Origin of the sequence: Pseudomonas sp. SMV71, assembly GCF_052042015.1 — a bacterium.
Taxonomy (GTDB): domain Bacteria; phylum Pseudomonadota; class Gammaproteobacteria; order Pseudomonadales; family Pseudomonadaceae; genus Aquipseudomonas.
The window spans coordinates 1-221080 of record NZ_JBKGGU010000010.1; the positions used below are offsets into that span (position 1 = coordinate 1).

Consider the following 221080-nt stretch of genomic DNA (forward strand, 5'->3'; position numbering starts at 1 on the left):
CGCCGCCGTCGCCACGGCCGTGATCGCAATGTTGGCCGCCACCTCCAGCACCCCGCCGAGGATGTCGGCCATCATCGAGGTGTGCTCCAGCGCATCGCCCAGGCGGGCGGCCCAGAGTGCGTCAGACATGCCGGAGACCCGGACGTTTGACGGCCATCTGCTTGAAGGGGTTGATACCTACCACTACGCCTGTCTCCTTGGCGATGAATTGAGGGGCCGTCGTAACGTTATTTCAGCTTGACCACGGATTGAGCAGCGCCACGCCACTGCTCTGGAAGTCGTTCACGTTGCGGGTAACCACGGTCAACCCATGGACCAATGCGGTTGCGGCTATCAGCGCGTCGCATTCATTGCTGCGGTCCGGTACATGCAGCCGGGCGCAGCGCAGCGCGACGGCGCGGTCGACCGTCAGGATTCTACCTGCAAACGCGGGCATGACATGGTTATCCAGCCATTCACGCAAGCGGCTGCCTTGAACCGGGTCTTTGCGTTCGAAGCGCAGCACACCGGTTTCCAGTTCCAGTACGGTAATCGCCGAAACGTACAGGCTGGGGGCGGGCACGCTGCGCGCCCAGGCTTGTACGTTTTTATCTGCTTGCGGCTTACGCAGTTCCGAGATGACATTGGTGTCGAGTAAAAACATCAGGACAGGTCTACCGGCCGAGGGGAGATGACGGCACGCTCGGTCTCGAAATCGATATCCGGCGCATCGGGCATGACCAGCAACTCGACAATGCTGATGCCCATGCCGGTCAGTTTCTGGTACTCCTCAATGCTTAGCAGCACATGGGCTGGCTTGCCACGGTCGGTGATGATCACCGGCCCCTCCCGGCTGGCTTTTTTGGCACCACTTGTGTCGTGGTTGAATTCGCGGCTGGAAATAGTGGTGATGGACATCGAAGTGCCCTCATGGAATCTGAATGTAGGCACGTTACTACTTGAGTGAAGGGGCGGCAAGAAAAAAGGCCCCGCCAACTGATTGGCGGGGCCTTCTGTACGTCAGGTTTTCCCGTTACTGGGCGTCAGCGGCCGGGGCCTTTTCGCCGTGGGACAGGCTGTAGACATACGCGGCCAGCAAGTGGACCTTGTCATTGCCCTGCAGGTCGGCCTGGGCCGGCATCTGGCCCTGGCGACCGTAGCGGATGGTCTGCTGCAGTTGAGCGAAGCTCGAACCGTAGATGAACCCTGCCGGATGCGTCAGGTCAGGTGCGCCCATGGCGGGCGTGCCCTTGCCGGCCGGACCGTGGCAGGCCACGCAGTTGGCGGCGAACAGTTTCTGGCCGTTGGCCGGGTCGGCTTTCGCGCCTTCCGGCAGTTTGCGACCGTGCAGGCCGGTCACCAGGTACGAGGCGACGTCGGCAACGCCTTGCTCGCCAACCACGGCAGCCCAACCCGGCATCACCGCGTGACGACCGCCCATGATGGTGGTCTTGATGGTTTCCGGCTCACCGCCCCAGCGCCAGTCGGCGTCGGTCAGGTTCGGGAAGCCGTAGGCACCCTTGGCGTCGGAACCATGGCAGACCGAGCAGTTAGAGGCGAACAGGCGGCCCCCCATCTTCAGGGCTTGCGGGTCCTTGGCGACTTCTTCGATGGGCATGGACGCGAACTTGGCGAAGATCGGACCGAACTTGGCGTCCGAGCGCGCCATTTCCTTTTCCCACTCGTGAACGCCGGTCCAGCCGGTCTGGCCGTTGGCGAAGGCGGTCTGCTTTTCGGTGTCCAGGTAGTTATAGCCTGGCAGCAGGCCTTTCCAGTTGCCCAGACCAGGGTAGAGCACCAGGTAGCCAAGGGCGAACACGATGGTGCCGACGAACAGCATGAACCACCATTTCGGCAGCGGGTTGTCGTACTCCTCGATCCCGTCGAAGGAGTGGCCGACCGTTTCTTCAGTGGCTTCGCTGCGTTGGCCCTTGCGGGTCGACAGCAGCAGCCAGGTCAGGGCGAAGATCGTTCCCAGGCTGAGGACTGTGACGTACAGACTCCAGAACGTAGTCATTCTTTATTACTCCTAGAAGCTTGCTCGACGTGCTTGATGGCTTCGGGATCATCCGCGAACGGCAGCAAGGTCGCGTCGTCAAACTCCGACTTGCGCTTGGGGCTGAACACCCACAGGGCCAGGCCGATAAAAGCCACCATCACGATGACGGTACCCAGGCCACGAATCATCCCGATATCCATTAACAATCACCGTTTGCTTTTGATGATGGTGCCCAGGCCTTGCAGATAGGCCACCAGCGCGTCCATTTCAGTCTTGCCCTTGACGGCATCCTTGGCCCCGGCGATGTCTTCGTCGGTGTAAGGCACGCCCAGGGTGCGCAGGACTTCCATTTTTTTCGCGGTGTCTTTGCCGTCGAGCTTGTTTTCTACGAGAAACGGGTAGGCCGGCATTTTCGACTCGGGCACCACGTTGCGCGGGTTGTACAAGTGCGCACGGTGCCAGTCGTCGGAGTAACGGCCGCCAACACGGGCCAGGTCCGGGCCGGTACGCTTGGAACCCCACAGGAACGGGTGGTCCCAGACGCTTTCGCCAGCGACCGAGTAGTGGCCATAGCGTTCGGTCTCGGCGCGGAACGGACGGATCATCTGCGAGTGGCAGCCGACACAGCCGTTGGCGATGTAGATGTCGCGGCCTTCCAGTTCAAGGGCGGTACGCGGCTTCATGCCCTCGACCGGCTTGTTGGTGACGTCCTGGAAGAACAGCGGAACGATCTGGGTCAAGCCGCCGATGCTCACGGCGATGACCATGAAGAAGGCCAGCAGGCCGATATTCTTCTCTACTGCTTCGTGCTTCATCAGTGAGCTCCAACTACGGCGATCTTGGCGGCGGCTTCAGCTTCAGCCGGGTCAGAGGCACGAACGGTGCGATACACGTTGTAGGCCATCAGCAGCATGCCGCTGGCGAAGAACGCACCGCCCAGGGCACGTACGATGAAACCAGGGTGGCTGGCTTGCAGCGCTTCAACGAACGAATAGGTCAGGGTGCCGTCGTCGTTGATCGCGCGCCACATCAGGCCCTGGGTGATGCCGTTGACCCACATCGAGGCGATGTAGAGCACGGTACCGATGGTCGCAAGCCAGAAATGCGCGTTGATCAGACCGGTGCTGTGCATCTGCGCACGCCCGAACAGCTTCGGAATCATGTGGTAGATGGCGCCAATGGAGATCATCGCGACCCAGCCGAGCGCACCGGCGTGTACGTGGCCAATGGTCCAGTCGGTGTAGTGACTCAGGGAGTTCACGGTCTTGATGGCCATCATCGGGCCTTCGAAGGTCGACATGCCGTAGAACGCCAGGGACACCACCAGGAAACGCAGGATCGGGTCGGTGCGAAGCTTATGCCAGGCACCCGACAGGGTCATCATGCCGTTGATCATGCCGCCCCAGCTTGGCGCCAGCAGGATGATCGACATGGCCATGCCCAGGGACTGTGCCCAGTCCGGCAGCGCGGTGTAGTGCAGGTGGTGCGGACCGGCCCAGATGTACAGGGTGATCAGCGCCCAGAAGTGCACGATGGACAGTCGATAGGAATAGATCGGACGCTCGGCCTGTTTCGGCACGAAGTAATACATCATTCCCAGGAAGCCGGTGGTCAGGAAGAAACCCACCGCGTTGTGGCCGTACCACCACTGGATCATCGCATCGGTCGCGCCCGAGTAGGCCGAGTACGACTTGAACAGGCTGACCGGCAGCGACATGTGGTTGACGATGTGCAGCATGGCGGTCACGACGATGAACGCACCGTAGAACCAGTTACCGACGTAGATGTGCTTGGTCTTGCGCTTGACGATGGTGCCGAAGAACACCAGGCCGTAGGTCACCCAGACAATGGCCAGCAGGATCGCCAGCGGCCATTCCAGCTCCGCGTATTCCTTGGTGGTGGTCAAGCCCATTGGCAAGGTCACGATGGCGCCGACGATGACCGCTTGCCAACCCCAGAAGGTGAAGGCGGCGAGGCTATCGGAAATCAGTCGCGTTTGGCAGGTTCGCTGCACGACGTAGTAAGAAGTGGCAAACAACGCACATCCACCGAAGGCGAAGATCACCAGGTTGGTGTGCAGCGGGCGCAGGCGTCCAAACGTCGTCCATGGCAGATCGAAGTTCAACTCCGGCCACACCAGTTGCGAAGCGATAAAGACACCAAGCCCCATGCCAAGGATCCCCCAGACCACCGTCATGATGGCGAACTGGCGGACTACCTTATAGTTATAAGCAGTCGGACTGATTGCTGTGCTCATTCTAAGGTTCCACGGTTTGGGTGTTTTATTAGGATAAAAATCGGTCGCAAGTATGGAGAAAGCGGGGGGTCATTGCAACGCGCCATGACCTCGGTCAATGCTTTCCAACGCTGATTCTGCGGCCTTTCCATGTTCCGTGTAGGGACAAAATCGCCGCTCGGCAAAATGTCGCAACGAAGGAAAGAGGCGAGGGGGTCGGGTCGCTTGTAACGGGGTGTGTTCAAACAGGACGTTCAGTCGAGACCTGGCCGCTGTCGCGTGGCCGGTATCTGCCTGTCTTTACGGCGTTTTTTCGAACGATTGTCGAACACATCGGGTCGGGTCGACCTGAAACCGGCAGTCGCCAGTGCACGCTTAGGTAAGCTTAGACCCGATTCGGAGGAACCGAAAGGCAGACTTTGGAAGGGTGCGACAAAAAGAAGCAGCTGCGAGTTTCGAGCTGCAAGCTGCAAGCGAGTGTTCGTCGCCTGCAGCTCTTGCTTTGCCTTTACTTGTTGCTTGAAGCTTGCGGCTCGCCGCTCAACTGCTCGTTCCCCTTCGAGAGGCTGTAGACGTACGCGGCGAGCAGTTGCACCTTGTCATTGCCCAGCAGCTCGCTCTGCGCCGGCATATGACCCTGGCGCCCATGGCGAATGGTTTGCTGCAACTGCGCCAGGCTGGTGCCATAGATGAAGCCGGCCGGCTGCGTCAGGTTCGGCGCGCCCATGGCTTCGTTGCCCTGGCCGTTGGCCCCATGGCAGGCGACGCAAGTGGTGCTGAATGCCTGCTGGCCGGCTTGCAGGTCGGCACCGCTGTCAGCGGACAGTGGCAGGCCTGCCAGCTCATGGCGCACATAGGCGGCGACGTTCTTGACCCCGGCATCGCCCAGCACTTCGCCCCAGGCCGGCATCGCTGCCATGCGTCCGCCCATGATGGTGGCCTTGATGGTGTCGGCCGCGCCGCCCCAGCGCCAGTTGCTGTCGGCCAGGTTCGGGAAGCCGAAGGCACCCTTGGCATCGGAGCCATGGCAGACCGAGCAGTTGGAGGCGAACAGGCGACCGCCCATTTTCAGGGCTTGCGGGTCCTTGGCGACTTCTTCCACGGGCATCGCCGCGAACTTGGCAAAGATCGGCCCGAACTTCGCGTCCGCCTTGGCCATTTCCTTTTCCCATTCGTGGGCGCCGGTCCAACCATTTTCATAGCCCGGCAGGATGCCTTTCCAATTGCCCAGCCCCGGATAAAGGACCAGATAGCCGACCGAGAACACCAGGGTGCCGGCGAACAGCAGGAACCACCATTGCGGCAGCGGGTTGTCGTATTCCTCGATGCCGTCGAAGCTGTGGCCCATGGTCTGGTCGACGCTGCCCTTGGTCTCGCCCTTGCGGGTGCCGATCAGCAGCCAGGTCAGGCCGATCAGGCTGCCGAGGGTCAGTACGCAGATCCACGTACTCCAGAAGGTGGTCATGGCCGGGTACTCCTTGTTGCAGGGGCTTGGGGATTGGCATTGTCGGCGGGCGGTTCGTCGGCGAACGGCAGCAGGCGCGCCTGGGCGAATTCCGGGCCGCGCTTGCTGCTGAAGACCCACAGGGTCAGGCCGATGAAGGCCACGAACACCACGACCGTGCCCAGGCCGCGGATCATTCCAGTGCTCATTTCAAGGAACATGGGGCTTACCTCTTGCTCTTGATGGCAGTGCCGAGCACTTGCAGATAGGCCACCAGTGCATCCATTTCGGTCTTGCCCTTGAGCGAGGCCACGCTGGCGCTGATGTCTTCGTCGGTGTATGGCACGCCCAGGGTGCGCATGGCGCGCAGCTTGGCTTCGGTGTGGCTGCTGTCCACCGTCTGGGTCACCAGCCACGGGTAGGCCGGCATTTTCGACTCGGGCACGACGTTGCGCGGGTTGTACAGGTGCGCACGGTGCCAGTCATCGGAGTAGCGTGCGCCAACCCGCGCCAGATCCGGCCCGGTGCGCTTGGAGCCCCACAGGAACGGGTGGTCCCAGACGCTTTCGCCAGCGACCGAGTAGTGGCCGTAGCGCTCGGTCTCGGCGCGGAACGGCCGGATCATTTGCGAGTGGCAGCCGACGCAGCCTTCGCGGATGTAGATGTCACGGCCTTCCAGTTGCAGTGCGGTGTAGGGCTTCATGCCGTCCACCGGCTTGTTGGTCACGTCCTGGAAGAACAGCGGGACGATCTGGGTCAGGCCGCCGATGCTCACGGCCAGGACCATCAACAGCATCAGCAGGCCGACGTTTTTTTCGATTGTTTCGTGTTTCATGGCGGACTCCTCAGGCCATCTGCGCGGCAGCGGCGGCTTCGGCAGGCCGGTAGGCCCGCACAGTGCGCCAGGTGTTGTAGGCCATCAGCAGCATGCCTACGAGGAAGATCGAACCGCCGGCCAACCGCACGACGAAGCCTGGGTGGCTGGCCACCAGGGTTTCGACGAAGGAGTAGGTCAGCGTGCCGTCCTCGTTCACTGCGCGCCACATCAGGCCCTGGGCGATGCCGTTGACCCACATCGAGGCGATGTAGAGCACGGTACCGATGGTCGCGAGCCAGAAGTGCGCGTTGATCAGGCCGATGCTGTGCATTTGTTGCCGGCCGAAGACTTTCGGGATCATGTGGTACAGCGCGCCGATGGAAATCATCGCCACCCAGCCCAGTGCACCGGCGTGTACGTGGCCGATGGTCCAGTCGGTGTAGTGGGACAGGGCGTTAACGGTCTTGATCGCCATCATCGGACCTTCGAAGGTCGACATGCCGTAGAACGCCAGGGACACCACCAGGAAGCGCAGGATCGGGTCGCTGCGCAATTTATGCCAGGCGCCCGAGAGGGTCATCATGCCGTTGATCATGCCGCCCCAGCTCGGTGCCAGCAGGATCAGCGACATCACCATGCCCAGGGACTGCGCCCAGTCCGGCAGCGCGGTGTAATGCAGGTGGTGCGGACCGGCCCAGATGTACAAAGTGATCAGCGCCCAGAAGTGGACGATGGACAGGCGATAGGAATACACCGGACGCTCGGCCTGTTTCGGCACGAAGTAGTACATCATCCCCAGGAACCCTGCCGTCAGGAAGAAACCTACAGCGTTGTGCCCGTACCACCATTGCACCATCGCGTCGGTGGCCCCGGCGTACAGCGAGTACGACTTGGTGAAGCTCACCGGCAGTTCCAGGTTGTTGACGATGTGCAGGATCGCCACGGTCAGGATGAACCCGCCAAAGAACCAGTTACCGACATAGATGTGCTTGGTGTTGCGCTTGGCCACCGTGCCGAAGAAAACGATGGCGTAGGCGACCCAGACAATGGTGATCAGGATGTCGATCGGCCATTCCAGCTCGGCGTATTCCTTGGAACTGGTGTAGCCCAGCGGCAGGCTGATAGCTGCCAGCAGGATCACCAGTTGCCAGCCCCAGAAGCAGAATGCGGCGATTTTCGGTGCAAACAGCTGGGTCTGGCAGGTGCGCTGCACCGAATAGAACGAACTGGCGAACAGCGCGCAGCCACCGAAGGCGAAGATCACCGCGTTGGTGTGCAGCGGACGCAGGCGGCCGAAGCTGGTCCAGGGCAAATCGAAGTTGAGCTGTGGCCAGACCAATTGGGCAGCGAGAAAAACCCCGAGCCCCATGCCGACGATGCCCCACACCACCGTCATAATGGCGAATTGGCGGACCACCTTGTAGTTGTAGGCGGTACTGATAGAAGTGTTCATGGTTCCCCATCCACGGTTCAGCCGAAGTGAGCGCCTGCCCAAGGCAGTGCCGCGTGCTTCGCCTGGAGTTATAGGCAGACTGAAAGCGAGGCAAGCATGGAGAAACAGCACAAGGCCAGTATTGACGGGGATCAATGGGCGCAGTGTGTGCAGCAGCACGGTTGGCTGTGGACGCGTGCGCAATCGGACGCGGGTAGCGGGGTGCCCACCCTGATCCTCGCCCACGGCGCCGGCGCGCCGATGGACAGCGGCTTCATGAACGAAATGGCCGCGCGCCTTGCTGCGCATGGGGTGAACGTGTTGCGCTTCGAATTTCCCTACATGGCCCAACGGCGGCTGGACGGTGGCAAACGCCCACCCAACACCGCCCCCAAGCTGCTGGAATGCTGGCGCGAGGTGTACGCCACGGTGCGACTTTATGTCGCTGGGCGGCTGGCTATCGGTGGCAAGTCCATGGGCGGGCGAATGGCGAGTCTGCTGGCCGAAGAGCTGGGCTGCGACGCGCTGGTGTGCCTGGGGTATCCGTTTTATGCGGCGGGCAAACCGGAGAAACCGCGGGTTGAGCATCTGGCCGCGTTGAGAACCCCGACCCTGATCGTCCAGGGCGAGCGCGATGCGCTGGGCAATCGTGAGGCGGTGGCAGGGTATGCGCTGTCAGCGAATATCGAGGTGTTGTGGCTTGAGGCGGGAGATCATGATCTGAAGCCGCTGAAGGCTTCGGGGTTCAGTCATGGGCAGCATCTGGAGACGGCTGCGCAGGCGGTGGCTGGGTTTCTTCTTCGTCATTGATAGTGTCTGGTCTGGCCTCATCGCGAGCAGGCCCGCTCCTACATTGGAATGCATTCAGCCTCCGTGGGAGCGAGCCTGCTCGCGAAAGCGGTATGCCAGACAATAAAAAACCCGGAAGCTTTCGCTGTCCGGGTTTTTAGCAAGCCAACTGACGTCAGCGGTTGAACCGCTCCACCAATGAATATTGCGTATTGGCCGTGCGGGTCAGTTCTTCGCTCAGCAGCGCCGAGCTGTGGGCCTGGCCCGAGGTCTGGTCGGCCAGTTCCGAAATGTTGCTGATGTTACGGCTGATTTCCTCGGCCACCGAACTCTGTTCCTCGGTGGCAGCGGCGATCTGCGTGGTCATGTCGGTGATGTTGGCGACCGCTTCGCTGATCCCCACCAACGCCTGGTCGGCTTCCATCACCCGCGCCACGCCTTCCTCGGCCTGGCGATGCCCGGCGTCCATGGTCTGTACGGCGTTGTTGGCGGTCTGCTGGAGCTTGGCGATCAAGGCATGGATCTGCCCGGTGGACTCGCTGGTGCGTTGTGCCAGTTGCCGCACTTCGTCGGCGACCACCGCAAAGCCACGGCCCATCTCGCCGGCACGAGCCGCTTCGATGGCGGCATTGAGTGCCAGCAGGTTGGTCTGGTCGGCGATGCCCTTGATCACATCCACCACACCGCCGATCTCGTCGCTGTCCTTGGCCAGTTGGGTCACGGTCTGGCCGGTCTCGCCGACCACCACCGACAAGCGCTCGATCGCTTCGCGGGTTTCCCCGGCGATGTCGCGTCCGCGCCCGGTCAGGCGATTGGCTTCCTGGGTGGCGTCGGCCGTGCGTTGCACGTGGCTGGCAACTTCCTGGGTAGTCGCGGCCATCTGATTGACCGCGGTGGCAACCTGTTCGGTTTCCAGGCGCTGGCGTTCCAGGCCGCTGGAGCTGTCGTGCGCCAGGGTGTTGGATTGACGGGCCTGCTCGTTCAGGTGCTCGGCGGTGTCCTGCAGTCGGGTCAGGCAAGTCTTCAGGCGAGCCTCCTGACTGAGGATCGACATTTCCAGGCGCGCCTGGGCGCCACGGCTGTCGGTATACATCTGCGCGATCAAGGGATCGGAAGTGGTCTGCTCGGCCAGGCGTAGCAGGCGCTTGATCCCGCGTTGCTGCCATTGCAGGCCCAGCAGCCCCAGGGGCACCGACAGCACCGCAGCCAGGGCGAAGCCCCAATGGGAGTTCAAGAATGCGCCCACGACGAAACTCAACTGGCTGACCAGGATGAACGGCAGCCAGTCCTGTAGCATCGGAATCCACCGATCGCTGCTCGGGACGGCGGGCTTACCCTGGTTGATGCGCTTGTACAGCGCCTCGGCGCGGGCGATCTGTTCGGCGGTGGGCTTGACCCGAACCGACTCGTAGCCCACCACCTGGTTACCCTCGTACACCGGCGTAACGTAGGCGTTGACCCAGTAATGGTCGCCGTTCTTGCAGCGATTCTTGACGATGCCCATCCATGGCAAGCCTTGTTTCAGCGTTTCCCACATGTGGGCGAACACGGCGGAAGGGACATCAGGGTGACGCACCAGGTTGTGCGGTGCATGGATCAGTTCTTCCCTGGAAAATCCGCTGATCTCGACAAATGCATCGTTACAGTAAGTGATCACACCTTTGGCATTGGTGGTGGAGATCAATCGTTGCTGGGCCGGGAAGGTCCTTTCGCGTTGTGTGACGGGTTGGTTGTTACGCATGGTGTGCAAATCCGCAAGGCTTTGAAGGGTTGTCGGCGTAGTCAGGTTTTAGTTGAGGTTATTTTTACCCTGCGGTCCTACGCCAGCATCGGATAAGTAAACAGGGTGAAGTGAAGCAGATTCAGCGCAAAGTGCGTGGCAATCGCCGCGCCGAGGCCGCCAAAGCGATACGCGAGGCCGTAACCGATACCCGCCAGGCCCGACAGCAGGACCCATTGCCAACCCGCCCCCGCATGCACCAGGCCGAACAGCAGCGAGGCCAGGAGCAATGCGAGATTGTCACCCTGGGGCAAATGCTTGAAGCGCCGACTCAGCCCTCCTTGAATGTAGCCACGAAACAGTGCTTCCTCCACCAGCGTGACCAACAAAAGGTTGTTGAGAATCCAGATCCACGCCTGTTCCGGCCATTTCGGTGCCCAGTGGATCATTCCCAGCAACAAGGCTCCGCCCAGCGCCAGGACCGTGCTCAGGCCCAGCCCGAGGGCGATGGCATAGATGGACCAACGCAACGAGCGTCGACCGATGATCCAGGGGCAGGCCAGCAGCAGCCAGAAGCCGATCAAGGGTTTGTCCTGATTCAGGTACATGGCGAAGCGTGCCGCATCATCGGTCAGGCGTTGCGCCGCGATGGCCCGACCGTTGAAAAAACCCGGCATCCAGTGCATTGCCAAGGCCAGGGCCATCAGTAGGAACAGGGCATGCCCGAGGAACCGGCCAACCGGCATTTCCCGCTGGCGTACCGCGTAACCGGCAAACAACAGCAGCGCGACGGAAATACCGGCCGTCCAGGCCAGTTGGCCGTAAGCCAGGGCCAGGCCATAGCCGATGGAAAGAAGGGCCAGGTAAGGCCAGGGCAGAACGGGCATATCACATCCTTTTAGACAGTGAAGCTTTGGGCGAACGTGGCCGCCGCGTCTGCGACGCCGCCTTGCCGCACAAAGAGCACATTGTGTTATCCCGGCAGATTCATGCGTAGGGGAGGGGAACGGTTGGTCGACTCTATCCGTGAGCGCCAGGGGAAAGGATTATAGGTGGGGCGATACGAAAACGGCGACTGGTCGGGTGATTGATGCTTGCTGAGGCCATGCCAGGAGGTATCCCAATTGCCTGACCCACCGCTATCGCGAGCAGGCTCGCTCCCACAGGGGGGCTGTGTCGAGCGCTGAATGCGTGAGCAACCGGAATCTATTGTGGGAGCGAGCCTGCTCGCGATGAGGGCCCTGCCAGGCAACATCCCGTTGTCTGACCCACCGCTATCGCAAGCAGGCTCGCTCCCACAGGTCCCACAAGGGCGAACTCTAGCTGGCTATCAACTGCCGCAGCACATAGTGCAGGATCCCGCCCGCCTTGAAGTATTCCACCTCATTCAAGGTATCGATCCGGCACAGCACTTCGATCCGCTCCTGGCGGCCATCTTCGCGGGTGATGACCAGCGGCAGATTCATCCGCGGCGTCAGTTCGACCCCATCCAGGCCCAGGATGTCCAGAGTTTCCTTGCCGGTAAGGTTCAGGCTCTTGCGGTTCTGGTCGAGCTTGAATTGCAGCGGCAGTACACCCATCCCTACCAGGTTGGAGCGGTGGATACGCTCGAAGCTTTCGGCGATCACCGCTTTTACACCCAGCAGGTTCGTCCCCTTGGCCGCCCAGTCCCGGCTCGATCCGGTGCCATATTCCTGACCGGCGATCACCACCAGCGGCGTGCCGGTGGCCTGGTACAGCATGGCGGCATCGTAGATCGGCATCCGTTCGCCATTGGGGATGTAGATCGTGTTGCCGCCTTCTTCGCCATCGAGCATCTCGTTGCGGATACGGATGTTGGCAAAGGTGCCGCGCATCATCACCTGGTGGTTACCGCGCCTTGAACCGTAGGAGTTGAAGTCCCGCGGTTCCACGCCTTGTTCGCGCAGGTAACGGCCGGCCGGGCTGTCGACCTTGATATTGCCGGCGGGGGAGATGTGGTCGGTGGTCACCGAGTCCCCCAGTAGCGCCAGGACCCGCGCGCCCTCGATATTCCTGACGACCGGGGGCGGCCCGCCGATGCCATCAAAGAACGGTGGATGCTGAATGTAGGTCGAGTCGGCCTGCCAGACGTACGTGGCGGCCTGGGGCACTTCGATGGCCTGCCATTGCTCGTCGCCGGCAAACACCGCAGCGTATTCCTTATGGAACATGCTGGTATTCACCCGCGCCACGGCCTCGGCCACTTCCTGGCTGCTGGGCCAGATGTCTCGTAGGTACACCGGCTTGCCATCCCGGTCGTTGCCCAGTGGCTCGCTGCTGATGTCAATGCGCACGGTGCCGGCCAAGGCGTAGGCGACCACCAGCGGTGGCGAGGCCAGCCAGTTGGTTTTTACCAGCGGATGGACCCGGCCTTCGAAGTTGCGGTTGCCCGACAGCACCGAGGCCACGGTCAGGTCGGCCTTCTGGATAGCCTTTTCGATCGGCTCCGGCAACGGCCCGGAGTTGCCGATGCAGGTGGTGCAGCCATAACCGACCAAGGCAAAGCCGAGCTTGTCCAGATATTCGGTCAGGCCGGCGGCCTGGTAGTAATCGGTCACGACCTTGGAGCCCGGCGCCAGGGAACTCTTGACCCAAGGTTTGCGGACCAGGCCTTTCTCCACGGCTTTTTTCGCCAGCAAGCCGGCGGCCATCATCACGCTGGGGTTGGAGGTGTTGGTGCAAGACGTGATCGCGGCGATTACCACTGCGCCGTTCTTCAGGCGATGGGTCTGGCCTTCGAACTGGTATTCGGCTTCGCCGACCTGATCTGCATTACCCACCGCGACGCCACCGCCGCCTTCGCTTTCAAGGCGACCTTCTTCCTTGCTGGTGGGTTTGATTTGCAGGCCGAGGAAATCACTGAAGGCTTGACCTACATTAGGCAGTGAAACCCGGTCCTGAGGGCGTTTCGGCCCGGCGAGGCTGGCCTCGACGCTGCCCATGTCCAGCTCCAGCGTGTCGGTGAACACCGGCTCCTGGCCCGGCAGGCGCCACAGGCCCTGGGCCTTGCAGTAAGCTTCCACCAGCTTCACGGTTTCCGCCGGTCGCCCCGACAGGCGCAGGTAATCCAGCGTCACTTCGTCTACGGGGAAGAAGCCACAAGTGGCGCCATATTCCGGGGCCATATTGGCAATAGTGGCGCGGTCGGCCAGCGGCAGGTCGGCGAGGCCATCCCCGTAGAATTCGACGAATTTGCCCACTACACCTTTTTTACGCAGCATCTGTGTGACCGTCAGCACCAGGTCAGTGGCGGTGATGCCTTCACGCAGCTTGCCGGTGAGCTTGAAGCCGATGACCTCGGGAATCAGCATCGACACCGGTTGGCCGAGCATGGCTGCTTCGGCCTCGATCCCGCCCACACCCCAGCCCAGCACGCCGAGGCCGTTGATCATGGTGGTATGGGAGTCGGTACCCACCAGGGTGTCCGGGAAGGCATAGACGCGGCCGTCTTCTTCGCGAGTCCAGACGGTGCGGCCCAGGTATTCGAGATTGACCTGATGGCAGATACCGGTGCCCGGCGGCACCACGCTGAAATTGTCGAAGGCGCTCTGGCCCCAGCGCAGGAAGGCATAGCGTTCGCCGTTGCGCTGCATTTCGATGTCCACGTTCTGCTCGAAGGCCTGGCTGCTGGCGAATTTATCCACCATCACCGAATGGTCGATCACCAGGTCCACGGGAGAAAGCGGATTGATCCGCTGCGGATCGCCGCCGGCCTTTTCCACGGCGGCGCGCATGGCGGCCAGGTCGACTACGGCGGGAACGCCGGTGAAATCCTGCATCAAGACCCTGGCCGGGCGGTACTGGATTTCGCGGTCCGAGCGCCGCTCCTTGAGCCAGCCGGCCAGGGCCTTGAGGTCGGCACCGGTGACGGTTTTTTCATCTTCCCAGCGCAACAGGTTTTCCAGCAGCACTTTCAGCGACATGGGCAACTTGTCCAGCTCGCCCAGGCTCCGGGCGGCGTCCGGCAGGCTGAAATAGTGATAGGTCCGGGCGTCGACTTGCAGTGTTTTAAGGGTTTTCAGGCTATCGAGGGACGGCATTGAATTGACTCCTTTGAGTCCGCACGGCTACGGACTGACGGGACGGACAGAGCCTTTAACCTAGCCCTGTTTTGAGCTTCTGACTAATCACAGGACATCAGCGGCGGGTTCGGGGTTCAGAACTCCGCTATCATGCGGCGGTTTTCGTGACAGGCTTTGCTACGGAGTTTCAATGAACACGCTTTTCATGCACTGCCGGCCGGGCTTCGAAGGCGAGGTCTGTTCCGAGATCGCCGACCACGCGGTGCGACTCAACGTGGCCGGCTATGCCAAGGCCAAGCCGGCCAGTGCCTGCGCCGAATTCGTCTGCACGGAGAACGACGGCGCCGAGCGGTTGATGCGCGGCTTGCGTTTCGCTGAGTTGATTTTTCCGCGCCAATGGGCGCGAGGCACTTTTATCGACTTGCCGGAAACCGATCGCATCAGCGTCATCCTGAGCCATATGGCGGCGTTCCCGGCCTGTGGAAGTCTGTGGCTGGAAGTGGTGGACACCAACGACGGCAAGGAACTGTCGAACTTCTGCAAAAAATTCGAAGGCCCGTTGCGCAAGGCGCTGACCGCAGCCGGCAAACTGGTGGACGATACGCATAAGCCGCGCCTGTTGCTGACCTTCAAGAGTGGACGCGAAGTGTTCCTGGGCCTGGCCGATGCCGATAACTCGGCGATGTGGCCCATGGGCATTCCACGGCTGAAGTTCCCGCGGGAGGCGCCGAGTCGTTCAACCCTCAAGCTCGAAGAGGCCTGGCACCATTTCATCCCCCGCGATCAGTGGGACGAGCGCCTGCACAGCGACATGACCGGCGTCGATCTCGGTGCCGCGCCGGGCGGTTGGACCTGGCAATTGGTCAACCGTGGCATGCTGGTGACCGCCATCGACAACGGTCCGATGGCCGAGAGCCTGATGGACACCGGACTGGTGCAGCACCTGATGGCGGACGGCTTTACCTTCAAGCCCAAGCAGCCGGTGGACTGGATGGTTTGCGACATTGTCGAGAAACCGGCGCGCAACGCGGCCATGCTCGAAGAGTGGATCGGCGAAGGTCATTGCCGCGAGGCGGTAGTCAACCTGAAGCTGCCGATGAAACAGCGTTACGCCGAGGTCAAGCGACTGCTCGAACGCATTGCCGACGGCTTCAAGGCCCGGGGCATCAAGGTCGAGATCGGCTGCAAGCAGCTGTATCACGACCGTGAGGAAGTGACCTGCCATCTGCGGCGGTTGGATACAAGGAAGCCCAAGTCCCGCTGATGCGCCGCAGCACCGCTCTTGTGGCGAGGGAGCTTGCTCCCGCTGGACTGCGCAGCAGGCCCTGGCCAAAAAGCGACGACTGTTACGCAGCCGAGCGCGAGCAAGCTCCCTCGCCACAGGAATTGATGTGAGTCTGTTAAGGGCGCCGACATTGCGCGACAATACCGGCCGGTTTCAGGAGTAGAACATGAGTGAAATGAACGACACGCCGGTCGACGGCACGCTGGACGCCACCGGCCTCAACTGCCCGGAGCCGGTGATGATGCTACACCAGCATATTCGCGACCTGGCCCCTGGCGGCCTGTTGAAGGTGATTGCCACGGACCCCTCGACCCGCCGCGACATCCCCAAGTTCTGCGTGTTTCTCGACCACGAATTGGTGGCCCAGGACGAGGCGGACGGGACCTACCGCTACTGGATTCGCAAGAAACTCGCCTGATCCGCCGGACGGCTGATGCGGATCTGCTTACGTGCGCTGCGTGCCAGGCGGATCGACAGCATCAGCGCCGCGCAGCTCAAGCCCACGATCAGGCCTTGCCACAATCCGCTCGGGCCGCTGGCGGTGCCAAGCCAATCGGTCAGGCCCAACGCGTAACCCACCGGCAGGCCGATGCCCCAATAGGCAAACAGCGTCAGGATCATCGTTACCCGGGTGTCCTGGTAGCCACGCAACGCGCCGGCTGCCGTCACTTGGATCGCATCGGAAAATTGAAACAGCGCTGCATAGACGATCAGCATCGACGCCACTTCGATCACCACCGGATCGGCGGTGTAGATTGCAGCGATGGGCTCGCGCAGCAGGAACATCAGGCTTGCTGACAGGCAGGCATACGCCAGCGCTGTGCCCATGCCGACTCCGGCGGCGAAGCGCGCTTCGCGAGGCTGGCGACGTCCCAAGGCCTGACCGACCCGCACGGTCACGGCCATGCCCAGGGAGTAGGGGATCATGAACACCAGCGAACTGAAGTTCAGCGCGATCTGGTGGCCGGCCACGACCGTGGCACCGAGGCTGCCTATCAGCAGTGCGATTACCGCGAAGATACTCGACTCGGCAAATACCGCGATGCCGATTGGCAGGCCGATGCCCAGCAGGCGCTTGATCACGGCCCATTGCGGCCAGTCGAAACGACTGAACAGGCGACTCGACCGGTAGGCCGGTGCCCAGCGTGCCCAGCCGGCCATGCCCAATGCCATGACCCACATCACGATGGCGGTGGCCCAGCCGCAACCGACACCGCCCATGGCCGGCACGCCAAGATGCCCGTAAATGAAGATGTAATTGAGCGGAATGTTCAGCCCCAGGCCGCACAGGCCCAGCACCATGGCTGGCCGGGTACGGCCCAGGCCATCGCTGAAACAGCGGAGCACGTGATACAGGGCCACCGCCGGCAGGCCGGTGCCGATGCCGCGAAGATACTCCATGCTGGGGCCGATCAATTGCGGATCGACCTTCATGAGGTGCAGGATCGGATCGGCGCTGAACAGCGTCAGCGTGGCGATCAACCCCACCACCAGCGCCAGCCAGAGCGCCTGACGCACCAGCGGACCGATTTCCTCGAACGTGCCGGCGCCGAAGCGCTGGGCGACTTTCGGTGTGGTCGCCAGCAGCGTGCCGGTCATCAACAGAAACACCGGCACCCAGATCGAGTTACCCAGCGCCACCGCCGCCAGGTCCCGCGGGCCGACACGACCGGCCATCACCGCATCGACAAAGCCCATGGCGGTGGTCGCCAGTTGCGCCACCATGATCGGCAGGGCAAGGGCCAGCAGCGTCTTGAACTCCAGGCAAACCCGAGCCGGGCGGGAGAGGGTGGTTGGCGTGTCGAGTTCAGGGTTCACAGGCAAAGCGTCCAGAAAGAATAAGCGCAAGGCGGCGCATTCTACGCCTTGACGCAATGGTCAGGAAAAAGTGTGTGTTGTGGATTTGTAAAACCCGTGCATGAGCCAATGCCGTTCACTTAAGGACGTCACCGCCCTGTGGCGAGGGAGCTTGCTCCCGCTGGAGCGCGCAGCGGTCCCAAGCTTTTGGGGCTGCTACGCAGTCCAGCGGGAGCAAGTTCCCTCGCCACAACGGCGTTCACTGAAGAATGCACGGATTGAACGGAACGCCTACACTGCCTACCCCGCCAAAGGAGCTTTGCCATGCTGATCGTCGCCGACGAAAACATCCCCTTGCTTGACGCGTTTTTCCAAGGTTTCGGCGAAATCCGCCGGGTGCCGGGGCGGGGCATCGATCGGGCGATGGTCGAGCAGGCCGATGTGTTGCTGGTACGTTCGGTCAGCCAAGTCAACCGGGCGCTGCTGGAGGGGAGCAAGGTTCGCTTCGTCGGCACCTGCACCATCGGCACCGATCACCTGGACCTGGACTATTTCGCCGAGGCTGGCATCCGCTGGGCCAGCGCGCCGGGCTGCAACGCCCGTGGTGTGGTGGACTATGTGCTGGGCAGCCTGATGACCCTGGCGGAGATCGAGGGCGTTGAGCTGCGCCGGCGGACCTTCGGCGTGGTCGGCGCCGGCCAGGTCGGCGGGCGGTTGATCGAGGTGCTCAGAGGGCTTGGCTGGACGGTGCAGGTCTGTGACCCACCGCGTCAGGCGGCCGAAGGTGGCGATTACGTGAGCCTGGAGCATATCATCGAGCAGTGCGACGTGATCAGCCTGCACACCCCATTGACCCGTGACGGTGAGCACCCGACCTGGCACCTGTTCGACGAGGCGCGCTTGAACCGGCTGAAGCCGGGCGCCTGGCTGATCAATGCGGCCCGTGGTCCGGTAATCGATAACGCAGCGCTACGCGAGGTGTTGCTCGCCCGGGAGGACCTGCAGGCAGTGTTGGACGTCTGGGAGCAGGAGCCGACCGTGGACGTCGACCTGGCCGACCTGTGCGTGATCGCCACTCCTCACATCGCCGGCTATAGCCTTGATGGCCGCCAGCGCGGCACCGCGCAGATCTATGAAGCCTTGTGCGGTTTTCTGGGACGGCCGGTTGAAGTCCGCCTCGCTGACCTGCTGCCCAAGCCATGGCTGGACGGTGTCACGCTCGATGCCGAAACCGACCCGGCCTGGGCCCTGGCCGCGCTGTGCCGGGGCGTGTACGACCCGCGTCGCGACGACGCGGATTTTCGCCGCAGCCTGGTCGGCTCGGTCAGCGAGCAGCGCAGCGCGTTCGATGCCCTGCGCAAACACTATCCGCCCCGTCGTGAAATCGACAGCTTGAAAGTCCGTATCGAGGGACAGTCCGAGGCTTTACGGCAGATTGTGACCGCACTGGGCGCCACCGCAATTTAATGCTGGAACGCTCTTGTGGCGAGGGAGCTTGCTCCCGCTCGGATGCGCAGCAGCCGCGGTTTTTTGGGCCTGCTGCGCAGTCCAGCGGGAGCAAGCTCCCTCGCCATAGAAGCATTCCCGACCAGCCGAAGGTTGTTCCTCCCTCGCCACAAGAGCCTCGCCACAAGAGCCTGGCCGCAAGCTTGCGCAATATCTACAGGCATAAAAAACCCGACATCAGAGGTCGGGTTTAATCGAGACGGGCTGTATCACTTTTGTTCGGCAGGCTTGACCAGTCGTTCTTCCAGCTCGCTGCAGGCTTTCTGGATCATGTCTTCGGTGATCGGTACTTCGCGCCCTTCGGCGTCGATGAACGAGCAGCCCAGGGACTGGTCCGGTTGCGTGCGGATCACTTGAATCTTGTCGTCGCTGCTGTGTTGCAAGGACATGGCCTGTCTCCTCATCAGGTTGTGTGCCTATTTTAATGTCGCCGGGTGACCGAGCCATGACACTCCTTGTTAGGTCAACGGCGACACGCCCACTCAATCAGAAACACAGTTGCGTTTCCACCCAGACTTTAGACCGATAACATCTAGCCTCTAGTCGTTGCGGTCATATTTAACCTGACTCATTCTGATTTCACTTGGTTCCGTTGCGCTTCGGTGCGGCGGATCAGACTTTTCCCGCTTCATTCTCGGACGTTTCTGATGCTTTCTTCCCGCCACCGTCGTGCCATAAGTCTGGCCATAGGCTTCATCGCCCCTTATCGCAAGCAGGTTTTCGCAGCCATGCTTGCGCTGATCGTAACTGCTGGCATCACCCTGTCCATGGGGCAGGGCATCCGTTTGCTGGTGGACCAGGGGTTCATGACGCGCTCGCCGCATCTGCTCAACCAGTCCATCGCCCTGTTCATGTTGTTGGTGCTGGCGCTGGCAGTCGGGACCTTTGCGCGCTTTTACCTGGTGTCGTGGATTGGTGAGCGGGTGGTGGCCGATATCCGACGTCAGGTGTTCAACCATCTGATCTACCTGCATCCGGGTTTCTACGAAAACAACCGCAGTTCGGAAATCCAGTCGCGCCTGACTGCCGACACCACGTTGCTGCAATCGGTGATCGGTTCGTCGCTGTCGTTGTTCCTGCGTAACGTCCTGATGGTGGTCGGCGGTATCGTGCTGCTGTTCGTCACCAACCCCAAGCTCACCAGCATTGTGATGATTGCCTTGCCGTTGGTACTGGCGCCGATCCTGCTGTTCGGCCGTCGGGTGCGCAATCTGTCGCGCCAGAGCCAGGACCGCATCGCCGATGTCGGCAGTTATGTCTCTGAAACCCTTGGCCAGATCAAGACCGTGCAGGCCTACAATCATCAGGTCCAGGACGAGCAGCGGTTCAGTGTGACGGTGGAGCAGGCTTTTGACATTGCTCGCAAGCGCATCGCCCAGCGGGCCTGGTTGATTACCCTGGTGATTGTGCTGGTGCTGGGAGCGGTGGGCGTAATGCTCTGGGTCGGCGGCATGGATGTGATCGCCGGGCGGATTTCCGGCGGTGAGCTGGCAGCTTTCGTGTTCTACAGCCTGATCGTTGGCAGTGCCTTCGGCACTTTGAGCGAGGTGATCGGCGAGTTGCAACGGGCGGCGGGTGCGGCAGAGCGCATTGCCGAGTTGCTGCGCTCCGAGAACGTCATTCAACCCCCGGCCTCGGGGCTGGTGAGGCTGCCGGAGCGGGTCAGGGGTGAGTTGCGCCTCGAAGGCCTGCGGTTTTCCTATCCGTCGCGGCCGGAAAGCTATGCAGTGGATGGCCTGGACCTGACCGTCAACGCCGGAGAAACCCTGGCCCTTGTCGGACCGTCGGGGGCGGGCAAATCGACGGTGTATGACCTGCTGCTGCGTTTCTACGACCCGACGCAGGGGCGGATTCTCCTCGACGGCGTACCGCTGACCCAACTCGATCCGCTGGACTTGCGCCGTCATTTCGCGCTGGTCTCGCAGAATCCGGCGCTGTTCTTCGGCACCGTTGAAGAGAACATCCGCTATGGCAATCCGCAAGCCACGTCCGAGCAGGTGCGCGAGGCCGCGCAGATTGCTTACGCCCACGACTTCATCGAGAAAATGCCCGACGGCTACCAGACTCACCTGGGCGACGGCGGCCTCGGCTTGTCCGGCGGCCAGCGCCAACGCCTGGCCATCGCCCGGGCGCTGCTGGTGGACGCGCCGATCCTGCTGTTGGATGAAGCCACCAGCGCCCTGGACGCGCAAAGCGAACACCTGATCCAGCAAGCCTTGCCCAACCTGATGAAAAACCGCACCACCCTGGTGATCGCCCACCGTCTTGCCACGGTAAAGAATGCTGACCGGATCGCGGTGATGGAGCAGGGCAAAGTGGTCGCCGTGGGCACCCACCAGGCACTGGTGACGAGTAATGCGCTGTATGCGCGGCTGGCGGCGTTGCAATTCAATGTCGACCATGAGCCGGTCAGCAACTGAGAATCACACGTCGCTAACCTGTGGGAGCGAGCCTGCCCGCGTTAGCGATGGGTCAGCCTACACAATGCTGAATGTGCCACCGTCATCGCGAGCAGGCTCGCTCCCACAAAGTCCGGTGAACGATTCAAAAAAAGCCCGCATCTCTCGATGCGGGCTTTTTTGCAGCTTGCAGCTCAGCGCTTGTCGCTATCACTGATCATCAAAATACCGCTCGTGCCAGTCCACCAACGGTTGGGGCGAGTTGAGTTTCTGGCCGTAGATGACCGAGTACGACAACACGTTCTGCACGTACTGACGGGTTTCGTCGAACGGAATGCTTTCGACCCAGACGTCGAAGCTCAAGTGGTCGGCACCGCGCAGCCATTGACGCACGCGGCCGGGGCCGGCGTTGTAGGCGGCAGAGGCCAGGACTCGGTTACCGTTGAACTGACTGTGGACCTGGCTCAAGTAGGCCGCGCCAAGCTGGATGTTCTTGTCCGGGTCCAGCACCTGCTGGGGGGAGGCCAATGGGATGCTGAATTTGCGTGCGGTTTCCTTGGCGGTGCCGGGCATCAATTGCATCAGGCCGGCGGCGCCGACGGCGGAGCGGGCGTCATCCATGAAGGCGCTTTCCTGGCGGGTGATTGCGAACACCCAGCTCGAATGCAGACCGCGTACCTTCGCCTCGCGCACGAGCGTATCGCGGTGGGCCATCGGGAAGCGGATATCCAGGTCGTCCCAGTACTTGGCCTGGCTGATGGTGCGGATCGCCGGGAAATACCATCTCAGGTCGTAGGCCAGCTTCGCCTGGGCGACCATTTCATCGCGGTTGAAATGACGGCTGACGTGATACCACTCGCGACGCCCGTCGACGATCTCGCCGCGGGCATGAAATTCCAGTGCCCGACGTACGCCCGGGGTGTTGCGTACTTTGTTGATCAGTGCCTGGCTCATTGGCAGCGGCTTGTTGACCAGCGAGTACGGTGACTGGGAGCGGTCGGCGGCCAGGAAGCCGTAGAAATCCCGCTCACGCGCCAGCTGTTTGTAGAGGGTCAGTGCTTCCGGGTTCTGCGGTTGTGCCAGTTCCAGCGTGCGGGCCTGCCAGTACCGCCAGCGGTTGGTGCTGGCGAGTGATTCGGGCAGGCGTCGGGTCAACTGGTAGGCATCATCCCAACGGGCCAGGCGCAACAGCAGGCGCAGGCGCCATTCCGAAACGGTGTCGTCCCGCAGTTCCGGGTCATATCGGGTCATCACCTCCAATGCGCGGCTGTCGAAGCGCTTGGCCAGGGTCAGGCCGATTTCCCGGGCGATGGCGACTTTTTCATCCCGGGAAAAGTGCATGGTGCTGGCGTAACCATCCAGCAGCGCCATGGCCTTTTCCGGGTCCTGGCGGGCCAGGCGACGCAGACCGAGACTGACGATATCAGACATCGGCTCATCGGCCGGGCTGAAGCGCGATGGCTGGTTGAGCAGCTCCGGTTTCTGTGCGACGTCCACCAATAATCTGCCCCTCGGGGCAAGTGTCGTCAGGCTGCCGACCAGGCTGTTGGCCAACGGATAGTTGCGCGCCTGGGCCGCCAGTTTGGCCCGTTCCCAGCGTTTCTGTTCAGTGAGTTGGCCTTGGGCGGCCCAGAGACCGAACAGCACGTCGCACGCCTGGGGCTGGGATTTACCGGTCAGCCAGAGTTTTTCAGTGTTGGCGTAACCCTCGGCTTTCAGGCCGTGGTTGAGCTGGTACTGGGCATTGAGGCAATCCAGTTCGGTAAAGTTGAGCTTGGGGTCGTAATACTTGACGAATGTCTCCCAATCGCCGCGTTCGGCCAGCCAGCGCAACCAGCGCAACTTCATCCAGTTGGCCTGGGGCAGGTCACCGTGCTCGGCGAGAAATTTCTCGATCTCGGCATTGCTGGCGCTCTTGAGCCGAGCAGTCAGTTCGTCGTAGGCCAGATACGGCTCCAGCGGATAATCGCGCAGGGCCTGGCTATAACGGAAATAGGGGCCGGTGTCGCCCTTGGCCAAGGCTCGCTTGGCCTCGTCGTAGTACTGGCGTTGAGTGGAAATATCCACCGCCTGGGCGGTTTGAACGGCAGTGGCACACACAAAAAAACAAGACAAGACACTAAAAAGGCGACTGCGCATGAGACATCCGGGCAGAGAAAACAGGACAAGCCCAAGGGTGACCCCAGGGTAACTGTCAGTAGCTTAGCCTTTTGCCAGCAACCGGCGAAAGCTTTGCAGGGCCGTCGGCACAAGTTCGCAACATTTGGTATGCAAAACATGTAAAGAGCGGTTGGGCGAAGAAATTGGCGGACCCTTGAGGTCTCATCTCGGGTAGAATGCGCGCCCGGTTTTTGGAGAAGCTCATGACCCTGCTCAAATTCAGCGATGTGTCCCTTGCTTTCGGCGCAATGCCGTTGTTGGACAAGGTGTCCTGGCAGATCGCCCGTGGTGAGCGGGTGTGCATCATCGGCCGCAACGGCACTGGTAAGTCCAGCATGATGAAGCTGGTCAAGGGCGATCAGAAGCCCGACGACGGTTCGGTCTGGCGTGCGCCAGGCTTGAAAATCGGCGAATTGCCCCAGGAACTGCCGGTCGCCGACGAGCGGACGGTGTTTGACGTGGTAGCCGAAGGCCTGGATGGCGTTGGCGCGTTGTTGGCCGAATATCACCACCTGAGCCAGAACATCGTCACCGATGCCGACCTGGAAAAGCTCATGCACGTGCAGCACGATCTCGAAAGCCGAGACGGCTGGCGTCTGCAGCAACTGGTCGACAGTACCCTCAGCCGCCTGCAATTGCCGGCCGACAAAACCCTCGCCGAGTTGTCCGGCGGCTGGCGTCGTCGCGTCCTGCTGGCCCAGGCCCTGGTGTCCGAGCCGGACCTGCTGTTGCTCGACGAACCGACCAACCACTTGGATATCGGTGCCATCGCCTGGCTTGAAGAAGCCCTCCGGGACTTCCAGGGTGCGGTGCTGTTCATCACCCACGACCGTTCTTTCCTGCAAAACCTGGCGACGCGCATTCTCGAACTGGATCGCGGCGGCCTGATCGACTGGAACGGCGACTACGCCAGCTTCCTGGTGCACAAGGAAGCGGTGCTGGCGGCGGAGGAAACCGCCAATGCCCTGTTCGACAAGCGCCTGGCCCAGGAAGAAGTCTGGATCCGCCAGGGCATCAAGGCCCGCCGCACCCGTAACGAAGGGCGCGTGCGAGCCCTCAAGGCCTTGCGCGTCGAGCGCAGCGAGCGTCGCGAGCGCACGGGCAAAGCCAATATCCAGTTGGAAACCGCTGAGAAATCCGGCAAGCAGGTGATGGTCCTGGAGAACGTCAGTTTCGCCCATCCGGACGGCCCGTTTCTCATCAAGGACTTTTCCATGGTCCTGCAGCGAGGCGATCGCATCGGCCTGCTGGGCGCCAATGGTACCGGCAAGACCACGTTGCTCAAACTGATGCTCGGTGGCCTGGTGCCGACCAGCGGCAAGGTGGAAGAGGGCACGAAGATCGACGTCGCCTACTTCGACCAGTTGCGCCACCAGCTGGACTTGGAAAAGACCGTGATCGACAACGTGGCCGAGGGCCGCGACTTCATTGAAATCGATGGCCAGAGCCGTCACGTGTTGAGCTACCTCGGCGATTTTCTGTTCAGTCCCCAGCGGGCCCGCACGCCCGTCAAGGCGCTGTCGGGTGGCGAGCGCGCCCGCCTGTTACTGGCGAAGTTGTTCAGCAAGCCGGCGAACCTGCTGGTATTGGACGAACCGACCAACGACCTGGACGTGGAAACCCTCGAACTGCTGGAAGAAGTGCTGTTGACCTTCAACGGCACCGTGTTAATGGTCAGCCACGACCGGGCATTCCTCGATAACGTGGTCACCAGCACCCTGGTATTCGAAGGCGAAGGCAAGGTGCGTGAGTACGTCGGTGGTTATCAGGACTGGCTGCGCCAGGGCGGCTCGCCGCGTCTGCTGGGCGTGACCGAGAGCAAATCCGGCAAGGCCGACCTGAACTCGGCCGTGGTCAAGGCCGAGCCCGCGCCGGTTGCCGTCGCGGCTGCTCCGGCCCCAGCGAAGAAAAAGCTCAGCTACAAGCTGCAGCGCGAACTGGAAGCGTTGCCGGGTGATATCGAGGCCAAGGAAGCGCAGATCGCAGCCGTGGAGGCCGAGATGGCCGATGCCGGCTTCTATCAGCGACCTGCTGCCGAAACCGCCAAGGTTATCGCGCACCTGGAGCAATTACAGGGCGAGTTGGATGCGCTGGTGGAGCGCTGGGCTGAGCTGGACGCTTGATCCCGCGAGGGGAGTGCAGAGGCTGTACTGTGGCGAGGGAGCTTGCTCCCGCTTGACCGGGCTGGCGCTCCAGTGAGAAGCACTCACAGCCTTTTGGGGCCGCTTCGCAGCCCAGCGGGAGCAAGCTCCCTCGCCACAGGATCAGTGGGTTCCTTAAGTGAACAGCTCCACAAAGGTTATGCGCGCTTGACCAGATGCACCGCCAGCACGTCGCAAGGCGCGCCGTGCAGCACATCGTTGGCGGTCGAGCCCAACAGCAACGCCAGGCCGTGACGGCCGTGGCTGCCGACGACGATCATGTCGCAGCCCTGTTCCTTGGCCAGGTGATGAATCTCCTGGCGCGGTTGCCCGTAGGTCAGGTGACTGTTTTCCTTTTTCAGGGCCGGATACTTGGTGATCAGCCGATCCAGGCGCTCCTTGGCTTGATCGAACTGCTGCTGTTGCAACTGGGAAAGATCCATAGGCACATCACCGCCGAAGGCCATGGCCATCGGTTCGACGATGTGTACCAGGGACAGTTTGGTGCCGTCCCGTCCTTCGCAAAGGGCGAGCGCGCGCTTGACGACGGGATCGCATTCTTCAGTGAGGTCGACGGCGACCAGGATGTGTTCGTAGTACATGAAAAGCACTCCAGAGAATGGCGATACGGTAAGTATGGCTGGTTTCAAGCCCGTTGATGGCGACTTGGGTCAATGGGCTCATCGGAATTTGGGAGTACGAATATGACGGTCTGGATTGTGCTGTCAATCCTGTTGGTGGTGTTGAGCCCCCTGGCATGGTTGCGCCCGTCCCGTGTACAGAGCGGTCGCATGGCCTTGCGCATGGAAGCACGGCGCCTCGGCCTGGCCATGCAACTGGCCCCTCAGGAATGGCCACACTGGCTTGGACAGCAGCCGCCGACCCCGTGCGCTCAGTACTATAGGCCCCGACGGAGCGGGCAGTCGGCGAGCTGGAGTTACTGGCAAACCGCGCCCGGGGTGTGGGCCAACCAATGGCGGGAAATCTGCCTGGATGAATCTCTGCTCATTCATTTCGAGAAGTTGCCGGCCAACGTCTATAAAGTCGAGGCCGACCAGCAGATGATCGCCCTGTACTGGGGGGAAAAAGGTGAGGCCAGCGTATTACAGGATATCGCCGCCGTGCTCAAAGCATTGGCCTGAAGCCTGCGCTTGCCCCGCTGCGGGCAAAAAAAGCCCGACACAAGCGTCGGGCGGGTTGGCCAGGCAGGCCGGTAACCTTTCTCAAATCCAGGCGTTCATTCGTAACGTCACTGCTCTTCATCCAAGCACGTAACCCCAGCTTAGCCGGTTGAATCCGTCGTGCCTTGGATTAGGGCGAATTTTCTAATTATTGACTCTATGAATAGCGTTCCATCAGGCCCTGTATAACAGGTCCGCACAGTACGGAAATGACTGTGAAGTCGCGTTCACTCGCTCTGTTTAGCGTGATTGACAATTGTCGGAAATTCCGTGAAGGTGGTGTACCCAAATCAAACGGGCGTATGAATTGAGCGTTTGTATTTTCAGAGCGTTCCTACAGAAACCCGACTATCGCGTTGACGGGTGTGCCTGGCGAATTGGCGTAGCATCGACGGTAAACGTCATGCCCGAACCAGCGGCCAGCGTCCAACGTGTACTGTTCAGCTTCCATATCGTGGAGATCAGTTGATGATTTACGAAGGTAAAGCCATCACGGTTAAGGCTCTTGAAAGTGGCATCGTCGAACTGAAGTTCGATCTCAAGGGTGAGTCCGTCAACAAGTTCAACCGTCTTACCCTGAACGAACTGCGTCAGGCCGTGGACACTATCAAGGCAGATGCTTCGATCAAGGGTGTGATCGTCAGCAGCGGCAAGGACGTGTTCATCGTCGGCGCCGACATCACTGAGTTCGTCGACAATTTCAAACTGCCCGATGCCGAACTGATCGCTGGCAACCTCGAAGCCAACCGTATTTTCAGCGATTTCGAAGACCTCAACGTACCGACCGTTGCAGCCATCAACGGCATCGCCCTGGGCGGTGGCCTGGAAATGTGTCTGGCAGCGGATTACCGCGTCATGTCCACTTCGGCCAAGATCGGCCTGCCGGAAGTCAAGCTGGGCATCTATCCGGGCTTCGGCGGCACCGTGCGCCTGCCACGCCTGATCGGTGTCGATAACGCCATCGAGTGGATTGCCGCCGGTAAGGAAAACCGCGCAGAAGACGCGCTGAAAGTCGGCGCCGTGGATGCCGTGGTCGAACCTGGCAAACTCCAGGCCGCGGCCCTTGAAACCGTCAAGCGCGCCATCAGCGGTGAGTTCGACTACAAGGCCAAGCGCCAGCCGAAGCTGGAAAAGCTCAAGCTCAACGCCATTGAGCAAATGATGGCCTTCGAAACCGCCAAGGGTTTCGTTGCCGGTCAAGCCGGCCCGAACTACCCGGCGCCGGTCGAAGCGATCAAGACCATCCAGAAAGCCGCGAACTTCGGTCGCGACAAGGCCCTGGAAGTCGAAGCCGCCGGCTTCGTCAAATTGGCCAAGACCTCGGCTGCACAAAGCCTGATCGGTCTGTTCCTCAATGATCAGGAACTGAAGAAAAAGGCCAAGGCCTACGACGAAATCGCCCGTGACGTGAAGCAGGCTGCCGTACTCGGCGCCGGCATCATGGGCGGCGGTATCGCCTACCAGTCGGCGTCCAAAGGCACGCCGATCCTGATGAAAGACATCAACGAACACGGGATCGAGCAAGGTTTGGCCGAAGCCGCCAAGTTGCTGGTCGGTCGCGTCGACAAGGGGCGTATGACCGCTGCGAAAATGGCAGAGGTGCTCAACGGCATTCGTCCGACCCTGTCCTACGGCGATTTCGGCCACGTCGACCTGGTGGTCGAAGCGGTCGTCGAGAATCCGAAGGTCAAGCAGGCGGTGTTGGCTGAAGTTGAAGGCCAGGTCAAAGAAGGCACCATCCTCGCCTCCAATACCTCGACCATTTCCATTTCGCTGCTGGCCCAGGCCCTCAAACATCCGGAAAACTTCGTTGGCATGCACTTCTTCAACCCGGTGCACATGATGCCGCTGGTCGAAGTGATTCGTGGCGAGAAGTCCAGCGAAGAGGCCATTGCCACCACCGTGGCTTACGCCAAGAAAATGGGCAAGAACCCGATCGTCGTCAACGATTGCCCGGGCTTCCTGGTCAATCGCGTGCTGTTCCCGTACTTCGGCGGTTTCGCCAAGTTGGTCAGCGCGGGCGTGGACTTCGTGCGTATCGACAAGATCATGGAAAAGTTCGGCTGGCCGATGGGTCCCGCGTACCTGATGGACGTGGTCGGTATCGACACCGGGCACCATGGCCGTGACGTAATGGCTGAAGGTTTCCCCGACCGCATGAAGGACGACCGTCGTTCGGCTGTCGATGTGCTTTACGAAGCCAAGCGCCTGGGCCAGAAGAATGGCAAGGGCTTCTATGCCTACGAGACCGACAAGCGCGGCAAGCAGAAGAAAGTGGCCGATCCATCGGTGCTGGAAGTGCTCAAGCCGATCGTCTACGAGCAGCGCGAAGTCACCGACGAGGACATCATCAACTGGATGATGATCCCGCTGTGCCTCGAAACCGTACGTTGCCTGGAAGATGGCATTGTCGAAACCGCCGCCGAAGCCGACATGGGGCTTGTCTACGGTATCGGTTTCCCTCCATTCCGTGGCGGTGCGCTGCGCTACATCGACTCGATCGGTGTGGCCGAGTTCGTTGCCCTGGCTGACCAGTACGCTGATCTGGGCGCGTTGTACCACCCCACCGCGAAGCTGCGTGAGATGGCCAAGAACGGCCAGAGCTTCTTCGGTTAAGCGCCCAACGACTAGAGCGAGAGAACATTTATGAGCTTGAATCCTAGAGACGTCGTGATTGTCGACTTCGGTCGTACCCCGATGGGCCGCTCCAAGGGCGGCATGCACCGCAACACCCGTGCCGAAGACATGTCGGCGCACCTGATCAGCAAACTGCTGGAACGCAACGTCAAGGTCGACCCGAACGAAGTCGAGGATGTGATCTGGGGTTGTGTGAACCAGACCCTGGAGCAGGGCTGGAACATCGCCCGCATGGCTTCGCTGATGACCCAGATCCCTCACACCTCGGCCGGCCAGACCGTCAGCCGCCTGTGCGGTTCGTCCATGAGCGCGCTGCACACCGCTGCCCAGGCGATCATGACCGGTAACGGTGACGTGTTCGTCGTCGGTGGCGTCGAGCACATGGGTCACGTAAGCATGATGCATGGCGTCGATCCGAACCCGCACATGTCGCTGTACGCGGCAAAAGCCTCGGGCATGATGGGCCTGACTGCGGAAATGCTCGGCAAGATGCACGGCATCACCCGCGAGCAGCAGGACGCCTTCGGCGTGCGTTCCCACCAGCTCGCCCACAAGGCGACCGTGGAAGGCAAGTTCAAGGACGAGATCATCCCGATGCAGGGCTATGACGAGAATGGCTTCCTGAAGCTGTTCGACTACGACGAGACCATTCGTCCGGAAACTACCCTGGAAAGCCTGGCGACCCTCAAGCCGGCCTTCAACCCGAAGGGCGGCACCGTGACCGCCGGTACTTCGTCGCAGATCACCGATGGTGCCTCGTGCATGATCGTGATGTCGGCCCAGCGCGCGCAGGATCTGGGCATCCAGCCGATGGCGGTGATCCGTTCCATGGCCGTGGCGGGTGTGGACCCGGCGATCATGGGCTATGGTCCGGTACCAGCCACTCAGAAAGCCCTGAAGCGTGCGGGCCTGAGCATCTCGGACATCGACTTCTTCGAGCTCAACGAAGCTTTCGCCGCACAGGCCCTGCCGGTGCTGAAAGATCTGAAAGTGCTCGACAAGATGAACGAGAAGGTTAACCTGCACGGCGGCGCGATCGCCCTGGGTCACCCGTTCGGTTGCTCCGGTGCGCGCATCTCCGGCACGCTGCTCAACGTCATGAAACAGAACGGCGGCACTTTTGGCGTGTCCACCATGTGCATTGGTCTCGGCCAAGGCATCGCCACTGTCTTCGAACGCGTCTAAGCGTTGCGTTGATGGAAGCCGGGGCCAAGCGCCCCGGTTTTTGTTTTTCCGGGTTCAGTAAAAAAATTTTGTTTTCATTTTGAAAAGATTTCAGTGAGGGCCAGAACATGCCGATACAACCTGGGCTCTACCAGCATTACAAGGGGCCGCAGTACCGCGTATTCAGCGTCGCGCGGCATTCCGAAACCGAGGAAGAAGTGGTCTTCTATCAAGCCCTGTATGGTGATTACGGCTTTTGGGTGCGTCCCTTGAGCATGTTTCAGGAGTCCGTCGAGGTTGACGGCGAACAGGTCCCACGCTTTGCTTTGGTGCAGGCCGAGACGAGCATTTTTTCCAGGTCTTGAAGTCGGCACGCGGGTGACCCTGCGCTTGACCTCACCTTGCAGCCACTATATATAGCGGTGCCGCGTCAGGCGCCAACCGCCTTTCACTTTTTAGAATTCAGGAATTTTCTGATCCATGGGCAAATCGCTGGTCATTGTGGAATCCCCGGCTAAGGCCAAGACCATCAACAAGTATCTGGGCAACCAATACGTGGTGAAGTCGAGTATCGGCCATATCCGAGACCTGCCCACCAGCGGTTCGGCTAGCGCCAGCAAGGAGCCGGCCGCCAAGCGCGGCAAGGCGGCTGCGGGCGAAGCCCCGGCGCTGTCGCCCAAGGAGAAGGCGCGCAAGCAGCTGGTCTCGCGCATGGGAGTGGATCCGGAACATGGTTGGAAAGCCAAGTACGAGATTCTCCCGGGCAAGGAAAAGGTCATTGAAGAACTGCGTCGGCTCGCCAAGGACGCCGACACCATCTATCTCGCGACGGACTTGGACCGCGAAGGGGAAGCCATTGCCTGGCACCTGCGCGAAGCCATCGGTGGCGATGACAGCCGCTACAAGCGTGTGGTGTTCAACGAGATCACCAAGAAAGCCATCCAGGAAGCCTTCTCCGAGCCGGGCGAGCTGGACATCCATCGCGTCAACGCCCAGCAGGCACGTCGTTTTCTGGACCGCGTGGTGGGCTACATGGTCTCGCCACTGCTGTGGGCCAAGATCGCCCGTGGCCTGTCGGCCGGGCGGGTGCAGTCGGTCGCGGTGAAACTGGTGGTGGAGCGCGAGCGGGAGATCCGTGCGTTCATCCCTGAAGAGTACTGGGAAGTCCACGCCGACCTCGGCACTGCCAAGGGCGCTACCGTGCGTTTCGAGGTCGCCCGCGAGAAAGGCGAGGCCTTCAAGCCGCTCAACGAAGCCCAGGCCATGGCCGCGCTGGAGAAGCTCAAGGCTTCCAGCTACAGCATCGTCAAGCGCGAAGACAAGCCGACCAGCAGCAAGCCGTCGGCACCGTTCATCACCTCCACGCTGCAACAGGCTGCCAGTAACCGCCTGGGCTTTGGTGTGAAGAAAACCATGATGATGGCCCAGCGTCTGTACGAAGCCGGCTACATCACTTATATGCGTACCGACTCGACCAACCTCTCGGCCGATGCCGTGGCGATGGCGCGCACTTATATTGAAAGCGAATTCGGCAAGAAGTACCTGCCGGACACACCCAATGTCTACAGCAGCAAGGAAGGCGCACAAGAGGCTCACGAAGCGATTCGTCCGTCAGACGCCAACACCGAACCGAGCAAGCTGTCGGGCATGGAGCGTGACGCCGAGCGCCTCTACGAGCTGATCTGGCGCCAGTTCCTGGCGTGCCAGATGTTGCCTGCGCAGTACCTGTCGACCACGGTCAGCGTCGGTGCCGGCGATTTCGAGTTGCGTGCCAAGGGCCGTATCCTGAAATTCGATGGTTACACCCGCGTCCTGCCACAAATCGCCAAGCCTGGGGATGACGATGTCCTGCCGGACATGGCCCAGGGCGATGTGATGAAGCTGATCAAGCTTGATCCGACGCAGCACTTCACCAAACCTCCGGCACGTTATTCCGAAGCCAGTCTGGTCAAGGAAATGGAAAAACGCGGTATCGGTCGTCCTTCGACCTACGCCGCGATCATCTCCACGATTCAGGATCGTGGTTATGTGGCCCTGCACAACCGTCGTTTCTACTCGGAAAAGATGGGTGACATCGTTACCGAGCGTCTGTCCGAAAGCTTCTCGAACCTGATGGACTACGGCTTCACCGCTGGCATGGAAGAGAACCTCGATGATGTGGCCCAGGGCGAGCGCGACTGGAAAAATGTCCTTGATGAGTTCTACGGCGACTTCAAGAAAAAACTTGAGGTGGCGGAAAGCCCTGACAGTGGCATGCGCGCCAACCAGCCGGTGATGACCGACATCCCGTGCCAGACTTGCGGACGACCGATGCAGATTCGTACCGCTTCTACTGGGGTTTTCCTGGGTTGCTCCGGCTACAGCCTGCCACCCAAGGAGCGCTGCAAGGCGACCGTCAATCTGGTGCCGGGCGACGAAATCGCTGCGGACGACGAGGGCGAATCGGAATCGCTGGTGTTGCGTGGCAAACATCGCTGCCCGATCTGCAGCACCGCTATGGACGCTTATCTGTTGGATGAAAAGCGCAAGCTGCATATCTGCGGTAACAACCCGGACTGCGCCGGCTACGAAATCGAAGAGGGCAGCTACCGCATCAAGGGCTACGAAGGGCCGAGCCTGGAGTGCGATAAATGTGGTAGCGAGATGCAGCTCAAGACTGGCCGTTTCGGCAAGTTCTTCGGTTGTACCAACCCGACCTGCAAGAACACCCGCAAGTTGCTCAAGAGCGGGGACGCGGCACCGCCGAAGATGGACCCGGTGAAAATGCCGGAGCTTAAATGCGAAAAGGTCGACGATACCTACATCCTGCGCGACGGCGCTTCCGGGCTGTTCCTGGCGGCCAGTCAATTCCCGAAAAACCGCGAGACCCGCGCGCCATTGGTGATGGAGATCGTGCCGCACAAGGATGAGATCGATCCGAAGTACCATTTCCTCTGCGAAGCGCCGCAGAAAGACCCGGAAGGCCGTCCAGCGGTGATTCGCTACAGCCGCAAGACCAAGGAGCAGTACGTGCAGACCGAAGTCGATGGCAAGCCGACTGGCTGGAAGGCCTTCTACGACGGCGGCAAATGGAAGGTTGAAGATAAGCGCTGATTGGTGGAGGCAGGGGGCTTCCCCTGTGCCGATCAGTCAAGCAAACAGCTGTGGGAGCGAGCCTGCTCGCGATAGCGGTGAATCAGGCAACATTGATGCTGATTGTTGCGCGCTATCGCGAGCAGGCTCGCTCCCACAGGGTATCGCTTGATCCTTGACTGTATTTGGCTTGCAGTGGTCTTGGTTGATCCACGACACTGTCGCCCTTGCGTGAAGCTTTCATGTCGTTGGGAGAATGCCGCGATGGCCCACGAACTCTATACCCGCACCAACCAGAAAATCTATTTCGCCGGCCTGTCGCTTGAAGCACTGACGAGGGCTGAAGATGGGCGCGCAATGAACTCCCCGGCGTTGCTCCAGGCGGGGCGCGAGGCCGTGCTGTTTCATCTCTACGGCGCGTTGTTGGGGCTATGCCATGAAATTGCTGGCTTTTATCGCCTGCCTCAAGCCAATGCGCCGCGGGCCGAGCTATTGTTGACGCGGGACGTGCTGCAAAGCATCGCCATCCCTGAATTGGCTGAAATGGTCGAATTGGCTCATAACCCGGAAACCTGGCTGGCAAAGCTCCTGGCTGCCCATGCGGCGCTGTACCAACCGCCCAGGGCACCGCACAAGCCCAAGGGCGACGTGACCCAGCCGCTGATCGTGGCGGTTAACCTGGATGAGCCAGAACCTGAAGAGGAACTGAGCCGGGAGGAGCTGGAGAGCTGGCGCCAGAGCCTCAAGAGCTTGGCAATACGCTTTCGCGAAGGGTTGAACGAGTGCTGAATTTTCCTTCGACTCGTTCTGTTTGTTGATAACGCTGGTCAAGATACCGAGCGAAGCCTGGCCGATGACTATATAATCCTCGCCTTTCGTGGAGAACAGACTTTTATGCCAACGTCCTTTCTAGAAATCGTCGAACTTCCTGATGGCCGCATCGAGCTGCGCAGGGCCGAAGACGAAGGTTCTCTGGTCACCTTGAACTTCTCTGAAGACGCCAAGGCGTTCCTTCAAGGCCAGCATGTCGAGGTTGCCAAGGCGATGCTGAGCGTAGGCGTTCAGATGGCTGGCCGCCTGGTTGAAGGCGAATTCAACAAGGAAGAGGGCCCGCGGGTTCTGCATTGATCCTGTCTGTAGGTTTCAGCGAGTCAAATCTTATCGGCTTCTCTGTCCTGGAGAAGCCCCGCGCGTGTCTTAGCCCAATCGAATATTCAAACTTTGTGCGTCTCCGGTGCGAGCGGCGCTGATCAGTTGCTGCCGTGCGCTGGCGGTCAAGGGGTTGAGCCAACTGACCACGGTATGGCTTCGACCCAGGCGTAGCGCCTCGCAGGTCAATTGTTGGGCGCTTTGAGTGCCTCGGGGTTGCAACAGCAGAATGCGTTCGCGGTTCAGACCGGCGTCTCGCAGCCAGGCTTGGGTTACGCTGGCCGGTGGCGCGATAAGCGTCAGCCAGCGGGCATCCTGATCCTGGCTCAGCTCGCGCAGAACCGGTGCCAGCAGGTTCAGGCAGTTCCCAGCCGCGCCACGTAACGACAGTTCACTGAAAGCCTCGGGCTCGACGCCCCAGGGCGACTCGATGACTTCCTTCAGAACTGGAACCAGCGGTTGGGCCATGAATGCCTCGAACAGCGGAAGTTGTGTGTGTTGCGGAGTGTGAGGGAACTGCATAAAGCCTCCTTTAGCGGCGAATGACGCCGACGCTCAAGCCTTCGATGACCAGTTCCTGATCTTTCAGGTTGACTTCGATGGGAGCGAATTCCGGGTTCTCGGCGATCAACCAGACTTTGCTGCCGTCGCGCTTGAAGCGTTTGACGGTCACTTCGTCACCGATGCGGGCCACTACGACCTGGCCGTTGCGAGCTTCACGGGTGGTGTGCACGGCCAGCAGGTCACCATCGAAAATGCCGATGTCCTTCATGCTCATGCCGTGTACACGAAGCAGGTAGTCAGCTCGTGGATGAAAGAACGAAGGGTTGATGTTGCAGGATTCCTCGACATGCTGCTGGGCCAGGATCGGGGCGCCGGCTGCAACCCGGCCGATGATCGGCAAGGTGGTCTCGTCGGCCTTGGCTTCGAAGCCGGGTATGCGAATGCCTCGTGAGGCGCCCGGGGTCATTTCGATAGCCCCCTTGCGGGCCAGCGCTTTTAGGTGCTCTTCAGCCGCGTTGGGCGACTTGAACCCCAGTTCCTGAGCGATTTCCGCACGGGTTGGCGGGTAGCCATTGTCTTCGAGGCAACGTTTGATGAAGGCCAGAATCTCTGCTTGGCGTGGCGTCAGCTTTAGCATATTGATCGCTCTGTCTTTTTATACAGTGACTGGGATTATATACAGTGGGCGCCGCTTGGCAATCCTCCTTTTTTGGTACGCCGCCGGACGGTCGAGCGCTCGCTTGGCTTGACATCGTCACAGCGGGCGAAAAGGTGTGGTTAAATAGCTGACCGGGCGTTCGCAAAACGTCCCGGCAGGCTTGACAACCCCAGGGCTGAAACGTATGTTTCAAACAAGTGTTTGTCAGGCGGAGTACCCATGGCCCAGTCGGAAACCGTTGAACGCATTCTCGATGCTGCCGAGCAGTTGTTCGCGGAGAAAGGTTTCGCTGAAACCTCGTTGCGTTTGATCACCAGCAAGGCCGGGGTGAACCTGGCGGCGGTGAACTATCACTTCGGTTCGAAAAAAGCGCTGATCCAGGCGGTTTTCTCGCGGTTCCTCGGGCCTTTCTGTATCAGCCTCGACCGCGAGCTGGAAAGGCGCCAGGCCAAGCCCGACGTCAAGCCGACCCTCGAAGAGTTGCTGGAAATCCTCGTCGAACAAGCCCTCGTCGTACAGCCACGCAGTGGCAATGACCTGTCCATTTTCATGCGTCTGCTGGGGCTCGCGTTCAGTCAGAGCCAGGGCCACCTGCGGCGTTACCTGGAGGACATGTACGGCAAGGTGTTCCGTCGCTACATGCAGCTGGTCAACGAAGCGGCCCCACGTATTCCCCCTATCGAATTGTTCTGGCGCGTGCATTTCATGCTCGGCGCTGCGGCCTTCAGCATGTCCGGCATCAAGGCGTTGCGAGCCATCGCTGAGACCGACTTCGGGGTAAACACTTCGATCGAGCAGGTGATGCGCCTGATGGTGCCATTCCTGGCTGCCGGCATGCGCGCCGAAAGCGGTGTTACCGATGAGGCCATGGCGGCCGCGCAACTGCGTCCACGCAGTAAATCCGCTCCGGTTCCCGCCAAGGTTTGAGCAGCCGAGTGGGCGTGGCGGCTAACATCCGCTAAGCTAGCCGCCCATGCCGACTTTCGTCTCGAACCCGTTTGATTATTCGCTACATGATCGCGACCTGCCAATCACTGCGCTGGGCGACAAGGGCATCTCTGTCTTGCCGCACGGGTTCTTCGTTATTAAGGAAATGATATGACTGCTGGCCTGCAAGGCTCGTTGATGGTGGACGTCGCCGGTACCTGGCTGACGGCCGAGGATCGCCACCTGTTGCGCCAGCCTGAAGTGGGCGGCCTGATCATTTTTGCCCGCAATATCGAGCATCCGCGCCAGGTTCGTGAGCTGAGTGCCTCGATCCGGGCCATCCGGCCAGATCTTTTATTAGCGGTCGATCAGGAAGGCGGCCGGGTCCAGCGACTGCGCCAAGGCTTTGTGCGACTGCCGGCAATGCGGGCGATCGCCGATAACCCGAACGCCGAATACCTGGCCGAGCAGTGTGGCTGGATCATGGCCACCGAGGTGCTGGCGGTCGGCCTGGACTTGAGTTTCGCGCCGGTGCTGGACCTGGATTATCAACGCAGTGCTGTCGTCGGCAGCCGGTCCTTTGAACGCGATCCTGAGCGCGCCGCACTGTTGGCCGGAGCGTTCATCCGAGGCATGAAGGCTGCCGGGATGGCAGCTACTGGCAAGCATTTCCCTGGGCATGGCTGGGCCGAGGCCGATTCCCATGTGGCCATTCCGAATGATGAGCGCAGTCTCGAGCAGATCCGGGCCAACGACCTGGTACCCTTTGCCCGCCTGAGCAAGCAACTGGCGGCGGTGATGCCGGCCCATGTCATTTACCCACAGGTCGACGCCCACCCAGCCGGATTTTCCCGGCGCTGGTTGCAGGATATCCTGCGAGGCGAGTTGCAGTTCGACGGCGTGATCTTCAGTGATGACCTGTCCATGGCCGGTGCCCATGTTGTGGGCGACGCGGCCAGTCGGATCGAGGCAGCCTTGACGGCCGGTTGCGACATGGGCCTGGTGTGCAACGACCGCGCCGCCGCAGAGTTGGCCTTGAGCGCTGCCCAGCGCTTGAAGGTCAAGCCTTCGGCGCGGATTGCACGGATGCGCGGTCAGGCATTTGCCAGCACTGAGTATCGTCAGGATCCGCGTTGGCTGGAGGCAATTGGGGCGCTGAAAGCAGCTCAACTGATCGATTAAGGACTTGGAGGTGGCTGTCTACATTCTCTACGGTGGCACTCCATGACGCATTCAATTGAAGAGCTTCTCGAGACTGACTGGATGGAGGAGTTTGGTCCCCGTGATCTTGAGCGCGGATTCGACTACGCCGAGAGAAATGACATCCGGATACTGCGGGTAGAAGAGCGAGCGATTCTCACTGAATGCCAGGGCAGTGGCGACAACACCTATCAGCAAGTCATCAAGCTCACTCGTTATCGGGGCTACGACAGTGTTCATTACGAATGCTCATGCCCGGTCGGCTCCAACTGCAAGCACTGTGCTGCCGTCATGTTCCATCTCCTGGGTAATCCGCAAGCACTGCAGACCGGTTCTGCCGGTGAGCGCCTGAGTACCGAACTTGAAGCCTGGATCTCGCATATTCCTGCTCCAGGTCCCGAGTCGGTAGCCGCCGGGACAACCGATGTCCGGCTCTTCTACAAACTCCAGAAAGTACATTCCTGAAAGTGGAAACTTGAACTGTTCAAGGGGCGTCAGCTCGACGACGGCTCCTTGAAGGACCTTAAAGCGTTCGGTCAACTGACTGAGATGTTGATTCGCTTTCCGGATTACATGTCCGATACCGACAAACAGATCGGTCAGTCGCTGGTCAGCAGTCAGCATCATCATAGCCAGAACAGTTTTCTCTTGCAGGGGCGTCATGGCGCCGAGGTGCTTGCACTTGCATTAAAGTCCTCTCGCTTGTTCCTTGAATTTCACCTGCCGCAGCCTCTGATCGCTGGCCCCCCAAAAAGCGACATCGCGCTGTGTTGATTTTCACTTACGACGGTCACGTTGCGGACGATGACGCAGCCACCGAGATATTGGTCTTGTCAGGGACAGAGACCCTGCGAATCCGAACTGGATGCAAAACCTGCGTGAGCTGGAGGTCGGCGGCATCCTGGGTGATGACATGGGCCTGGGCAAAACCTTGCAGACCCTGGCCCACCTGCTTTACGAGAAACAGGCTGGACGTCTGGATCTGCCGGCGCTGGCGGTCATGCCCACCAGTCTGATTCCCAACTGGCTCGACGAAGCTGCGCGTTTCACGCCACAGCTCAAGGTCATGGCGCTTCACGGTGCTGGCCGGCAAAAAGATTTCAGCAACCTGGCACAGTACGATCTGGTACTGACGACTTATGCCTTGTTGCCACGGGATCTGGAAGCGCTAAAGCCTCAGGCGTGGAGTGTGTTGATCCTTGATGAGGCGCAGAACATCAAGAATCCTGCCAGCAAGGCGGCCCAGGCTGCTCGTGAACTTAACGCCCGGCAGCGCCTGTGCCTGTCAGGTACCCCGCTGGAAAATCACCTGGGTGAACTTTGGTCGCTGTTTCATTTCCTGTTGCCCGGTTGGCTGGGTGACGGCAAGGCCTTCAACCGGGACTATCGGACACCGATCGAAAAGCACGGTAACCGTGAGCGCATGCATCACCTGACGGCGCGAATCAAACCTTTTCTGTTGCGGCGTAGGAAGGAGCAGGTCGCTACAGAATTGCCACCTAAGACTGAAATCGTGCATTGGGTCGATCTCAGCGAAGGGCAGCGGGATGTCTATGAGACCGTGCGCATCGCGATGGACAAGAAGGTGCGCGATGAGATTGCCCGCAGCGGCGTGGCTGGCAGCCAGATCATTATTCTCGATGCATTGCTCAAATTGCGCCAGGCCTGTTGCGACCTGCGATTGCTCAACACGACGCAGACAGACAAAGCGCTACGCTCGGGCAGCGCAAAACTGACTAGCTTGATGGAGATGCTCGAAGAACTCCTCAGTGAAGGGCGCAAGGTTTTGCTGTTTTCCCAGTTCACTTCGATGCTTGCCTTGATTGAGGATGAGTTGAAAAAGCGCAGCCTCGACTATTCCTTGCTGACCGGCTCTGCCACGGACCGTCGCACGCCGGTGAGGGATTTCCAAAGTGGCAAGGTGTCGCTGTTCTTGATCAGCCTGAAGGCGGGCGGTACGGGTCTCAACCTGACGGCCGCCGATACGGTGATCCATTTCGACCCGTGGTGGAACCCGGCAGTGGAAAATCAGGCCACCGACCGTGCGTACCGAATCGGGCAAAACAAGCCGGTGTTCGTCTATAAACTGATTGCCCGCGGTACGGTAGAGGAGAAGATACAGCTTCTCCAGGAGGACAAGGCTGCGTTGGCGGGCAGTGTGTTGGATGGCGGAACGACAGGCGGATGGAAGCTTGAGCAGAGTGACATCGAAGCGCTGTTTGCGCCGTTGCCCAGGGCCTGAGGCTCATTCGACTCTTCGATTGCCTGAGAGTACGCCATCGCGAGCAGGCTCGCTCCCACAGGGGAGCGGTGGGCACCGGTTCTTCGGCTGCCTCGAAGCAGTGTGGGAGCGAGCCTGCTCGCGATGATGGCGGTGCGGTCAATATTTCCATTCGCTGACCCACCGCTATCGCGAGCAAGCTCGGCTCCCACAAGGAGCGGCGGCATGGGTTAGCGCTTCTCCAGCTTCTCCGGCAGTGGCGCAAACAGTGCCTCTATGTCCTCGCTCTGCAACTTCCAGTCTCCGGCCACGCGTCCGTCCAGGACGCCCGCCGCAAGGTCGGACTTTTCCTTTTGCAGCAACTGAATCTTCTCTTCCACCGTACCGCGGGCAATCAGTTTGTAGACGAACACCGGTTTTTCCTGGCCGATGCGATAAGCGCGGTCGGTGGCCTGGTTTTCGGTCGCGGGGTTCCACCATGGGTCGTAATGGATCACCGTGTCGGCTTCTGTCAGGTTCAGTCCAACGCCACCGGCCTTCAGGCTGATCAGAAAGATCTGACGCTTGCCGCTCTGGAATTCTTTCACCGGCGTACGACGGTCGCGGGTCTGGCCGGTCAGGATGGCATAGTCGACGCCGCGTTTCTTCAGTTCACTCTCAATCAGGGCCAGCATCGAGGTGAACTGGGAAAACAGCAGTACCCGGCGACCTTCTTCAAACAGCTCATCAAGCATTTCCATCAGGCTGTCGAGTTTGCCCGAGGTGCTGCCTCGGGTGGGCAGGGTGGCGTCGTTGATCAGGCGTAGGTCGCAACACACCTGGCGCAGCTTGAGCAGCGCTTCGAGGATGATGATCTGGCTGCGGGCCACACCTTTGCGGGTGATCTCGTCGCGGACCTTCTTGTCCATCGCAAGCCGCATGGTTTCGTAGACATCCCGCTGGGCATCGCTGAGTTCGACCCAATGGATGATCTCGGTCTTGGGCGGCAGCTCCGTCGCGACCTGCTCCTTGGTCCTGCGTAGCAGGAAAGGTTTTATCCGACCGTTAAGGTGCTGCAATCTGACGTCGCTGCCACGCTTTTCGATCGGCACCCGGTAATCACGATTGAAACTCTTCACGTCCCCGAGCCAGCCCGGCAACAGGAAGTGGAACAGCGACCACAGCTCGCCCAAGTGATTTTCCAGCGGCGTACCGGACAGGCACAGGCGCTGCCGGGCGTCGAGCTCACGAGCGGCCTGGGCGGCTTTGCTGGTGGGGTTCTTGATGTACTGGGCCTCATCGAGAATCAACACATGCAACGGTTGCGCTTTCAGGCGCTCGACATCCTTGGGCAGCAGCGCATAGGTGGTGAGGATCAGGTCGTATTCGGCCAGGCGCGCGAAATGTTTCTTGCGCCCGGCGCCGTACAGTGCCAATACCTTGAGTTGCGGGGTGAAATGGCTCGCTTCGTCGAGCCAGTTGGGAATCAGGCTGGTGGGCATCACCACCATGCATGGCCGGTCGAGGCGCCCGGCGTTTTTTTCGCTAAGAATATGCGCCAGGGTCTGTAGGGTCTTGCCCAGGCCCATGTCGTCCGCGAGGATGCCGCCGACTTCCAGCTGACGCAGTGATTGCATCCAGCTCAGGCCTTCGAGTTGATAAGGCCGTAGCGTCGCGTTCAAGCCTTCGGGCGCGGTGCAGATGTAATCCTTGATATCCCGCAGGCGCTGGGCCAGGCCGCGAATGTGTTCGCCGCCTTCCCAACTCAATGGCATGTCTTGCAGCGGGTTCAGCCGTAAGGCGTCCGCGTTGTTGAGGCGCAGTTTGGTGGTGCCGGGTTCTTGCAGGTAAAACTCGCCGAGGGTCGCCAGCACCGGTTTCAGCCGGCCATAGGGCAGCGCAACTTGCTGCGGACCGAACTCGGAGTTTGGCCGATTGGGCAGGTTGACCAGGATGAGCTCGTCATCGCGGCGCCTGGCGAGGCGCTCCGGATTGAACAGTTCGATGTGCGAACGCATCAGATTCAGCAGGATCGGCAACAGGCTCAAGCGCTCGCCGTTGACGATGATCCCTAGCTCCAGGTCGAACCAGTCACGCTCCGGGGCTTCTTCCACCGTGGCGTACCAGTCGTCGACGGCGGTCAGGTCGAAGCCGAAATCCTCGTCGATCTGTAATTCCCAGCCCTGGTCGCGCAATTTCGGCAGATCGTTGAGGGTGAAGGTCAGCCAGGCGCTGTCGTTGACCATCTCGTACAGTTCGCCGGCGCTTTCGGGCAACGCCTTGCTCTGCCGGGTGGCAACCTTGAAGCCGAGGATTCGCAGCTGTTCGCGGTAGGACTGTTCCACATCGGTGTGGCGTTTTATCCGCAGTGTCTGGGTTTCCTGGCGAATCAGCACGTCGGTGTTGCGCTGACCGCTGACGTATTCGTCCAGGTAGCTGAAGGATAGGGCGGCGCGGTGCTGGATGTAGCGTTGCATCTTGCCGTTGCGTGGCTCGAAGGCGCTGAATTCGATGCTCGCCAGCCATAGGCGTGGCAGCGGTTGCACATTGTCCACCAGCACTTGCGGCGGGGCCTTGGGGCTGCGGTTGTCCAACACCGCCTGGAGCTTCTCCAGCAACTGCGCGTCTTTCTCGGCGGCCGGGTAGGCGAGGGTTTCCTGGACTTGCAGCAGCACCGCCGCGCAGTGCTTGCAGTTGATGCGCACCGGACAGGAGCAAGCAGCTTCAAGCAGGATCAATGTCCCTTTGGCTGACTCTTTGAGACGAATGGTCTGACGGTAGATGCTGCCGCCAGAGCCTTCGCAGCTGGCGGTAATGGTGCTGTCGCCGGCCTCGACGATCCGCACGCGACTTTCCAACGCATAACGGCGCCCGCGCTCCAGGCTCTGTTCCTTGAATCGATTGACCCAGGAAGGTGCCAGCGGTTTGCTCAGGGGCGAGGGCATAGGCGCGCCGATCAGTCCGGAATGACGTCAGGCGCCTGCCGTGGCGCGGGCGCAGTCAGGGAGGTGATCTTGATCAGCAGGCCGAGGTGGCCGTTGTCGAGGAAGTTCAGTTGCCCGTTCTTGGTATGGCTCTGTTGTTTGAGGCGCTCGCTGGCGGTGACCAGGCCGTTGGCGTCGATCTGGTTGATCCAGAAATCGGCGTCCACGTCGGTGAAGCGGCCCAGCTTCAGTTCAAGAGTGCCCTCGATGGGAAACTGACCGAATTGTTCGGCACCGTCGCTGACGGCGACCTTGCTCCCCTGTTCGCCCAGGTGCTGTTGCCAGGCCTTATGCATCAACACTGTGTATTGGCCGCTGGCGTTGAGTTTTTCGACGATGTTGCCCAGCGCCGGCGTGCGCTGGCTGTCCGCGCCCAGGCGTTGCGCCCCGGCGTCCCAGTCTTCCGGCGCGGCGCGGCTGATGATTGCCGGTTCGGCGTTCTGGCGCACCAGGATCATTTCAACCTGATACAGGTCGTCGGCAAACGCCAGGGGAGCGACCAGGGTCATCAACAAGGTCAGTGAGCGAAACAGGCGCATGTGGCGTCCTTCAAGCAGTGGTCGGGGTAAGGCGCTCGAACAGCGCTTCTACGGTGTTGAAACGCTCTTCCGGGCGCTCCATGGGCACCATGAATTTGAACATCGTGGCACCTTCGAATTTGTAGCGCTTGGGCTGGCCCTGGATCAGCTTGATCAGCACCAATGGATCGACCGGCGTCTGGGCCTCGAATTCGATACGACCGCCGTTGGGGCCGCCGTCGACTTTCTTGATGCCCAACTGTTCGGCCTTGAGCTTGAGCAGCGTGGTGCGCACCAGGTTCTTGGTCGGTTCCGGCAGCAGGCCGAAGCGGTCGATCATCTCCACTTGCAGATCCTTGAGGCCGTCCTCGTCGGTGGCTGAGGCGATGCGTTTGTAGAGGATCAGACGCGCGTGGACATCCGGCAGGTAGTCTTCCGGGATCAGCGCCGGCACCCGAAGGTTGATTTCCGGCCCGCCACCCAAGGGTTGGTCGAGGTTCGGCTGTTCGCCCTTGCGGATCGACTTGACGGCCCGTTCGAGCATTTCCATGTACAGGGTGAAGCCGACGGCCTGGATCTGCCCGCTCTGGCCGTCGCCCAGCAGTTCGCCGGCGCCGCGGATTTCCAGGTCGTTGGTGGCGAGCACGAAGCCGGCGCCCAGGTCCTGGGTGTTGGCGATGGCTTCCAGGCGCTTTTCCGCATCCGGCGTGATCTGCTGGCGCGGCGGCGTCAACAGGTAGGCGTAGGCCTGGTGGTGACTGCGTCCGACCCGGCCGCGCAACTGGTGCAACTGGGCCAGGCCGAACTTGTCGGCGCGCTCGATGATGATGGTGTTGGCGCTCGGCACGTCGATGCCGGTCTCGATGATGGTCGAGGCGATCAGCACGTTGAAGCGCTTGTGGTAGAAGTCGCTCATCACCTGTTCGAGTTCGCGTTCGCGCATCTGCCCGTGGCCGATACCGATCCGCGCTTCCGGCACCAGTTCGGCCAGGTCGGCGGCGCATTTCTCGATGGTCTTGACGTCGTTGTGCAGGTAATAGACCTGGCCGCCACGCAGCAGCTCACGCAGCAGGGCTTCCTTGACCGTGCTCTTGTTCTGCTCCATGACGAAGGTGCGCACCGACAGGCGACGGGCCGGCGGCGTGGCGATGATCGACAGGTCGCGCATGCCCGACACCGCCATGTTCAGCGTGCGCGGGATCGGCGTGGCGGTCAAGGTGAGGATGTCGACTTCGCTGCGCAGGGCCTTGAGCTGTTCTTTCTGGCGCACCCCGAAGCGATGTTCTTCGTCGATGATCACCAGCCCCAGGTTCTTGATCTTCACGTCGTCCTGCAGCAGCTTGTGGGTGCCGATGACGATGTCGATCTTGCCTTCGGCCAGGTCGGCGACGGCCGCGTTCACTTCCTTGGCGGACTTGAAGCGGCTCATCACCTCCACGGTTACCGGCCAGTCGGCGAAGCGGTCGCGGAAGCTGTTGTAATGCTGCTGGGCGAGCAGGGTGGTGGGCACCAGGATCGCCACCTGCTTGCCACCATGTACCGCAATAAACGCAGCGCGCATCGCCACTTCGGTCTTGCCGAAACCCACGTCGCCGCACACCAGTCGGTCCATCGGCTTGGCGGCGAGCATGTCGGCGCGCACGGCTTCGATGGTGGTCTGCTGGTCGACGGTTTCTTCGAACGGGAAGCCGGCACTGAAGGTTTCGTAGTCGGCTTTCGGATCGGCGAATGCATAACCCTCGCGGGCAGCGCGGCGGGCGTAGATATCCAGCAGCTCGGCGGCCACGTCGCGCACCTGTTCGGCGGCCTTGCGCTTGGCTTTCTGCCAGGTTTCCGAACCCAGGCGATGCAGCGGGGCGAGGGCGTCGTCGCTGCCGGTGTAGCGGGCGATCAGGTGCAGGTTCGCCACCGGCACGTAGAGCTTGGCGCCCTCGGCGTATTCCAGCGTCAGGAATTCGGCCGCCTGGTTGTCGATTTCCAGGGTCGCCAGGCCCAGGTAGCGTCCTACGCCGTGATCGATGTGCACCACCGGAGCGCCTTCGCGCAGCTCGGTGAGGTTCTTGATGACGGCATCGTTGGCCGCGTCGGCGCGTTTTTCGCGCCGCCGCCGTTGCATCACGCGTTGGCCGAACAGCGGGCTTTCAGCCACCAGCGCCAGCGCCGGGTCCTCCAGGACCAGGCCGTCGTTCAATGGGGCGATGGTGATCGCCAGGCGATCCTTGCTGGCGATGAAGTCCGGCCAACTGTCCACCGTCTTCGGTCGCAGCTTCAGGCGCTCCAGCAGCTCCAACAGCACCTCGCGGCGCCCGGCGGTTTCGGCCGTGAAAAGCACGCGGCCGGGGAACTCGTCGAGAAATCCGGCCAGTGCCGCCAGTGGTTGCGTGGCCTTGGCTTCGATCGCCAGATCAGGCAAGGGCTTGGCCGCAAAGCGCTCGCGGCCGACCCCGGTGTCCACATCCTGCTGACTGGCGACTACGCGTGGCCAACTCTTGAGGCGGGCGAAGCAGTCTTCCACTGGCAGAAACACCTCGGCCGGCGGCAATAGAGGACGGGACGGATCGACGCGGCGTTCTTCGTAGCGGTTGCGCACGTCGTTCCAGAAGTTCTCTGCCGCCTGCTCGATGCCCGGCAGGGAAAACACCTGGGTGTCCTGGGGCAGGTAATCGAACAGGGTTGAGGTTTCCTCAAAGAACAGCGGCAGATAATACTCGATACCGGCAGGGGTGATCCCGCTGCTCAGGTCCTGGAAAATCGGGCAACGGCGGAAATCCACATCGAAACGCTCGCGAAAACGCGCCTTGAAGCGGGTCACGGCGTCTTTCTGCAGGGGGAATTCCTTGGCCGGCAGCAGGCGCACCGACTGGACCTTGTCGATGGAGCGCTGATTTTCCGGATCGAAGGTGCGCAGGGTCTCGATTTCGTCATCGAACAGGTCGATGCGGTACGGCAGTTTGCTGCCCATCGGGAACAAATCGATCAATGCACCACGGACCGCGAACTCGCCGTGCTCGTAGACGGTGTCGACACAGCGGTAGCCACTGGCCTCCAGGCGGGTGCGCATTTGCTCGACGTCGAGTTTCTGGCCGATGTCCAGCACCAGGCTGCTGCCCAGCAGAAACTGCGTGGGCGCCAGGCGATGTAGGGCCGTGGTGATGGGCACTACCAAAACGCCATGACTGAGCTCCGGCAGCCGATAAAGACTGGCGATGCGCTGGGAAATGATGTCCTGGTGAGGCGAAAACAGATCGTAGGGCAGGGTTTCCCAGTCCGGGAAATGCAGCACCGGCAGATCCGGAGCGAAGAAACCCAGCTCCTGTTCCAGGCGCTCGGCGCCCTGGCTGTCGGCGGTCAGCAGCAGGGTGAAACGCTTTGCAGCGCTGGCGGCCTCGGCAATGGCCAGGCTCAGGGCGGCACCGGGCAGATTGCCCCAGTGCTGTTTACCTGCCGCAGCAGGGAGTAGCGGAAGACGCAGAACGGGCACGGAAGGTTGAGCTCCAGCGTTGCGACAAAGTCGGCAATTGTAGCGGGGGAAGGGGGCTGCTGTCAGTCGCAGACTACCCGCGTAGACAGGAAAACCACGGTGCGACAGGCGCGCATTGCTCCGCCGTGGACTCGGCGGCATAATGTAGCCCCTTTTTTCAGCCCCTACATGTGGAAGGTTCCCGTGACTCAGAAGCCCGACCAGTGTCTTGGTGAATGGATCGATCGTGAAGCGCTCGCCGAAGCGATGATCCCTCTCATCGGTCAGCTCTACCGCAATAACAACGTGGTGAGCTCGATCTATGGCCGCAGCCTGATCAACCAGTCTGTCATCGCGATTCTCAAAGCCCACCGCTTTGCTCGCCACCGTCAGTCCGACGACAGCGAATTGTCCGTCCACGAAACTTTCCCCCTGCTCAAGGCGATGAGCGAGCTCAAGCTCGGCGCCGCTTCGGTGGACCTGGGCAAGCTGGCCGTCAAGTTCAAGACCCAGGGCAATGGCCGCACCGCCGAGCAATTCGTTCGCGAAGAGCTGGCCGACGTGGTGGGTCAGCAAAACGCAGCCGCCCGTAAAGGCACGGATGTGGTGCTGTACGGCTTCGGTCGTATCGGTCGCCTGCTGGCGCGCATCCTGATCGAGAAAACCGGTGGCGGCGACGGTCTGCGACTGCGGGCCATCGTGGTGCGCAAGGGCGCCGAAAACGACCTGACCAAGCGTGCCAGCCTGCTGCGCCGCGATTCGGTCCATGGTTCGTTCAACGGCACCATCACCATCGACGAAGAAAACAACACCATCAGCGCCAACGGCAACCTGATCCAGGTGATCTACGCGAAGAACCCGACCGAGGTGGATTACACCCAGTACGGCATCAAGGACGCGCTGCTGGTGGACAACACCGGTGTGTGGCGTGACGCCGACGGCCTGGGCCAGCACCTGGCCTGCCCGGGTATCGACCGCGTGGTCCTGACCGCGCCTGGCAAAGGCAAGCTGAAGAATATCGTTCACGGTATCAACCACGGCGATATCACCGCTGACGACAAGATCGTCTCCGCCGCTTCCTGCACCACCAACGCCATCGTGCCGGTGCTCAAGGCTGTGAACGACAAGTTCGGCATCGTCAACGGTCACGTGGAAACGGTTCACTCGTACACCAACGACCAGAACCTGATCGACAACTTCCACAAGGGCGATCGTCGTGGTCGCAGCGCCGCGCTGAACATGGTAATCACCGAGACCGGTGCTGCCACCGCTGCTGCCAAGGCCTTGCCTGAGCTGGCCGGTAAACTGACCGGCAACGCCATCCGTGTCCCGACGCCAAACGTGTCGATGGCCATTCTCAACCTGAACCTTGAGAAGGCCACCAGCCGCGAAGAGATGAACGAGTACCTGCGCTACATGGCGCTGCACTCCGACCTGCACAAGCAGATCGATTTCGTCAATTCGCAGGAAGTGGTGTCTACCGACTTCGTGGGCTCGCGTCACGCCGGTGTGGTCGATGCCGAAGCCACCATCTGCAACGATAACCGCGTTGTGTTGTACGTCTGGTACGACAACGAATTCGGTTACAGCTGCCAGGTGGTTCGCGTGATGGAAGACATGGCCGGTGTAAATCCGCCAGCGTTCCCGCGCTAAGCCTTAGCAGGATGTGAAAACGCCCCGACTTGTCGGGGCGTTTTTTTGTCTGGATTTTTGTGGGGCTTTCAAGGGCCTCTCGCGAGCAGGCTCGCTCCCACATTGGGTCTCCGATATCAGTAACAACTCGGTCAACGGTGGGAGCGAGCCTGCTCGCGATAGCGGTCTGTCAGGCGCCACCGACTACCGAAGCCTGCGCAGTGCGCAACGCATGCCGGTTGCCCTTGAACAGTACCAGTGTGGCTATCAACCCCAACACCGCCGCGCCACTGAGCCAGATACCCGGCGCCGCTTTGTTATCGAGCACATGGATCAGATAAGTGCAGGCCGCCGGCGTAAACCCGCCGAACGTAGCCGTCGCCAGACTGTAGGCCAGGGAGAACCCGGTGGTGCGCACTTCGACCGGCATGATTTCCGTCAAGGCCACCACCATCGCGCCGTTGTACGATCCGTACAGGAAGGACAGCCACAGCTCGACGATCAGCAAGTGACTGAAGCTGGGGTTCGCCACTAGCCAGGACAGCGCCGGGTAGGCGGTGAGAATTGCCAGGGTTGTCGCCGCTAGCAGCAGAGGCTTGCGTCCGATCCTGTCGGAAACGGCGCCCATGACCGGCAACCAGAAGAAGTTCGACAAACCGATGCACACCGTGACCAGCAACGCATCCAGGTCCGACAGGTTCAGTTCGGCCTTGCCGAAGGTCGGTGTATAGGCAGTGATCAGGTAGAACGACACGGTGGTCATCACCACCAGCGCCATGCCGGCCAAGACAATGCCAAAGTTCTGACCGATGGAGCGGATGATTTCCGACAGGGTGGGGCGGTGTTTCCTAGCCTGAAATTCAGGGGTTTCTTCCAGTGAGCGGCGGATCACGAAGATGGCCGGCACGATCATGCAACCCACCAGGAATGGTATGCGCCAGCCCCATTCGCCCATTTCCTGAGGGTTCAGCCAGTGATTGAGGCCCACACCCAGCAGCCCGGCAAACACCACGGCGGCCTGTTGACTGGCCGATTGCCAACTGACAAAGAAGCCCTTGCGCCCCGGCGTGGAGATTTCCGCCAGGTAAACCGATACCCCACCCAATTCGACACCGGCGGAGAAACCTTGCAGCAATCGGCCCAGCAGCACCAGCAGCGGGGCGGCCAGGCCCAGGGTGGCGTAACCGGGCACGCAGGCGATCAGAAGGGTGCCGGTGGCCATCATCGCCAGCGTGATGATCAAGCCCTTGCGACGGCCGTGGCGGTCGATGTAGGCACCGAGGAAAATCGCCCCCAGCGGGCGCATCAGGAAGCCGGCGCCGAACGTCGCCAGGGACAGCATCAACGAGGCGAAGGCGCTATCGGTGGGGAAAAATGTCTTGGCAATGGCCGTGGCGTAGAAGCCATAGACCATGAAGTCGAACATCTCCAGGAAGTTGCCGCTGACAACGCGAAAGATCGCCTTGCCGTTGCTCGTGTTGGAAGACATGTGTAGGTACTCACTCTGGTATACGCAGTACCTGTGGGAGCGAACCTGTTCGCGATGACAGTGTGCCGGACACATTGATGCGGGCAGATATGCTGCCATCGCGAGCAGGCTCGCTCCCCCAGGGGTTGGGCTGTGTCCATAATGGCCGTCGTGGTTTTGCGGGGAGATGAAGATTTGTTAACTGGACGATGGGCAGTGCTTGTGATGCTGGGGGCCGTGTTGTCCGGCTGCGGCAATGGCGACACCCTTGAGCGTTTCGACGGCCCGACCATGGGCAGTCATTATTCCATCCAGTACGTCAGGCATTCCGCCACGCCGGGTCCGAAAGCGGTGCAGGCCGAGGTGGAAAAAATCCTCGCCGAGGTGGATCGGCAGTTTTCGACCTATCGCAGTGATTCGGATGTCGAGCGTTTCAATGCGCTGCCGGCGGGTGCTTGCCAGGTCATGCTTGGCCCCGTCCTCGAACTGGTCCGGGTGGGCGAGCAGTTGTCCTCCTGGAGCAGTGGATCCTTCGACCTGACTGTGGAACCGTTGCTGAACCTATGGGGCTTCGGCCCTCAGTCCCGGGAAGAGAAAGTGCCCAGTGCAGAAGCCTTGGCCTTGACGCGCCAGCGTGTCGGCCAGGCTCATCTGCGCATCGACGGCGACCGGCTGTGCAAGGACGCAGCAGTGGAAGTCGATTTCAACAGCATCGCCGCCGGCTACGCGGTGGACCGGATCGCCGCCAGGCTCCAGGCCTTGGGCATCGACAGTTACCTGGCCGAGGCGACGGGTGAGCTGAAGGCGCTCGGGCGCAAACCCGACGGCTCGGCCTGGCGGGTTGCCTTGGAAGAACCCCGGGATGACCGGCAGGTGGCTGAGCGGGTGATCGAGGTGGACGGCTATGGGGTTTCAACTTCCGGCGACTATCGCCGATATTTCCAGCAGGACGGGGCACGCTATTCCCACACCTTCGATGCACGCACCGGCGCACCGGTCCTGCACAACCTGGCGTCAGTCACGGTCATTCATCCTTCGGCGTTGATGGCCGATGGACTGTCGACGCTGTTGCTGATTCTAGGTCCTGAACGGGGTTGGGACTATGCTGAAGAACACGGCATTGGGGTATTTTTCGTGTTGCGGGACGGCGAGCGTTTTGTCACCAGGACCAACGATGCGTTTGAACGGATCAGCGGCGGGAAAACCCAACGTTGACAGCCTTCAGGATGCGGGCGGCCCGTGGCGAGGGTGCTTGCTCCCGCTTGAGCGCGAAGCGCTCACAAAGATGGGGCTGCTGCGCAGCCCAGCGGGAGCAAGCTCCCTCGCCACATTGATTGGGGCAAGTCTTGAAGAGTGGCGATGACAGCCTGTTGAAAGGGTAGGTGTGGCGAAATAGCACCTGCCTGGCCCGCTTTAAGGCACAGCGCGGTGGGGAAACTAATTGAGAACGCCCCCTAGCCTCTGACGCGACCAAGGGGTAATGTGCGCGGCGTTGACGCTTCTATAGACTGTGGCCGGGCTCGTGAACCGGCCTGAAAATTGTTCCTTCATGTCGCAACCCGACGTGATTTAGCCGTCGGTACCATAGCCGGTGCCGCGGCCTGTTCTGAGGAGTACGCATGGCTGTCTACAACTACGACGTGGTGGTACTGGGTTCCGGCCCGGCGGGGGAAGGCGCGGCAATGAACGCCGCCAAGGCAGGGCGCAAGGTGGCGATGGTCGACAGCCGTCGGCAGGTCGGCGGCAACTGCACCCACTTGGGCACCATCCCGTCCAAGGCCTTGCGTCACTCGGTGCGGCAGATCATGCAGTTCAACACCAATCCGATGTTCCGGGCCATCGGCGAGCCGCGCTGGTTCTCCTTTCCCGACGTGCTCAAGAGCGCCGAGAAGGTGATTTCCAAGCAAGTCGCCTCGCGTACCGGCTACTACGCTCGCAACCGGGTCGACGTATTCTTCGGCACCGGCAGTTTCGCCGACGAACAGACGGTGGAAGTGGTCTGCGGCAACGGCGTGGTCGAGAAGCTGGTGGCCAAGCACATCATCATCGCCACCGGCTCGCGCCCGTACCGCCCGGCCGACATCGATTTCAGCCATGCCCGCATCTACGACAGCGACACCATCCTGAGCCTGGGCCACACTCCACGTAAACTCATCGTCTACGGCGCGGGCGTGATCGGTTGCGAATACGCCTCGATCTTCAGCGGCCTGGGTGTGTTGGTGGAGCTGGTGGACAACCGTGGCCAGTTGCTGAGCTTCCTGGACTCGGAAATCTCCCAGGCCCTGAGCTATCACTTCAGCAACAACAACATCACGGTGCGCCACAACGAAGAATACGACCGCGTCGAAGGCGTGGACAACGGCGTGATCCTGCACCCCAAGTCCGGCAAGAAGATCAAGGCCGACGCCTTGCTCTGGTGCAACGGCCGCACGGGCAACACCGACACCCTGGGGCTGGAGAACATCGGCGTGAAGGTCAACAGCCGCGGCCAGATCGAAGTCGACGAGAACTACCGCACCTGTGTGCCGAATATTTATGGCGCCGGTGACGTGATCGGCTGGCCGAGCCTGGCCAGTGCTGCCCACGACCAAGGTCGCTCGGCTGCCGGCAGCATCGTCGACAATGGCAGCTGGCGCTTCGTCAACGACGTGCCGACCGGTATCTACACGATTCCGGAGATCAGCTCCATCGGCAAGAACGAGCAGGAACTGACCCAGGCCAAGGTGCCGTATGAAGTGGGCAAGGCGTTCTTCAAGAGCATGGCCCGGGCGCAGATCGCCGGTGAGCCGCAAGGCATGCTGAAGATCCTGTTCCACCGCGAAACACTGGAAGTGTTGGGTGTGCACTGCTTCGGCTACCAGGCTTCGGAAATCGTGCACATCGGCCAGGCAATCATGAACCAGCCCGGCGAGTTGAACACGCTGAAGTATTTCGTCAACACCACGTTCAACTACCCGACCATGGCCGAAGCCTATCGGGTTGCGGCCTACGACGGGCTCAACCGGCTTTTTTGAGCGGCTCCGGCCGGTGGCCTGAGCCGGCCGGGGAGACCGATTTCAGCCATTCCCGAGCGTGGCGGTGGCCAAACCGGGAAAGTCTGTAATCAGGCTGTCAGCGCCAAAGTCGGCGAGCCTGCGCATCAGCGCGGGTTCGTTGACCGTCCACACCGACACATGCAATCCCTGGCGCTGGGCCTTGATCAGGCGCTCGGGTGTGCACAGCGTCCAGTTCAACGCCAGAATCTTGCAGCCGTAGCTCTGGGCGACCTTCAGCGGGTCGAGCCAGGCATATTCGGCCACCAGGCCACGGGAGATGTCCGGGGTCAGCTCCAGGGCCGCCTTGAGCACTTCCCGGGAGCTGGAGGTGATGGTGACCTTGTCCAGCAGCCCGAAACGCTGGGCCATTTCACGGATCCCCAAAACCGTGGCGGCGGCGCGGGTGCGTGAAGCGCTTTTGACTTCCAGTTGCCAATGCTCGAAATCACACTTCTCGAACAGTTCCTCCAAACGCGGGATCGGACATGGCTGGACCCAGCCCGGGCCACCCTTGCGCGCATCGTAGGTCACCAGCTCGGCGGCGGAATGCTCCACCACTTTGCCTCGGCGATCCGTGGTGCGCTTGAGGGTCGGGTCGTGGATCACCATCAACTCGCCGTCCATGGATAAATGCAGGTCCAGTTCGCAACGGCGTACGCCGTGCTTGAGGCATTCCTGAAAACCGGTCAGGGTATTTTCCGGCGCTTCGCCCTTGGCGCCGCGGTGGCCATAAATGAGGGTCACGGTTCTTCCTTATTGGTACCTGATTCGTTCAGTTCGCGAGCCAGGCGCCGTTCTTGCGCCTGTTTCTGCAGGATGTAGCGCGCCAGCAACTGGCGCTGCGCGTCGGTCGGGCGTTCGAACTCGGTGCCCACGTCAAAGCCGTCGCCCTTGGGGTCGCAGTGGGTGACGCGGGCGCGCAGCAGAAGCCCGAGCGCCTGGGGCATCAGCACGAGCTTGATCGACAGATGGGCGCCGATGGCGACGGGGGTGGGGTACTGGAAGTCGATACCGCCTTCGGAAATGATCACCGGCTGCGGTTCGCCGATTTCCCCGAGCACCGTCAGGGCGATGACCTGGCTGAGCAGGTCGATGCGTTTGTTCATCACCTTGAGGTACGCCGCGATGCTGCGTTCGCGCTCGCTGATCTGGCGCAGCAGGTGCTGGGATTCGAACTCGCTCAGGTGCAGTTCACTGAGCAGATTGAACAGCGGGGACGCATCCTGCAGCATTTCCAGGCCGGCGGCTTCTGGAATGGACAGGGGCCGAATTTCCAGTGCGATCGTGTCCTCGATACGGTAGTATTCGCGGCGATCTTCTTCATCTAATGTCGACATGGCGAACCCATGGTAGCGGCGGTGGTCTGAGTGTAAAGCTGGTTTGTGACCCCCGCCACAAGGACGTTCCTTTTCCCTCCGAACAAGCCCCGACATGTTCAGACCACTCTTCGTATTCATCGGCACGCGTTATACCCGTGCAAAACGCCGCAATCATTTCGTATCGTTCATTTCCCTGACATCCATCATCGGCTTGGCCCTCGGCGTGGTCGTGATGATCGTCGTGCTGTCGGTGATGAACGGCTTCGATCACGAGATGCGCACCCGTGTACTGGGCATGGTGCCCCACGCGACCCTCGAAACCGGCGAGGCCATCAGCGATTGGCCGAGCCTGGCCGCCAAGGTCAAGCAGAACCCGCAGGTACTGGCCGTTGCGCCGTTCACCCAGATGCAGGGCCTGCTGACCAACAATGGCAAGGTCTCCAAAGTGTTGCTCAATGGCATCGATCCCAAGCTCGAACGGCAAGTGTCGATCATCGATAACTTCATGCAGCAGGGCAAACTCGACGACCTGGCGCCCGGCAGCTTCGGCATCGTCATCGGCGACAAGGCGGCAGCCAAGCTCGGCGTGGCTATCGGCGACAAGCTGACCTTTGTTGCGCCGGAGGTCACCGTAACGCCCGGCGGCATGTTCCCGCGTATGAAGCGCTTCACTGTGATCGGCATCTTCCACGTCGGTGCCGGTGAGCTGGATGGCTACCTGGGCGTGACCAATCTTGAAGACCTGGCGCGTCTGCATCGCTGGAAAGCCGATCAGGTCCAGGGGTTGCGCTTGAAGTTCGACGACCTGTTCCAGGCGCCGCGCGCGGCCTGGACCATCGCCCAGCAGCTGGGCGAGGACCGCTACTACGCCCGTGACTGGACCCGCACCCACGGCAACCTGTACCAGGCCATCCGCATGGAAAAAGCCATGATCGGCCTGCTGTTGCTGCTGATCGTCGCTGTTGCCGCCTTCAACATCATTTCCACGCTGGTGATGGTGGTGAACGACAAGAAGGGCGACATCGCGATCCTGCGCACCCTGGGCGCCACGCCGGGGCAGATCATGCGCATCTTCATGGTCCAGGGCACGGTGATCGGGGTGATCGGCACGCTGGCGGGCGCCCTGGTTGGCATGTTTGCCGCGCTGAACGTCAGCGCTGCGATTGCCGGCCTCGAAAGCCTGATCGGCCACAAGTTTCTCAACGCCGACGTGTATTTCATTGACTATCTGCCATCGCAATTGCAGGCCGATGACGTGTTGATGGTCTGCGGCGCCGCGTTGGTCCTGAGTTTCCTCGCCACCCTGTATCCTGCCTGGCGTGCCGCACGCACCCAGCCGGCGGAGGCGTTACGTTATGAGTGAGTCGGGCATGAGTGAAAAAGCGATCTTGAGCTGCCGCAACCTGGGCAAGTCCTACGAGGAAGGTCCGGAGTCGGTGGTGGTGTTGTCGGGCCTGCAACTGGAATTGCACCCCGGCGAGCGGGTGGCGATTGTCGGGACTTCCGGCTCGGGCAAAAGTACCTTGCTCAACCTGCTGGGCGGCCTCGACACGCCGACCACCGGCAGCGTCTGGCTGGCAGGGGAAGAACTTTCGGCGTTGAACGAGAAGGCCCGTGGCCTGCTGCGCAACCGCTCCCTGGGCTTCGTCTATCAGTTCCACCATCTGTTGCCCGAGTTCACGGCGCTGGAAAACGTCTGCATGCCGTTGCTGATAGGCCGCACCGCAATCCCCGAAGCCCGCCAGCGTGCCACGGCGCTGTTGGAACGGGTCGGGCTGGGGCATCGCCTGGAGCACAAGCCCGCCGAGCTGTCCGGCGGCGAGCGCCAGCGCGTGGCGATTGCCCGGGCGCTGGTCAACAAACCGGGCCTGGTGATGCTCGATGAGCCGACCGGTAACCTCGATTCTCACACCGCCCAGGGTATCCAGGACCTGATGCTGGAGCTCAGTACCTCGATGCGCACGGCGTTCCTGGTGGTGACCCACGACATGAACCTGGCCCGGCAGATGGACCGCGTCCTGCACTTGCAGGAAGGTTGCCTGACACCCATCTGACCGACCGCAACCCGGCGCTCGCTGCTAGCGCCGGGTCTTTTATCTTTTTACGGTGCACCGCGAATGTTCAGACCGTTATCGATCTTTATCGGCACGCGCTATACCCGCGCCAAGCGTCGCAATCGCTTCGTTTCGTTCATCTCCATGACCTCGATGATCGGCCTCGCCCTGGGTGTGCTGGCGATGATCGTGGTACTGTCGGTGATGAACGGCTTCCAGCGTGAAATGAGTTCGCGCATCCTCGGCATGGTGCCCCACGCGACTGTCGTCGGCGTCAATCCGATCGACGACTGGCAACCGGTGGCCGCCGCAGCGCTGAAAAATCCTCAAGTGACCGCGGCCGTGCCGTTCACTGAACTGGAAGGCATGCTCAGCCACAAGGGTTCGATGCAGCCGATCCAGATCAGTGGTATCGACCCGGCCCAGGAGGGCAAGGTGTCGATTGTTGCCCAGCACATCGTTCAGGGGCGCCTCGATGCCTTGAAGCCGGGTGAGTTCGGCGTGGTGATCGGTGAAATCACCGCCCGCCGTTTTCGCTTGAACGTCGGTGACAAACTGACTCTGATCGTGCCTGAAGTCAGCACCGCGCCTGGCGGAATTACCCCACGGATGCAGCGACTGAATGTGGTGGGCGTGTTCAAGGTAGGCGCCGAGCTGGATGGTTCCATGGCGCTGATTCATGTGGCCGACGCGGCACAGATGCAGCACTGGCAACCGAACCAGGTGCAGAGCGTGCGCCTGGCGGTGAAGGATCTGTACGCGGCGCCGAAGGTGTCCGGTGACATCGCCACCGGCCTCGGCGCCGGCTACAAGGCCGACGACTGGACGCACACCCAGGGCAGCCTGTTCAGCGCGATGAAAATGGAAAAAACCATGATCGGCCTGTTGTTGCTGATGATCGTCGCGGTGGCGGCGTTCAACATCATCGCCACGCTGATCATGGTGGTGAACGACAAGGGTGCCGACATCGCGATTCTGCGTACCATCGGTGCCACGCCGCGGCAGATCATGGCGATCTTCATGGTCCAGGGGACGGTGATTGGTATTGTCGGCACGCTGATCGGCGGGGTGCTTGGGGTGATCGCGGCGTTGAACGTCAGTGCGCTGGTGGGCTGGCTGGAGCGGGTCAGCGGCCAGCACATCTTCAGTTCCGATGTGTACTTTGTCAGCAACCTGCCGTCGGAGCTGCAGCGCGGCGACGTGGTGCTGATCTGCTCGGCCGGGTTCATCCTCAGCTTCCTGGCCACGGTGTACCCGGCCTGGCGCGCGGCGAAGATCGAACCGGCGCAGGCGTTGCGGTATTCCTGAGACCACTGCAGCCCCGGGCTGCGTGTGCAAGCCTCCCATCTCTCGGCGGCACATAAGGCCCCTGTGGCGAGGGAGCTTGCTCCCGCTGGGCTGCGCAGCGGCCCCATTTGTGAGCGCTTCGCACTGGAGCGCCAGCCCGGTCAAGCGGGAGCAAGCTCCCTCGCCACAGGGTTTGTGTCAGGCTTGGTTGGCCTTCGGCAACTCAATTAGAAAACGCGTCCAGCCATCGGCTGATTCACAGTGGATCTCTCCGCCGTGGGCGCGGATGATCGAGCGGGTGATGGCCAGCCCGAGGCCGGCATGTTCGCCGCGGCTTTCCTGGCGAGCCGGGTCGGCTCGGTAGAAGCGATCGAACAGGCGCGGCAGCAGGTCCGCCGGGATCTCTTCGCCGCTGTTCTCCACGCTGATGCGAACCCTTTGGGCCTCATCGACAATACGCACTCGCACGTCGCTACCTTCGTGGGTAAAGCGCAGCGCGTTGTCCAGCAGGTTGGAGAGGGCCCGGCGCAACATGTTGCGATCGCCACCGAGGTGGCCCTCGCCTTCACGGCTCAAGCGAACGTTGATGTCCTCGGCCAGGGGCGCGAAGAACTCCAGCAACACGTCCACTTCCTCGGCCAGCGCCAGCGGCTCGCGATCCGGGGCCAACAGGCCATGGTCAGCCTTGGCCAGGTACAGCATGTCGTTGACCAGTTGCGCCATCCATTGCAGTTCTTCCAGGTTGCTGTGCAGGGCCTCGCGGTAGTCTTGCGGCGAGCGTTCGCGGGTGAGGGTGACCTGGGTGTGGGTCAGCAGGTTCGATAACGGCGTGCGCAACTCATGGGCAATGTCGGCGGAGAATGCCGAGAGCCGCTGAAACGCATCGTCCAAGCGTGCGAGCATGGCGTTGATGCTGTGGGCCAGTTCCGCCAGTTCCGTAGGCATTTGCTCTGCCGGCAGCCGGGCATTGAGGGAGCGGGCCGAGACGTTGCCGGCAATCGCCCCCATGCTGCGCAATGGACGCAAGGCGCGGCGAGCGGCCCAGGCACCGAGCAGGGCGGTCGCCAGCGCAGACAGGCCGACAGTCAGCCAGATCAGGCGCTGCATGCGTTGCAGGAAGTGTTGGTGATGGGTGATGTCCAGCAGCAGAGTCAGCTGCGGCGAGCCTGGGCGGTCGGGGAAGAGTGGGGCGTTCAGCACGCGATAGTCCACGTCGCCATCGCTGAGAGTGGAAATACCGGGCATTTCCGGCAACCGGGTTGGAATCCGGATCGAGCTGTCATACCAGCGCACTCCGTCGCTGTCTTTGATGCGCAGGGCCAGATCAGCCTGGCGGCTCAGTTCCTCTTCCAGACGGCGTTGCGTCTGCTCGGCGCCCAAGCCTTGCACGGCGCGGCGCAGGCCGATCAGCTTGTCTTCGAGCAACTGTTGGTCCAACTCGATGAAGTGCGCCTCGCTGCCACGGCTGAAGAGTACGCCGGCGAACAGCGAGACCACGGCGGTGCAGGCGGCAAACAGCAGCGCCAGACGGCTGCTCAGCGACCACCGGCCCATCACAGGCTGCGCTCCTCAAGCACATAGCCCATGCCCCGCACGGTGTGGATCAGTTTGCCGGGGAAGTCGTCGTCAATCTTGATTCGCAGGCGCCGGATCGCGACTTCGATGACATTGGTGTCACTGTCGAAATTCATGTCCCAGACCTGGGAAGCGATCAGCGACTTGGGCAGCACTTCGCCCTGGCGGCGCAGGAGCAGTTCCAGCAAAGCGAACTCCTTGGCGGTGAGATCGATGCGTCGGCCACTGCGCTCGACGCGACGACGGATCAGGTCCAGGCGCAAGTCCGCCAATTGCAGGCTCGTTTCCTGCTGCATCGAGCCGCCCCGGCGCAGCAGGCTGCGTACGCGAGCCAGTAATTCGGAGAAGGCAAACGGCTTGACCAGGTAATCATCGGCGCCCAGTTCCAGGCCATGCACACGGTCCTGCACCGCGTCCCGTGCCGTGAGAAACAGCACCGGCGTTTCCAGGCCTGCACCGCGCACGGCTTGCAGAATCTGCCAGCCATCGCGACCGGGCAACATCACGTCGAGGATCAAAAGCGCATAGTCGCCGCTCACGGCCAGTTGCTGACCGGTAATGCCATCGGTCACCAGATCGGCATTGAACCCTGCTTCACTGAGGCCCTGGCGCAGGTATTGGCCGGTTTTCGTTTGGTCTTCGACGATCAGCAGTTTCATGACGGGCTCATGGGCAGGTTCGGACGTGGGCGTTATACCCCGGCGGGCGGGGCGACGGCGCAAGCTGACAAAGTTGTAATCATGCTGTCAGGCGGATGGCAGCCACGCCACGCTAAGGTTTCCCAAGCTTATCCGGTTGGAGTACGAAGATGTTGATGGGAAAACCCTTGATTTTGGTCGCTTGCGCATTGTTGTTCAGTGCATCGTCGTGGGCGTCGCCCGGCCAGCATTTCGAGTTCGGCCAGCCTGCTCCGGCAGCCAAGGCCAATCGCAGCATTGAGGTGGTGATGGGGGACATGACATTCAATCCCGGCGCCTTGGAAGTTAAGAAGGGGGAGACGGTTCGTTTTGTACTGATCAACAAGGGCCAGTTGCTTCACGAATTCAATCTGGGTAATGCCGCGATGCACGCTGAACACCAGCAGCAAATGCAGCAGATGCAACAGGCCGGCCACCTGACGCCGACGGCGATGAAGGCCGGCGTGGAACATGGGGCGATGGGGCACGATCAGGCCGGCATGGGCCACGACGACCCCAATAGCGTATTGGTAGAGCCTGGCAAGACCGCCGAGCTGACCTGGAGGTTCACCCAGGCCACCCGCCTGGAGTTCGCCTGCAATGTGCCTGGGCATTATCAGGCCGGCATGAAAGGCGTCTTGACGGTCAGTCAGTAAGCGCTCAAGGCGGTGGCAAAGACTGATAGAATCCGCTGATTCTTCAGTCAGGTTTCCGTCATGCATCCCGCAGCCGAACATTCGCCGCTGGGCAAATCCAGCGAATACATCGCGACCTACACGCCGTCACTCTTGTTTCCGATCCCGCGCACCGCGAAGTGGGCGGAACTGGGGCTGACGGCCGACACCTTGCCCTACAAGGGTGTGGATTTCTGGAATTGCTTCGAGCTCTCATGGTTGCTGCCGTCCGGCAAGCCGGTGGTGGCCATCGGCGAGTTCGCGATCCCGGCGGACTCGCCGAACATCATCGAGTCCAAATCCTTCAAGCTGTATCTCAACTCATTGAACCAGACCTCGTTCGCTGACACGGCGAGCCTGGAGGCGACCCTGCGCCAAGACCTGTCGGCGGCCGCCGGCAAGCCGGTAGGCGTGCGGATTCGCAGTCTCAAGGACGTGGAGAGCGAGGGTGTCGTCGCGCTGCCCGGCGTGTGCATCGACGAGCTGGACATCAGCGTCGATTCCTATGAGCATCCGCGTCCGGAACTGCTGCGTTGTGATGCATCGCGTGTCGTCGAGGAAAGCGTGCACAGTCATTTGCTCAAATCCAACTGCCCGGTGACCAGCCAGCCGGACTGGGGCAGTGTGGCGGTGCACTATCGCGGCGCGGCGCTGGATCATGCAAGCCTGCTGGCCTACATCGTCAGCTTCCGCCAGCATTCGGATTTCCACGAGCAATGCGTGGAACGGATCTTTCTCGACCTGCAGCGCTTGCTCAAGCCTGAGACGTTGACGGTGTATGCGCGATATGTGCGGCGGGGTGGGTTGGATATCAACCCGTATCGCAGCACTGAAGCGGAGCAACTGCCGAACCATCGGTTAGTGCGCCAGTAACGTTACTATCTCTGAGACTGTAGCCGATCCAATTGTGGGAGCGAGCCTGCTCGCTCCCACAGGTGATTGCAGTGCAGGGGTAAAAAGTGAAGCCCGCTCTCGATAGCGGGCTCTCTGTCATTCAAATCCCGATATTGCCTAACGTCAGCACAATGTTGCGCAGGGTTCCCGCAATGGCGGGATGCTTCAATTCGAAGCTTTCCACGGCAAGGTTCACGCCGTCGACCAGGTTGGTGTCCTGCAGCTGGTTTTCCAGCTGGATCTCAGCTTCGATCTGAGCCATCAATTGATGCAGGTGTTCGCGTTCCGGCCCAGACAGCGGCGGGTCCTGGTCCAGTTGCTTGCGCAGGGTATCGAGTTGCTCTTGCAGTTCGCGGCGGGCGGGCATTGACGTACTCCCTTTATGAATAGGCACAGCCATGGACCGCGACGGTGTGGCAAAAGTCCGTGGCTTGTCTAAAGAGTAATCCACCCTCAAGCGCCCTGCATGACCTCGATCACGGCTTCTCGCCTTTGAATCGGCGCAGGTTGATGTCCGCCAGGCAGGTGTCGAGTTCGCCCAGGTGGTCGATGACCGAGTGTACGCCCAGGCTGAACAATTGGACGGTGGCCTTGGCGCGCCTGGTTTCCCTTTCCTGTTGGCTCAGCGCTTCCCATTCACCGGGCGTGAGGCCGCACAGCGAGCCGCAGGAGGCCAGTCCGATGGTCCACAGGCCGGCGTTGAGACCTGACTGCAACTGGCGAGGTTCGCCACTGACCAATACACAGCCGTCAAGGTGCTGGACGTTCAGCGCCATCAAGGCTTGCCAACAGGCGTGGGGGGCCGGCCAAGGATAATTTGTTGCAGGAAGTTGCGGCGGTTTGATCCAACCTGGCAACGAAGCCGCCAGGGCATGGCTGACCGCCGGTGGCAGTTCGTCAAGCCAGGCGCAGGGGATCTCCTGAAGGTGCAGACGGCGCAGGCAGTCCAGCGCGCCCGGTGTAGGTTGTGCGTGCTCGGTCGGTGCGGCCCCTGGTTGTCGAATCCGCGCCCCGAAATCCACCAGGCACCCACTCAGGCCAAACAGCACGGCGGTCAGGCTGGGCGCGGGGAGGGGCAGGGCTTCGGCGCGGGGCATGGGGACGTCCTTGAAATAAACGCCAGCCTACCGGCCCTCAATGACAGTCCCGTGACAGTGAAGTCTCGACGCTTGGAAAGGGAAATGTCCTACGATGTGCTGTTCTTTCGTGCTGCCTATCTACGCGTTCCGTCTTATACTAGCGCCCTTACCGCCTGGGCTCGGCGCCCTTGCCTGAATAAACCAAGGAGTTCTCCCATATGCGCTGGAGCCATCGTCTAGCTCAGCTGTGTCTTTCCGCCAGCGTCCTGCTGGTTCCGTTCGCCGTCCAGGCCGCCACGGAAGAAGATCCTTGGGAAAGCATCAACCGTCCGATCTTCACCTTCAACGACACCCTCGATACCTACGCCCTCAAGCCGCTGGCCCAGGGTTATCAGTACGTGACACCGCAGTTTCTCGAAGACGGCATCCACAACATGTTCCGTAACATCGGCGACGTCGGCAACCTGGCCAACAACGTGCTGCAGGCCAAGCCAGCGGCCGCCGGGGTCGATACAGCCCGGCTGATCTTCAATACCACCTTTGGCCTGCTGGGATTCTTCGACGTCGGCACCCAGATGGGATTGCAGCGCAGCGACGAGGATTTCGGTCAGACCCTGGGTTACTGGGGCGTAGGCAGCGGACCCTATGTGATGCTGCCGTTGCTGGGCCCGAGCACCCTGCGGGATGCGCCAGCCAGGTATGTGGACAGCTACACCGGCCCGTATCGTTACATCGACAACGTTTCGGTGCGCAACTCGATCTTCGGCCTGAATATCGTCGACACCCGCGCCAGCCTGCTTTCCGCCGAGAAAATGGTCAGCGGTGACAAGTACGTGTTTATCCGCAATGCCTACCTGCAGAATCGCGAATTCAAGGTCAAGGACGGTCAGGTCGAAGACGACTTTTGATTCGACCTGTCAAGCCAGGAAGGCAGCCCCAAAGGCTGCCTTTCGTGTTTTTACGCAAGGTTTACCCCGACGGCATCCTTCCATTGAGTTACGCTTCGCTCGGTTCTTATAACTCTCTGTACTTTGACAAATAAAGACGGCAAGCGGCGATCCGCATGAGCTTGAAACGCCCCGCGGATGGGAGTACCGTCTGCGCCTTAGAAGGGCACCTCTGATGTAATCGTGTGTCAGGCATCGGCCTGAAAGCGGTGGAACAGAGTGGCTAGAAAGCGAATCCAGTAGTGCGTGCCAGTCCAGACAGCCCGGCCCGCTACGCCAACCTAATTCTGGCGCCGTTTGCCCACATGCCAAAAACCAGTGCCACGCTGCTGATAATCGATGATGACGAAGTGGTGCGAGCCAGTCTCGCGGCCTACTTGGAAGACAGTGGTTTCAGCGTCTTGCAGGCCAGTAACGGCCAACAGGGTCTTCAGGTATTCGAGCAGGACAAGCCCGACCTGGTCATCTGCGACCTGCGCATGCCGCAGATGGGCGGACTCGAACTCATTCGTCAGGTTACCGAGATTTCTTCGCAAACCCCGGTGATCGTCGTTTCCGGCGCCGGCGTGATGAGCGACGCGGTCGAGGCCCTGCGCCTGGGCGCGGCGGACTACCTGATCAAGCCCCTTGAAGACCTGGCCGTGCTCGAGCACTCGGTGCGTCGGGCCCTTGACCGTTCGCGCCTGCTGCTGGAGAACCAGCGCTACCGCGAAAAGCTGGAAACCGCCAACCGCGAGCTGGAAGCCAGCCTGAACCTGCTGCAGGAGGACCAGAACGCCGGGCGTCAGGTGCAGATGAACATGCTGCCGGTCAGCCCCTGGACCGTCGACGGTTTGCGCTTCGCCCACCAGATCATCCCTTCGTTGTACCTGTCGGGAGATTTCGTCGACTATTTCCGCGTCGATGAGCGGCGAGTGGCGTTCTACCTGGCGGATGTTTCCGGCCATGGTGCATCGTCGGCATTCGTGACCGTGCTGTTGAAATTCATGACCACGCGTTTGTTGTTCGAATCCAAGCGCAACGGCACATTGCCCGAGTTCAAGCCTTCTGAGGTCCTCGGACATATCAACCGGGGTCTGATCAGTTGTAAGCTGGGTAAACACGTCACAATGGTCGGTGGAGTCATCGACGAGGAGACTGGCTTGTTGACCTATAGCATCGGCGGACATCTGCCGTTGCCCGTGTTGTATACGCCAGACAGTGTTCGTTACTTGGAAGGGCGTGGTCTACCGGTCGGCCTGTTCAACGAGGCCACCTACGAAGACCATGTGCTGGAATTGCCCCCGACCTTCAGCCTGACGCTGATGTCTGATGGCATTCTGGACCTTTTGACGGAACCTACACTCAAAGAGAAAGAAGCGGCCTTGCCTGAACGGGTGAGTGCGGCGGGCGGCAGCCTGGAAGGCTTGCGTCAAGTGTTTGGATTAGCCACGCTCGGGGAGATGCCGGATGATATCGCCCTGTTAGTGTTGAGCAGGAACCTTTGATGAGTACCGGTAGAATCCAGTTCGCCGAGCAGGACGGCACCTTTGTCCTGAAGTTTGTCGGTGAAGTGCGCCTGACCCTGTGTTCGGCGCTGGATGCGACTATTGAGCGGATCTTCACCGCGCTGAACTTCAGCGCCATCGTGATCGACCTGACCGAAACCCGCAGTATCGACAGCACCACCCTGGGCCTGCTGGCCAAACTGTCGATCCTGTCGCGGCAAAAGGTCGGCCTGCTGCCGACCGTGGTCACCACCCACAACGACATCACCCGTCTGCTGCAATCGATGGGCTTCGACCAGGTGTTCAACATCGTTGGCGATCCCGTGCCGTGCCCGGAATGCCTGGACGACCTGCCTGACCAGGATCAGTCCGAAGAAGACGTGCGGATCAAGGTGCTCGAAGCGCACAAGATCCTCATGGGACTGAACGATTCAAACCGTGAAGCCTTTCATGACTTGGTAAACGCGCTGGAACGGCCCGGAGGCTGAGTTCTCCCTGTGGGAGCGAGCCTGCTCGCGATGAGGTCCGTCCAGCCACTGTATCGCCTAAGACAGATCCATGAAAAAAGGGGCGAACCCATCAAGGTTCGCCCCTTTTTGCTTGCTCGTGTCTCAGCTCAAAGCTTGGCTTGCAGCAACGCCTCCAGCTTCTCCTGGTCCCGGGCAAACTGACGGATGCCTTCGGCCAGTTTTTCGGTCGCCATGGCGTCTTCGTTGGACAGCCAGCGGAACTGCGCTTCGTTGAGGTTCATACGAGCTTCCCCGGCTTGCCCTGGCGCGAGCTTGCGCTCCAGCGTGCCTTCGTCGGCGGCCAGCTTCTCCAGCAGTTCCGGGCTGACGGTCAAGCGGTCGCAACCGGCCAGTTGCTCGATCTGATTGAGATTACGGAAGCTTGCGCCCATGACCACGGTCTTGTAGTCGTTGGCCTTGTAGTAGTTGTAGATGCGCGTCACCGATTGTACGCCCGGATCATCGGCGCCGGTGTAGTCGCTGCCATTGGCTTTCTTGTACCAGTCGTAGATCCGGCCCACGAACGGTGAGATCAGGAACACCCCGGCATCGGCACAGGCGGCGGCCTGGGCGAAGGAGAACAGCAGGGTCAGGTTGCACTGAATGCCTTCACGCTCCAGCTTCTCGGCGGCACGGATCCCTTCCCAGGTGGACGCGATCTTGATCAGCACGCGATCGCGACCCACACCAGCCTTTTCGTACAAGTCGACCAGGCGATGGGCGCGCTTGAGCATTGCCTCGGTGTCGAACGACAGGCGCGCATCCACCTCAGTGGAAATACGCCCGGGAATCACTTTAAGGATTTCTTGCCCGACCGCCACGGCAAAACGGTCGCTGGCCAAGCCTACGTCACCCTTGCAGTCCGCCACGCAGGCGTTCAGTTGCTCGGCATAGCCTGCAATGGCCGAGGCCTTGAGCAGCAGGGAAGGGTTGGTGGTGGCGTCCACGGGTTTGATGCGGGCAATGGCTTCGAAGTCGCCGGTGTCGGCCACGACGGTGGTGAATTGCTTGAGTTGTTCCAGCTTGGAAGTCATGAGCGTGCTCTGTCCTATGGGTCTGTTGACATTACCCGAGGGCCGGCAGCCACTCAAGGGCATGAAGAGGTATCGAAGGCCCCGGCGGCAACAACCTGAAAACGGTTGTTTGAAAGGCCGGGGCGGGTATCGCTAGATACGATGCCAAAACAGCGCGCAGGTTCAAAAGCAAGTGAGGGTCAGCGCCCCTCCAGCAACTGCCCTGCCTGATCCAGCAGGGCCAACGGATCCTTGGTCTTGTGGATATCCACCGACAACAACTGCCGAAACCGTCGCGCCCCCGGAAACCCCGTGCCCAGTCCCAACACGTGGCGGGTGATGTGATGCATCGCACCGCCGGCAGCGAGATGATCGGCAATGTACGGACGCAACTGCGCCAGCGCCTCGGCACGGCTGATGATCGGTGCGGTACTGCCAAACAACTGTTGATCCACCTCGGCCAGCAGATACGGATTATGGTACGCCTCGCGCCCCAGCATCACGCCGTCGAACGTCTGCAGATGTTCATGGCACGCGTGCAGGGTCTTGATCCCCCCATTCAGCACGATTTCAAGCTCGGGGAAATCCGCCTTCAACCGGGCCACCACGTCATAGCGCAGCGGCGGGATGTCACGATTCTCCTTCGGCGACAGCCCCTCCAGGATCGCGATACGCGCATGCACGGTAAAACTGGTGCAACCGGCGTCACGTACCGTTGCGACGAAGTCACACAACTGCTCGTAACTGTCCCGTCCATTGATCCCGATCCGATGCTTGACCGTTACCGGAATCGAAACCGCGTCGCGCATTGCCTTTACACAATCGGCCACCAACTCGGGGTGCCCCATCAGGCAGGCGCCGATCATGTTGTTCTGCACGCGGTCGCTGGGGCAGCCGACGTTGAGATTCACCTCATCATAACCGTGCTCCTGGGCCATGCGCGCACAGGCTGCCAGCTCGGCGGGAACACTGCCGCCCAGTTGCAGGGCTAGCGGGTGTTCGGATGAATGATGACGCAGGAAACGCTCATGGTCGCCATTGAGCAGGGCGCCGGTGGTGACCATTTCGGTGTAGAGCAGGGCGTTTTTGGAGAGGATGCGTAGGAAGAAGCGACAGTGGGCGTCAGTCCAATCCATCATGGGTGCAACACTGAAGCGCCGAGACAGCGTAGGCCGTGTATTTACTGGGCTAAGGCTCTGTTTTACTAACATTTTACTCAACGTGTTCTTGGCGTGATTTCGGGCGTTTTCAGGCGTTTTTTGGATCTCAGTGGTACGATGTACCACTTTGAAACTGACGCGTACCACTTTCGATATGGCAACTATCAGGGCAAGAAAACTGGCGGATGGGTCTGTTACCTACACGGCTCAGATCCGCATCAAGCGCAACGGAGTGCAAGTCTATCAAGAGAGCCAGACCTTCGCCCGAAAACAGGCGGCGCAGGCCTGGGCGCGCAAGCGTGAGTCGGAACTGGACGAGCCAGGTGCGATTGAACGGGCGAACCGCAAAAGCGCCACGCTCAAAGAAATGATCGACCAGTACCTGATCGAGGTTGAGAAAGCCCGGCCGCTGGGCAAGACCAAGCGTGCAACCCTCACAGCAATTGGCGAAACGTACATGGGCAAGCTGGCCGATACCCAGATCAATACCCAATGCCTGGTCGATTACGCACTGTGGCGGATGAGTCCAGAAGGTGGGGGCGTCCAAGCGCAGACCGCCGGCAACGACTTGGCCCACCTCGGCGCCGTGCTTTCCATAGGAAAGGACGCTTGGGGTTACCAGCTGGATCCTCTGGCGATGGGCGGCGCACGGCGCGTACTGCGCAAGCTCGGCTACAACTTGAAAAGCCGCGAACGTGACCGGCGTCCTACGCTCGATGAGCTGGGGAAGCTCATGCAGCATTATCAGGACATGCAGGCCCGGCGTCGAAGCATCATTAACATGATGAAAGTGGTGGGCTTTGCCCTGTTCTCGACGCGCCGTCTCGACGAAATCACCCGGATTCGCTGGGACGATCTCGACGAGCCCGGCCAGCGAGTGTTGGTACGCGATATGAAGAATCCAGGCCAGAAGATCGGCAATGACGTGTGGTGTTACCTGCCAGACGAGGCCTGGAAAATCCTTCAGACAATGCCCCGTGCCGGCGAAGATATATTCCCCTACAGCCCTGAATCAATCTCAACATCCTGGGCGAAGGCCTGCAAAATCCTTGCGATCAAGGATCTGCACTTCCATGACCTCCGTCACGAAGGGGTAAGCCGTCTGTTCGAAATGGACTGGGACATCCCCCGGGTGGCGAGCGTTTCGGGGCACCGAGACTGGAATTCGCTGAGGCGCTACACCCACCTGCGTGGCAAGGGTGATCGCTATGTGAAGTGGGAATGGTACGAAGAGATATTGAGGGCGCCCGTCCAACTAGGCGCCGCATCAATGAAGTGGCTCAAAAGGCGTGTTTTAACCCGTTGAGCTGGCTGTTCTCTTTAACCGCGGCTGCGCGTTGTAGGTCGAGATACGCAGCCAGGTCGGTGATATGGATCCCCTTGGCCGACTTCTGGCTGCGTTCGAGGCGGGTTATGGGGATCTTGATCTGCCCGCTCATCACCTTGCGTTGAAACATGTCAGGCGTCAGGTGCGTGAAGTAGTCCCTGCAAACCTGCTCCAGCGAGATAATCGCCTGGCCGTCGTACTGGGCCATCAGGATAAAGGCTGTGTTCATGATGTCTCTCACATCCGAAACGATTGATGAATGAACGTTGGCCGGCCAGCACGTCCTGCAGGTTGTGCCTCATCCGCCTGAATCTCGCAAATGAACCTGTGCTTGTTCCGATTCGTTGCGCTCAGTGCCTGGGTAAGTCCTGGCAACGCGCCAACGCATTGCTCATAGGCATCCGGCCCATGCCAGCTTTCAGCCGGCAGAACCTGGCAGTCAGTACGAGTTGCGTCGCTGCATAGATACAAAAGCAGGAGGACTGTCATACGTTCCCCTTCCGTTCAAGGCGGGGGCGGACAGATGTAGGTTTTATCGCTGAGGCCATGGCGACGACCCGCATATCGCTCTCGCTCAGCTCTATGTCCCTACTGTCTGATGGGGTTGCAGGAAATAACCGGTTTGCCTGCACAAATGCTGAAAAGGCCTCGTCAAAGTGGGCGGCCAGTGCGTTTCGCAAGGCGTCGTAGTGAAGTTCGAATTCAATTGCTTCTGCCGGTGTAACTTCCACTCCAATCTTCTTTGGCCTGCTCTTGCTGGAATACAGACCGGGAGTGCATGAGTCGCAAACCTTAGACATGATCTGCGCCGCGAGCTTACGCTCGTACACGTTCAAAATCGGAAACCAACAGATTTCGCGGCACTCGTCGTTCAAGTCGTTGATGGTCAAGCCGTGACGCGCCAACAGTTTGTCCAGCATGCGTTGCGCATTGTCCTTCTCGCCGCCTTCGCCACGCTCTGCGAGGGCCATCAGCTTGCGTAGCTTCGCCTGAACCTTCGCATCGCCTTCACGGGGCATGTGTACTTGCATGGTACTTCTCCTCGTAAGCGGTGGGGGAGTTGCCGCTCCCCCGCGTTCCGCCTATATCTGATAATCAGCGTGCGTATCGACGCGTTTTGTTTTGTTTGATCGCTTCCCGCTCGGCCATAAGAGCGGCCCATTCCTGCGATTTGCGTTTCTGACGAATACGGCTACAGGCCTGATGCTTGCGGGTGGAGCGCGCTTTGCCACAGATATCGCAACGACTGGGCAAGTCGAGCCGTTGACTAGCCATGGCTGGCCGTGTCCGCCCTGGACTGGCAACCATAATCACTGCCCTCCCATGAGCATGCGCGTAAGGGCGTTGGTCTGGCCGTCCGGTGTTAACTTGTTAAGTGGCTGGGTAGTGGTACGTCCGTTGGCGCTACGCAACGTGGCTACTTCGCCGTTGATCTCTTCGATCACAGCTTTGCGAGCACTGAAGCGATAGCTGCGACCGCCGCCGCTGATTGCCACGTAGCTGACCGTATGGCCGATCTGCAACGGGGTTGTGGTAGCCTCTGCGGCGCTACCTTGGGTTTGATTCACTTGCATGGTGCTTCTCCTAGGGTGGTGGGTGTCGAGGAGTTGCCGCTCCTCGACACCGTCTTTTCAGGCTGTTACGGCCTGGTCTTGCGTGATGATCGCTATGACTTCGTCCCGATCCTTCGCATACGCGAAAGGCAGTTCGCCGCCTGGGCGTGTGATCGGGTAGCGCGCTTCTGGCAACCGGCACTCAGCCACGGTGTAACCGCTGTCAGTGATCCAGCAGTTCTGCTGAATCTGTCCGTCTCTATTGCGTTTCGGCGCCCATTTCATACCCAGGCCCTACGCAGGCCCTGCCAGATCGCGTCACCATCGGGAAAGTAGGTATGAACTTCCTGCTCGGGGTTGTTATCCAGTCGAAGGACAGCAATGCAGTCGTCGAACAGACCTGCGTCGAGACGGCGCAGCTCGGTCAGGTCAAATGGATGTGCCGGGCCGTTGTACAGGCCGAGCAGAAAGCGGCCGACTACCCCGCTTTGACCGGAGTCGCGCTGGGCGACTGGCAACAAGCGAACCAGCGCCTCGATGCCTGCTTTGCGTATAGCCGGACGCTCGGCCTGGTATTGAAACAACTCGTCAAAGGCATCTTTGAGCGTTTCGTTGTGCATGGTGCTTCTCCTTGAGTGGCAGGCGTTTCCGCGCCTGGTGTGTGTAGCTGTCGAATGGTCAGGCCTGGAAATGCCAACACTTCACGATGGGCTGCTTGGTAATGACCGCGTTGCTGTGCTTGGCCTGGTAAGCCCGCACCGCGCTGTCCGTCGCCTTGTTGATGTCGATCAGCTTCCGAGAGCGGGAGTCCTTCAGCCGCTCGCGCAGCTCGCTGACATCGGCGATTTTCTGGCGATGCTCAGCGGCGCACTTCACGAAGTCGTTGAGGTTGATGGCGATGATGTTGTCTTTCTTGCTGTGGTTGACCACAGGTCCATCGGCGTCGAGACCTTCAAGGTATTCGTACACCTCCCAGAATTCGGCCACGACCGGGTGATCGGAACTGATGGAGGCCTGGCGCTCTATCGCCATGCGAATGATCTGGGTGCGGGTGTTGCTGATCTGCGCATCGGTGAGCGAAACCACCATTCGCAGGCAGTCGAGTAACGCGAGCAATTGGGCGTGGTTCTTGTTGATACGCTCGACACGGATGTAACCGCGTAGCTTGTTGCCACAATGGGCACAGTCGCTTTGTTCGTCTTTGAAAGGCGTGTCGCAAGAGAAGCAGTGCGAGTGCAGGCAGCGAAGTTTCGCTTCGTAGCTAGGCAAGCGCTGGGCGAACAGGTCCATGACCTCGGCTTCTTTACGCACGGCTTGCAACACGAAGTTACTCAGCTTCACGCCCTCCAAGGCGTTGAGTATGTCGGCAGCAGCGCGGCTCTCCGGGGTCACGTTCGGTCGCACGAAGTGCAGCTTGACGATGCGAGTCATGATCGCCTCGGAGGCCACCACCGGCGCGTTTTGGCTGATGGCGATGGTTCCCCGGAAAGGAGGTTCGTATGTCTCGTTACCCGCGGTTTTGACCCCTTTGGTCGCCAGGGTGCCGCCGCCGTAGTAGTCCTTCAGTTCATCCCATTCGAAAGTTTTGGCGTGCGCCTTGTCCTCGCCGCTCCGGTCGGACTCCAGCAACACGATGGGCATGCCTGATACCTGCCCCATTAAGCGGCTGCGGCCGGCCTTGGTTGATTTGGAAGGGTCGAAGCCCTCATACCCCTCACGGCCAAGCAGCTTCCACAGTAAGGTGAGCAGGGTGGTTTTACCTGCACCGGCCTCACCAGTGGCCTCAAGGAAAGGAAACGACTGATAGCGATGACGGATTTGCTCAGCGAACAACGACCCAAACCAAAACGTCAGGGCCACGATCCCTTGCGTACCGAAGCACTGCCAGAGCAGGTCCAGCCAGCGCGGGTCATAGTTTTTTGCATCCTTGGTTAACTGGATCTTCACCCCTTTCTGCAAACTTTTGAGTTTCAGCTTGCCCATTTCGAAGAACTCTTCTTCGTTGATGCTGATCAGTTGCCCCTCACGAACGGCCACGTCGTTGAACACGTAACAGCTGTATTCCCGGCTGTAGCCGACGTAGTCGATGGTCTGAACCGTTTTGATACCGAACAGCTGGTCTTTCATGATTTTGTCCAGCTGCTGCCCACTGCCGGTGAACACAGCCCCCGCGCCCATGCCAAGAAGTCGCTTCTTGAACTCACTGGCTGCCGCGACCTGGCCGCCCGTGAAAGTGTTTTTCACCGAGCCGCCGTCATGCGGAAAATCCACGCGAAAGAAGTACCAAGACTCGTCGGTTATCTCGTTTCGCTGGAAATAGAGGGCCTTGGGGTAGCAATTTGCGATCTCGACGACACAACCCGACATGCGTAGCGCCTTTTCGCGAATGGCTTTTTCGGAGAGCAGTTGGTCATCCTGTTTGTCGCTGTCATCGAGCGCCTGTTTGGCACTGTTGAATTTGGAGATGTCGAGCTTCCACCAGTACAAGCGAGAGTCGAAACTGAAGTGGAACTCCTCCCGCTCGCGCCACTGATACATGAGCAGGGCTTTGTCGCTGGCGCTTTCGGCAATCAGCAGCGCGCCCTGGTGCCTGGCTTCTTTGAGGTCTTTTTCGATTCGCTGCGCCCGTGCCTCGTCATCGTCCAAAAATGCCCAGCGCTGATGCAGGTCATTCCAATCGACCTTGCGATTGTCGGGTTGCGGGATCTGCGCGGCTTCGCAAACAAAGCCCAACTCTCGGGCTTGCTTGACCCATGCCCGGGTGTATTTCTGCGCGCCAGGCTCGTTGTCCAAGGCCCACACCAATTTAGGCGGCTTGCCTTCACAGTCCGCTATCAAGGTCTTCAGCGATTCCTCAGGGAAGGCGTTCGAGGACAAAGCGGCGACCGCCGAAATGCCGTTATGAATAAGCGCTATAGCGTCGAAAATACCCTCGACAATCCACAGTTCTTCCACCTGAAGAACGTCAACACATGGTGGGCACCACCAGTAGCCCTTGTAGCTTTGCATGGGTTGGAAGCGGGCTTTCTTCTTGCCGAAGCGTGAGGGCTGGTCGATCAGACGTTCCCAGTACCCACCATGTTCAAGAGGGAATCGCACCGTGGCAGAGCCGATATTGAGGTCACGGTCAAAATAACTTTCTTGGGTGTACCAGCCCTCAATCAGTTCGAGGCGAAAACCGCGAGCAAAGGTCAGGTACGCCTTAGCGGTAGCGGCTGGCTGGTCATTGGTAGCTGGCGCACGTTTGCTCCAGTCGTCAAACAGATCGGGATACAGCTCTTTTACCGGGGCCTGGTACCGGCATTTTTCCTCGCGGCCGCAACGGATAAACCATGGTTCATCGTGACGAGAAAATAGGCGCTTCTGATTGCACTTTGGGCATGTGCCCTTGCGCATGTAATGCGTGCCGGCCATATGTTGCAGGCCGTAGTCTGACTCAAGGCGCTGGAGCACATCGGCGCGCAGCTTATGCTCCATGGGCTCGCGTACAAAAGCCTTCGCGCCATGGGTGGGGACGAGTCGCTTATTCATCGGGGCTTACTTCACTTCGCCGAGACTGTGTTTAAGGGCGCCAATCAGGCGTTTTTGCGCGGCCATTACCGGGAAGGCCGCGAGCAACGAGCCATGCCGTAAACCCTCGGGGATCATGCGAAAGCGGTCGTCGTACCAATGCTCGTTAAACTGCTGGGCGTACTGATTCCGTAGCGCCTGGAGCAGCGCTTCGGCCTCTTCGCGGGGCAGTTTTGTTGTAATGGCGACGTCGATTTCCATGGTCCACCTCGGATTTCGGGCAAAGCTCACCCAAACCCACGGGAAGCGGGGCAGGGCGGATTGTTTAAAAGGGGGTTACTGAGGTTGTTGCTTCAGCGCGGCATCGCGCTGGGCCAGCAGGGTCTGCGGTAGCAGCCTCGCCGGGACCGGGTAGCGTAGGTCCGCCCGGGTGTCGATCAAATGGACGACGGTGCTGCCAGGACTGGAGCCCCAGTCCACACCGATCCACTTGCGTTGGTTGATGACCTGCAATTCAGTCCAGGCGTTGTGTACCAGCTGCTGTGCCATGAACACCGGGACTTCCATTGCGGTGGTCATGTGCCGAACGCAGTTTTCGTACAGCAGGTCTGAGTCCACAAGATGCTGGGCTTCGTGCCGTTGCAGGTAGGCGAATGCGGCACGCTGCATGCTGCTGCGGTAGTCGTGGTCAAGCTGTTCATGATTCATTGCGCACACTCCATTTCCATTTGGTCGAGTAGGTCGGGTTGATCGTTGGCGGACTTCATCGCGGCGCGGCGCAGGGCAATGTCAGCGATGGGCAGCTTGACGGAGGGGTTTGCCATGCCGCTTGGGCTCATTTCATGAGTCATTTCGAACTCAGCCCGCACCGACCAGCCGCAGGCCTCGTTGGTGCATTGCAGGTAGGCCACCCGTAGGAAGATGTGCGTGCCTTCGCTGGTGCGGATGCGCATGCGGCCGAGGCAGTGAGGGCAGACAAGTTTGTAAGTGCTCACCCAGCGAACCCCCGACCGTGCAGTTGAATGGTCGCTAGCACTTCGGCGTAGCGGGCTGACATGTACTTCATCAGGGCCGCCACAATGACTTCGGCCTCTCCCTGCTCAATGACACCGTCGTCCAGGGCCTGGGCAATGATCTGGTCAACCAACCCACGTTTGGCGGCAGCTCTTACGGAGCGGTTGTACAGCTCGACGTTATCCAGCGTTCCAGGCACCGCGACGGGCACAAACATGCCGCCATACATGCCGGTGATGTAATCCGCGAGATATGACGTACCCGCCACTTGCTCGAGGCGATGGATATGTTCGTCGCTCAGCGGCCGGCTGCCAGCGTTCTCATAGGCCTGGTTATCAAACTTCTTGATCGGCATCCCAAGGTCAGCCGCGGCGTAGTGCCGGCCCCCGGGGTAAGCGGCAATGACGGCGCTGACTACGTCTTTGCGGTTGGCTAGAACTGGACGTTTCATCTTCTGGTTTCCTACCTTAGCCAACGGGCCTAATTTGTGACGACGCCGTCTTTGATACCGAGCAACACCGCAGCGCGGTGGGACTCGCCCCGCAGACATTTCTTCTGTCCGTTCAAGACGGCGTACACCGTGGACGGAGTCAAATTGTGCTGATCGGCCCAGTCTTTGGCGGAGAGGCCCTGATGCGCGAGGCGCTCACGTGCCTTTCGGCACGCTTGCTCCGTGGGGTATGCGTTCGGCATAGTCTCGTTTCGTGTGATTTCGTGTGATGACAGGCGAAGTATTTCCCATGAATGTGGGAATGTCAACTCGTCGTGGAGACGTTTGTGGGAATTGGTGATCGCCTAAAAGAAGAGCGCGAGCGCTTGGGCTTCAATCAGACCGAGTTCGCGGCGAAGGCTGGCGCCTCGAAAAACAGTCAGTACAACTATGAGAAGGGCGAGCGCAGCCCGGATGCCAGTTACCTTGCAGCAGTCGCTGACCAGGGGGTGGACGTCCTTTATGTGGTGACCGGCCGGCGCTTGTCTACGGACGAAAGTCAGCTGTCCACCGATGAGTTAGAAGTCGTGACGCACGTGCGTGGGCTGGACGATGAAGATAAGGTGGCGGTCATGCGCCTTCTTCGGGCATTTGCACAAAAAAAATAGGAAGTTGAGGCATGAAAAGGACGACGTTTTCAATTTTAGTTTTTGCAATGCTTGCTTCAGGAGCGAGTGACGCCAATGAAAAAAGTCAGAAGGTGTCCAGTCAGGACTACGGCGATGCTTGGCCGTTTACGGTCGACAGCGTTGATCTTCTCTGTGATGGTCCGTCGCCAAAAGCCCTGGTCAAAACCTCAGATGGAACTGTTTATGCGCTGAGCGGCAGTGCACGCAGTCAAGCGAAGGATCGAGGCTGGTCCGACGGTCGTGAGATCACCAAGCCTGACCCAGCGATGCCGTCTGTAAAAATGGATTACAGTAATATCGTCCAACGTGCCCAGGCGCTGTGCGGAAGTTAGTAATTTGCAATAATTTTTCTTTTAATAGAGTGGTAGCACACCTAAACATGCTGAAAATGGCGCTCTCCTAGGTGCTTGTTTGGTACCAAGGTTGGTACCGGGCGCCTGCAAGCGTTGAATGGAGTGACACATGTCAGTGATGAACAAGGTAGATGCCAAGCAAAGTAGAGAAGTAGATTTCAAAGAACTTAATGACCGTGAGAGGATGTTGGTTAAAAAGTTCAGGCAGCTAGATGAAGTGAGTCAGAAAGATATTTTGCGATTTCTCAATGTCTTACTGAGGCTATAAAAGCCTGGGCCCGGTTATCGCCGGGTTTTTTTATGATCGCATATCTACAATCGCGGGCCTAAACTTTAATTTCCGCTTCTGATTTTACTGCTGTAGGCCATTCGGCATAACCTAATCCTACTATATGTTGCTGCCCGCATTTCCAGCATACTTTGATATCGCCATGGTTAACATTGTCGATAGCAAACTTAGAGCCGCATTTTTTGCAGGGGACAGATGGGAGTGTAACGCGATGCGCATAAAATTGGTCTTCATCCATTTTCTTTAAATTATGCTTTGCTCCGCATGCATCGTTGTAACATTCAACTATCGCTTCATTATCTATCTGGCTTTCGCTTACGTACATATCGGAATCACAAAGAGTGCATTTCACAGTCGTTATTGAATTTGCAGTCAATAAGATATCTGCGGTTGAGATGCGCTCTATTTCGTTTAGTATGCCCTCCAAATCGCTAATATTGATTTGAGGCGGATTGACAGATTCGTTTAAAGCAGTGAGATGTAAGAATTTTCCTAATTTATTGTAGGATTTATTTAGCCACTTAACGGAGAACATTTTATAATTTCCAATTTTGTGCCATTCTCCAGAGGGTGTTCCGTCGGGGTTTGGTAAGCAGATGTCAAGTGTTACTTCTTGGTCGGACCTCGGCTCGAAACTGTTTAGTAGCTTAAGAGCCTTCTGAGGTTGCCATGTTTTATAGATAGATCGTGGCAACTTATCGCCAATTTTATTTAATTTTTGATAGACAATGCTTTCAATGCAGAATCTTAATTCTAAGCAAGCATGGCGCAGGGCGCTCTCAGTTCCTCTGAAATGAAAGCTTTTGCTCTCTTTATGTACCCTTCGACAGCGTATATGCTCATTATAGATCCTCGTCTTTATACCTTATCTGTACGCATTCGATTCCATTCCCTATCCACAGCTCGTTTCGCTGTTTTTTCTGTTGCGTACAGCCAGCGTAGCCGCCTAGGTTTGCTCTGGTCACCAGCAGTTACAGTTTTTTCTCTGCCACTTTTCTTGTCACGATAGTACGCGATGATTCCTGTGTAATCCCCTTGGTTTTCCTCCGCCAACCCCTCAACCGTATCCTCGGGTAGCTTGCTCTCCAGCTCCAGGCTAACGGTGTATCCATTGTCTGGGCTGAGGGAGTGCTGCACGTTACCGCCGTACCAGATGATCTCGTCAATTTCCGGCTTCACGCCCTGGAGCGTGTAGGTCAGTTCGGGAATGAGGTCTGGCCGTCCCCGCGCCAGGGTATAGCTGAGCGTCGCGCTGCCACGTTGCAGGCGGTTGAATTCCGCCCGGGCAGCTCGCAGGGCGGACTGGCGGTCGCTGAAGGTGTGCCGTAGGTCTTTGAGGTTTTCACCACCGCCGGCGATGGCCTCCTGTTTCTTCGCACTGTTCACGTCGTAGAAATAGGCGCGGACACCGTCGTAGCTGTCGCGGTCAGCTTGCAGGTAGCGGTGCTGGTCGCCATCGGCGCGGGTGAGGGTAATATGCGGCAGCTCGGCGCCGGTAGCCGTCTTGCCGCCGCCCGCCGGCAGGCACAGCAGGCAGCCGGCCTTGACGGTGACCACCGCATCGAACTCCTCCCCGACGCGGCTGATCAGATTGGCGTCGGATTCGTTGGCCTGGTCCAGCTGAAGAATGGGCAATCCGTCCAGGGCGCCGGCGATGGTGGCGGTGAGGCCGTTGCCCAGGGCGATATCGCCCAGAACATCGCCGAGGGTGGTGTTGCTCCAGCTGCGCTCGCGCTTGGTCTTCAGGCCTTTGCGCAGGTCAGCCGAGCGGGCGCGGATGCTCAATACATCCGGCGCGCCGCTGTGTTCGGTTTCATCGACCGTGTAGGTGCCTTTGTCCACCAGGCCTGTATCGCTCCAACCCAGCCACAGTCGGATGGCCGCGCCTTTGGGCGGGATCGCCAGCAGCCCGTCGTGGTCGCTGAGGGTGATGCTGAGCTGGTCGGCCTCGATCCCGCGATTGTCGGTCAGCTCCAGGCTCATCAGCCGTGGGCTGATCAACTGGGCGATGTCGTTGCCATCGACCGTGATACGAAACGCCGGTACCGGGTAGGCCGCGTCGCGGCGGTAGCGCTCGGCCAGGCCTTCGACGTAGCCGGTCACCTTGGACAGGGCTGCCTCAATCACAGCAGCGCCCTCAAGATGTTGACACCTGCGCTGGTACCGGCGCCGAGCAGATCGATCCGGTCGTCATCGATGCGCTTTAGGTTGATCGTGAATTCAATACGCCGAGGCGTGCCGTCACGGAAGAACAGCGTTTTGGTTTCGCTCAGGCCGTCGATAATCCACAGACCGTAGATCCGGCCGCTGCCTTCGACCATCGGCCATGCCCTGCCGGTGTTTGCCATCAGGCGCAGGGCGTCGAGGCTCAAGGCGCTGCCGGCCAGCTCTGGCAGGATGACGCCGGGCAGGGTGATGGTGTCGTCACCGCGCCCGACAAACTGCCGAGCCGGAGCGGCGCCGACGCGGCTGTTGCTCGCATGTCGCCACTCGGTTTGGCGTTGCAGCTCCTGGTAAGCGGCGGTGGACAGGCTGAACACGAACATACCCAAGGCAAGCATCATGGTGGGTTACTCCAGATCTGACAGTTTGCTGCGTTGGCGGGCGGCTTTTTCGCTGGCGATGCGCGCCAGCTCTGCACGCACGGCGCGGCTGATCGCCTGGGCGTCCATGCCTGGCGTGGTGTGGATGTTGATTTCGTAGGTATCGTGGCTGTCATTGACCGGCGCCGGAGCAGGGCTGATGGGCGCACGATCATCGATCGACAACGAAGAGGCAGCGGCAGCGCCGACCGGGAATTGCGGCAACGGCATGGCGGCCAGCGGCATGGCGGTTGCACCGAGGGCCAGCGTGCCGGCTGCCGTGAGTTGTTTGCTCAAGCTGGTCATGGCGCTCAGCGGCCCGTTTTGGCTGCCCTCAAGCCCCTGGGCCAGGCCGGCCATGGTGAATCCGCCCAGCTCAGCGAAAACACGCGAGGGGCTGTGGATGTCGAGCTTTTCCTTGAACCAACCAATCACCGCATCGCCCGCCCCGGTGATGGCCTCCTTGGCTACGGTCAGGCTGTTGGTGATGCCATTTGCCAGGCCTTGAATCATCTGAGTACCCAGTTCAGCGAACTGTGCAGGCAGGCCTAACAAAAGGCTGAGCATATTGCCGATGACAGCGCCAAAACGTTCGCCCATTGACTGGGCGGCGCCGCCGACGTCCTGGACGGGCGCAAGCAACTGGCCGAACCAGGTGATCAAGCTGCTGACGCCATTTGATATCAGACTGAACAGCGGACGTGCGATGTTGCCCAGCAGCTCCATGGCCGCGCCGACTCCTGGCAGCGTCATGACGACTTGGCCCAGGTTCAGCAGCGATTGACCGAGCCCGGCGAAACTATCGAGCACCGGTTGCAATGCCCCGACCAGGCCCTGCCAGAAGCCGAGGAAAAAGCCCTTGATGGGGTTCCAATACTTGTAGACCAGCACGCCAGCAGTAACCAGGGCAGCGATGGCCGCCAGCAGCCAGCCGATGGGCGTCGCCATAATAGCGGTACCGACCGCACTGATCGCGCCGCCGAGCATCGGCAGCACGCTGGCGGCAGCCAGGCGGGAGCTGCTGACGAAAGCGGGTAATGCACTCAGCAACCCCCCCGCCGAGCGAGTGGCTACCAGGGACCGCCAGACTTTCCCAAGCCTACCAATGTTGGCACCGGCGCCTGCTGCTGCGGTGCGCGTGCCTATCAGTTGGGCTTTCACGATGCCCAGGCGAATGCCAAACATGCCCATGCCGTACCGCACCATGGCGAATGGCCCAAGAAGACTCGCCATCGTCAATGCCAGGCCACCAAACACGAAGGCCAGGCCGGCCACAGCCGCTACGACCTTGACCAGGCCGCCGGCCAATCGTGGGTTCTCCCGAGCCCAGGCGCCGATGCTGTTGGCAACCTCCCCGAGGGTGGTGATGATCTGCTTCAGTTCGGGTGCAACGGCGGCGCCAAACTCGGCCAGGGCGTTGGTGAAACTGCCCTCTGCTGCTTCCATGACGTTGGTGAGGGTGGCGAGCTGTTCGTTGACTCGCTTGCGCAGATCTGCCTGGTTTTGCAGCTTCTGCTGCACTTCTCTATAACCCGCGATCCCCTTGTTCATCATGGTGTTCAAGGTGGTCATTGTTTCGGAGTCGTCTCCGAAAAGCAGTTTGATCGTGGAGGTGCGGTCCTCGTCGTTCAGGGCTTTGAGCTTTTCGACCTGGGCGAATAGATTTTCCAGGCCGGCGAAGTTGCCTTTTTCGTCGGTGAACTTGAAGCGGATGTTTTTACCTTCCAGCTCCATGATTTTGTTGACGTCCTTGATCCCATCCTTGTCCAGGCCGGCCTGGAAGATCTTCCGATAGGCGTTACCGGCCGCGCCGCCTTCCATGCCCGCCTGGTCCATCATGATCAGCAGCGGGGCCAGTTCGGCAGCAGCGTCGATGCCTGACTTCTTGATGGTGTCCATGACCGGCGCGATTTTGCTGAAACCCTGGAGCATGTTGGTCGGGTCTACGCCGGAGTAGAACCCGCGCTGGATGATGTCCATCAGCGCCATCATGTCTTTTTCAGATGTTCGGGTTGCGTCCTGCATTTTGGCGGCGAATTCAGCCGCGGCGGTTACGGGCATCTGCAACTGAACGCCCAGGTACGCGGCTGCTTCACCAGTGCCGCCGAGAATGCTCTGCGCGCTCAGGCCCTGGCGCCGCAGCATGGTCATCATTTCCTGGAAGTCGGCCGTGGTACCAGGCAGGCGGTCGCCCAGCTTGGTCGCCAGGTCGGTGATTTTTTGGAAGTCTTCAGACACCTTGCCGGTGCCGTCCATCATCGAAACCTTGAGTTGCGTGGCCGAGTCTTCGTTCGGCGCAAAGGCACCGATGGCCTTCGCCACCGGCCGACTCGCTGCATATCCCACACCTAAGCCGGCGGCGCCGTTCATAGCCATGTTGCCTGCTAGGTTCTGGGTTTTCTCCAGCTTGGCGCGCTCGATAGCAAGGCGCTTTTGCTGAGCATTCAACGCGACCAGGCGCTTGCCCTGTTCGCTGATGCTGGCGTTGGTGGCGCTGATTTGCTCGCGCAGCTGGCGTTCGTGACTGCTGAGGTTTTTGGTGCTGATGCCCGCGCCTTGCAGTTTGCTGCGCAGGGCCTGGAGCTGTTCGCCCTGTTGTTGATGCTGCTCTTTGAGCTTCTGAGTCTCACGCACCGCTGCGCGGAAGTCCCTGGTCATGGCCTTGGTGGGTGCGCCTGTGGCGGCGAACTGCTGGGACAGGGCCCGGACTTTGTGGCGGGCCGCGACGAGGGCTTGTTCGGTCTGCTCAGCGGCAGCGCGCTGGGTGCGCCAGGCGCTGACGTCCTTCTGTTGGGTGTTGAGTTCTTTGAGGCGGTCGCGAGCTTCCTTGAGGGCGCGGGCGGCACCGATGCTGCCGTTGTTGATGGCCTTCAGGGGGCCGCTCGCCTTGTCGATGGCATTGAGCAGTACCTGAAGTTTTAAATCATTCGCCATCGGTGGAACTCCGCACCCGGGCGCGCTCGCGCCACTCCATCAGTTCTTGCAGGCCCAGTTGGTCCATGTCAGCTGGTGCCCAGTGGAAAACCACGGCCAGATCGGCCATGGCGTCTTCTACGCAACGAGGGACGCGTCCGTCTTCACCGACTTCTGCAACAAAAAACCGGAAATCTTGCTACCACAGGCGAGCAGGTCGGCCGGGTCCATGCTGGCGGCTTCGGGCGCCGTGATGCCAGGGCTACTGATACGCGGCAGGATCTTGATGAGGGTGGCTACGTCCATGTTCAGCAGCTCGACCAACTGCACACCGCGCAGCTCGCCGGATTGCGGTTTGCGCAGGGTGATGCTGTCGATGACGGTCTTGCCACGGGTGATCGGGGTGTCCAGCTTGACGGTGTTGTCGTCAACCGGGGGCAGCGCTTCGAGGGTGTCTTCTGGTTTCATAACTTGCTCCAGTTTGCAGGGTTAACCGCCCTGGGTCAGGGCGAGATTGGTCAGATGCCGAGGGCTCGGCGCTGCTCGGCCATCATGTCTACGCCATCGACGACTTCGATGAAATTGAGCAGGTCGATTTCGATGATCTCTTCGTTATCGACGATCAGTTTGTAATAGGTGCAGGTGGTGGTGATGCTGTGCTCGGTGTCTTCACCCGGCTGCGCATCGCCCATTTCGATGGTTTCGTGCCGGCCGCGCATTACAACTTCTACGGCGCTGATCTCGGCTGTGTCGTCCTGCTGAAACGATCCGGTGAAGCGCAACGCGACGCCCGAGGCGTTGACGGCGCCGAACTGTTTGAGTGCGATCAAATCCAGCCCGCCGGTCTTCCATTCGAATTGGATGCCATCATCCGAGAAGCCCAGATCGGCCTTGACCGGGCCGTTCATGCCGCCGCCGCGATAGGCTTCCATTTTGCGGCCCAGCGGGGGCAGGGTGACCGACTTGACCACGCCCAAGTAGCTGTTGGCGTCGTTGAACAGGTTGAGGTTTTTGAGTTTGCGAGGCATAGCCATGGTGCGTGTCTCCGTTGCGCAGGCGCGGGGTCAGCTCCCCTTGCGGGGAGTCCCGGGTTAGCTGTTGATCTTGCTGGCGAAGTCGATCAGGTAGCGGTCAGTGATGCGTTGCCGCAACGTGAGGTCTTCCAGCGGAGGCACCGGCGTGTAGTCGTAGTCCAGGAACAGCTTGCCGGCCTTGAGCGTGTCCTTATCGTTGGCGTCGTCTGGGTACCAGCACTTACCGCCGATCAGATAGCCCGCCGTAACCATCTCGCGGAACTTGGCATTGATCCCTTCGATAAGGTCGCGAACCAGGGAGGCGTGCAGCGGCACGTCCACTGCCCACATGTGCGCCTCCGCCATGGTGTCGGCGAGGATTTGAGCCGTACGGGTGTAGTTCTCAAAGGCGAACAAAGGATCTTCACTGGTCGTGCGACTGCCCCAGAAGCGGAAGCCGCCCTCATTGATCAGCGTGGTGACTTCGTTGCTGTTGAGGTAGTTGGCGTCCGTGGCCGGGTTTTGCAGATCCCAAAACACATCGGCGCTGATTCCTGTCACGCCGTTGACAGCGACGTTGGAGAGCGTCTTGTGCCAGCCCACCTCCTGATCGATCTTGGCACGCAAACCCAATGCACGCGCCACTGCCGAGGTGGTGACGGTCGCGTTAGTGACGGTGCTCCAGTTCTGAAACTCCGGCCAGATGACCATGGCTTCGCGGGCGCCGAAGTTGTCACGGTAGGCGACTACCTCTTCCTTGGTTTTGCAGTCCCAGGCGCTGACGTAGGCAAATGCGCGCAACTGCTGGGCGATGGTGACCAGGGCGGTGGCCACCGGCAGGCTGTCGAGACCTGGCACACCCAGGATGCGTGGCACCATGCCAACGCGAGCCTTGGCGGCGAGAAGGGCTTTCAATCCGGTGTATTTACCCTCTGCCGTGGTGGTGCCGATCAGGGCACTGGTGGTTTCCGCCTCGGTGGCCCCTTCCTTCACCCGCACGACGATGGTGTAGGGCTTGGTCTGGTCGGCGATGGCCTGAAGACTCTTCGCCAGGGTGCCCGTGGTACCGGCCTTGCCGATGGCGGTTTGAACGTTCGTCAGCAGTACCGGTGTGTCGAAAGGGAAAGCGGTCGCATCAGCGTCGTCGGCCGTGCAGACCATGCCGATAACAGCGGTGGGGATGGTGCGAATGGGGCGGGTGCCGTCGTTGAGTTCGATGACCCGCACGCCGTGAAGATAATCGGCCATGGGTTTGCCTGCGCAGTGATTGGGATGACAGTGCACAGGCTGCCGCGCGCGCGCCGGTTGGGCGAGCGCGGGGGGTTGTAGGTCAGGAAGCTACAAGGTTTGGGCGATGGCGCTCAACCTCAATGGTTGGATTCAGCCAGCCAGATCGGTGCCACGGGCCGTGATTCGTTCAACGGAAACTGAGTCGTTTGCGGCCACTCCCGCAACAGTCGCCGATACATCTGCAAGTCGGTGTACTGCTCACCCGAGAGGGTTGTTGGACCACCACCTTCCATTTCGTCGCGATGGCGCGCCACTACCGGATCGGTAGCCGCTAATTCAGCGTCCCGCCAGGAGCGCTCTTGGTCGGCTAACTGGGCAGCGGTGAGTTCAGGCGGTTCAACCAACTTAGGAAAACCTTGCTTGTCTGGCTCGATTTGCTTGCCCTTTTCCTGTCCCTTGAGCAGTTCAAAATAGAGACTATCGGAAATCTCTACGACATCTTCCGGCATGTTGACGCCGTGTATCGATGGCTCATAAAAGCCGCCGTCTATCGCTCTGTAAAACATATGTCCCCCTAATAACCGCGTGCCGTCCAAAAATGCTGAGGTGCTGAATTTGTGCTTGTGCCGGAATGCGAATAATAAAACTGTGCCTTCGAATAACTGCCAACTTGCACTGGCGCGCCTCGCGAGGCCGGGAAATGTGTACCAGCATCCACATAGGTCATTTGGACATTGACGCAAGCTGTTGGGAACGCCACGGGGAACGTAATCAGCGTGGAGACGTTCGGGGCCGACCCGCCCGATAACCCCCACTGTTCAATTTCACCGGATGGAAGACGTCGCCAGCCAGTCACGCCAAGGGAGGATGCGAATATCGCCGAGTGCCGCAACGCAGCAGTACCGCCGATCAGGCGCCACTCACTCGAAACCCTGCTCAGCAGCGCAGTTTCCCCCTGCCCCAGAACAAGAGATACGGGCACACCGCTAGCATTCGTTAAGAGATCGGCGCCCGATGTAAGCAGCGTCACTGCGCCAGCGCCAGCGCTCGCCAACAAGATCATTGCACCCTGCGCCACTGGACCAGCAGACGGGAGGGTAACGCTGATAGGCGTGGCAGAGGCCGCGCTGACGGCGCCACCGACGCTTCCAACACCCAGCACTGTGCTGGCGGAGATTGCATTGAAATTCGCCCACTCGACGCCCATTCGTTTTACGAACTCGGTAGTAGCCAGCGCTTTGCTGTTATCGAACTGGGGCGGAGTAACGAAGTTCGGACCAGCCATCACTCCTGCGTAACGCAATGCTACCGTACCGCCCACCAGCCGCCACTGACCTTCCAGGCGGATAAATTCCGCTGTATCTCCTAAGGCCAATACCATTGGTCCTGAGACGCCCGTCGAGGTGTAGATAACATCAGCGCCAGCGCCGACAACTTTCAGCCCTCCCGAGCCAGCGCAGGCCAGCGTAATGGTAGCTCCTTGCGCAATTCCCGAAGTAGGCGGCATGGTCGCCGTGAGTTGTGCCGCATCGGAGAAGCTGTGAAGGCCTCCGACGTGTACGGACGAAAGGGCCAGGCTCGCACTGTTGGTAGTAAAACCTGAGAACTCGACGCCGCGTAACTTGGCAAACTCAGTGGTCGCCAGCGACTTACTGCTGTCAAACCTTGCAGGGGTTGGTGCCGTGGGATTACCGGCGAAACTTGGCGACATCAAACGAGCAAGCCCATCGGTGATGTCTTTGAACGTGAGCGCAGTGGTGCCCACGACTATTGGACCATCCGTTACCAGCTGCCAAATCGTATCGGCCTGTGTAGCTCCAGCCTCGACAGCCACCGTCAGATTCGGTGTCACTCGCACGTTATTATCGGCGTCCTTGGCACGTATCCAGGCCCCAACGGCGACCTCATAGGGGCCGTTGTCCTTGGCGGCCGTCTGGTTCTTGACCAGCACCCGGTCACCGGCATTCAGCGATACACCGTCCACCACCTGCAAGCCGACCAAGCTGATGTTGGTCGTGGTGCCAGCGCGCACTGACTGCTTGATATCGAGCTTGCTCAGCTCATCCAGGATCTTGGTATCAACATACTTGCGAGTTGCCAATACTACTGAAGGGTCGATTTTCAGATCGACGTTAGCCGTGTTGCTAACGATCAGATTCATTCGCACGACTTGCGTTCGGCCTGATCCCTGGGTCAGCAAGGGCTTGTAACTTGGCGCACAATTTGCGACAGCAACCAGGTCGCCATCGGCGTCATACAGGCCGACTTCACGGATCCACCACCCACCGATGTTTTCGGGGATGACCTGCTCGGCGATGATGATATTTGGATTGGTAGGATCAACGCTGAGTTGATTCAGCGGGGCGCGCCTGCGCTCGTTGATCAGCCGTGTCTGCTGCTCATTGGGGATCGGGTCGGTGTCATTGGCATCGCCGACGCCCATTTGCGCGAACGTCCAAGGAATCCCTAGGGCGTCCGCGTTGGCCTGCTTGGCTTTGCCGACAGCGGTGAGGATGGCGAAGAACTGGCTGTTTTGGTCTGTCATGGGTAGATGTCCATGGTGTCGATCTGGTGTTCACGGCCGCCCTGATGGATGTAGCCCGTGACCTCGATGTCTCGCTGTGTAGGTGGGTAGATATCAATCTCGTCGCCTTCGGTGATGCAGGCGCCGATTTGAACTGAACCAGTGGTTTCCAGGCTGATGGCAAGCCCGGTGAGGTGGCGTGTCAGGGGCTTGGCGTCGTCGATCAGCCAGGTGAGTTCCTGGTACATCTCCTCGGTGATACCCGTGTCGAGCACGCCGACCTTGAGCTTGAACGTGGCGCGAGGGCCGACCGGCACGGTCTGCCACCACTCGATGATTTCAATCAGGTAGCCGAGTGGTTCAACAACGCGGCGCAGGGAGCCGATGGTGCCTTTGCGCGAGTGGATGTAGTACGCGCTGCGGATGGCTGCTCGCTTGGCCGCTTCGGTCCATTTGCTGTCCCAGCGGTCCACGGAGAAGGCCCAGGCCAGGTAGGGTAAAAGCGGCAGCGGGCAAAGATCGGGGTTGTACAGCGTGCGCAACGGAATCGGCACACGCTGGATCTGGGCCAGCGCCCGCGCTGCTTGGCGCTCCAATGGGGTCGAATTGCTGGGGAGCAGCGGCGCGTCTGCCATCATTCAACCCCCAGCGCCAAGTCGATGGCCGTGCAGTACGGGGCCTGGTACTTCGTGGCAACGATGTCCGCCCAGTTCTCCAGCACAACCTTGCGCACGCCCTCGACGTGCAGCGAGGCGTGGATAATCGATTCCGAGACTTCCAGGCCCAGGCGACGCCGCTGGCGCACGAAGGCCAGCAACTGCGCATTGGCTGCCGCGAGAATCAGCTCGCTTTCAGGGCCAGAGGTTGAGAGAAACAGCTTGGCCTTGACCTGGTAGTTGATGACCTGCGCGCTTTGCACGGTGAGCCGATCCGCGACCGGACGGCGGTCGTCGTCGCTGAGGTAGGCATTGACCTTTGCCAGCAGCGCGGGCGAGGCAGTGCCGTCACCCAGGATCGATTGCACAGTCACCACCGCCTCGGCCGGGGCGGGGCTCTCCGCAGTAGCATCGGCCACCTGGCCGTCAGCAGACCGTGCATGGAAGATGTAGCTATTGCGCGGGCCGGCGGTGCTCAGTCCTTCCCACGCCATTTGAGCCCGCTCGCGCAGGCTGTCGTCGCTTTCCATCAGCAACGGTACCGGCGGCACGGCCGTGGGCTTGGCGGCCTGGATGACCAGGCGCTTGACGTTGAAGTTGCCTGCCAGGTTCTCAAGATCACTGCCCTTTGCCAGGGCCAACATGTTGGCAACGGACGCCTCGTTGACGCGCTGCCGCCAGACCGTCTCGCGGTAGGCGTTTTCCTGTAGCAGCTTGGTCAAAGGTTCAGACTCCAGCTCAAGCCGTGCAGCGATTTCAGCCTGCTCCTCGACGGGCCACAGGCTGATTGCAAACGTCTTGCGCTCGGCGAGGATCCGCTCGTAATCGATCTGCTCAACGACCTCGGGCGCGGGGAGCTGGCCCAGGTCAATCGCGACGAATGAGTTCATGCGCTGCCCCCCAAGTTCAGAGGCACGCTCAGGCTCAGCGGCTCGTTGCTATCGACGATGCTGCCTTCAATGTCCAGCGAGGATTGGCCTTGCAGCGTGGCGCCCAGAAACTGCACTCGGCTCAAGCTGATACGCGGCTCCCAACGCATCAGCGCCATGACGGTGGCCGCGTACACCTGCAAGCGGGTGATGTCGTTGAACGGATGGTCCACCAGCTCGGGCAACAGGCTGCCGTATTCTCTACGCATTACCCGGGTACCGAGGCGCGTACTGAGGATGTCGCTCATGGACTGGGCGATGCTTTCCACAGTGGTGATGGCGGCGCCGGTGTGTCGGTTCATTCCGGTTTCCCCGTCTTGCCGCTGCCAGGCATTACGTCGCCGTGCAGGTGTTTCACCAGGCTGATGCCGGCGGCCACCACATCCTCTGACACGGTGACTTTGCCGGTGACGTTCTGGTTGCCGGTCTGGGTGTAATCGCCCAAGTGCGTGATGTTGCCGACGATGTTGATGCCGCCGGTGCTGATGAGGTTGGTGGTGCCGCCATCGATGAGCGTGGCGTTGAGATGGTGAGCGATGCTGTCGTACTCGATCACCGTGCCGTCGCGGTAGGTGACGCGGTGTAAGCCTTCGCGGTCGCCGTTGGCGGGGATTTGGTCGCTGAAGAGGCCGGTCAAGGCGACGCCGTTGCCGAGCTGGCCCGAAGGGCTGAACAGCAGAACTTGCTCATTAACGGTTGGCGGGTTCCACTCCCGGTCGGCGCCGGCTCGCAGGGTGATCCACGGCAGCCAGGCTGTAGTCAGGGTTCCGGTTTTTACCTGCACACGCGGGGGCTGCATCTGGACGGCAGCGATAGTGCCGAAGCGGATGAGGTTTTCGATCAGGCGGGCGAGGGTGGCTAAGTCGTTCATGGCGCCCATGTTCGCGTCCCGCGCACGCGTGCACAGCAACCTAAGGTTGTAGGCATTTAAGCTACAAACCCCAATAGACAGGGAGTCATGGAGGGCGTACTTTCCAGCTTTTCCGTTAGGGCAGGAGCCAGTGTTGTGCTTACAGAATTGGTGGCGAAAGCTTCATCAGAATCATTTGTTGGTCTTTCAGGCGTAATTTTTGGATCTCTGCTGACAACGTTTGGTGTCTGGCTTACAAACAATGCAAATGCGAAAAGGCAAATGCAGCAATTGGCACATGAAGAGCGTCTTAGCAGTCAAAAAATAAAAAAAGAACGCTTAGAGGAGCTGTACATTCTCGTATGTCATTGGGGAAACCTTTTCTTCAGCCAATACATGAATCTGAATTTAGTCATGGATGGACATATTGATTACAACGAATACCTTGATAGAACCAGCACCAAAGACTTAGGCGGCTTCGATTTCAGCCGGATTGAAATGATCATCGATATTTATGGTGCTCAGTTAGGACCTGCTTATGAGAAAGTAATGGAAGCACGTGAAGCTATCAATAAGGTAAATGCCGCTCATAAGTCCGCTTATAAACAAGGTCGTGCCGGAGACGTATTCAAGCGCCCAGCTGCCGATGCACAAATGGCGTTTGGTGAAGCCTGCGATGAGCTTAAGCGAGTAATCAGCGAAGCTGCACGAGCAGCATGATTTATTGATTGCTAGTGAACGCAATTAAAAGACTGTCGCGGATCAAGTCGAGGTCCGCTTCTGTAAAACCGAGCACTTCACGCTGGTCATATTTCACTTCGGATGTTCCCCGCTCAGCACGGTCTTTCAATCCAAATTGGTGCACTCTGGCAATCCGGGCAACTCGCCCGGTAAAGCCGATAGAGATGGCACTGCCGTCGCCCTGAACCTTCAAAAATTTCGCCGTGCGCAGCTTCTGAAACATCTGTCCCTTTCGTTTCACTCTCCCTTGCTTCCCACGCAGGTTGCGCTGCTTACGCGGCGCGTACTTGCTCCCGTCTGGGTTGCGCTGGGCGATGATCCGCTGTTGCTGGCTGCGCCGCAGGGCCTGGCCGATGCTACGAGCCAGTTTGTTGCGCGATGCCGGTTCCAGTTGTCCCAGCAGGCCGGCCGCCCAATCCTCCAGCGTTTCCAAACGGTTGGTCATTTCGGCACGACCCATTCACTGCCGGAGCCTTGGGCGCCAGGTATCCACGCCGGATCGAGGAACGCGGCTACGCGCTTAGGTTCGCCTGGGTGGTGGACGGTGGTATTGCCGTCGGCGTCTTTCCCCACAACCACACGCTCGGTCAGGGGCAGTGTGAGGCTCAAGTCCACCTTGCTGTTGTCCAAGATGTCGGCCTCGAACTGGATGCCCTCGGCGGACTTGTTCAGGTTCTCCAGCAGTTCGGACTGGTTCACGCTCAGCCACCCCAGCAACGGCAACATGACGCTGTCCGGATGACCTGCGTAGTCGGTGAGGATGACCTGTAAATCAAAGCTGTATTCGAACGACAGCGAGGCAGCCGCGGTGCAGCGGATTTTGCCGTTGTCGATGAAGATCAACAGCCGGTCGGGGTTGTGCTTGAGTTCGGTCACGGTGGCGAGCAAGTGAGCCTTGAGGCTGTCGGGCTTGTTCATGGTTGGGCCTGCTGGTGCTTGTAAACCATATCCACCTGACCTGCACATTCAGCCCACGCGGCTTCGACGCGGTCCTGGTCGGTGAGTTGATCGCCGTTATTGAGCGGGCCCGTTGCCGGCAGGGTGCAGGGCACCACGGCCGGACAGCCACTGACGATAAGCGTCGGCGCCGGTGAGGGTGGGGCGCTCGCGCAGCCGGCGAGCAAGCTCAGGCAAAGGCTGGTCAGCCCAGTTGCGAAGGTCTTCGTTTTCACGTTTCAGCGCCTCGATGGTTTGTTCGCGCTTTGCCAGGCCCTGGCGCAGCTGATCCTGCTGGGTTCGCAGGGCAGCCTGGGCGATGCGTTCGTCGTTCAGGGTATTTTGCAGGGTGCTGAGATTGGCGCGAAGCCTGTCAGCTTCATCTCGGGCGATTTTGGTGTCCTTCCCCGCGAGTTCGGTATCCTTCTCTGCCACGGTGATGCGTTGCTCTTGGCCCCAGATGAGCAGCGCCAGGGCGCCCAGCAGGGCGATGCCGTACAGCGCCTGGCGCAGGGTACTCATGCGCGATACCAACCCAGTTTGTTCATGTCGCCTACGTCCATCAGCTCCACGGGACCTCGCACGACGACTACCCGGCAACCTGGTGTCACGTAGGCCAGTGCTTCGCACAGCAGCTCCATATCGGCTTGTTCGGTACTTTCGGGCACCACCAGCAGATCGCCGTCCTTCACGTTCAACTGTTGCACGCGTTCAAGGTCGATCATTTTAGGAGTTCTCCAAGGTAGAGCAGCCGGAATTCTTCTGGGCTGTGCGAAGCACGGGCCTCTTCGAGAATGTCGGACATATGGATCTGCCAGGTGTAACGGCAGAAGTACCGGTTATTGGCTTCGATCAGGCGTAATAGCAGATCGTTTTCTGAGGTATGAACGCCCGCCGTCCGTTGGAATCTCGGTGTGGTTGCGTAAAAGGCGTCCGCCCGGATTCTGGTCGAATTGAGCCAATCGAATTCGTCGTAAAACCAAACAGCATTTGCAAAGTCTTCGCCGAATAGCACGTCTTCGCCGTCTTCCAGAATCACAGCGCCAGGCAAGCGGCGGCGCAGATCTTCGACCAGCCCTTTCAAGGTAACGAAGCAAACCTTCCTACCCGTAACAAGGTAGGGTTGGGCAAGTTGAATCAGCCGTTCGGTTTTTCCGGTTAGTCTCGGACTGATTTCAAGGTAAGCGATTTGAGGGGGGGTCATGCCGCTACCCCTTGGCCGCAGCCGCACTCAGCGTGCCGCTCATAGGCGCGTTGGAGCTTGATGTCGTACAGGTTCCGCTGATAGTCCGGGCCGTTGTAGAGCTTGGCGAATTCGGCCCATTTACGGCCTTTCAACGCCTTATGCAGTACCGGGTCGGTCTTGATGAAGCGCACGAAGGCGGCGAGCTGCTGAGACTCGCCTGCGCTCATGTCTTCGACAAACGCTTGCACACTGACATAGCCCAGGCGCTGCCAGTGAAAGCCCATGATCTGGAACGCACCCCATGAAGCAGATTCCAGCGCGGCAGTGTCATCGATCAGACGCGCATGGTTCAGGCGTTGGTGTTCAGCAGTACCGCCGGCATAGCCGCCGGACTTCGGATTGACGATTGCCGGATTGGCTGCGGCCAGTTGGTCGGCGTGGCGCTTGAGTTCGTCGGGGTTGTCGCCGTCGTGGCGTGGTGTGGCAAGCTGGCGGTACATGATGTGTCGTTCGAACAGAATCACTGGCTTACCGTTGGACAGGAAACCCTTTCCCTTCGATTCCACCTCGTTGACGGCATAGACGCTCGCCAACGGTACGTCGAGGACCTGCGCGGCCTGTACCAGGTCCTCGTTTTTCAGCAGGAGCTGGCAGTCACCGCCACCCAGGCTGGTCTGGGTCTTTTCGCCGACAACGCCATCGGCGACCAAGCCGACTTTCAGCTGATACGCCCGCACGGAGGCTTCGGTGGAGTCACCGTAGTCGCCGTCCACCACCAGCCTTGCGCCGTGGTCGTTCAGGTTCTTTTGTAGGATGCGCACCGCTTGCGAGCGGTCGCCGTGGCGGAGCGTCGTCATAGCTGTTCTACCTTGCGAGTGAAAAATTTCTTGGCAGCGGCGCGAGTCCCCTCGACGCCGAGTAAACCGATCACTCCACCGAAGAACGGCGCGGTGGAAGCGGGGATACCGAGCAGCGCCAGACCATGGCTGGCGGCCAGTGCCAGGGCACCGCAAAGCGGGGCCTCAACTGCCATCCGGCGCAGGGTTCCGCCGCCGTACATGATCCGTAGGGCGGCGATGGTCAGGGCCAGGATTCCCGCGTATAGGGCCGGCCAGTTCTGTTCGAGCCAGGCGGCGAGCCAAGCCCAGGTGTCGGGACGTTCAGGCATGCGCTTCATTCCGTGATCCAGGATGGGTAGGTTCGTGGGCTCGCTGCAGGTTGATCAGTCCCATAGGTTCACCATCTGCCGCTGTGGGGCGGCCGTCTGGGCTTCGGGCATTTGCACAGCCAGGCCTTGGGGCAGGATCGGTCCGTAGTCGGCCAGGCCGGGGTTGGCTTCGAGTACCGCTTCGGTTACGCCGGCGGTGCGGCCGTAGTGACGCCAGCACAGAGCGTCAACGGTGTCGTTTTGAAAAGCGCGGACGGTGATGGGCATCAGATCAGCTCCACGGTAGTGCGGTTGATGCCGAGGAAGTCACGCACGGCCCAGCGCAGGTCGCGGCGGTAATCGTCGATGTTTGGCGTGAGTTCTTCGGCGTTCTGGTTGCCGCTGTTTGTGGTGTCGTAGGAGCGGTAGCGCTCGCACACTTCGGCACCGGTGGCGGCTTCGATGGCGCGGCGGTAGAGGTGCTCCAGTACCGATACGTCGTTGATCTTGTCACCAGGAACATCTGCCAGTTCGGCATGGCCTGCGGCTTCCTGCCTGGCTCGCCATTCGCTCAGCTCACGGTTGACGCTGATGGCGGCGGCCACAGCGGCGGTTTCCAGGCGTGGCGCGGTGACGCTCGCGTCGATCCTCAGCGTGGCGCGCAATTGATCCAGATCGATGGAGGGCCAGAAGGCGTCGGTGTTGATATGGCCGCTGGCGACTGTGCCGCCGGCTACGAATCCGCTCATGGAACAGCACTCAAAAATAGGTCGCCGGTGGTCGGGGCTTCACGTTCAGGAGGAGCGGCCTGGCCGATCCGCCCCGAGCCGGCGGGGTGCGTGGGGACGCTCGGTTAGCCGGCAGGGCCGGCAAGCTTGTTGAGCAGGCGTTCTGCCCGCTCCAGATCTTTCTTGCCACCGCAGGCATCGTGCAGGGCGATGGCTTTTTTCAGCAGATCCACACCGGCCTGGAGCTTGCCGGGTTGGCCCGGGGCCTCTTCGGTGATGCCTTCCAGCGTGGCGCGGCCCATGGCGAGAAACAGCTTGGCGCGGGCCTGGTCGGGCATGTCTTCGGCGTCGGTGAGTTCGGCGGTGCGATGCAGGATCGCCAGGTCGAACGGCTCGCCAACCTTCTGGGCCTTGAAGGCTGCCGTGGCGACTTCCTCGGCGACCAGGCAACCCAAGGTGCGTGCGAAGCGGTCGGGCATAACCATCTTGTGTTCCAGCACGTAGGTCGCGATGTCGAGCCCACCGGTGAAGTCGCCGGCATCGAAGCGCCAGACCATGACGGTGGTCAGCACTTCGTCCTGTGCGCCCTGGCCGCCTTCCAGCACACCTTGCACGTAGGATTCATAGCTCGGCAGCAACTGACGCTTGAGTTCAGCCTTGCCCTGGTTGGACTGGACCTGTTTCAGGCGCAGACGGTCTTGCAGCAACTGGTTGAGCTGGTGCTCGTAGGCCGTAGCGCCCGCCATGGTTTGGGTGGGCTCGGTCGCTGCCGACTCAATGGCGGCAGTGACCCGTTCAAAGTGACGGCGGCAGGGGTTGGTCATGATGGCCGCCTCAATTCAGGGTGATGTTTTCGGCCATGGCCGCGCAGCCCAGGTCTTCGATGACGTAGCTTTCGTTCACCGACTCGTAGTTCTCGATGCGGTCGCGCTTGGCGTTGTCCACGACGGTGCGGCGGCGGGTGCCTTCCTGCCAGTAAAGCGATAGGTTGTCCAGGCGGGTGACCAGCAAGCCGTTGGCCGGGAAATGGGGCACGCGCACCGCTGGCAGGTTTCCGAGCCGTTTTTGACTGGTGACGATGTCGGCCGCCAGCATTTCGGTCGGTGCCTGGGTCTTGTTGATGATCGGGAAGTACTTGTCGGCCAGCAGTTGGCGACCGCAGATGACCACCAGTTCGGTGTCCTCCTGATACCAAGGCTCGATGAACTCATTGACCATGCTGACGACCAGGGCGTCGATGTTTTCAAAGTCCTTGCCGGCACCGATTTCGATTTTTCCGCTGCCGGCCGCCACCTCATCCAAAACCCGGGCAGGGTTTTCCAGGCGCATCTTTTGAAGCCAGCCGATGTTGACGTCCTGCAACAGCGGGTTGGTTGCCGGATTGGATGTCGCGGCGCGGCTGATGCCGTTCCAGCCAATCATGATCCGGTTGAGCGCCTGGGCTTTGATGATGGCGTCGCGGATGCGTGCTTGAAAGTCCTTGAACTTGGCCCACTGGTCCAGCTTCTGGTAGCGCAGGCTGGTATCGAAGTTGGTTTGGGTGCAGGTGTACCCACGGTCGTCCAGACCGCTCGGGTCGCGGGGCTCGCGGTCTTTGGTAGTGGTGTCGGTGGTGCTGGCAATGGTGCCGTCGATACCGATGCCGACCTTTTCACCCGACTGTTCCGATACGCCGTAGACGTTGATGGCGCTGAGGAACGCGCTGGATTCTTGAATGCGGGTTTCCAAGGTCTGGGCGACGCTTGGGTCTGCTGTGAATTTGGTGGTGACGTCAGTCACCCCATGCAGTTGCGCCAGTTGTTGCAGGTAGGCGTTGAACAATACTCGGGTGTCGTTACGCATCTTGATCGTCCTTCATGATTCGGGGCTGTGGTTGGGCTGCTGTCAGCAGTCGGTCACGACCAGGTCGTTGCCGCCGGTTACAGGCGGACGCGTTTTCTGGCTGTGGTCCTGGGTGGTGGAGAGCTTGTTTTTCAGCTCTGTGAGTTCCGTGCTGACCTGGTCGAGCTGGGTTTTCAGCCCCGCGGAAAATTGCTTTTCTGCGGCCAGTTGGTCGGGCAGATCCTTGACGTGTTCGGCGATGGCCTCGACCGCCTCGCCGATCTGCGCGAACTCGGTGTCGTCCTTGGCCTGTTTGCCGGTCAGCAGGGCTTGCACCTTGCTGAAGAGCTGGGCGCCGATGCTTGGCTTCTCTTCGATTTCCTCGAACTTCAGCTCAGTTTCCAGCGCCTCGGTAAACATTGAGGTCGCCGAGTAGTGCCGGTCCTTGAACGGACTGGCGTCGGGCTTTTGCGCCGAAAACGCCAGGACGTCGGTGCCCAGGCTGGCGGGCGAATCGGTGACAGCCAGGCCGACGATGTAGGCCTCGCCGGTGTCGGCAAAGCTGTCGTCGATTTCGATGGAGGTGTAGATCTTCTGTTTCGCCTTGTTCATGGCGATCAGCTCTGGGGTCGGCTCAACCTGGGCGAACAGGGCCAGTTTCTTCTGGCCGTTGATGTCCACCTCTTCGGTTTTCACTGCCAGCACGTCGCCATAGGCCTTGAACGGGCTGTCGGGCAACAGACTGCGGAAGTGCTCCAGCCAGATACGGGCGCCGTAGGTGGACGGGTTGAAGTTCTTGGCGGCCTGTTCCAGCCAGCTGCGTTTGATGGTGCGCTTGTCCGAAGTAGCGCCCTCGACGGCGACGCGGAACCAGTTGCTGCGAAACTTCTTCATGCCGGGAATCCTCAGTGCGTGTGGCGCCTGCTGGGTTGAGCAATGCGTTGCAATGAGGGGCATGGTCGTCACGGGCGCGAGCGGCGGCAACGAGACGGGACTGTAGGCGGGGAGGGTACAAGGGGCGGCGCTATTGAGTCGCCGCCGTGGGCGGCAGCATCTCGGCCATGACGACAACCACCCTGCTGCCTATCGATCCGCGACGCCAATCCAAGTTCCTGTACTGGATGGGTTGGCGCATCTGCGAGATTGCCGAGGCTACGGGCGAAAAAGAAAAAACGCTACACAGCTGGAAGGCCCGCGACGAGTGGGACCGGGCCGACAACGTCGAGCGCATCGGCGGCGCCCTGGAAGCGCGCTTGGTGCAGTTGATCCTCAAGGAAAACAAGACTGGCGGCGATTTCAAAGAGATCGATCTGCTGCATCGGCAGCTTGAGCGCCAGGCCCGCATTCAGCGCTTCCAGGGCGGCGGTACCGAAACCGACCTCAACCCGAACCTCGCCAAGCGTAACGAAGGGCCGAAGAAAAAATCCCCGAAGAACGATATCAGCGAAGACCAGATCGAGCTGCTGCGCGAGGCCTTCATCGACGGCTGTTTCGATTACCAGAAAGATTGGTATCGGGCCGGCAACCAACGCACCCGCGTCATTCTCAAGAGCCGGCAAATCGGTGCCACGTACTACTTCGCCCGCGAGGCGTTCATCGACGCCCTGGACACCGGCCGCAACCAGATTTTCCTGTCGGCATCAAAGAACCAGGCCTACCTGTTCCGGGGCTACATCCAGGCCTTCGCCCGGGAAGTCATCGGCGTCGAGCTGACCGGTGACCCGATTGTGCTGCCCAACGGCGCCGAGCTGTTTTTCCTCGGGACCAACGCCCGCACCGCCCAGGGCTATCACGGCAATTTCTACTTCGACGAGTTCTTCTGGACGTTCAAGTTCGAGGAGTTGAACAAGGTCGCCTCGGGCATGGCGATGCACAAGAAATGGCGGAAAACCTATTTCTCGACCCCGTCGAGCATGGCCCATGAGGCGTACACTTTCTGGACGGGCGAGCGCTTCAACAAGGGCAAGCCCGCCGCGCAGCACACCAAGGTTGATGTGACCCACGGCGCGCTCCAGCAGGGACGGTTCTGTGAGGACCGGCTGTGGCGCCAGATCGTCACCATTCTCGACGCGGAGCGAGGTGGCTGCGATCTGTTCGACATCGAAGAGCTGCGCCGGGAGTACAGCCCCGAGGCATTCGCCAATCTGCTGATGTGCGAGTTCGTCGATGACGGCGCGAGTATCTTTCCGCTGTCGGTGTTGCAGTCCTGCATGGTCGATAGCTGGGTCGAGTGGGCTGAGGATTACAAACCGTTCGCCATGCGCCCGTTCGGAGACCGTCAGGTCTGGGTGGGCTACGACCCGGCCGAGACGGGCGACTGTTCCGGCCTGGTAGTGGTCGCGCCGCCGCTGGTGCCAGGCGGGAAATTCCGCGTGCTCGAGCGTCATCAGTTCCGGGGCATGGATTTCGCCGCCCAGGCGGCCGCCATAAAGGGCGTGTGCGACCGCTACTGGGTGACCTACATCGGCATCGACGTCACCGGCCTGGGCAGCGGCGTGGCCCAGCTGGTGCGACAGTTCTTCCCGGCCGTCACCACCTTCAGCTACTCGCCGGAGGTGAAAACCCGCCTAGTACTGAAGGCTTACGACGTGATCCACAAGGGCCGGTTGGAGTTCGACGCCGGTTGGACTGACATGGCCCAGTCGCTCATGGCAATCCGCAAGACCATCACCGCCGGCGGGCGCCAGTTCACCTACACCGCCGGCCGCAACGACAACACCGGCCACGCCGACCTGGCCTGGGCGCTCTTCCACGCATTGCACAACGAACCGCTCGAAGGGCAGACCGCTGCCAATACCGGGCGAATGGAGATTTTCACATGACTGAACAACTCGCCAGCCAGGAACTACTGCCGGCTACGCTCGATGCCACCAACGCGGGTACACAGGTGTTCAGCTTTGGGGAGCCGACGCCGGTGCTGGGTGGTCGCGAGGTGTTCGATTACCTGGAGTGCTGGTTCAACGGCCGGTGGTATGAGCCGCCGTTGTCGCTCAATGGCCTGGCCCGGTCAGTAGGAGCGAGCGTGCATCTGCATTCGGGGTTGATGTTCAAGCGCAACCTGTTGAGCAAGACGTTTATCCCCCATCCAATGCTGTCCCGGGCGGCTTTCGAGCAGTTCGCCCTAGACTTTCTGTGCCTGGGCAACGCGTATCTGGAGAAACGCCGCTCGGTCCTGGGCGGTACGCGACAACTGGTGCCGTCATTGGCGAAGTACATGAGGGTTGGGCCAGAGGGGCAGTTTTACCAGGTGCAGGGCTGGAAGAACGAGCACGCGTTTGATCCGGGCAGCATCTTTCATCTGCGCGAGGCGGATTTGCACCAGGAGATTTACGGACTGCCGGAGTGGATCAGTGCATTGCAGTCGGCTTTGTTGAATGAGTCGGCGACGTTGTTTCGGCGTAAGTATTACGAGAACGGTAGTCACGCTGGTTTCATCCTGTACATGACCGACGCGGCGCAGACTGAGGCGGATATTGATGCGTTGCGTAAAGCGCTGAAGGACTCGAAGGGGCCGGGGAATTTTCGGAATCTGTTTGTCTATTCGCCGACCGGCAAGAAGGATGGGATTCAACTCATCCCCGTCAGCGAGGTGGCGGCTAAGGATGAATTCAACTCGATCAAGAATCAGACCCGTGACGATGTGCTGGCGAGCCTGCGCATTCCGCCACAGTTGATGGGTATCGTACCGCAGAACGCGGGTGGCTTCGGGTCGATCAGGGAGGCAACGCAGATCTATGCAGCCAACGAATTGGAGCCCATCCAAGCGCGGATGGCGCAAATAAATGATTGGCTTGGGGAAGAGGTAATTCGCTTTAATCCATACCAGTTAGCCCCCTCGGAGTAGAGGGCTAACTGAGTTAATATTTCTTTAGGGCTTCAATCCATAAGCTTGGATTCTTTACGTCGCTTTGCTTGAGTAGAAAATCGACTTCTGATGACCATTGAGTAATGTTATTTAAATGTTTTAATTTGGCTGTTGTGTCTAGTTCTGGTGCGGAAGATACATACATTTCAATGGCTGCCATTGTCTTATCGCTATCTAGCTTGCTCACATCGCAGCCCGGGTGCAGGTGCGCAGACAATGCGTTCATTCTTTGAACTAATGCTAAATATTCTGGATCATCAGCTTTTATCGGTGAAGGTAGTTTGTCCCTGTCCCTTCGTAGCTGCTGCTCAAGTGTATTCAGTTCTTCGGTCACAGGTTCTAATAATTTGCGGCCCAAATCAGCAATGACAATAGTTACCCATGGGCTCAATGCATGGGTAATTGTGCTTTTTTCACATTTCAAACTTGTAAGGTTGTCTCGAACCTGCTGCGCCAGACGGTAACTTTCTTCAAATGTGAAAGATCCTCCCCACCGGCCAACACGGGCGGCCAGAAGCGAAAGCGTATGGCCGGAGATCTCAGCTAATTGTTTTAATTCTTTTACAGCTTCACTGGCTTCGTGGATTTTATCATCTAATTTTCTTGTGGTGACTTCAAGGCTCATGCCTTTTAAAGATTCAAATCGTTCAATCGTTGCCGAGAAAAGAAAGACTAGTCCGGCCCCTAAGCCAGTGGTTGCTAATGCTACTTCGTTGGTGATGAGCTTAAAGCAACCTACAGCAATGCAAACAAGACCAGCAATTAGCAATATTATGTTTACGATTAAGGTTATTTTTTTTGATTGCATGATGCGTCCGTTTTTATCTTGGATTTCTAACAGCCTTCGTGCGGCTTTATTAGCTCTGCGCCTTGGTTTTTCACGCTTCCTACGTTTTTGCTAACGGCATACCATTCGAAATCCTCAGCAGGCCGGCAACATTGCTTTGCTATTTCGTTCGCACGACTTGGTTCAAGATCCTGCGTAAGCCATTCTCGTGCGTGCTCCGGAGACAGTACCAGTGGCCTACGATCATGGATATCAACCATTCCTTGGTCGCTGGCAGCGGTGATGATAACGAATCCATCACCATCTTGGTCATTAAGCCCAGGTTGAGCCTGTGCAAGTGCGCCGAAAAACATTGGCTTCTGGGTTTTCAGGCGGACGAAATAAGGCTGTTTTTTCTTCGGGTCGTTGGGATCCTTGACCCACTCATACCAGCCCTCGCTTGGAACCAGAGCACGTCCGTTCGGCCACAGCTGTTTGAAAAACTTCCCCGTCGTGACGGTTTCAACCCTCGCATTGATGGGATCGGGGCGTTTTCCCTTTGCCCAAAATGGCGACCAGCCCCACCTGACTGGGGTGATGTGAAGGCCGGCATCGCTGGTGTGCAGGATCTGTACGCGAGTGGTCGGGGCGATGTTGTACCGGTTGATCGGTATCGCATCGAAACCACTGAATAACGGGAGCTGTGGCCCTAGCTCCTCCATAAACACTGCCATCCCCTCGTACTGCACGAATCTCCCGCACATGGGTTGTCCCGCCTGTCAGATTTTTCCTATACAAAATTGACCGCCAACCTTGTACAAAGTTAACTGTATGTTCGTACAGTATTCTAGAGCGTGCGTCATGAGCTTTTCAATTTTAGGCCCTATTGCCGAGGGTGGCTTGAAGCTGCCCTTGTGTTCGTTTCGAGTGCCCGCCGGCTTTCCATCTCCGGCGGCGGACCACATCGAAGCGCACATCTCATTGGATGAGGTTCTGAACATTCGCGCCCCGCATGTGTACCTGGTGTCCATCGCGGGGGAGAGCATGCAAGGCGCTGGCATTTTTGAGGGCGACCTCGCCGTCGTGGACCGTGCTCTTGAGCCTGCGCACGGGCACATCGTCGTGGCGCTGCTGAATAACGAGCCCGTATGCAAGCGGCTCTGCATTCGTGGCAGGGAGGTGATTCTCCTGTCGGAGAACCCAAAGTATCCACCGAGGTACGTGCTCGAGGGAGACGAGCTGGTCATCTGGGGCGTCATCACGTGCAGCGTGCGCAGCCATGTCTAAACCCCAGCCAGTTTTCGCCCTGATCGACTGCAACAGCTTCTATGCCAGTTGCGAGCGCGTGTTTCGACCCGACCTGGCCCGCGTGCCCATCGTGGTGTTGAGCAACAACGACGGCTGCGTGATCGCCCGCAGTTACGACGCGAAGCCCTATGTGAAGATGGGCGAGCCGTATTTCCAGATTAAGCACAAACTGCATAAGCACGGCATCGTCCCGTTCTCCTCGAATTACGCGCTCTATGGGGACATGAGCGAGCGGGTCATGACACTCATTGAATCAATGGTGCCTGCCGTTGAGGTCTACAGCATCGACGAAGCCTTCGCCGACATGACCGGCATCGACGGGCGGGATGCCCTCGGGCGGAAGGTCCGCAGCCAGGTACTGCGCTGCACCGGCATTCCGGTCGGGGTAGGGATCGCCCATACCAAAACCCTGGCAAAGCTGGCAAACCACACCGCCAAACGGCTTCAGGTGGAAACCGGCGGCGTGGTCGATATCTGCGATCCATTCAAGCGTGACTGGGTTCTGCGCAACACCGACGTGTCCGAGGTCTGGGGCGTCGGTCGCAAGATGAAACTTCATTTGGACACTATGGGGATCAGGACCGCGATGGACCTGGCGAAGGCCGACCCGTGGACGCTACGCAAGAAGTTCAGCGTGGTTATCGAGAAGACAGCCCGGGAGCTGGCCGGCACGCCGTGCCTGGAGCTGGATGAGCCAGACCCGCCGAAGCAGGAGATCTGTTGTAGCCGGATGTTTGGTAAGCGGCTCACGGAATTGGCTCCCATCAAGGAGGCGGTAGCCACGTACATGATGCGGGCTTCGGAGAAACTCAGGGCACAGCAGTCGCTATGCAAGAAGATCCGCGTCAGCATCCGCACGGGCATGTTCAACCCGGAGGAGGCGAAGTATGCCAACGGCGTGTTGGTTGACCTGCCGTACCCCACCGACGACGTGCGGCTGCTCACCAAGGCAGCAGTGGATGCGCTCGACCGAGTGTTCCGGCCAGGCTTCAAGTACAGCAAGGCTGAGGTGCTGCTGATGAACCTCTGTCAGCAGGGGGAGTACACCGACGACCTGTTTGCTGCCTCTCAACCTGGCGACGCCACGAAGCTGATGGCGGTGCTGGATCAGATCAACGGGCGATGGGGTAGAGGGACACTCCGATCAGCCAGCGTGCCCGTCAACCCTGACTGGGGCATGCGTCGGGAGATGATGAGCCAGAGCTACACGACCAGGCTGGACCAGCTGTGGCAGGTGTCGTGTCGATGACCTGGTGACCCCATGAGCCGCCCGCCGAGGCGGCTTTTTTTCGCCCCGAAATGGTGCTCATTCGGCGGGCAGTGGCGTGCTTCAAACCTGGCGCGCGCCGTCGTCCCCCCACCTCGCCTGCGGGCTAAATAGGTCGTTTTTTCTGCGCACCTGCGTAGCACTCTCGACGGCGTAGGCTGGGGGCTTGCTTGGCGTTTAGAGGGAGCAGAAAACCTGCGGAATCCTGCGAAGGTGGAGGTTTTTGGCAACGCTCATAGCACGCCCACACAACTGAAGTCAGTAGATGCCTCGGGAAAAAGGTTAGTTTTTTTTTGAGGGGGGTGTTGTGACTTGGAAGGCCCGTGTTTGTTGGGCTTGAGACCTAACTTTGATGGGTTAGGTTAGGTTAGGTCAAGGGTTAGTAATCCGTAAGATGTTGTTTTTAAAGAAATTAATATATTGAATATTTAACGCTACTAAAGGTTAGGAAATAACCAGACCTAACCCAAAAGCTAACCTTGCCAACCGCTCGAAAAGCCATAACAAACAAGGCCTTCAAGGCGTTCTGAAAAAAACTAACCCTCCTAACCTCTTTCCCGTGGGTCAACATGAAAACGTGAAAGGTGCCTAGGGCGGGCTGCCTTGGAAGCCGCGTGCGGCATTGCGCAGTACTCAAGACCGTTGCGTTCACGCGCCCACACTACCCACACAGCGTCAGATATTTACGTTTACATGGGATGCTGGAATCGGGCGACGGGCATTAGCGATCAGTACCATGGCGCAACATCAAGCGTGCCTTCTGACTCGAACGATAAAGTCGCTGACCTGCACCCGTGTCAGGCAATTCAACTTCTCGAAGGTCTCCAGGTGCTGAACCATTGCTTCATGACTGCCAGGTTCTTTAGCGACCATGCGCCGCCAGGTGTTCTCCAGGATCAAGCGCGCCATTTGCGGGTTCTCAATCATCGTGGCATCGAAGGCCAGCGCGATGGCGGTGGCCAGCTCGCCCAGATCTGGGTCCTTGCGCTGCAGCGCCCTGAGCGCATTCATCTGCCGTGCGGTGATGGGTAGCGACACGTCTCTCGTCCTTAGCGCTCATGGTCAGCCATTATCAATGGGTAATGGTAGATCAGGCTCCCGAGGTCTGGTTTCCGCCAAGCGCAAAAAAGCCCGCCGGAGCGGGCCTTGATGTGGGGGCCATTGAACATAAACGGCGTCTCGCTCACTGTGTGCTATTGGCATTAAAGCTGATTCTAGAGGCAAACCAAACGCATACCAGTGAAGTGAATAACTCTAGAATTTCTTTAGGTTGGGTTGATTCCACGTACTCCGGCCCGCAGGCTTTCTTCAAGTATTGAGAGAGCGGAAGCAACTCCACACTACCTATTTTGAAGTCGATATTGTGACTGAGCTTATTCCGAAGGTTGTTCATATGCTTGATAGCGGGAATGGAGTGGTACTTCTCTGGATAACCATCTGTAGCAAGAAGCGAGACTTTCTGCCCAAACGACTGCCTAGAGGAATCCCAGTCCAGCTTGGGGTATTGTGACTTCAGATACTCATCAAGGTAGTGCTCAATGATGAGATGGCAGGACAAAAAATAACCGATTAACTCGTAATTCAAGTTATCGAGGCGCTGCCAAGTGAGTTTGCCATCGCGGGTTTCACCGACTAGAGGAGGAAGGCTCATGTTGTTCATAGAAGGACTCAATTTTTGATTCTGCGGCCGGCATCGCTTGGTGCGGGGCCGTTGGGGGAATTGGACATCATGGACTCCGGAGACGCCCTATCAAACTGGCTGCATTGGCGTAAATTTATTTATGGGCGATCCTGCTTCTTCAGCTTGGCTAAGCCTTGTTTAATGTGGCCTGCATTCTCACCAAGCGTTTGAAGGGCGCCACGGACGTTTCTACCAGTCGTCAATTCGCCATGCTCTTCTGTCCATAACACCACCTCCATTAATGCCGCCTCTAACGCCAGTTGGTTCTCATACATCCTTTCCAGCACATCCGCTAGTGAGTATTCGCTCGCCATCAATATCGCCCTGGTTCCTAAAGCCTGAAGCATAGCAGCGGATATTCGCGGAGCCGATACGTGCGAAGAGCTACCGTCCTTTGCAGGGGAGTGGTACAGAAGTGGTACGGGGCTTTTTATGGTTCGCTACAGGGTACGTATATAAAGGCCTGTAGAGTTAGTAGTTCCAATCCATCATGGGTGCAACGGAAAATCGACGGGACAGCGGGGCGGTTTGTTGGGGCATTGGGGGCATCTGGATCAGCGAGGCGGTGGCCGGCAGTTTATCAGGGATGAGGCGCCTGGCGCAGAGATGTCGTTCCGGGCGGGACGCGACCTTCAAGGGGGTTACCTTTATACGGTTCTGTTACCTCACGGCTGGATCATCTGGCCTATGCATTTCTCAAAAACCTGCTCCATCGGCTCCATCACGCAGTTATAGGCCGCAATGTTCGCGAAAATCCATTCCGTCTTCTCAATACCCCACCAACTGATTTCAAACCCTGCATTCATGATCAGGTGTTCAAAAAGAATGCGCTGGGCGCGGCCGTTTCCTTCGCGGAAGGGGTGGACGACGTTGATATCGGAATAGGCCTCGGAAACGGCAACGATCAGCTCGGCCCGGCTCATTTCCTCGAACCAGTTGGCCGCCGCCATATTTGCGAAGATCTTGCTGGCCTCTGCCTCCATGTATTGAGGTTGGCAAAAGCGTGTGTCTTGTTTGGCCATTCCGACGGTCCGCAGTTCTCCGGCCCATTCATACAAGTCCGAGAACAGTTGCCGATGGATGTCCTGCAAGTAAGTCAGGCTGTAAGGGGGCGGGTTGAATTCAACGCTAGCCGCGGCGATGGCCGACAGTTGTTGTTCGGCTTCGCTTAACGTGGGTTCGTCGCGGATATCGAGTTTGTTGCGAAGGACTGTGGAGCTGGGATAGCAATAGGCGTCTTCGCCGACTCCATATTTGTCGGGCATCAGGTTCTGGGCTGGGTGAAGGTCTTCAGGACTTCTTCGCGGGTCGGCAATTTTCGTTCGCCGTCGGCAAAGGTGACTTTGAAGCCTTCCAGGCGCAGGCTGGCTGCATAATTGGATCGACGGGTTCTGGCCGCGTAGGCCTTTTTGGTTTCAAGGCTGATAGTACCCATGGGGCTGAACCTTAAATCGCGTGATTGGGCGGATTATAGCCCATCTGACCTCATCGGTCCGTACGCCGAATTGACCAATGGTGCTTGCATCGCGCGGCGGCACAAAATACTGTGTGCATATACAGTATAAGGATCCGCTTCCATGCAGCTCATCGCCAAGCTCGGCATTCTAGCCGACGCCGCCAAGTATGACGCTTCCTGCGCCAGCAGTGGCGCGCCCAAGCGCAGTTCCCGGGGGCGTGACGGGCTCGGTGCTACGGACGGCATGGGCATCTGCCACAGCTACACGCCCGATGGGCGCTGCGTCTCGTTGCTTAAGGTATTGTTGACCAATTTCTGTCTGTACGATTGCCAGTATTGCGTCAACCGCCGTTCGAGCAATGTGCCGAGGGCGCGCTTCACACCGGAAGAGGTGGTGCGGCTGACCTTGGATTTCTACCGACGCAACTGCATCAGTGGCTTGTTCCTGAGCTCTGGCATCATTCGTTCAGCCGATTACACCATGGAGCAATTGGTACGGGTGGCGCGTTTGCTGCGCGAAGAACACCAGTTCCGTGGTTATATCCATCTCAAGACCATTCCGGATGCGGATCCGCTGCTGATCGAGGAGGCGGGGCGGCTGGCTGATCGCTTGAGCGTGAATATCGAATTGTCTTCCGAGGCCAGTCTCAAGCGTCTTGCGCCGGAAAAACAGTTGATGACGATCCGTCAGGCGATGGGCACCATCCAGTTGGGACAACAGGCCATCGCCGGCGAGCCACGGGCGCCTCGATTCGCTCCGGCCGGGCAGAGCACCCAGGTGATCGTCGGGGCTGATACCACCGACGACCACGCCATCCTGAGCAACGCCGAGTCGCTCTACCAGGGGTATGGCCTGCGGCGGGTCTACTACTCGGCATTCAGTCCCATTCCCGACAGCCCCGCCAGCGTGCCATTGGCGGCGCCGCCGTTATTGCGCGAGCACCGCTTGTACCAGGCCGATTTCCTCATGCGCGGCTACGGCTACAAAGCAGGTGAGCTCCTGAAGGGAACCGGCAACCTGGACCTGGACATCGATCCCAAGCTGGCCTGGGCGCTGGCCAATCGTGAGGTGTTCCCACTGGACGTGAACCGCGCCGAACCTGCATTGCTGGCGCGGATTCCGGGGATCGGCCTGCGCAGCGTGCAACGCCTGGTGGCCCTGCGCAGGGAGCGGCGGGTCCGCTATGACGATCTGGTGCAGCTGCGTTGCGTACTGGAAAAGGCCCGGCCGTTCATTGTGACCAGCGACTATCGACCCGCCGACGCCCAGATGCGCAGCGGCCTGCTCAGGGCACGGTTGCGCGAACCCCAGCGGCCCCAGCAGATGGGGTTGTGGGGGTGATCGCACTGGATTGTAACGACCATTTCCCTACCTGGCGCGACCAGGCGCGGACGTTGCTGGGGCATGGCATCGACCCCGGTGATGTGACCTGGGCCCAAGGCCCCATGACCGACCTGCTGGCGGTGCCGACGCCATTGCCCCAAGGCCCGGGGCCGTTCCGCACGCGGGTCCCGGCAACGTTGCTGGCGCAGCTTGAACAGGCCGGCCGTTACCAGGGCGAGCAGCGCTGGAGCCTGTTGTACGAAGTACTCTGGCGCGTAGCCCATGGCGATCGCACCGCCATGCTCGCTGGCGACCGCCTGGGCAGTGAGCTGCAGCGTCGCATCAAGCAAGTCAGTCGCGAGGCCCACCACCTGCATGCCTTCGTGCGGTTCATTCCCTTGCCCCCGGAAGTCGCCGAGCACTTGGAACTGGACCTGGTGTCCTTTCATGAACCGGCCCATGACATCCTCGAAAGCGCGAGTGGCCATTTTGCCGAGCGATTGGGCAAGCAACGCTGGCTGATCGCAACGCCTCGCGACGGCATCCGGTTCGATGGTCAATCGCTGGACTATCAGCGCCAATGCCCTGAACAGTGGCGGCAGTGGGCACGCCACGCCGAAGACCCCGGCGCCGAGCTGTGGCGCACCTATTACACACACATCTTCAACCCGGCGCGGCTCAACCCCCAGGCGCTGCGCCAGCACATGCCCGGAAGGTTCTGGCAGCACTTGCCGGAGGGGGACTTGATTCCTCGGTTGGTGGGGCAAGCGCGGCAGGGTAAACAGCGCGATGGGCAGGCGTTGGAGGTGGGGGAGAAGGTGGGTAAGCGGATCGCTGCGGGGGCGGTGGGCGCGAGGCGCTGACGGTGGTAGTTGCCTCGCTCGCTGGTCAGTAGAGCTTCTAGGCTTATAGCGATGCCTTAGCTTTGCGGGGTTTGGCTCCGGGCCGACTTGTCCTAAGGGAAGCGGTGGCCTTAACGGGTTGCCTGGCTCTGCTCGCAGACGTGTGACTCCAACGAACTAGGCGGCAAGTCAAAGGCACGACCGTTGAGCGCCTGCGGTTGGTGGCACATTGATACCTTGGTATGCTTTGAGCCTGTTTACCCATCAAGTTGGCGCGTTGTGACTACCGAGCGAGTTTCCCAATTAGAGCAAGCCCTCATGGCCGTGATTGCTGCTGCGGGGAAAATGGGGCTCAGTAGCGAAGTACTGTGTGCGCAAGCGGTGGGCGGGCTGATGTCTGACCGCTACTGGATCTGGGCAGACGCCCAATTCGCGCAAGGGGCGGCAGACGAGATCGACAGCGCCCTGAGCAAGCTTGTCGCGGGAAATGCTGTGCAGTCGATATCGCCATTGATTGAGGGCGCGTCTGACGTCGTCATCACGCCAACCACTCCCATCATCGGCTGATCGGTTCCATCCGGTACAAAATGGGCGACCCTTGCGGTCGCCCATTTGCGTTACAGCCCCAGCCCTTCTTCCACCAGTGAGAGCAGCGCGTCTTCGTCCAAGGCCTGCGGCTCGGGTTGTGGCTGGTCGCTCGAACGCGGCGCCTGTAAATGCCACAGCGATTCTCCATGCGCGCCGACGGTTCGAACCAAGCAGCGCTGTTGCCCCTTCATATGGATTTCGATGCAGCCCTCTCCCTGGGAGGAGAAGCGAGCAATCGGATCGAGTTCGATGCGCCGATGGTTGCCTTCGATCAGCAATTGGTCGATGGCGTAGTTGTACGTCGAGCCGCTGGAGTGGCTTTCGAATACATGTGTAGGGTTGCGCCGGATGTCCAGCCCAGCCTCGCACACCGGCGCCAGCCAGGTTTCGATCTGGCGATACAACTCGTAGACCTGGGCGGGCCAATGCTCGATCGCCAGGTCGGCACAATGATCCGTGTCCGCCAGGGTTCGCTGGGCAAGCCTTAACTTGGCGGCCAGCGCGTCTGCCTTACTCATGTCGATGGTCCCTTTCTTGATGATTGGGTTGAGCTTAGCTGAAGGGGTGGGCTATTCGTTTGCGCTGGGTCAGGTAGTTGTCAGTGAAGCATGGGCCTGTATTAAACCGCCAAGGCGTTGATTACATGTTCAGGATCGTTATGAATCGCCCGTAACAAAGCCTTGGCGGGGCCGGTTGGCTCACGTCGTCCTTGTTCCCAGTTGCGAAGTGTGCCCAGTTGGACGTCAATCAACGCCGCGAATCTGGCTTGGGTCAGCCCGGTGGCCTTGCGTATTTCTTTGACTTGCAATGCATTGACGATGAATTCTCGGGAAGGCTGGCGCTCCCCGCGGACGATTTCATCCATCTGCTGCACGCTTTCCATCAGCTCATCAAAAAATTTGCTCATGGTTATCTCCATTTCTCAACTATCGTTTTCAGCGCTTTGCGTTGATCGATGGTTAACTCTTGCTGCTCGTTTTTTGGGTAAATCATCAGTAATGCGATCCGCGAAGCTGAAGCGAAGTGGTAATAAATAACCCTCGCACCGCCCCGTTTACCGTGGCCTTTGGCTGCGACGCGGATTTTGCGGATGCCTCCGCTAGCCTCTATTACATCGCCAACTGTGGGATCACGAACCAGGACCCTTTGAAAAGCTGCAAAATCTTCCTCATCCATCAGTTCTTTGACCCGACGAGTAAAAATCGGGGTTTCAATAAACATCATCGCTAATGTACGCCAGTGGCTTACTTTGGAGCAATCCTATTGAACCACTTCCCCACGCGCACCCGATGAGTTGTAACCGAATCTTCTCGCACGAGTTCAATGCAAGTCAGTGCTGGGCCCGATACTCAGCCCTGGCCTGCGGCGAGGTCTGGCGGTCATTATCGCTGGAAGATTGATCAGTCATCTGCGGCAACGAAGCCACATGCACCGTGCGTGCAGGGATGGCGAAGCACACGCCGATCCTGGCGAATTCTTCCATCATGCCCAGATTGATGGCTTGCTGGATGTCCATGTAGACGTTGTAACTGGGGTCGAGCACGATGTACACGGTTTCGAATTCCAGGGCGCTTTCGCCAAAACCGCGAAAATGTGAGCGGTCGAAGCGGGTCTTTTCCTGGGCCTTGATCGTGCGCTCGACGATCACCGGCACTTGCTTGAGCTGCTCGGTGGTGCAGTCCTGGGGCAGGGCGAACTCGAAGACCACGCGCCGTTCCTGGAGCCGCTTGTAGTTCTGGATGGTGGTGCTGATCATCACCGCGTTGGCCATTACGATCTGTTCGCCGCCCAGGCTGCGGATCCGGGTGGTCTTGAGACCGACGTGTTCCACCGTACCGGCCAGGCTCCCGACGACGATGAAATCGCCGACTTCGAACGGTTTGTCCACGGCAATGGACAGCGAAGCGAACAGATCCCCGAGAATGTTTTGCACGGCCAGCGCCACTGCGATGCCGCCGACCCCGAGGCTGGCGATGAACGCGGTGATGTTCACGCCCAGATTGGAGAGCATCGCCAACAGCACGACCGCCCAGAGGAACACTTTCGCGCCCCAAAGGCTCAGGGTGGCGAGTGCGCTTTTCTGGTGGATTTCGCTGTGGCTATGGCGGGCGAAGTAGTGCAGCAATACCAGGGCGATGGCCCGGTTGGCCCATAACCCTACCTGCAGGGCCGCGACCACGAACCAAAGGCTGCTGACCCGCGCCAGCCAGCGCTCCGGCAAGTCGAGCACGCCGACGCCGATCAGGATCGAGGCCAGTAATAACAGGGTGTTGCTGGTGCTGGATAAGACTTCGACGGCGATGTGGCTGACGTAAGCGTTAGGTTTTTGTGCCCTGGCTTGCACGTTGCGCAGCAGGAAGCCGATGCCGGCCCTGGCGACGGTAAAACTTACCACCATCACGCCGAGCGCCAGCAGCCAGTTAGCGATAGAGATGCCAAGCAATTGGTTTTCGGTAAAAAACTGGAGGGTACTTGAGTCCATTGATCGTTACCTGCGTCAGGCAACAACGCTGCGAACGACGGTCTCGTATTCGTCCGGTGGCGTCATCGCCATTCGGGTTCGGGCGCTTGCCATTGTTGCGTAACGGTGTGGCAAGGCCATGAACCTGGTTAGGTCACGCAGCGACAGGGGTGTTCAATTTTATTGCCACCCCTGGCGTAACAGATGCACCGCCAGCCCGGCCAGACCGCAGGCCAGCAGCACCTGGATCACGCCGCGCTTGTAGCGAAACAGCGCAACGGCCGCCAGGAGGGCGATGATCGCCGACGGCCAGTCCGGCGCCGCGCCGAATCCGTTGGGCCAGAGCACGTGGTAGCCGAAGAAGCAGGCCAGGTTGAGGATGACGCCGACCACTGCCGCGGTAATCGCTGTCAGCGGCGCAGTGAATTTCAACTCGTTGTGGGTCGATTCCACCAGCGGGCCACCGGCCAGGATGAACAGGAAGGAAGGCAAAAAGGTGAACCAGGTCACCAGCATGGCCGCGACGGCGCCGGCGAGGAACGCCTGGTCGGCACCGAACACCTGCGCCACGTAGCCGCCAACGAAACCAACGAACGCCACCACCATGATCAGCGGTCCGGGCGTGGTTTCGCCCAGGGCCAGGCCGTCGATCATTTGCGTGGGCGTCAGCCAGCCGAAGTGCACCACCGCGCCCTGATACACGTAGGGCAAGACCGCGTAGGCGCCGCCGAATGTCAGCAGCGCGGCCTTGGTAAAGAACCAGGCCATCTGCGTCAGGGTGGCTTCCCAGCCAAACGCCAGGGTCAGCAGGCCCATCGGCACCATCCACAGCAGAGCGCCGACAATCACCAGGCGAGCGAGCCGCCAGGTGCTGAACCGGGCATGGGCCGGGGCGGGAGTGTCATCGTCGATCAATGCCGGGCCGAAGGTTCGTCGTGCGGCATCGTGGCCGCCCAGGCTGAACTTTTGCGGTGCCCAGCGTCCGCCCACGTAACCGATCACCGCAGCGCCCAGCACGATCAACGGGAAAGGTACGTTCAGGGCGAATATCGCGGTGAATGACGCGGCGGCGATTGCCCACAGCCAGCCGTTCTTGAGTGCACGCGAGCCTATGCGGTGGGCGGCATGCACCACGATGGCCGTCACGGCCGGCTTGATCCCGTAGAAAACACCCGCCACCACCGGCACTTCGCCAAAGGCGACGTACAGCCATGACAAGCCGATCAGAATGAATAGCGACGGCAGTACGAACAGTGCCCCGGCGATGACCCCGCCCCGGGTCCGATGCATCAGCCAGCCCAGGTAGGTCGCCAATTGCTGGGCTTCCGGCCCTGGCAGCAGCATGCAGTAGTTCAGAGCGTGCAGGAAGCGGCGCTCGGAGATCCAGCGGCGGCGCTCCACCAGTTCCTGGTGCATGATCGAAATCTGCCCGGCCGGTCCGCCAAAGCTGATAAAGCCCAACTTGAACCAGAACCAGAAGGCTGCGCGCAGACCGACGGCCGAGGGTCTGGCCAGAGAGGTATCGACGGTTTCGGGCGCTGAACTCATGGCTGGTTGGCACGCAGAGGTTGAAGGCGATCATACGTTAGGGGGCGTCGCTCGATTTAGATAGCCCCGGTGATGTTCGATGGTGAAAAAAATGCAGCGTTTCCCGGGGCCAAACACCGTCATCCGTGGCAAGGGAGCTTGCTCCCGCCGGGGTGCGAAGCAGCGCCCAGGGCGCTTTTTGCACAGAGGGCGACTGCTGCGCAGTCGAGCGGGAGCAAGCTCCCTCGCCACGGGTTTTTCAGCGATCTTGAAAGGTGTGGTTAATCAAAAAGGATCGAGGTTTTTTGGATCCATTTTGCCTCTTATCGGCTGCCCGATACGGGCAAATTGCCGCCCCTCCAGCGGTAGGCTAAGCTCTCGACTGTTGGCGGCTTTGAGCGAATTCGCTCATGTTTTTTGCCTCCCCAGGAACTCGCTTGCCTATCCCCATTCACGATCCGCTCCATCCCCCCGGCGGTGCCCTGAAACGCCTACCCCTGCTCAAGGCAGCGGTGACGTTTATCGCGGCGGTCTGCCTGTGCTTGTGTGGTTTGCTTTATTTGCAGTTGGAGCAGTCCCGGCGTCACGACCTGGAGTCGGCCCGCGTCGCGTCGGCCAACCTGACACGGGCCATGGCGCAACAGGCCCAGGACACTTTCCTGCAGGCCGACCTGGTTCTGGCCAGTCAGGCCGACTGGATCCAGGTCGACGGTTTCGCCCCGGCCTCCCGGCCACGCTTGCACCAGACTTTCGCTCGACGCGTGCAATCACTCGAACAGTTGCATGGTCTGTTTCTGTTCGACAAAAACGGCCACTGGGTCGTGACCTCCTTCGATAAATTGCAAAGGGGCCCGGGAGTAGCGGATCGGGAATACTTTCTTTTCCATCAGCAGAACGCCTCCCTGGTTGCCCATATCGGGCCGGCGATCCGCAGTCGGCAGAACGGCGAATGGATCATCCCGGTGTCCCGGCGTGTGAATGACCGGGACGGCAATTTCCAGGGCGTGCTGTTGGCCGGGATCAAGATGTCGTACTTCGACCGGTTCTTCAAAAGCTTCAGCCTGGATGATAAAGGCGAGATGGCCCTGGCCTTGTCCGACGGCACGCTGCTGGCGCGCCGGCCCTTTGATGAAGCGCGGATTGGCCGCCCGCTGGCCGAAGAACATCTCTTCAGGCATGACTTGCCAGGTGCCGTTTCCGGCGATGCGATCATCCGCTCCGCCGTCGACGGTGTCGTCCGGCTGTATAACCATCAGCATTTGCAGGCCTATCCGTTGGTGGTCACGGCAGCCATGTCCGAAGAAGCCATCCTGACGGGCTGGCATGACCGAGCCTTTCAATCCAGTCTCATCGTGGCGCTGGTGGTTCTGGGGATTTGTCTGTTTGGCTGGGTGTTCGCGCGCCAGGTGCGTAACAGCGAACGCATCGAGGCGGACCTGCGCAAGGCTCAGGAAGCGCTGGAGCTGATTGCCACCCATGACAGCCTGACCGGCCTGGCGAACCGCCGGCTGTTCGAGCGGGCCCTGGAGGTCGAGTTTGGTCGAGGCGCTCGCCAGCGCAGCCCGCTGAGCCTGATCATGCTCGATATCGATTGCTTCAAACGCTACAACGATACCTACGGGCATGTGGCCGGCGATCATTGCCTGGTGGAGTTGGCGAAGGTGCTCAGGGAGTGTTGCCATCGCAAGGCCGACCTGGCGGTGCGCTATGGCGGCGAGGAATTCGCGGTGTTGCTGCCCGACACCGACCTGCACGGAGCAATGGTGCTGGCCGAGCAGATCCGCCAGAAAGTCATCGCCAGACACGTTACCCATTCCGGTTCGCCGACCGGCTACGTCACAGTGAGCCTGGGCTGCTACGCCTTCGTCCCGTGCAACCTGGACAGCATCGAAGTGTTCATCCAGCGTGCCGACGCCGCCTTGTATCAGGCCAAGCACAGCGGCCGCAACAGGGTGGCGGCGTTTTACCTGGACGGTGGGCTCGACACGTTGCTGCGCTCGGATCGCTGAGTTCTTTGGAATCATCGGTAACTTGTCATAGTCAACTGCTCAGGACCCCAGGACAGGAGCAGGCTGAATGGACTCCGTTGTCGACCCCCTTTCAACCGTTGCGCGTCACACGCCGATTACCCGCCGCCTGGTGGCGGCATTCGGCGCAATGTTTCTACTGGGCCTGTTGGTAGCGGTGGCGGCGCTGTTCAACATCGCGCAAAAGCTCGACGAGGAGGACGTGCGCAAGACCCTCTTCTATACCGAGCGCGCCCTTGAGAATCGCATCACCGCCTCGAAGAATTACATCGCCAGCTACACCTATTGGACCACCGCTTACGAGCACCTCAATGGTGAAGTCGATGTGCAGTGGGCCTATGCCGAGCAGAACATGGGCAAGACCCTGTTCACCAAGGACGGCTACGAAGGTGTGTTTGTCATCGACCGCGAGCGCACCAAGTACGCCGTGGTGCTCGGGCAAAACGTCCAGGGCGACGCGGCGAGCTACATCGATACGCCGTTGCAGCCGCTGGTTGAGAAGCTGCAGGGCCAGGCCGACCTGACGCGGCCGGTGATCAGCTACACCCTGTTCAACGGCTGGCCGGCCATCGTCACCGCATCGGTGATCCTGCCTAATGACGAGCGTCCCCGGGTCGACGCCAAGGGCACCTCGGTCCTGCTGTTCGTCGACCAGCTGACGCCGACGAAACTGCGCAAACTGGGCAAAAGCTATGGCCTGACCGACCTGACCTTGAAGAGAGACACCGAGCTGGCGCCGGACCGCCCCGCCGTGCCCCTGGACAGTACGGGTTACAGCCTCGTGTCCCACTTGCAGCAGCCGGGGCATCAATTGCTCTGGTCGTTGCTACCGCCACTGGGCGGCGCGTTGCTGATCCTGGCGCTGCTGACCGCTTACTTCTTTCGCTATGCGCTGCGTACCGCTCGCCATGTGGATGCCAGTTACGACCGACTGCAACTGTCGACCCTGGCCCTGGAAGCCAGCGAGGAGCGTTTCCGCGCCGTGGCCGAGGCGGCGTCGGACTGGATCTGGGAAATCGACGGCGAGCAGCGCATCACTTATCTCTCGGGGCGCTTCAATACCGTCACTGGTTTTTCGGATCAACAATGGCTGGGACAGGACATCGAACAGTTGCTGTATTGCGATACGACGCCGATTGTCCATTGGCTAGGCAAACTGACCGAGGAGCAGAGCACGGGCAACCTGCGCTGCTCTTACCGCGACTATTCCGGACAATTGCGTTTCTGCCGGGTGTCGGCACGCCCGATCTACGACAAGGCAGCAGTGGTGGGCTATCGCGGTACCGCCAGTGACATCACCGATGAAGTGGCGGCCCATGCCCAGGTCCAGCATCTGTCACTGCACGATGCGCTGACCGGGCTGCCGAATCGCAACAAATTGGCGCGATACCTCGACGATGCGCTGGTAGCCAAGGAACACTCGGCGCCCTTGACGTTGCTGATGGTGGACCTGGACAACTTCAAGCCGATCAACGATTCCCTCGGGCATCCGGCGGGCGATGCGGTGCTGCTGGAGGTGGCCCAGCGCCTGCGCGACAGCACCCGCGAGCAGGACCTGGTGGCGCGCCTGGGCGGCGACGAGTTCGTGGTGGTGCTCAACGGAATGGACAGCACCACGGAGATCGACCGGTTCTGCGCACGGCTGATCGACAGCCTGCAGCAACCGATTCATTACGAAACCCATTCATTGCACATCGGTGCCAGCATCGGCATTGCGGTGAGCCGGCGCCAGGGTTACATCCCAGGCGAGTTGATCCGTTGCGCCGACATTGCGTTGTACCAGGCCAAGTCCGAGGGCAAGAAAACCTGGTGCTATTTCGCTTCGCAGATGAACGATCAGATCCAGCATCGCCGGCAACTGGAAAACGACCTGCGCCAGGCGGTAAAGAACAGGGAATTCGTCCTGCATTTCCAGCCGCGCTACACCGTCGATGGCAGCGAGATCGTCGCCGTCGAGGCTTTGGTGCGCTGGCAGCATCCGACCCAGGGCCTGCTGGGCCCCGACGCGTTTATTCCGTTGGCCGAGCAGACCGACCTGATCGTCCCGCTGTCCCATTGGGTGCTGCGCGAGGCTTGTGAAACCGCATTGACCTGGCCAGGGGAGCTGATGGTTTCGGTCAACTTGTCCCCGGCCCAGTTCCAACGCAGTGATGTGGTGGAAGACGTGCGCAAGGTGCTGATCGAAACCCGGTTCCCGGCGAGTCGGCTGGAATTGGAAATTACCGAAAACGTGATGCTCAACGACGTGGACGGGGCGCTCCAGGTCATGAATGACCTCAAGGAATTGGGCGTGCGCTTGAACATGGACGACTTCGGCACCGGTTATTCGTCCCTGGGGTATTTGCGCACCTATCCGTTCGATGGCATCAAGATCGACAAGCGCTTCATCGCATCGATGAGTAACAGCAGCAACGATCGCGCCGTGGTGCAGGCGATCATCAACCTGGGCAAGGCCATGGGCCTGACCGTCACTGCCGAAGGCGTGGAAACCCAGGCGCAGCTCGGTTCGTTGGGCTCGGACGAGTGCCATGAAGTGCAGGGCTATTTCCTCAGCCGGCCCATCGACAAACAAGCCTTCGCGCAGTTGCTGAACAGTGGGCGACCCTTGTTGAAGACCGCTTCCTGAATCGCCATTGCAACCACTGCGAGCGGTTGTCGGTCACAGCTAATGTCCTGGCATTTCGAGTTCTGGCCCATGAAAAAACTGCGCATCGCAACCTTCAATATCAACGGCATCCGGGCCCGGCTGCCGAACCTGTTGGAATGGCTGGAGCGCGAACAGCCGGACATTGTCTGTCTGCAGGAGCTCAAGGCAGCGGACAAGGATTTCCCGGCGGCGGAGCTGGAGTCGGTGGGCTACGGGTCGATCTGGCATGGTCAGGCGTCGTGGAACGGCGTCGCGATCCTGGCCCGGGACGCGCAACCGCTGGAAAGCCGCCGCGGCCTGCCGGGTGGCGAAGACGACAGCCACAGTCGCTACCTGGAAGCCGCGGTGCACGGCGTGCTGGTGGGGTGCCTGTACTTGCCCAACGGCAACCCGCAGCCCGGGCCCAAGTTCGACTACAAGCTGGCCTGGTTCGAGCGCCTGATCGACTATGCTAAGGATTTGCAGGCCAGCGATCATCCCGTGGTGCTGGCCGGCGACTACAACGTGGTGCCCACCGACATGGACATCTACAACCCGCGCTCGTGGCTCAAGGACGCGCTGTTGCAGCCTGAAAGCCGCGAGTGCTACCAGCGCTTGCTGGACCAGGGCTGGACCGATTCGCTGCGCCACCTGTATCCGGACGAGCGGATCTATACGTTCTGGGATTACTTCCGCCAGCATTGGCAGAAGAATTCCGGGCTGCGCATCGATCACCTGTTGCTCAACCCGGCGGCCAGTCCTTACCTGAGCGAGGCGGGCGTCGATGCCTGGGTCAGGAACCAGCCTCATCCCAGCGACCATGCGCCGACCTGGATCCGGCTGGCGTCGCGCAAACAGCGCTAAGGGCGCGCAGCGCCCAGCCATCATTGTCACTGCATGAGGAATGCCTTATACCTGCTCGACAGCAGTGCGCTTGGTTGCGCTGCGCCGATCAGGAAAGGATACCCTCATGAGCGATTCCAGACTGAGCGATACCGCCCGCTACCTGCAACGCCTGGGTTTCGACGCACCACCACCTCCGACCCTCGAAACGTTGCGCCAGCTTCAATGGCGACACACCGCCGAGTTTCCGTTTGAAACCCTCTCGACGCTGCTGGGCCAGCCGGTGCCTATCGACCTCGCATCGGTCGAGCGCAAAGTGTTGGAGCAGGGGCGTGGCGGCTATTGCTATGAACTCAACCAACTGTTCCTGGCGCTGTTGCTGGAGCTGGGTTTCGACGCCCGGGGCATCAGCGGGCGGGTGGTGATGAATGCGCCCGAAGGCGCCTGGCCAGCCCGGACCCACCGCCTCAGCCTGGTGACATTCGACGGCGTGCGCTACATCACCGATGTCGGCTTCGGTGGCATGGTGCCCACCGCGCCGCTGCTGCTGGACAACCGTGATAGCCAGCTCACTCCTCACGAGGCGTATCGCATCGACAGCCAGACGGACGGCTACCTGTTGCGCGCCAATGTCGCCGGTGAGTGGCGACAGATGTACCTGTTCGACCTGCAACGCCAAGAGGACATCGACTACATCGTCGGCAACTGGTACGTCAGCAGCCATCCCGAGTCGCCGTTCAAGGGCCGTTTGATGGTCGCCCGTACCGGTGACGGCCTGCGCAAGACGCTCAACGGCAACAGCTTTGCCGTGCATCGGATGGGGCAGGAGAGCGAGCGAAAGACAATCACTGAAGCGGACGCATTGATAGACCTGCTGGAGACCGAATTCGGCCTGCGCGTGCCGCCGCGTGAGCTGTTACGACCGGCGATGGAGCCTTTGCTGCCTGCGGCATGATGCTCGGTTCATGGCGTTCTGTGCAATAAGTTGTATACAACTCTATGGACATTTGTCCTGAGTTTTGAATACAGTGTGCGCATAACAAAAAACAGGGAAACCCCGAACCATGAAGATGCCCCATGTTTCACTCCCACGGCCCGAGGACGAAAACCTCGGCGTCGGCGCGAATATGGCTTACGGCCTGCAGCATGTGTTGACCATGTACGGTGGTATCGTCGCCGTGCCGTTGATCATCGGCCAGGCGGCCGGGCTGTCACCGGCGGACATCGGTCTGCTGATTGCGGCGTCATTGTTCGCGGGAGGCCTTGCGACGTTGTTGCAAACCCTTGGCCTGCCGTTTTTCGGCTGTCAGTTGCCCTTGGTCCAAGGCGTGTCGTTCTCGGGCGTTGCGACCATGGTGGCGATTGTCGGCACCGGAGGCGAGGGCGGTTTCCAGGCCATCCTCGGGGCGGTGGTCGCTGCATCCCTGATCGGTCTGCTGATTACCCCGGTATTCTCGCGGATCACCCGGTTCTTTCCACCCCTGGTCACTGGCATTGTGATCACCACCATTGGCTTGACCCTGATGCCGGTGGCCGCCCGCTGGGCGATGGGCGGTAACAGCCATGCCGCCGATTTCGGCAGCATGGCGAACATCGGCCTGGCGGCGGTTACCCTGGTGTTGGTGTTGTTGCTCAGCAAGTTGGGCAGTGCGACCATCTCCCGGCTGTCGATTCTGCTGGCGATGGTCATCGGCACGGTGATCGCGGTGTTCCTCGGCATGGCGGATTTCTCCTCGGTCAGCCAGGGCCCGATGTTCGGCTTCCCGACACCGTTCCACTTCGGCATGCCGACCTTCCACATCGCCGCGATCCTGTCGATGTGCATCGTGATCATGGTGACGTTGGTGGAGACCTCGGCCGATATCCTGGCCGTGGGCGAGATCATCGACACCAAGGTCGACTCCCGGCGCCTGGGCAACGGCCTGCGCGCCGACATGCTGTCGAGCATGATCGCGCCGATCTTCGGTTCCTTTACGCAAAGCGCCTTTGCCCAGAACGTCGGGCTGGTGGCCGTGACGGGGATCAAGAGTCGCTTCGTGGTGGCGACGGGCGGGGTGTTCCTGGTGGTGCTCGGCCTGCTGCCGTTCATGGGCCGGGTGATTGCCGCCGTCCCGACGTCGGTACTGGGCGGCGCCGGTATCGTGCTGTTCGGCACGGTGGCCGCCAGCGGTATCCGCACACTGTCGAAGGTCGATTATCGCAACAACGTGAACCTGATCATCGTCGCCACCTCCATCGGCTTCGGCATGATCCCCATCGCCGCGCCGAACTTCTACGATCATTTCCCGAGCTGGTTCGCGACCATTTTCCATTCGGGCATCAGTTCCTCGGCAATCATGGCAATCGCGCTGAATCTGGCGTTCAACCACTTCACCACCGGTAACTCCGACCAGCAATCGGTCTTTGTCGCCGGCACCGAGCGGGTGTTGCGCTACCAGGACCTGGCGGCGTTACGCGAAGGGGATTACTTCAGTGATGGCAAGCTGCACGATTGCGATGGCAATGAGATTCCGGTGGTGGCCGAGCCTCCCCACTCAGCGGCCGAGCATGCCCCGGTGCGGCTCAAAAGCAGCGAGCATGTCTAAACCTGTGGGAGCGAGCCGGCTCGCTCCCACAGGTATTTCCAAGTGCAGAATGAAAAACAGCCTGTGATCGAGGATCACAGGCTGTTTTTTTATGTCACATAAAAGGCGCGTTACCAGCGACCGTAATGACCGCGAGGCGGGCCGTAGTAGTAGCCCCGTGGCGGCCCGTAATACACCGGTGCCGGACGGTAGTAGATCGGTTGCTCCACGTACACCGGCTGCGGCTGGTAGTAGACCGGCGGTGGCTGTTGCACATAGACCGGCTGCGGCTGGACGTAGACCGGTTGTTGCTGCACGTACACCGGCCGATCACGGTTGATGATGGCTGAGCCGACGATGGCCGAACCGACGATAGCACCAAACACGGCGGGCCCCTCCCAACCACCTCGGCCATGGGCGCTAGCCTGGCCGGTGACCGCGAGTGCCCCCACGAGCAGGGCGATTAAGGGAAGTTTACGCTTCATGGCTTGTTCCTCGTTCCGGCCCCGGCGCCTGTGGTCTGTGACAGACCCGATGAGGGCCGCGGGGTTACTTGCTATGACCGCGATTTTCCCAGGATTTGCCACGCCGTTGGGTAAATATTGTGTAAGGTCTGTGGGGGCGGTGCTTCCGTCTGTCCGAAAGTGAACGCAAGGAACCAACATGCAAATCAATCCCAACAAAGACACGCAGCTGTGCATGTCACTCTCGGGGCGTCCCGGCAATTTCGGCCTGCGGTTTCATAATCACTTGTATGAGCAGATGGGTCTGAATTTCTACTACAAGGCCTTCAGCAGTCAGGACCTGCCAGGTGCTGTCCGAGGTATTCGCGCGCTGGGCATTCGCGGCTGCGGGGTCTCGATGCCGTTCAAGGAAGCCTGCATCGAACTGGTCGACGAGCTGGATCCTTCCGCCGCAGCCATCCAGTCCATCAACACCATCGTCAACACTGACGGCCATTTGAAGGCTTACAACACCGATTACATCGCTGTTGCCCAGTTGCTTGAGACTCACGCGGTGCCCCAGGACACAAGCTTTGCCCTGCGCGGCAGCGGCGGCATGGCCAAGGCCGTGGCCAGTGCTTTGCGCGATGGTGGCTACAAGAACGGCTTGATCGTGGCGCGCAACGAAACCACTGGACGAGCCCTGGCCAAGTCCCTGGGTTACGAATGGCAAGCCGAGTTGGGAGAGACGCGGCCCCGGATGCTGGTCAACGTCACGCCGATCGGCATGACCGGCGGGCCGGAGGCCGATCAGCTGGCGTTCTCCCCTGAAGCCATCGCTGCCGCCGAAACGGTGTTCGACGTGGTGGCGATCCCGCCGGAAACGCCGTTGATCGTGCGCGCCCGGGCCGAAGGCAAGCGAGTCATCACCGGGCTGGAAGTGATCGCGATCCAGGCCCTGGAGCAGTTCGTGCTGTACACCGGGGTGCGTCCAAGCCTGGAGCAGTTTGAAAAAGCCGTGGCGTTTGCCCGGCCCGCGTAGGCGCTATTCCAGTCGTGCCAGCCGCTCTTCCAATGCGGCAATCCGCGCTTCGAGCTCTTCGAAGCGCTCCAGCGAGACGCCGCCGGAATGGCGTTCGGTGGGATGCTGGCGGGCGGCGAGGATCGCTTCGATGTCCGCCGGGTCACCCATGGCGTGCACATAGCGGTCTTCACGCTGGCCGGCCTGGCGCGGCACCAGGAGCGCCAGGCCGCGGGCAATCAGTCGTTCAAGCTGGTGCACCACTTGTTCGGCATCCTCGAAGTCGTGCATCCGACCGCTACGGGTCAGCAGCTCATTGACCGTTTGCGGGCCGCGCAGGAACAGCAGGCCCATCAGGATCACCTGGGCCGGCACCAGCTCCAGAGCCTTGTCGAGCCGATGTTCCCAGCGGTCGGCGCGGCTGCCCATCACCAGCCGGGTAAAACCGCGACCTTCCAGCGCCCGCAGGCTCTGGCCGACCTGGCCCGGGTTGAGGTTCATCACCGGTTCGCGGCTGGTCTTCTGGTTGCAGGCCAGGACCAGGGCATTGAGGGTCAGCGGGTAGGTTTCGGGATTGGTCGCCTGTTTTTCGACCAGGGCGCCCAGGATGCGAATTTCCGTGCTATTGAGCCGTGGTTCTGCGGCCTGGCTTTGTTCTTCGATGGTCATCGCGCGTTCCCTATGCTGTGGAAGCCGCCTAGCCTAATCCTTGCGCAATAAAAGACAAGCTGCGTAACCCGCCGTGGCTATAATCGCCTCCGTTCGATTGTCCTTTCCTGTCACTTGCACGAGATTGCCATGACTATTTCCCTGTACGCTGCTTCCGTTCCGGTCTTCAAACAGATGCTCAACGCTATGAGCGACGTGCTGAACAAGGCCGAGTCCCACGCCACCGAGAAGAACATCGAGCCGAACGCTCTGCTGCAAGCGCGGCTGTACCCGGACATGTTCCCGCTGGTGCGCCAGGTGCAGATTGCCGTGGACTTCGCCAAGGGCGTTTCGGCGCGTCTGGCCGAGATCGAAGTGCCAAAGTATGACGACAGCGAAACCACTTTCGCCGACCTGCAAGCGCTGATCGCCAAGGTGCTGGCTTTCATCGAAGGCATCAGCCCGGCGCAGATCGATGGCAAGGAAGGTATCGAGATCGTCACCCGTCCGGGCACGCCGAAGGAAAAGCGCTTCACTGGCCAGAATTACTTGCTGACCTACGGCCTGCCGCAGTTCTTCTTCCACGTCACCACCACCTACGCGTTGCTGCGTCACAACGGTGTGGAAGTGGGCAAGCGGGACTACATGGGCGCGTTCTGATCACGCCGATGCAAAAAAGCCCGGGACGGTTTGCGCCGTTCCGGGCTTCTTTTTGTCTGATGCATTGTCGCTGAATGTACCGCCGCTATCGCGAGCAGGCTCGCTCCCACATGGGTTCCTGGTTGGTTCCAGGATTTGCTTCCACATAGATCCCCTGTGGGAGCGGGCTTGCTCGCGATGACGGCGTGTCAGGCAATGTGATTTTGTCTGGTCTATTGCTTTCGCGAGCAAGCCCGCTCCCACACTGTTTCCTGGGTAGTCTCAGGATTCGCATTCACCCTGGAACCCCTGTGGGAGCGAGCCTGCTCGCGATAGCGGCTGCGCATCCAGCGCAACGATCAAGCCGTACGCGCGAGCTTCTGCTCCTCACCCAAGCAAGCCGCCGCTGTGAACAGCACGTCGGTGGACGAATTCAAGGCAGTCTCCGCCGAGTCCTGCAATACGCCGATGATGAAACCCACCGCGACCACCTGCATGGCGATTTCGCTGGGGATGCCGAACAGGCTGCACGCCAGTGGAATCAGCAACAGCGAACCCCCGGCCACGCCGGAGGCACCGCAAGCGCAAATGGCTGCGACTACGCTCAGTAGCACGGCCGTCGGCACGTCCACCGCGATGCCCAGGGTGTGCACCGCCGCCAGGGCCAGCACGGTAATGGTGATGGCGGCGCCGGCCATGTTGATGGTCGCGCCCAGTGGGATCGATACCGAATAAGTGTCTTCGTGCAGGCCCAGGCGCTTGCTCAGTTCCAGGTTCACCGGGATGTTCGCCGCCGAACTGCGGGTGAAGAATGCCGTAATGCCGCTCTCGCGCAGGCAAGTGAACACCAGCGGGTAGGGGTTGCGACGCAGCTTCCAGAACACGATCAGCGGGTTGACCACCAGCGCGACGAACAGCATGCAGCCGATCAGCACCGTGAGCAGGTGCAGGTAGCCGAGCAGGGCGCCGAAGCCGGACGTGGCGAGGGTTGAAGCCACCAACCCGAAGATCCCCAAGGGGGCGAAGCTGATGACCAGCCGTACGATCACGGTCACACCCTCGGACAGATCCCCCAGCACCGAGCGCGTGGTCTGCCCTGCGTGACGAATGGCAATGCCCATGCCGATGGCCCAGGCCAGGATGCCGATGAAGTTACCGTCGATCAGTGCGCGCACCGGGTTATCCACCACGCTGAGCAACAGGCTTTGCAGCACCTCGCTGATGCCACCCGGGGCAGTGACGGCGACATCCTGGGAAGACAGCACCAGGCTGGAGGGAAACAGCGTGCTGGCCACGACCGCGACCACCGCTGCGGCGAAAGTACCCAGCAGATACAGGAACAGGATCGGCCGGATGTGGGTTTCCTGGCCGTGCTTGTGGTTGGCGATCGATGCCATCACCAGCACGAAGACCAGGATTGGCGCCACGGCCTTGAGCGCGGACACGAAGACCTTGCCGATGAACGCGGTGGACTTCGCCACCTCGGGCGCCAGCCAGGCCAGGGCAATGCCAATGACCAGGCCGATGACGATCTGCGTCACCAGGCCGGTGCGTTTAAGACGTTGAAGAAGAGAAGGGGATAAAGCGGTCATATCGGCATCTCGGGTTTTATTGTGTGCGACGGTCAACGGATCAGGGCAACAAGCGGGCAGGCCACATGAGGAGACCGAGAAGTACGGCGTTTGCAGGGCGCCGACTTTAACACAGCCCGGTAAAAGATCTGACGGACCTGTGACGATGGGTCACCCGGATGACTGCGCTTTTGTCCGGTGCAGGCATTCTGTTAGGCTGTGTCCCTCTCACTTATCTTCCGCCAGCGGGCCCCAGGGCTAGAACGCTGGTGTTGTCGTTTTGCTGGAGTTTGCATGTTGTTACCCATTTTCCTGTTGTCGGCTGCCGGCTTCACCGTGCTGACCACGGAATTCATCATCGTCGGCCTGCTGCCTTCCATCGCCCGTGACTTGCAAGTCAGCATCCCGCAGGCCGGGCTGTTGGTGACGTTGTTCGCGTTTACCGTGGCGGCGTTCGGACCATTCCTGACGGCTTTCTTCGCGCGCGTCGAGCGGCGCAAGTTGTTTATCAGTGTGCTGGTGATGTTCGGGCTCGCCAATCTGCTGGCGACATTCGCGCCCAACATCTGGGTGATGGCGGTCGCCCGGTTGGTACCCGCCCTTGGGCTGCCGGTGTTCTGGGCACTCGCCAGTGAAACGGCGGTGGACATCGTCGGGCCGGAATACGCCGGCCGTGCCATCGCCCGGATCGGCTTTGGCATCGTCTGCGCGACGGTATTCGGCATTCCGGTGGGCACGCTGATCTCCGATGCGTTCGGCTGGCGCAGCGCTTTCGCGATTCTGGCGATCATTGCGTTCGCCAAGGCGTTGCTGCTGTTCATTTACTTGCCGAAAACCAACCTGCATCAACAGCAGGTGAGTTTCCGTTCGCAATTCAATATTTTGCGCAGCCCGTTGATGCAAGGCCACGTGCTGTTATCGATCCTGGTGTTCAGCGGCATGTTCACCGCCTACACCTACCTGGCGGACATCCTCGAACGTCTCGCCGGATTCGACGGCACGCTGGTGGGCTGGTGCCTGATGGGCTTCGGCGCCGTGGGGCTGGTGGGCAATTCCCTGGGCGGCCGTGCGGTGGACCGGCATCCGCTGATTGCGTCGATGGTGTTCTGCCTGTTCATGATCGGCGGCATGGTGGCGCTGGTGCCGAGCATTCACTCGACCCTCGGGCTGGCGGCGGCGATGGGGGTCTGGGGCGTGACCCAGGCTGCGTTGTTTCTGGTCAGCCATGTGCGGTTGATGAAGGCGGCTCCCGAGGCCCCGGCGTTTGCCGCTTCGTTGAACATTGCCGGTGCCAACCTGGGGATCGGCCTGGGAGCGATGGTCGGTGGCCGGGTGATCGATACCCTGGGCCTTGGTAGCGTCGGTTTCGCTGCCGCGGGGTTTATCCTGGTGTCGATCCTGCTGGCGCTGTTGCTGATGACCTTCAAGCCTCGCGCAAGCTGTGTCGAGGGCTAGGCGCTGAACAGTTCGCGACGCGCCCCTTCGGCAATTGCCACGATGCCTGGATGGCTGACCTTGCGTTCTACCGAGATGGCATAGAAAGACTCGCGTACGGCGTCGGTCTGCCCGATCACCTCGACGCCGTACTGGCGCGTCACCTCTTCGGCGATCACGCTCGGGCCAATGAAGATCCCGCTGCCTGACTGACCGAACGCCTGCATCAAGGCACTGTCGTCGAATTCACCGACGATACGGGGTTGGATCTGCTGCTCGGCGAACCAGCGTTGCAGGCGGCTGCCCACGACTGTTTCAGGCCCGGGGACCAACAGTGGCGCATCGTTGAGACCACGAGGGAAGCCTTGCCCATAGCGGTTGGCCAGCGCACCGGTGGCAAAAAAGCTGATCCCGCATTCTCCCAGCTTCTGGCTGTAGCCCTTGATGTCCAGGTGGGTTGGCATCGGGCTGTCGGAAATCACCAGGTCCAGACGCTGGATCGCCAGGTCCGCCAGCAACCGTTCCAGTTTGTCCTCGCGACAGGTGATGCGCAGCGGTTCGCTCAACTCCATGGTCGGCGCCAGCAGCCGATAGACGATGGACTTGGGCACCACGTCCGCCACGCCTACCCGGAACAGCGTCTGCTGTTCGTTGGGCTGGGCCCGCAGCATCAACTCCAGCTCGCCGCCCAGCTGGAACATGTGCTCGGCGTAGGGCAGCGTCTGACGGCCGGCCTCGGTCAGCTCCAACTGCCGCCCGACGCGACGAAACAGTTTGATGTTATAGGTCTGTTCGAACAGCGAAATCTGTCCGCTGATGGTTTGGGGTGTCAGGTTTAGTTGCTCGCAGGCTCGCACGATGCTGCCCGTCTTCGCCACCACCCAGAAATAATGCAATTGCCGGTAATTGAGCATGAGGTCACGTCAGTTCGTAAAAGCCGAAGTATAACCGCCAAAAATACGAATTTTCCTGAAGTATTCTCCTCCCTAGAATGCCTGCCACTGATGGGCCATCTTCCGTGCCCCTCTAACTCGCGTTGAGAGGTAGCTTTTTCATGACCTATAAATCTTTAGGACTGGCCGCTTTGCTGGCCACGGCTTCAATGACCTTGGCAAGCTGCGACCAAGCGGAAAAAAGTGCCCAGCAACTGATGGGGCAGGCGGCCGAAACCGCCAAACAAGCCATCGATGACACTCATAAAGCAGCGGAACAGGCCCTCAGCGAAGCCACGGGCGGGCTGATCAAGCCCGAGAAAAAGCCGGCTGACGAAGCCGACGAATCCGAGCCCTCCACCCAGACTCTCTAACGCATTACATCTGTCAGGACTGACCCATGGATTATCTTTTACAGCTCGCCGCCAGCCCCACCGCGTGGATTGCCCTGGCTACTCTGGTCGTCATGGAAATCGTGCTCGGCATCGATAACCTGATCTTCATCTCGATCCTGACCAACAAATTGCCCGAACAGCATCGCGCCAAGGCGCGGCGGATCGGTATCGGTATGGCATTGATCCTGCGTCTGGGTTTGTTGAGCACCATTGCCTTCATCGTGCAGTTGACCGAGCCTGTGATCGATATCCTGGGCCAGGCGTTCTCCTGGAAGGACATGATCCTGATCGCCGGCGGCCTGTTCCTGCTGTGGAAAGCCACCACGGAAATCCATCACAGCATGGACCCTGCGCCGAATGATCCGAAAACCGCCACCTCTGGCGTGTCCTTGGGCTTTGCCGCCGCCATCGGCCAGATCCTGATGCTCGACCTGGTGTTTTCCATCGACAGCATCATCACCGCCGTCGGCATGACCGAGCATTTGCCGATCATGATCATCGCCGTGGTGGTGTCGGTTATGGTAATGCTGCTGGCCGCCGAACCGTTGGCCAAGTTCATCAACGATAACCCGACGGTGGTCATGTTGGCCCTGGGCTTCCTGATCATGATCGGCATGACGCTGATTGCCGAAGGTTTTGGTGCCCATGTGCCTAAAGGCTACATCTATGCGGCCATGGCGTTCTCGGCGGCAATCGAAGTGCTGAACATGCTGTCGCGCCGTGCGAAGCAGAAGGCGCTGTCTGACAACGCTTGATTCGAGGCAGACAGAAGCCGCCCGGGTCGATGCCCGGGCGGTTTTTTTTTGAGAAATAAAGAGTTCTGGGTCAGTGCGCGGCGACGTGGCGCCGGGCGGTTTTCACGGTTTTATTCGATCCGACGGATGGCGCGTGATGATGGCGCCGGGCAATCCGCAGCACACCCCACAGCATGGCGGTCGCTACACTCAGCCAGCCGAATATCAGCATCAGGATTGTCGAGGTCAGGCTCATCTGTGCCTCCTTTTTATCCCGGTTCGGGACAACGCACTCAGTACAATGGACAGTCTAGCCGCTCCAGTGTTGCAGGTAGTCGTTCGCCTGCATCAACAGCGGACCGCTTTGTTCTATTAAAGCCCTGGGACTGTTGTTTAAGGCTATACCCGAGCCGGTGAGCGTCTTATGATCGACCCCCCAAGCCTGGCTCGGATGTCAGGTGCCTGTACAAGAGAGTCATCATGTTGCCGGGAATTTCCTCTTTTCGATCACTGGTACTGGCGACGACCTGTCTCGCGGCCCTGGCGGGTTGCGCGGGCAGCGTGTCGCCGCAGATCCAGCGCCTGCCCGAACGGGTGGAACTCAACAGCGTGCCTTTCTATCGAGGCGAGATGTACCAGGGTGCCCCGCAATCACTGGCCGCCTTGCTGACCTTGCAAGGCACGGTGATTACGCCGGGGTTGCTGGAGAAATCATTGCACCTGCCGGGCGGCGAAGCGGATCTGCAACGCACCATGCAAACCGTTGCGCGCGATTACGGGTTGGTGGTGTATCCCCTCGACAACAAATTACCGGCGCTGCTTGAGCAGGTTGCAGCCGGTTATCCCGTCCTCGTGCGCTATATCGACGGTTCGGCATTCTGGGCAGAGCCGCGGTATGGGATCGTTGCCGGCTACAACCGTCAGAAGCAGACGGTGTTGCTGCGTTCGGGCATGAATCGCCGTCAATTGCTGAGCTTTGCTGCATTCGAGTCAGCCTTCACCAGCGCAGGTGGCTGGGCGGTATTGCTCCAGCGCCCCACGCAACTTCCGGCCAATGTCGACTCACAGCGCTGGTTGAAAGCTGCCCAGGATCTGGCCGGGGCAGGGCAGGAACAAGCAGCTGCGCGGGCGACTCATGCATTGGGTGCGGCCCATTGATGCTGCGCCCCCGTTCGTCACTTGTCGGGCACGAGTCACCACGGCCGAGGCTCTGACGATCAGGGCCTGGCGTTTCCAGGTCGTGATTCGAGGAGGCAAGCATGGCACAGTCCGATACACCCAAGGGTCCACACTCTTCCGAGCATTCTTCCGGCGATGATCTGGGGTTCGATCCGGACTCGCCGGATCTCGATGATCCACAGGTCGATCCGGTAGGCCCGGCCAAGGCGCCGTTGGATGAGAAAGAAGAGCGGGAGAAATCCAAGGCCCATGATCCGCTTGGCGACCTGAAGCCTTGATCCCGAAAAAAGCCCGACGGGTCGTCTCACTTTTCGTTGAGGGACGCTGAACCTGTGGCGAGGGAGTTTGCTCCCGCCTGAGTGCGAAGCGCTCAAATAATGGGTATGCTGCGCAGCCCAGCGGGAGCAAGCTCCCTCGCCACGGGTTATCTATGTTCCCTAATGACCACGACGGGTTATTTGGAAGCTTCCACCACACCGCTCTGGCGGCTCTTGAGATTCTTTGCCGCCTTGTATTGAAGGGCCACTGCCGGAACGCTGGCACTCTTACCGGTTTCGACCCAGCTTCGAATCCGGCTGGCGTCGGCGAAATGGGTGTACTTGCCGAAAGCATCGAGGATGACCAATGCCATCGGCCGATTGTTCATTTTGGTCACCAGCACCAGGCAGTGGCCGGCTTCGTTCGTGAAACCGGTCTTGGTCAGCTGGATATCCCAGTTGGCCTTGTGCACCAGGTGGTCGGTGTTACGAAAACCCAGGCTGTAGACAGGCTTGCGGAACGTGACAGTCTTTTCCTTGGTGGTACTCAATTCACTCAACAACGGATATTTGCGCGCGGCGATCAGCAGTTTGGTCAGGTCGCGGGCGGTGGAGACGTTGTGAATCGACAGGCCGGTGGGCTCGACGTAGTGGGTGCTGGTCATGCCCAGGGCTTTTGCCTTGGCGTTCATAGCCGCGATGAACGCCGCGTAGCCGCCCGGGTAGTGATGGGCCAAGCTGGCGGCTGCGCGGTTTTCCGATGACATCAGGGCAATCAGCAACACGTCCCGGCGCGACAGTTCGCTGTTGAGCTTGACCCGGGAAAACACGCCTTTCATTTCGGGCGTGTTGGCGATGGTCATGGATATGTACTCATCCAGGTTCTGCTTGGCGTCCAGTACTACCAGGCCCGTCATCAGCTTGGTCACCGAAGCGATCGGCACTACCACATCCGGATTGCTTGAATAGACAACCTTGTCCGTCTGCAGGTCGAGCAGGATCGCGCTGCCCGAGGCAACTTGCAGCTTTGATGTGTCTCTTGGGGGCGCGATGGTTTCCTGAGCGTTGATATTCTGCGTGATGAAGGTACCTGTGAAAGCGAAAAACAGGCTGAGGATCGAAAGACGGATTTTCACGCGAGTGCACTCGGATAGAGTTGAAGGTGCCGTTGAGCAACGACTTTAAAAAACGTCGCATTCTAGGAGTATGGGCGACAACAGTGCTACCCGCCTGTACCGCCGGGGCGGCTGAATAAATAAAGTTTAATGCGGGGAATACCTGGCGCCCGAAACAACGGTGGGAGCGAGGCTGCTCGCGATAACGGTGTGTCAGCCAACATAGACGTTGGCTGGACCCAAGCTATCGCGAGCAGGCTCGCTCCCACAGGGCAAGAGACCAGGCTTCAAGGGCGGGTATCAGCTATGCAGTGTCTCTGCCGCATACAGCGTGTTTTCCAACAGGCAGGCACGGGTCATCGGGCCGACACCGCCGGGCACCGGAGTGATCCAGCCAGCGCGGGGCAGGGCGGTCTCGTACACCACGTCGCCGACCAGCTTGCCGTCATCCTGGCGGTTGATGCCCACGTCGATGACGATGGCGCCTTCTTTGATCCACTCGCCTTTCACCAGGCCAGGCTTGCCAGCGGCTACTACCACCAGGTCCGCACGACCGACATGGCCGGCCAGGTCTCTGGTAAAGCGGTGGGTCACGGTGACGGTGCAGCCGGCCAGCAGCAGTTCCATCGCCATCGGGCGGCCAACGATATTGGATGCACCCACCACCACGGCATCCAGACCGTAGAGGTCCACGCCGGTGCTTTCCAGCAGCGTCATGATGCCTTTGGGAGTGCAGGGGCGCAGCAACGGGATGCGCTGGGCCAGACGGCCGACGTTATAAGGATGGAAACCGTCGACGTCTTTGTCCGGGCGGATACGTTCCAGGAGCCTGGAGGCGTCAAGGTGTTCAGGCAGTGGCAATTGAAGCAGCACACCGTCGATGTTCGGGTCGTCGTTCAGGCGATCGATCAGATCGGCCAACGCTTGCTGAGTGGTTTCGGAAGGCAGGTCGTAGGCCTGGGAAAGGAAGCCGACCTCTTCACAGTCTTTACGCTTGTGCGAGACATAAACCTGAGAGGCAGGATCGCTGCCGACCAGGATCACCGCAAGGCCGGGCGTGCGCAGGCCTTGCTGGCGGCGCTCGGTGACTCGTTGGGCGATCTGCTGGCGCAGGCTGGCGGCGATCGATTTGCCGTCGATAAGTTGTGCAGTCATTGCGCGTGGTTAACCATCGAGAGGGGAAAAAAAGAGCACGCATTCTCGCATGCCAGGGCGTGAGGGCAAAGGCGCTTGGTCTGCAAATTCCCCTAACCCCTTTAATTAAATGAATTTTTTTTAAAAAAGAGTTGACGACCTATCAGGCCGTCTATAACATTCGTCGCACTTGTCGGGCGCAGCCTAGCACTGGTTAAGAAGGTTGAGCGGAGTTGGTTGTTTCAGCTCGGTGAAACTGAAAGCACTTAGTTTGTAATCGTCCAAGAATACAGATTAAAAAGGCGCCCGTAGCTCAGCTGGATAGAGCATCCGCCTTCTAAGCGGATGGTCGCAGGTTCGAGTCCTGCCGGGTGCGCCAATTAGGCAGCTTTGGCACAAGTAAGGCAACAAGGTAATATGGTGGGCGTAGCTCAGTTGGTAGAGCACGGGATTGTGACTCCCGTTGTCGTGGGTTCGATCCCCATCGTCCACCCCATATTCTAGAAAGGCGCCAGATTTAACAGTCTGGCGCCTTTGCTTTAAAAGCTTGCTACGCGGATGTGGTGGAATTGGTAGACACACTGGATTTAGGTTCCAGCGCCGCAAGGTGTGAGAGTTCGAGTCTCTCCGTCCGCACCATACAAGTCGCTATTTAAATAGCAGAAAACGGCGCAGTACCTGAAAAGGGCTGCGCCGTTTTTGTTTTCATGGTTTTTGTGCTTGATCGCCTGTTCTGATTGCGGAGGGGCGCGCAGCGGTCGGCTTCGGGTCATTGTGTTTCTTGATGATGCGCGGTACGCCGTCTGTCTCCTGATGGGGGCTTGGCGTTCTGTGCTCGGGGGGGCTGCGCCTCTATATATAGAAGCGTCGTCCCAGAGCCTCGGGCTGATCAGCTGTATTTGCAACTCGGGCAGGGCGGCTTCAATTGTCCTGTTTCTAAATTCGGCGCTTGTTTCCTGCGTGTTTTCAGTAGGGTGACTTCTTGAGTTTGACCTACTAGAATGCATGCCCTTGATTCTGGGGTCGGAAACGCCCGGCCAACGTCTGTGCAACGAGGAATATCCATGCAAGTTTCTGTTGAAAATACTTCTGCTCTTGAGCGCCGCATGAGCATCACCGTGCCGGCTGAGCGCATCGAGACTCAGGTCAACAAGCGTCTGCAGCAGACTGCCCAAAAGGCCAAAATCCCAGGTTTCCGCCCAGGCAAAGTGCCGATGAGCGTGATCCGTCAGCGTTACGAAGCTGATGCGCGTCAGGAAGCCGTGGGCGACGTTATCCAGTCTTCGTTCTACGAAGCGGTGGTCGAGCAGAAACTGAATCCGGCCGGCGCACCGTCCGTCGAGCCTAAAGTGCTGGAAAAAGGCAAGGACCTGGAATTCGTCGCTACGTTCGAAGTGTTCCCTGAGTTCACCGTTGCCGGTTTCGAGTCCATCGCCGTCGAGCGCCTGAGCGCTGACGTAACGGATGCCGACCTGGACAAGATGCTGGACATCCTGCGCAAGCAGAACACCCGTTTTGAAGTGGCCGATCGCGCTGCCCAGAACGAAGACCAGCTGAACATCGATTTCGTCGGCAAGGTCGACGGTGAAGTGTTCGCCGGCGGTTCCGCCAAGGCTACCCAGCTGGTGCTGGGCTCCGGCCGTATGATCCCGGGCTTCGAAGATGGTCTGGTCGGCGCCAAGGCCGGTGAAGAGCGCGTCCTGAACGTGACCTTCCCTGAGGATTACCAGAACCTGGACCTGGCCGGCAAAGCCGCCGAGTTCACCGTTACCGTCAACAGCGTTTCCGAGCCGAAACTGCCTGAGCTGAACGAAGAGTTCTTTGCCCAGTTCGGCATCAAGGAAACCGGTCTGGAAGGTTTCCGCGCCGAAGTTCGCAAGAACATGGAGCGTGAATTGCGCCAGGCCATCAAGTCCAAGGTCAAGAACCAGGTCATGGACGGTCTGCTGGCCTCCAACCCGATCGAAGTGCCGAAAGCTCTGCTGGACAACGAAGTCAACCGTCTGCGCGTGCAGGCCGTCCAGCAGTTCGGCGGCAACATCAAGCCGGACCAACTGCCTGCCGAACTGTTCGAAGAACAAGCCAAGCGCCGCGTCGTGCTGGGCCTGATCGTGGCCGAAGTGGTCAAGCAGTTCGAACTCAAGCCTGACGAAGCCCGCGTTCGCGAGCTGATCCAGGAAATGGCCTCGGCCTATCAGGAGCCTGAGCAAGTCGTGTCCTGGTACTACAAGAACGAGCAGCAACTGAACGAAGTCCGTTCGGTTGTGCTGGAAGAACAAGTTGTGGATACTGTTCTGCAGAAAGCTAGCGTGACCGATAAAGCGGTCTCTTACGAAGAAGCGGTCAAGCCGGTGGAAGCTCCACAAGCCGATTGATTGTTCTGCGGTAAGAAATACACACCATAAGCCAGCCTTCGCGCTGGCTTATGCGTATTCAAGACATAACTATTTGGGAGTGACTGCGAGACATGTCCCGCAATTCTTTTTATCAGCAGAGCTCTGACATCCAGGCCGCAGGCGGCCTGGTCCCGATGGTTATCGAGCAGTCCGCCCGCGGCGAACGTGCCTATGACATCTACTCGCGTCTGCTCAAGGAACGCGTCATCTTCCTGATCGGCCCCGTCGAAGACTACATGGCCAACCTGGTTGCGGCACAACTGCTGTTCCTTGAAGCGGAAAACCCGGACAAGGATATCCATCTGTACATCAACTCACCGGGCGGTTCGGTGACTGCGGGCATGTCGATCTACGACACCATGCAGTTCATCAAGCCGGACGTGTCCACCATCTGCATCGGCCAGGCCTGCAGCATGGGCGCGTTCCTGCTCGCCGGTGGCGCAGCGGGCAAGCGCCACTGCCTGCCGAACTCGCGGATGATGATTCACCAGCCATTGGGCGGGTTCCAGGGCCAGGCGTCGGACATCGACATCCATGCCAAGGAAATCCTGCACATCCGTTCGCGCCTGAACTCGCTGCTGGCCCAGCATACCGGCCAGAGCCTGGAAACCATTGAGCGTGACACCGAGCGTGACAACTTCATGAGCGCCGAGCGTGCAGCCGAATACGGCCTGATCGACTCCGTGATCAACAAGCGTCAAATGCCTGCCTAAGCCGCTCAAAATGCAGGTGGTTGGGATGACCGGCCGCCTGCGGGCTTGAAAAAGCCCGCAATTGCCTTCATCTTGTGTTGCAAGCCTATCGGATTTGGATCGATCGAATGACTGACACCCGCAACGGCGAGGACAACGGCAAACTGCTTTATTGCTCCTTCTGTGGCAAAAGCCAGCATGAAGTACGCAAATTGATTGCCGGCCCCTCGGTCTTCATTTGCGACGAGTGCGTCGACCTGTGCAATGACATCATCCGCGAGGAGGTGCAGGAAGCCCAGGCCGAAAGCAGCGCGCATAAGTTGCCTTCGCCCAAAGAAATCAGCGGCATCCTTGATCAATATGTAATTGGTCAGGAGCGTGCGAAAAAGGTACTGGCCGTAGCGGTTTACAACCACTACAAGCGCCTGAACCAGCGTGACAAAAAGAATGACGAGGTCGAACTCGGCAAGAGCAACATCTTGCTGATCGGCCCGACAGGCTCGGGTAAGACCTTGCTTGCCGAAACCCTGGCGCGCTTGCTGAACGTTCCGTTCACCATCGCCGACGCGACCACGCTGACCGAGGCCGGTTATGTGGGCGAGGACGTCGAGAACATCATTCAGAAGTTGCTGCAGAAGTGTGACTACGATGTGGAAAAAGCCCAGATGGGCATCGTCTACATCGACGAAATCGACAAGATTTCCCGCAAGTCCGACAACCCGTCCATCACCCGGGATGTTTCCGGCGAAGGCGTGCAACAGGCCTTGCTCAAGTTGATCGAAGGCACGGTTGCCTCCGTACCGCCCCAAGGTGGTCGCAAGCATCCGCAGCAGGAATTCCTGCAGGTCGACACCCGTAACATCCTGTTCATCTGCGGTGGGGCGTTCTCGGGCCTTGAAAAGGTCATTCAGAACCGTTCTACCCGCGGCGGCATCGGCTTCAACGCCGAGGTGCGCAGCAAGGAAGAGGGCAAGAAGGTCGGTGAATCCTTGCGTGAGGTCGAGCCGGACGATCTGGTCAAGTTCGGTCTGATCCCGGAATTCGTCGGTCGTCTGCCGGTTCTGGCAACGCTGGATGAGTTGGATGAAGCGGCGTTGATGCAGATTCTGACCGAGCCGAAGAATGCCCTGACCAAGCAGTACGCCAAGCTGTTCGAAATGGAAGGTGTGGACCTGGAGTTCCGTTCCGACGCGCTCAAGTCTGTCGCCAAGCGTGCCCTGGAGCGTAAGACCGGTGCCCGTGGGTTGCGCTCTATCCTCGAAGGCGTATTGCTCGACACGATGTATGAGATCCCCTCACAGTCGGATGTGAGTAAAGTCGTGATCGACGAAAGCGTTATCGAAGGCAAGTCCAAGCCGTTGTATCTGTATGAAAACAATGAGCAGCCTGCCAAGGCCGCGCCGGACGCCTAAGCGTCCTGCTGGCGGAACAAAGAAGGGGCCTTCGGGCCCCTTTTCTTTGAGTGCTGTTTTAGACGCGTCTTAGCGCTTGTTTTTTTTCAAGGCTGCCCCCATCTTGGTTTCAAGCTTACTTCCATCTGTTTCCGGCCCAAGGGCCGCCGTAGAGGCGAAATCATGAAGACAACCATCGAATTGCCTCTCCTGCCATTGCGCGATGTCGTTGTGTATCCGCACATGGTTATCCCGCTGTTCGTGGGGCGCGAGAAGTCTATCGAAGCCCTCGAGGCTGCGATGACGGGTGATAAGCAGATTCTTTTGCTGGCGCAGAGAAACCCTGCCGACGATGATCCCGGCGAGGACGCGCTTTATCGCGTAGGTACGATTGCAACGGTGCTGCAACTGCTCAAGCTGCCTGACGGCACCGTCAAGGTGCTGGTCGAAGGCGAGCAGCGTGGCACGGTCGAGCGTTTCAGTGAAGTGGACGGCCATTGCCGCGCTGAAGTGTCGCTGATCGAAGAAGTCGAAGCACCGGAGCGCGAGTCGGAGGTGTTTGTCCGCAGCCTGCTGTCGCAGTTCGAGCAATACGTGCAACTGGGCAAGAAGGTCCCTGCCGAAGTGCTGTCGTCGCTGAACAGCATCGACGAGCCGGGGAGGCTGGTCGACACGATGGCTGCCCACATGGCGCTCAAGATCGAGCAGAAGCAGGAAATCCTCGAAATCATTGATTTGTCGGCCCGTGTCGAACATGTGCTGGCCCTGCTCGACGGCGAAATAGACCTGCTGCAGGTCGAAAAGCGCATCCGTGGGCGCGTCAAGAAGCAGATGGAGCGCAGCCAGCGCGAGTACTACCTGAATGAGCAGATGAAGGCCATTCAGAAAGAGTTGGGCGATGGCGATGAAGGCCATAACGAAATCGAAGAGCTGAAAAAGCGCATCGATGCCGCCGGCCTGCCCAAGGATGCGTTGGCCAAGGCCCAGGCCGAGCTGAACAAGCTCAAGCAGATGTCACCGATGTCTGCCGAGGCCACTGTAGTGCGTTCCTACATCGACTGGCTGGTCCAGGTGCCGTGGAAAGCCCAGAGCAAGGTGCGCCTCGACCTGGCGCGCGCCGAAGACATCCTCGACGCCGACCACTACGGCCTGGAAGAGGTCAAGGAGCGCATCCTTGAATACCTCGCCGTGCAAAAGCGCGTGAAAAAGATTCGTGGCCCGGTGCTGTGCCTGGTCGGTCCTCCCGGGGTCGGCAAGACCTCCCTCGCGGAGTCGATTGCCCACGCCACCAATCGAAAATTCGTACGCATGGCCCTCGGTGGCGTGCGCGACGAAGCGGAAATCCGTGGTCACCGCCGGACATACATCGGTTCGATGCCAGGAAGATTGATTCAAAAAATGACAAAGGTCGGCGTGCGCAATCCGCTGTTCCTTTTGGATGAAATCGACAAGATGGGCAGCGACATGCGTGGCGATCCTGCCTCCGCGTTGCTGGAAGTGCTCGATCCTGAGCAGAATCACAACTTCAACGATCACTACCTTGAGGTCGATTACGACCTGTCGGACGTGATGTTCCTCTGCACCTCCAACTCCATGAATATCCCGCCGGCATTGCTGGACCGGATGGAGGTGATTCGTCTACCTGGCTACACCGAGGACGAGAAGATCAACATCGCGGAGAAGTACCTTTCGCCCAAGCAGGTCCAGGCCAACGGCCTGAAAAAGGGCGAGCTGGAATTCGACGAGGAAGCGATTCGCGACATCATCCGTTACTACACCCGCGAAGCCGGTGTGCGTGGCCTGGAACGCCAGATCGCCAAGGTTTGCCGCAAGGCCGTCAAGGAGCATGCACTGGAAAAACGCTTCTCGGTGAAGGTCACGGCAGACTCGCTGGAACACTTCCTGGGCGTGCGTAAATTCCGCTATGGCCTTGCCGAGCAGCAGGATCAGATCGGCCAGGTGACAGGCCTGGCATGGACCCAGGTCGGTGGTGAGTTGTTGACCATCGAAGCGGCTGTGGTACCGGGCAAAGGGCAGCTGATCAAGACCGGTTCCCTGGGGGATGTGATGGTCGAATCGATCACCGCCGCGCAAACCGTGGTGCGCAGCCGAGCTCGGAGCCTGGGGATTCCCCTGGACTTCCACGAGAAGCGCGACACGCATATCCATATGCCGGAAGGGGCGACGCCCAAGGACGGTCCGAGCGCCGGGGTAGGCATGTGCACCGCGTTGGTGTCGGCATTGACCGGTATTCCGGTGCGTGCCGATGTGGCCATGACGGGTGAAATCACTTTGCGCGGGCAGGTGTTGGCGATCGGTGGCCTCAAGGAAAAACTGCTGGCCGCCCACCGTGGTGGGATCAAGACAGTGATCATTCCCGAAGAGAATGTCCGCGATCTGAAGGAAATTCCTGACAACATCAAGCAGGATCTTCAGATCAAACCAGTTAAATGGATTGACGAGGTCCTGCAAATTGCGCTGCAATACGCGCCGGAGCCCTTGCCGGATGTGGCTCCGGAGATAGTCGCGAAGGACGAAAAGCGCGAGTCTGACTCTAAGGAAAGAATTAGCACGCATTAATACGCATTTGCCTGGGGGGCTTCCTTGACAGTTTTTTAGAGCCCTTGTTATAAAGCGGCTCTTAAGTGTCTGTAGGGCCATTCAGCACTCGTTTTAAGCTTTCACCAAAAAAACTTAGAATCATCTCAAATAGATATAAGGGGACTTAGAGTGAACAAGTCGGAACTGATTGATGCTATCGCTGCATCCGCTGATATCCCGAAAGCTGCTGCTGGCCGTGCGCTGGACGCTGTAATCGAATCCGTCACTGGCGCTCTGAAGGCTGGCGACTCCGTTGTTCTGGTAGGTTTCGGCACTTTTTCCGTGACTGATCGTCCAGCTCGTACCGGTCGCAACCCGCAGACTGGCAAGACGCTGCAGATCCCGGCTGCCAAGAAGCCAGGCTTCAAAGCTGGTAAAGCGCTGAAAGAAGCCGTTAACTAAGGTTTCGTTGAGTTTATCCGGGTCGGGTCATGCCTGGCCTGGCAGCGGAGCGGTAAACGACGCCAGGGCTTGCAGGTTCGAGCCCGGTCCGCTCCGCCAGTTACGAGAAGGCGCATCCTCGGATGCGCCTTTCTTCTATTCGGATTCTACCCACGCTCCACGGTTGCCTAATTTGAAGTTCAACCGTTTCTGGGGGACGCATGCTGCAGAATATCAGGGACAATTCACAAGGCTGGATTGCCAAAACCATCATCGGGGTCATCGTCGCATTAATGGCGTTGACCGGTTTCGATGCCATCTTTCAAGCCTCCAGGCACAGCAACGACGCGGCCAAGGTCAACGGCGAGAACATCAGCCAGAACGAGCTGAGCCAAGCGGTCGACATGCAACGTCGTCAGCTCATGCAGCAGTTGGGCAAGGATTTCGACGCTTCACTGCTGGATGAAAAAATGCTGCGCGATTCGGCTCTCAAGGGGCTGATCGATCGCAAGCTGCTGTTGCAAGGCGCCCATGATGCGAAGTTCGCGTTTTCCGAGGCTGCGCTGGATCAAGTGATCCTGCAGACACCGGAGTTCCAGGTCGACGGCAAGTTCAGTCCTGAGCGTTTCGACCAAGTGATCCGTCAGCTGGGTTACAGCCGCATGCAGTTCCGCCAGATGCTGGCTCAGGAAATGCTGATCGGCCAACTGCGTGCGGGTCTGGCTGGCAGCGGTTTCGTGACTGACGCCCAGGTGCTGGCGTTTGCCCGTCTGGAAAAACAGACGCGTGATTTTGCGACGTTGAACATCAAGGCCGACCCGGCGTCCGTGAAGCTGACCGATGACGAGGTGAAGGCTTATTACGACAAGCACGCCAAGGAATTCATGACGCCTGATCAGGTCGTCATCGATTACATCGAGCTGAAGAAAGCTACTTTCTTCGATCAGGTCAGCGTCAGGGATGAGGACTTGCAAGCGGCTTATCAGAAGGAAATCGCCAACCTGTCGGAACAGCGGCGAGCTGCGCATATCCTGATCGAAGTGAACGACAAGGTCAGCGAGGCCCAGGCCAAGGCGAAGATCGAGGAAATCCAGGCGCGCCTGGCCAAGGGCGAATCGTTTGAAGCCCTGGCCAAGGAGTTCTCCCAGGATCCAGGTTCGGCGAACAATGGCGGTGACCTCGGTTTTGCAGGCCCGGGCGTCTACGATCCAGCGTTCGAGAAGGCCTTGTATGCGTTGAACAAGGATCAGGTCTCGGCACCGGTGCGTACGGACTTCGGTCTGCATCTGATCAAGCTGCTGGGCGTCGAGGCGCCGCAGGTCCCAACGTTTGCCAGCCTCAAGGACAAGCTGACCCGCGAACTGAAAACCCAGCAGGTGGAGCAGCGTTTCGTCGAGGCAACCAAGCAACTGGAAGATGCGTCGTTCGAAGCGTCCGACCTGGCGCAACCCGCTCAGGACCTGAAGCTGACGGTCCACACATCGGCCCCGTTCGGTCGTGAAGGCGGCGAGGGAATCGCAGCCAACCGTGCCGTGGTCACCGCTGCGTTCAGCCCTGAAGTGCTGGATGAAGGTGCCAACAGCACCGCCATCGAGCTGGACCCGGAAACTGTCGTGGTGCTGCGTGCCAAGGAGCACCGCAAGCCCGAGCAACTGCCGCTGGAAAGCGTCGCGGGACCCATCCGTGCGCAACTGGCTAAGGAACACGCCAGCGCGGCAGCCAAGACCCGTGCCGATGAGCTGATAGCCAGCCTGCGCGACGGCAAGACCGCGCTGGACAAGCCCGTAGACGGTCAGAGCTGGAAAGTCACCGAAGCGGTGACCCGCAGCCAGGAAGGCATCGAGCCGGCGGTGCTACAAGCATTGTTCCGCATGCCCAAGCCTGCCTCGAAGGACAAGCCGACATTCACCAGCGTGACATTGCCTGACGGCAGTCTGGTGGTGGTGCGTCTGAACGGTGTGAACGAAGCGGCGGCCCCGACCGACGAAGAGAAGGCCGAATATCGCCGCTACCTCGCGTCCCGCGTCGGGCAGCAGGACTTCGCAGCCTATCGCAAGCAGTTGGAAAGCCAGGCCGACATCAAGCGTTACTGATGTTCTGAGGCTGGACCGAAAAAGACCCCGGTTGCAGAACCGGGGTCTTTTTGTTTCCTGTTGTTAAAAACCTGGGGCTTTCGTCGATCCGCCGCCATTGCGTCTTTTGTCCGCAAACATCCGCCAGTAGACTTGTAGCCCCTTTGAGACACGAATACCTGCGCCGGCAGATCGTGTTCTGTTGCACAATACGCCCCGGATCGTTTCCCTCAGGATGTTCAATGTTCAGACCATTTCACATGCGTACCGTCGGGCTGGCACTGATGCTGGCCGCCGCAGCCGGATGTTCGTCGAAGAAAGCCGCGATTTACGAGCATGAGAACTTCGATGACTCGGGCACGTTCTCGCGTACTTATCCCGTGACCGACGCGGCCACCTGCGAAGCCGGTCGCCGGGCATTGCTCAGTCAGGGCTACATCATCACCAGCAGCGACCCCAAGCTGGTCAGCGGCCACAAGAGTTTCCAGCAGGCCGGCGATACCCATATGGAAATCAGCTTCAACCTGGTCTGCGCCGAAGACGGCGGTCCCGGGCACCGGGCGACCATGTTTGCCAACGCCTTGCAGGATCGCTACGCACTGAAAAAGATCAACAACTCCGCCAGCCTGGGGGTCGGTGTGCTGGGCTCGGTATCGATGCCGATCGGTTCTACGGATGATTCGATGGTCAAGGTCGCCAGCGAGACGGTATCGGCGCCGAAGTTCTATGAGCGTTTCTTTGCCCTGGTCGAGCTGTTCCTGCCGGCCGACGCCAAGAAGGCTGCCGGCAATGCCGATCAGCCGAAGGCCGAACTGGGCATTCCGGAAACCAAGGCTGAACCGGCCGCGTTGATGCCTGCGCCGGCTCCGGCGGCAGAGTCGCTGGCTCCCACACCTGCTCCAGCACCTGCACCGGCGCCGGCTGTGCCGGTCCAGGAGGCCGCTCCGGCACCGGTGGAAACTGCCCCTGCGGCGTCGGAGCCGGTCGCACCACCGGCCGAACCTGCGCCGATTGCGCCAGTGCCGCAGGAGACGGTGCCGACGAGCGAGCCGATCACGCCGCCCCCACCCAGCTCGTTGCCCGCGCCGACCGAGCCGATCCAGCCCCTGCCGGCTTCCTGAACGTGTGACAGGGGTAATCTCCTGTCACACTTACCGCAGTAATTCCTCGACGCTGTGCTACGTTTAATTCATGAAGCCTTCGCTTCATGTCTTGTTCATAAAGCAGCTTTAAGCTGATCACCAGTGCCATCAGGCTTGATTGATCGCTTTCGATGATAGGGGAAGGACTCGTAATGGATGATTATCAGGAAGAGCTGCTGGAATACCAGGCATATGAACTGGACCCGCTGGAGCCCGCCGAAGATGCAACGGAGCTCTAGGTAACGCTTCAAACCTTGTACCTATGTGCGCCGGTGGCTGCGACGAAACTCACCCGGCGTCTGGTCGTTCCAGCGCTTGAATGCGCGTTGGAAGGCCTCGGCCGAGGCGAACCCCAGCAGGTAGGCGATTTCACCGAACGCCAGTTCGGTATCGCGGATGTAAGTCATGGCAAGGTCACGGCGGGTGTCGTTGAGGATGGCGCGAAACTGCGTGCCTTCCTCGGCCAGCTTGCGGCGCAGTGTCCAGGTCGGCAGCTTGAGGCGCGCTGCCACTTCCTCCAGGTCCGGTTCCCGGCCGCCATTGAGCAGCGGTCCCAGCAGCTGGATGATGCGCTCGCGCAGACTCCGGGTGCGGGTCAACTGCTCCAATTCCCGCTCACACAACTGGATCAGATGCTGCCACGTGCTGGGGCAATGCTGCGGGTTGCGCTGGGCGAGGCTGTCGAGTCCCAGGCGCAGTTGATTGTGTTCGGCACCGAAGTGGATCGCACAGTCCCCCAGGATGCGGTAGGCCTCCAGATAGGCCGGCTCCTCGAATTCGATGTCTATACGCTCGGCACGCAACGCTACGCCGCCCACAGTGGAGAGTTGTGTGAGCCAGCCGGCGATGATGGAGTCCACGACGAAGCGGTTATAGGCGTTGTACGGGCTGATGGAGTAAAACCGCAGCCACGCTCCCCGGGCGTCCTCGTGGAAGCTCGATTGGCCGCGATAGTTTGAGCCATACAGGGGTTCGAAACGGATCATGCAGCGCGCGGCTTCACGGACAGTCGGCGCCTGGGCAGCGGTTACGCCCGCCAGCCCGGCCTGGCTCAAGCGGCTGAGGCGACCCATGCGCAGGCCCAGTGCCGGATCCTGGGTCAGTTGAATGGCCGCATGACCCAGGCGCATGTAGCGCGGGATCGACAACCGGGCCCCGGGCTCCGACAGACGCACGGCATCCAGGCCGTACTGGGCCAGCAAGGGGTGAGGATCTTGTCCATGACTGGCAACCGCGTCAGCCAGGCTGTGGACGAAGCCCACAGACAAATCCCCCAGGCGCATCGGTTGCGCTTTCATGGTCACAACCATAGGTTCAGCAAGCGAGCGCCACGGGCCTCGCCATCGCTGAAGTGCTGGCCGTCGTGGCTGATGAAGCTCTGGCCGGCGCTTGCGCTGTCCCAGAACTGGCCGCGCAGGAACACGCTGACGCCGCCCCGTGCCTGGCTGATGGGCAATTGGCTGGTCAGGGTCAGACGGTGCCAGGCCTGGCCCTCACTGACTTCACCGGGCTTGAGGCTGACTTCCTCTGGCGTGGACAGGCCTTTATAACCGCTCCAGGGTCTGTCCCAGGCGTCGCGGCCCAGGATAAAGGCCGGCACTGCAATCAGCTGCGCCCCCTGATCGTTGAGCTGCCGGTAGTGAACCGGATACCAACTGTCGCTGCCGATCAGCACGCCCAGACGCCCAGCGGGAGTTTCGACGACCTGGGTGGCGTCGGGGCGGTCGGCGCCGAGCACGTCCCGTTGTTCGAATACCGGATGGCGTTGGCGTTGCGGTTGGCCGATCGGCCGGCCATCGCGCCCAAACACCAGGCTGCTGTTGTACAGCGCACCCGCGCCGACTTTCAGCTGGCCGTCGCTGACGCTGGGCTCGGGAAGGACGATGGAGCCGGCTACCAGGGTGATGCCGAACTCTTCGGCCAGCCCGCCGAACAACCCCTGGTAATCATGGGCCATGCGCGGGGCCTTCATGCGCAGGTAGGCGTCGTCCAGCCGATTATCGCCCTGTGCCCTGACCAGCGCCTGGATGAACGCCAGTGGGTTGCTGACCGCCAGCCAGTTCATGGCTTCCTTCATAGTGCCGGCCTGGTACAACTCGTCTTTTTCACCGCTGAACATCAGCCAGGTGCCGATGTGCTCGGGCAGCACCACGACCGTCTTGTCGTTGAGAAAACCCAGGTCACGGGCGCTTTGCAAATAGGCAGCAAGTTTGCGATGCAGGCGCTCCGGGCTCTGGTAGTCAGTGGGGAACAACTCGGGCTGAATGCCCAGCAGGTTACCGCGCTCGGCGGGCATGCCCTGGTCGACCGCCAGGTTGATGCGCAGGTCCGACAGGTAATGGCCCGCCGGACGATCCGCCGTCCACAGGGCGTAAGTGACCAGGATGGCGATCAGGGCCGTGGACAACAACAAGTAGAAAAATTTACGCATGGAGAGCTGTCAGCGGCCGTTTGCGGATTCGCTGACTAGGGTAGGGCTCGGAACGGGTGTTGCCAAGGGGCGCTGCGCATTCGGATCATTAAGTTGTCAGTTACGGTCATTGAGCGCCCGCATCGCGCCTCTTAGGCTGTTGGGCATGACTGAGGGAAGCCGCAGAGCTTCCGTATTTTTTCCGTGATCGCCCGTTGTGGAGTTACTGATGACCGCCTCCCATTATCCGCACCTGCTGGCCCCGCTGGACCTGGGTTTCACTACGTTGCGCAATCGGACCCTGATGGGGTCGATGCACACTGGCCTTGAAGAAAAGCCGGGCGGTTTCGAGCGCATGGCGGCATATTTTGCCGAGCGCGCCCGTGGCGGCGTGGGCCTGATGGTCACCGGCGGGATCGGGCCGAATGACGAGGGCGGCGTTTACTCCGGGGCAGCCAAGCTGACCACGGAAGACGAGGCGCTCAAGCACCAGATCGTGACTCGGGCGGTGCACGAGGCCGGTGGCAAGATCTGCATGCAGATCCTGCATGCCGGGCGCTACGCCTACAGCCCCAAGCAGGTCGCTCCCAGTGCGATCCAGGCGCCGATCAACCCGTTCAAGCCCAAGGAGCTGGATGAAGAGGGCATTGAAAAGCAGATCAGCGATTTCGTGACCTGTTCGCTGTTGGCCCAGAAGGCTGAATACGATGGGGTCGAGATCATGGGCTCCGAGGGCTACTTCATCAATCAGTTCCTCGCGGCCCACACCAACCACCGTACCGACCGTTGGGGCGGCAGCTACGAAAACCGCATGCGCCTGCCGGTTGAAATCGTCCGTCGCGTCCGCGACGCAGTGGGCCCCCATTTCATTATCATCTTCCGCCTGTCGATGCTCGACCTGGTGGAAGGCGGAAGCTCGTGGGAAGAGATCGTCCAGCTCGCCAAAGCCATCGAGCAGGCCGGCGCGACCATCATCAACACCGGCATCGGCTGGCATGAGGCGCGTATTCCTACCATCGCCACCAAGGTTCCGCGGGCGGCGTTCAGCAAAGTCACGGCCAAGCTGCGCGGTTCGGTGAACATCCCGCTGATCACCACCAACCGTATCAACACCCCGGAAGTGGCCGAACAGATCCTGGCCGAAGGCGATGCCGACATGGTCTCCATGGCGCGTCCGTTCCTGGCCGACCCGGAGTTCGTCAACAAGGCGGCCGCCGGACGCAGCGATGAGATCAATACCTGCATCGGCTGCAACCAGGCCTGTCTCGACCATACCTTTGGCGGAAAGCTCACCAGTTGCCTGGTGAACCCGCGTGCCTGCCACGAAACCGAGCTCAATTACCTGCCGGTCACCCAGGTGAAGAAAATCGCCGTGGTCGGCGCCGGTCCGGCCGGGTTGTCGGCGGCCACCGTGGCGGCCGAGCGGGGGCACCAGGTGACGCTGTTCGATGCGGCTGGTGAGATCGGCGGACAGTTCAACGTCGCCAAGCGTGTGCCGGGCAAGGAGGAGTTCTACGAAACCCTGCGCTACTTCAAGCGTAAGTTGCAGACCACCCATGTCGAGGTGTGCCTCAATACCCGGGTGGATGTGGCGAAGCTGGTGGAAGGCGGGTACGACGAAATCATTCTTGCGACCGGTATTGCGCCGCGGGTGCCGGCGATTCCGGGGGTGGAGCATGCCAAGGTTCTGAGCTACCTGGACGTGATCCTGGAGCGCAGGCCGGTGGGCCGCAGCGTGGCGGTAATCGGTGCCGGCGGCATCGGTTTCGATGTTTCGGAGTTCCTGGTGCATCAGGGCGTCGCCACCAGCCAGGACCGCGAGGCGTTCTGGAAGGAGTGGGGTATCGACACCGCGCTCCAGGCGCGCGGCGGCGTGGCCGGGATCAAGGCTGAACCCCATGCTCCTGCGCGTCAGGTGTTCCTGTTGCAGCGCAAGGCTTCCAAGGTCGGCGACGGCCTGGGCAAGACCACTGGCTGGATTCACCGCACGGGCCTGAAGAACAAGCAGGTGCAGATGCTCAACAACGTTCAGTATCTGAAGATCGACGACGAGGGGCTGCACATTCGCATCGGCGAAACCGGCGAGCCACAGGTATTGCCGGTGGACAACATCGTGATCTGCGCCGGTCAGGATCCGTTGCGTGAATTGCAGGAAGGCCTGGAGGCCGCCGGGCAGAAGGTCCACCTCATCGGTGGCGCCGACGTGGCGGCAGAGCTGGACGCCAAGCGGGCGATCAACCAGGGCTCGCGGTTGGCGGCGCAGTTGTAAGGCGCACGCCTGTAGCGCCAGGGGGCCCTGTGGGAGCGAGCCTGCTCGCGATAGCGGTAGGTCAGTTGCGGGAGTGCTGACTGATCCACCGCTATCGCGAGCAGGCTCGCTCCCACAGGATTACCGCGTGTACACGGATTCGGCGTCCACACAGATCCATTGTGGGAGCGAGTCTGGATTCACCGACTGTTAAGATTCTTGCACTCCTGCCCAATGGCCTGCCGCAATGCTTTCTTCTACCCTCGACTGGCACCCTCAGCCGCTGCTTGAACCCCTTCATCTGGACTGGCTCGCCCGAGCCGGTGTCGAGGTGGCGGTGTTGCGCCTGGATCGGATCGATCCACTGATCAGTGGCAACAAGTGGTTCAAACTCGTTCCTTCCCTGCGCGCCGCCGATTTGGCTGGCGCCGAGGGCATCATCAGCCTGGGCGGTGCTTACTCCAACCATCTGCATGCATTGGCGGCCGCCGGCAAGCGCTTCGGATTTCCCACGGTCGGGCTGTTGCGTGGGCAGCCACGAGAAACGCCAACGGTGCGCGACCTGCAAGCGTTCGGCATGCAGCTGCACTGGTTGGGTTACGGCGGTTATCGCGAACGGCATGCGCCAGGGTTCTGGGAGCCTTGGCGCCGGCGCTATCCGTATTTGTATCCGCTGCCCGAGGGTGGGGCAGGATTGTCTGGGGCACAGGGCTGCATGACTTGGCTGGGGCGCGTCCGGGAGCAACTGGCGGCGGTGGGATGGTCCGATTATCACGGTTGGTGGCTGGCCTGTGGCACTGGCACGTCGCTGGCCGGACTGGTGCTGGCCGAAGCGGGGGAACGTCCGGTCCATGGTGTGCTGGCCGTACCCGAAGACCATGGGGTGTCGCAGCAGGTCAAGCACATCATCGAGGAAGCAGGGCTGGCCCATCCGCTTTATGAATTGTTCGATGGCAGCCGGGGCGGGTTCGGGCGGGTCGATGCCGAACTCACCGATTTCATCCAACGCACCGACGCCATCGAGCTGGAGCCGTTGTACACCGGCAAGGCACTGCTGTTGCTCAAGGCGCAGGTCGAGATTGGACGATTTGCCCAGGGCACCCGCTTGATCTTCGTTCACACCGGTGGCCTGCAAGGCCGCCGGGGTTTCGAATAACCCGTCAACCGCGTTTGGGCATCATCCGCAACAGCGTGTTATCGCGCACTACGTAGTGGTGATAGAGCCCGGCCAACGCGTGCAGGCCGATCAGCCAGTAGCCGATGGTGCCGCCCAGCACATGCCAGCCTTCGAGCTGCTTGGCGAATGCCTTGTCCTGTTGGACGAGCAGCGGCAGGTCGAAGCCATAGAACATCACCTGGTGCCCCTCGGCGCTGGTGATCAGCCAGCCCAGCAGCGGCATGGCGATCATGAACAGGTACAGCGCCCAGTGCATCAGCCGCGCCAGGAAGGTTTGCCAGACGGGTGAAGCCGGGAATATCGCCGGTGCCTTGCCCAGACTGCGGGCGAACAGGCGCAGCCAGACCAGCAGGAAAACAGTCAGGCCCAGCATGAAATGCGCCTCCTTGATCAGCGTCCGGCCACCGCTGCCCTTGGGAAAAATCCCTCTGAACTCGATGCAGGCATAAACCACGGCCAGTAACACCAGCATCAGCCAATGCAAGGTCACCGTGACGGTACTGTAGCGGCTTTCCGAGTTTTTCCAGGGCATTGCGGATATCTCCAACAATCAGGGCAGAGCGCCGTCTTGAGCAGCGTTGTGTTTACTTTAAGCCCGTTTCGTTGGGTTTGCTTGTGCCGGATCAGCTTTCTCGACATGAAATTTCCAGCCCGGCATGGGGCGGATCGCGACGCAGGTGGAGGCGACGCGTACCCGTGGCGAGGGAGCTTGCTCCCGCTGGGCGCGAAGCGCCCCGATCGATATGCCGTCCACATCAGGACGTCGCATCCGGCGGATTCAGAAGCCAGTCGAACAACAACCCCGAATCGCCATTGGCAGGCGGTGTCTTCGGCGCCTCACCGGGCAGCCCTGCGCCAGTGTCCAGCGCCCCCGGACACAGCACCGGGCGGTCGGGGTCCCCGTCAAGAAAACTCACCAACACCTCGCTGCCGCCGATCAGGCAAGTCTCGTTTCTCAGCCCCAGGCGCGACACCGGCAACGTAATGCCCTCCTGATCGGGCGCCCACAGACTGACACTGATCTCGCCGCGCTCGTCGGGTTGCACCGGTTGGCCAGCGCGACCAAGTACATGAGCCAGGTGATACCCGGGAATGCAGGGCTTGGGATGTCTGATCGCAGGTCTGAACACCGTGGACCAGGCAATCGCCGTGAACCGGTTGCGGTAGCCGCACGTGGAGAGCGCGGCGGTCGGGTCCGGTTCGAGGATCGAGAATTGTCGCCCGCGATGCTGGACCTCGGTGATCAACCACTGGTCATTGAACGCTGAGACCGGATGCTCGCCGATCTGCGCGATGTGGCCTGCGCGCAACGCCGGGTGGGTGCTGTGACCATGGATCTGCCGTTGCCGGCAGCGCAGCCGCTCCAGGTGACGACGCCCCCTCTGGTGACGGTGCGCCAGGGCCGGGTCGCCGTGGATTGTCGCGTGGTCGAGCCGTTCAAGGGACTGGTTCGCCGCCTCAGTATCGGCTTCGGTCGTCCCGCGATCGCTGAATCCGCCGTGCGGGCCAGCTGTCACCGGGTGGTGGCGCAGATATAAGTGCTTGAGACTCGGCCCCTGGCTCGCATTCGATTGCAGGTTCAGTTCGAGGGGCCGTGCGGGGAAGCTTTTCGGGTCGTCGGCGAAGACCAGGACGTGACCTTGGGCTGCGTGTTCGAAGTGGTAATGGATGCCTTCTTCCTCGCACAACCGGTGCAGGAAAGCCAGGTCGCTTTCCTCGTACTGGATGCAGAAGTCGCGGCGCGGGTAGTGCGCTGCTGCCAGCTCGAAGCGGTAGCTGTCGGCGGGTAACGTGCTGTTTTCCAGCAGCCGTTGCACAATCTGCACGGCGTTGAGTCGATGGAAGACCTTGCGGCGCGGGCCTTGTTCCAGGCGTTGAAGGTAAGGGACCAGCGTCATGCGATAGCCGATTCGATGCGAGGCGTGGGCGCTCAGGCTGACACTGTGGACCACACCGTGGATGCCCGATTCGCCATCCAGGCGCAGGAATGCCGGTTGCTCCAGGAGGCTGTCGGGGCTTATGGGTGGCGCCAGGCCGATGAGTTCCAGATCAAAGCGGTACGGCTGGTTGAGGGCTTCCCGGCCATGGAAGCGCAGCACTTGCAGCTGCAAGTCGCTTTGCGTGAGGGTCAGGCTGAAGGGGCTTTCCGTGTCGTTGCGCATCGCAGCTCCTACTTGCAGGAAGAGAAGCGCAGAGGGTACGAAACCCTGGGGGGCAGCGGTGTCGATAAGGAGCTATTTCAGAAATGCCCTACGACACGTTGTGAAAAAGCCGATTCGGCAAGGTGAATTTTTTGGTCGATCAGCCGGTTTAGGCCGTATAAACTTGCGCCACAGCGCCGGCCGGCAGATGTCTCGGCGCGTCAGACAAGAGAGTGAGTAATGGGCGCACAGTGGAAGGTTAAACACAAAGAAGCGGCGGCCAACGCCAAGGGCAAGATCTTCGGCAAGCTGGTGAAGGAAATCACCATTGCCGCGCGAAATGGCGCGGACACCGCGACCAACGCGCATTTGCGCCTGGTGGTCGAGCAGGCGAAAAAGGCCTCGATGCCCCGTGAGACCCTGGAGCGCGCCATCAAGAAGGGCTCTGGCCAGCTCGGTGAGACCGTGCAGTACCACCGGGTAACCTACGAAGGGTTCGCGCCGCATCAGGTGCCGTTGATCGTTGAATGCGTGACCGACAACATCAACCGCACCGTTGCCGAGATTCGCGTGGCGTTCCGCAAGGGGCAGCTGGGTGCTTCCGGTTCGGTGGCGTGGGATTTCAACCATGTCGGCATGATCGAGGCTTCGCCGGACAGCCCGGACGCCGATCCGGAAATGGCTGCCATCGAGGCCGGCGCCCAGGATTTCGAGCCGGGCGAAGAGGGCGCAACCTTGTTCCTCACCGATCCTGCCGACCTCGATGCCGTGCAGAAGGCCCTGCCGGAACAGGGTTTTACCGTGCTGTCGGCCAAGCTGGGCTACCAGCCGAAAAACCCGGTGAGCGGCCTGACCGACGAGCAGATGGCTGAAGTCGAAGCGTTTCTCGAAGGCCTCGACAATCACGATGACGTGCAGGACATGTTTGTCGGCTTGGCCGGTTAAACACAAAATCCTGTGGCGAGGGAGCTTGCTCCCGCTCGGCGGCGAAGCCGTCGTGTGTCTATAACGCGGTCTCGCTGATAGAGGGTGGTTATGGATTGGGGCTGCTGCGCAGCCCAGCGGGAGCAAGCTCCCTCGCCACGGTCAGTGCTTCAGGTCTTCCAGGCACTGCTCAATCTCATCGAAACCTGGCCGCGCCAGTACGTCTGGCTGACAGCAGCGCGCCTGTAACTCCCACAATGTCCCAAGTTCCCCGGCCGCGGGTTCGATTCTCTCCAGCAACTCTCCCAGCAGGATCCCGAACGCCCGCACTTCGATGCGTCGCAGCGCCCGTGTCTGCAAGGTGTCCATGGTGGCGTGGAACGACGCGGCGCCGAAGTCCCCCAACAAGCAATCGCCTTGATCGTTGAAGAGAATGTTGTGCCCGTACAGATCGCCATGGGTGATGCCCTGGCGATGCAGGTGCGCCGCCACCGAGGCGATGCCGTGGGCGATGCGCAGGGCCACGGGGCCACTCAAGCGCAGCGCGTCGGCGTAGACGTCGCGGGTGCATGACGTCAGGCTCGGCAATCCGGCGAGGTTACGGTAGCTGGGCTCGATCAAGCCCATCACCAGTCCCGCTTGCTCCTCGGGATGCTCGACAACCTGGCCCAGTACCTCGATCAGGTTCGGATGCCGGCCTGCGGTGATGCAGGCGTGCATTTCGTGCAGCGGCGAGCCGTCGCTGGTCATCTGGCCTTTGTACATTTTGACCGCGACGCTGCGTGCAGCCTGGCCTGGTGGTTGCCAGAGCGCTTGGTGAATCACCCCCGAGGCGCCTTCGCCCAGTTGCTGTTGCACGATCAGTTGCCGCCAGTCGATCGGCGTCGTGACGTTCAGCGCGGCGGCTTCGGCCTGGGTCTCCAGAGGATTGCCGGCGTAGGCCAGCCAACTGAGGCTTGGCAGCTCCAGCAACCCTTGCGGCAGCTCGGTCAGCTGATTGGCGGCGACACGCAGCAGTTCCAGACGCTGGCACTGGCCCAGGCTCGCCGGTAATTGCTGCAAACGGTTGCCGGCCAGCATGAGCTTTTGCAGATGCGCACGCTGCCCCAGTTCCTCGGGCAACTGGCGGATGCAGTTGTCCGTCAGGATCAGCCAGCGCAGCGGCGGTGGTAGGGCCGCGCCGGTCACGCGCTCGATGCGATTGGCCTTGAAACCGACCATGGTCAGCGCGGCGCAGCGGCCCAGGCATTCGGGCAATTCAGTGAAGCGGTTATCTGAACAGAACAGCACGCGCAGGCGGGTCAACCGATGCAGGTCATCGGGCAGCGTGTCCAGCTGGTTGCCACTGAGATTGAGAATTTCTAGGGAATCGGCCAGGTCGAAAATTTCCCGGGGGAACTGCGTCAGGCCGCAGGCCAGGTCCAGCCGGGTAATGCCTGAGAGTTGGCCGGCGCGCAGTTGGGCGAGGGTATGCATGAAAGAAGTCGCTGTTGAAGAGGCTGATACAAATCTGAAGCCAACCATAGCACCTGTGGCGAGGGAGCAAGCTCCCTCGCCACAGGTCAGGGGTCAGTTCATTTGCATCGGGCACAAGCCCGAACATATTTGGCATGATACAGGATGTTCGATCCCCCTAGCGCTCGATGCTGCGGTTCCAACGGGCATTCCAGGCCGGGCGCTGTTCGTTGACCTGGTCCCAGTCCACCGCGATGGCGGTCTCCAGGTACTGCTTCATGGCTTCTACCTGGCCACGGGTCTTGTCGGTAGTCGGGGTGTTGGGGTTGGACGGGATCTGGTCGCCCTCTTCCAGGGCGATGGCCTGGGCCTCGGGGGTCAACAGGAAGGCGGCGAGCTTTTGCGCCAGCTCAGGCTGAGTGTTGCGGGCGATGGTGCACTCGGCGACGTTGAGCACCACGGCGCCTTCCTTCGGCTGCGCATATTCCACCGGCATGCCCTTGAGTTTCAGGGCGGTGACCTGGGTCGGCGTCAGTGGGAACAGCGCAGCCTCGTCGGTCTGCAGCATTTCGGAAATCTTCGCCGAGCTTGGAATGTACTCCAGTACGTTGCGCCCGACCGTATTCGGCCACGCCTTGAAGCCCGGCTCGACATTGGTCTCGCTGCCGCCCTGGATCCGGTTGAACATCAGGAACCCGTGCAGGCCGAAGGTCGAGGACGCCATCGACTGGAATACCACTTTGTCCTTGTAGCGCGGATCGGCCAGGTCCATCCAGGAGCTCGGTGCGTTCCAGCCGTTTTCCTTGAACAGCCGGGTGTTGTAGGCAAGCCCTGTCACGCCGAGGCTCACGGCCACGGCCTGATCCTTGATGCGACCTTTGGCCGGAATCTGCGCCAGGGGCGGGCTGTCCTGGAGCTTGTCGCACAGGCCCATGGAGATGGCGCGGTACATGATGCCGTCATCCAGGAACATCACGTGCATTTGCGGGCTGTCTTTACTGGCCTGGACCTTCGCCAGGATGTCGGCGGAGGTGCCGGGCACGATCACTACCTTGACGTTGTTGGCTTTCTCGAAGGCCGGCAAGACCTTGTCGGCGTAGAGCCGCTCCATGGTCCCACCGTTCATGCCCAGGTAAAGCGTCGGCTCGGCCAGCGCCTGGGTGACCGGGAGCAGGGCGCCCAGACAGGCGGAACCCAGCGAGCAGAAACCGAACAATGCACTGCGTTTGACGTTATTCATTGGCGCGACCTTCCTCTATCAAACAACGGAGATGGAGTGAAACCGGGTGATGGAAAACGCATCCAGCGGCGTGGTTGAAGCGCCGCAGCAGATGATCTCGGTGAGCGCCTGGCCCACCGCCGGGCCGATCTGGAAGCCCGCGCCGGCAAAGCCGAACGCGTGCAACAGGCCGGGTTGGGTGCTACTGGGGCCGATCACCGGCTGGCGATCAGGCAGATATCCTTCGGTGCCGCTCCAGGTGCGAATCGCCTGTGCGCCTTGCAGAAACGGATACAGTTCGACCGCTTGGCGCAGGATCTCGATCACTGCGTTTTGTCCCGGTCGGGCGCGTGACCCATCCAGCGCATAGCCTTGGCCGCCTCCCAGTACGCAATTGCCGCGGGCCACCTGGCGCGCATAGATGCCGCCGCCCTCCACGCCGGTGCTGGCGTCCATCACCAACGGCAGGGGTTCGGTGACCAGCATCGCCGGGTGCCCGGCATGCATCGGCACCGCTTCGCCGAACTGCGCGGCAAAATGACTCGCCCAGGCGCCGGCACAGTTCAGCAGCCAGGGCGCGTGAAACCGCTGGCCCGTCTCGGTGCGCACATCGAAGCGCTGGCCGTCATGGGCAACGCCGCTGACGGCGCATTGTTCATGGATCTGCGCCCCGTGCCGACGGGCAGCCTGGGCGAAGGCCGGCGATACCAGGCGCGGGTTGGCGTGGCCGTCATCCGGGCACAGCGAGGCCCCGACGGCGACGGCGCCGACCCATGGGAAACGGGCGCGCAGTTCATCGCGGTCCAATAGCTGCAAATCGAGGCCGAAGCCCTGGCTGCTGCGGGCGTAATCTTGCAGTGCCTGGAAGTCCTCGGCGCTGCGGGCCAGTTTCAAATGACCGCTGCGCTGGTACTCACCGTCGATGCCGATCAACTGCGTCAGCCGGCCCCAGATCTCATGGGCCCGTTGCGACAGCGGCAATTGCGACAGCGGCCGGCCCTGGCGACGTACGCCGCCATAGTTCACGCCGCTTGCGTGCGAGCCGCAGAAATCCCGTTCCAACAGGGCCACCCGGCGTCCGGCCTGGCTCAGGAACAAGGCGGCCGAGGCACCGACGATGCCGCCGCCGATGATCACCACATCCACGTCGATCATGGCTCGACCTCCAGGCCGAATGGCACCGGTTTGATAGGCGCCTGGGCCCGCAGACGGCCAACGCCGCAGATCGGGCGATTGGTTTCCCGGGCGATGATTTCCGCGGCGGCTGCGCCGCACATCCGCCCTTGGCAGCGGCCCATGCCGACCCGGCAATGGGCCTTGACCCGGTTGATTTCCCAATGACCTTCGGCCACCACCTGGCGGATATCGCCGACGCTGACTTCTTCGCAGCGGCAAACCATCAGGTTGTCCGGCGCATCGCCGGCCCAGTCTTCGGGAAAGGCGAATGCGCGCTCCAGGCCCTGGCGGAACTGCCCGATGCGTTCGAGTGCGCTTTCCAGCTGATTGCAACGTTGCGGGTCGGTCAGGTACCCGAGGTCTTCGAGCAAGGCCAGGGCTGCCCGTTCGCCGGCCATTTCGGCGGCGTCGGCGCCCATGATGCCGGCGCCGTCACCGGCCAGGTACACCCCACGCACGCTGCTGCGACCGGCGCAGTCGCGTCGTGGCAGCCAGGCGCGGTTGAGTTCGCTCCAGGAGAATTCGCAACCCAGCAGATCGGCCAGTTGGGTTTCGCTGCGCAAGCCGTGGGCGAAGGCGACGGCGTCGCAATCCAGGGATTGCTCGCCCTTGGCGTTGCGCCATTGCAGTGACTGCACCCGGCGTTCGCCATTGATACGCAACAGGTTCGCGCCTTGATGCACAGCGATGCCATGGGCGGTCAGCCAGGCGCGGTAGTAAAGCCCCTTGGCGAGCGTTGTCGGTTGCCTTAGCAAACCGGGCAGGGCGCGGGCCTGAGCGCTGAAAGGGGAACTGTCGAGGACAGCTACCACGTGCGCGCCGGCCTTGGCGTATTGGTACGCGACCAGGTACAGCAACGGCCCGCTGCCGGCGAACACCACCCGCTCGCCGATGGCGCAGCCCTGGAATTTCAAGGCAATCTGCGCAGCACCGAGGCTGTAGGCCCCAGGCAGGGTCCAACCAGGGACTGGCAGGATCCGGTCGGTGGCGCCGGTGGCGACGATCACGCTGGCATACTCGAGACGGTCGGCGCGGCCTTCATGCAAAGTGTCCAGCAGCCCGGCCTCGGCGTTCCACACCAAGGTATCGGGGCGATAGTCGAGCTGTTCGCGCAGCGTATCGAGGGTCTGATGGATGGCGTTGGCCTTGTGGGCTTCAAAGCCATAGAGCCCGACCGCCGACCGTTTGAAATTGGCCGGCTGGCGCCGATAGATCTGCCCACCGCCGCGCGCGGCTTCATCCAGCAGCACCGGGTACAGACCATGGGCGACCAGCGTCTGCGCCGCACGAATACCGGCCGGGCCGGCGCCGATGATGGCGATCGGTTTCATGGGCACCCCATGGCCAGGGCGTTGGCGTAGGCGGTGTATTTCACGACGCTATCGCGAGCAGGCTCGCTCCCACAGGGGGGCTGTGTTGGACACGAGTTTTGCGAACGCTCTCGGGTCCCTATGGGAGCGAGCTTGCTCGCGACGGGACTTAACGGGATCCCACGGTTCATAGCTGACGCCCCGGCTCACGGTTGATCTGCTGGCCGGCTTCGAGCAGGGTGGAGCAGGCGCGGACGCGGCGGCCGTCGCCCAGGCGGACCCAACAGTCCTGGCAGGCGCCCATCAGGCAGAAACCGGCCCGTGGTTCGGCGCTGAAATCGCTGCCGCGCAAGTGCTCGCTGCTGGTCAGTACGGCTGTCAGCAACGTGTCGCCCAGCAGACCCCGAGCCGGTTGGCCGTCGAGGGTAAAGTCCAGGGCCGGGCGGTCGCCTTCGGCCAGTCGTTTCAGCAGAGCCATGGCGCCCTCATTGTTTACCCACCAGGACCCGATCCAGGCCGTAGACCCGATCGAGCAGAATCATCGTCAGCGCAGTGAGCGCGATGACCAGTGCCGACACCGCCGCCATCATCGGATCGATGGATTCGGTGGCGTAGACATACATGCGTACCGGCAATGTTTGCGTGGCCGGCGAGGTGACGAAAATCGACAGCGTGACTTCATCGAAACTGTTGATGAACGCCAGCAGCCAGCCTCCGGCCACCCCTGGCAGAATCATCGGCAAAGTGATCTGCCGGAACAGCGTGAAGCGCCCGGCCCCCAGCGATTGCGCGGCCTGCTCGGCGCTGCGGTCCAGGCCGATGGCTGAAGCGAGCACCAGGCGCAGCACGTACGGGGTGATCACCAGCACGTGGGCAAAGATCAGCCAGGCAAAGCTGCCGTTGACGCCCATCAAGGCGAACAAGCGCAGCAGCGCCACACCCAATACCAGGTGCGGAATGATGATCGGCGACAGGAACAGCCCATTGAAAAAGTCCCGGCCGGGAAACTCGAGCCGGGTAATCGCAAGGGCTGCCGGGACTGCGATGATTGTCGCCAGCGAGGCGGCGCAGAAGGCCAGGATCAGGCTGTTGTAGAACGCATCGATAAAGTCGGCACGCTCGAACACCGCGCGGAACCAGCGCAGGGAAAACTCCGTGGTCGGCAGGCTCAACGTGTTTTCCGGGGTGAAGGCGACGAGGCAGACCACCACCAGCGGCGCCAGCATGAACACCACCACCAAGGCATGGAACAACAGGGCAAAAGGACCGTTTCTGGACATGACGAATTACCCCAATGACTTCTTGTAGGGGCCTTCGATCATCCGGTTCCACGACAGCATGATCAGCAGGTTGAGCAGCAGCAGTGCGATGGCAATGGCTGCGCCCATGGGCCAGTTGAGTTCCGACAGGTATTGGTCGTAGATCAGCGTCGCGACCATTTTCAAACGGCGTCCGCCGAGCAGGCCGGGGATCGCGAACGAACTGGCGGCGAGGCCGAACACGATCAGGGTGCCCGACAGCACCCCGGGCATGATCTGCGGCAACACGATCTTGCGGATCACCGTGAACTGGCTGGCGCCAAGAGACAGCGCCGCCTGTTCGGCGGCCGGGTCGAGTTTTTGCAACGAGGTCCAGACCGGAATGATCATGAACGGCAACATCACATGAACCAGGGCGATAACCACGGCGAACGGCGTGTACAGCAGCTTCATCGGCGAGCCGCCAAGGGCTTGCAACGTCTGGTTGACCAGGCCGTCGGCGCCGAGCAACAGGCTCCAGCCAAAGGCCCGCACCACCACCGAAATCAACAGCGGCGTCAGGATCAGGACCAGGAAAATAGAGCGCCATGGCGCGCCCATTCGGCTCAGGATGTAGGCCTCGGGCACGCCGATCAGCACGCACAACAACGTGGTCAGGGCGCTGATCCAGAAGGTGCGCAGGAAAATCTCGTAGAAGTACGGGTCACCCAGCAGGCTGGTGTAGTGATCGAGGGTGTACGCGTCGCTGTTGATACCCGAGCCGTAGTCAAAGACGTTGAACGACAGCACCAGTGTCAGGCCCAGGGGAATGATCAACAGACCGAGGTAAAGGGCCAGGGCCGGTGCGGATATCAGGTAGCCTTGCCGGCCACGGCGCATTGCATCGATCCATTTCATGCCGGCACCTCGTCGCAGGCCAGCACCCGGAGCAACGCCGGATCCCAATCGAGGCCCACGGCGGTGCCCTCGGTCATCGGCGCGCTCCCGTCATTGCGGCGCACCACGCACAGTTCGCCCAGGCTGGTGGAGACGCTGTACAACCATTGGCTGCCGAGGAAGAAACGGCTGATGAGGGTGCCCTGCAGGCGGCCCGAACCGGGCGCGCACAGGTCGATTTTTTCCGGACGCAGGCTCAAGGTCAGGTCGCCTTCGCCCTGGCCGCAGGCCTGGACGACCCCGGCACTGTCGCGCTTGCCGTGCAACAGATTGGCCTTGCCGACGAAACCAGAGATGAATTCGGTGCGCGGGTGCTCGTAGAGGGTGTAAGGCGCATCGATCTGGGTGATGCGTCCGGCCTGCATCACCACGACCCGGTCACTGATGGACAGTGCTTCGGATTGATCATGAGTGACCATCAGCGTGGTGATCCCGACCTCTCGCTGGATGCGGCGGATTTCGTATTGCATTTCTTCGCGCAGGTTGGCGTCGAGGTTGGACAGCGGTTCGTCAAGCAGCAGCACCGGCGGCTCGATCACCAGGGCGCGGGCCAGTGCCACCCGCTGGCGCTGGCCGCCGGAAAGCTCGCGTGGATAGCGTTCGGCGTGCCGGTCCAGGCGCACCAGTTGCAGCACCCGATCCACTCGTTGGCGCAAGTCGTCGTTGGCCACCTTGCGCATGCGCAGGCCGAAGGCGACGTTGTCCCGCACGGTCATGTGGGGGAATAGCGCGTAGCTCTGGAACACCACGCCCAGGCCACGGCTGGCAGGCTTGGCGTGAGTGATGTCGCGTCCGTCGAGCAGAATGCGTCCGCTGCTGACTTCGACGAAGCCGGCGATCATTTGCAGGGTAGTGGTCTTGCCGCAACCCGAAGGCCCCAGCAGCGAGACGAATTCGCCTTTTTCCACCGAGAGATTGGTGGCCACCACGGCATCGATATCGCCGTAGCGTTTGCCAAGTTCTTCAAGTCGCACGAAAGCCATGACTGCGCTCCACCTGAGATTGTTATGCGTCGCCGTGCAGGCGCGCTTTTTTGTATGGGCAGATACGAAAGGGTGCTGCGGGGTGCGTTGGCGCTCGACCTGGGGTCGGCTGCCGCTGTTGTTCGAATCGCCCCTGTATGGACGCAGAGTAGGACGAAGACTAGGATGGGCTCAATGCGGTATTTCACTGAGAAACGGATTATTTTCAGTTTTATTCAATGAGTGAATCATTTCTAGAGAAATCAGATCTTGAATTCCACTGAGCGAAATATCGAAAAAGGCGAAGCCGGGGTCGGCGCAGTCTCCAGGTTGTTTGCTGTTTTACGCAGCCTCGGTGACGCCGTTGAGGGCGGGGAGCGGGTGACGCAGTTGGCCCAGCGCATCGGTCTGTCACAGCCGACCACCCATCGCTTGCTGCGCAGCCTGATGGACGAGGGCATGGTCGAGCAGGATGTGCGCAGCAAACGCTATCGGCTGAGCCTGGACTTCTTCGCCCTGGCCGCACGCGCCGGTAATACCGCAAACCTGCGCGAGCTGGTGCGGCCAGCGATGCTGCGGTTGTCGGCGTCGTTGGGGGACTCGTTGTTCCTGCTGGCGCGCAGCGGTTTCGATGCGATCTGCCTGGACCGCAGCGAAGGGCCGTTCCCGATTCGCACGTTCACCGGTGACATTGGCGGCCGTGTGGCGCTGGGCGTGGGGCAGGGCAGCCTGGCGATCCTGGCGTTCCTGCCGCAGGAAGAGCGCGACACGGTGATCCATTACAACTTGCCACGGCTCAAGGATTTCCATCTCTACGACGAAGTCTTCCTGCGCTCGGAGGTGGAGAACGTGCGCACACTGGGCTACGCCGGGCGCAACACCGGCGTGCTGCAAGGCATGGCTGGCGTCGCCGTGCCGATCCTCGACCGTGACGGTCGCGCCGTGGCCGCCCTGAGCGTGGCGACCGTGAGCGACCGCCTGGGGCCTGATCGTTTGCCGACCGTCGTGGAGATGCTCAAGCGTGAAGCGGCCCTGATCGGCCCCCGGATCAACCCGTTCGATCCGGTGTTGCGCAGGCCTTCGCAGGTGTTCGGACAGGGATGAATACCCTCTCAAGAACACCATGAACGCTGTGGGAGCGAGCCTGCTCGCGATGGCGGCATATCAGTACCGCTAATGTTGACTGACCCACCGCTATCGCGAGCAGGCTCGCTCCCACAGGGGATTGCGGTGTTCAGAAATTCAGGGTCTGTCTGAGCTTCTGCGCCGCCGGCATGTCGCTGGGGATGACCACCGCATAGTTGTACCCCGGACCGGACCAGTATTCGGCCTGCAACTCGCCATCGCGACGGCTGCCGCGAGGTAGCAAAAAGTTTCGCGGACCCGGCGGGCGCACGTAGAAACTGATTTTCTGACCGCTCGCGTCTTGATACACCACCATTGCCGCAGCACCTTGTTCGGTGCTGAGCAGTCGTCCGCTGACTGGCTTGAAGCCCGCCGCCGACAGGTCCGGCAAGCGATTGGCCTGGGTGAAATAGCGGTCGAGCCAGTCTTGCATATGCTGTTCGTCGCCGGTCTGGTAGTCGGCTGGGAGAATGCCCTGCTGGGCGAACAACCGGTACGCCTGCATGGCATCCGCCATGGGCGCTGCGGCGCGAAGCAGGGTCATTTCCCGCGCCTGCCAGCCGCTGACCCCGCCCACGCTGAGCGCCATCAGCAGCACCGCGGCGCTGGCAAGGTAGCGTCGGGAGCGGGATTTCAGGCGGCGGCGAATCATCGCCGGATCCAGATCCGGATTGGCCGGTTGCTGCAAGGCTCCGCCCAGCGCCGTGCGCAGCTGTTGCGCGTCCTGTTGCCAACCTCGGACCCGGGCGGCGATTTCGGGATGGGAGGCGAGGTAGCTCTGCATCAGGCGCTGGTCGGTAGGGCTCAGTTGGCGGTCGACGTACGCGTGCAAGTCGCTGTCGCTGGGGGGCATGCTGATCATTTGAGTATTCGCAAGGTAGGTCGGCTGATCTCACCGTCGCTGAGCTGGCGCAGAGCTTGGCGGGCGCGGGACAGGCGTGACATTACGGTGCCGGTCGGTACGTCGAGGATGTTGGCGACTTGCTGGTAGCTCAAGCCTTCCACCGACACCCACAGTAACAGCGCGCGTTGTTCTGTCGTCAGTTGGTCGAAGGCCTGGAGGGACGATTGCGCGATCACACTGCGCTCGGCCGAAGGATGGGCATCGTCGCGACCGGTGAAAAACTCCAGCATCCGCGCATAGCGCCGGGAGTGGCGATGAGCGTCGAGAAACTGCCGGTACAGAATCGAAAACAGCCAGGCGCGCAGGTCACCCTCCGGATGTTTGTCGTTCCATTTGGACAATGCCCGTTCCAGGCAGGTCTGCACCAGGTCGTCGGCGTTGCTGGGGTTGCGCGTCAGCGACACGGCAAAGCGCCGTAGCCTGGGGATGAGCTCGCGCAACTGTTCATCGAGTTCGTTCATGGGTCGTGGCTTCAAGGGCAGTCACTGCGCCGGGACTGGAAAGACGCCCCGCGAACGAGATTATTCCAACGCGGAAAAAATAAATACGCGGCGTGGGAATAAACCTGTCCGGCCTTCGTCTGACAGGTCCTTGCACAGATGGCCTCGGGCCTTGGAGCTGTTCTCATGGTTGATCCCTCATCCTCGCCGCGCCGGCCACCGTTGAGTGGCGCGCAACTGACCCTGCGCCTGGCCGGTATCGCGGTGATTGTCGCGGCGCTGGCCGGGGCGTTTGCCTACGTCAACGGCACACTCGACCCACAGCGTCTGACTCCCGATGCGCTGGTCAACGTGTTGGAAAAAAACAACGGAGTGCATCCGGGCTTCCGGCGCAATCACTCGAAAGGGGTTTGTGTCGCGGGGTATTTCGAGAGTACAGGTGAGGCGAGCGCGTTTTCCAGTGCCCAGGTGTTCACGTCGATGCGCACCCCCGTGGTCGGACGGTTCGCCTTGCCCAGCGGCAACCCCTATGCACCGGACGGCAGTGTGCCGATTCGCAGCCTGGCGCTGCGCTTCACCCAGGCCAACGGCCAGCAATGGCGCACAGGCATGAACAGCATGCCGGTGTTTCCGGTGGGCACGCCCGAAGCGTTCTACCAATTCCAACAGGCCCAGTTGCCGGATCCGGCTACCGGCAAACCCAACCCCACGGCTGTACCGGCGTTCTTTGCCGCGCACCCGGAAGCCATGCCGTTTTTGCAGTGGATCAAGACCGCCAGACCGTCGGCCAGCTATGCCACCGAAACCTATAACGGCATCAACGCGTTCTATCTGGTCAACCCGGCAGGGCAACGCCAGGCCGTGCGCTGGGGGGTGGTACCGCTGAGCCAGGACTCGGCGGATGCGGTGCCGGCCCAGGGTGCCGATTTCCTGGAGCAGGACCTGGTGAAGCGTCTTGCCAGCGGCCCCTTGCGTTGGCAGTTGAACATCACCCTGGCCAATCCGGGAGACCCGGTGAACGATGCCAGCAAGAGCTGGCCCGCTGACCGCAAGGTGCTCAATGCCGGTACGTTGGTGCTGGAGCGTACCCAGTCCCAGGACAACGGCGAATGCCGCGATATCAACTACGACCCGTTGATCCTGCCCAATGGGATCGAAGGTTCCGACGACCCGTTGTTGGCGGCGCGTTCCGCTGCCTACGCCAGTTCCTACCTGCGACGTACCAGCGAAGTGAGCCAACTGCCCGCCACCCTGGAGTCCCGCCCATGAGCGCCCCTCGTCACTTCGCACCGCTGGCGCGGCTGCTGCACTGGTTGATGGCCCTGATGATCATCGCCATGCTGTTTATTGGCGCAGGCATGGTCGCTTCGGTGTCCGAGCGCCATGAATGGCTGCTGCAATTACACAAGCCTTTGGGCATCGCGATTCTGTTGCTGGTGATCGTGCGGCTGATCGTGCGCTTCACCACCCGGCAGCCACCGTTGCCGGCCGATCTGCCGGGCTGGCAAATGCTGGCGGCCAAGGCCTCGCATGTTCTGTTGTACGCGCTGATGCTGGTCCTGCCGCTGCTGGGCTGGGGGATGATTTCCGCAGCGGGGGATCCGGTGATGCTCAGCCAGTCGTTGCAACTGCCGTCGATCCTGCCAGCAGACGCGCAGACATTTGCGTTGTTGCGCAAGGCTCACAGATACCTGGCTTATCTATTGTTCCTGACGGTGCTGGTACACCTGGCGGCAGCGTTGTTCCATGCCTGGGTGCGGCGCGATGAAGTGCTGGATAGCATGTTGCGTGGGCGAGGGTGATGCACATCCGTGGCGAGGGACCTTGCTCCCGCTGGACTGCGTAGCAGTCCTGTTTTTCAAGAGGAGCTTTCGCCCCAACGGGAGCAAGCTCCCTCGCCACGGGGACTGTGTCGCTTTTCAGCGCAGTTCGTCGACCATATCCGCAATCGTACTCAACACGTCCTTGCCCAACTGCATCGAGCGTTTGCCGGACCAGCCAGTGAGCGGGTTCGGGTGATCGTCGTGGTCCTTGAACGGCATTTCCAGGGTCAGGGACAGGCAGTCGTATTTCTGCCCGACCGCGTTGCAGGCCAGGGTCATGTTGGCCTGGCCCGGCTCATCGCGGGTATAGCCGTGGGTGGTCTGGAAGTCTTTGGTCTGGTGCTTGAGATGGCTGCGAAACTGCTCTTCGAGTTTTGCGATGCGCGGCGTGTAGCCCGGATTGCCTTCGCAGCCGGCGGTGAAGACATGGGGGATCGTCTCATCGCCATGAGCATCGAGGAACAGGTCGACGCCATACTTTTCCATCTGCTGCTGGACGAACAGGACTTCAGGGCTGACCTCCTGACTGGCGCTCTGCCAGGCCCGGTTCAGATCCTGGCCCATGGCATTGGTGCGCAGGTGGCCGTGGAAGGCGCCGTCCGGGTTCATGTTCGGCACCAGGTACAGATCGGCTTTGGCGAGCAGGCGATTGAGTTGCGCATCGTCATGATGTTGAAGGCGCTCGATCACGCCCTCCATGAACCATTCAGCCATATGCTCACCCGGGTGTTGCTGGGCGATGATCCAGATTTTGCGCTGGCCTTCAGCACCGCTGCCCTTGCGCAGCAGTTGAATGTCACGACCTTCCACGCTTTTGCCCACGGCCAACAGTTCGGTGCCGGCCTTGTGCAGTGCCTGCTCGATCAGCCAGTCGTGACGGCCACGGCTGTAGGGTTCGAAATAGGCGAACCAGGCGTGGGATTGTTCGGCCTCCAGATGGAGGCGCAGGGCATCGCCTTCGAATTGCGTCGGGATTCGGAACCAGTTGACGTGGTCGTACGATGCAACCGCCTGGTAACCGCTCCACCCCTTGCTATAAGACGACTGGCTGGCATTGAGCAGGCGAAAGGAATATTCCTGACCGACATGCAGGCCGCTGGCCTTGAAGTGGAACCACTGGAAATGGGCGCTGCGGGTATCGGGCCGAATCCTGAGTAACGACTGCAACGGGTTGCTGACGTCGACCACCTCAATGTTGCCGCTGTCGAAATTGGCGCTGATGTCAAAGGAAGATTTAGCCACGGTCACAATTCCTTGTAAGGATTTTTATGGCCGTTACTTTACACGCAAGAGGCAGGGCGTCGGACGATTTACGTCAAAGAAAGGGGGGGGCATCCTCCCTGGACGCTGAGCCAGCTTAGAGATTCGGCAATTGATTCTCAAGTGCGGGTTGTCGATGCTGCCTGGCCGATGCGAGCGGTGCCGGACTTTTGTAAATGGATATTCATTTGCTATCATCGCCGCCATCGAATCAGCAACATCAAAGACTTCATTAGCCTGAAGCCATAAGCCGAAAATCGGCAAAAAAAAGACCCGGCAAAAAGCCGGGTCAAAAACCGTGATTAGCCTGATGAGGAGATATTCCAGAAGTCCGACCTAAGGCTTTCTGGTCTATCGACTGATCTCGCGACCAGCTGATGCAATAATAATCATTATCATTTGCAAGTCAAATGATTTTATCGCGTCGATTGGAATCTTTTTTCTGGTCGTCCACCTTCGTGACGACCTTCCCAAGGGTTACACCTGGCGAGTAGGGTAGCCATCCAGGGATCGGTCAAGCATCACCTTGACCAGATCGATCATATGCACCACCGAGAAGGCGAGGTCGCGGCTCGAGCCATCCAGCCGATTGGCCGACTCATGAGCGGTGGCAGCTGCACATCGCAGTAAGTCGCAGGCGTGAACCAAGGCTTCCTCGGCACCAATGTTGCGATTCACGTCAAAGAATCGATGTTCCGTCTTTTCCTCCGAAACAGCTGGTTTCAAGTAATAGTCAAGGGCGCGCTGGGCTGCAGGACAATCCTGAAGCGGAGGAAATGTGCCGTTGAATGGGCTGTTGGGCAGGTCTTTATTGGATGTGTCCATGGTGTCGGGAATCTCCGTGTAGAGGGCTGAACTCCTGAATCCAGAATAGTACCTGTCGTAATTGTGACGATAATTTAAATACTACAAGTTGTGTTTTGAGGGTCGGAGGCGCCCACGTATCGTGCCGCACATGGATAAATGGATAGAGTTGGTCAAGGCCAAAATGAAGGAGCTGCACATCACGCAGGTGGTGCTTGCAGAACGGTTGGGAATGTCCCAGGGCGGCGTCGGCCATTGGTTGACCAAACGCCGGGAGCCCAGTGTCAAAGACATGAATCGAGTCCTGAAGGAGCTAGGACTGGAATTTCTTGAAGTAGCAACGGTGATTCGTGAGCCGGACACTTCCACCGAAGAGGGCATGGCCCTGGCGCACAAGTACAACCCGTACTTCCGCTATCCGGTCAGTGAATGGCATGAACTGAACAACATCCGCGAAGGCGACCCAGGTGCCTACAGCCCTTCACGCTATGAACTGACGGATTACCATGCCCGGGGAGACGCGTTCTGGCTGGTAGTGGTGGGTGATGCGATGACGGCGCCGAGCGGGTTGAGCATCCCCGAGGGAATGTCGATCCTTGTAGACCCGGCCGTCGAGGCGGTGCCCGGCAAACTGGTCGTCGCGTACTTGCCCGGCAGCAGCGACGCGACCTTTCGTAAGCTGATCGAGGAGAGCGGGCAGCGTTACCTGGTCCCGCTCAATCCGACTTACCCGAAAAACCTCTACACCGAACAATGCCGCATCATCGGCGTGGTGGTGCAGGCGACGATCAGGTTCTGACCGGATCGGCTCCTGGAACGGGCCGATTCCTACTCCTCGAACGCCACCAGGGCGCTGCCCTCACTGACCATTTCACCTTCCTGGCAGTACAGCGCCTTGATCACCCCGGCCTTGGACGCACGGATGCTGTGCTCCATTTTCATCGCCTCCAGAACCACCAATTGCGCCCCGGCCTCCACGGTCTGGCCGATGCTCACCAGAACCCGGACGATGCTGCCGTTCATGGGCGCGGTCAGGCCTCCTTGGTGACCGTGACTGGCTTCTGCAGCGGCCAGCGGATCGAACAGATCGATTCGGTGCAGGTCATCCGCCCATTGCAGATACAGGCTATCGCCTTGGCGGATCGCCTGATGATAGCGGCGCAGCCCATTGTGCTCGACCACCAGTTGCTCGCCTTTCAGTTCAGCGCAACCGGCCGTCATGTCCAGGGTAATCGCCCGGTCCTGACCTTCGCAGCTCAGGTGCAGGGTGATTTCGTTCGCCAATCCCAGGCGCAGCCCGGCGGTATCGGCCCAGGGTGAGTACACGTCATCAGGTCGTACGCGGGGCGTGAGACTCAAGGCGAAACCTTGAGCGGCGGCATACCAGAATCCGTCGTCCAGCTCCCCCTGCTCCGGCAGTAATTGCGCCTGGTGACGTGGGATAAATCCGGTATCCAGCTCCGCCGCTGCGAAAGCAGGATGAGCGACGATGCGCCGCAGAAAACCGATATTGGTCCTGAGCCCACCGATGGCGAACTCATCGAGCATGCCGAGCAAGCGCAATCGCGCCTGCTCACGGTTTTCTCCCCAGGCAATCAACTTGCCGAGCATCGGGTCGTAGAACGGCGAGATCTCATCGCCTTCTTCAACCCCGCTGTCGACCCGGCGTCCCGGTCCTTGGGACGATTCGCGGTACAGCGCCAGGCGCCCGGTAGCCGGCAGGAAATCGTTGGCCGGGTCTTCGGCATACAGGCGTACTTCGATCGCATGACCCCGCAACGGCACTTGCTCCTGGGTGATAGGCAACGGCTCGCCCTGGGCGACGCGGATCTGCCAGGCCACCAGGTCCAATCCGGTGATCGCTTCGGTGACCGGGTGCTCGACCTGCAACCGGGTGTTCATCTCCATGAAGAAAAACTCACCCCGCGAGTCCAGCAGGAACTCCACCGTGCCTGCCCCGACATAGCCGATGGCCTGGGCTGCGCGTACTGCTGCTTCCCCCATCGCCCTGCGCAACTGTGGGGGCAGACCGGGGGCAGGGGCCTCCTCTACCACTTTCTGATGGCGGCGCTGGATCGAGCAATCGCGCTCGTTGAGATACAGGCAGTTGCCGTGACGATCAGCGAAGACCTGGATTTCCACGTGGCGCGGCTTGAGCAGGTATTTTTCCACCAGCATCCGCGAATCGCCGAACGACGATTGCGCTTCACGTTGTGCCGAGGCCAGGGCTTCGGCCAGTTGGCTGACTTCCTCGACGACCTTCATGCCCTTGCCGCCACCGCCGGCGGTGGCCTTGAGCAACACCGGATAGCCAATGCGCTCGGCCGCCTCGCGGAAGGTTTCAAGGTCCTGGGCTTCGCCGTGATAGCCCGGCACCAAGGGCACGCCGGCAGTTTCCATCAGGGCCTTGGCCGCGGATTTGCTGCCCATCGCATCAATGGCCGAGGCCGGCGGGCCTAGGAAGATCAAACCGGCGTTTTCAATCGCCCGGGCGAACCCGGCGTTCTCGGACAAGAAGCCGTAGCCAGGATGGATCGCTTGGGCGCCACTGGCCTGGGCGGCGGCGATCACCTTGTCGATCTGCAGGTAGCTGTCCGTCGCCTTGCTGCCGCCCAGATCAACGCTGATGTCGGCTTCACGGCTGTGGCGGGCATTGCGGTCGGTGGCACTGTGCACCGCCACGGTGGTCAGGCCCATGGCCTTGGCGGTGCGCATCACGCGGCAGGCGATTTCGCCGCGGTTGGCGACCAGCAAAGTGGTGATGGCAGGGGCGCTCATTGACGCGGCTCCTTGTTGTTCGGCTCGGCTTGCCAGCTCGGCGTACGTTTTTGCAGGAATGCCCGCAGACCTTCCTGACCCTCGGGGCTGACGCGGATGCGGGCGATGGCGTTTTCGGTGTAGCGTCGCAGCGCCGGGGTGAGGGCGCCGTTGCCGACTTCACGCAGCAGTTCCTTGCTGGCGCGCATGGCCGCCGGGCTGTTGAGCAACAGGTTGGCGATCCATTGCTCGGCCTGATCATCCAGCGTCTCGGCCGGGTAACTTTCCGACAATAAACCGATCTCTTTCGCACGTTGGCCACCGAAGCGTTCAGCGGTCAAGGCGTAACGTCGCGCTGCCCGCTCGCCGATCGCCTGCACCACGAACGGACTGATCACCGCCGGTGCCAGGCCAATGCGTACTTCCGACAGGCAGAACTGTGCTTCATCGGCACCGATGGCCATGTCACAGGCGCTGATCAGCCCCAGCGCACCGCCGAACGCCGCGCCCTGGACGACTGCCAGCGTGGGAATCTTCAGTTTGGCGAGGTTGTACATCAGTTCCGCCAGCTCACGGGCGTCGTCGAGGTTGGTGTGGTAGTCGAGCTCGGCCGATTGCTGCATCCAGGCCAGGTCGGCACCGGCGCTGAAATGTTTGCCTCGGCCGCGGATCAGCAGGAAGCGCAGGCTCGGATCGCTGCTGATCTGGTCCAGGGCCAGGATCAGCTCGCGGATCATCTCGGCGTTGAAGGCATTGTTCTTCGACTCGCGGCTCAGCCACAGGGTGGCGACGCCACGGGAATCGGTGAGCAGTTCCAGGGTGTTGAAATTTTCCATGGGCATTCCCCGTTTACATCCGGAACACGCCGAAGCGGCTCGGTTCGATAGGCGCATTGAGTGACGCGGACAAGGCCAGACCCAGTACATCGCGGGTCTGGGCGGGGTCGATGACGCCGTCGTCCCAGAGTCTTGCGCTGGAATAATAGGGGTGGCCCTGTTCTTCGTACTGGTCGAGGATCGGCTGCTTGATCTCGGCTTCCTGATCGGCACTGAACGGATGGCCGCTGCGCTCGGCCTGTTCGCGCTTGACCTGAACCAGCACCCCGGCCGCCTGTTCGGCACCCATCACGCCGATTCGCGCATTCGGCCACATCCACAGGAACCGCGGGTCGTACGCCCGGCCACACATACCGTAGTTGCCCGCCCCGAAACTGCCGCCGATGATCACGGTGAATTTCGGTACTTTGGCGCAAGCCACGGCGGTCACCAGCTTCGCCCCATGCTTGGCGATCCCGCCGGCCTCGTATTTCTGGCCGACCATGAAACCCGTGATGTTCTGCAGGAACAGCAGCGGAATGCCGCGTTGGCAGGCCAGCTCGATGAAATGCGCGCCTTTTTGCGCCGCCTCGGCAAACAGAATGCCGTTGTTGGCCAGGATCGCGACCGGGTAACCGTGCAGATGGGCAAAGCCGCACACCAGCGTCGTGCCGAACAGCGCCTTGAACTCATCGAATACCGAGCCATCCACCAGGCGTGCGATCACTTCCCGGACATCGAACGGTTGTTTGGGATCGGCTGAAACCACGCCGTACAACTCGTCACCCGAATACAGCGGGGCGATGGGTTGGCGTTGCTGCAGCTCACCGAGTTTGCGCCAGTTGAGGTTGGCCACGCTGCGCCGGGCCAGGGCCAGGGCATGTTCGTCGCTGTCGGCGTAGTGGTCGGCGACTCCGGAAATCTTGCAATGCACATCGGCACCGCCCAGGTCCTCGGCGCTGACCACTTCGCCAGTGGCGGCTTTTACCAGGGGCGGGCCGGCCAGGAAAATGGTCGCCTGTTGGCGGACCATGATGGCTTCATCTGCCATCGCCGGCACATAGGCGCCGCCAGCGGTGCAGGAGCCCATCACCACCGCCAGCTGAGGAATGCCCTGGGCGCTCATGTTGGCCTGGTTGAAGAAAATCCGCCCGAAGTGCTCGCGGTCCGGAAACACCTCGTCCTGACGCGGCAGATTAGCGCCGCCGGAATCCACCAGATAAATGCATGGCAGGCGGTTCTGCTGGGCGATGGTCTGGGCGCGCAGGTGTTTCTTCACGGTCAGTGGGTAGTAGGAGCCGCCTTTGACCGTCGCGTCGTTGGCGACGATCATGCATTCGACGCCTTCCACCCGACCTATGCCGGTAATCACGCCGGCGGCGGGCACGTCTTCACCATAGACCTGATGAGCGGCGAGGGGGCTGATTTCCAGGAACGGCGAGCCGGGATCGAGCAATCGGTTGATGCGTTCACGCGGCAGCAGTTTGCCCCGTGAAGTATGCCGTTCCTGGGCCTTGAGGCCGCCGCCTTGTCGGACCTGGGCGAGCAAGGTGTGCAGCGCTTCGACCTGTTCGAGCATTGCGTCGCGGTTGGCGATGAAGTCGGGCGAACGCGGGTTGAGCTGGGTGTGCAAAATCATGGCTACTCCGTAGCAGCTTTGAGCTTCAAGCCACAAGCTACAAGCAAGAGCGCAGTTCGCTTGCCGCTTGTTGCTCGTAGCTGACGAAATTCATTTCGTTTCGTTGAACAGTTCGCGACCGATCAACATGCGACGAATCTCACTGGTGCCGGCACCGATTTCATACAACTTGGCGTCCCGTAGCAGGCGACCGGCCGGGAATTCATTGATGTAGCCGTTGCCGCCGAGAATCTGGATCGCGTCGAGGGCCATCTGGGTGGCGCGTTCAGCACTGTAGAGAATCACCCCGGCAGCATCCTTGCGGGTGGTTTCGCCGCGCTCGCAGGCCTGAGCCACGGCATACAGGTAGGCGCGGCTGGCATTGAGCTGGGTGTACATGTCTGCGACTTTGCCCTGGATCAACTGGAATTCGCCGATGCTCTGGCCGAACTGCTTGCGGTCATGAATGTACGGGACGATCAGATCCATGCAGGCTTGCATGATCCCGGTCGGGCCGCCGGACAACACCACCCGTTCGTAGTCCAGACCACTCATCAGCACTTTCACACCGCCGTTGAGCACGCCGAGAATGTTTTCTTCCGGCACTTCGACGTCATCGAAGAACAGCTCGCAGGTGTTGGAGCCGCGCATGCCGAGCTTGTCGAACTTGTTGCTGCGGCTGAAGCCTTTCCAGTCGCGTTCGACAATGAACGCGGTGATGCCGTGGGGACCTTTTTCCAGGTCGGTCTTGGCATAGATCACGTAGGTGTTGGCATCCGGGCCGTTGGTGATCCAGGTCTTGCTGCCGTTGAGTACGTAGTGGTCGCCACGCTTGTCGGCGCGTAATTTCATCGAGACGACGTCGGAACCGGCGTTCGGCTCGCTCATCGCCAGCGCGCCGATATGCTCGCCGCTGATCAGCTTGGGCAGGTATTTGATTTTCTGATCATGGTTGCCGTTACGGTTGATCTGGTTGACGCAGAGATTGGAGTGAGCGCCGTAGGACAGGGCGACCGACGCCGAGCCACGGCTGATTTCTTCCATCGCCACCACATGGGCCAGATAGCCGAGGCCCGCGCCGCCGTATTCTTCCGGTACGGTGATGCCCAGCAGGCCCATGTCGCCGAACTTGCGCCACATGTCGGCAGGAAACAGGTTGTCGCTGTCGATCTGAGCCGCGCGAGGGGCCAGCTCGGCCTTGACGAAGGCTTGTACCTGGTCGCGCAACATGTCGATGGTTTCGCCGAGGGCAAAATTCAGGGATGGATAGCTCATGGGACACCTTTGGCTTTTTTGTAGGGTGTGGAGGAGCGATGAAGTGGCTCTCACCTTTACGTTAACGTAAGCCTGCGATGGATGGCTGTCAATCGCCTTTACGTTAACGTCAACTTGAGCGAGAGTAAGAGCGCTTTATCAGCTTTTGTGGCGAGGGAACTTGCTCCCGCTCAAGCGCGTAGCGCTCGTATCTAGTTGGCGCGTGCTTACTATGACGACTGCTGCGCAGCCGAGCGGGAGCAAGCTCCCTCGCCACAGAAGCCTGTGTGCACAAGGTTCACCGCTACACCCACTAATAAAGACAAGAGGGGGCGTCATGGATCAACCCGGTTCGCAATCGCAGCTCAGCTACACCCGAGGCTCGCAGGCCAAGGGTCTGCTGGCGCAAACCATCGGCGAGGCTTTCGACCAGACCGTTCAGCGGTATCCCGACGGCGAGGCGCTGGTGGTTCGTCACCAGTCGTTGCGCTACACCTGGCGGCAGCTGGCCGAAGCGGTGGACCTGCACGCCCGGGCCTTGCTGGCGCTGGGTTTGCAGCCCGGCGATCGCCTCGGTGTCTGGGCGCCCAATTGCGCTCAATGGTGCATCAGCCAGTTCGCCAGTGCGAAGATTGGCGTGATCCTGGTCAACATCAATCCGGCCTATCGCACCTCCGAACTGGAGTACGTGCTTAAACAATCCGGCTGCCAGTGGCTGGTGTGTGCCGGTGCGTTCAAGACTTCGGACTACCACGCGATGCTGCAAGCCCTGGCGCCGGAGTTGGCCGAGCAGTCAATCGGCCATTTGCGCAGCGAGCGCCTGCCGGAGTTGCGTGGGGTGATCAGCCTCGATCCCCAGCCCCCATCCGGTTTCCTGCCCTGGTCGCAATTGACAGCCCTTGGCGCAGCGGTGACGCCTGCACGACTGGCCGAGCGCCAATCCAGCCTGCATTACGATCAAGCGGTGAATATCCAGTACACCTCCGGTACCACCGGTTTCCCCAAGGGCGCGACTCTCAGTCATCACAATATTCTCAACAATGGCTACATGGTCGGCGAAAGCCTGGGCCTGAGCGACATCGACCGGTTGGTGATCCCGGTGCCGCTCTACCATTGCTTCGGCATGGTCATGGGCAACCTGGGCTGCATGACCCATGGCAGCACCATGATCTACCCCAACGATGCCTTTGATCCGCTATTGACGTTAAAGACCGTCGCCGACGAAAAGGCCACCGCGTTGTACGGCGTACCGACCATGTTCATCGCCATGCTCGACCAGCCGCAGCGGGGCGAGTTCGACCTGTCCAGCCTGCGCACCGGGATCATGGCCGGGGCCACCTGTCCGATCGAAGTGATGCGGCGGGTAATCGGCGAGATGCACATGAGTGAAGTGCAGATTGCCTACGGCATGACCGAAACCAGTCCGGTGTCACTGCAGACCGGTCCTGCGGATGAGCTGGAGCTGCGCGTGACCACCGTCGGGCGCACCCAGCCGCACCTGGAAAGCAAGATCATCGACGAGGCCGGAGACCTCGTGCCCCGGGGTACCATCGGCGAGCTGTGTACCCGCGGTTACAGCGTGATGCTCGGCTACTGGAACAACCCCGAAGGCACTGCCGGTGTCATCGACCAGGAACGTTGGATGCATACCGGTGACCTGGCGACGATGGACGAGCAGGGTTACGTCTGCATCGTCGGGCGTAACAAGGACATGATCATTCGCGGCGGCGAGAATATTTACCCCCGTGAGCTGGAAGAGTTTTTCTTTACACACCCGGCGGTGGCCGATGTACAAGTGATCGGCATCCCTTGTTCGCGCTATGGCGAAGAGATCGTCGCCTGGATCAAGTTCCATCCCGGCCACAGCGCCACGGAGCAGCAATTGCAGGCCTGGTGCAAGGAGCGCATTGCGCACTTCAAGACGCCACGTCACTTCAAGTTCGTCGAGGCGTTCCCGATGACCGTGACCGGCAAGATCCAGAAATTCCGCATGCGCGAAATCAGCATTGAAGAGCTGGGTGATAGGGCAGACTGAGCAAATCCGCCTGTGGGAGCGAGCCTGCTCGCGATAGCGGTGTAACAGTTGATATATCTGCAAGCTGACACTGCGCCATCGCGAGCAGGCTCGCTCCCACAGGGCTTGCGCCAGGAGAAACCTGAAATCCGGAAAGCACAAAGGGGAGCCGAAGCTCCCCTTTAATTTGTCGTCGCGTGCTCTTTTTTTATTATTGAGGGGCGGCCTGTTGTTGTTTTTGGCAGCCGTGGCCCTTTACCGCTGTTTTTGGCGATCCCCATCCGGGATCAAGAGCAAACGTATTTTTTTGAGCGCTGATCTGCTTTTTCGCCTGGCGATCCAACCGATTCGGGAGCTACCTGAAGGTAGTTTTATTATTCTCTGCCCGGTTGCGGGTTGCTCCTGGAAGCACCCTGAAAAGCACATCTTCTCCAAAAAAATCTGTTAGCTGCGTCTCTGCCGTGTTGTTTTTGTTATGTCAGAGTCGTTTCGTCTTGTTTTTATTGGGTTTGCTGCTTTTTTTTATTCTTGTTATGCCAGAGATATAGCAGGTGGCGTGCCAACTTTTAAAAATCCTTATAAATCAGGGTATTGGGTTTTTTCGCCGAAAATCCTGTCGGTGCAAACCTGACAAATTGTTTCCGTGTTACTCGTTTCGCCGCCGTTACAAAGCCAGCGGTAACACCTCACTGTGCACGGCGGGCCTTGGCGACGCGTGAACCGGTAGGGCGACCTAGCACGGCACAGATGTGTTGACCGGCGTCGATCAGGGCATCCAGATCAACACCGGTTTCTATACCCAAGCCATTGAGCAGGTACAGCACGTCTTCGGTCGCAACATTACCGCTGGCGCCCTTGGCATAAGGACAGCCCCCCAGGCCGGCGATGGAACTGTCGAACACTGCGATGCCTTCCAGCAGGCTGGCGTACACGTTGGCCATGGCCTGGCCATAGGTGTCGTGGAAGTGACCGGCGAGCTTGTCCCGTGGCACCTGCGCACCCACCACTTCGAACATCCTGCGCGTGGCGCCGGCAGTGCCCGTGCCGATGGTGTCGCCCAGAGACACTTCATAGCAGCCCATCTCATACAACTCGCGGGCGACCCAGGCGACCTGCTCAGGCTTGACCGCACCTTCGTACGGGCAGCCCAGCACGCAGGACACGTAACCGCGCACGCTGACGCCGTGCTGCCGGGCGGCTTGCATGATCGGTGCGAAGCGTTCCAGGCTTTCCTTGATGGAGCAATTGATGTTGCGTTGGGAAAATGCTTCGGAGGCGGCGGCAAACACTGCCACTTCTTTCACGCCGGCGGCGAGTGCGTCTTCAAAACCCCGCAGGTTCGGTGCCAGGGCGCCATATGTTACGCCGGGCTTGCGTTGGATCTGTGCGAACACCTCGGCGGAACCGGCCATCTGCGGCACCCATTTGGGTGAGACAAAACTGCCGACTTCGATGTAGCCCAGGCCGGCGGCGCTCAAGGCGTCCACCAGGCGCACCTTGTCGGCGACGCTGATGGGTTGCGCTTCGTTCTGCAGGCCGTCACGGGGGCCGACTTCGATCAAGCGTACAAAGGAGGGGAGGGACATGGGGTTGACCTGTGTGGTTTGCCAATGATGTCGAGAACGATGATGTCTCCCACAGAGGCAGTTGTGTCATTGGATTATTCATCACCGTTGATCGTCTGCTCCAGCGCCTGGATGCAGCGTTCTTCGGCGGTGTCGAGTTCCAGTTTCATCTGCTCGATGTCCAGCAATTGCTGTTCGAGTTGTTCCCGGCGTTCGGCAATTTTCGCCAGCATGCTGTGCAGCTGTTTCTGGTTGCCGCTGGTGGGGTCGTAGAGCTCGATCAGCTCGCGGCACTCGGCCAGGGAAAAACCGATGCGCTTGCCCCGCAGGATCAGCTTCAGGCTGACTTTGTCCCGGGGCGAGTAGATACGTTCCTGGCCCCGACGCTCCGGGCTGAGCAGGCCTTGTTCCTCATAGAAACGGATGGCCCGCGTGGTGATGTCCAGCTCGCGGGCGAGGTCGGAGATGCTATAGGTCTGGCTGCTCATGGAAGCGCTCGAAACGAAAAGGGCTGGCGCTAAGCTAAAGGCAGGTTGACGTTCGCGTCAAGCAAAGGGCTGTTGGTGCTCGACGGTAAAAGCAGAACCTGTGGGAGCGAGCCTGCTCGCGATAACGGTAGATCGGCCGACATCAGCGCTGACTGACCTGACGCTATCGCGAGCAGGCTCGCTCCCACAGTATCGATTTCCTAGACCTTCTCCAGCTTCTTCTCATGCGCCGTCACCTGCTGGCACAGCTCGATCATCTGCTCACGCATCCAGCGGTTGGCCGGGTCCTGGTCGGTGCTTTCATGCCAGTAGAGGTGGGTCTCCACCGGCGGTACATCGTTGACCGGCAACTGGAAGGCGTGCAGGTCGTGGCGACGTGCGAAGCGTTCCGGGACGGTCATGACCATATCGGTCTGCTGCAACACCTGGGAGGCCATCAAATAATGTTGCGAGCGCAAGGCAATCTTGCGCTGGATGCCCATCTTGCCCAGGGCCAGGTCGACGTAGCCCAGCCCATTGCGGCGGCTGGAGATATGCACGTGGGTCTGGGCCAGGTAGTCGTCAAGGCCGATTTTCTCCTTGCCCGCCAAGGGATGGCCTCTGCGCATGGCGCATACATAACGGTCCTCCATCAGCTTGACGTGGCGCACCTGTGGGTCGGTATTGAGTGGCGCATCCACGGCGAAGTCGAGGCGCCCGGCTGCCAGTTCCTTGGTGGTTTCCCGGCGCTTGGACAGGAAGCTCTCGATGGCCACGGTCGGCGCCAGACGGCGCAGGCGCTGGAACAGTGGCGGCAGGATCACGCCCTCGGTGAGGTCGGTCATGCTGATGCGGTAAGTCTTGACTGCCTGCAACGGGTTGAAGATCCGGCTTTCCTGCACCGATACCCGCAGCAGCGACAAGGCGTTGCGCACCGGGCCGATGATGTTCTGGGCCATCGGGGTGGGCACCATGCCCTGGGCGGTGCGCACGAACAACGGGTCGTTGAACGTTTCGCGCAAACGCGCCAAGGCGTTGGACACCGCCGGCTGAGTGATGCCGACGATCTGCCCGGCACGGGTCAGGTTGGCTTCGGTGTAGATCGCATCGAAGACGATGAAGAGATTGAGATCGACCTTGCTCAGATTCATGGCGCTGCACTCTTATTCTTGACTTGTTGTGAGGGGCCCGGTGGCGATGAAAATCAGTGAACCATATATCGGTGATGAATGTTAATACATGCCGAGAATAGGTTAGGTAAATTTTCGTAGCTGAACTAGGATCGTTTTCATGACCTAAAACAACCTCTGCCAGAAGGTGCTGCCCATGGATTTCGCCTATTCCCCCAAGGTTCAGGAACTGCGTGAACGCGTCACGGCGTTCATGGATGCCTACGTCTACCCGGCCGAAGCGGTGTTCGAACGGCAAGTGGCCGAAGGCGACCGTTGGCAGCCCACGGCCATCATGGAAGAGCTCAAGACCAAGGCCAAGGCTGAAGGCCTGTGGAATCTGTTTCTGCCTGAGTCAGAACTGGGTGCCGGTCTGACCAACCTGGAATATGCGCCGCTGGCGGAAATCATGGGGCGTTCCTTGCTGGGGCCGGAGCCGTTCAACTGCTCGGCGCCGGACACTGGCAACATGGAAGTGCTGGTGCGTTACGCCAATGAGGAACAGAAGCAACGCTGGCTCGAACCGCTGTTGCGCGGCGAGATCCGTTCGGCTTTTGCCATGACCGAGCCGGACGTTGCCTCCTCGGACGCCACCAATATGGCTGCCCGTGCCGAGCGTGACGGCGACCAGTGGGTGATCAACGGCAAGAAATGGTGGACTTCAGGCGCTTGCGACCCGCGCTGCAAGATCCTGATCTTCATGGGCCTGAGCAACCCCGATGCACCGCGCCATGCCCAGCATTCGATGATCCTGGTGCCGGTGGACACCCCTGGAGTAAAAATCGTACGACCGCTGCCGGTGTTCGGCTACGACGACGCACCCCATGGTCATGCCGAAGTCGTGTTCGACAACGTTCGGGTGCCGTACGAAAACGTGTTGTTGGGTGAAGGACGCGGCTTTGAAATTGCCCAGGGGCGCCTTGGCCCAGGACGGATTCACCACTGCATGCGTTCCATCGGCATGGCCGAGCGGGCATTGGAATTGATGTGCAAGCGTGCCGTCAGCCGCACCGCCTTCGGCAAGCCGCTGGCGCGCCTGGGTGGGAATGTCGACAAGATCGCCGACTCACGGATGGAAATCGACATGGCGCGCCTGCTGACCTTGAAAGCAGCGTACATGATGGACACTGTCGGCAATAAAGTGGCCAAGAGCGAAATCGCCCAGATCAAGGTCGTCGCGCCCAATGTCGCTTTGAAGGTCATCGACCGGGCGATTCAGATCCATGGTGGGGCCGGGGTTTCCAACGATTTCCCACTGGCCTACATGTATGCCATGCAACGCACCCTGCGCCTGGCCGACGGCCCGGACGAAGTGCACCGCGCCGCCATCGGCAAGTTCGAGATCGGCAAGTACGTGCCCAAGGAAATGCTGCGTAGCGGGCGCTGAAGGCAATCTTGCATCCGCCAATAGACCCCTGTGGAGGCGGGCTTGCCCGCGAAGAGGGCGGCACCTTCAAAAGAGATGCAAGCCGACCCACCGCATTCGCGAGCAGGCTCGCTCCCACAGAGGAGCATCGCGGCCACCTGGATCTCCTGTGGGAGCGAGCCTGCTCGCGATGCGCTCCTGAATGCACCTCAGGGCTGGAGGTCAGGTCACTCTTTGACGCTCATGTATTCCTCGGCCCAGCGGATGTATTCCTCGGGCTGGGTGTAGGTGTGGGTCAGTTCGGTGGCGCTGAGGTCTGAAGCCTGGGTGAAGATCTGCCGCTGTTCGCGCAGGCTGTCATAGGTGGCCTTGATCGCGGCGAAGTAGGCGCCATGGCCGTCGATGGTCACCCGCACGCCCAGTTCAGCCAGGCGTTTGTCGTCGCGCAGCAGCGGGTTGCCATAGGTGACGAGCATCAGTGGCACGCTCAGGTTTTCGCTGATCTTTTCCAGATGCTCGAAATCCTGTACCCCTACCATGCAAATCCCGTCCGCCCCGGCCCGTTCATATTGCTGGGTACGGCTGATGATTTCCTGGACCGGCAGAATCCCGGCATTGGTACGGGCGATGATCGCCATTTCCGGGTCGACGCGCGCCTCCAGCGCCGCACGAATCTTGCCGACGCCTTCGGCCACTCCGATCAGGTCCGTGGACTTGCGGCCAAACTGGGCCGGCAACAGGGTGTCCTCGATGGTCAGCGCGGCCACGCCGGCACGTTCCAGTTCAATGATGGTGCGCATCACGTTCAAGGCGTTGCCGTAGCCGTGGTCGGCGTCGGCGATCACCGGCAGTTGCGCCACCCGGCCTATGCGGGTGGCCTGTTCGGCGAACTCGCTGAGGGTGATCAGGGCAAAGTCCGGCGCGCCCAGCACCTGCAACGAGGCGACCGAGCCGCCCAGGATCCCCACTTCAAAACCCAGGTCGGCGGCGATGCGCGCCGACATCGGGTCAAACACGGATGCGGTGTGGTAGCAGGTCTTGGAAGCCAGCAGTTGACGGAAGTTGCGGCGCAAATCTTGATGAGAAAGCCTGGACATGTGAGTTCCACCATGGAATGGAACGGCTTGAGCAAAAGTGTCAACGCCGAAAGAGCCAAAGGCTATCACGTGGCAAGCAAAAAGAAGATGACGAATGCGCATGGGCCATGCTTTCAGCGCATCGTCAGAAAGGCCACAACCCGCAGGACAGTAGCCTGGCAGGGCGCGCCGACCTAAAGAAAGCGGGGTCAGTCTGGGTATGGCAAGTTCCAGATTTCCTTGATTTCGTGGATGTTCCCCACATTGAAGCGCGTCGGAAATCCCGGGATCGTGCAGTGGGTTTCGTTCGTCAAGTGCGTGGCGGTGTCGATCACATTGGAACCGGCCCGCAATAAAGGCGCCTCATCCCAGTCTTTGATCAGGTCAAGCATGGTTCATCTCCTTCTTTAGATTTATCGGAAAACATCGGGTCGGCTTTCAGCAACGACAACGTATCGTCGAACAAGGCGATCTCTTGCGCCGCTACGCCGGGGTGAACGGGTATGTAATCTTCATCGAAGCACCAGGCGTCATCGACCTGTTCCAGGTCTGCCGGATGAATAAGCAGGCTCAGTGAAGCGGACATTGAGGTCGGTGCTATTTGCCTGTGGATTTCGCGCAGTGCTGGCATATACAGAACTGTCCCTAGGGCAAGTTTCAGTATTCGCTGTTTGCCCAGTCGAGGCCTCTTACCCTTTTGCAGTGGCAGGTCATCCAGTATTTCGCGAATAACAGTGGTGTAACCATCGCCGCTATAACCCACCGAGTAAATTTCAAAGTCATGGTTGTGGTTCACGTTGTAGATAAAAGTTTCACTCTCATCGTGAGTCTCCACGGGGGACCAGAAACTCAGGCGCAGAGTGAAATCTTCATCACTGTGAAGGACAAAACCATAGGCGTTGTAAAGGCTGTTGCGTGTATCAAAGCCGTCTCGTTGCAGCGTGACGTACAGATGCGAACTTAATACTGAGCGGTTGGTGGCTAACGCTTGCAATGCTGCGCGAATTTCATCCTTATCACGTTGCAAGTCGTAACTTTTCAAGCGCTCGACAAATACTTCCAGCCTCATGCGGCTTGCTCGAATGGCAGGAGCAGGGTATCGAGACGGGCGTTGCGGTGTTTTTTCAACAGCGCCACGTAGCTCACCGCCGTTTGCGGATCAGCCAGATAGAGTGTCTGGAAGGCTTTCCAGGCGACGGCGGGGTGATAGTGATAGATCAATTCCCCGGCGACCCTGACGCTATCGGGGTCCTGAACCGCCTCGAGCAACTCGAGGCTCACCAGGTACCGTGCCGCGCTTTCGTCATGGGGTAGCCAGGCGACTTTGCGCAATGAAGTCCGATCAAATACATCGATGTCAGCCGTCCTGTCGGGCAGATTTATCCGACCGACCAACCCGGCGCCAGGTCGGTGGTAGTCGAACAATGTTCGGCGGCCATCCACCACGAGGGGATTATTTTGATCGATGAGACAAATCCCGGTTTTCTCAAGTTGTTGCGAGTTGATCGCGTACAGCTGAACTTCGAACGGTTGGTCAATGGCAAATAAAATACTCTGTCCGGGTACTGAATACAGTTGCGAGGCCCTGCTGCCTAGTGTGGGGGCCTTGATACTGATGTTGCCGATACCGCTGCTATGCAGTGTGAGGGTTGCGGTGTGCCGATTGGTCAAAGTCATGATGACCGCCTGCCGGGGGCGAGCGGTAGCGAATGTTGGATGATGCTTGAGGTCGACAATCAACTGGTTAATCTGCGCCGCCATGTCGAGTGACTTGATGGTTTCCGCGATGTATTCGAGTGGCATCTTTTTGGAAATTAGCGTTTTAATCATGAACAGAGCCGTGGCAGATGGCGACGTTCAAAAGTATGGGTTTTCAAACTCCTTGAGGGCAATTGACGAATTGTCGGCAAGTATTACTGATGGCTGGCGGGCTACGCCGCCTGCGCTTTTTGTCGGCGTTCGGGCAATGGTACGGCGCGCACTGTGTCCCCCGGTTGCACTTGCAGACGCTTGGCGGTGAGTCGGTCGACCAGCAGGCTATGGCCATGTTGATGCGCCCTGGCGCTGGTGACACGGCAGCTTTCCAGGCGCCGGTTATGGATCAGCCAGAACGGCGCTCGTGGGTCCGGCGTGCCAATGCCCAAAGTCAGCGCCTGGCTGTCACGCACAGTGCGGATGTTCGATACCGAGGCCTCGATCACCGGGCCCGCATCGAAAATATCGATATAGCCTTTATGGCTGAAGCCCTCGGCATTGAGGATTCTCATGGCCGGTTCGCTGTTCGGGTGGGCCTTGCCGATCACCGCTTGGGCCTGTTCCGTCAGCAGACAGGTGTACAGCGGCTGTCGCGGCATGAGCTCGGCAATGAAGGATTTATTACCCATGCCGGACAACTGGTCGGCATAAATGAAATCCTTTTTGAAGAAATGCCGGCCCAGGCTGTCCCAGAACGGCGAACAGCCTTGCTCGTCAGCATGCCCGCGCAGTTCGGCGATCAGTTTTTCACCGAACATCTGCGGGAACTCGGCCACGAACAACAGGCGTGCCAGGGACAACAGGCGCCCGTTGTGACCGTGACGTTGCTCGGGGTGCAGGAACAATGAGCAGACTTCCGATTGCCCGGTCATCTCGTTGTTGAGAAACAACGTCGGGATCTGCCGCTGGATGCCCAGTTCCGGCGCCGAGCTGACGGTCACCCCGACCCGATAGTTGTACCACGCTTCGCGCAGTCCAATCGCTCCGGTCAGCGCGCTGATCCCGACTACCTGGCGGTCATCGTCTTCGAGCACGAACAGATAATCGGCGTCGGCCCGTTCGACCTGCCCGGCGAAGGTGCGCTGGGCCCAGCGCACACGGTGGGCCAGGCGTTCTTCGTTGGCCGGCAGACTGGTAAAGCCGGGGCCCGCGCAACGGGCGAGCTCCAGCAGTGCGGGCAGGTCGGTGATGGCGACCGGGCGGACAATCATGATGCGGTTCCTTGGTCGTGAGAGGGGACGCGCCAATGCAAGACACGGGATCGAGTCGGGTTCATAAGGCCACCACCCGGATCTGCTCTCCATCGGTCACCCCCAGGGCCTCCAGCATGTCGGGCGTCAATGCCACGGGGCCGTCGGCGCTGACGTCCAGCTCGGCCACGATGGCCCGGTAATTTGCGAGGCCGTCGTTGCTCACCAGGTAACGGCCCCGAGCGTCGATCTGGTTGCTTTGCCGAGCGATGGCGTGGCGACTTTGACTGATGGAGCGGATGTTCGCGGTACGGGCATGCAGCGTCGGCCCTGCGTCGAACAGATCAACGTAACTGTTGGTCTCAAAACCTTCGCGTTCAAGAATGTCGAAGGCCTCCTGGCCGTCGGGGTGCACCCGACCGATGCAGTCCTGGGCGGCCGGCGGCAGCATGGGCACGTAGATCGGGTATTGCGGCATCAGGTCGGCGAGGAAGGTCCGGCTCTGCAAGCCGCACAACCGTTCTGCCTCCACGTAAGGTAGGTCGAAGAAGTGCTGGCCGATGGCGTCCCAGAACGGCGACTGGCCGTCCTCGGTGCTGAAGCCGACGATTTCGGTGATGACCGATTCGGCGAAGCGTCGCGGGTGGGCGGCGATAAACATGAGCCGGGCCCGAGACAGCAGTTCCGACTCCGGCGTGCGCACCCGCTGGGCGTCGATATGGAAACCGCGCAGCAGTGTCTGGCCGCTGAGGTCCTGGCACAACGAGAGTGCCGGAACGCCGTGCTGGATGTTCAGTTCCCGCGACTCGCTGGAAAACGGCCGATGACGCAAGCTGTAGAACGGCTCGTTGCAACCGGTGCTGGAGAGAATTTCCGAACAGCCTGCCAGGCGCCCGGAGACCAGGTCCTGCAATACGAAAAAATAGTTCTCGCCGCCGGCCACCTGTACATCGGCTTCGAACGAGGCACACGAATCGAGGATTTTCTCCCTCAGGCGCTCGGTGTCGTCGGGAAGCGACGTCACGCCCACCAGGCTGTCACGGGCCAACTGCTGCAATTGCGGCAGGTCGGTTAACTGAACTGGACGTAAAGCCAGCATGGAATGCACTCCTGTTCCAGGGAGCCCGATGTGCGGCACCAGGCTTGACGATCACTGTCGATGTCCACGCGCTTCTGTTATGAGCGGCCAGCCCCTTCGGCCGCTCGGGAAGCTCATTGGCCGGCCGGGTCGGGCAGGACGCTGCGGCTGCCGAATTTATTGAGCGCAAACAGATAGACCAGGCCAGCGGCTATCCAGATCAGGCCCAGTTTCTGCGCATCCACGCCCATGTTGTACATGATGGCCGCGACGATCGCGAAGCCCACCAGTGGGCAGACCAGGTGGCGAATCAGTTGGCCGGAGCGTTGGCGGCGCCAGTAATGATTGATCACGGTAATGTGCAACAGCATGAAACCGCTCAGGGCGCCGAAATTGACCAGGGAGGTCAGGGTGTCCACTGCGTCGATGAACAGGTAGCAGATCAGCAGCGACAGCAGCGCCACCAGGTATATGCTCAAGTACGGTGTGTTGTGTTTCGCATGCACCCTGGCCAACACTTTCGGCAATTTGCCGTCCCGGGCCATGCCGAACAACAGGCGCGACACTGCGGCCTGCGAGGTGATCGCCACCGCCACGCCCCAGGCCAGCGCCGTGGCGACGGCGGTCAGGGTCGCCAGCCAACTGCCGGCCGCCAGCTCGGCTATTTCATAGAACGCAGTATCGGCGGACTTGAAACCCATCCCGGCCGCCAGGTCGGTGGCGATCCAGGTTTGCACCACGAAAATTGCGCCCATCACCAACAATGTCAGCAGCGCAGCCTTGCCGACGCTGCGGCCTGGCTGGTCTTTGATTTCTTCGGCGAGGGTGGAGATCGCATCGAAACCCAGGAACGACAGCACGGCGATGGACACGCCTTGCATCAACAGCGCGAAATTGAAGTGCTCGGGGCTGTACAACGGTGCCAGCGTCAACTGGCCGTTACCGGCACCGCCGTGCAGGGCATTCCAGGCGTAGAACAGAAAGATCCCCAGCACCATCAGTTGTGCCAACAGGAAAACCATATTCATCCGTGCGGTGAAGGTGATGCCGCGCAGGTTGACGAAGGTCGCGCTGACCAGGAACGCCAGGATGAAGCCGACCTTGGGAATTTCCGGGTAAAGATGGTTCAGCGCCATGGCCGCGTAGACGTAGAGCAACGGCGGAATCAGCAGGTAATCGAGCAGCATCAACCAGCCGGCGATGAACCCGACGTGTGGGTTCAAGCCTCGTTGCGCGTAGGAGTAGACCGAACCTGCCACCGGAAACGCCTGGGCCATGCTGCCGTAGCTTAGCGCGGTGAACAGCATCGCCACCATGCCCACGATGTATGCCAGCGGCACCATCCCCGGCGCTTCGGCGTTGACGTAGCCATACACGCCGAACGGGGCAATGGGGATCATGAAGATCATCCCGTACACCACCAGGTCCGTCAGCGACAGGCTGCGCTTCAATTCCTGCTTGTAGCCAAATGCCTCGATACTCATGAGCCGTTTTCCTTTTCAGCTGTGTGGGTTGCTTTGCGGGGCGCCGCAGACGTACCGCTGCGGCGCTACAGCAGTGGCGCCAGATAGGCGCTCCAGGTCCGTACCGCCTCGGGGGTGCGCAGCAGGTCGTTGCGCACTTCGATCAACACCGAATCCAGGCCGCGTCCATCGCCGTGCACCGGAACCGTCATGTCGCTCAGCGGGTTGATCTTGTAGGGCTGGTTGCCTGCCACCCGCAACGAATGCCGCGCCAACCCGTCGACGATACGCTGGGCATAGTCCCGGGCTTCGCCGAACAGCACCCCGGCTTCCAGCGCCCGCGGTTGACCGTAGAACACCGGGGTGAAGCTGTGGATACCCACCACTCGCACCGGGCGTTTATCGGCCAGGCGGGCGTCGATCAGCCCGCGCAGGCGATCATGGAAAGGGTGGAACAGGCATCGCTGGCGGTATTCGCGTGTGGCAGCGTCCAGGGACTGGTTGCCGGGAATCTGGTAGATCTCGCTCTGGGGTGGAATGCTGTCGGGCACATGCAGCGGGCGGTTGAGGTCAATCAACAGCCGGGAATAATTGGCCGACAGCAGCGTTGCGCCCAGGGTCTCGGACAGACGTTCGGCCAGGGTCAGAGCCCCGATGTCCCAGGCAATGTGTTCGCGGGAGGCGGTGTCGTCAAGGCCCAGGTCGTTCAGCGCCGGGGGGATGAAACGGCTGGCATGCTCGCACACCAGCAGCACCGGGTATTCCGAGTCTTCCCGAAGCAACCGGTAAGCCGGGCCGGTGTAGAGACCGGCTTCGGCACATTCAATAGATTCGCGCATAGTGCTCACAACGCTCCGCGGGTGACAGCGCCTGGGTCAAGGCCAGTTCCTGGGCCTTCAAGGCGAAGTAGGTATCGAGTAGCGGGGCGGGCAGGGTTTCGCGCAGCGCACCGCTGTTGCGCAGGCAGTCCAGTGCCTGGGCCAGGGTCGTCGGAAGGGCGATAATGCCACGGGCGCGGCGTTGTGCTTCATCCAATTGGTCGGGTATTTCATCGGTGATCGCTGTCAGCGCCAAGCGTTGCTGGATGCCCAGGCGTCCGGCGATCAACAGCGCGGCCATGGCCAGGTGTGGCGAGGCGGTGGCGTCCATGGCGCGGAACTCCAGGTTGTACTGGGTCGCCACCGGTCTGCCGCCCAAGGTTACGGTCGGGCAGATGCGCAGCGCCGCTTCACGGTTGCGCTGCCCCAGGCAGGTGTAGGACGCACTCCAGTGATGGGGTTGCAGGCGTTCGTAGGACACTGGTGTCGGTGCGGTCAGCGCGCACAACGCCGGCAGGTACTGCAACACACCGGCCGCCCACTGCTGGCCGAGGTTGGACAAGCCGTTGCCGCTGGTAGCGTCATGGAGCACCGGATCACCGCTCAGGTCTTGCAGGCTCAGGTGCAAATGCACGCCATTGCACACTGCATCTTGCGCAATCTTGGGGGCGAAGCTCAGGTCCAGGCCCATCTGCCGGGCGATCTCGCGGGTGATCTCGCGCACGTTTACCGCGCGGTCGGCGGCAGCCACCCCCAGTGTCGGACGGCAAGTGATTTCGTATTGATGTTTGCCGTATTCAGGCAGAAACATCTCCGGTTCGACGCCACCAGCCCGCAGGGCGCTGAGCAGCCAGCCGGCGAACCCGGCCTGCTGGCGCTGGGCCTGGAGGCTGAAGGCCGGTCGATCCGGCTGGGCCGGGGTGCTGTTGAGGCTGAACTCATGCTCAAACGCGGCGAAGACTTGCAGACCCAGCTCGGTGCGATAGCGCTCCACTTCGTCATGCAGCAGCGTGCGCGGGCAGGCCGCCCACGGTCGGCCATCGGTTTCGCGCACATCGCAATGGATGTAATCCAGGGCCGGGGCCTGGGCGTCCGGGCCGTTGTTGACCGTCACTCGGCTGGACAGGTCCGGCACCAGGCGCAAGTCGCCATAGGCGCCCCAAGGGTTGCTCGAAGCGATGATGTCCTGGGGCGTCAGCGCGCTGTTGGCCGGTACCCAGCCACACCCGGCCGCGACGTACTGGGGCAATTCATCGCTGGGAAACGAGCGACCGCGGGTGATGCCGATCAGGTCGGTGCTCACCAGCGTAGTGACGGGTAACGGTGCCAGGGGCGATGCCGCATCGAAGCGGTTCATGGCTGCATCTCCTGCAAGCGACCGAGCACGGTCCGGGTGTCGGTGATCCAGCAGTAACCCTTGATCGCGTTCAAGCAAGCCAGGTGGCGTTGTTCGGTATAGGTGGCGCAGGCGTCTTCTACCAGGGTCACCAGATAGCCACGGTCGGCGGCGTCGCGCACGGCCATGTCGACGCACTGGTCGGTGACGATGCCGGCGACGATCAGGTGCCGGGTCTGCAGGTTACGCAGCACGTAGTCGATGTTGGTGGAGTTGAACACGCCGGAGGAGGTCTTGGGCAGGACGATCTCGTTCTCCCGCGGCGTCAGTTCGTCGATGATCTGCGCTCCGGGGCTGCCCTTGGGCAGGTGCATGTCGGACAGTTTGTGATCCAGTGAGCGATCGCGGCCATCGGCGGTCAGGCTTTCGATATGGGTATGCAATACGTTCTGTCGTGCCCCGCGCATCGCCTCAAGCAAGCGCTGCTGGTTGGGAATCACCTGCCGGCGGGCGCGCTGGATGAAATATTCGGCGTCCGGGCTCTCGAGGTGGGCATCCAGTCGTGGGTCCAGCCAGGCGCGTTGCATGTCCACCAGCAGCAGTGCCGTGTGGTCACAGGTGAACGGCAGGTCCCGGGGCGAGCGATGGGGGAGCGAGAACATCCTTATTTTTCCTCCAGCAGGTGCGTGTTGAATACCGTGCGCAAGGTGTCGATTCCTTCCAGGCGTTCGGCCAGGTCAGGGCATTGCAGGGTCAGGCAGGCGACCAGCGCCTCGACCTGGGCCAGGGCCGGAACCAGGCTGTCGAAGGCCGAGGCCGACTCCACCGGCGCGCTGATGATCAGGTCGGCCAATTCCCGCAGGGGCGAGGCGTAGACGTCACTGAACAGCACGACCCGCGCATGGCGCTCCTTGGCCGCGCTGGCGACGCGCAGGGCCTGGGCCTGATAGCGCCGATAATCGAAAATCAGCACCACGTCCTGGCGCTGCACGTCGAACAGCCGGTCGGGCAGCTGGGCATTGTCTTCCAGGGCAAAGCAACCGGCGCGCAGCAAGCGCAGATGGTTTAGCAGATAGTGGGCGAGAAAGCTGCTGAAGCGTCCGCCGAAGCAATGCACTTGATGGCGCGCATCGAGCAGCCATTGCACCAGGATCCGCACATCCTCAGGTTGGGTCAGGGCCTGGGTGTCGAGCAGATTGCGGTGACTGGTCGCCAGGTATTGGCTCCAGGTATCGCCTTGCTGCGATTTGGCCCGTGGTCGCAACAGGGTGCGGGGCGAGCGCAGGCGATGGTCCATGTCACGCAGCAACGCATCCTGGAACTCGGCATAGCCGCCAAAGCCGAGTTTTTTAACCAGCCGCACGATCGTCGGGTCGCTGACCCCGGCGTGCTCCGCCAGGCGTGACATCGGGCCCAGGCCGTTGCGGGGATAGTGATCGAGCAGGGCGCGAACGACCTTGCGCTCCGACGGCGTCAGGTCAATGCCGGGATCGGTGATCAGGTCTCTGAGGGGCGGCATCCGTGCTCCTTGCCTGGATGGTGTTGGATATCTTACATAACTCCTGAAAATAGTATTTATGTAGCTGGTGCTACATGTCCAGCGGTTTTTACCTCCCGTTTATGATGCTCGAAGATGGTGCGAAACCCTTGTAGGACTTGGTCGCGGTCGAATCGACCGGGTATGTCAGCTGGTGCTTATATCTGTGTAAGAAATTGCGCCTTTTTGTCTCGGTAATTTGATTTCGTATAAGGTGTTGTACAACCACGAAAGGCATCGTTGCTTCCTTTTTCCCTCGCCAGAGCATCCCTTGTGCAAGCCACTCGCCTGACCCTCATCTGCCACGCCCGTACCGTCGCCCAGAAACGGGGGCGTTTCGGCCTGGACGAACCGCTGGATGCCGACTGGCTGGCCGGGCGCCTGGGCAGCGGCCACGAATATCGAGGTGTCGGGCGGCTGCTATGCGGGCCGGAACTGCGCACGCGCCAGACGGCTGCGCTGTACGGTGCCGAGCCTCAGGTGGAGCAGGCCCTGGCCGATTGCGATTTCGGTCGCTGGCGCGGGTTGTGCGTCGATGATTTGCTCAGGACTGAACCTCAGGCCGTGCACACTTGGCTCGACGATCCGCAGGCAGCGCCCCATGGCGGCGAGTCCGTTGCACGCTTGTGCCAACGTGTCGATGCATGGATGGCAAGCCTGCAAGCCTGGCCGGGGCACGTGCTGGCGGTCACCCACCCGTTTGTGATTCGTGCGGCGCTGGTGACGGCCTTGGGTTGCCCGGCTGCGAGTTTCAACCGGATCGACATAGAACCACTGTCCGCCGTCGAGTTGCGCTTCAACGGCGTATGGCGTTTGCGCATTCAGGAGGCGTCGTCATGAAGAAACTGTCAGTCATTGGCATCGGCGCGGGCGATCCGGACCACCTGACGATCCAGGCGGTAAAGGCGCTGAACCGGGTGGATGTGTTCTTCCTCATGGACAAGGGACCCGCCAAGCACACCTTGTTGGACCTGCGACGAGAACTCTGTCGTCGCCATATCGCCGATCGCACCTACCGATTCGTCGAAGCCGACAGCCCCGAGCGTCAACGCGGCGACACGGACTACACGGCCAGCGTCGAAGATCTGAACCGTGCGAAGCAGGCGACCTTCGAACGCTTGATCGACGAAGAGCTGGCGGACGGGCAATGTGGTGGCTTCCTGGTCTGGGGGGACCCGGCGTTGTATGACAGCACCGTGCGCATCTTGCAGGCCATTCTTGACGCCGGACGCTGCGCCTTCGAATTCGAAGTCATCCCCGGCATCACCAGCCTCCAGGCTCTCGCGGCTCGGCACAGAGTGCCGTTGAACGACATTGGCGGCTCAGTACACATTACCAGCGGACGGCGGTTGGCAGCAGGGCAGGTGGGCGATGCGTCCAGTGTGGCGGTGATGCTCGATGCCGAAGATGCGTATCGCCAGGTAAACGATCCGGATACGCAGATCTATTGGGGCGCCTACGTGGGCATGGCCGAGGAAATTCTCGTTTCTGGCCGGCTGGGGGACGTGGCCGATGAAATCGAACGCACCCGCACGGCTGCGCGCCAGACCCATGGATGGATCATGGACAGTTATTTGCTGCGCAAGCCGCGGTAGCCGGGCAACTCCATCTGTGGCGAGGGAGCTTGCTGTGGCGAGGGAGCTTGCTCCCGCTGGGTTGCGTAGCGACCCCAATGTCCATAGCCCCATGCCACTTAGTCTCCTGCTGGAATCTTGCGCCTGCTTCGCAGTCGAGCGGGAGCGAGCTCCCTCGCCACAGGGGGCGCATGCTTAAGTGTTTCATTTCTTCACCCGCGCCCAAACCGCTCCCGATACACCGACGGCGCCAACCCCACCACGCTGCGAAACGCCACGCGAAAGCTTTCCACCGAGCGATAGCCGCACAACTGGGCGATGTTCTCGGTGTTGCTGTCGGTGCTTTCCAGCAATTCCCGGGCGCGGGCGAGGCGCTCGTGTTGCAGCCAGGCCTTGGGCGACTGGCCGCAGGCCTGGGTGAAATGCCGCAGGAAAGTCCGTTCGCTCATGGCTGCCTGGCTGGCCAGTTCGCGCACGCCGAGGGGTTCGTGCAGGCGCTCGCGGGCCCATTGCATCACGCTCGACAGATCGCTGCGTGGCGTGCGGCTGACCGGTGAGGGGATGAACTGTGCCTGACCGCCAGTACGTTGCGGTGACATCACCAACCGACGCGCCACGGTGTTGGCGACCTGGACACCATAGTCCCGAGCCACCAGATGCAGGCAGGCATCGATGCCGGCGGCACTCCCGGCCGAGGTGATGACCTGGCCTGAATCGACATACAACACATCGGGGTCGACCCGCACGTCGGGGAAGCTGTCAGCCAATTCTTCGGTGTAGCGCCAGTGGGTGGTGGCGCCCAATCCGTCGAGCAGCCCGGCGGCCGCCAGCACGAACGCCCCCGAACAGATCGACAGCAGTCGTGCACCGCGGGCATGGGCGCGGCGCAATGCCGCGAGCAAGGCTTCGGACGGCGGCTCGCTGCGGCTGCGCCAGCCTGGCACGACGATGGTCCGGGCGCTGTCGAGCAGTTCCATGCCGCCGTCTGCCAATACCCGGAAGCCGCCCATCGCGCGCATCGGGCCCTCGTCGACCGCGACGATCCGGTGCTCGTACCAGGGGAAATCGAACTCAGGCCGCTCCAGGCCGAAGATCTCGACGGCGACGCCGAACTCGAAGGTGCACAGACCGTCGTAGGCCAGGATCGCGACCAGACCGGGTGTAGGCTGCATTTGGCGGAAAATTCCCACAGAGTGTCTTGTGCGCCACTTTAGCGGTAAGCACCGGGCGGATAAAGTCTCTTCACGCCCTCATCTACCCTGGAGTACCCACGATGACTAGCTCGGTTCGCGAAGTACCTGCTGCCTCGTCCGAAATCGCCCTGCAGCATTTCAGCGCACGTCTGGCGTTTGAAACCGATTGTTCCGACGTTCACGCCAGCCAACAGGCCGGCCAGGTCGATTTTGTATTGGTGGATGTACGCGGCCCACTGGCTTACGCGCGCGGGCACGTGCCCGGGGCGATCAACCTGCCGACCCGCACGCTCACGGCGCAAGCGCTGGCTGCCTATCCGCAGGACACGCTCTTCGTGGTGTATTGCGCAGGGCCCCATTGCAATGGCGCGAACAAAGCGGCGGTGCGCCTGGCCACGTTGGGGTACCCGGTCAAGGAGATGATCGGCGGCGTGATGGGCTGGCTCGACGAAGGTTTTCGCCTGACCGGTTCGGTGGAGCGTGTGACGGACCAGGCGATCGGCTGCGATTGCTGACATTCTTGTGGGAGCGAGCCTGCTCGCGATGGCGTTGGCACATTCAGCATCGATGCAAGCTGACCCACCGCTATCGCGAGCAAGGCTCGCTCCCACAGAGGTTCTGTGGCAATCAAACCCTTTGGGCACACCACGCCAACGGTACTGCGGCGTTGCGCCGCTGAGCGCAGGTGATTCGCTATAACTATTTGTCGCATAAACACAATTCCCCTCCTGACTGCCCCTCTAGACTCCCGGCCACTTCGGTTGTTGCTGACCGAACGCTGCCTACGAATCTGCTCACAATCATCAATAAGAAACCTGCGCACTCAGGAGCAAACATGAAGAAGCTAGCAATGTTCGGTGCCCTGGCACTGTCCGTACTGTCCCTGTCGGCTGTGGCTGAAGAGGCCAAGCCGATCCGCCTCGGGATCGAGGCTGGGTACCCACCGTTCTCGATGAAGACCCCGGACGGCAAGCTCACCGGCTTTGACGTCGATATCGGCGATGCGCTCTGTGCGCAGATGGAGGTCAAGTGCACCTGGGTCGAGCAGGAGTTCGACGGCCTGATCCCGGCGCTGAAAGTGAAGAAAATCGATGCGATCCTGTCGTCCATGACCATCACCGACGACCGCAAGAAAAACGTTGATTTTACCATCAAGTACTACCACACCCCGGCGCGTTTCGTGATGAAGGAAGGTACTGAGGTCAAGGATCCGCTGACCGAGCTCAAGGGCAAGAAAGTCGGTGTGCTGCGCGCCAGCACCCACGACCGTTTCGCCACGGAAGTACTGGTGCCGGCCGGCATCAACCTGGTGCGCTACAGCTCCCAGCAGGAAGCCAACCTGGACATGGTAGCCGGTCGCCTCGACGCGATGCTGGCCGACTCGGTCAACCTGGACGAGGGTTTCCTGAAAACCGACGCCGGCAAAGGCTTTGCGTTCGTCGGCCCGACCTATGAAGACGCCAAATACTTCGGTGGCGGCGCCGGCATTGCGGTGCGCAAGGGCGACAAGGCGCTGGCCGATCGGTTCAGCGCGGCCATCACCGAGATCCGCGCCAATGGCGAGTACAAGAAGGTCCAGGACAAATACTTCGCCTTCGATGTCTACGGGCATTAATCGCAAGGCTATGTACGAAATAGCTTGAAACTTGGCTATGCGGCGTTAAAAACCGAGGTGGCCCGCCGTTGACCCGGTCGGCCGCCTTTTTCTTGGGCGATTGTTTTACCCTGCGCCAACGGTTTTTCCTCTTCGTGATTTGGAGATTTCATGCAACGCATCGACCATACCCTGCCATGGAGCCATCTGGGCACCGAGCGCCGGCTCAGTGTGTTTCGTTACGGCCATGGTCCGCGCAAGGTCTATATCCAGGCCAGCCTGCATGCCGATGAGTTGCCGGGCATGCGCACCGCCTGGGAGCTCAAGCAGCGCCTCAGCGACCTTGAGGCCCAAGGCTTGCTCAAGGGCGTGATCGAACTGGTACCGGTGGCCAACCCCATCGGCCTGGACCAACATCTGCAAGCCGCCCACATGGGCCGTTTCGAACTGGGCAGCGGCAAGAATTTCAACCGTGCCTTCGTCGAACTCAGTGCGCCGGTGGCGCAACGTATCGGTGATCGTCTGGGTGACGACCCGGCGGCCAATATCACCTTGATCCGCCAGACCATGGTGCAAGTGCTCGACGATCTGCCAGCACCACCGTCGCAGCTCGAAGCGCTGCACCGGCTGTTGCTGCGGCATGCCTGCGACGCTGACGTCACCCTGGATCTGCACTGCGATTTCGAGGCGTCGATTCACTTGTACGCCTTGCCGCAGCACTGGCCACAGTGGCGGACCCTGGCAGCGCGGTTGAAGGCCGGGGTGGCGTTGTTGTGCGAGGACTCGGGCGGCAGTTCGTTCGACGAGTCCTGCTCCACCCCTTGGTTGCGCCTGGCGAAGGCCTTTCCCGAGGCGGCGATCCCATTGGCCAACCTGGCCACCACGCTGGAGCTGGGGAGCATGGGCGACACACGAGTGGAGCAGGCCCAGGCCAACTGCGAGGCGATCCTGGGATTTCTCGCTGAACAGGGCTTTATCGCTGGCGACTGGGCGCCCGCGCCCGCCGAGTGCTGCGAAGGCCTTCCGTTCGAGGGTACTGAGTACCTGTTCGCGCCGCACCACGGTGTGGTGAGTTTCCTGCGCGAAGTCGGGGAATCGGTCGAGCGGGGCGAACCGTTGTTCGAAGTCGTCGACCCACTGAGCGACCGGGTTACCACGGTGCGGGCCGGCACCAGCGGCGTGCTGTTCGCGGTGGATCGAGGGCGTTATACCGAGCCGGGCATCTGGCAGGCCAAAGTTGCTGGGCGCGAGCCGATTCGCAGCGGGAAATTGAGCAACGACTGATAAGTGCGGTCTACCTCAGGTTGCCGCGTGGCTATCGAACGATGGAGGAAGATTGATGTTTAGAGCGCTCGCCCTGTTGCTGCTGATGGTCTCGTCCGGGTTGCAGGCGCAACCCGCGTTGCACACCGACCTGCCGCTCAGCTACCTGGCCCAAGTCGATGAGCAGGCCAAGGACCGGCCGCTGGTGATCTTCCTGCATGGTTCCGGCAGTAACGAACAGGACCTTTTCGCGCTCAAGGACGAACTGCCCCGGCACTACAACTACCTCTCGGTCCGTGCGCCGAAGACCATGGAGCCAGGGCATTACCAGTGGTTTGCCAAGGAGGGCGAGGGTGCCTACGACGGCAATGGCGCCGACCTGAAAGCCAGCGGCCAGCTGCTGTTGGATTTCATCCAAAAGGCCCGGGCCAAGTACTCGACCGATCCGGGCAACGTGTACCTGGTGGGTTTCAGCCAGGGCGCGATGATGAGTTACGAAGTGGCGTTGCGACACCCCGAAGCGGTGGGCGGCATCGCTGCGATGGGCGGACGGGTGCTCTCGGTGCTGCGCTCCGAACTGACGCCTGACGAGCCGCGACGGGCGCTGGCGGTATTCATTGGTCATGGCACGGTAGACCCGATCATTCCCTACCACGACGGCACCGAGGCCGATTCCTTCCTGAAAACCCTGGCGCTGGAACCGGAATTCCATGCCTACCTGGGCCTAGGTCACAACATCAGTGCGCAGGAAGTGCAGGACCTACGGGCGTGGTTGGAGCGGCTCAACCCCTAGAGGCTCGGTTGAATGTGCCGACGTCTCGTCGGATCACCGCCCGGAGCAGGCTCGCTCCCACAGTTTGTCCGGTTGGCTGTAATCCTACGGCCTGCACAAAACCCCTGTGGGAGCGAGCCTGCTCGCGATTGATGCGACGCAGTCTCCCAGAATCACTGCTCCTTCACTGCCCCCCGGCAATCCGCTTCACCAGCGCCTCATGACCGGCCTTGTCGCTGGCGCGGGAGATGATCTGCACCACCGCCATGCGCGTGCCGGAAGCTCCCAGCAAGGTGGTGTCCAGGGTCGGTCCGCCGCCCTGGGTCGCGCTGGTGTCGAGTTGACGCAGGCCTAGGCCGGTGCCCTTCTGGGTCAGGCTTTTTTCGCTGAGAATTTTAGCGTCCGGCAAGGCTTTGGTTCGCTGGGCAGCGAAGTCGGCCATGGTTGCGTCGAGGAAGGCGCTGTCGTCATCCTTCACGCTCGTCCCGTCGATGATGACGTTTTCCGCCGCGATCACCACCGTCCGGCTGGCGGCATTGCTGTACATCGTACCTGTCGCGCCGGCGGTGCCCTGGGCGGCTTCCCCGGCGGGCAAGGGTGTCGCGGTGAAACCCTTGGGCAGGTTGAAGGTGAACTTGCCACCCAGCATCGAAACCTTCTGTGCCGGCGCTTCGCTGGAAGGTTTGGCGGGGGCCGCCTGGGCGGGCATCACGCTCAGGCCAGCGATGGCCACCAGCAGCAGGGCGGCGGCATGTTTACTCAGCAATGACATGGAAACTCTCCGGAAGGTTGCGCTCGGGCGGCGATCATCCCATGGGCGGCGCCCCTGACTCCAGCGCTGGCGACATCCTCAACGGTCCCAGTAAGGCACCTCGCCAAAACACTCCAGAAAGAAATCGATCACCGTACGAACCTTCACCGACAAGCGTCGGCTACCCGGCCAGAGAATGGCGATCTGTTGCGGCTCAAGACTGTTGGACGCTTCGTAATCGCGCAGCACTGGCACCAGTGTACCTTTGCGCACGGCCTCGCCGATCAGCCACGACGGAAACATCACCAGGCCCAGGCCTTGTTCAGCGGCCTGGGTCAGGGTGTCGGCGTGATTCCCGGTGATCGGGCCCTTGACGCTGTAGGGCGTCCAAGCCTGGCCGGGACGACGGAAGAACCACCGCTGCTGACCGCTCACGCCTTTGTAGGCCAGGCACTGATGATTCGCCAGTTCCTGGGGCTTGAGCGGCGCGCCATGGCGGGCCAGATACCCGGGGCTGGCGGCGATCTGGAAACGGTGCGGCGCGACAATCCGTGCCTGCATGCTGGAGTCGTGCAGCGGGCCGATGCGAAACAGCAGGTCGGCGCCTTCCTGCAGCGGGTCGACGTAGCTGTCGGTCTGCTGGATGTCCAGTTGCAACCTGGGGTAGCGCTCGCACAACGGCCCCAGCCACGGTGTCAGGTGTCGCTGGCCGAACACCACCGGCGCGTTGATCCGTACCAGGCCGGACGGCTCGCTATGCTGCTCCTGCAAGGCCTGTTCGGCTTCCTCCAGTTGCACCAGCAATAGCCGCGCGTGATGCCCCAGCAGCCGCCCGGCCTCGGTGGGGGAAACGGCGCGGGTATGGCGATAAAGCAACTGCTGGTTCAGCGCCTGCTCCATCAGTTGGATCTGCCGGGAGATCGAGGATGGCGCCAAGCCTTCGCGCCTTGCCACTTCGGAAAAACTGCCGTGGTCGAGCACGGCGACAAACAGCCGGAGTGCCTTGAAACCCAGTTCATTAAGGCCATGCATTGGGATTCATCCTGTGCGTAATGCGCAAAAGTGTTGTCGGGATGCTCCCATTTATCGCACAGGGGCGCCAGCCGATAATGCGCGCCATCCTTGACTCACAGAGGTTCTGAATATGCAGGCGTCTTCACCCAACGAGGCCGCGCCGCTAGCGGCGACATCCAGGCCCCGAACGGCCTTGCGCTGGCTGTTGCTGCCCTTGGTAATCCTGGCCGGTATGGGCTTGTCGGTAGAAGCCGGCCTGCTCGGGCCGCTCGGGGGCCAGGTCGGTCACTTGTGGGCCACCTTGAATATCTTCGGCGTCGGCTCGGCAATTCTGTTCCTGCTGTTGCTGCTCGCGGGTCGCCAGCAGGGCCCGGCCTTGAATGAACTGCCGCGCTGGCAACTGATCGGCGGTTTCCTGGGACCGATCTACGTGGTGGTACTGACCCTCGCCACGCCGCACATCGGCATTGCCATGACCATGATCGCGATTCTGTCCGGGCAGGTCGGCAAAAGCGTGCTGATCGATCATTTCGGCTGGTTCGGCGCGACTCGCAAGCGGGTCAACGGCGAACGCTGGCTGGCGTTGGCGCTGATTGTCGTGGCCCTGGTCCTGATTGCCCGAGGTTGATCATGAGTGTGTTTCTTTTGTTGCTGGTGGTAGTCGCCGCTGGCGCGGTGTTGAGTGTGCAAGCGGCTATCAACGGTCGTCTCGGTCAGACGGTCGGGGTGCTGCGCAGCAGTTTGCTGACGTTTACGGTCGGCACGGTGGTCACTGGATTGCTGATCGTGTTCTTCGAACCGGCCCATGCGGTCAGCCTGCTGGACGTGCCGAAATGGCAGCTCAGCGGTGCGCTGTTCGGCGTGGTGTACATGATCGTGATGGTCGGCGCCGTGCCGAAGGTTGGCACCGCCGTGGCGACCGTGGCGGTGATCGTCGGGCAGTTGGCCATGGGCATGCTGATCGACAACTTCGGCTGGCTGGGCAATCCGGCGATTGAATTGTCCGGCAGCCGCTTGCTGGCGATGGCCTGTCTCGCACTGGCGCTGGTGTTCATGTACCGCAGCAGCACGCGACAGGCCTGAAGCTTCAGTCGGGCTCGACGTCCAGTTGCAGGCTGTCGTCTGCCAGGCGCTCGGTGCGCCGGACGATCCCGCTGATGCGCCGGCCTTCGGCGCTGAATACCACGATCTGGGCTTTCTCCAGATCGTCCGGCAGCGGTGGTCGAACGTGCAGCGCGAACCATGGCGGTTCACCGTCGTCGAGGCGTTTGACATCAAACTGGCAATCGACACTTTTAGTCTCGCGACCAAACAGCGTGTCGAGACCGTAGTCCAGATGAGTGCTGTCGGTGGCTGGGGCGAAGGTCATCGGCGTCTCCTGGAGGGTTGCGCTCGGGGGATGTTCAAGTGATCGCGCCAGGGGTGGAAAATTCCATCGGATAAGTGATGGGCGACTTACGTGGCGAGAGGCTTCAGCGAAACGTCGCAGCGCCCCGTTCTGGGCTGCGCAGCACCCCCAATGTGGCACCGGGACACTTCATGGCCGGCACTGAGCCGTGCGCGTAGCTGGTAGACTCGGTCATCTTCACTTACGAGAGGTATGCCCATGAGCGAGCCGATTCGCCTGACCCAGTACAGCCACGGTGCCGGCTGCGGCTGCAAGATTTCGCCCCAGGTGCTGGAAGTGATTCTGGCCGGCAGCGGTGCGCAGAACCTTGATCCGAAACTGTGGGTGGGCAATGCCTCCCGCGACGATGCCGCGGTCTACGCCATCGACGAGGAGCGCGGGGTCGTATCGACCACCGATTTCTTCATGCCGATTGTCGATGATCCATTCGATTTCGGACGCATCGCTGCCACCAACGCCATCAGCGACATCTACGCCATGGGCGGCGACCCCTTGATGGCCATCGCGATTCTCGGCTGGCCGGTCAATGTCCTGGCGCCCGAGATTGCTCGGGAAGTGATTCGCGGCGGGCGCTCGGTGTGTGACGAGGCTGGGATTCCCTTGGCCGGTGGACATTCGATTGACGCTCCTGAACCGATCTTCGGACTGGCGGTCACCGGCCTGGTGCAGAAACGCCACATGAAACGCAACGACACGGCGACCGTGGGTTGCCGTCTGTACTTGACCAAACCCCTGGGCATCGGCGTTCTCACTACGGCGGAAAAGAAAGGCAAGCTGCGCGCCGGCGACGTCGGCCTGGCCCGGGACTGGATGTGCACGCTCAACAAGCCGGGCAGCCGCTTCGGCAAACTTGAAGGGGTGACGGCGATGACCGATGTCACCGGTTTTGGTCTGCTCGGGCATCTGGTGGAAATGGCCGACGGCAGCCAGGTGACGGCGCGCATCCGCTACGATGCGGTACCGCGCTTGCCGGGTGTCGAATATTACCTGGACCTGGGTTGCATACCGGGCGGTACGCTACGTAACTACGACAGTTACGCCAGTAAGGTTGGAAGGATCCAGGAGCTGCATAAGCGAGTGCTCTGCGACCCGCAGACCAGCGGTGGGCTGTTGATCGCCGTCACGGCCGATGGCGAAGCGCAATTTCTGGCGGTCGCCGCTGAGCTGGGCCTGGCGCTGGAGCCGATTGGCGAGCTGGTCGAGCGACAGAGCCACGCGGTCGAGGTGTCATGATGTTTACTGACGTCACCGATTACCGCGATATTTTCCTCAACGATCGACCGATGATGGACACCCGCGCGCCGGTCGAATTCCTCAAGGGCGCCTTTCCTGGCGTGGTCAATCTGCCGCTGATGACCGACATCGAACGGCAACGCGTCGGCACCTGCTACAAGCAGCAGGGCCAGCAAGCGGCGATTGTCCTGGGGCATCAACTGGTGTCCGGTGAGACCAAGGCGCAACGCATCCAGGCCTGGGCCGAGTTTGCCCGGGCCCATCCTGACGGTGTGTTGTATTGCTTTCGCGGTGGCCTGCGTTCGCAGATCGTCCAGCAATGGCTCAAGGATGAAGCGGGCATCGACTACCCCAGGGTCGGCGGTGGCTACAAGGCCATGCGCACGTTCCTGCTCGGTACCCTCGAACAGGCGGCTGCGCAATGTGACCTGGTGTTGTTGGGGGGCATGACCGGCACCGGCAAGACCGAAGTGCTGACGCAATTGAATAACAGCCTGGACCTGGAAGGCCACGCCAATCATCGCGGCTCAAGCTTCGGCCGGCGTGCCACCGGGCAACCTTGCAATATCGATTTTGAAAACCGGCTGGCGGTGGACGTGCTGAAAAAGCGCGCCGCCGGTATCGGGCAATTCGTGCTTGAAGATGAAAACCGCATGATCGGCCGTTGCGCCTTGCCGCTGCCCCTGTACCAGCGCATGCAGCAGGTGCCGATGGTCTGGCTGGAGGACAGTCTCGAACGACGGGTCGAGCGGATCCTGCGCGACTACGTGATCAACCTGTGCGGCGAGTTCATCGCTGTGCATGGAGACGAAGGCTTCTCGCTGTTTTCCGAGCGGTTGCTGGCGAGCCTGGACAACATCCGCAAACGCCTGGGCGGGGATCGCCATCGACGCTTGATAGAGATTCTGGAAGCGGCCCTGGCCGAGCAGGCCCGCAATGGCGCGGTGGACTTGCATCGCGACTGGATCGAGAGCCTGCTGCGTGAATACTACGACCCGATGTATGTCTATCAGCGAGAGAAGAAGGGCTTGCGGATCGAGTTTTCTGGAGAGCAGGCCGCGGTATTGGCGTATTTGCGGGAACGGGCGGGCGGTTGACTGCGATGTCGCTTGAGAGATCGTCATCGCGAGCAGGCTCGCTCCCACAGGGGGACGGAGTTGACCGCAGGCCGGGAGCACGCCACCGAGCACTGTGGGAGCGAGCCTGCTCGCGATAGCGGAGGCGATGCCGCTCATTGCCTCTTAAAGCACCACCGCCCCAACCAACCCGCAAACAATCCCCACCACCATGGTCAGTACGGCCACGGTTACCAACACCCGCGCATCGAAGTCCCGGCGCAGCATCAGCAGCGAGGGCAGGCTGATGCTCGGCAGGGTCATCAACAGCGCCACGGCCGGGCCGGTGCCCATGCCCAGGGTCATCATGGTCTGCACAATGGGGATTTCCGCCGCGGTGGGAATCACGAACAGCGTGCCGACAATTGCCAGCGGCACCAGCCATAACAGGCTGTTGGCCATGGCGCCGTCGACATGGGGGAACAGCCAGACCCGCGCAGCGCCCAACACCAGCACGGCCAGCACGTAGACCGGGATGGTGCTCCAGAACAGCTGCCACAGGGTCCGTCCCCAGCGGATCAGGAACGGTTGTGCATCCGTCGTGCTGGCCTCTGCGACCGCTTCGACCGCCGCCTCGGGCAGGGCGTCGGGCCGTGCGATACGCTGGGCCACCATCGATACGCCGAACACCAGCACGATACCCGCCACCAGCCGCAGGGCGGTGAAGCCCCAACCCAGTACGAAACCCATGAACACCAGGGTGGCAGGGTTGAGCACCGGGTTGCCGATCCAGAAGGCCAGCGCCGCGCCCACTGACACATTCTGCCGGCGCATCCCGGCCGCCACTGGCGCGGCGCAACACGAACACATCATGCCCGGCAGGGCGAACAGCCCACCACGCAGGGTCGAGGCAAACCCGGCCCGGCCGAACAGGCGCAGCAACCAGTCACGGGGAATCAACACCTGCAACAGCGAGCCGAGGATCACCGCCAGCACCGCGGCCTTCCAGATCGCCAGGAAGTACACCTTGGCGTAGGCCAGTGCAGCGCTCAGCGGCGCCGTCTGGGCATCGTTGAGGATCGAGTTGCCGATGTTGTGGCTGTCGGCGGCAACGAACGCCTTGAGGTAGTAAGGCGACCATTTGACGTAGTACAGGCCGACACAGGCGACCAGCAGGAACAGGGCGGGTTTCCACCAGAACGACCAGCCCCGGCTGGGAGCTGCGAGGTATACGGACATGGAGAAGTTCCGGGCAGTTGAACAAGTGCTCGCATCATAACCCAGCGCGGCTACCCGTGGCCTGCCCGGTGTGTGGGAAACGCCGACAGATCAGGTCGGACAGGTGTGCGCGCCGTTGTCCAGGCCCTGTTTGTAGCTTTGGCTGCTGAGGCTGGCCTTGCCGTTGTGCCAGGTCAGGGTCAACACGTACAGCGAATCGTAGTCGCCCGACGCCCAGTCATCGGTAATGGTCTGTTTCCTGCCCACGGCCTCGCCGGCCACCTTGTTGATCAGCTCCGGCAGGTAGCCGTGGGACCAGGCGGTATAGATCGTGGAATTGTGGTACTTGTCGTGCAGCAGCTCGTCAGCCAGGTCGCTGGTGTCGTTGGCCGAGTAGTTGATGTTCACCGGCAGCCCGAGCTTGATGGCGCTGGGGCTGATGGTCATCAGCGGGCGAATGTAGCTGTAGGAGTTGTCCAGCTCGCCTTCTTCGACATTGCGGGTAGGGTTGGCCGCGAATACGTAGTCGGCCTTGCCGAATTTTTCCGGCAACAGGGTCGCCAGGTCGATGGCGCGGTTGAGGCCCTGGCAATTGAGCTGGCCCAGGCCGCCGGCGGGCTTCTCGGCATGACGCAGGAACACCAGGGTCTGCACGCCGTCGGCCGGCTGGGCGCGGCTGATGCCGGATTCCAGTGCCAGAAACAAGCCACCGACCACCAGCAAGGTCGGCAGTACCAGCCACGAACGGTGTTTGAAACGCTTGGCGAAATTGAGTGGGTTGATCATCGAATAAGTTCTTCAGCTCTTTCGATTCAGGCTGACAAACCCTGGCACCGCGAAGCGTGTGGCCTCGGGTGTTTTCCTTGTCGATACGCCGCTTCGATTCCTCGGGGCATTGCTCAGAGTCCGTCGAGGCCCTTTGGTTCGATCCTGGGGCGGGCTCCTTCCCGAAGATGAGGGGAACATTAGCGACAGGATGTTGCGAAATTAAGAACAGCGGGATGAGATCCATCGAGTCCATCAATCCGGAAATTTGGATTATCCTCGGTCGCCTATCTCTCTCGGAGTTCACGATCATGGCTGACCTGGCCCCATTCCCCATCACCCGCAAATGGCCCGCGCAATACCCTGAGTGGATCCAGCTCTACTCCCTGCCTACGCCCAACGGTGTGAAAGTCTCGATCATGCTGGAAGAGATCGGCCTGCCGTACGAGCCGCATAAAGTCGACTTCGGCAGCAACGATCAGCTTTCCCCTGAGTTCCTGTCCCTGAACCCCAACAACAAGATCCCGGCGATCCTCGACCCCCATGGGCCGGGCGACCAACCGTTGGCGTTGTTCGAATCGGGGGCGATCCTGATCTATCTGGCGGACAAGAGCGGCCAGTTGCTGGCCCAGGAATCGGCGGCGCGCTATGAAACGATCCAGTGGCTGATGTTCCAGATGGGCGGGATCGGGCCGATGTTCGGGCAGTTGGGTTTCTTCAACAAGTTCGCCGGCAAGGATTACGAGGACAAGCGGCCGCGTGACCGGTACGTCGAGGAAAGCAAGCGCCTGCTCAAGGTGCTCGACGGTCGCTTGCAAGGACGGGACTGGATCATGGGCGAGCGCTACACCATCGCTGACATCGCCACCTTCCCCTGGGTGCGCAACCTGATCGGCTTCTATGAAGCAGGCGATCTGGTGGGCATCCAGAATTTTCCCAATGTGACGCGGGTGCTGGAGCGCTTCCTGGCGCGGCCGGCCGTGGCGCGCGGGTTGAAGATTCCGGAGTGAGGGCAGCCATGGCCGGCCGATTCGATTTCAAACAGCTGGACGTGTTCAGCGAAGTGCCCCTCAAGGGCAACCCGCTGGCAGTGGTGCTCGGCGCTGATGGGATCAGTGACGAGCGCATGGCGGCCTTTGCCAACTGGACCAACCTCAGCGAAACCACCTTCCTGTTGGCGCCCCGGCACCCGGAGGCGGATTACCGCGTGAGGATTTTCACCACGTCCACCGAGTTGCCATTTGCCGGGCATCCGACCCTGGGCAGTTGCCACGCCTGGCTCGAAGCCGGCGGCGTACCGAAAGGGCAGGAGATCGTGCAGGAATGCGGCGTCGGCCTGGTCAGGATTCGCCGTAGCGAGCATGGCCTGGCGTTCCTGGCGCCGCCGCTGCTCAAGTCCGGTCCGGTCGACGCTGAATTGCTGGAACGAGTGCGCAAGGGGCTCGGGTTGTCGACCGAGGCAATTGTCGAGGCGCAATGGGTCGATAACGGCGCCGGATGGCTGGCCTTGATGCTCGGGGACCGGCAGCAAGTGCTGACCCTCCAGCCTGATTACCATCAGCTGCGGGATTTGGCCGTAGGTGTCATCGCACGTTGGGATCCGGCCGTGGATGGCGAGGACGCGCATTTTGAAGTGCGTGGCTTCATTGCCGGTGATGGCATGCCCGAGGATCCGGCCACCGGCAGCCTCAACGCCGGCCTTGCGCAATGGTTATTGGGCAAGGGCCTGGCGCCTTCGACCTATGTGGTCAGCCAGGGCCTGACCATGGGGCGGGCCGGGCGTATCCATGTAGAGCAGGTGGGGGGCGAGGTCTGGATTGGTGGCGCGGTGGTGACCTGCATCAATGGCTCGCTGACGTTGTGAAGGGATTATTGCCGGGCAGGTAACACTCTGTTTACCAGCCGGCGTTTGTGCCCTGGGCAGCCAGGGCATAAGCTTTCTCCCCTTCGATCCAGCGCCTACTTGCCCAGGAGTCCCATGTCCAGCCAGTTCCCCGAAGCACGCCCACGCCGTCTGCGCCGTAATGCAAGCCTGCGCAGTCTGTTCCAGGAAACCGAGTTCACCTTGAACGACCTGGTGCTGCCGATTTTCGTCGAGGAAGAAATCGATGACTTCGTGCCGATCAAGAGCATGCCTGGCGTGGTGCGTATCCCTGAGGCGAAGCTGGCCAGCGAGATCGAGCGCTATGCCCGTGCCGGCATCAGGTCGGTGATGACATTTGGCGTCTCCCATCATCTGGACAGCGACGGCAGCGATACCTGGAACGAGCGCGGTCTGGTGTCGCGCATGGCCGCGATCTGCAAGGACGCGGTGCCGGAGATGATCGTGATGTCCGACACCTGCTTCTGTGAATACACCGACCACGGTCACTGCGGCGTGCTCCATGGGCACGAAGTGGACAACGACCGGACCCTGGTCAATCTTGGCAAGCAAGCCGTGGCGGCAGCCCGCGCCGGTGCCGATGTGATTGCCCCGTCGGCGGCCATGGACGGCCAGGTCCAGGCGATTCGCAAGGCCCTGGATGAAGCCGGATTCAGCCAGACGGCCATCATGGCGTATTCGACCAAATTCGCCTCGGCGCTCTACGGTCCGTTCCGCGAGGCCGGCGGCAGCGCCTTGAAAGGCGACCGCAAGAGCTACCAGATGAACCCGATGAACCGCCGCGAAGCCTTGCGCGAATCGTTGCTCGACGAGCAGGAGGGCGCCGATGCGCTGATGGTCAAGCCGGCCGGTGCCTACCTGGACATCATCCGCGACATTCGCCAGGCTTCGAACCTGCCGCTGTCGGCCTATCAGGTCAGCGGCGAGTACGCGATGATCAAATTCGCCGCCCAGGCCGGCGCCATCGACGAAGCCCGCGTGGTCCGCGAGAGCCTCGGCGCGATCAAGCGAGCAGGGGCGGACCTGATCTTCACTTACTTCGCGATGGACCTGGCGTTGAGCGGGATCTGATCAGGCGCAATTCCATAGCGGCAGTGGATGCAGGATTGATGAACCCCGCAATTCCCTTGTGGGAGCGAGCCTGCTCGCGATAGCGGTGGATCAGCTTGCCTCGCTGCTGAATGTGCCGCCGCCATCGCGAACAGGCTCGCTCCCACAGTGGTCTGCGACAGACCATAGCCTGCGCGCGCTTTTGATCGTATGGTGGTTCCGGGATATATATATCTGATGGAACAACATGCAACTCAATCAATTACTGATCAGCCTTGCCGCGTTCATGGTCCTGGCTGGTTGCGGCAGTCGGCAGGCGCAGGAGCCTGAGCGTCAGCCCGCCGAGGTCAAGCGCCAGATCGTACGGCTGTTGCCGGCCAAGACGGTGGATCGCGAGGGCTGGGCCACCGATATCTATGCGGCGTTCGCGGCGCAGCAGATTTCCCCCAGTACGCAGAATATTTGTTCGGTGCTGGCGGTGACCGAACAAGAGTCCACGTTCCAGGCCGACCCGGCAGTGCCGGGGCTGGGCAAGATCGCCCGGGAAGAAATCGACCGGCGTGCCGCGAAGGTGCATGTTCCCGGCCTGCTGGTCAGCGCGGCGCTCCAGGTGCGCTCGCCCGACGGCAAGAGCTATGGTGATCGGCTCAATGCGGCGCGGAGCGAGAAGGAACTGAGCGGGATCTTTGATGATTTCATCGGAATGGTGCCGTTGGGCAAGACGTTGTTCGGCGGTTTCAACCCGGTGCACACCGGTGGGCCGATGCAGGTCAGCATCGCGTTTGCCCAGGCCAATGCCCGCCATTATCCCTACGCGGTGGACGGCTCGATTCGTCGTGAAGTGTTCAGTCGTCGTGGCGGCATGTATTTCGGAATCGCCCACTTGCTGGGCTATCCGGTGAGCTACACCGAGCCGTTGTATCGTTTTGCCGATTTCAATGCCGGGTGGTACGCCAGTCGTAACGCGGCGTTCCAGCACGCGGTGAGCCTGGCGTCAGGCATTCCCCTGGCGTTGGATGGGGATCTGATCCTGCATGACTCGATCATGCCGGGCAGCACGGAACTGGCGGTGCGCACGTTGGGCAAGTCGTTGGGGATGCGTAACCCGACCATTCGCGATCAGCTGGAGTCGGGAGACAGTCTGGCGTTCGAGGACAGCAAACTCTACAAGCGGGTGTTCGAATTGGCGGAGCGGGGCGAGGGCAAGCCTTTGCCGCGAGCGGTGTTGCCGGGGATTGTGCTCAAGAGTCCGAAGATCACTCGCAAGCTGACGACGGCGTGGTTTGCCAAGCGGGTGGATGAGCGTTATCAGCGGTGCATGGCGCGGGCGGTGGGGCGTTAGCCGATTCGCGGGGTTTGGCCTGGATCATTGTGGTGAGGGGCTTGTTCCGCTTGAAGAACAGGGGGCCGCTTCGCAGCCCAGCGGGAGCAAGCTCCCTCGCCACAGGATCGGTTGCAGGTCTTTCGAGACTTGGTCTGGCATTACAGCTGCGCAACTCACACGCGGTTTTCGATCAGACGATCCGAACCACCCTCGGCGACGCGACTTCCAGCAGACGATCCGAACCACCTTCGGCGACGCGGCGTTCTTGCAGACGATCCGAACCACCCTCGGCGACGCGACGTTCCAGCAGACGATCCGAACCACCTTCGGCGACGCGGCGCTCGATCAGTCGATCGGAGCCGCCTTCGGCGACGACCGGTTGGGAGGAGGCGGCGAATACGTTGGCAGCCAGTACAGAGAAGGCGAAGCCGAGGATGATTTGGCGTTTCATGAGGGTGTGCTCCGGGAGATGCTGTGGGTTTGTGTGGGGCCATTCTTGCGCCGGACAGCGATCCAGAGAACTTCATTGAGGTGATGGTGACCATCGACGGCAGTGATGACTCGCCGGCCTGTCATCCGTGCGATGGAACACCAGGGGGCGAGCGGGCTCTACCGGTGTGAGACAACGACAGCCAGGAGGACGAACTCATGTATCAGTTATTCGGTCACCCTCAATCCGGCTCCGCGGCGGTGGAGGTGGCGCTGCGTCTATGTGACGTGGCTTATCGCCGGGTCGATGCCTATTCGACCGAGGACAGCGAGGCACTGAAAGCGCTGGAGGCGTTGAATCCGCATAAACAGGTCCCGACCCTGCAGTTGCCGGACGGCTCGGTGCTCACCGAAGCCGCGGCGATCCTGATTCATCTCGGCTTGTCCTTTCCCGAGTCGAAACTGCTGCCGGACGATCCGGCCCAGCGTGCGCAAGCCATCCGGGGTCTGGTCTATATCGCGGCCAACTGCTACACGCCCATTGGCATCATCGATTTTCCCGAGCGCTGGCTGAACGATGCGGACGAAGCGACCCGCCAGCAATTGGTCTCAGGCACCCAGCAGCGGCTTTATCATAACTGGGCGCTGTTTGCCGACCAGTTCCCGGCGCGGCCGTTTCTCAGTGGCGACGAGCCGGGAGCGCTGGATATCCTGGCCGCCGTCATCACAAAATGGAGTGAAACCCGCGAAGCCATGCTCAACGCCCGACCGCAGTTCCATGATTTGCTGGAACGGATCGATCATCACCCGCGCGTCGCACCGGTGTTGTCGCTGCATTGGCCGACGTAGGGGGGGCTTCCTGGGTCAGGGGCAGGTCTTGCGCGACGCCGCCTGTTCCACGAGTTCGACAAATCGCCGAACGTTATGCTGATGGGCCGTCACCAGTTCATCGATGCTGCCGCCCGCCGGTGTCTGCAGGCTGCTGCGGCAGGTGAGCGGGCGGGCATCATTGCCCAGTGTGCGCAGGCGCCATTGTGCATCCATGCGGGCGTAGCGGCCTGGGATGGAGTCGAAGCGTTGTACTTCGACCCGCAGCAGTAGCCTGGCGGCGCCGGGGTTGTTCAACTGCTCGTCGAGGCTGCTGTGCAACTCATCCGCCAGGCTGGCGCCCCACCATTCGGTTTCCAGGATCGCCAGCCCACTGTTGCCCTGGCGAATGACCATCTGGGTACGGTCCACCTGGGGCGGGACGTTGACCTGTTCAATCTGGATGTCATAGCCGGAGCGCTGGAGCGCCGCCGGTTGGACCGGGCTGAGGGTGTGGTAGTGGATCGGGTCGCTGCGGCAGGCGCCGAGCAGCAGCGCCACGGCAATCAGGGTCAGTTTCAGCCCCATGAGGCGTGCTCCTGTGCTCATTCTTTCACCGGGAATGTGAGGTTCTGCGCCGGTGCATCCTTGGGCCGGCCGCGCAGCAGCGACTCGGGATGACGGCTCAGGTAGTCGGACAGCTCACGCAGTGAGCGTGACATGCGGCCCAGGTCGTCCAAGGTCTGGGTCAGTTGTTCACGCTGGGGCGAATCCTCGGCCAGGGTCGAGTTGGCCGATTGCAGGGTCTTGCTCACGTCCTGCAAGGTGTTCTGCACGCCGGGCAGGGTCTTGTTGTTGAACTGGGCCAGGCCTTTGCGCAGCTCTATCAGGTTGCCGTCCAGGTTGCTGGCGATGCTTTCCAAGGGCAGCTTGTTGAACCGTTCGACCGCCGCTTGCAGCTGTTCCTGCATTTGCTGCAGGCTTCCGGGGACGGTGGGAATGCGCACGGGCCGGGCGGTGGGGTCGAACGCGACTTTCTCGGCCTTGGGATAGAAATCCAGGGCAATGTACAGTTGCCCGGTCAACAGGCTGCCACTGCGGGCCTGGGCACGTAACCCGCGTTCGACGAAGCTGCCCATCAGGCGGGCGCCGGCGGCTTCGTCTTCGGGATCGTGATGGAGCGTTTCGAGCAGCTTTTCATGCGCTTTGCCCAGGCGCTGCGGATAGATCACCACCCCGACGTTGACCGGAAAACTGCGCTGTTTCTCGTCGAAATCCAGATTGATGGCCACCACCTTGCCGATCTCCACCCCCAGGAACTCGACCGGTGCATTGACCCGCAGCCCGCGCAATGCCTGGTCGAAACGCAACGCCAGGTATTGCGCCTTGCCGTTGGGCGGGGCGAGGGCGCTCTGCTGGTCGGCAAACAGCTCGAAGGTCTTGTCCTCGGTGGCGGAGGTGTCGTTGGGGCTGTATTCCGGCGCCCGGAAGGCGATCCCGCCGAGCAGCAGCGCCGAGAGCGATTCGGTCTTGACCGCGAAGCCGTTGGCTCCGACGTTCACATCCACTCCGCTGACGTTCCAGAACCGGGTGTTTTCGGTGACGTACACATCGTTCGGCGCATTGATGAAAACATCGATGTTGACCCCTTTGCCTTCGGCGTCCAGCCCGTAGGACACCACCTGGCCCACCGGGATCTTGCGCAGGTACACCGGCGAGCCGATGTCCAGCGAACCAAGGTCCTGGGAGTGCAGGGTGAAGCGCTTGCCCGGTTCGCCATAGGTGATCGGGGGCGGCGCTTCCAGGCCGGTGAAGGATTTCGCGCGGACTTTCGATTGGCCGGCGTCAGCGCCGATGAAGTCCCCGGACAACAGCGTGTCGATGCCCGAGATACCGCCGGCGCCGATGCGCGGCCGTACTACCCAGAACACCGAATCTTCATGGGTGAAGGTGTCGGCGGTTTTCTCCAGCTTGACCGTGGCGGTGACGTTCTTCTGGTCGTCGCTCAATTGCACGTCGGTGACCTGGCCGATGACCACATTGCGGTATTTCACCTGGGTCTTGTTGGCAGTCAGGCCCTGGCCGGTCTTGAAGGTGATGGTGATGGTCGGGCCTTCCTGCAGCCAGTTGTGCACCACAAGGGACACGCCCACCAGCACCGCGATGATCGGCACGATCCACACCAGCGACACCGTCCAGCGGCGGCTGGTCACCTGGGCGCGACCGGCTGCGGGTCGCTGCTCGTCAGTGGCTTGCGACTTCATCCATGGCCTCCTCGGCGGGTGGGGTATCCCAGATCAGGCGCGGGTCGAAACTCATGGCCGACAGCATGGTGAACAGTACCACCAGGCCGAAGAACAGGATTCCCGGTCGCGGCTCGATATCGCTCAGTGCCTGGAACTTGACCAGCGCCGCCACCAGGGCCACCACCAGCACGTCGAGCATCGACCAGTAACCGATCACTTCCACCAGCCGGTACAACTTCGCTCGTTGGAGCTGGGCCCAGGTGCTGCGCCGTTGCACGGTGACCAGCAGCAGGGTCAGCACCACGAACTTGATCCCCGGCACCGCGATGCTGGCGATGAAAATGATCAGGGCAATGTCCCATGCGCCGCTCTGCCAGAATTCGATGACGCCGCTGATGATGGTGCTGTCGGCGCCCTTGCCGAGCATCTGGGTGTTCATCACCGGAAGCAGGTTGGCCGGGATGTAGAACACCAACGCGGCGAGCATGTAGGCCCAGGTGCGGGTGATGGGGTCGGGCTTGCGGCGATGCAGGGCGGCATCGCAGCGCGGGCAGGCGTGGGGTTCGTCGGCCATGTCGCAGGCCAGGCCACAGCCGTGGCACAGGCACAAGTTCAGGTCGCTGGCCTGGGGCGGCGTGCCGAGTAACGGGCCGTTCACAGGCTGTCCCACAGGTCGCGGACGTCGCGCCCGGCAATGCGGATCATCAGCAGGCTCAAGGCCGCCAGGGCAAACAGACCGATGCCCGGCAATACGTCCAGCAACCCGGCGAGTTTGATCACCGCCACCAGCGCGCCGAGCAGGCAGACTTCAAGCATGCTCCACGGCCGCAGCGTTTCCAGGCTGCGCATGCACAAGGCGAAGCCCGGCGCGCGGCGATTGCCGTAGGCGTAGCCCAGGACCCAGAGCAGGAGCACCAGTTGCAAGGCCGGTGCGATAATGATCGCCACGGCCGCCACCAACGCGATAAATGTGATCGAGCCCTGGCTCAGTGCCACGACCGAATCCCACAGTGTCGCGCTGTTGGTCAGGCCCTGGAGGCGGATGTTCATCAATGGATAGACGTTGGCGAAGGCCCAGAGCACCGCCGCCGTTACGCTCAAGGCCAGGCGCTGCTCGATGCTCAGGCCGTTGTAGCGCTGGATCACCGCGTGGCAGCGCACGCACGAGGCTTTCTGGTGGGCAACCAGTACCACCGGCTCGTACACCGCATCGCAATGTTCACAAATGATCAGTCGCTCGGTGTCGGCCATCGGGCTGCTCGGCAGGGGCATCCCCTTCAATATAGAAGTCCGTTGGGATTGAGCAACCCGGCCGGCAGGCTGTGTGAAAACGGCTACGGGTTTTTCACACAGCCTGCCGGGTGAATCATTCGCCGCGAATGTACTGCTCCAGTTGCTTGATCAGGTCCGCCTGCTCGGCGATGGCTTCCTTGACCAGGTCGCCGATAGACAACAGGCCGACCAGCTTGCCGTCCTCGACCACCGGCAAATGTCGCAGGTGTTTCTCGGTCATGATGCTCAGGCAGGTCTCGACGTTCTGGTGCGGGTCGATGGTGATCACCGGGGAGACCATGATGTCACTGACCTTAGTGCCCACCGACGAGCGGCCATGCAGGACCATTTTGCGCGCATAGTCGCGCTCGCTGATGATCCCCAGCACTTCATCGTTTTTCACCACCAGCAAGGCGCCGACGTTCTTCTCCGCCATGCGCATCAGGGCCTGCAACACCATGTCGTCCGGTGAGATGGTGTGCACTTGCTGGTTTTTTTCATCTTTCATCCGGAGCAACTGCGCGACGGTTTTCATGGGCAAGCCTCAGGGTGTTGTTTTTGCGGGTGGTCTAAGAATCGTAGACCCAACGGCCCAGGGCAAGCGATAAAGCGGCGGCCAGCCGTCAAAAAACGTCATGGCCGGTGAATTCGCCCCGAATGGATGTCATCCGCGCGCCCCCTGTGGCGAGGGAGCTTGCTCCCGCTGGGCTGCGCAGCAGCCCCAACTGCCGGGTATCTGAAACTCCGCGGTGCCTGTTCGAGGGCTGCTTCGCACTGGAGCGCCAGCCCGGCGGGAGCAAGCTCCCTCGCCACAAGAGTGGAGGCCGCGAGAGTGGGGCAAAACAGCGTTGAGCAGGTGAAGTCGCCTCGCCACAGGTAGAATCACCGCCTACGCATATTTCGAGGTTGCAACGGTGGATTTACAGCAGGGCTTCGTCCTGACCCGGCATTGGCGCGACACCCCGGCCGGCACAGAGGTTGAGTTCTGGCTGGCCACTGACGCCGGGCCCCGGCGCGTGCGCCTGCCGGTGCAGCCCTCGGTGGCGTTCGTGCCGCAGATCCAGCGCGGACAGCTTGAAGCCCTGTTGCAAGGGGAAAAGGGGATCGAACTGCGGCCCCTGGATCTGCTGGACTTCGAGCATCGCCCGGTGCTCGGGCTGTATTGCCAGCAACATGCTCAATTGATGCGCCTGGACACCACCTTGCGCCGCGCCGGCGTGGAGGTCTTCGAAGCCGACATCCGGCCGCCGGAGCGCTACCTGATGGAGCGCTTCATCACCGCGCCGGTGTGGTTCGGTGGCAATGCGGCGGATGACGGCCTGTTGGTCGACGTCCAGATGAAACCCGCCCCCGATTACCGCCCTCCGTTGCGCCTGGTCTCCCTGGACATCGAAACCACCGCCCAGGGCGAGTTATATTCCATCGCCCTGGAAGGTTGCGGCGAGCGTCAGGTGTACATGCTCGGGCCACCGAATGGCGACGCCGGCGGCGTGGATTTCCAGCTCGAATACTGCGAGTCGCGCACGGTGCTGCTGAAGAAGCTCAACGACTGGTTCGCGCATTTTGACCCCGACGCGATCATCGGCTGGAACCTGGTGCAATTCGACCTGCGTGTGCTGCACGAACATGCCCGGCGGCTGGCGGTGCCGTTGCGTCTGGGCCGAGGCGGGGAAGAGATGCAATGGCGCGAGCACGGCGCCCGCAACAACCATTTCTTTGCCTCGGCGGCTGGCCGCTTGATCATCGACGGCATCGAGTCCCTGCGTTCGGCCACCTGGAGTTTCCCCTCGTTCAGCCTGGAAAACGTTGCCCAGACGCTGTTGGGGGAGGGCAAGTCCATCGACAATCCGTACCAGCGCATGGATGAGATCAACCGCATGTTCGCCGAGGACAAGCCGGCCCTGGCCCGCTATAACCTCAAGGACTGCGAACTGGTGACGCGGATTTTCGCCAAGACCGAGCTGCTCAAGTTCCTGCTGGAACGGGCCAGCGTCACCGGTCTGCCGGTGGATCGCAGCGGTGGCTCGGTGGCGGCCTTCACCCATCTGTATATGCCGCTGATGCATCGCCAGGGTTTCGTCGCGCCGAATCTTGGGCAGCGCCCGCCCGAGGCCAGTCCGGGCGGCTTCGTCATGGATTCGCAACCGGGGCTCTACGAGTCGGTGCTGGTGCTGGACTACAAGAGCCTGTATCCGTCGATCATCCGCACCTTCCTCATTGATCCGGTGGGCCTGATCGAAGGGCTGCGTCATCCCGGCAACAGCGAATCGGTGCCGGGCTTTCGCGGCGCCCGTTTCTCCCGGACCCGGCATTGCCTGCCATCCATCGTGGCACGCGTCGCCGAAGGCCGGGAAACCGCCAAGCGCGAACACAACGCCCCCTTGTCCCAGGCGCTGAAAATCATCATGAACGCCTTTTACGGCGTGCTCGGTTCCAGTGGTTGCCGTTTCTTCGACTCGCGATTGGCCTCATCCATCACCCTGCGCGGTCACCAGATCATGCAGCGCACCCGGCATCTGATCGAGGCCCAGGGACATGTGGTGATCTACGGTGACACCGACTCTACGTTCGTCTGGCTGCGCCGGGCCCACGCCGAGGAGGACGCGGCGCGGATCGGCCGCGAACTGGTAGCACACGTCAACCAGTGGTGGCGCGAGCATGTGCAGACAGAGTTCGGGCTGCAGAGCGCCTTGGAGTTGCAGTTCGAAACCCATTTCAAACGCTTCCTGATGCCGACCATCCGGGGCGCCGAGGAGGGCAGCAAGAAACGCTACGCCGGGCTGGTGACCCGCGCTGATGGCAGCGACGAAATCGTCTACAAGGGCCTGGAAACCGTACGCACCGATTGGTCGCTGCTGGCCCGGCAGTTCCAACAGGAGTTGTACGGGCGAATCTTCCACCGCCAGCCCTATCAGGATTACGTGCGCGACTATGTGCAGCAGACCCTGGCCGGCGTGTTCGATGAGCGGCTGGTCTATCGCAAACGCCTGCGCCGCCCGTTGGAGGACTACGAGCGCAACGTGCCACCCCACGTCCGTGCGGCCCGTCTGGCCGATGAATTCAACCAACGCCAGGGTCGCCCGCGGCAGTACCAGAACGGCGGCTGGATCAGCTACGTCATCACCGTCGCTGGGCCCGAGCCATTGGAAGCCCGTAGCGCGCCTATCGACTACGACCACTACGTGAGCAAGCAGCTACAGCCGGTGGCGGATGCGATTTTGCCGTTCGTGGACGATGATTTCTCAACGCTGGTGGGCGGGCAGATGGGGTTGTTCTGAGCGCTGCGCATCGATGATCACACGTGTGCTTGGCTGTTTATGTGGCGAGGGAGCAAGCTCCCTCGCCACATAAGCGCGTTACCGCGCAAAACTAGACCATCGCCAAGCGCTGCTTGCCCCGGGGCTGGGCGAACGTCAGGTCAAGCGCCGCCAGGTCCTGCGGCGCTAGCGTCAGGTTCGCCGCCTCGGCGTTCAGACGCACGTGCTCAGGTTGCACGGCTTTGGGGATGGCGATGACATTGTCGTGGCGCAGCAACCATGCCAGTGCGACCTGCGCCGGCGTTGCGCCGTGGCGTTGGGCGATTTGTACCATCGTAGGGTCCTTGAGCAGATGCCCGCCCTGGCCGACCGGACAATAAGCCATGAGCGGCATGCGCTGCTGCAGGCACCAAGGCAGCAGATCGAATTCGATGCCGCGTTCTTGCAGGTTGTAGAGCACCTGATTGGTGGCGCAGGCGGGCGAGGCCAGTTCCTCGAGGTCGGCGACGTCGAAGTTCGATACACCCCAATGGCCGATCTTGCCTTCCTCACGCAAGCGCTCGAAGGCTTCGACGGTTTCTTCCAGCGGATATTGGCCGCGCCAGTGCAGCAGATACAGGTCGATGTAATCGGTGTCGAGTCGCCGCAGGCTGCGCTCGCAGGCCAAGGGGATGCCTTTGCGGCTGGCGTTGTGGGGATAGACCTTGCTCACCAGGAACACCTGGTCCCGAACGCCTTTGATCGCTTCGCCCACCACGGTCTCGGCGCCGCCTTCGGCGTACATCTCGGCGGTGTCGATCAGCGTCATGCCCCGTTCGATGCCCAGGCGCAGGGCCGCCACTTCCTTTTTGTGCTGGGACGGTTCCTCACCCATGCGCCAGGTGCCCTGGCCGATCACGGGCACCGACACGCCGGCCAATTGCAGAGTCCTCATGCCTGTCTCCTGTGTGTTTGAACATCAGAGGTGTGGCAGCAGGATAGACCAAGTGCTCGATATTCGATCACCTGTGGGAGCGAGCCTGCTCCCACAGGTGGGTAGGTGGTTACTTGGCCGAGAACTTCAAGACCATGGTCTGGGTGTAGGTCTGGCCCGGATCCAGGCGCGTGGATGGGAAGTTCGGCTGGTTGGGCGAGTCCGGGAAATGCTGGGTTTCCAGGGTGAACGCGCCCCAGTGCGGATAGACCTTGCCCTGCTTGCCCTTGACCGTGCCGTCGAGGAAGTTGCTGGTGTAGAACTGCACGCCAGGCTCGGTGGTGAACAGCTGCAAGCGGCGTCCGGATTGTGGGTCGTAGACATCGGCGGCGACTTTGCTCACGTCGCCCTTGGCATCGAGCACCCAGTTGAAATCGAAGCCGCCCTGTTTCGGTTCGGCAAACTTGAGTTGCGGGTGGTCGGCCTTGATATGGGTGCCGATGGCTGTGGGCTTGGTGAAGTCCATTGGCGTGCCGGCTACGGGGGCCAGCTCACCGGTGGGAATCAGCTTGCCGGTGACCGGTGTGTAGCGGGCGGCATGCAGGGTCGCCACTTGCTTGAGAATGTCGCCGTTACCCGCGCCCGCCAGGTTGAAATAGCTGTGGTTGGTCAGGTTCAGGACAGTGGGCTTGTCGGTGCTGGCCTTGTACTCGATGCGCAATTCGTTCTGTTCGTTGAGGCTGTAGGTGACGTCGGTCTTCAATGCTCCGGGAAAGCCCATCTCGCCATCCGCCGAGAGGTAGGTCAGGGTCACGCCCACCGAGTCCTTACTGTCATGAGGCTGGGCTTTCCAGACGCGTTTGTCGAATCCCAGCGGCCCGCCGTGCAGGGAGTTGCCGTGATCGTTCTGCGGCACCTGGTAGCGCTTGCCATCGAGCTCGAACGCGCCGTCCGCCAGACGATTGCCGAAGCGGCCGATGGTTGCGCCGAAGTACACGCTACCGTTCTTCTGATAGCCCTGCACATCGTCGAAGCCGAGCACGATATCGTCGGCCTTGCCGTTTTTGTCCGGCACACTCAGGGACTGGAGAATGCCGCCATAGGTAATGACCGTGGCCTCCATCCCATGGCTGTTGCGCAGCACGAATTTTTCCACCGCCGTACCGTCGTCGGTCTTGCCGAACGCGGCGCGTTCATTGGTCAGGCCGGCGGCCTGGGAAGCAGAAGTGGCGATCATCAGAGACACTCCGAGGGCCGTGAGCAGATGTCTGGATTCAAGCATGGTGTGACCTTCCTGTTGTTTTGTTGTTGTTTTGAACGCGGGTCGTGTCCGTTACTTGGTCGGACAGCGGTGAAGGTTTTTCTGTTCAGTAGTCTTTCTATTTGAGGGTTGAGAAGGGATTTATAGCCTTAAAATCAGATTTATCAATTAAAAAGTAATACTAATTAACCTGGCGACCTCTCTGGACAGATCGAGGATTTTCTGCCGGCACTGCACTTTTGCTTTTTTTGCCGCTCTATCCAGGGCCTGGAAGCGACGACCCCCCATCGCTTCCCGATGCCCAGACCGAGACCCGATGGCTGTTGTTTTTTGTTTTCTGATGATGCTGCGACGACGACTCGGGACGCTGTCGGTCGGTGCGCTGATGTTGCTCAGCGGTGGATGCAGCCATCAGCAGGGGCAGGACATGGTCACGCAGTTCAGCAACGCCAGGCCTCAGGAGTTCCTGCAGACCAGCGTCGATCGTATGGCCACGCTATCGATGCACGACAATCTGCAAAGCCTTTACCTGCTGATGAGCAAGTTGTACCTGCGCAACCCCGATGAATTGCGCAAGTCCGGTTTTCTCGAGGCACGCATCGCCGAGCAGCAGGTACGCCTGGCCATCGAGCAGCAACAGCCCTTGCCGACCCTTGGTGGCCGCAAGGACCTGGCTGCGCTGAGCTATGCCATGAGCCCGGAGTTTCTCGGCGATCGGGTCGGGGCGTTTATCTACGCCATCGGCAGCATGCTGGTCACCGCTCATGGCAATCGCCTGGAGTTCTACATGACCGACACCATCGATCCGCGTTTTGTCAGCAACGCGGCACGTAATATCGAGAAAGCCACCTGGTTGCTGAGCCAGCGCCAGAACAAGGACGGCAAGCCGTTGCTGTTTTCCAATGAAATTTCCGAGGAGGGCAGCAACCTGAGTTTCGCTGTTGAATTCGGCAAGATCGTTGCGCGATTGGATTTGTTGACACAGATGTTGGATGAGCGTTACCGGCGGATCGGCCTGAACTATGCCCAGAGCCTGTTGTTCCTGAATTTTCTGCCGGTGCAGTGAGAGGGTGAAATGGAATAAAGATAGATCACATCGATATAGGGGGGTTATAAGAAAAATCGCTATGCTCGCGGCCAGATTTTTCACGCAGTTGTACTGAGACGGTTTAATGGATTTCGGTAATGTCGGTTTAGTCGTGGCGGGCCTCGTGGTCGGCTTCATCGTCGGGATGACCGGCGTCGGGGGCGGTTCGCTGATGACCCCGATCCTGTTGTGGTTCGGCATCAATCCGGCGACAGCGGTGGGCACCGATCTGTTGTACGCGGCCATTACCAAATCCGGCGGTGTGCTGGTTCATGCCAGGAACCGGAATATCGACTGGGCCATCACCGGTTGGCTGACCCTGGGCAGCGTACCGGCAGTGGGGCTGACGCTGTGGTTCCTCAGCAGCCTGCACAGCTCTCCCGACGCCATGAACGCGGTGATCAAGCAGGCGTTGGGCTTTGTCCTGTTTGCCACCGCCCTGGCGATCCTGTTCAAGAAACGCTTGTTGCAATTCGCCCATGACCGCGCCGGCGGCCAGTACAACCCTTCCGGCAAACGCCTGAATCTGCTCACGGTGGTGACCGGCCTGGTACTCGGCACCATGGTCGCCCTGACTTCCATCGGCGCGGGCGCGCTGGGTACGGTCGCGCTGTTCATCCTCTATCCCTTTCTCCTCACCCGGCGTCTGGTGGGCACCGAAATCGCCCACGCCGTGCCGCTGACCCTGGTCGCCGGCCTCGGCCACGCAAGCATGGGCAACATGGACTGGCACATCCTTGGTTTCCTGCTGGTCGGCTCGTTGCCGGGCATCTACCTGGGCAGTCACTTGTCCGGACGCATCTCCGACGAACTGCTGCGTCCTTGCCTGGCGGTGATGTTGGCGATGATCGGGTTCAAGCTGGCGTTCTAGCACCAACACCCGAATTAGAGAAACACCACAGATCCA

The 221080-nt window shown here is 60.7% G+C and carries 219 protein-coding genes, 3 tRNA genes and 3 pseudogenes; 90 read left to right on the top strand and 135 right to left on the bottom strand.

The window, feature by feature from the left end:
- Window positions 1-232: 232 nt before the first annotated feature.
- The 10 genes from ACLEJQ_RS11905 to ccoN (ACLEJQ_RS11950) all read right to left on the bottom strand — a co-directional run bounded on the left by ACLEJQ_RS11905 (window position 233) and on the right by ccoN (ACLEJQ_RS11950) (window position 7928).
- Window positions 233-643 (bottom strand): type II toxin-antitoxin system VapC family toxin, encoded by a 411-nt coding sequence (locus tag ACLEJQ_RS11905; RefSeq protein WP_440795149.1) that lies wholly within the window; start codon window positions 641-643, stop codon window positions 233-235.
- Window positions 643-897 (bottom strand): type II toxin-antitoxin system Phd/YefM family antitoxin, encoded by a 255-nt coding sequence (locus ACLEJQ_RS11910; RefSeq protein WP_440795151.1) that lies wholly within the window; start codon window positions 895-897, stop codon window positions 643-645. The genes ACLEJQ_RS11905 and ACLEJQ_RS11910 overlap by 1 nt, the downstream gene beginning before the upstream one ends.
- 115 nt (window positions 898-1012) lie before the next feature.
- Window positions 1013-1996, bottom strand: coding sequence for a cytochrome-c oxidase, cbb3-type subunit III (gene ccoP / locus ACLEJQ_RS11915; protein ID WP_440795153.1), 984 nt, complete (start codon window positions 1994-1996; stop codon window positions 1013-1015).
- The gene (locus ACLEJQ_RS11920) at window positions 1993-2178 is read right to left on the bottom strand and encodes a cbb3-type cytochrome oxidase subunit 3 (protein WP_440795155.1); all 186 of its coding nucleotides are present in this window, start codon (window positions 2176-2178) and stop codon (window positions 1993-1995) included. Before ACLEJQ_RS11920 ends, ccoP (ACLEJQ_RS11915) begins: the two co-directional genes overlap by 4 nt.
- A gap of 6 nt (window positions 2179-2184) precedes the next feature.
- Window positions 2185-2793 (bottom strand): cytochrome-c oxidase, cbb3-type subunit II, encoded by a 609-nt coding sequence (ccoO, locus tag ACLEJQ_RS11925; RefSeq protein ID WP_003199605.1) that lies wholly within the window; start codon window positions 2791-2793, stop codon window positions 2185-2187.
- Window positions 2793-4235 (bottom strand): cytochrome-c oxidase, cbb3-type subunit I, encoded by a 1443-nt coding sequence (ccoN, locus tag ACLEJQ_RS11930; protein WP_440795158.1) that lies wholly within the window; start codon window positions 4233-4235, stop codon window positions 2793-2795. Before ccoN (ACLEJQ_RS11930) ends, ccoO (ACLEJQ_RS11925) begins: the two co-directional genes overlap by 1 nt.
- 487 nt (window positions 4236-4722) lie before the next feature.
- Window positions 4723-5679 carry a cytochrome-c oxidase, cbb3-type subunit III gene (gene ccoP, locus ACLEJQ_RS11935; RefSeq protein ID WP_440795160.1) on the bottom strand — a complete coding sequence of 319 codons (957 nt, stop codon included), beginning with the start codon at window positions 5677-5679 and terminating at the stop codon, window positions 4723-4725.
- A complete protein-coding gene (locus tag ACLEJQ_RS11940; protein WP_440795162.1) occupies window positions 5676-5879 on the bottom strand; it encodes a cbb3-type cytochrome oxidase subunit 3 in 204 nt (67 codons plus the stop codon). The genes ccoP (ACLEJQ_RS11935) and ACLEJQ_RS11940 overlap by 4 nt, the downstream gene beginning before the upstream one ends.
- Window positions 5880-5884: 5 nt before the next feature.
- Window positions 5885-6493 (bottom strand): cytochrome-c oxidase, cbb3-type subunit II, encoded by a 609-nt coding sequence (gene ccoO / locus ACLEJQ_RS11945; RefSeq protein WP_440795164.1) that lies wholly within the window; start codon window positions 6491-6493, stop codon window positions 5885-5887.
- Window positions 6494-6503: 10 nt separating this feature from the next.
- Window positions 6504-7928: a cytochrome-c oxidase, cbb3-type subunit I gene (gene ccoN, locus ACLEJQ_RS11950; protein WP_440795166.1), complete on the bottom strand. Its 1425-nt coding sequence runs from the start codon at window positions 7926-7928 to the stop codon at window positions 6504-6506.
- A 96-nt stretch (window positions 7929-8024) separates the two neighbouring features.
- Between ccoN (ACLEJQ_RS11950) and ACLEJQ_RS11955 the strand changes: the two genes are divergently transcribed.
- Window positions 8025-8717 (top strand): alpha/beta family hydrolase, encoded by a 693-nt coding sequence (locus tag ACLEJQ_RS11955; protein WP_440795168.1) that lies wholly within the window; start codon window positions 8025-8027, stop codon window positions 8715-8717.
- Window positions 8718-8871: 154 nt separating this feature from the next.
- On the opposite strand, the gene ACLEJQ_RS11960 is transcribed toward ACLEJQ_RS11955, so the two are convergent.
- The 3 genes from ACLEJQ_RS11960 to acnA all read right to left on the bottom strand — a co-directional run bounded on the left by ACLEJQ_RS11960 (window position 8872) and on the right by acnA (window position 14477).
- The gene (locus tag ACLEJQ_RS11960) at window positions 8872-10437 is read right to left on the bottom strand and encodes a methyl-accepting chemotaxis protein (RefSeq protein WP_440795170.1); all 1566 of its coding nucleotides are present in this window, start codon (window positions 10435-10437) and stop codon (window positions 8872-8874) included.
- A gap of 77 nt (window positions 10438-10514) precedes the next feature.
- A complete protein-coding gene (locus ACLEJQ_RS11965; RefSeq protein ID WP_440795172.1) occupies window positions 10515-11303 on the bottom strand; it encodes a lysostaphin resistance A-like protein in 789 nt (262 codons plus the stop codon).
- Between the two features lie 432 nt (window positions 11304-11735).
- Window positions 11736-14477 carry an aconitate hydratase AcnA gene (gene acnA / locus ACLEJQ_RS11970; RefSeq protein WP_440795174.1) on the bottom strand — a complete coding sequence of 914 codons (2742 nt, stop codon included), beginning with the start codon at window positions 14475-14477 and terminating at the stop codon, window positions 11736-11738.
- Window positions 14478-14649: 172 nt separating this feature from the next.
- Here acnA and rlmM point away from each other — a divergent pair, with 172 nt between their 5' ends.
- Both rlmM and tusA read left to right on the top strand, forming a co-directional pair.
- Window positions 14650-15723, top strand: a complete 1074-nt coding sequence (rlmM, locus tag ACLEJQ_RS11975; protein ID WP_440795176.1) for a 23S rRNA (cytidine(2498)-2'-O)-methyltransferase RlmM — start codon at window positions 14650-14652, stop codon at window positions 15721-15723.
- Window positions 15724-15910: 187 nt separating this feature from the next.
- The gene (gene tusA / locus ACLEJQ_RS11980) at window positions 15911-16162 is read left to right on the top strand and encodes a sulfurtransferase TusA (RefSeq protein WP_440795178.1); all 252 of its coding nucleotides are present in this window, start codon (window positions 15911-15913) and stop codon (window positions 16160-16162) included.
- Here the strand turns inward: tusA and ACLEJQ_RS11985 are convergent.
- On the bottom strand, window positions 16135-17562 hold the full coding sequence (locus tag ACLEJQ_RS11985) for an MATE family efflux transporter (protein ID WP_440795179.1): 1428 nt from the start codon (window positions 17560-17562) through the stop codon (window positions 16135-16137). The two genes, tusA and ACLEJQ_RS11985, sit on opposite strands and share 28 nt — an antisense overlap.
- A 303-nt stretch (window positions 17563-17865) precedes the next feature.
- Here ACLEJQ_RS11985 and pdxB point away from each other — a divergent pair, with 303 nt between their 5' ends.
- Window positions 17866-19008, top strand: coding sequence for a 4-phosphoerythronate dehydrogenase PdxB (gene pdxB, locus ACLEJQ_RS11990; RefSeq protein WP_440795181.1), 1143 nt, complete (start codon window positions 17866-17868; stop codon window positions 19006-19008).
- A 248-nt stretch (window positions 19009-19256) separates the two neighbouring features.
- On the opposite strand, the gene ACLEJQ_RS11995 is transcribed toward pdxB, so the two are convergent.
- Window positions 19257-19436, bottom strand: a complete 180-nt coding sequence (locus ACLEJQ_RS11995) for a PA1571 family protein (RefSeq protein ID WP_440795183.1) — start codon at window positions 19434-19436, stop codon at window positions 19257-19259.
- 258 nt (window positions 19437-19694) lie between these two features.
- Here ACLEJQ_RS11995 and ACLEJQ_RS12000 point away from each other — a divergent pair, with 258 nt between their 5' ends.
- The gene (locus ACLEJQ_RS12000; protein WP_440795185.1) at window positions 19695-21467 is read left to right on the top strand and encodes an ABC transporter transmembrane domain-containing protein; all 1773 of its coding nucleotides are present in this window, start codon (window positions 19695-19697) and stop codon (window positions 21465-21467) included.
- Window positions 21468-21656: 189 nt separating this feature from the next.
- On the opposite strand, the gene ACLEJQ_RS12005 is transcribed toward ACLEJQ_RS12000, so the two are convergent.
- The gene (locus ACLEJQ_RS12005) at window positions 21657-23585 is read right to left on the bottom strand and encodes a transglycosylase SLT domain-containing protein (RefSeq protein WP_440795187.1); all 1929 of its coding nucleotides are present in this window, start codon (window positions 23583-23585) and stop codon (window positions 21657-21659) included.
- A 224-nt stretch (window positions 23586-23809) separates the two neighbouring features.
- Here ACLEJQ_RS12005 and ACLEJQ_RS12010 point away from each other — a divergent pair, with 224 nt between their 5' ends.
- Window positions 23810-25729: an ATP-binding cassette domain-containing protein gene (locus ACLEJQ_RS12010; RefSeq protein WP_440795189.1), complete on the top strand. Its 1920-nt coding sequence runs from the start codon at window positions 23810-23812 to the stop codon at window positions 25727-25729.
- Between the two features lie 176 nt (window positions 25730-25905).
- Here ACLEJQ_RS12010 and ACLEJQ_RS12015 read toward each other — a convergent pair whose 3' ends face one another.
- Entirely contained in the window at window positions 25906-26349 is a 444-nt protein-coding gene (locus ACLEJQ_RS12015) for a universal stress protein (protein ID WP_440795191.1), read from the bottom strand.
- Window positions 26350-26451: 102 nt separating this feature from the next.
- Between ACLEJQ_RS12015 and ACLEJQ_RS12020 the strand changes: the two genes are divergently transcribed.
- The 7 genes from ACLEJQ_RS12020 to ACLEJQ_RS12050 all read left to right on the top strand — a co-directional run bounded on the left by ACLEJQ_RS12020 (window position 26452) and on the right by ACLEJQ_RS12050 (window position 34929).
- A complete protein-coding gene (locus ACLEJQ_RS12020; RefSeq protein WP_440795193.1) occupies window positions 26452-26889 on the top strand; it encodes a hypothetical protein in 438 nt (145 codons plus the stop codon).
- 507 nt (window positions 26890-27396) lie between these two features.
- Window positions 27397-29544 carry a fatty acid oxidation complex subunit alpha FadB gene (fadB, locus tag ACLEJQ_RS12025; RefSeq protein ID WP_440795195.1) on the top strand — a complete coding sequence of 716 codons (2148 nt, stop codon included), beginning with the start codon at window positions 27397-27399 and terminating at the stop codon, window positions 29542-29544.
- Between the two features lie 30 nt (window positions 29545-29574).
- The gene (gene fadA / locus ACLEJQ_RS12030) at window positions 29575-30750 is read left to right on the top strand and encodes an acetyl-CoA C-acyltransferase FadA (protein WP_440795197.1); all 1176 of its coding nucleotides are present in this window, start codon (window positions 29575-29577) and stop codon (window positions 30748-30750) included.
- A gap of 107 nt (window positions 30751-30857) precedes the next feature.
- Window positions 30858-31094: a DUF1653 domain-containing protein gene (locus tag ACLEJQ_RS12035; protein WP_440795199.1), complete on the top strand. Its 237-nt coding sequence runs from the start codon at window positions 30858-30860 to the stop codon at window positions 31092-31094.
- 115 nt (window positions 31095-31209) lie between these two features.
- On the top strand, window positions 31210-33822 hold the full coding sequence (topA, locus tag ACLEJQ_RS12040) for a type I DNA topoisomerase (protein WP_440795201.1): 2613 nt from the start codon (window positions 31210-31212) through the stop codon (window positions 33820-33822).
- Between the two features lie 243 nt (window positions 33823-34065).
- Window positions 34066-34590 carry a DUF6586 family protein gene (locus ACLEJQ_RS12045; protein ID WP_440795203.1) on the top strand — a complete coding sequence of 175 codons (525 nt, stop codon included), beginning with the start codon at window positions 34066-34068 and terminating at the stop codon, window positions 34588-34590.
- 105 nt (window positions 34591-34695) lie between these two features.
- The gene (locus tag ACLEJQ_RS12050; RefSeq protein ID WP_047227208.1) at window positions 34696-34929 is read left to right on the top strand and encodes a hypothetical protein; all 234 of its coding nucleotides are present in this window, start codon (window positions 34696-34698) and stop codon (window positions 34927-34929) included.
- 69 nt (window positions 34930-34998) lie between these two features.
- Here the strand turns inward: ACLEJQ_RS12050 and sulA are convergent, their stop codons facing one another.
- Together sulA and lexA are read right to left on the bottom strand one after the other, a co-directional pair.
- Entirely contained in the window at window positions 34999-35472 is a 474-nt protein-coding gene (sulA, locus tag ACLEJQ_RS12055; protein ID WP_440795206.1) for an SOS-induced cell division inhibitor SulA, read from the bottom strand.
- A gap of 10 nt (window positions 35473-35482) precedes the next feature.
- Window positions 35483-36091, bottom strand: coding sequence for a transcriptional repressor LexA (lexA, locus tag ACLEJQ_RS12060; protein ID WP_440795207.1), 609 nt, complete (start codon window positions 36089-36091; stop codon window positions 35483-35485).
- Between the two features lie 240 nt (window positions 36092-36331).
- On the opposite strand from lexA, the gene psrA reads away from it, so the two are divergent.
- From psrA to ACLEJQ_RS12085, 5 genes and pseudogenes are all read left to right on the top strand, one after another.
- A complete protein-coding gene (psrA, locus tag ACLEJQ_RS12065; RefSeq protein WP_440795209.1) occupies window positions 36332-37039 on the top strand; it encodes a transcriptional regulator PsrA in 708 nt (235 codons plus the stop codon).
- 183 nt (window positions 37040-37222) lie between these two features.
- Window positions 37223-38221, top strand: a complete 999-nt coding sequence (gene nagZ / locus ACLEJQ_RS12070; RefSeq protein ID WP_440795528.1) for a beta-N-acetylhexosaminidase — start codon at window positions 37223-37225, stop codon at window positions 38219-38221.
- Window positions 38222-38263: 42 nt separating this feature from the next.
- Window positions 38264-38704, top strand: a complete 441-nt coding sequence (locus ACLEJQ_RS12075) for an SWIM zinc finger family protein (protein WP_440795211.1) — start codon at window positions 38264-38266, stop codon at window positions 38702-38704.
- A gap of 48 nt (window positions 38705-38752) precedes the next feature.
- Complete coding sequence (locus ACLEJQ_RS12080) at window positions 38753-39013, top strand: hypothetical protein (protein ID WP_440795213.1); 261 nt, start codon at window positions 38753-38755, stop codon at window positions 39011-39013.
- Between the two features lie 85 nt (window positions 39014-39098).
- Window positions 39099-40481, top strand: a pseudogene (locus ACLEJQ_RS12085) (DEAD/DEAH box helicase); the annotation flags it as partial.
- A gap of 209 nt (window positions 40482-40690) precedes the next feature.
- Here ACLEJQ_RS12085 and ACLEJQ_RS12090 read toward each other — a convergent pair.
- Genes ACLEJQ_RS12090 through mfd form a run of 3 tightly spaced genes read right to left on the bottom strand, consistent with a single transcriptional unit; the run spans window position 40691 to window position 47422 of the window.
- Window positions 40691-43384 (bottom strand): SNF2-related protein, encoded by a 2694-nt coding sequence (locus ACLEJQ_RS12090; protein ID WP_440795215.1) that lies wholly within the window; start codon window positions 43382-43384, stop codon window positions 40691-40693.
- Window positions 43385-43395: 11 nt separating this feature from the next.
- On the bottom strand, window positions 43396-43962 hold the full coding sequence (locus ACLEJQ_RS12095) for a CsiV family protein (protein ID WP_440795217.1): 567 nt from the start codon (window positions 43960-43962) through the stop codon (window positions 43396-43398).
- Between the two features lie 10 nt (window positions 43963-43972).
- Window positions 43973-47422 (bottom strand): transcription-repair coupling factor, encoded by a 3450-nt coding sequence (gene mfd / locus ACLEJQ_RS12100; protein WP_440795219.1) that lies wholly within the window; start codon window positions 47420-47422, stop codon window positions 43973-43975.
- Between the two features lie 168 nt (window positions 47423-47590).
- Between mfd and ACLEJQ_RS12105 the strand changes: the two genes are divergently transcribed.
- Window positions 47591-49054: a glyceraldehyde-3-phosphate dehydrogenase gene (locus ACLEJQ_RS12105; protein WP_440795221.1), complete on the top strand. Its 1464-nt coding sequence runs from the start codon at window positions 47591-47593 to the stop codon at window positions 49052-49054.
- 169 nt (window positions 49055-49223) lie between these two features.
- On the opposite strand, the gene ACLEJQ_RS12110 is transcribed toward ACLEJQ_RS12105, so the two are convergent.
- On the bottom strand, window positions 49224-50522 hold the full coding sequence (locus ACLEJQ_RS12110; protein WP_440795223.1) for an MFS transporter: 1299 nt from the start codon (window positions 50520-50522) through the stop codon (window positions 49224-49226).
- A gap of 204 nt (window positions 50523-50726) precedes the next feature.
- Between ACLEJQ_RS12110 and ACLEJQ_RS12115 the strand changes: the two genes are divergently transcribed.
- Together ACLEJQ_RS12115 and sthA are read left to right on the top strand one after the other, a co-directional pair.
- On the top strand, window positions 50727-51716 hold the full coding sequence (locus ACLEJQ_RS12115; RefSeq protein WP_440795530.1) for an FAD:protein FMN transferase: 990 nt from the start codon (window positions 50727-50729) through the stop codon (window positions 51714-51716).
- 404 nt (window positions 51717-52120) lie between these two features.
- On the top strand, window positions 52121-53515 hold the full coding sequence (sthA, locus tag ACLEJQ_RS12120; protein ID WP_440795225.1) for a Si-specific NAD(P)(+) transhydrogenase: 1395 nt from the start codon (window positions 52121-52123) through the stop codon (window positions 53513-53515).
- 42 nt (window positions 53516-53557) lie between these two features.
- On the opposite strand, the gene ACLEJQ_RS12125 is transcribed toward sthA, so the two are convergent.
- Both ACLEJQ_RS12125 and ACLEJQ_RS12130 read right to left on the bottom strand, forming a co-directional pair.
- Window positions 53558-54280 carry a glycerophosphodiester phosphodiesterase gene (locus tag ACLEJQ_RS12125; protein WP_440795227.1) on the bottom strand — a complete coding sequence of 241 codons (723 nt, stop codon included), beginning with the start codon at window positions 54278-54280 and terminating at the stop codon, window positions 53558-53560.
- Window positions 54277-54873, bottom strand: coding sequence for a PilZ domain-containing protein (locus tag ACLEJQ_RS12130; RefSeq protein ID WP_440795229.1), 597 nt, complete (start codon window positions 54871-54873; stop codon window positions 54277-54279). The genes ACLEJQ_RS12125 and ACLEJQ_RS12130 overlap by 4 nt, the downstream gene beginning before the upstream one ends.
- 94 nt (window positions 54874-54967) lie before the next feature.
- Between ACLEJQ_RS12130 and ACLEJQ_RS12135 the strand changes: the two genes are divergently transcribed.
- From ACLEJQ_RS12135 to ACLEJQ_RS12145, 3 genes are all read left to right on the top strand, one after another.
- On the top strand, window positions 54968-56218 hold the full coding sequence (locus ACLEJQ_RS12135) for a lipoprotein-releasing ABC transporter permease subunit (RefSeq protein WP_440795231.1): 1251 nt from the start codon (window positions 54968-54970) through the stop codon (window positions 56216-56218).
- Between the two features lie 7 nt (window positions 56219-56225).
- Window positions 56226-56909 (top strand): lipoprotein-releasing ABC transporter ATP-binding protein LolD, encoded by a 684-nt coding sequence (gene lolD / locus ACLEJQ_RS12140; RefSeq protein WP_175459445.1) that lies wholly within the window; start codon window positions 56226-56228, stop codon window positions 56907-56909.
- Between the two features lie 63 nt (window positions 56910-56972).
- Window positions 56973-58217, top strand: a complete 1245-nt coding sequence (locus ACLEJQ_RS12145; protein WP_440795233.1) for a lipoprotein-releasing ABC transporter permease subunit — start codon at window positions 56973-56975, stop codon at window positions 58215-58217.
- Window positions 58218-58394: 177 nt separating this feature from the next.
- Here ACLEJQ_RS12145 and ACLEJQ_RS12150 read toward each other — a convergent pair whose 3' ends face one another.
- Window positions 58395-59750 (bottom strand): heavy metal sensor histidine kinase, encoded by a 1356-nt coding sequence (locus ACLEJQ_RS12150; protein ID WP_440795235.1) that lies wholly within the window; start codon window positions 59748-59750, stop codon window positions 58395-58397.
- Window positions 59750-60430 (bottom strand): heavy metal response regulator transcription factor, encoded by a 681-nt coding sequence (locus ACLEJQ_RS12155; protein ID WP_440795237.1) that lies wholly within the window; start codon window positions 60428-60430, stop codon window positions 59750-59752. Before ACLEJQ_RS12155 ends, ACLEJQ_RS12150 begins: the two co-directional genes overlap by 1 nt.
- A gap of 149 nt (window positions 60431-60579) precedes the next feature.
- Here ACLEJQ_RS12155 and copI point away from each other — a divergent pair, with 149 nt between their 5' ends.
- Both copI and queF read left to right on the top strand, forming a co-directional pair.
- A complete protein-coding gene (gene copI, locus ACLEJQ_RS12160; protein ID WP_440795238.1) occupies window positions 60580-61104 on the top strand; it encodes a copper-resistant cuproprotein CopI in 525 nt (174 codons plus the stop codon).
- A 60-nt stretch (window positions 61105-61164) separates the two neighbouring features.
- The gene (gene queF / locus ACLEJQ_RS12165) at window positions 61165-61995 is read left to right on the top strand and encodes an NADPH-dependent 7-cyano-7-deazaguanine reductase QueF (RefSeq protein WP_440795240.1); all 831 of its coding nucleotides are present in this window, start codon (window positions 61165-61167) and stop codon (window positions 61993-61995) included.
- Window positions 61996-62116: 121 nt separating this feature from the next.
- Here queF and ACLEJQ_RS12170 read toward each other — a convergent pair whose 3' ends face one another.
- Together ACLEJQ_RS12170 and ACLEJQ_RS12175 are read right to left on the bottom strand one after the other, a co-directional pair.
- On the bottom strand, window positions 62117-62383 hold the full coding sequence (locus tag ACLEJQ_RS12170; protein WP_440795242.1) for a DUF4404 family protein: 267 nt from the start codon (window positions 62381-62383) through the stop codon (window positions 62117-62119).
- 109 nt (window positions 62384-62492) lie between these two features.
- Window positions 62493-63113, bottom strand: a complete 621-nt coding sequence (locus ACLEJQ_RS12175; protein WP_440795244.1) for an HAD family phosphatase — start codon at window positions 63111-63113, stop codon at window positions 62493-62495.
- Between the two features lie 200 nt (window positions 63114-63313).
- Here ACLEJQ_RS12175 and ACLEJQ_RS12180 point away from each other — a divergent pair, with 200 nt between their 5' ends.
- The 3 genes from ACLEJQ_RS12180 to rssC all read left to right on the top strand — a co-directional run bounded on the left by ACLEJQ_RS12180 (window position 63314) and on the right by rssC (window position 66017).
- A complete protein-coding gene (locus ACLEJQ_RS12180) occupies window positions 63314-64003 on the top strand; it encodes an MlaA family lipoprotein (RefSeq protein WP_440795246.1) in 690 nt (229 codons plus the stop codon).
- A gap of 344 nt (window positions 64004-64347) precedes the next feature.
- On the top strand, window positions 64348-65529 hold the full coding sequence (gene rssB / locus ACLEJQ_RS12185) for a two-component system response regulator RssB (protein WP_440795532.1): 1182 nt from the start codon (window positions 64348-64350) through the stop codon (window positions 65527-65529).
- Complete coding sequence (rssC, locus tag ACLEJQ_RS12190) at window positions 65529-66017, top strand: anti-sigma factor antagonist RssC (protein ID WP_440795248.1); 489 nt, start codon at window positions 65529-65531, stop codon at window positions 66015-66017. The genes rssB and rssC overlap by 1 nt, the downstream gene beginning before the upstream one ends.
- Window positions 66018-66145: 128 nt before the next feature.
- On the opposite strand, the gene tal is transcribed toward rssC, so the two are convergent.
- Together tal and dusA are read right to left on the bottom strand one after the other, a co-directional pair.
- Window positions 66146-67072: a transaldolase gene (gene tal, locus ACLEJQ_RS12195; protein ID WP_440795250.1), complete on the bottom strand. Its 927-nt coding sequence runs from the start codon at window positions 67070-67072 to the stop codon at window positions 66146-66148.
- A 179-nt stretch (window positions 67073-67251) separates the two neighbouring features.
- On the bottom strand, window positions 67252-68262 hold the full coding sequence (gene dusA, locus ACLEJQ_RS12200; protein ID WP_440795252.1) for a tRNA dihydrouridine(20/20a) synthase DusA: 1011 nt from the start codon (window positions 68260-68262) through the stop codon (window positions 67252-67254).
- A gap of 103 nt (window positions 68263-68365) precedes the next feature.
- Between dusA and ACLEJQ_RS12205 the strand changes: the two genes are divergently transcribed.
- The gene (locus ACLEJQ_RS12205; RefSeq protein WP_440795534.1) at window positions 68366-69517 is read left to right on the top strand and encodes a tyrosine-type recombinase/integrase; all 1152 of its coding nucleotides are present in this window, start codon (window positions 68366-68368) and stop codon (window positions 69515-69517) included.
- Here ACLEJQ_RS12205 and ACLEJQ_RS12210 read toward each other — a convergent pair.
- From ACLEJQ_RS12210 to ACLEJQ_RS12255, 10 genes are all read right to left on the bottom strand, one after another.
- Complete coding sequence (locus ACLEJQ_RS12210; RefSeq protein ID WP_024778225.1) at window positions 69492-69767, bottom strand: pyocin activator PrtN family protein; 276 nt, start codon at window positions 69765-69767, stop codon at window positions 69492-69494. The two genes, ACLEJQ_RS12205 and ACLEJQ_RS12210, sit on opposite strands and share 26 nt — an antisense overlap.
- A 256-nt stretch (window positions 69768-70023) precedes the next feature.
- A complete protein-coding gene (locus ACLEJQ_RS12215; RefSeq protein WP_440795254.1) occupies window positions 70024-70569 on the bottom strand; it encodes a DUF2786 domain-containing protein in 546 nt (181 codons plus the stop codon).
- A gap of 279 nt (window positions 70570-70848) precedes the next feature.
- On the bottom strand, window positions 70849-71112 hold the full coding sequence (locus tag ACLEJQ_RS12220) for a hypothetical protein (RefSeq protein WP_440795256.1): 264 nt from the start codon (window positions 71110-71112) through the stop codon (window positions 70849-70851).
- A gap of 260 nt (window positions 71113-71372) precedes the next feature.
- The gene (locus ACLEJQ_RS12225) at window positions 71373-71711 is read right to left on the bottom strand and encodes a DUF7673 family protein (protein WP_440795258.1); all 339 of its coding nucleotides are present in this window, start codon (window positions 71709-71711) and stop codon (window positions 71373-71375) included.
- A 58-nt stretch (window positions 71712-71769) separates the two neighbouring features.
- Window positions 71770-74622 carry a toprim domain-containing protein gene (locus ACLEJQ_RS12230; protein ID WP_440795260.1) on the bottom strand — a complete coding sequence of 951 codons (2853 nt, stop codon included), beginning with the start codon at window positions 74620-74622 and terminating at the stop codon, window positions 71770-71772.
- A gap of 6 nt (window positions 74623-74628) precedes the next feature.
- Window positions 74629-74862, bottom strand: a complete 234-nt coding sequence (locus ACLEJQ_RS12235) for a hypothetical protein (protein ID WP_144924063.1) — start codon at window positions 74860-74862, stop codon at window positions 74629-74631.
- A gap of 75 nt (window positions 74863-74937) precedes the next feature.
- Complete coding sequence (locus ACLEJQ_RS12240; protein ID WP_024778232.1) at window positions 74938-75309, bottom strand: hypothetical protein; 372 nt, start codon at window positions 75307-75309, stop codon at window positions 74938-74940.
- A complete protein-coding gene (locus ACLEJQ_RS12245; RefSeq protein WP_003183346.1) occupies window positions 75306-75596 on the bottom strand; it encodes an ogr/Delta-like zinc finger family protein in 291 nt (96 codons plus the stop codon). Before ACLEJQ_RS12245 ends, ACLEJQ_RS12240 begins: the two co-directional genes overlap by 4 nt.
- Window positions 75593-76066 (bottom strand): YmfL family putative regulatory protein, encoded by a 474-nt coding sequence (locus ACLEJQ_RS12250; protein ID WP_440795263.1) that lies wholly within the window; start codon window positions 76064-76066, stop codon window positions 75593-75595. The genes ACLEJQ_RS12245 and ACLEJQ_RS12250 overlap by 4 nt, the downstream gene beginning before the upstream one ends.
- A 29-nt stretch (window positions 76067-76095) precedes the next feature.
- Window positions 76096-76308, bottom strand: coding sequence for a DNA-binding protein (locus ACLEJQ_RS12255; protein WP_027912655.1), 213 nt, complete (start codon window positions 76306-76308; stop codon window positions 76096-76098).
- 84 nt (window positions 76309-76392) lie between these two features.
- Between ACLEJQ_RS12255 and ACLEJQ_RS12260 the strand changes: the two genes are divergently transcribed.
- The 3 genes from ACLEJQ_RS12260 (at window position 76393) to ACLEJQ_RS12270 (ending at window position 77355) form a co-directional block, all read left to right on the top strand.
- Window positions 76393-76713, top strand: coding sequence for a helix-turn-helix domain-containing protein (locus tag ACLEJQ_RS12260; RefSeq protein ID WP_440795265.1), 321 nt, complete (start codon window positions 76393-76395; stop codon window positions 76711-76713).
- Between the two features lie 11 nt (window positions 76714-76724).
- On the top strand, window positions 76725-77066 hold the full coding sequence (locus tag ACLEJQ_RS12265; RefSeq protein WP_440795267.1) for a DUF2511 domain-containing protein: 342 nt from the start codon (window positions 76725-76727) through the stop codon (window positions 77064-77066).
- 130 nt (window positions 77067-77196) lie between these two features.
- Window positions 77197-77355 carry a hypothetical protein gene (locus ACLEJQ_RS12270; RefSeq protein WP_440795269.1) on the top strand — a complete coding sequence of 53 codons (159 nt, stop codon included), beginning with the start codon at window positions 77197-77199 and terminating at the stop codon, window positions 77353-77355.
- 58 nt (window positions 77356-77413) lie between these two features.
- Here the strand turns inward: ACLEJQ_RS12270 and ACLEJQ_RS12275 are convergent, their stop codons facing one another.
- From ACLEJQ_RS12275 to ACLEJQ_RS12340, 14 genes are all read right to left on the bottom strand, one after another.
- The gene (locus tag ACLEJQ_RS12275) at window positions 77414-77911 is read right to left on the bottom strand and encodes a hypothetical protein (protein ID WP_440795271.1); all 498 of its coding nucleotides are present in this window, start codon (window positions 77909-77911) and stop codon (window positions 77414-77416) included.
- A 323-nt stretch (window positions 77912-78234) separates the two neighbouring features.
- Entirely contained in the window at window positions 78235-79503 is a 1269-nt protein-coding gene (locus tag ACLEJQ_RS12280) for a phage late control D family protein (RefSeq protein WP_440795273.1), read from the bottom strand.
- On the bottom strand, window positions 79500-79940 hold the full coding sequence (locus ACLEJQ_RS12285; protein ID WP_145132730.1) for a phage tail protein: 441 nt from the start codon (window positions 79938-79940) through the stop codon (window positions 79500-79502). Before ACLEJQ_RS12285 ends, ACLEJQ_RS12280 begins: the two co-directional genes overlap by 4 nt.
- 6 nt (window positions 79941-79946) lie before the next feature.
- Entirely contained in the window at window positions 79947-82892 is a 2946-nt protein-coding gene (locus ACLEJQ_RS12290) for a phage tail tape measure protein (RefSeq protein WP_440795275.1), read from the bottom strand.
- Entirely contained in the window at window positions 82882-83001 is a 120-nt protein-coding gene (locus ACLEJQ_RS12295) for a GpE family phage tail protein (RefSeq protein ID WP_003183333.1), read from the bottom strand. The genes ACLEJQ_RS12290 and ACLEJQ_RS12295 overlap by 11 nt, the downstream gene beginning before the upstream one ends.
- Window positions 83002-83009: 8 nt before the next feature.
- Window positions 83010-83339: a phage tail assembly protein gene (locus ACLEJQ_RS12300; RefSeq protein WP_440795278.1), complete on the bottom strand. Its 330-nt coding sequence runs from the start codon at window positions 83337-83339 to the stop codon at window positions 83010-83012.
- Window positions 83340-83389: 50 nt separating this feature from the next.
- Entirely contained in the window at window positions 83390-83905 is a 516-nt protein-coding gene (locus tag ACLEJQ_RS12305; RefSeq protein ID WP_440795280.1) for a phage major tail tube protein, read from the bottom strand.
- A gap of 57 nt (window positions 83906-83962) precedes the next feature.
- A complete protein-coding gene (locus ACLEJQ_RS12310) occupies window positions 83963-85132 on the bottom strand; it encodes a phage tail sheath protein (protein WP_440795282.1) in 1170 nt (389 codons plus the stop codon).
- Between the two features lie 119 nt (window positions 85133-85251).
- A complete protein-coding gene (locus tag ACLEJQ_RS12315) occupies window positions 85252-85623 on the bottom strand; it encodes a phage tail assembly chaperone (protein ID WP_440795284.1) in 372 nt (123 codons plus the stop codon).
- A gap of 65 nt (window positions 85624-85688) precedes the next feature.
- Window positions 85689-87659 carry a phage tail protein gene (locus tag ACLEJQ_RS12320; protein ID WP_440795286.1) on the bottom strand — a complete coding sequence of 657 codons (1971 nt, stop codon included), beginning with the start codon at window positions 87657-87659 and terminating at the stop codon, window positions 85689-85691.
- The gene (locus tag ACLEJQ_RS12325) at window positions 87656-88273 is read right to left on the bottom strand and encodes a phage tail protein I (RefSeq protein WP_440795536.1); all 618 of its coding nucleotides are present in this window, start codon (window positions 88271-88273) and stop codon (window positions 87656-87658) included. The genes ACLEJQ_RS12320 and ACLEJQ_RS12325 overlap by 4 nt, the downstream gene beginning before the upstream one ends.
- A complete protein-coding gene (locus ACLEJQ_RS12330) occupies window positions 88273-89184 on the bottom strand; it encodes a baseplate J/gp47 family protein (protein WP_440795288.1) in 912 nt (303 codons plus the stop codon). Before ACLEJQ_RS12330 ends, ACLEJQ_RS12325 begins: the two co-directional genes overlap by 1 nt.
- On the bottom strand, window positions 89181-89525 hold the full coding sequence (locus tag ACLEJQ_RS12335; RefSeq protein ID WP_440795290.1) for a GPW/gp25 family protein: 345 nt from the start codon (window positions 89523-89525) through the stop codon (window positions 89181-89183). The genes ACLEJQ_RS12330 and ACLEJQ_RS12335 overlap by 4 nt, the downstream gene beginning before the upstream one ends.
- Entirely contained in the window at window positions 89522-90094 is a 573-nt protein-coding gene (locus ACLEJQ_RS12340) for a phage baseplate assembly protein V (RefSeq protein WP_440795538.1), read from the bottom strand. Before ACLEJQ_RS12340 ends, ACLEJQ_RS12335 begins: the two co-directional genes overlap by 4 nt.
- A 135-nt stretch (window positions 90095-90229) precedes the next feature.
- Here ACLEJQ_RS12340 and ACLEJQ_RS12345 point away from each other — a divergent pair, with 135 nt between their 5' ends.
- On the top strand, window positions 90230-90793 hold the full coding sequence (locus ACLEJQ_RS12345) for a hypothetical protein (RefSeq protein ID WP_440795292.1): 564 nt from the start codon (window positions 90230-90232) through the stop codon (window positions 90791-90793).
- Window position 90794: 1 nt separating this feature from the next.
- Here ACLEJQ_RS12345 and ACLEJQ_RS12350 read toward each other — a convergent pair whose 3' ends face one another.
- The 13 genes and pseudogenes from ACLEJQ_RS12350 to ACLEJQ_RS12410 all read right to left on the bottom strand — a co-directional run bounded on the left by ACLEJQ_RS12350 (window position 90795) and on the right by ACLEJQ_RS12410 (window position 97526).
- Window positions 90795-91259, bottom strand: coding sequence for a phage virion morphogenesis protein (locus ACLEJQ_RS12350; protein ID WP_440795294.1), 465 nt, complete (start codon window positions 91257-91259; stop codon window positions 90795-90797).
- Complete coding sequence (locus ACLEJQ_RS12355; protein WP_440795296.1) at window positions 91256-91732, bottom strand: phage tail protein; 477 nt, start codon at window positions 91730-91732, stop codon at window positions 91256-91258. Before ACLEJQ_RS12355 ends, ACLEJQ_RS12350 begins: the two co-directional genes overlap by 4 nt.
- Window positions 91729-91917 (bottom strand): annotated as a pseudogene (gene lysC / locus ACLEJQ_RS12360) (Rz1-like lysis system protein LysC); the annotation flags it as partial. The gene ACLEJQ_RS12355 and the pseudogene lysC, both read right to left, overlap by 4 nt.
- Window positions 91829-92272, bottom strand: coding sequence for an Rz-like lysis system protein LysB (gene lysB / locus ACLEJQ_RS12365; RefSeq protein WP_440795298.1), 444 nt, complete (start codon window positions 92270-92272; stop codon window positions 91829-91831). The gene lysB and the pseudogene lysC, both read right to left, overlap by 89 nt.
- Entirely contained in the window at window positions 92269-92475 is a 207-nt protein-coding gene (locus ACLEJQ_RS12370; protein ID WP_092166525.1) for a hypothetical protein, read from the bottom strand. Before ACLEJQ_RS12370 ends, lysB begins: the two co-directional genes overlap by 4 nt.
- Window positions 92472-92954, bottom strand: a complete 483-nt coding sequence (locus ACLEJQ_RS12375; protein ID WP_440795300.1) for a hypothetical protein — start codon at window positions 92952-92954, stop codon at window positions 92472-92474. The genes ACLEJQ_RS12370 and ACLEJQ_RS12375 overlap by 4 nt, the downstream gene beginning before the upstream one ends.
- Window positions 92951-93793, bottom strand: a complete 843-nt coding sequence (locus tag ACLEJQ_RS12380) for an N-acetylmuramidase domain-containing protein (protein WP_440795302.1) — start codon at window positions 93791-93793, stop codon at window positions 92951-92953. The genes ACLEJQ_RS12375 and ACLEJQ_RS12380 overlap by 4 nt, the downstream gene beginning before the upstream one ends.
- Window positions 93790-94113 carry a phage holin, lambda family gene (locus ACLEJQ_RS12385; RefSeq protein WP_003183304.1) on the bottom strand — a complete coding sequence of 108 codons (324 nt, stop codon included), beginning with the start codon at window positions 94111-94113 and terminating at the stop codon, window positions 93790-93792. The genes ACLEJQ_RS12380 and ACLEJQ_RS12385 overlap by 4 nt, the downstream gene beginning before the upstream one ends.
- A 45-nt stretch (window positions 94114-94158) precedes the next feature.
- Complete coding sequence (locus tag ACLEJQ_RS12390; protein ID WP_440795304.1) at window positions 94159-94371, bottom strand: tail protein X; 213 nt, start codon at window positions 94369-94371, stop codon at window positions 94159-94161.
- On the bottom strand, window positions 94371-94832 hold the full coding sequence (locus ACLEJQ_RS12395) for a head completion/stabilization protein (RefSeq protein ID WP_440795306.1): 462 nt from the start codon (window positions 94830-94832) through the stop codon (window positions 94371-94373). Before ACLEJQ_RS12395 ends, ACLEJQ_RS12390 begins: the two co-directional genes overlap by 1 nt.
- Window positions 94833-94936: 104 nt before the next feature.
- Window positions 94937-95635 (bottom strand): terminase endonuclease subunit, encoded by a 699-nt coding sequence (locus tag ACLEJQ_RS12400; protein ID WP_024778260.1) that lies wholly within the window; start codon window positions 95633-95635, stop codon window positions 94937-94939.
- A gap of 10 nt (window positions 95636-95645) precedes the next feature.
- The gene (locus ACLEJQ_RS12405) at window positions 95646-96653 is read right to left on the bottom strand and encodes a phage major capsid protein, P2 family (RefSeq protein ID WP_440795308.1); all 1008 of its coding nucleotides are present in this window, start codon (window positions 96651-96653) and stop codon (window positions 95646-95648) included.
- A gap of 42 nt (window positions 96654-96695) precedes the next feature.
- Entirely contained in the window at window positions 96696-97526 is an 831-nt protein-coding gene (locus ACLEJQ_RS12410) for a GPO family capsid scaffolding protein (RefSeq protein ID WP_440795310.1), read from the bottom strand.
- Between the two features lie 167 nt (window positions 97527-97693).
- Between ACLEJQ_RS12410 and ACLEJQ_RS12415 the strand changes: the two genes are divergently transcribed.
- Entirely contained in the window at window positions 97694-99454 is a 1761-nt protein-coding gene (locus tag ACLEJQ_RS12415; protein ID WP_440795312.1) for a terminase ATPase subunit family protein, read from the top strand.
- Window positions 99451-100476: a phage portal protein gene (locus ACLEJQ_RS12420; RefSeq protein ID WP_440795314.1), complete on the top strand. Its 1026-nt coding sequence runs from the start codon at window positions 99451-99453 to the stop codon at window positions 100474-100476. The genes ACLEJQ_RS12415 and ACLEJQ_RS12420 overlap by 4 nt, the downstream gene beginning before the upstream one ends.
- 13 nt (window positions 100477-100489) lie before the next feature.
- Here the strand turns inward: ACLEJQ_RS12420 and ACLEJQ_RS12425 are convergent, their stop codons facing one another.
- Together ACLEJQ_RS12425 and ACLEJQ_RS12430 are read right to left on the bottom strand one after the other, a co-directional pair.
- On the bottom strand, window positions 100490-101305 hold the full coding sequence (locus ACLEJQ_RS12425; RefSeq protein WP_440795316.1) for a hypothetical protein: 816 nt from the start codon (window positions 101303-101305) through the stop codon (window positions 100490-100492).
- Window positions 101306-101331: 26 nt separating this feature from the next.
- Complete coding sequence (locus tag ACLEJQ_RS12430) at window positions 101332-102027, bottom strand: SOS response-associated peptidase family protein (protein WP_440795317.1); 696 nt, start codon at window positions 102025-102027, stop codon at window positions 101332-101334.
- 97 nt (window positions 102028-102124) lie between these two features.
- Here ACLEJQ_RS12430 and ACLEJQ_RS12435 point away from each other — a divergent pair, with 97 nt between their 5' ends.
- Together ACLEJQ_RS12435 and umuC are read left to right on the top strand one after the other, a co-directional pair.
- A complete protein-coding gene (locus ACLEJQ_RS12435) occupies window positions 102125-102550 on the top strand; it encodes a LexA family protein (RefSeq protein ID WP_014338712.1) in 426 nt (141 codons plus the stop codon).
- On the top strand, window positions 102543-103820 hold the full coding sequence (gene umuC / locus ACLEJQ_RS12440) for a translesion error-prone DNA polymerase V subunit UmuC (protein WP_440795320.1): 1278 nt from the start codon (window positions 102543-102545) through the stop codon (window positions 103818-103820). Before ACLEJQ_RS12435 ends, umuC begins: the two co-directional genes overlap by 8 nt.
- A 765-nt stretch (window positions 103821-104585) precedes the next feature.
- Here the strand turns inward: umuC and ACLEJQ_RS12445 are convergent.
- The 5 genes from ACLEJQ_RS12445 to ACLEJQ_RS12465 all read right to left on the bottom strand — a co-directional run bounded on the left by ACLEJQ_RS12445 (window position 104586) and on the right by ACLEJQ_RS12465 (window position 106954).
- Window positions 104586-104876 (bottom strand): hypothetical protein, encoded by a 291-nt coding sequence (locus ACLEJQ_RS12445; RefSeq protein WP_440795322.1) that lies wholly within the window; start codon window positions 104874-104876, stop codon window positions 104586-104588.
- 145 nt (window positions 104877-105021) lie between these two features.
- Entirely contained in the window at window positions 105022-105498 is a 477-nt protein-coding gene (locus ACLEJQ_RS12450; RefSeq protein WP_440795324.1) for a hypothetical protein, read from the bottom strand.
- A gap of 119 nt (window positions 105499-105617) precedes the next feature.
- Window positions 105618-105833 carry a hypothetical protein gene (locus ACLEJQ_RS12455; RefSeq protein WP_440795326.1) on the bottom strand — a complete coding sequence of 72 codons (216 nt, stop codon included), beginning with the start codon at window positions 105831-105833 and terminating at the stop codon, window positions 105618-105620.
- 351 nt (window positions 105834-106184) lie between these two features.
- Window positions 106185-106784, bottom strand: coding sequence for a putative adenosine monophosphate-protein transferase Fic (locus ACLEJQ_RS12460; RefSeq protein ID WP_440795328.1), 600 nt, complete (start codon window positions 106782-106784; stop codon window positions 106185-106187).
- On the bottom strand, window positions 106784-106954 hold the full coding sequence (locus ACLEJQ_RS12465; RefSeq protein WP_440795330.1) for a YhfG family protein: 171 nt from the start codon (window positions 106952-106954) through the stop codon (window positions 106784-106786). The genes ACLEJQ_RS12460 and ACLEJQ_RS12465 overlap by 1 nt, the downstream gene beginning before the upstream one ends.
- 142 nt (window positions 106955-107096) lie before the next feature.
- On the opposite strand from ACLEJQ_RS12465, the gene ACLEJQ_RS12470 reads away from it, so the two are divergent.
- From ACLEJQ_RS12470 to ACLEJQ_RS12480, 3 genes are all read left to right on the top strand, one after another.
- The gene (locus ACLEJQ_RS12470; RefSeq protein WP_440795332.1) at window positions 107097-108317 is read left to right on the top strand and encodes a putative DNA modification/repair radical SAM protein; all 1221 of its coding nucleotides are present in this window, start codon (window positions 107097-107099) and stop codon (window positions 108315-108317) included.
- Window positions 108308-109162, top strand: coding sequence for a TIGR03915 family putative DNA repair protein (locus ACLEJQ_RS12475; protein WP_440795334.1), 855 nt, complete (start codon window positions 108308-108310; stop codon window positions 109160-109162). Before ACLEJQ_RS12470 ends, ACLEJQ_RS12475 begins: the two co-directional genes overlap by 10 nt.
- A gap of 297 nt (window positions 109163-109459) precedes the next feature.
- Window positions 109460-109708, top strand: a complete 249-nt coding sequence (locus ACLEJQ_RS12480; protein WP_440795336.1) for a hypothetical protein — start codon at window positions 109460-109462, stop codon at window positions 109706-109708.
- Between the two features lie 50 nt (window positions 109709-109758).
- Here the strand turns inward: ACLEJQ_RS12480 and ACLEJQ_RS12485 are convergent, their stop codons facing one another.
- The 5 genes from ACLEJQ_RS12485 to chrA all read right to left on the bottom strand — a co-directional run bounded on the left by ACLEJQ_RS12485 (window position 109759) and on the right by chrA (window position 113738).
- Window positions 109759-110247: a hypothetical protein gene (locus ACLEJQ_RS12485; protein WP_440795338.1), complete on the bottom strand. Its 489-nt coding sequence runs from the start codon at window positions 110245-110247 to the stop codon at window positions 109759-109761.
- 101 nt (window positions 110248-110348) lie between these two features.
- On the bottom strand, window positions 110349-110636 hold the full coding sequence (locus ACLEJQ_RS12490; protein ID WP_440795340.1) for a helix-turn-helix domain-containing protein: 288 nt from the start codon (window positions 110634-110636) through the stop codon (window positions 110349-110351).
- Between the two features lie 2 nt (window positions 110637-110638).
- A complete protein-coding gene (locus ACLEJQ_RS12495) occupies window positions 110639-110953 on the bottom strand; it encodes a type II toxin-antitoxin system RelE/ParE family toxin (protein WP_440795342.1) in 315 nt (104 codons plus the stop codon).
- A 106-nt stretch (window positions 110954-111059) separates the two neighbouring features.
- A complete protein-coding gene (locus ACLEJQ_RS12500) occupies window positions 111060-112211 on the bottom strand; it encodes a mechanosensitive ion channel family protein (RefSeq protein WP_440795344.1) in 1152 nt (383 codons plus the stop codon).
- 159 nt (window positions 112212-112370) lie between these two features.
- Window positions 112371-113738 carry a chromate efflux transporter gene (gene chrA, locus ACLEJQ_RS12505; RefSeq protein WP_440795346.1) on the bottom strand — a complete coding sequence of 456 codons (1368 nt, stop codon included), beginning with the start codon at window positions 113736-113738 and terminating at the stop codon, window positions 112371-112373.
- 416 nt (window positions 113739-114154) lie between these two features.
- Between chrA and ACLEJQ_RS12510 the strand changes: the two genes are divergently transcribed.
- The 5 genes from ACLEJQ_RS12510 to ACLEJQ_RS12530 all read left to right on the top strand — a co-directional run bounded on the left by ACLEJQ_RS12510 (window position 114155) and on the right by ACLEJQ_RS12530 (window position 121798).
- On the top strand, window positions 114155-115726 hold the full coding sequence (locus tag ACLEJQ_RS12510) for a sensor domain-containing diguanylate cyclase (RefSeq protein WP_440795348.1): 1572 nt from the start codon (window positions 114155-114157) through the stop codon (window positions 115724-115726).
- Window positions 115727-115793: 67 nt separating this feature from the next.
- The gene (locus ACLEJQ_RS12515) at window positions 115794-118370 is read left to right on the top strand and encodes a bifunctional diguanylate cyclase/phosphodiesterase (RefSeq protein WP_440795350.1); all 2577 of its coding nucleotides are present in this window, start codon (window positions 115794-115796) and stop codon (window positions 118368-118370) included.
- A gap of 69 nt (window positions 118371-118439) precedes the next feature.
- Window positions 118440-119234, top strand: a complete 795-nt coding sequence (xth, locus tag ACLEJQ_RS12520) for an exodeoxyribonuclease III (RefSeq protein WP_440795352.1) — start codon at window positions 118440-118442, stop codon at window positions 119232-119234.
- A 106-nt stretch (window positions 119235-119340) separates the two neighbouring features.
- Complete coding sequence (locus ACLEJQ_RS12525) at window positions 119341-120168, top strand: arylamine N-acetyltransferase family protein (protein ID WP_440795354.1); 828 nt, start codon at window positions 119341-119343, stop codon at window positions 120166-120168.
- Between the two features lie 109 nt (window positions 120169-120277).
- Entirely contained in the window at window positions 120278-121798 is a 1521-nt protein-coding gene (locus ACLEJQ_RS12530; protein WP_440795356.1) for a nucleobase:cation symporter-2 family protein, read from the top strand.
- A 110-nt stretch (window positions 121799-121908) separates the two neighbouring features.
- On the opposite strand, the gene ACLEJQ_RS12535 is transcribed toward ACLEJQ_RS12530, so the two are convergent.
- On the bottom strand, window positions 121909-122262 hold the full coding sequence (locus ACLEJQ_RS12535) for a hypothetical protein (protein ID WP_245142885.1): 354 nt from the start codon (window positions 122260-122262) through the stop codon (window positions 121909-121911).
- 178 nt (window positions 122263-122440) lie between these two features.
- Between ACLEJQ_RS12535 and ACLEJQ_RS12540 the strand changes: the two genes are divergently transcribed.
- Window positions 122441-123262, top strand: coding sequence for a shikimate 5-dehydrogenase (locus tag ACLEJQ_RS12540; RefSeq protein WP_440795358.1), 822 nt, complete (start codon window positions 122441-122443; stop codon window positions 123260-123262).
- A 3-nt stretch (window positions 123263-123265) separates the two neighbouring features.
- Here ACLEJQ_RS12540 and ACLEJQ_RS12545 read toward each other — a convergent pair whose 3' ends face one another.
- Window positions 123266-123910 (bottom strand): YceH family protein, encoded by a 645-nt coding sequence (locus tag ACLEJQ_RS12545; protein WP_440795360.1) that lies wholly within the window; start codon window positions 123908-123910, stop codon window positions 123266-123268.
- Between the two features lie 129 nt (window positions 123911-124039).
- Here ACLEJQ_RS12545 and ACLEJQ_RS12550 point away from each other — a divergent pair, with 129 nt between their 5' ends.
- Window positions 124040-124549 (top strand): DUF1993 domain-containing protein, encoded by a 510-nt coding sequence (locus tag ACLEJQ_RS12550; RefSeq protein ID WP_440795362.1) that lies wholly within the window; start codon window positions 124040-124042, stop codon window positions 124547-124549.
- A 338-nt stretch (window positions 124550-124887) separates the two neighbouring features.
- Here the strand turns inward: ACLEJQ_RS12550 and sstT are convergent, their stop codons facing one another.
- Window positions 124888-126120, bottom strand: a complete 1233-nt coding sequence (gene sstT / locus ACLEJQ_RS12555) for a serine/threonine transporter SstT (protein WP_440795364.1) — start codon at window positions 126118-126120, stop codon at window positions 124888-124890.
- Window positions 126121-126393: 273 nt separating this feature from the next.
- Here sstT and ACLEJQ_RS12560 point away from each other — a divergent pair, with 273 nt between their 5' ends.
- Window positions 126394-127554 carry an MFS transporter gene (locus tag ACLEJQ_RS12560; RefSeq protein ID WP_440795366.1) on the top strand — a complete coding sequence of 387 codons (1161 nt, stop codon included), beginning with the start codon at window positions 126394-126396 and terminating at the stop codon, window positions 127552-127554.
- Here ACLEJQ_RS12560 and nhaR read toward each other — a convergent pair.
- Window positions 127551-128447: a transcriptional activator NhaR gene (nhaR, locus tag ACLEJQ_RS12565; protein ID WP_440795368.1), complete on the bottom strand. Its 897-nt coding sequence runs from the start codon at window positions 128445-128447 to the stop codon at window positions 127551-127553. The two genes, ACLEJQ_RS12560 and nhaR, sit on opposite strands and share 4 nt — an antisense overlap.
- A gap of 140 nt (window positions 128448-128587) precedes the next feature.
- Here nhaR and ACLEJQ_RS12570 point away from each other — a divergent pair, with 140 nt between their 5' ends.
- Window positions 128588-128839, top strand: coding sequence for a hypothetical protein (locus ACLEJQ_RS12570; RefSeq protein WP_440795370.1), 252 nt, complete (start codon window positions 128588-128590; stop codon window positions 128837-128839).
- A gap of 26 nt (window positions 128840-128865) precedes the next feature.
- Window positions 128866-129615, top strand: a complete 750-nt coding sequence (locus ACLEJQ_RS12575) for a TerC family protein (RefSeq protein WP_440795371.1) — start codon at window positions 128866-128868, stop codon at window positions 129613-129615.
- Window positions 129616-129685: 70 nt separating this feature from the next.
- Here ACLEJQ_RS12575 and ACLEJQ_RS12580 read toward each other — a convergent pair whose 3' ends face one another.
- Window positions 129686-129850, bottom strand: a complete 165-nt coding sequence (locus ACLEJQ_RS12580; RefSeq protein ID WP_440795372.1) for a hypothetical protein — start codon at window positions 129848-129850, stop codon at window positions 129686-129688.
- 224 nt (window positions 129851-130074) lie between these two features.
- Between ACLEJQ_RS12580 and ACLEJQ_RS12585 the strand changes: the two genes are divergently transcribed.
- Both ACLEJQ_RS12585 and ACLEJQ_RS12590 read left to right on the top strand, forming a co-directional pair.
- Window positions 130075-130752, top strand: a complete 678-nt coding sequence (locus ACLEJQ_RS12585) for a peptidase C39 family protein (protein ID WP_440795373.1) — start codon at window positions 130075-130077, stop codon at window positions 130750-130752.
- A 101-nt stretch (window positions 130753-130853) separates the two neighbouring features.
- Window positions 130854-131051, top strand: a complete 198-nt coding sequence (locus ACLEJQ_RS12590; RefSeq protein WP_440795375.1) for a DUF6021 family protein — start codon at window positions 130854-130856, stop codon at window positions 131049-131051.
- A gap of 176 nt (window positions 131052-131227) precedes the next feature.
- Here the strand turns inward: ACLEJQ_RS12590 and pbpG are convergent, their stop codons facing one another.
- Both pbpG and folD read right to left on the bottom strand, forming a co-directional pair.
- Entirely contained in the window at window positions 131228-132166 is a 939-nt protein-coding gene (gene pbpG / locus ACLEJQ_RS12595) for a D-alanyl-D-alanine endopeptidase (protein ID WP_440795376.1), read from the bottom strand.
- Between the two features lie 279 nt (window positions 132167-132445).
- On the bottom strand, window positions 132446-133300 hold the full coding sequence (folD, locus tag ACLEJQ_RS12600; RefSeq protein WP_440795378.1) for a bifunctional methylenetetrahydrofolate dehydrogenase/methenyltetrahydrofolate cyclohydrolase FolD: 855 nt from the start codon (window positions 133298-133300) through the stop codon (window positions 132446-132448).
- Window positions 133301-133581: 281 nt separating this feature from the next.
- Between folD and ACLEJQ_RS12605 the strand changes: the two genes are divergently transcribed.
- The 10 genes from ACLEJQ_RS12605 (at window position 133582) to ACLEJQ_RS12650 (ending at window position 143933) form a co-directional block, all read left to right on the top strand.
- Window positions 133582-133658, top strand: a tRNA-Arg gene (locus ACLEJQ_RS12605).
- Window positions 133659-133699: 41 nt separating this feature from the next.
- Window positions 133700-133775: transfer RNA gene (locus ACLEJQ_RS12610), tRNA-His, on the top strand.
- Between the two features lie 58 nt (window positions 133776-133833).
- Window positions 133834-133918, top strand: a tRNA-Leu gene (locus tag ACLEJQ_RS12615).
- 425 nt (window positions 133919-134343) lie between these two features.
- Entirely contained in the window at window positions 134344-135654 is a 1311-nt protein-coding gene (gene tig / locus ACLEJQ_RS12620) for a trigger factor (RefSeq protein WP_440795380.1), read from the top strand.
- 92 nt (window positions 135655-135746) lie between these two features.
- Window positions 135747-136388 carry an ATP-dependent Clp endopeptidase proteolytic subunit ClpP gene (gene clpP / locus ACLEJQ_RS12625; protein ID WP_440795382.1) on the top strand — a complete coding sequence of 214 codons (642 nt, stop codon included), beginning with the start codon at window positions 135747-135749 and terminating at the stop codon, window positions 136386-136388.
- Between the two features lie 107 nt (window positions 136389-136495).
- Entirely contained in the window at window positions 136496-137779 is a 1284-nt protein-coding gene (clpX, locus tag ACLEJQ_RS12630; protein WP_440795384.1) for an ATP-dependent Clp protease ATP-binding subunit ClpX, read from the top strand.
- Window positions 137780-137941: 162 nt separating this feature from the next.
- Entirely contained in the window at window positions 137942-140338 is a 2397-nt protein-coding gene (lon, locus tag ACLEJQ_RS12635; protein WP_440795386.1) for an endopeptidase La, read from the top strand.
- Between the two features lie 150 nt (window positions 140339-140488).
- Window positions 140489-140761, top strand: a complete 273-nt coding sequence (locus tag ACLEJQ_RS12640; protein ID WP_245142928.1) for an HU family DNA-binding protein — start codon at window positions 140489-140491, stop codon at window positions 140759-140761.
- A 200-nt stretch (window positions 140762-140961) separates the two neighbouring features.
- Window positions 140962-142833: a SurA N-terminal domain-containing protein gene (locus ACLEJQ_RS12645; RefSeq protein WP_440795389.1), complete on the top strand. Its 1872-nt coding sequence runs from the start codon at window positions 140962-140964 to the stop codon at window positions 142831-142833.
- Window positions 142834-143054: 221 nt separating this feature from the next.
- Window positions 143055-143933: a DUF2242 domain-containing protein gene (locus tag ACLEJQ_RS12650; RefSeq protein WP_440795391.1), complete on the top strand. Its 879-nt coding sequence runs from the start codon at window positions 143055-143057 to the stop codon at window positions 143931-143933.
- A 281-nt stretch (window positions 143934-144214) separates the two neighbouring features.
- On the opposite strand, the gene ACLEJQ_RS12655 is transcribed toward ACLEJQ_RS12650, so the two are convergent.
- Together ACLEJQ_RS12655 and ACLEJQ_RS12660 are read right to left on the bottom strand one after the other, a co-directional pair.
- Window positions 144215-145252: an AraC family transcriptional regulator gene (locus ACLEJQ_RS12655; RefSeq protein ID WP_440795393.1), complete on the bottom strand. Its 1038-nt coding sequence runs from the start codon at window positions 145250-145252 to the stop codon at window positions 144215-144217.
- 2 nt (window positions 145253-145254) lie between these two features.
- Window positions 145255-146385 (bottom strand): carbon-nitrogen hydrolase family protein, encoded by a 1131-nt coding sequence (locus ACLEJQ_RS12660; RefSeq protein WP_440795395.1) that lies wholly within the window; start codon window positions 146383-146385, stop codon window positions 145255-145257.
- A 208-nt stretch (window positions 146386-146593) separates the two neighbouring features.
- Between ACLEJQ_RS12660 and ACLEJQ_RS12665 the strand changes: the two genes are divergently transcribed.
- Both ACLEJQ_RS12665 and ACLEJQ_RS12670 read left to right on the top strand, forming a co-directional pair.
- The gene (locus tag ACLEJQ_RS12665) at window positions 146594-148633 is read left to right on the top strand and encodes an oxidoreductase (RefSeq protein ID WP_440795397.1); all 2040 of its coding nucleotides are present in this window, start codon (window positions 146594-146596) and stop codon (window positions 148631-148633) included.
- Window positions 148634-148859: 226 nt separating this feature from the next.
- The gene (locus ACLEJQ_RS12670; RefSeq protein ID WP_440795399.1) at window positions 148860-149768 is read left to right on the top strand and encodes a 1-aminocyclopropane-1-carboxylate deaminase/D-cysteine desulfhydrase; all 909 of its coding nucleotides are present in this window, start codon (window positions 148860-148862) and stop codon (window positions 149766-149768) included.
- Window positions 149769-149772: 4 nt separating this feature from the next.
- Here the strand turns inward: ACLEJQ_RS12670 and ACLEJQ_RS12675 are convergent, their stop codons facing one another.
- Both ACLEJQ_RS12675 and ACLEJQ_RS12680 read right to left on the bottom strand, forming a co-directional pair.
- Window positions 149773-150321, bottom strand: coding sequence for a cytochrome b (locus tag ACLEJQ_RS12675; protein ID WP_440795401.1), 549 nt, complete (start codon window positions 150319-150321; stop codon window positions 149773-149775).
- A gap of 223 nt (window positions 150322-150544) precedes the next feature.
- Window positions 150545-151951 carry a type VI secretion system Vgr family protein gene (locus ACLEJQ_RS12680; protein ID WP_440795403.1) on the bottom strand — a complete coding sequence of 469 codons (1407 nt, stop codon included), beginning with the start codon at window positions 151949-151951 and terminating at the stop codon, window positions 150545-150547.
- 219 nt (window positions 151952-152170) lie between these two features.
- Here ACLEJQ_RS12680 and ACLEJQ_RS12685 point away from each other — a divergent pair, with 219 nt between their 5' ends.
- Window positions 152171-152875, top strand: a complete 705-nt coding sequence (locus tag ACLEJQ_RS12685; RefSeq protein ID WP_440795405.1) for a YebC/PmpR family DNA-binding transcriptional regulator — start codon at window positions 152171-152173, stop codon at window positions 152873-152875.
- A 141-nt stretch (window positions 152876-153016) separates the two neighbouring features.
- On the opposite strand, the gene ACLEJQ_RS12690 is transcribed toward ACLEJQ_RS12685, so the two are convergent.
- From ACLEJQ_RS12690 to ACLEJQ_RS12725, 8 genes are all read right to left on the bottom strand, one after another.
- On the bottom strand, window positions 153017-154330 hold the full coding sequence (locus tag ACLEJQ_RS12690; protein ID WP_440795407.1) for a leucine-rich repeat-containing protein kinase family protein: 1314 nt from the start codon (window positions 154328-154330) through the stop codon (window positions 153017-153019).
- A gap of 157 nt (window positions 154331-154487) precedes the next feature.
- Complete coding sequence (locus ACLEJQ_RS12695) at window positions 154488-155549, bottom strand: ABC transporter substrate-binding protein (protein WP_440795409.1); 1062 nt, start codon at window positions 155547-155549, stop codon at window positions 154488-154490.
- 18 nt (window positions 155550-155567) lie between these two features.
- Window positions 155568-156683, bottom strand: a complete 1116-nt coding sequence (locus ACLEJQ_RS12700; RefSeq protein WP_440795411.1) for an NAD(P)/FAD-dependent oxidoreductase — start codon at window positions 156681-156683, stop codon at window positions 155568-155570.
- Entirely contained in the window at window positions 156680-158035 is a 1356-nt protein-coding gene (locus ACLEJQ_RS12705; protein ID WP_440795413.1) for an FAD-dependent oxidoreductase, read from the bottom strand. The genes ACLEJQ_RS12700 and ACLEJQ_RS12705 overlap by 4 nt, the downstream gene beginning before the upstream one ends.
- Window positions 158036-158201: 166 nt before the next feature.
- Window positions 158202-158492: a (2Fe-2S)-binding protein gene (locus ACLEJQ_RS12710; RefSeq protein ID WP_440795415.1), complete on the bottom strand. Its 291-nt coding sequence runs from the start codon at window positions 158490-158492 to the stop codon at window positions 158202-158204.
- Window positions 158493-158499: 7 nt separating this feature from the next.
- Complete coding sequence (locus ACLEJQ_RS12715; RefSeq protein WP_440795417.1) at window positions 158500-159294, bottom strand: ABC transporter permease; 795 nt, start codon at window positions 159292-159294, stop codon at window positions 158500-158502.
- A gap of 6 nt (window positions 159295-159300) precedes the next feature.
- Window positions 159301-160170: an ABC transporter permease gene (locus ACLEJQ_RS12720; protein WP_440795419.1), complete on the bottom strand. Its 870-nt coding sequence runs from the start codon at window positions 160168-160170 to the stop codon at window positions 159301-159303.
- Window positions 160167-161192, bottom strand: a complete 1026-nt coding sequence (locus tag ACLEJQ_RS12725; RefSeq protein ID WP_440795420.1) for an ABC transporter ATP-binding protein — start codon at window positions 161190-161192, stop codon at window positions 160167-160169. Before ACLEJQ_RS12725 ends, ACLEJQ_RS12720 begins: the two co-directional genes overlap by 4 nt.
- A 246-nt stretch (window positions 161193-161438) precedes the next feature.
- Between ACLEJQ_RS12725 and ACLEJQ_RS12730 the strand changes: the two genes are divergently transcribed.
- Window positions 161439-162275 carry an IclR family transcriptional regulator gene (locus ACLEJQ_RS12730; protein WP_440795540.1) on the top strand — a complete coding sequence of 279 codons (837 nt, stop codon included), beginning with the start codon at window positions 161439-161441 and terminating at the stop codon, window positions 162273-162275.
- 130 nt (window positions 162276-162405) lie between these two features.
- Here ACLEJQ_RS12730 and ACLEJQ_RS12735 read toward each other — a convergent pair whose 3' ends face one another.
- Entirely contained in the window at window positions 162406-163158 is a 753-nt protein-coding gene (locus tag ACLEJQ_RS12735) for an anti-sigma factor family protein (RefSeq protein WP_440795422.1), read from the bottom strand.
- Window positions 163155-163661 (bottom strand): sigma-70 family RNA polymerase sigma factor, encoded by a 507-nt coding sequence (locus ACLEJQ_RS12740; RefSeq protein WP_440795424.1) that lies wholly within the window; start codon window positions 163659-163661, stop codon window positions 163155-163157. Before ACLEJQ_RS12740 ends, ACLEJQ_RS12735 begins: the two co-directional genes overlap by 4 nt.
- Before the next feature lie 165 nt (window positions 163662-163826).
- On the opposite strand from ACLEJQ_RS12740, the gene ACLEJQ_RS12745 reads away from it, so the two are divergent.
- Both ACLEJQ_RS12745 and ACLEJQ_RS12750 read left to right on the top strand, forming a co-directional pair.
- Window positions 163827-164909 (top strand): catalase family peroxidase, encoded by a 1083-nt coding sequence (locus tag ACLEJQ_RS12745; RefSeq protein WP_440795426.1) that lies wholly within the window; start codon window positions 163827-163829, stop codon window positions 164907-164909.
- Window positions 164906-165442, top strand: a complete 537-nt coding sequence (locus ACLEJQ_RS12750) for a cytochrome b (RefSeq protein WP_440795428.1) — start codon at window positions 164906-164908, stop codon at window positions 165440-165442. The genes ACLEJQ_RS12745 and ACLEJQ_RS12750 overlap by 4 nt, the downstream gene beginning before the upstream one ends.
- Window positions 165443-165559: 117 nt before the next feature.
- Here ACLEJQ_RS12750 and ACLEJQ_RS12755 read toward each other — a convergent pair whose 3' ends face one another.
- Both ACLEJQ_RS12755 and ACLEJQ_RS12760 read right to left on the bottom strand, forming a co-directional pair.
- The gene (locus tag ACLEJQ_RS12755; protein WP_440795430.1) at window positions 165560-166711 is read right to left on the bottom strand and encodes a M14 family metallopeptidase; all 1152 of its coding nucleotides are present in this window, start codon (window positions 166709-166711) and stop codon (window positions 165560-165562) included.
- 489 nt (window positions 166712-167200) lie between these two features.
- Window positions 167201-167548: a DUF6124 family protein gene (locus ACLEJQ_RS12760; protein WP_440795432.1), complete on the bottom strand. Its 348-nt coding sequence runs from the start codon at window positions 167546-167548 to the stop codon at window positions 167201-167203.
- Between the two features lie 130 nt (window positions 167549-167678).
- On the opposite strand from ACLEJQ_RS12760, the gene ACLEJQ_RS12765 reads away from it, so the two are divergent.
- Window positions 167679-168326 (top strand): LexA family protein, encoded by a 648-nt coding sequence (locus ACLEJQ_RS12765; protein WP_440795434.1) that lies wholly within the window; start codon window positions 167679-167681, stop codon window positions 168324-168326.
- 29 nt (window positions 168327-168355) lie between these two features.
- Here the strand turns inward: ACLEJQ_RS12765 and ACLEJQ_RS12770 are convergent, their stop codons facing one another.
- From ACLEJQ_RS12770 to ACLEJQ_RS12785, 4 genes are all read right to left on the bottom strand, one after another.
- On the bottom strand, window positions 168356-170305 hold the full coding sequence (locus tag ACLEJQ_RS12770) for an acetyl/propionyl/methylcrotonyl-CoA carboxylase subunit alpha (RefSeq protein WP_440795435.1): 1950 nt from the start codon (window positions 170303-170305) through the stop codon (window positions 168356-168358).
- Complete coding sequence (locus ACLEJQ_RS12775) at window positions 170302-171120, bottom strand: gamma-carboxygeranoyl-CoA hydratase (protein ID WP_440795437.1); 819 nt, start codon at window positions 171118-171120, stop codon at window positions 170302-170304. Before ACLEJQ_RS12775 ends, ACLEJQ_RS12770 begins: the two co-directional genes overlap by 4 nt.
- Window positions 171121-171133: 13 nt before the next feature.
- Window positions 171134-172738 (bottom strand): carboxyl transferase domain-containing protein, encoded by a 1605-nt coding sequence (locus ACLEJQ_RS12780; protein ID WP_440795439.1) that lies wholly within the window; start codon window positions 172736-172738, stop codon window positions 171134-171136.
- A gap of 90 nt (window positions 172739-172828) precedes the next feature.
- The gene (locus tag ACLEJQ_RS12785; protein WP_440795441.1) at window positions 172829-173992 is read right to left on the bottom strand and encodes an isovaleryl-CoA dehydrogenase; all 1164 of its coding nucleotides are present in this window, start codon (window positions 173990-173992) and stop codon (window positions 172829-172831) included.
- Between the two features lie 316 nt (window positions 173993-174308).
- Here ACLEJQ_RS12785 and ACLEJQ_RS12790 point away from each other — a divergent pair, with 316 nt between their 5' ends.
- Window positions 174309-176006, top strand: coding sequence for an AMP-binding protein (locus ACLEJQ_RS12790; RefSeq protein ID WP_440795443.1), 1698 nt, complete (start codon window positions 174309-174311; stop codon window positions 176004-176006).
- Between the two features lie 665 nt (window positions 176007-176671).
- Here the strand turns inward: ACLEJQ_RS12790 and ACLEJQ_RS12795 are convergent.
- The 3 genes from ACLEJQ_RS12795 to ACLEJQ_RS12805 all read right to left on the bottom strand — a co-directional run bounded on the left by ACLEJQ_RS12795 (window position 176672) and on the right by ACLEJQ_RS12805 (window position 179168).
- On the bottom strand, window positions 176672-177571 hold the full coding sequence (locus tag ACLEJQ_RS12795; protein WP_440795445.1) for a hydroxymethylglutaryl-CoA lyase: 900 nt from the start codon (window positions 177569-177571) through the stop codon (window positions 176672-176674).
- 74 nt (window positions 177572-177645) lie between these two features.
- Window positions 177646-178038, bottom strand: coding sequence for a MerR family transcriptional regulator (locus ACLEJQ_RS12800; protein ID WP_440795447.1), 393 nt, complete (start codon window positions 178036-178038; stop codon window positions 177646-177648).
- A gap of 200 nt (window positions 178039-178238) precedes the next feature.
- Window positions 178239-179168 (bottom strand): LysR family transcriptional regulator, encoded by a 930-nt coding sequence (locus ACLEJQ_RS12805; RefSeq protein WP_440795449.1) that lies wholly within the window; start codon window positions 179166-179168, stop codon window positions 178239-178241.
- A 175-nt stretch (window positions 179169-179343) separates the two neighbouring features.
- On the opposite strand from ACLEJQ_RS12805, the gene ACLEJQ_RS12810 reads away from it, so the two are divergent.
- Entirely contained in the window at window positions 179344-180573 is a 1230-nt protein-coding gene (locus ACLEJQ_RS12810) for an acyl-CoA dehydrogenase (protein WP_440795451.1), read from the top strand.
- A 206-nt stretch (window positions 180574-180779) separates the two neighbouring features.
- On the opposite strand, the gene ACLEJQ_RS12815 is transcribed toward ACLEJQ_RS12810, so the two are convergent.
- The 11 genes from ACLEJQ_RS12815 to ACLEJQ_RS12865 form a co-directional block, all read right to left on the bottom strand.
- Complete coding sequence (locus ACLEJQ_RS12815; protein ID WP_440795453.1) at window positions 180780-181649, bottom strand: isocitrate lyase/PEP mutase family protein; 870 nt, start codon at window positions 181647-181649, stop codon at window positions 180780-180782.
- 188 nt (window positions 181650-181837) lie between these two features.
- Complete coding sequence (locus tag ACLEJQ_RS12820; RefSeq protein WP_440795455.1) at window positions 181838-182020, bottom strand: hypothetical protein; 183 nt, start codon at window positions 182018-182020, stop codon at window positions 181838-181840.
- Window positions 182008-182697 (bottom strand): transposase, encoded by a 690-nt coding sequence (locus ACLEJQ_RS12825; RefSeq protein WP_440795456.1) that lies wholly within the window; start codon window positions 182695-182697, stop codon window positions 182008-182010. Before ACLEJQ_RS12825 ends, ACLEJQ_RS12820 begins: the two co-directional genes overlap by 13 nt.
- Window positions 182694-183458, bottom strand: coding sequence for a hypothetical protein (locus ACLEJQ_RS12830; RefSeq protein WP_440795458.1), 765 nt, complete (start codon window positions 183456-183458; stop codon window positions 182694-182696). The genes ACLEJQ_RS12825 and ACLEJQ_RS12830 overlap by 4 nt, the downstream gene beginning before the upstream one ends.
- 101 nt (window positions 183459-183559) lie before the next feature.
- Entirely contained in the window at window positions 183560-184594 is a 1035-nt protein-coding gene (astA, locus tag ACLEJQ_RS12835) for an arginine N-succinyltransferase (RefSeq protein ID WP_440795460.1), read from the bottom strand.
- 61 nt (window positions 184595-184655) lie between these two features.
- Window positions 184656-185672 carry an arginine N-succinyltransferase gene (locus ACLEJQ_RS12840; RefSeq protein WP_440795462.1) on the bottom strand — a complete coding sequence of 339 codons (1017 nt, stop codon included), beginning with the start codon at window positions 185670-185672 and terminating at the stop codon, window positions 184656-184658.
- A gap of 113 nt (window positions 185673-185785) precedes the next feature.
- Window positions 185786-187135, bottom strand: a complete 1350-nt coding sequence (locus ACLEJQ_RS12845; protein WP_440795464.1) for an APC family permease — start codon at window positions 187133-187135, stop codon at window positions 185786-185788.
- Between the two features lie 65 nt (window positions 187136-187200).
- Window positions 187201-187953: an N-formylglutamate amidohydrolase gene (locus tag ACLEJQ_RS12850; RefSeq protein WP_440795466.1), complete on the bottom strand. Its 753-nt coding sequence runs from the start codon at window positions 187951-187953 to the stop codon at window positions 187201-187203.
- Window positions 187937-189289 (bottom strand): glutamine synthetase, encoded by a 1353-nt coding sequence (locus ACLEJQ_RS12855; protein WP_440795468.1) that lies wholly within the window; start codon window positions 189287-189289, stop codon window positions 187937-187939. The genes ACLEJQ_RS12850 and ACLEJQ_RS12855 overlap by 17 nt, the downstream gene beginning before the upstream one ends.
- Window positions 189286-189930, bottom strand: coding sequence for an isochorismatase family cysteine hydrolase (locus ACLEJQ_RS12860; RefSeq protein ID WP_440795470.1), 645 nt, complete (start codon window positions 189928-189930; stop codon window positions 189286-189288). The genes ACLEJQ_RS12855 and ACLEJQ_RS12860 overlap by 4 nt, the downstream gene beginning before the upstream one ends.
- Window positions 189931-189932: 2 nt before the next feature.
- Entirely contained in the window at window positions 189933-190787 is an 855-nt protein-coding gene (locus ACLEJQ_RS12865) for a MurR/RpiR family transcriptional regulator (protein ID WP_440795472.1), read from the bottom strand.
- A gap of 291 nt (window positions 190788-191078) precedes the next feature.
- Here ACLEJQ_RS12865 and ACLEJQ_RS12870 point away from each other — a divergent pair, with 291 nt between their 5' ends.
- Together ACLEJQ_RS12870 and cobF are read left to right on the top strand one after the other, a co-directional pair.
- Window positions 191079-191645, top strand: coding sequence for a histidine phosphatase family protein (locus tag ACLEJQ_RS12870; protein ID WP_440795474.1), 567 nt, complete (start codon window positions 191079-191081; stop codon window positions 191643-191645).
- On the top strand, window positions 191642-192400 hold the full coding sequence (gene cobF / locus ACLEJQ_RS12875) for a precorrin-6A synthase (deacetylating) (protein ID WP_440795476.1): 759 nt from the start codon (window positions 191642-191644) through the stop codon (window positions 192398-192400). Before ACLEJQ_RS12870 ends, cobF begins: the two co-directional genes overlap by 4 nt.
- 191 nt (window positions 192401-192591) lie before the next feature.
- On the opposite strand, the gene ftrA is transcribed toward cobF, so the two are convergent.
- Window positions 192592-193551: a transcriptional regulator FtrA gene (gene ftrA / locus ACLEJQ_RS12880; protein ID WP_440795478.1), complete on the bottom strand. Its 960-nt coding sequence runs from the start codon at window positions 193549-193551 to the stop codon at window positions 192592-192594.
- 101 nt (window positions 193552-193652) lie between these two features.
- Between ftrA and ACLEJQ_RS12885 the strand changes: the two genes are divergently transcribed.
- From ACLEJQ_RS12885 to ACLEJQ_RS12900, 4 genes are all read left to right on the top strand, one after another.
- Window positions 193653-194087, top strand: coding sequence for a rhodanese-like domain-containing protein (locus ACLEJQ_RS12885; protein WP_440795480.1), 435 nt, complete (start codon window positions 193653-193655; stop codon window positions 194085-194087).
- Window positions 194088-194407: 320 nt separating this feature from the next.
- Window positions 194408-195187: an ABC transporter substrate-binding protein gene (locus tag ACLEJQ_RS12890; protein ID WP_440795482.1), complete on the top strand. Its 780-nt coding sequence runs from the start codon at window positions 194408-194410 to the stop codon at window positions 195185-195187.
- 150 nt (window positions 195188-195337) lie between these two features.
- Window positions 195338-196450, top strand: coding sequence for a succinylglutamate desuccinylase/aspartoacylase family protein (locus tag ACLEJQ_RS12895; RefSeq protein ID WP_440795484.1), 1113 nt, complete (start codon window positions 195338-195340; stop codon window positions 196448-196450).
- A 55-nt stretch (window positions 196451-196505) separates the two neighbouring features.
- Complete coding sequence (locus ACLEJQ_RS12900) at window positions 196506-197222, top strand: alpha/beta hydrolase (protein WP_440795486.1); 717 nt, start codon at window positions 196506-196508, stop codon at window positions 197220-197222.
- 163 nt (window positions 197223-197385) lie between these two features.
- Here the strand turns inward: ACLEJQ_RS12900 and ACLEJQ_RS12905 are convergent, their stop codons facing one another.
- On the bottom strand, window positions 197386-197973 hold the full coding sequence (locus ACLEJQ_RS12905) for a hypothetical protein (protein WP_440795488.1): 588 nt from the start codon (window positions 197971-197973) through the stop codon (window positions 197386-197388).
- Window positions 197974-198051: 78 nt separating this feature from the next.
- Entirely contained in the window at window positions 198052-198984 is a 933-nt protein-coding gene (locus ACLEJQ_RS12910; RefSeq protein ID WP_440795490.1) for a LysR family transcriptional regulator, read from the bottom strand.
- Between the two features lie 112 nt (window positions 198985-199096).
- Here ACLEJQ_RS12910 and ACLEJQ_RS12915 point away from each other — a divergent pair, with 112 nt between their 5' ends.
- Window positions 199097-199594 (top strand): DMT family transporter, encoded by a 498-nt coding sequence (locus ACLEJQ_RS12915; RefSeq protein WP_440795492.1) that lies wholly within the window; start codon window positions 199097-199099, stop codon window positions 199592-199594.
- Window positions 199595-199596: 2 nt separating this feature from the next.
- Window positions 199597-200049, top strand: coding sequence for a DMT family transporter (locus ACLEJQ_RS12920; RefSeq protein WP_440795494.1), 453 nt, complete (start codon window positions 199597-199599; stop codon window positions 200047-200049).
- Between the two features lie 4 nt (window positions 200050-200053).
- On the opposite strand, the gene ACLEJQ_RS12925 is transcribed toward ACLEJQ_RS12920, so the two are convergent.
- On the bottom strand, window positions 200054-200335 hold the full coding sequence (locus ACLEJQ_RS12925; RefSeq protein WP_440795495.1) for a hypothetical protein: 282 nt from the start codon (window positions 200333-200335) through the stop codon (window positions 200054-200056).
- A gap of 237 nt (window positions 200336-200572) precedes the next feature.
- Here ACLEJQ_RS12925 and selD point away from each other — a divergent pair, with 237 nt between their 5' ends.
- Together selD and mnmH are read left to right on the top strand one after the other, a co-directional pair.
- Entirely contained in the window at window positions 200573-201607 is a 1035-nt protein-coding gene (selD, locus tag ACLEJQ_RS12930; RefSeq protein WP_440795497.1) for a selenide, water dikinase SelD, read from the top strand.
- The gene (mnmH, locus tag ACLEJQ_RS12935) at window positions 201607-202704 is read left to right on the top strand and encodes a tRNA 2-selenouridine(34) synthase MnmH (protein WP_440795542.1); all 1098 of its coding nucleotides are present in this window, start codon (window positions 201607-201609) and stop codon (window positions 202702-202704) included. The genes selD and mnmH overlap by 1 nt, the downstream gene beginning before the upstream one ends.
- A 144-nt stretch (window positions 202705-202848) precedes the next feature.
- Here mnmH and ACLEJQ_RS12940 read toward each other — a convergent pair whose 3' ends face one another.
- Both ACLEJQ_RS12940 and ACLEJQ_RS12945 read right to left on the bottom strand, forming a co-directional pair.
- Window positions 202849-203901, bottom strand: a complete 1053-nt coding sequence (locus tag ACLEJQ_RS12940; RefSeq protein WP_440795499.1) for a permease — start codon at window positions 203899-203901, stop codon at window positions 202849-202851.
- A gap of 90 nt (window positions 203902-203991) precedes the next feature.
- Window positions 203992-204666 carry a histidine phosphatase family protein gene (locus ACLEJQ_RS12945; RefSeq protein WP_440795501.1) on the bottom strand — a complete coding sequence of 225 codons (675 nt, stop codon included), beginning with the start codon at window positions 204664-204666 and terminating at the stop codon, window positions 203992-203994.
- A 290-nt stretch (window positions 204667-204956) separates the two neighbouring features.
- Between ACLEJQ_RS12945 and ACLEJQ_RS12950 the strand changes: the two genes are divergently transcribed.
- The 4 genes from ACLEJQ_RS12950 to ACLEJQ_RS12965 all read left to right on the top strand — a co-directional run bounded on the left by ACLEJQ_RS12950 (window position 204957) and on the right by ACLEJQ_RS12965 (window position 208919).
- A complete protein-coding gene (locus ACLEJQ_RS12950) occupies window positions 204957-205655 on the top strand; it encodes a glutathione binding-like protein (RefSeq protein WP_440795503.1) in 699 nt (232 codons plus the stop codon).
- Between the two features lie 8 nt (window positions 205656-205663).
- Window positions 205664-206509 carry a PhzF family phenazine biosynthesis protein gene (locus ACLEJQ_RS12955; RefSeq protein ID WP_440795505.1) on the top strand — a complete coding sequence of 282 codons (846 nt, stop codon included), beginning with the start codon at window positions 205664-205666 and terminating at the stop codon, window positions 206507-206509.
- A 114-nt stretch (window positions 206510-206623) separates the two neighbouring features.
- Window positions 206624-207598 carry a porphobilinogen synthase gene (hemB, locus tag ACLEJQ_RS12960; RefSeq protein WP_440795507.1) on the top strand — a complete coding sequence of 325 codons (975 nt, stop codon included), beginning with the start codon at window positions 206624-206626 and terminating at the stop codon, window positions 207596-207598.
- Between the two features lie 226 nt (window positions 207599-207824).
- The gene (locus ACLEJQ_RS12965) at window positions 207825-208919 is read left to right on the top strand and encodes a DUF1615 domain-containing protein (protein ID WP_440795509.1); all 1095 of its coding nucleotides are present in this window, start codon (window positions 207825-207827) and stop codon (window positions 208917-208919) included.
- A gap of 158 nt (window positions 208920-209077) precedes the next feature.
- On the opposite strand, the pseudogene ACLEJQ_RS12970 reads toward ACLEJQ_RS12965, so the two are convergent.
- Window positions 209078-209352, bottom strand: a pseudogene (locus ACLEJQ_RS12970) (phage infection protein); the annotation flags it as partial.
- Between the two features lie 197 nt (window positions 209353-209549).
- Between ACLEJQ_RS12970 and ACLEJQ_RS12975 the strand changes: the two are divergent.
- Window positions 209550-210179, top strand: coding sequence for a glutathione S-transferase family protein (locus tag ACLEJQ_RS12975; RefSeq protein ID WP_440795511.1), 630 nt, complete (start codon window positions 209550-209552; stop codon window positions 210177-210179).
- A gap of 15 nt (window positions 210180-210194) precedes the next feature.
- Here ACLEJQ_RS12975 and ACLEJQ_RS12980 read toward each other — a convergent pair whose 3' ends face one another.
- From ACLEJQ_RS12980 to ACLEJQ_RS13000, 5 genes are all read right to left on the bottom strand, one after another.
- On the bottom strand, window positions 210195-210746 hold the full coding sequence (locus ACLEJQ_RS12980; RefSeq protein ID WP_440795513.1) for a PqiC family protein: 552 nt from the start codon (window positions 210744-210746) through the stop codon (window positions 210195-210197).
- The gene (locus ACLEJQ_RS12985) at window positions 210743-212401 is read right to left on the bottom strand and encodes a PqiB family protein (protein WP_440795515.1); all 1659 of its coding nucleotides are present in this window, start codon (window positions 212399-212401) and stop codon (window positions 210743-210745) included. Before ACLEJQ_RS12985 ends, ACLEJQ_RS12980 begins: the two co-directional genes overlap by 4 nt.
- Entirely contained in the window at window positions 212382-213041 is a 660-nt protein-coding gene (locus ACLEJQ_RS12990) for a paraquat-inducible protein A (protein WP_440795517.1), read from the bottom strand. Before ACLEJQ_RS12990 ends, ACLEJQ_RS12985 begins: the two co-directional genes overlap by 20 nt.
- On the bottom strand, window positions 213038-213634 hold the full coding sequence (locus ACLEJQ_RS12995; RefSeq protein WP_440795544.1) for a paraquat-inducible protein A: 597 nt from the start codon (window positions 213632-213634) through the stop codon (window positions 213038-213040). The genes ACLEJQ_RS12990 and ACLEJQ_RS12995 overlap by 4 nt, the downstream gene beginning before the upstream one ends.
- A 115-nt stretch (window positions 213635-213749) precedes the next feature.
- Window positions 213750-214190 (bottom strand): CBS domain-containing protein, encoded by a 441-nt coding sequence (locus ACLEJQ_RS13000; RefSeq protein ID WP_440795519.1) that lies wholly within the window; start codon window positions 214188-214190, stop codon window positions 213750-213752.
- A gap of 379 nt (window positions 214191-214569) precedes the next feature.
- Here ACLEJQ_RS13000 and ACLEJQ_RS13005 point away from each other — a divergent pair, with 379 nt between their 5' ends.
- On the top strand, window positions 214570-216933 hold the full coding sequence (locus tag ACLEJQ_RS13005; protein ID WP_440795521.1) for a DNA polymerase II: 2364 nt from the start codon (window positions 214570-214572) through the stop codon (window positions 216931-216933).
- 91 nt (window positions 216934-217024) lie between these two features.
- On the opposite strand, the gene ACLEJQ_RS13010 is transcribed toward ACLEJQ_RS13005, so the two are convergent.
- On the bottom strand, window positions 217025-217846 hold the full coding sequence (locus ACLEJQ_RS13010) for an aldo/keto reductase (protein ID WP_440795522.1): 822 nt from the start codon (window positions 217844-217846) through the stop codon (window positions 217025-217027).
- Window positions 217847-217955: 109 nt separating this feature from the next.
- Window positions 217956-219107 carry an aldose epimerase family protein gene (locus tag ACLEJQ_RS13015; protein ID WP_440795524.1) on the bottom strand — a complete coding sequence of 384 codons (1152 nt, stop codon included), beginning with the start codon at window positions 219105-219107 and terminating at the stop codon, window positions 217956-217958.
- A 319-nt stretch (window positions 219108-219426) separates the two neighbouring features.
- Between ACLEJQ_RS13015 and ACLEJQ_RS13020 the strand changes: the two genes are divergently transcribed.
- Window positions 219427-220152, top strand: coding sequence for a hypothetical protein (locus ACLEJQ_RS13020; protein WP_440795546.1), 726 nt, complete (start codon window positions 219427-219429; stop codon window positions 220150-220152).
- Between the two features lie 106 nt (window positions 220153-220258).
- Window positions 220259-221044 carry a sulfite exporter TauE/SafE family protein gene (locus tag ACLEJQ_RS13025; RefSeq protein WP_440795526.1) on the top strand — a complete coding sequence of 262 codons (786 nt, stop codon included), beginning with the start codon at window positions 220259-220261 and terminating at the stop codon, window positions 221042-221044.
- Window positions 221045-221080: the final 36 nt, after the last annotated feature.

Bases quoted from the DNA above. Each gene is read 5' to 3' on its own strand.
- ACLEJQ_RS11905 (WP_440795149.1), bottom strand. From the start codon at position 643: ATGTTTTTACTCGACACCAATGTCATCTCGGAACTGCGTAAGCCGCAA.
- ACLEJQ_RS11910 (WP_440795151.1), bottom strand. From the start codon at position 897: ATGTCCATCACCACTATTTCCAGCCGCGAATTCAACCACGACACAAGT.
- ccoP (WP_440795153.1), bottom strand. From the start codon at position 1,996: ATGACTACGTTCTGGAGTCTGTACGTCACAGTCCTCAGCCTGGGAACG.
- ACLEJQ_RS11920 (WP_440795155.1), bottom strand. From the start codon at position 2,178: ATGGATATCGGGATGATTCGTGGCCTGGGTACCGTCATCGTGATGGTG.
- ccoO (WP_003199605.1), bottom strand. From the start codon at position 2,793: ATGAAGCACGAAGCAGTAGAGAAGAATATCGGCCTGCTGGCCTTCTTC.
- ccoN (WP_440795158.1), bottom strand. From the start codon at position 4,235: ATGAGCACAGCAATCAGTCCGACTGCTTATAACTATAAGGTAGTCCGC.
- ccoP (WP_440795160.1), bottom strand. From the start codon at position 5,679: ATGACCACCTTCTGGAGTACGTGGATCTGCGTACTGACCCTCGGCAGC.
- ACLEJQ_RS11940 (WP_440795162.1), bottom strand. From the start codon at position 5,879: ATGTTCCTTGAAATGAGCACTGGAATGATCCGCGGCCTGGGCACGGTC.
- ccoO (WP_440795164.1), bottom strand. From the start codon at position 6,493: ATGAAACACGAAACAATCGAAAAAAACGTCGGCCTGCTGATGCTGTTG.
- ccoN (WP_440795166.1), bottom strand. From the start codon at position 7,928: ATGAACACTTCTATCAGTACCGCCTACAACTACAAGGTGGTCCGCCAA.
- ACLEJQ_RS11955 (WP_440795168.1), top strand. From the start codon at position 8,025: ATGGAGAAACAGCACAAGGCCAGTATTGACGGGGATCAATGGGCGCAG.
- ACLEJQ_RS11960 (WP_440795170.1), bottom strand. From the start codon at position 10,437: ATGCGTAACAACCAACCCGTCACACAACGCGAAAGGACCTTCCCGGCC.
- ACLEJQ_RS11965 (WP_440795172.1), bottom strand. From the start codon at position 11,303: ATGCCCGTTCTGCCCTGGCCTTACCTGGCCCTTCTTTCCATCGGCTAT.
- acnA (WP_440795174.1), bottom strand. From the start codon at position 14,477: ATGCCGTCCCTCGATAGCCTGAAAACCCTTAAAACACTGCAAGTCGAC.
- rlmM (WP_440795176.1), top strand. From the start codon at position 14,650: ATGAACACGCTTTTCATGCACTGCCGGCCGGGCTTCGAAGGCGAGGTC.
- tusA (WP_440795178.1), top strand. From the start codon at position 15,911: ATGAGTGAAATGAACGACACGCCGGTCGACGGCACGCTGGACGCCACC.
- pdxB (WP_440795181.1), top strand. From the start codon at position 17,866: ATGCTGATCGTCGCCGACGAAAACATCCCCTTGCTTGACGCGTTTTTC.
- ACLEJQ_RS11995 (WP_440795183.1), bottom strand. From the start codon at position 19,436: ATGTCCTTGCAACACAGCAGCGACGACAAGATTCAAGTGATCCGCACG.
- ACLEJQ_RS12000 (WP_440795185.1), top strand. From the start codon at position 19,695: ATGCTTTCTTCCCGCCACCGTCGTGCCATAAGTCTGGCCATAGGCTTC.
- ACLEJQ_RS12005 (WP_440795187.1), bottom strand. From the start codon at position 23,585: ATGCGCAGTCGCCTTTTTAGTGTCTTGTCTTGTTTTTTTGTGTGTGCC.
- ACLEJQ_RS12010 (WP_440795189.1), top strand. From the start codon at position 23,810: ATGACCCTGCTCAAATTCAGCGATGTGTCCCTTGCTTTCGGCGCAATG.
- ACLEJQ_RS12015 (WP_440795191.1), bottom strand. From the start codon at position 26,349: ATGTACTACGAACACATCCTGGTCGCCGTCGACCTCACTGAAGAATGC.
- ACLEJQ_RS12020 (WP_440795193.1), top strand. From the start codon at position 26,452: ATGACGGTCTGGATTGTGCTGTCAATCCTGTTGGTGGTGTTGAGCCCC.
- fadB (WP_440795195.1), top strand. From the start codon at position 27,397: ATGATTTACGAAGGTAAAGCCATCACGGTTAAGGCTCTTGAAAGTGGC.
- fadA (WP_440795197.1), top strand. From the start codon at position 29,575: ATGAGCTTGAATCCTAGAGACGTCGTGATTGTCGACTTCGGTCGTACC.
- ACLEJQ_RS12035 (WP_440795199.1), top strand. From the start codon at position 30,858: ATGCCGATACAACCTGGGCTCTACCAGCATTACAAGGGGCCGCAGTAC.
- topA (WP_440795201.1), top strand. From the start codon at position 31,210: ATGGGCAAATCGCTGGTCATTGTGGAATCCCCGGCTAAGGCCAAGACC.
- ACLEJQ_RS12045 (WP_440795203.1), top strand. From the start codon at position 34,066: ATGGCCCACGAACTCTATACCCGCACCAACCAGAAAATCTATTTCGCC.
- ACLEJQ_RS12050 (WP_047227208.1), top strand. From the start codon at position 34,696: ATGCCAACGTCCTTTCTAGAAATCGTCGAACTTCCTGATGGCCGCATC.
- sulA (WP_440795206.1), bottom strand. From the start codon at position 35,472: ATGCAGTTCCCTCACACTCCGCAACACACACAACTTCCGCTGTTCGAG.
- lexA (WP_440795207.1), bottom strand. From the start codon at position 36,091: ATGCTAAAGCTGACGCCACGCCAAGCAGAGATTCTGGCCTTCATCAAA.
- psrA (WP_440795209.1), top strand. From the start codon at position 36,332: ATGGCCCAGTCGGAAACCGTTGAACGCATTCTCGATGCTGCCGAGCAG.
- ACLEJQ_RS12075 (WP_440795211.1), top strand. From the start codon at position 38,264: ATGACGCATTCAATTGAAGAGCTTCTCGAGACTGACTGGATGGAGGAG.
- ACLEJQ_RS12090 (WP_440795215.1), bottom strand. From the start codon at position 43,384: ATGCCCTCGCCCCTGAGCAAACCGCTGGCACCTTCCTGGGTCAATCGA.
- ACLEJQ_RS12095 (WP_440795217.1), bottom strand. From the start codon at position 43,962: ATGCGCCTGTTTCGCTCACTGACCTTGTTGATGACCCTGGTCGCTCCC.
- ACLEJQ_RS12105 (WP_440795221.1), top strand. From the start codon at position 47,591: ATGTGGAAGGTTCCCGTGACTCAGAAGCCCGACCAGTGTCTTGGTGAA.
- ACLEJQ_RS12110 (WP_440795223.1), bottom strand. From the start codon at position 50,522: ATGTCTTCCAACACGAGCAACGGCAAGGCGATCTTTCGCGTTGTCAGC.
- ACLEJQ_RS12115 (WP_440795530.1), top strand. From the start codon at position 50,727: ATGCTGGGGGCCGTGTTGTCCGGCTGCGGCAATGGCGACACCCTTGAG.
- sthA (WP_440795225.1), top strand. From the start codon at position 52,121: ATGGCTGTCTACAACTACGACGTGGTGGTACTGGGTTCCGGCCCGGCG.
- ACLEJQ_RS12130 (WP_440795229.1), bottom strand. From the start codon at position 54,873: ATGTCGACATTAGATGAAGAAGATCGCCGCGAATACTACCGTATCGAG.
- ACLEJQ_RS12135 (WP_440795231.1), top strand. From the start codon at position 54,968: ATGTTCAGACCACTCTTCGTATTCATCGGCACGCGTTATACCCGTGCA.
- lolD (WP_175459445.1), top strand. From the start codon at position 56,226: ATGAGTGAAAAAGCGATCTTGAGCTGCCGCAACCTGGGCAAGTCCTAC.
- ACLEJQ_RS12145 (WP_440795233.1), top strand. From the start codon at position 56,973: ATGTTCAGACCGTTATCGATCTTTATCGGCACGCGCTATACCCGCGCC.
- ACLEJQ_RS12150 (WP_440795235.1), bottom strand. From the start codon at position 59,750: ATGGGCCGGTGGTCGCTGAGCAGCCGTCTGGCGCTGCTGTTTGCCGCC.
- ACLEJQ_RS12155 (WP_440795237.1), bottom strand. From the start codon at position 60,430: ATGAAACTGCTGATCGTCGAAGACCAAACGAAAACCGGCCAATACCTG.
- copI (WP_440795238.1), top strand. From the start codon at position 60,580: ATGTTGATGGGAAAACCCTTGATTTTGGTCGCTTGCGCATTGTTGTTC.
- queF (WP_440795240.1), top strand. From the start codon at position 61,165: ATGCATCCCGCAGCCGAACATTCGCCGCTGGGCAAATCCAGCGAATAC.
- ACLEJQ_RS12170 (WP_440795242.1), bottom strand. From the start codon at position 62,383: ATGCCCGCCCGCCGCGAACTGCAAGAGCAACTCGATACCCTGCGCAAG.
- ACLEJQ_RS12175 (WP_440795244.1), bottom strand. From the start codon at position 63,113: ATGCCCCGCGCCGAAGCCCTGCCCCTCCCCGCGCCCAGCCTGACCGCC.
- ACLEJQ_RS12180 (WP_440795246.1), top strand. From the start codon at position 63,314: ATGCGCTGGAGCCATCGTCTAGCTCAGCTGTGTCTTTCCGCCAGCGTC.
- rssB (WP_440795532.1), top strand. From the start codon at position 64,348: ATGCCAAAAACCAGTGCCACGCTGCTGATAATCGATGATGACGAAGTG.
- rssC (WP_440795248.1), top strand. From the start codon at position 65,529: ATGAGTACCGGTAGAATCCAGTTCGCCGAGCAGGACGGCACCTTTGTC.
- tal (WP_440795250.1), bottom strand. From the start codon at position 67,072: ATGACTTCCAAGCTGGAACAACTCAAGCAATTCACCACCGTCGTGGCC.
- dusA (WP_440795252.1), bottom strand. From the start codon at position 68,262: ATGTTAGTAAAACAGAGCCTTAGCCCAGTAAATACACGGCCTACGCTG.
- ACLEJQ_RS12205 (WP_440795534.1), top strand. From the start codon at position 68,366: ATGGCAACTATCAGGGCAAGAAAACTGGCGGATGGGTCTGTTACCTAC.
- ACLEJQ_RS12210 (WP_024778225.1), bottom strand. From the start codon at position 69,767: ATGAACACAGCCTTTATCCTGATGGCCCAGTACGACGGCCAGGCGATT.
- ACLEJQ_RS12215 (WP_440795254.1), bottom strand. From the start codon at position 70,569: ATGCAAGTACACATGCCCCGTGAAGGCGATGCGAAGGTTCAGGCGAAG.
- ACLEJQ_RS12220 (WP_440795256.1), bottom strand. From the start codon at position 71,112: ATGCAAGTGAATCAAACCCAAGGTAGCGCCGCAGAGGCTACCACAACC.
- ACLEJQ_RS12225 (WP_440795258.1), bottom strand. From the start codon at position 71,711: ATGCACAACGAAACGCTCAAAGATGCCTTTGACGAGTTGTTTCAATAC.
- ACLEJQ_RS12230 (WP_440795260.1), bottom strand. From the start codon at position 74,622: ATGAATAAGCGACTCGTCCCCACCCATGGCGCGAAGGCTTTTGTACGC.
- ACLEJQ_RS12235 (WP_144924063.1), bottom strand. From the start codon at position 74,862: ATGGAAATCGACGTCGCCATTACAACAAAACTGCCCCGCGAAGAGGCC.
- ACLEJQ_RS12240 (WP_024778232.1), bottom strand. From the start codon at position 75,309: ATGAATCATGAACAGCTTGACCACGACTACCGCAGCAGCATGCAGCGT.
- ACLEJQ_RS12250 (WP_440795263.1), bottom strand. From the start codon at position 76,066: ATGAAACGTCCAGTTCTAGCCAACCGCAAAGACGTAGTCAGCGCCGTC.
- ACLEJQ_RS12255 (WP_027912655.1), bottom strand. From the start codon at position 76,308: ATGCCGAACGCATACCCCACGGAGCAAGCGTGCCGAAAGGCACGTGAG.
- ACLEJQ_RS12265 (WP_440795267.1), top strand. From the start codon at position 76,725: ATGAAAAGGACGACGTTTTCAATTTTAGTTTTTGCAATGCTTGCTTCA.
- ACLEJQ_RS12270 (WP_440795269.1), top strand. From the start codon at position 77,197: ATGTCAGTGATGAACAAGGTAGATGCCAAGCAAAGTAGAGAAGTAGAT.
- ACLEJQ_RS12275 (WP_440795271.1), bottom strand. From the start codon at position 77,911: ATGTTCTCCGTTAAGTGGCTAAATAAATCCTACAATAAATTAGGAAAA.
- ACLEJQ_RS12285 (WP_145132730.1), bottom strand. From the start codon at position 79,940: ATGATGCTTGCCTTGGGTATGTTCGTGTTCAGCCTGTCCACCGCCGCT.
- ACLEJQ_RS12290 (WP_440795275.1), bottom strand. From the start codon at position 82,892: ATGGCGAATGATTTAAAACTTCAGGTACTGCTCAATGCCATCGACAAG.
- ACLEJQ_RS12295 (WP_003183333.1), bottom strand. From the start codon at position 83,001: ATGGCCGATCTGGCCGTGGTTTTCCACTGGGCACCAGCTGACATGGAC.
- ACLEJQ_RS12300 (WP_440795278.1), bottom strand. From the start codon at position 83,339: ATGAAACCAGAAGACACCCTCGAAGCGCTGCCCCCGGTTGACGACAAC.
- ACLEJQ_RS12305 (WP_440795280.1), bottom strand. From the start codon at position 83,905: ATGGCTATGCCTCGCAAACTCAAAAACCTCAACCTGTTCAACGACGCC.
- ACLEJQ_RS12310 (WP_440795282.1), bottom strand. From the start codon at position 85,132: ATGGCCGATTATCTTCACGGCGTGCGGGTCATCGAACTCAACGACGGC.
- ACLEJQ_RS12315 (WP_440795284.1), bottom strand. From the start codon at position 85,623: ATGCCGGAAGATGTCGTAGAGATTTCCGATAGTCTCTATTTTGAACTG.
- ACLEJQ_RS12320 (WP_440795286.1), bottom strand. From the start codon at position 87,659: ATGACAGACCAAAACAGCCAGTTCTTCGCCATCCTCACCGCTGTCGGC.
- ACLEJQ_RS12325 (WP_440795536.1), bottom strand. From the start codon at position 88,273: ATGGCAGACGCGCCGCTGCTCCCCAGCAATTCGACCCCATTGGAGCGC.
- ACLEJQ_RS12330 (WP_440795288.1), bottom strand. From the start codon at position 89,184: ATGAACTCATTCGTCGCGATTGACCTGGGCCAGCTCCCCGCGCCCGAG.
- ACLEJQ_RS12335 (WP_440795290.1), bottom strand. From the start codon at position 89,525: ATGAACCGACACACCGGCGCCGCCATCACCACTGTGGAAAGCATCGCC.
- ACLEJQ_RS12340 (WP_440795538.1), bottom strand. From the start codon at position 90,094: ATGAACGACTTAGCCACCCTCGCCCGCCTGATCGAAAACCTCATCCGC.
- ACLEJQ_RS12350 (WP_440795294.1), bottom strand. From the start codon at position 91,259: ATGACCAACCGTTTGGAAACGCTGGAGGATTGGGCGGCCGGCCTGCTG.
- ACLEJQ_RS12355 (WP_440795296.1), bottom strand. From the start codon at position 91,732: ATGAACAAGCCCGACAGCCTCAAGGCTCACTTGCTCGCCACCGTGACC.
- lysB (WP_440795298.1), bottom strand. From the start codon at position 92,272: ATGAGTACCCTGCGCCAGGCGCTGTACGGCATCGCCCTGCTGGGCGCC.
- ACLEJQ_RS12370 (WP_092166525.1), bottom strand. From the start codon at position 92,475: ATGATCGACCTTGAACGCGTGCAACAGTTGAACGTGAAGGACGGCGAT.
- ACLEJQ_RS12375 (WP_440795300.1), bottom strand. From the start codon at position 92,954: ATGACCCCCCCTCAAATCGCTTACCTTGAAATCAGTCCGAGACTAACC.
- ACLEJQ_RS12380 (WP_440795302.1), bottom strand. From the start codon at position 93,793: ATGACGACGCTCCGCCACGGCGACCGCTCGCAAGCGGTGCGCATCCTA.
- ACLEJQ_RS12385 (WP_003183304.1), bottom strand. From the start codon at position 94,113: ATGAAGCGCATGCCTGAACGTCCCGACACCTGGGCTTGGCTCGCCGCC.
- ACLEJQ_RS12390 (WP_440795304.1), bottom strand. From the start codon at position 94,371: ATGCCCATCACCGTCCGCGCTTTTCAAAACGACACCGTTGACGCTCTG.
- ACLEJQ_RS12395 (WP_440795306.1), bottom strand. From the start codon at position 94,832: ATGAGCGGATTCGTAGCCGGCGGCACAGTCGCCAGCGGCCATATCAAC.
- ACLEJQ_RS12400 (WP_024778260.1), bottom strand. From the start codon at position 95,635: ATGACCAACCCCTGCCGCCGTCACTTTGAACGGGTCACTGCCGCCATT.
- ACLEJQ_RS12405 (WP_440795308.1), bottom strand. From the start codon at position 96,653: ATGCGTAACGACACCCGAGTATTGTTCAACGCCTACCTGCAACAACTG.
- ACLEJQ_RS12410 (WP_440795310.1), bottom strand. From the start codon at position 97,526: ATGAAGAAGTTTCGCAGCAACTGGTTCCGCGTCGCCGTCGAGGGCGCT.
- ACLEJQ_RS12415 (WP_440795312.1), top strand. From the start codon at position 97,694: ATGACGACAACCACCCTGCTGCCTATCGATCCGCGACGCCAATCCAAG.
- ACLEJQ_RS12420 (WP_440795314.1), top strand. From the start codon at position 99,451: ATGACTGAACAACTCGCCAGCCAGGAACTACTGCCGGCTACGCTCGAT.
- ACLEJQ_RS12425 (WP_440795316.1), bottom strand. From the start codon at position 101,305: ATGCAATCAAAAAAAATAACCTTAATCGTAAACATAATATTGCTAATT.
- ACLEJQ_RS12430 (WP_440795317.1), bottom strand. From the start codon at position 102,027: ATGTGCGGGAGATTCGTGCAGTACGAGGGGATGGCAGTGTTTATGGAG.
- ACLEJQ_RS12435 (WP_014338712.1), top strand. From the start codon at position 102,125: ATGAGCTTTTCAATTTTAGGCCCTATTGCCGAGGGTGGCTTGAAGCTG.
- umuC (WP_440795320.1), top strand. From the start codon at position 102,543: ATGTCTAAACCCCAGCCAGTTTTCGCCCTGATCGACTGCAACAGCTTC.
- ACLEJQ_RS12450 (WP_440795324.1), bottom strand. From the start codon at position 105,498: ATGAACAACATGAGCCTTCCTCCTCTAGTCGGTGAAACCCGCGATGGC.
- ACLEJQ_RS12455 (WP_440795326.1), bottom strand. From the start codon at position 105,833: ATGGCGAGCGAATACTCACTAGCGGATGTGCTGGAAAGGATGTATGAG.
- ACLEJQ_RS12460 (WP_440795328.1), bottom strand. From the start codon at position 106,784: ATGCCCGACAAATATGGAGTCGGCGAAGACGCCTATTGCTATCCCAGC.
- ACLEJQ_RS12465 (WP_440795330.1), bottom strand. From the start codon at position 106,954: ATGGGTACTATCAGCCTTGAAACCAAAAAGGCCTACGCGGCCAGAACC.
- ACLEJQ_RS12470 (WP_440795332.1), top strand. From the start codon at position 107,097: ATGCAGCTCATCGCCAAGCTCGGCATTCTAGCCGACGCCGCCAAGTAT.
- ACLEJQ_RS12480 (WP_440795336.1), top strand. From the start codon at position 109,460: ATGGCCGTGATTGCTGCTGCGGGGAAAATGGGGCTCAGTAGCGAAGTA.
- ACLEJQ_RS12485 (WP_440795338.1), bottom strand. From the start codon at position 110,247: ATGAGTAAGGCAGACGCGCTGGCCGCCAAGTTAAGGCTTGCCCAGCGA.
- ACLEJQ_RS12490 (WP_440795340.1), bottom strand. From the start codon at position 110,636: ATGAGCAAATTTTTTGATGAGCTGATGGAAAGCGTGCAGCAGATGGAT.
- ACLEJQ_RS12495 (WP_440795342.1), bottom strand. From the start codon at position 110,953: ATGATGTTTATTGAAACCCCGATTTTTACTCGTCGGGTCAAAGAACTG.
- ACLEJQ_RS12500 (WP_440795344.1), bottom strand. From the start codon at position 112,211: ATGGACTCAAGTACCCTCCAGTTTTTTACCGAAAACCAATTGCTTGGC.
- chrA (WP_440795346.1), bottom strand. From the start codon at position 113,738: ATGAGTTCAGCGCCCGAAACCGTCGATACCTCTCTGGCCAGACCCTCG.
- ACLEJQ_RS12515 (WP_440795350.1), top strand. From the start codon at position 115,794: ATGGACTCCGTTGTCGACCCCCTTTCAACCGTTGCGCGTCACACGCCG.
- xth (WP_440795352.1), top strand. From the start codon at position 118,440: ATGAAAAAACTGCGCATCGCAACCTTCAATATCAACGGCATCCGGGCC.
- ACLEJQ_RS12525 (WP_440795354.1), top strand. From the start codon at position 119,341: ATGAGCGATTCCAGACTGAGCGATACCGCCCGCTACCTGCAACGCCTG.
- ACLEJQ_RS12530 (WP_440795356.1), top strand. From the start codon at position 120,278: ATGAAGATGCCCCATGTTTCACTCCCACGGCCCGAGGACGAAAACCTC.
- ACLEJQ_RS12535 (WP_245142885.1), bottom strand. From the start codon at position 122,262: ATGAAGCGTAAACTTCCCTTAATCGCCCTGCTCGTGGGGGCACTCGCG.
- ACLEJQ_RS12540 (WP_440795358.1), top strand. From the start codon at position 122,441: ATGCAAATCAATCCCAACAAAGACACGCAGCTGTGCATGTCACTCTCG.
- ACLEJQ_RS12545 (WP_440795360.1), bottom strand. From the start codon at position 123,910: ATGACCATCGAAGAACAAAGCCAGGCCGCAGAACCACGGCTCAATAGC.
- ACLEJQ_RS12550 (WP_440795362.1), top strand. From the start codon at position 124,040: ATGACTATTTCCCTGTACGCTGCTTCCGTTCCGGTCTTCAAACAGATG.
- sstT (WP_440795364.1), bottom strand. From the start codon at position 126,120: ATGACCGCTTTATCCCCTTCTCTTCTTCAACGTCTTAAACGCACCGGC.
- ACLEJQ_RS12560 (WP_440795366.1), top strand. From the start codon at position 126,394: ATGTTGTTACCCATTTTCCTGTTGTCGGCTGCCGGCTTCACCGTGCTG.
- nhaR (WP_440795368.1), bottom strand. From the start codon at position 128,447: ATGCTCAATTACCGGCAATTGCATTATTTCTGGGTGGTGGCGAAGACG.
- ACLEJQ_RS12570 (WP_440795370.1), top strand. From the start codon at position 128,588: ATGACCTATAAATCTTTAGGACTGGCCGCTTTGCTGGCCACGGCTTCA.
- ACLEJQ_RS12575 (WP_440795371.1), top strand. From the start codon at position 128,866: ATGGATTATCTTTTACAGCTCGCCGCCAGCCCCACCGCGTGGATTGCC.
- ACLEJQ_RS12580 (WP_440795372.1), bottom strand. From the start codon at position 129,850: ATGAGCCTGACCTCGACAATCCTGATGCTGATATTCGGCTGGCTGAGT.
- ACLEJQ_RS12585 (WP_440795373.1), top strand. From the start codon at position 130,075: ATGTTGCCGGGAATTTCCTCTTTTCGATCACTGGTACTGGCGACGACC.
- ACLEJQ_RS12590 (WP_440795375.1), top strand. From the start codon at position 130,854: ATGGCACAGTCCGATACACCCAAGGGTCCACACTCTTCCGAGCATTCT.
- folD (WP_440795378.1), bottom strand. From the start codon at position 133,300: ATGACTGCACAACTTATCGACGGCAAATCGATCGCCGCCAGCCTGCGC.
- tig (WP_440795380.1), top strand. From the start codon at position 134,344: ATGCAAGTTTCTGTTGAAAATACTTCTGCTCTTGAGCGCCGCATGAGC.
- clpP (WP_440795382.1), top strand. From the start codon at position 135,747: ATGTCCCGCAATTCTTTTTATCAGCAGAGCTCTGACATCCAGGCCGCA.
- clpX (WP_440795384.1), top strand. From the start codon at position 136,496: ATGACTGACACCCGCAACGGCGAGGACAACGGCAAACTGCTTTATTGC.
- lon (WP_440795386.1), top strand. From the start codon at position 137,942: ATGAAGACAACCATCGAATTGCCTCTCCTGCCATTGCGCGATGTCGTT.
- ACLEJQ_RS12645 (WP_440795389.1), top strand. From the start codon at position 140,962: ATGCTGCAGAATATCAGGGACAATTCACAAGGCTGGATTGCCAAAACC.
- ACLEJQ_RS12650 (WP_440795391.1), top strand. From the start codon at position 143,055: ATGTTCAGACCATTTCACATGCGTACCGTCGGGCTGGCACTGATGCTG.
- ACLEJQ_RS12655 (WP_440795393.1), bottom strand. From the start codon at position 145,252: ATGAAAGCGCAACCGATGCGCCTGGGGGATTTGTCTGTGGGCTTCGTC.
- ACLEJQ_RS12660 (WP_440795395.1), bottom strand. From the start codon at position 146,385: ATGCGTAAATTTTTCTACTTGTTGTTGTCCACGGCCCTGATCGCCATC.
- ACLEJQ_RS12665 (WP_440795397.1), top strand. From the start codon at position 146,594: ATGACCGCCTCCCATTATCCGCACCTGCTGGCCCCGCTGGACCTGGGT.
- ACLEJQ_RS12670 (WP_440795399.1), top strand. From the start codon at position 148,860: ATGCTTTCTTCTACCCTCGACTGGCACCCTCAGCCGCTGCTTGAACCC.
- ACLEJQ_RS12675 (WP_440795401.1), bottom strand. From the start codon at position 150,321: ATGCCCTGGAAAAACTCGGAAAGCCGCTACAGTACCGTCACGGTGACC.
- ACLEJQ_RS12680 (WP_440795403.1), bottom strand. From the start codon at position 151,951: ATGCGCAACGACACGGAAAGCCCCTTCAGCCTGACCCTCACGCAAAGC.
- ACLEJQ_RS12685 (WP_440795405.1), top strand. From the start codon at position 152,171: ATGGGCGCACAGTGGAAGGTTAAACACAAAGAAGCGGCGGCCAACGCC.
- ACLEJQ_RS12690 (WP_440795407.1), bottom strand. From the start codon at position 154,330: ATGCATACCCTCGCCCAACTGCGCGCCGGCCAACTCTCAGGCATTACC.
- ACLEJQ_RS12695 (WP_440795409.1), bottom strand. From the start codon at position 155,549: ATGAATAACGTCAAACGCAGTGCATTGTTCGGTTTCTGCTCGCTGGGT.
- ACLEJQ_RS12700 (WP_440795411.1), bottom strand. From the start codon at position 156,683: ATGATCGACGTGGATGTGGTGATCATCGGCGGCGGCATCGTCGGTGCC.
- ACLEJQ_RS12705 (WP_440795413.1), bottom strand. From the start codon at position 158,035: ATGAAACCGATCGCCATCATCGGCGCCGGCCCGGCCGGTATTCGTGCG.
- ACLEJQ_RS12710 (WP_440795415.1), bottom strand. From the start codon at position 158,492: ATGGCTCTGCTGAAACGACTGGCCGAAGGCGACCGCCCGGCCCTGGAC.
- ACLEJQ_RS12715 (WP_440795417.1), bottom strand. From the start codon at position 159,294: ATGTCCAGAAACGGTCCTTTTGCCCTGTTGTTCCATGCCTTGGTGGTG.
- ACLEJQ_RS12720 (WP_440795419.1), bottom strand. From the start codon at position 160,170: ATGAAATGGATCGATGCAATGCGCCGTGGCCGGCAAGGCTACCTGATA.
- ACLEJQ_RS12725 (WP_440795420.1), bottom strand. From the start codon at position 161,192: ATGGCTTTCGTGCGACTTGAAGAACTTGGCAAACGCTACGGCGATATC.
- ACLEJQ_RS12735 (WP_440795422.1), bottom strand. From the start codon at position 163,158: ATGATCAGCATGCCCCCCAGCGACAGCGACTTGCACGCGTACGTCGAC.
- ACLEJQ_RS12740 (WP_440795424.1), bottom strand. From the start codon at position 163,661: ATGAACGAACTCGATGAACAGTTGCGCGAGCTCATCCCCAGGCTACGG.
- ACLEJQ_RS12745 (WP_440795426.1), top strand. From the start codon at position 163,827: ATGGTTGATCCCTCATCCTCGCCGCGCCGGCCACCGTTGAGTGGCGCG.
- ACLEJQ_RS12750 (WP_440795428.1), top strand. From the start codon at position 164,906: ATGAGCGCCCCTCGTCACTTCGCACCGCTGGCGCGGCTGCTGCACTGG.
- ACLEJQ_RS12760 (WP_440795432.1), bottom strand. From the start codon at position 167,548: ATGGACACATCCAATAAAGACCTGCCCAACAGCCCATTCAACGGCACA.
- ACLEJQ_RS12765 (WP_440795434.1), top strand. From the start codon at position 167,679: ATGGATAAATGGATAGAGTTGGTCAAGGCCAAAATGAAGGAGCTGCAC.
- ACLEJQ_RS12770 (WP_440795435.1), bottom strand. From the start codon at position 170,305: ATGAGCGCCCCTGCCATCACCACTTTGCTGGTCGCCAACCGCGGCGAA.
- ACLEJQ_RS12775 (WP_440795437.1), bottom strand. From the start codon at position 171,120: ATGGAAAATTTCAACACCCTGGAACTGCTCACCGATTCCCGTGGCGTC.
- ACLEJQ_RS12780 (WP_440795439.1), bottom strand. From the start codon at position 172,738: ATGATTTTGCACACCCAGCTCAACCCGCGTTCGCCCGACTTCATCGCC.
- ACLEJQ_RS12785 (WP_440795441.1), bottom strand. From the start codon at position 173,992: ATGAGCTATCCATCCCTGAATTTTGCCCTCGGCGAAACCATCGACATG.
- ACLEJQ_RS12790 (WP_440795443.1), top strand. From the start codon at position 174,309: ATGGATCAACCCGGTTCGCAATCGCAGCTCAGCTACACCCGAGGCTCG.
- ACLEJQ_RS12795 (WP_440795445.1), bottom strand. From the start codon at position 177,571: ATGTCCCTCCCCTCCTTTGTACGCTTGATCGAAGTCGGCCCCCGTGAC.
- ACLEJQ_RS12800 (WP_440795447.1), bottom strand. From the start codon at position 178,038: ATGAGCAGCCAGACCTATAGCATCTCCGACCTCGCCCGCGAGCTGGAC.
- ACLEJQ_RS12805 (WP_440795449.1), bottom strand. From the start codon at position 179,168: ATGAATCTGAGCAAGGTCGATCTCAATCTCTTCATCGTCTTCGATGCG.
- ACLEJQ_RS12810 (WP_440795451.1), top strand. From the start codon at position 179,344: ATGGATTTCGCCTATTCCCCCAAGGTTCAGGAACTGCGTGAACGCGTC.
- ACLEJQ_RS12815 (WP_440795453.1), bottom strand. From the start codon at position 181,649: ATGTCCAGGCTTTCTCATCAAGATTTGCGCCGCAACTTCCGTCAACTG.
- ACLEJQ_RS12820 (WP_440795455.1), bottom strand. From the start codon at position 182,020: ATGCTTGACCTGATCAAAGACTGGGATGAGGCGCCTTTATTGCGGGCC.
- ACLEJQ_RS12825 (WP_440795456.1), bottom strand. From the start codon at position 182,697: ATGAGGCTGGAAGTATTTGTCGAGCGCTTGAAAAGTTACGACTTGCAA.
- ACLEJQ_RS12830 (WP_440795458.1), bottom strand. From the start codon at position 183,458: ATGATTAAAACGCTAATTTCCAAAAAGATGCCACTCGAATACATCGCG.
- astA (WP_440795460.1), bottom strand. From the start codon at position 184,594: ATGATTGTCCGCCCGGTCGCCATCACCGACCTGCCCGCACTGCTGGAG.
- ACLEJQ_RS12840 (WP_440795462.1), bottom strand. From the start codon at position 185,672: ATGCTGGCTTTACGTCCAGTTCAGTTAACCGACCTGCCGCAATTGCAG.
- ACLEJQ_RS12845 (WP_440795464.1), bottom strand. From the start codon at position 187,135: ATGAGTATCGAGGCATTTGGCTACAAGCAGGAATTGAAGCGCAGCCTG.
- ACLEJQ_RS12850 (WP_440795466.1), bottom strand. From the start codon at position 187,953: ATGCGCGAATCTATTGAATGTGCCGAAGCCGGTCTCTACACCGGCCCG.
- ACLEJQ_RS12855 (WP_440795468.1), bottom strand. From the start codon at position 189,289: ATGAACCGCTTCGATGCGGCATCGCCCCTGGCACCGTTACCCGTCACT.
- ACLEJQ_RS12860 (WP_440795470.1), bottom strand. From the start codon at position 189,930: ATGTTCTCGCTCCCCCATCGCTCGCCCCGGGACCTGCCGTTCACCTGT.
- ACLEJQ_RS12865 (WP_440795472.1), bottom strand. From the start codon at position 190,787: ATGCCGCCCCTCAGAGACCTGATCACCGATCCCGGCATTGACCTGACG.
- cobF (WP_440795476.1), top strand. From the start codon at position 191,642: ATGAAGAAACTGTCAGTCATTGGCATCGGCGCGGGCGATCCGGACCAC.
- ftrA (WP_440795478.1), bottom strand. From the start codon at position 193,551: ATGCAGCCTACACCCGGTCTGGTCGCGATCCTGGCCTACGACGGTCTG.
- ACLEJQ_RS12885 (WP_440795480.1), top strand. From the start codon at position 193,653: ATGACTAGCTCGGTTCGCGAAGTACCTGCTGCCTCGTCCGAAATCGCC.
- ACLEJQ_RS12890 (WP_440795482.1), top strand. From the start codon at position 194,408: ATGAAGAAGCTAGCAATGTTCGGTGCCCTGGCACTGTCCGTACTGTCC.
- ACLEJQ_RS12895 (WP_440795484.1), top strand. From the start codon at position 195,338: ATGCAACGCATCGACCATACCCTGCCATGGAGCCATCTGGGCACCGAG.
- ACLEJQ_RS12900 (WP_440795486.1), top strand. From the start codon at position 196,506: ATGTTTAGAGCGCTCGCCCTGTTGCTGCTGATGGTCTCGTCCGGGTTG.
- ACLEJQ_RS12905 (WP_440795488.1), bottom strand. From the start codon at position 197,973: ATGTCATTGCTGAGTAAACATGCCGCCGCCCTGCTGCTGGTGGCCATC.
- ACLEJQ_RS12910 (WP_440795490.1), bottom strand. From the start codon at position 198,984: ATGCATGGCCTTAATGAACTGGGTTTCAAGGCACTCCGGCTGTTTGTC.
- ACLEJQ_RS12915 (WP_440795492.1), top strand. From the start codon at position 199,097: ATGCAGGCGTCTTCACCCAACGAGGCCGCGCCGCTAGCGGCGACATCC.
- ACLEJQ_RS12920 (WP_440795494.1), top strand. From the start codon at position 199,597: ATGAGTGTGTTTCTTTTGTTGCTGGTGGTAGTCGCCGCTGGCGCGGTG.
- ACLEJQ_RS12925 (WP_440795495.1), bottom strand. From the start codon at position 200,335: ATGACCTTCGCCCCAGCCACCGACAGCACTCATCTGGACTACGGTCTC.
- selD (WP_440795497.1), top strand. From the start codon at position 200,573: ATGAGCGAGCCGATTCGCCTGACCCAGTACAGCCACGGTGCCGGCTGC.
- mnmH (WP_440795542.1), top strand. From the start codon at position 201,607: ATGTTTACTGACGTCACCGATTACCGCGATATTTTCCTCAACGATCGA.
- ACLEJQ_RS12940 (WP_440795499.1), bottom strand. From the start codon at position 203,901: ATGTCCGTATACCTCGCAGCTCCCAGCCGGGGCTGGTCGTTCTGGTGG.
- ACLEJQ_RS12945 (WP_440795501.1), bottom strand. From the start codon at position 204,666: ATGATCAACCCACTCAATTTCGCCAAGCGTTTCAAACACCGTTCGTGG.
- ACLEJQ_RS12950 (WP_440795503.1), top strand. From the start codon at position 204,957: ATGGCTGACCTGGCCCCATTCCCCATCACCCGCAAATGGCCCGCGCAA.
- ACLEJQ_RS12955 (WP_440795505.1), top strand. From the start codon at position 205,664: ATGGCCGGCCGATTCGATTTCAAACAGCTGGACGTGTTCAGCGAAGTG.
- hemB (WP_440795507.1), top strand. From the start codon at position 206,624: ATGTCCAGCCAGTTCCCCGAAGCACGCCCACGCCGTCTGCGCCGTAAT.
- ACLEJQ_RS12965 (WP_440795509.1), top strand. From the start codon at position 207,825: ATGCAACTCAATCAATTACTGATCAGCCTTGCCGCGTTCATGGTCCTG.
- ACLEJQ_RS12975 (WP_440795511.1), top strand. From the start codon at position 209,550: ATGTATCAGTTATTCGGTCACCCTCAATCCGGCTCCGCGGCGGTGGAG.
- ACLEJQ_RS12980 (WP_440795513.1), bottom strand. From the start codon at position 210,746: ATGAGCACAGGAGCACGCCTCATGGGGCTGAAACTGACCCTGATTGCC.
- ACLEJQ_RS12985 (WP_440795515.1), bottom strand. From the start codon at position 212,401: ATGAAGTCGCAAGCCACTGACGAGCAGCGACCCGCAGCCGGTCGCGCC.
- ACLEJQ_RS12995 (WP_440795544.1), bottom strand. From the start codon at position 213,634: ATGGCCGACACCGAGCGACTGATCATTTGTGAACATTGCGATGCGGTG.
- ACLEJQ_RS13000 (WP_440795519.1), bottom strand. From the start codon at position 214,190: ATGAAAACCGTCGCGCAGTTGCTCCGGATGAAAGATGAAAAAAACCAG.
- ACLEJQ_RS13010 (WP_440795522.1), bottom strand. From the start codon at position 217,846: ATGAGGACTCTGCAATTGGCCGGCGTGTCGGTGCCCGTGATCGGCCAG.
- ACLEJQ_RS13015 (WP_440795524.1), bottom strand. From the start codon at position 219,107: ATGCTTGAATCCAGACATCTGCTCACGGCCCTCGGAGTGTCTCTGATG.
- ACLEJQ_RS13020 (WP_440795546.1), top strand. From the start codon at position 219,427: ATGATGCTGCGACGACGACTCGGGACGCTGTCGGTCGGTGCGCTGATG.
- ACLEJQ_RS13025 (WP_440795526.1), top strand. From the start codon at position 220,259: ATGGATTTCGGTAATGTCGGTTTAGTCGTGGCGGGCCTCGTGGTCGGC.